Annotated in this window: 202 protein-coding genes, 9 tRNA genes, 1 other RNA gene and 1 pseudogene (2 of these 213 cut by a window edge); 96 read left to right on the forward strand and 117 right to left on the reverse strand. The window is 35.4% G+C overall.

The features are described 5' to 3' along the window. From BMW64_RS02400 to BMW64_RS02410, 3 genes are all read right to left on the reverse strand, one after another. Positions 1-2871, reverse strand: the 5' portion of a protein-coding gene (locus BMW64_RS02400; RefSeq protein ID WP_089998242.1) for a SusC/RagA family TonB-linked outer membrane protein. Its footprint begins 138 nt before the window's first position; only the first 2871 of its 3009 coding nucleotides appear in the window; it begins with the start codon at positions 2869-2871; its stop codon lies beyond the left edge, outside the window. Positions 2872-3273: 402 nt separating this feature from the next. Beyond that, entirely contained in the window at positions 3274-4938 is a 1665-nt protein-coding gene (locus BMW64_RS02405; protein WP_089998243.1) for a SusD/RagB family nutrient-binding outer membrane lipoprotein, read from the reverse strand. Between the two features lie 11 nt (positions 4939-4949). Further along, the gene (locus BMW64_RS02410; protein ID WP_089998244.1) at positions 4950-7916 is read right to left on the reverse strand and encodes a SusC/RagA family TonB-linked outer membrane protein; all 2967 of its coding nucleotides are present in this window, start codon (positions 7914-7916) and stop codon (positions 4950-4952) included. A gap of 418 nt (positions 7917-8334) precedes the next feature. Here BMW64_RS02410 and BMW64_RS02415 point away from each other — a divergent pair, with 418 nt between their 5' ends. Next, positions 8335-8934, forward strand: coding sequence for a ribonuclease HII (locus tag BMW64_RS02415; RefSeq protein WP_089998245.1), 600 nt, complete (start codon positions 8335-8337; stop codon positions 8932-8934). Between the two features lie 53 nt (positions 8935-8987). Here BMW64_RS02415 and yidC read toward each other — a convergent pair whose 3' ends face one another. Both yidC and BMW64_RS02425 read right to left on the reverse strand, forming a co-directional pair. Then, positions 8988-10784 carry a membrane protein insertase YidC gene (gene yidC / locus BMW64_RS02420; RefSeq protein WP_089998246.1) on the reverse strand — a complete coding sequence of 599 codons (1797 nt, stop codon included), beginning with the start codon at positions 10782-10784 and terminating at the stop codon, positions 8988-8990. 177 nt (positions 10785-10961) lie between these two features. Beyond that, positions 10962-12575: a CTP synthase gene (locus BMW64_RS02425; RefSeq protein WP_089998247.1), complete on the reverse strand. Its 1614-nt coding sequence runs from the start codon at positions 12573-12575 to the stop codon at positions 10962-10964. Positions 12576-12671: 96 nt separating this feature from the next. Between BMW64_RS02425 and BMW64_RS02430 the strand changes: the two genes are divergently transcribed. Continuing rightward, on the forward strand, positions 12672-13097 hold the full coding sequence (locus tag BMW64_RS02430) for a hypothetical protein (RefSeq protein WP_089998248.1): 426 nt from the start codon (positions 12672-12674) through the stop codon (positions 13095-13097). A 57-nt stretch (positions 13098-13154) separates the two neighbouring features. Here BMW64_RS02430 and BMW64_RS02435 read toward each other — a convergent pair whose 3' ends face one another. Continuing rightward, entirely contained in the window at positions 13155-13724 is a 570-nt protein-coding gene (locus tag BMW64_RS02435; protein ID WP_042720855.1) for a YceI family protein, read from the reverse strand. Positions 13725-14261: 537 nt separating this feature from the next. Here BMW64_RS02435 and radA point away from each other — a divergent pair. The 3 genes from radA (at position 14262) to BMW64_RS02455 (ending at position 16862) form a co-directional block, all read left to right on the forward strand. After that, positions 14262-15614 (forward strand): DNA repair protein RadA, encoded by a 1353-nt coding sequence (gene radA / locus BMW64_RS02445; protein ID WP_089998250.1) that lies wholly within the window; start codon positions 14262-14264, stop codon positions 15612-15614. 44 nt (positions 15615-15658) lie between these two features. Further along, positions 15659-16201: a transposase gene (locus tag BMW64_RS02450; protein ID WP_228400821.1), complete on the forward strand. Its 543-nt coding sequence runs from the start codon at positions 15659-15661 to the stop codon at positions 16199-16201. 67 nt (positions 16202-16268) lie between these two features. After that, on the forward strand, positions 16269-16862 hold the full coding sequence (locus BMW64_RS02455; RefSeq protein ID WP_089998251.1) for an acyl carrier protein phosphodiesterase: 594 nt from the start codon (positions 16269-16271) through the stop codon (positions 16860-16862). Here the strand turns inward: BMW64_RS02455 and BMW64_RS02460 are convergent. The 4 genes from BMW64_RS02460 to BMW64_RS02475 all read right to left on the reverse strand — a co-directional run bounded on the left by BMW64_RS02460 (position 16859) and on the right by BMW64_RS02475 (position 18914). Beyond that, complete coding sequence (locus BMW64_RS02460; RefSeq protein WP_177175222.1) at positions 16859-17800, reverse strand: phosphatase PAP2 family protein; 942 nt, start codon at positions 17798-17800, stop codon at positions 16859-16861. The genes BMW64_RS02455 and BMW64_RS02460 overlap by 4 nt on opposite strands. A gap of 87 nt (positions 17801-17887) precedes the next feature. After that, the gene (locus BMW64_RS02465; protein WP_089998253.1) at positions 17888-18388 is read right to left on the reverse strand and encodes a DUF6702 family protein; all 501 of its coding nucleotides are present in this window, start codon (positions 18386-18388) and stop codon (positions 17888-17890) included. Continuing rightward, positions 18385-18687 (reverse strand): hypothetical protein, encoded by a 303-nt coding sequence (locus tag BMW64_RS20570; RefSeq protein ID WP_089998254.1) that lies wholly within the window; start codon positions 18685-18687, stop codon positions 18385-18387. The genes BMW64_RS02465 and BMW64_RS20570 overlap by 4 nt, the downstream gene beginning before the upstream one ends. Beyond that, complete coding sequence (locus BMW64_RS02475) at positions 18663-18914, reverse strand: hypothetical protein (protein WP_089998255.1); 252 nt, start codon at positions 18912-18914, stop codon at positions 18663-18665. The genes BMW64_RS20570 and BMW64_RS02475 overlap by 25 nt, the downstream gene beginning before the upstream one ends. Before the next feature lie 66 nt (positions 18915-18980). Here BMW64_RS02475 and BMW64_RS02480 point away from each other — a divergent pair, with 66 nt between their 5' ends. The 13 genes and pseudogenes from BMW64_RS02480 to BMW64_RS02540 all read left to right on the forward strand — a co-directional run bounded on the left by BMW64_RS02480 (position 18981) and on the right by BMW64_RS02540 (position 31822). Beyond that, positions 18981-19559, forward strand: a complete 579-nt coding sequence (locus tag BMW64_RS02480; RefSeq protein WP_089998256.1) for a HupE/UreJ family protein — start codon at positions 18981-18983, stop codon at positions 19557-19559. Positions 19560-19626: 67 nt separating this feature from the next. Then, complete coding sequence (locus BMW64_RS02485; RefSeq protein ID WP_089998257.1) at positions 19627-22011, forward strand: M1 family metallopeptidase; 2385 nt, start codon at positions 19627-19629, stop codon at positions 22009-22011. A 54-nt stretch (positions 22012-22065) separates the two neighbouring features. Next, the gene (locus BMW64_RS02490) at positions 22066-22788 is read left to right on the forward strand and encodes a DUF3108 domain-containing protein (protein WP_089998258.1); all 723 of its coding nucleotides are present in this window, start codon (positions 22066-22068) and stop codon (positions 22786-22788) included. 80 nt (positions 22789-22868) lie between these two features. Next, positions 22869-23756, forward strand: a complete 888-nt coding sequence (locus tag BMW64_RS02495; protein WP_089998259.1) for a hypothetical protein — start codon at positions 22869-22871, stop codon at positions 23754-23756. Between the two features lie 153 nt (positions 23757-23909). Then, positions 23910-24188, forward strand: coding sequence for a co-chaperone GroES (locus tag BMW64_RS02500; RefSeq protein ID WP_040997294.1), 279 nt, complete (start codon positions 23910-23912; stop codon positions 24186-24188). A 47-nt stretch (positions 24189-24235) separates the two neighbouring features. Next, positions 24236-24592 carry a four helix bundle protein gene (locus BMW64_RS02505; protein WP_089998260.1) on the forward strand — a complete coding sequence of 119 codons (357 nt, stop codon included), beginning with the start codon at positions 24236-24238 and terminating at the stop codon, positions 24590-24592. Positions 24593-24667: 75 nt separating this feature from the next. Further along, the gene (gene groL, locus BMW64_RS02510; RefSeq protein WP_089998261.1) at positions 24668-26293 is read left to right on the forward strand and encodes a chaperonin GroEL; all 1626 of its coding nucleotides are present in this window, start codon (positions 24668-24670) and stop codon (positions 26291-26293) included. A gap of 410 nt (positions 26294-26703) precedes the next feature. Next, complete coding sequence (locus BMW64_RS02515; RefSeq protein ID WP_089998262.1) at positions 26704-27807, forward strand: acyltransferase family protein; 1104 nt, start codon at positions 26704-26706, stop codon at positions 27805-27807. 197 nt (positions 27808-28004) lie between these two features. Further along, entirely contained in the window at positions 28005-28619 is a 615-nt protein-coding gene (locus BMW64_RS02520) for a hypothetical protein (RefSeq protein WP_089998263.1), read from the forward strand. A 57-nt stretch (positions 28620-28676) separates the two neighbouring features. Continuing rightward, a pseudogene (groEL, locus tag BMW64_RS02525) lies at positions 28677-28880 on the forward strand (chaperonin GroEL); the annotation flags it as partial. A gap of 155 nt (positions 28881-29035) precedes the next feature. Next, positions 29036-29656, forward strand: a complete 621-nt coding sequence (locus BMW64_RS02530; RefSeq protein WP_143052627.1) for a hypothetical protein — start codon at positions 29036-29038, stop codon at positions 29654-29656. A gap of 343 nt (positions 29657-29999) precedes the next feature. After that, positions 30000-31226, forward strand: a complete 1227-nt coding sequence (locus tag BMW64_RS02535) for an AAA family ATPase (RefSeq protein ID WP_089998265.1) — start codon at positions 30000-30002, stop codon at positions 31224-31226. Continuing rightward, positions 31217-31822: a hypothetical protein gene (locus tag BMW64_RS02540; protein WP_089998266.1), complete on the forward strand. Its 606-nt coding sequence runs from the start codon at positions 31217-31219 to the stop codon at positions 31820-31822. Before BMW64_RS02535 ends, BMW64_RS02540 begins: the two co-directional genes overlap by 10 nt. 163 nt (positions 31823-31985) lie before the next feature. On the opposite strand, the gene BMW64_RS02545 is transcribed toward BMW64_RS02540, so the two are convergent. Then, entirely contained in the window at positions 31986-32222 is a 237-nt protein-coding gene (locus BMW64_RS02545; RefSeq protein WP_089998267.1) for a helix-turn-helix domain-containing protein, read from the reverse strand. Positions 32223-32437: 215 nt separating this feature from the next. Between BMW64_RS02545 and BMW64_RS02550 the strand changes: the two genes are divergently transcribed. Next, a complete protein-coding gene (locus BMW64_RS02550) occupies positions 32438-32617 on the forward strand; it encodes a SymE family type I addiction module toxin (protein ID WP_042719990.1) in 180 nt (59 codons plus the stop codon). Positions 32618-32723: 106 nt separating this feature from the next. Here the strand turns inward: BMW64_RS02550 and BMW64_RS20395 are convergent, their stop codons facing one another. After that, positions 32724-32933: a hypothetical protein gene (locus tag BMW64_RS20395; protein ID WP_143052628.1), complete on the reverse strand. Its 210-nt coding sequence runs from the start codon at positions 32931-32933 to the stop codon at positions 32724-32726. 135 nt (positions 32934-33068) lie between these two features. Further along, positions 33069-33434 (reverse strand): winged helix-turn-helix transcriptional regulator, encoded by a 366-nt coding sequence (locus BMW64_RS02560; protein WP_089998269.1) that lies wholly within the window; start codon positions 33432-33434, stop codon positions 33069-33071. A gap of 127 nt (positions 33435-33561) precedes the next feature. Between BMW64_RS02560 and BMW64_RS02565 the strand changes: the two genes are divergently transcribed. The 6 genes from BMW64_RS02565 (at position 33562) to BMW64_RS02590 (ending at position 39560) form a co-directional block, all read left to right on the forward strand. Then, on the forward strand, positions 33562-34356 hold the full coding sequence (locus BMW64_RS02565; RefSeq protein ID WP_089998270.1) for an SDR family oxidoreductase: 795 nt from the start codon (positions 33562-33564) through the stop codon (positions 34354-34356). 20 nt (positions 34357-34376) lie between these two features. Next, positions 34377-34691: a nuclear transport factor 2 family protein gene (locus tag BMW64_RS02570; protein ID WP_089998271.1), complete on the forward strand. Its 315-nt coding sequence runs from the start codon at positions 34377-34379 to the stop codon at positions 34689-34691. A gap of 395 nt (positions 34692-35086) precedes the next feature. Beyond that, positions 35087-35746: a DUF2461 domain-containing protein gene (locus tag BMW64_RS02575; protein ID WP_089998272.1), complete on the forward strand. Its 660-nt coding sequence runs from the start codon at positions 35087-35089 to the stop codon at positions 35744-35746. An 86-nt stretch (positions 35747-35832) separates the two neighbouring features. After that, on the forward strand, positions 35833-36552 hold the full coding sequence (locus BMW64_RS02580) for a hypothetical protein (RefSeq protein WP_089998273.1): 720 nt from the start codon (positions 35833-35835) through the stop codon (positions 36550-36552). A gap of 854 nt (positions 36553-37406) precedes the next feature. After that, the gene (locus BMW64_RS02585) at positions 37407-38162 is read left to right on the forward strand and encodes a DUF3575 domain-containing protein (RefSeq protein WP_089998274.1); all 756 of its coding nucleotides are present in this window, start codon (positions 37407-37409) and stop codon (positions 38160-38162) included. A 105-nt stretch (positions 38163-38267) separates the two neighbouring features. Beyond that, positions 38268-39560, forward strand: a complete 1293-nt coding sequence (locus BMW64_RS02590; protein ID WP_089998275.1) for an MFS transporter — start codon at positions 38268-38270, stop codon at positions 39558-39560. A 45-nt stretch (positions 39561-39605) separates the two neighbouring features. On the opposite strand, the gene BMW64_RS02595 is transcribed toward BMW64_RS02590, so the two are convergent. Continuing rightward, positions 39606-39818 carry a hypothetical protein gene (locus tag BMW64_RS02595; protein WP_072883545.1) on the reverse strand — a complete coding sequence of 71 codons (213 nt, stop codon included), beginning with the start codon at positions 39816-39818 and terminating at the stop codon, positions 39606-39608. Between the two features lie 288 nt (positions 39819-40106). Here BMW64_RS02595 and BMW64_RS02600 point away from each other — a divergent pair, with 288 nt between their 5' ends. Continuing rightward, on the forward strand, positions 40107-40778 hold the full coding sequence (locus BMW64_RS02600; protein ID WP_177175223.1) for a CPBP family intramembrane glutamic endopeptidase: 672 nt from the start codon (positions 40107-40109) through the stop codon (positions 40776-40778). A gap of 254 nt (positions 40779-41032) precedes the next feature. Here BMW64_RS02600 and BMW64_RS02605 read toward each other — a convergent pair whose 3' ends face one another. Both BMW64_RS02605 and truA read right to left on the reverse strand, forming a co-directional pair. Beyond that, positions 41033-42793: an ABC transporter ATP-binding protein gene (locus BMW64_RS02605; protein WP_089998277.1), complete on the reverse strand. Its 1761-nt coding sequence runs from the start codon at positions 42791-42793 to the stop codon at positions 41033-41035. Positions 42794-43953: 1160 nt separating this feature from the next. Further along, positions 43954-44712, reverse strand: coding sequence for a tRNA pseudouridine(38-40) synthase TruA (truA, locus tag BMW64_RS02610; protein WP_089998278.1), 759 nt, complete (start codon positions 44710-44712; stop codon positions 43954-43956). A gap of 129 nt (positions 44713-44841) precedes the next feature. Between truA and lpxK the strand changes: the two genes are divergently transcribed. The 5 genes from lpxK (at position 44842) to BMW64_RS02635 (ending at position 49986) form a co-directional block, all read left to right on the forward strand. Continuing rightward, complete coding sequence (gene lpxK / locus BMW64_RS02615) at positions 44842-45867, forward strand: tetraacyldisaccharide 4'-kinase (RefSeq protein WP_089998279.1); 1026 nt, start codon at positions 44842-44844, stop codon at positions 45865-45867. After that, positions 45851-46675, forward strand: coding sequence for a purine-nucleoside phosphorylase (locus BMW64_RS02620; protein ID WP_089998280.1), 825 nt, complete (start codon positions 45851-45853; stop codon positions 46673-46675). The genes lpxK and BMW64_RS02620 overlap by 17 nt, the downstream gene beginning before the upstream one ends. A 79-nt stretch (positions 46676-46754) precedes the next feature. Next, positions 46755-47270 carry a TlpA family protein disulfide reductase gene (locus BMW64_RS02625; protein WP_089998281.1) on the forward strand — a complete coding sequence of 172 codons (516 nt, stop codon included), beginning with the start codon at positions 46755-46757 and terminating at the stop codon, positions 47268-47270. 99 nt (positions 47271-47369) lie between these two features. Continuing rightward, positions 47370-48467: a DNA polymerase IV gene (gene dinB / locus BMW64_RS02630; RefSeq protein ID WP_089998282.1), complete on the forward strand. Its 1098-nt coding sequence runs from the start codon at positions 47370-47372 to the stop codon at positions 48465-48467. A gap of 46 nt (positions 48468-48513) precedes the next feature. Further along, positions 48514-49986, forward strand: coding sequence for an alpha-amylase (locus BMW64_RS02635; RefSeq protein ID WP_089998283.1), 1473 nt, complete (start codon positions 48514-48516; stop codon positions 49984-49986). 112 nt (positions 49987-50098) lie between these two features. Here the strand turns inward: BMW64_RS02635 and BMW64_RS02640 are convergent, their stop codons facing one another. After that, complete coding sequence (locus tag BMW64_RS02640; protein ID WP_089998284.1) at positions 50099-51427, reverse strand: carboxylesterase family protein; 1329 nt, start codon at positions 51425-51427, stop codon at positions 50099-50101. Positions 51428-51490: 63 nt separating this feature from the next. Beyond that, a complete protein-coding gene (locus BMW64_RS02645; RefSeq protein WP_089998285.1) occupies positions 51491-52390 on the reverse strand; it encodes a helix-turn-helix domain-containing protein in 900 nt (299 codons plus the stop codon). Positions 52391-52546: 156 nt separating this feature from the next. On the opposite strand from BMW64_RS02645, the gene BMW64_RS02650 reads away from it, so the two are divergent. The 4 genes from BMW64_RS02650 to BMW64_RS02665 all read left to right on the forward strand — a co-directional run bounded on the left by BMW64_RS02650 (position 52547) and on the right by BMW64_RS02665 (position 56812). Then, positions 52547-53602, forward strand: a complete 1056-nt coding sequence (locus BMW64_RS02650) for an NAD(P)-dependent alcohol dehydrogenase (RefSeq protein WP_089998286.1) — start codon at positions 52547-52549, stop codon at positions 53600-53602. Between the two features lie 671 nt (positions 53603-54273). Beyond that, complete coding sequence (locus tag BMW64_RS02655) at positions 54274-54462, forward strand: hypothetical protein (protein WP_089998287.1); 189 nt, start codon at positions 54274-54276, stop codon at positions 54460-54462. A gap of 641 nt (positions 54463-55103) precedes the next feature. Beyond that, positions 55104-56051 (forward strand): C-type lectin-like domain-containing protein, encoded by a 948-nt coding sequence (locus BMW64_RS02660; RefSeq protein WP_143052629.1) that lies wholly within the window; start codon positions 55104-55106, stop codon positions 56049-56051. Between the two features lie 26 nt (positions 56052-56077). Beyond that, the gene (locus BMW64_RS02665; protein ID WP_089998289.1) at positions 56078-56812 is read left to right on the forward strand and encodes a DNA-binding domain-containing protein; all 735 of its coding nucleotides are present in this window, start codon (positions 56078-56080) and stop codon (positions 56810-56812) included. A gap of 190 nt (positions 56813-57002) precedes the next feature. Here BMW64_RS02665 and BMW64_RS02670 read toward each other — a convergent pair whose 3' ends face one another. The 29 genes from BMW64_RS02670 to BMW64_RS02810 form a co-directional block, all read right to left on the reverse strand. Further along, the gene (locus BMW64_RS02670; protein ID WP_089998290.1) at positions 57003-57188 is read right to left on the reverse strand and encodes a hypothetical protein; all 186 of its coding nucleotides are present in this window, start codon (positions 57186-57188) and stop codon (positions 57003-57005) included. 576 nt (positions 57189-57764) lie between these two features. Continuing rightward, the gene (locus tag BMW64_RS02675; RefSeq protein ID WP_089998291.1) at positions 57765-59039 is read right to left on the reverse strand and encodes an alkaline phosphatase family protein; all 1275 of its coding nucleotides are present in this window, start codon (positions 59037-59039) and stop codon (positions 57765-57767) included. 121 nt (positions 59040-59160) lie between these two features. Next, positions 59161-59910 carry a T9SS type A sorting domain-containing protein gene (locus BMW64_RS02680; protein WP_089998292.1) on the reverse strand — a complete coding sequence of 250 codons (750 nt, stop codon included), beginning with the start codon at positions 59908-59910 and terminating at the stop codon, positions 59161-59163. Positions 59911-59913: 3 nt separating this feature from the next. Then, positions 59914-60441: an ankyrin repeat domain-containing protein gene (locus BMW64_RS02685; protein ID WP_089998293.1), complete on the reverse strand. Its 528-nt coding sequence runs from the start codon at positions 60439-60441 to the stop codon at positions 59914-59916. Next, positions 60438-60983 carry a YceI family protein gene (locus tag BMW64_RS02690; RefSeq protein WP_089998294.1) on the reverse strand — a complete coding sequence of 182 codons (546 nt, stop codon included), beginning with the start codon at positions 60981-60983 and terminating at the stop codon, positions 60438-60440. The genes BMW64_RS02685 and BMW64_RS02690 overlap by 4 nt, the downstream gene beginning before the upstream one ends. Positions 60984-60994: 11 nt before the next feature. After that, positions 60995-61333, reverse strand: a complete 339-nt coding sequence (locus BMW64_RS02695; protein ID WP_228400822.1) for a c-type cytochrome — start codon at positions 61331-61333, stop codon at positions 60995-60997. A 1-nt stretch (position 61334) separates the two neighbouring features. Then, the gene (locus tag BMW64_RS02700; RefSeq protein ID WP_089998296.1) at positions 61335-62180 is read right to left on the reverse strand and encodes a DUF5777 family beta-barrel protein; all 846 of its coding nucleotides are present in this window, start codon (positions 62178-62180) and stop codon (positions 61335-61337) included. Positions 62181-62304: 124 nt separating this feature from the next. Continuing rightward, positions 62305-62955 (reverse strand): Crp/Fnr family transcriptional regulator, encoded by a 651-nt coding sequence (locus BMW64_RS02705; RefSeq protein WP_089998297.1) that lies wholly within the window; start codon positions 62953-62955, stop codon positions 62305-62307. Positions 62956-63123: 168 nt separating this feature from the next. After that, positions 63124-65268 carry a TonB-dependent receptor gene (locus BMW64_RS02710; protein WP_089998298.1) on the reverse strand — a complete coding sequence of 715 codons (2145 nt, stop codon included), beginning with the start codon at positions 65266-65268 and terminating at the stop codon, positions 63124-63126. Between the two features lie 33 nt (positions 65269-65301). Next, positions 65302-65781 (reverse strand): hypothetical protein, encoded by a 480-nt coding sequence (locus BMW64_RS02715; protein WP_143052630.1) that lies wholly within the window; start codon positions 65779-65781, stop codon positions 65302-65304. Positions 65782-65862: 81 nt separating this feature from the next. Next, positions 65863-66342: a hypothetical protein gene (locus tag BMW64_RS02720; protein WP_089998300.1), complete on the reverse strand. Its 480-nt coding sequence runs from the start codon at positions 66340-66342 to the stop codon at positions 65863-65865. A 2-nt stretch (positions 66343-66344) separates the two neighbouring features. Continuing rightward, on the reverse strand, positions 66345-69176 hold the full coding sequence (locus BMW64_RS02725) for a T9SS type A sorting domain-containing protein (protein WP_089998301.1): 2832 nt from the start codon (positions 69174-69176) through the stop codon (positions 66345-66347). 168 nt (positions 69177-69344) lie between these two features. After that, on the reverse strand, positions 69345-69650 hold the full coding sequence (locus tag BMW64_RS02730; protein WP_029295596.1) for a DUF3467 domain-containing protein: 306 nt from the start codon (positions 69648-69650) through the stop codon (positions 69345-69347). 89 nt (positions 69651-69739) lie between these two features. Further along, positions 69740-74005 carry a DNA-directed RNA polymerase subunit beta' gene (rpoC, locus tag BMW64_RS02735; RefSeq protein WP_089998302.1) on the reverse strand — a complete coding sequence of 1422 codons (4266 nt, stop codon included), beginning with the start codon at positions 74003-74005 and terminating at the stop codon, positions 69740-69742. A gap of 127 nt (positions 74006-74132) precedes the next feature. Further along, the gene (rpoB, locus tag BMW64_RS02740) at positions 74133-77954 is read right to left on the reverse strand and encodes a DNA-directed RNA polymerase subunit beta (protein ID WP_089998303.1); all 3822 of its coding nucleotides are present in this window, start codon (positions 77952-77954) and stop codon (positions 74133-74135) included. A 691-nt stretch (positions 77955-78645) separates the two neighbouring features. Further along, complete coding sequence (rplL, locus tag BMW64_RS02745; protein WP_029295588.1) at positions 78646-79014, reverse strand: 50S ribosomal protein L7/L12; 369 nt, start codon at positions 79012-79014, stop codon at positions 78646-78648. A 46-nt stretch (positions 79015-79060) separates the two neighbouring features. Next, the gene (rplJ, locus tag BMW64_RS02750) at positions 79061-79648 is read right to left on the reverse strand and encodes a 50S ribosomal protein L10 (RefSeq protein ID WP_089998304.1); all 588 of its coding nucleotides are present in this window, start codon (positions 79646-79648) and stop codon (positions 79061-79063) included. Positions 79649-79665: 17 nt separating this feature from the next. Beyond that, entirely contained in the window at positions 79666-80358 is a 693-nt protein-coding gene (gene rplA, locus BMW64_RS02755) for a 50S ribosomal protein L1 (protein WP_029295585.1), read from the reverse strand. A gap of 11 nt (positions 80359-80369) precedes the next feature. After that, positions 80370-80816: a 50S ribosomal protein L11 gene (gene rplK / locus BMW64_RS02760; protein ID WP_089998305.1), complete on the reverse strand. Its 447-nt coding sequence runs from the start codon at positions 80814-80816 to the stop codon at positions 80370-80372. Between the two features lie 199 nt (positions 80817-81015). Continuing rightward, entirely contained in the window at positions 81016-82107 is a 1092-nt protein-coding gene (locus BMW64_RS02765; protein ID WP_089998306.1) for a hypothetical protein, read from the reverse strand. Positions 82108-82228: 121 nt separating this feature from the next. Then, positions 82229-82771: a transcription termination/antitermination protein NusG gene (gene nusG, locus BMW64_RS02770; RefSeq protein WP_002976412.1), complete on the reverse strand. Its 543-nt coding sequence runs from the start codon at positions 82769-82771 to the stop codon at positions 82229-82231. A 21-nt stretch (positions 82772-82792) separates the two neighbouring features. Then, a complete protein-coding gene (gene secE, locus BMW64_RS02775; protein ID WP_029295580.1) occupies positions 82793-82999 on the reverse strand; it encodes a preprotein translocase subunit SecE in 207 nt (68 codons plus the stop codon). Positions 83000-83011: 12 nt separating this feature from the next. Beyond that, positions 83012-83082, reverse strand: a tRNA-Trp gene (locus tag BMW64_RS02780). Positions 83083-83139: 57 nt separating this feature from the next. Further along, on the reverse strand, positions 83140-84327 hold the full coding sequence (tuf, locus tag BMW64_RS02785; RefSeq protein WP_029295578.1) for an elongation factor Tu: 1188 nt from the start codon (positions 84325-84327) through the stop codon (positions 83140-83142). A 371-nt stretch (positions 84328-84698) separates the two neighbouring features. Continuing rightward, entirely contained in the window at positions 84699-87797 is a 3099-nt protein-coding gene (locus tag BMW64_RS02790) for an efflux RND transporter permease subunit (protein ID WP_089998307.1), read from the reverse strand. A gap of 297 nt (positions 87798-88094) precedes the next feature. Beyond that, entirely contained in the window at positions 88095-89180 is a 1086-nt protein-coding gene (locus tag BMW64_RS02795; protein ID WP_089998308.1) for an efflux RND transporter periplasmic adaptor subunit, read from the reverse strand. 2 nt (positions 89181-89182) lie between these two features. Next, positions 89183-90424 (reverse strand): TolC family protein, encoded by a 1242-nt coding sequence (locus BMW64_RS02800; protein WP_089998309.1) that lies wholly within the window; start codon positions 90422-90424, stop codon positions 89183-89185. 283 nt (positions 90425-90707) lie between these two features. Further along, positions 90708-92072 (reverse strand): ATP-binding protein, encoded by a 1365-nt coding sequence (locus tag BMW64_RS02805; protein ID WP_089998310.1) that lies wholly within the window; start codon positions 92070-92072, stop codon positions 90708-90710. A 1-nt stretch (position 92073) separates the two neighbouring features. Next, a complete protein-coding gene (locus tag BMW64_RS02810; protein WP_089998311.1) occupies positions 92074-92754 on the reverse strand; it encodes a response regulator transcription factor in 681 nt (226 codons plus the stop codon). 210 nt (positions 92755-92964) lie between these two features. Here BMW64_RS02810 and BMW64_RS21015 point away from each other — a divergent pair, with 210 nt between their 5' ends. Continuing rightward, the gene (locus tag BMW64_RS21015; RefSeq protein WP_262484191.1) at positions 92965-93093 is read left to right on the forward strand and encodes a hypothetical protein; all 129 of its coding nucleotides are present in this window, start codon (positions 92965-92967) and stop codon (positions 93091-93093) included. Between the two features lie 470 nt (positions 93094-93563). Here BMW64_RS21015 and BMW64_RS02815 read toward each other — a convergent pair. The 10 genes from BMW64_RS02815 to rpsU form a co-directional block, all read right to left on the reverse strand. Further along, positions 93564-93635: transfer RNA gene (locus BMW64_RS02815), tRNA-Thr, on the reverse strand. A 38-nt stretch (positions 93636-93673) separates the two neighbouring features. Continuing rightward, positions 93674-93746 (reverse strand) — tRNA-Gly (locus BMW64_RS02820). Between the two features lie 86 nt (positions 93747-93832). Beyond that, positions 93833-93913: transfer RNA gene (locus BMW64_RS02825), tRNA-Tyr, on the reverse strand. A 16-nt stretch (positions 93914-93929) separates the two neighbouring features. Beyond that, positions 93930-94006: transfer RNA gene (locus BMW64_RS02830), tRNA-Thr, on the reverse strand. Positions 94007-94101: 95 nt separating this feature from the next. Next, positions 94102-94174, reverse strand: a tRNA-Gly gene (locus tag BMW64_RS02835). Between the two features lie 86 nt (positions 94175-94260). Further along, positions 94261-94341: transfer RNA gene (locus BMW64_RS02840), tRNA-Tyr, on the reverse strand. Positions 94342-94357: 16 nt separating this feature from the next. Beyond that, a tRNA-Thr gene (locus BMW64_RS02845) sits at positions 94358-94434 on the reverse strand. A gap of 108 nt (positions 94435-94542) precedes the next feature. Further along, positions 94543-94833 (reverse strand): HPF/RaiA family ribosome-associated protein, encoded by a 291-nt coding sequence (locus BMW64_RS02850; protein WP_089998312.1) that lies wholly within the window; start codon positions 94831-94833, stop codon positions 94543-94545. Next, the gene (locus BMW64_RS02855) at positions 94830-95717 is read right to left on the reverse strand and encodes a tyrosine-type recombinase/integrase (protein WP_089998313.1); all 888 of its coding nucleotides are present in this window, start codon (positions 95715-95717) and stop codon (positions 94830-94832) included. The genes BMW64_RS02850 and BMW64_RS02855 overlap by 4 nt, the downstream gene beginning before the upstream one ends. A gap of 81 nt (positions 95718-95798) precedes the next feature. Continuing rightward, positions 95799-95996, reverse strand: coding sequence for a 30S ribosomal protein S21 (rpsU, locus tag BMW64_RS02860; protein WP_007846872.1), 198 nt, complete (start codon positions 95994-95996; stop codon positions 95799-95801). A 278-nt stretch (positions 95997-96274) separates the two neighbouring features. Between rpsU and ssrA the strand changes: the two genes are divergently transcribed. Next, positions 96275-96676, forward strand: a transfer-messenger RNA (tmRNA) gene (gene ssrA, locus BMW64_RS02865). A 140-nt stretch (positions 96677-96816) separates the two neighbouring features. Here ssrA and BMW64_RS02870 read toward each other — a convergent pair. From BMW64_RS02870 to BMW64_RS02905, 7 genes are all read right to left on the reverse strand, one after another. Further along, a complete protein-coding gene (locus tag BMW64_RS02870; protein WP_089998314.1) occupies positions 96817-98547 on the reverse strand; it encodes a DUF262 domain-containing protein in 1731 nt (576 codons plus the stop codon). A gap of 4 nt (positions 98548-98551) precedes the next feature. Continuing rightward, positions 98552-98833: a helix-turn-helix domain-containing protein gene (locus BMW64_RS02875; protein ID WP_089998315.1), complete on the reverse strand. Its 282-nt coding sequence runs from the start codon at positions 98831-98833 to the stop codon at positions 98552-98554. Positions 98834-99116: 283 nt separating this feature from the next. Continuing rightward, on the reverse strand, positions 99117-102113 hold the full coding sequence (locus BMW64_RS02885) for a restriction endonuclease (protein ID WP_089998317.1): 2997 nt from the start codon (positions 102111-102113) through the stop codon (positions 99117-99119). A gap of 14 nt (positions 102114-102127) precedes the next feature. Beyond that, a complete protein-coding gene (locus BMW64_RS02890; RefSeq protein ID WP_089998318.1) occupies positions 102128-104020 on the reverse strand; it encodes an ATP-binding protein in 1893 nt (630 codons plus the stop codon). Position 104021: 1 nt separating this feature from the next. Then, positions 104022-105998: a site-specific DNA-methyltransferase gene (locus BMW64_RS02895; protein WP_089998319.1), complete on the reverse strand. Its 1977-nt coding sequence runs from the start codon at positions 105996-105998 to the stop codon at positions 104022-104024. Further along, entirely contained in the window at positions 105985-106749 is a 765-nt protein-coding gene (locus tag BMW64_RS02900) for a DUF4391 domain-containing protein (RefSeq protein ID WP_089998320.1), read from the reverse strand. The genes BMW64_RS02895 and BMW64_RS02900 overlap by 14 nt, the downstream gene beginning before the upstream one ends. A 29-nt stretch (positions 106750-106778) precedes the next feature. Beyond that, positions 106779-109907, reverse strand: coding sequence for a DEAD/DEAH box helicase (locus BMW64_RS02905; RefSeq protein ID WP_089998321.1), 3129 nt, complete (start codon positions 109905-109907; stop codon positions 106779-106781). A gap of 197 nt (positions 109908-110104) precedes the next feature. Here BMW64_RS02905 and BMW64_RS02910 point away from each other — a divergent pair, with 197 nt between their 5' ends. Then, complete coding sequence (locus tag BMW64_RS02910) at positions 110105-111163, forward strand: tyrosine-type recombinase/integrase (RefSeq protein ID WP_089998322.1); 1059 nt, start codon at positions 110105-110107, stop codon at positions 111161-111163. A gap of 242 nt (positions 111164-111405) precedes the next feature. On the opposite strand, the gene BMW64_RS02915 is transcribed toward BMW64_RS02910, so the two are convergent. The 3 genes from BMW64_RS02915 to BMW64_RS02925 form a co-directional block, all read right to left on the reverse strand. After that, complete coding sequence (locus BMW64_RS02915; protein ID WP_089998323.1) at positions 111406-111681, reverse strand: helix-turn-helix domain-containing protein; 276 nt, start codon at positions 111679-111681, stop codon at positions 111406-111408. A gap of 228 nt (positions 111682-111909) precedes the next feature. Beyond that, positions 111910-113634 carry a DNA methyltransferase gene (locus BMW64_RS02920; RefSeq protein ID WP_089998324.1) on the reverse strand — a complete coding sequence of 575 codons (1725 nt, stop codon included), beginning with the start codon at positions 113632-113634 and terminating at the stop codon, positions 111910-111912. A 75-nt stretch (positions 113635-113709) separates the two neighbouring features. Next, positions 113710-114795 (reverse strand): hypothetical protein, encoded by a 1086-nt coding sequence (locus tag BMW64_RS02925; protein WP_089998325.1) that lies wholly within the window; start codon positions 114793-114795, stop codon positions 113710-113712. Positions 114796-114963: 168 nt separating this feature from the next. On the opposite strand from BMW64_RS02925, the gene BMW64_RS02930 reads away from it, so the two are divergent. The 11 genes from BMW64_RS02930 to BMW64_RS02980 all read left to right on the forward strand — a co-directional run bounded on the left by BMW64_RS02930 (position 114964) and on the right by BMW64_RS02980 (position 127273). Next, the gene (locus BMW64_RS02930; protein ID WP_089998326.1) at positions 114964-117372 is read left to right on the forward strand and encodes a hypothetical protein; all 2409 of its coding nucleotides are present in this window, start codon (positions 114964-114966) and stop codon (positions 117370-117372) included. Positions 117373-117801: 429 nt separating this feature from the next. Further along, entirely contained in the window at positions 117802-118416 is a 615-nt protein-coding gene (locus BMW64_RS02935) for a recombinase family protein (RefSeq protein WP_089998327.1), read from the forward strand. Positions 118417-119040: 624 nt separating this feature from the next. Continuing rightward, a complete protein-coding gene (locus BMW64_RS02940; protein ID WP_089998328.1) occupies positions 119041-119502 on the forward strand; it encodes a hypothetical protein in 462 nt (153 codons plus the stop codon). A 10-nt stretch (positions 119503-119512) separates the two neighbouring features. Further along, positions 119513-120319, forward strand: a complete 807-nt coding sequence (locus tag BMW64_RS02945; protein ID WP_089998329.1) for a hypothetical protein — start codon at positions 119513-119515, stop codon at positions 120317-120319. 48 nt (positions 120320-120367) lie between these two features. Then, on the forward strand, positions 120368-120637 hold the full coding sequence (locus BMW64_RS02950) for a hypothetical protein (protein WP_089998330.1): 270 nt from the start codon (positions 120368-120370) through the stop codon (positions 120635-120637). Between the two features lie 481 nt (positions 120638-121118). Then, a complete protein-coding gene (locus tag BMW64_RS02955; protein ID WP_143052631.1) occupies positions 121119-121352 on the forward strand; it encodes a hypothetical protein in 234 nt (77 codons plus the stop codon). Then, positions 121346-122140, forward strand: coding sequence for a hypothetical protein (locus BMW64_RS02960; protein ID WP_143052632.1), 795 nt, complete (start codon positions 121346-121348; stop codon positions 122138-122140). Before BMW64_RS02955 ends, BMW64_RS02960 begins: the two co-directional genes overlap by 7 nt. Before the next feature lie 26 nt (positions 122141-122166). Then, positions 122167-122604 carry a DUF1573 domain-containing protein gene (locus BMW64_RS02965; protein WP_089998333.1) on the forward strand — a complete coding sequence of 146 codons (438 nt, stop codon included), beginning with the start codon at positions 122167-122169 and terminating at the stop codon, positions 122602-122604. A 407-nt stretch (positions 122605-123011) separates the two neighbouring features. Further along, a complete protein-coding gene (locus tag BMW64_RS02970) occupies positions 123012-124145 on the forward strand; it encodes a restriction endonuclease (RefSeq protein WP_089998334.1) in 1134 nt (377 codons plus the stop codon). A gap of 190 nt (positions 124146-124335) precedes the next feature. Continuing rightward, the gene (locus tag BMW64_RS02975; RefSeq protein ID WP_089998335.1) at positions 124336-126654 is read left to right on the forward strand and encodes an N-6 DNA methylase; all 2319 of its coding nucleotides are present in this window, start codon (positions 124336-124338) and stop codon (positions 126652-126654) included. A gap of 1 nt (position 126655) precedes the next feature. Next, positions 126656-127273 carry a hypothetical protein gene (locus tag BMW64_RS02980; protein ID WP_089998336.1) on the forward strand — a complete coding sequence of 206 codons (618 nt, stop codon included), beginning with the start codon at positions 126656-126658 and terminating at the stop codon, positions 127271-127273. A 249-nt stretch (positions 127274-127522) separates the two neighbouring features. Here the strand turns inward: BMW64_RS02980 and BMW64_RS02985 are convergent, their stop codons facing one another. Next, positions 127523-128485 carry a hypothetical protein gene (locus BMW64_RS02985; protein WP_089998337.1) on the reverse strand — a complete coding sequence of 321 codons (963 nt, stop codon included), beginning with the start codon at positions 128483-128485 and terminating at the stop codon, positions 127523-127525. A 704-nt stretch (positions 128486-129189) separates the two neighbouring features. Here BMW64_RS02985 and BMW64_RS02995 point away from each other — a divergent pair. The 5 genes from BMW64_RS02995 (at position 129190) to BMW64_RS03015 (ending at position 135288) form a co-directional block, all read left to right on the forward strand. Beyond that, positions 129190-130317 (forward strand): hypothetical protein, encoded by a 1128-nt coding sequence (locus tag BMW64_RS02995; RefSeq protein ID WP_089998339.1) that lies wholly within the window; start codon positions 129190-129192, stop codon positions 130315-130317. After that, positions 130317-130721 (forward strand): hypothetical protein, encoded by a 405-nt coding sequence (locus BMW64_RS03000; RefSeq protein ID WP_089998340.1) that lies wholly within the window; start codon positions 130317-130319, stop codon positions 130719-130721. The genes BMW64_RS02995 and BMW64_RS03000 overlap by 1 nt, the downstream gene beginning before the upstream one ends. Before the next feature lie 447 nt (positions 130722-131168). After that, on the forward strand, positions 131169-132065 hold the full coding sequence (locus BMW64_RS03005; RefSeq protein ID WP_089998341.1) for a ParB/RepB/Spo0J family partition protein: 897 nt from the start codon (positions 131169-131171) through the stop codon (positions 132063-132065). Next, the gene (locus BMW64_RS03010) at positions 132062-133465 is read left to right on the forward strand and encodes a recombinase family protein (RefSeq protein WP_089998342.1); all 1404 of its coding nucleotides are present in this window, start codon (positions 132062-132064) and stop codon (positions 133463-133465) included. The genes BMW64_RS03005 and BMW64_RS03010 overlap by 4 nt, the downstream gene beginning before the upstream one ends. Positions 133466-134283: 818 nt before the next feature. Further along, entirely contained in the window at positions 134284-135288 is a 1005-nt protein-coding gene (locus tag BMW64_RS03015; protein ID WP_177175224.1) for a DUF4932 domain-containing protein, read from the forward strand. Positions 135289-136132: 844 nt separating this feature from the next. Here BMW64_RS03015 and BMW64_RS03025 read toward each other — a convergent pair. Then, positions 136133-136609 carry a thermonuclease family protein gene (locus BMW64_RS03025; RefSeq protein WP_089998514.1) on the reverse strand — a complete coding sequence of 159 codons (477 nt, stop codon included), beginning with the start codon at positions 136607-136609 and terminating at the stop codon, positions 136133-136135. Between the two features lie 391 nt (positions 136610-137000). Between BMW64_RS03025 and BMW64_RS03030 the strand changes: the two genes are divergently transcribed. The 5 genes from BMW64_RS03030 to pyk are packed head-to-tail and all read left to right on the forward strand — an operon-like array spanning position 137001 to position 141179. Then, on the forward strand, positions 137001-137240 hold the full coding sequence (locus BMW64_RS03030; protein WP_002976354.1) for an acyl carrier protein: 240 nt from the start codon (positions 137001-137003) through the stop codon (positions 137238-137240). 34 nt (positions 137241-137274) lie between these two features. Beyond that, the gene (gene fabF / locus BMW64_RS03035; RefSeq protein WP_089998344.1) at positions 137275-138519 is read left to right on the forward strand and encodes a beta-ketoacyl-ACP synthase II; all 1245 of its coding nucleotides are present in this window, start codon (positions 137275-137277) and stop codon (positions 138517-138519) included. A 9-nt stretch (positions 138520-138528) separates the two neighbouring features. After that, a complete protein-coding gene (gene rnc / locus BMW64_RS03040; RefSeq protein ID WP_089998345.1) occupies positions 138529-139290 on the forward strand; it encodes a ribonuclease III in 762 nt (253 codons plus the stop codon). Further along, positions 139268-139741, forward strand: a complete 474-nt coding sequence (locus BMW64_RS03045; protein WP_089998346.1) for an IPExxxVDY family protein — start codon at positions 139268-139270, stop codon at positions 139739-139741. The genes rnc and BMW64_RS03045 overlap by 23 nt, the downstream gene beginning before the upstream one ends. After that, positions 139734-141179 carry a pyruvate kinase gene (gene pyk / locus BMW64_RS03050; RefSeq protein ID WP_089998347.1) on the forward strand — a complete coding sequence of 482 codons (1446 nt, stop codon included), beginning with the start codon at positions 139734-139736 and terminating at the stop codon, positions 141177-141179. The genes BMW64_RS03045 and pyk overlap by 8 nt, the downstream gene beginning before the upstream one ends. An 81-nt stretch (positions 141180-141260) precedes the next feature. On the opposite strand, the gene BMW64_RS03055 is transcribed toward pyk, so the two are convergent. The 5 genes from BMW64_RS03055 to BMW64_RS03075 form a co-directional block, all read right to left on the reverse strand. Continuing rightward, entirely contained in the window at positions 141261-142553 is a 1293-nt protein-coding gene (locus BMW64_RS03055) for an NAD-dependent succinate-semialdehyde dehydrogenase (RefSeq protein ID WP_089998348.1), read from the reverse strand. Positions 142554-142674: 121 nt separating this feature from the next. Then, complete coding sequence (hutG, locus tag BMW64_RS03060) at positions 142675-143589, reverse strand: formimidoylglutamase (protein WP_089998349.1); 915 nt, start codon at positions 143587-143589, stop codon at positions 142675-142677. Between the two features lie 18 nt (positions 143590-143607). Beyond that, positions 143608-144000 (reverse strand): hypothetical protein, encoded by a 393-nt coding sequence (locus BMW64_RS03065; protein WP_089998350.1) that lies wholly within the window; start codon positions 143998-144000, stop codon positions 143608-143610. 10 nt (positions 144001-144010) lie between these two features. Continuing rightward, a complete protein-coding gene (hutI, locus tag BMW64_RS03070) occupies positions 144011-145237 on the reverse strand; it encodes an imidazolonepropionase (RefSeq protein WP_089998351.1) in 1227 nt (408 codons plus the stop codon). A 33-nt stretch (positions 145238-145270) separates the two neighbouring features. Beyond that, the gene (locus BMW64_RS03075) at positions 145271-145636 is read right to left on the reverse strand and encodes a four helix bundle protein (protein WP_089998352.1); all 366 of its coding nucleotides are present in this window, start codon (positions 145634-145636) and stop codon (positions 145271-145273) included. A 195-nt stretch (positions 145637-145831) separates the two neighbouring features. On the opposite strand from BMW64_RS03075, the gene ruvB reads away from it, so the two are divergent. The 3 genes from ruvB to coaE are packed head-to-tail and all read left to right on the forward strand — an operon-like array spanning position 145832 to position 148425. Further along, on the forward strand, positions 145832-146854 hold the full coding sequence (gene ruvB, locus BMW64_RS03080) for a Holliday junction branch migration DNA helicase RuvB (RefSeq protein WP_089998353.1): 1023 nt from the start codon (positions 145832-145834) through the stop codon (positions 146852-146854). A 54-nt stretch (positions 146855-146908) separates the two neighbouring features. Further along, positions 146909-147775, forward strand: coding sequence for an MBL fold metallo-hydrolase (locus BMW64_RS03085; RefSeq protein ID WP_089998354.1), 867 nt, complete (start codon positions 146909-146911; stop codon positions 147773-147775). A gap of 11 nt (positions 147776-147786) precedes the next feature. Next, positions 147787-148425, forward strand: a complete 639-nt coding sequence (coaE, locus tag BMW64_RS03090) for a dephospho-CoA kinase (RefSeq protein WP_089998355.1) — start codon at positions 147787-147789, stop codon at positions 148423-148425. 652 nt (positions 148426-149077) lie between these two features. On the opposite strand, the gene BMW64_RS03100 is transcribed toward coaE, so the two are convergent. The 12 genes from BMW64_RS03100 to lpxB all read right to left on the reverse strand — a co-directional run bounded on the left by BMW64_RS03100 (position 149078) and on the right by lpxB (position 172179). Beyond that, positions 149078-155518, reverse strand: a complete 6441-nt coding sequence (locus BMW64_RS03100) for a GEVED domain-containing protein (RefSeq protein WP_089998357.1) — start codon at positions 155516-155518, stop codon at positions 149078-149080. A gap of 270 nt (positions 155519-155788) precedes the next feature. After that, complete coding sequence (locus tag BMW64_RS03105) at positions 155789-158731, reverse strand: reprolysin-like metallopeptidase (protein ID WP_089998515.1); 2943 nt, start codon at positions 158729-158731, stop codon at positions 155789-155791. A gap of 166 nt (positions 158732-158897) precedes the next feature. Continuing rightward, the gene (locus BMW64_RS03110) at positions 158898-160910 is read right to left on the reverse strand and encodes a M43 family zinc metalloprotease (protein ID WP_089998358.1); all 2013 of its coding nucleotides are present in this window, start codon (positions 160908-160910) and stop codon (positions 158898-158900) included. A gap of 240 nt (positions 160911-161150) precedes the next feature. Further along, entirely contained in the window at positions 161151-161810 is a 660-nt protein-coding gene (locus tag BMW64_RS03115; protein WP_089998359.1) for a DUF6048 family protein, read from the reverse strand. Further along, positions 161776-162258 (reverse strand): DUF6452 family protein, encoded by a 483-nt coding sequence (locus BMW64_RS03120; protein ID WP_089998360.1) that lies wholly within the window; start codon positions 162256-162258, stop codon positions 161776-161778. Before BMW64_RS03120 ends, BMW64_RS03115 begins: the two co-directional genes overlap by 35 nt. A gap of 33 nt (positions 162259-162291) precedes the next feature. Then, positions 162292-163704, reverse strand: a complete 1413-nt coding sequence (rlmD, locus tag BMW64_RS03125; RefSeq protein ID WP_089998361.1) for a 23S rRNA (uracil(1939)-C(5))-methyltransferase RlmD — start codon at positions 163702-163704, stop codon at positions 162292-162294. A gap of 151 nt (positions 163705-163855) precedes the next feature. Beyond that, positions 163856-165403 carry a TlpA family protein disulfide reductase gene (locus BMW64_RS03130; protein ID WP_089998362.1) on the reverse strand — a complete coding sequence of 516 codons (1548 nt, stop codon included), beginning with the start codon at positions 165401-165403 and terminating at the stop codon, positions 163856-163858. A gap of 135 nt (positions 165404-165538) precedes the next feature. After that, positions 165539-166306, reverse strand: a complete 768-nt coding sequence (locus BMW64_RS03135; RefSeq protein WP_089998363.1) for a succinate dehydrogenase/fumarate reductase iron-sulfur subunit — start codon at positions 166304-166306, stop codon at positions 165539-165541. 24 nt (positions 166307-166330) lie between these two features. Beyond that, entirely contained in the window at positions 166331-168343 is a 2013-nt protein-coding gene (locus BMW64_RS03140; protein ID WP_089998364.1) for a fumarate reductase/succinate dehydrogenase flavoprotein subunit, read from the reverse strand. Between the two features lie 15 nt (positions 168344-168358). Continuing rightward, on the reverse strand, positions 168359-169021 hold the full coding sequence (locus BMW64_RS03145) for a succinate dehydrogenase cytochrome b subunit (protein ID WP_089998365.1): 663 nt from the start codon (positions 169019-169021) through the stop codon (positions 168359-168361). A gap of 145 nt (positions 169022-169166) precedes the next feature. Next, positions 169167-170936 (reverse strand): ComEC/Rec2 family competence protein, encoded by a 1770-nt coding sequence (locus BMW64_RS03150; protein ID WP_317048310.1) that lies wholly within the window; start codon positions 170934-170936, stop codon positions 169167-169169. Between the two features lie 139 nt (positions 170937-171075). Further along, positions 171076-172179: a lipid-A-disaccharide synthase gene (lpxB, locus tag BMW64_RS03155; protein ID WP_089998366.1), complete on the reverse strand. Its 1104-nt coding sequence runs from the start codon at positions 172177-172179 to the stop codon at positions 171076-171078. A gap of 163 nt (positions 172180-172342) precedes the next feature. Between lpxB and BMW64_RS03160 the strand changes: the two genes are divergently transcribed. The 3 genes from BMW64_RS03160 to BMW64_RS03170 all read left to right on the forward strand — a co-directional run bounded on the left by BMW64_RS03160 (position 172343) and on the right by BMW64_RS03170 (position 174858). Beyond that, positions 172343-172852, forward strand: coding sequence for a DUF2480 family protein (locus BMW64_RS03160; RefSeq protein WP_089998367.1), 510 nt, complete (start codon positions 172343-172345; stop codon positions 172850-172852). A 3-nt stretch (positions 172853-172855) separates the two neighbouring features. Then, positions 172856-174118 (forward strand): protein O-mannosyl-transferase family, encoded by a 1263-nt coding sequence (locus BMW64_RS03165; protein ID WP_089998368.1) that lies wholly within the window; start codon positions 172856-172858, stop codon positions 174116-174118. Positions 174119-174201: 83 nt separating this feature from the next. Continuing rightward, positions 174202-174858 (forward strand): DUF937 domain-containing protein, encoded by a 657-nt coding sequence (locus tag BMW64_RS03170; RefSeq protein ID WP_089998369.1) that lies wholly within the window; start codon positions 174202-174204, stop codon positions 174856-174858. A 53-nt stretch (positions 174859-174911) separates the two neighbouring features. Here the strand turns inward: BMW64_RS03170 and BMW64_RS03175 are convergent, their stop codons facing one another. After that, a complete protein-coding gene (locus BMW64_RS03175; protein WP_089998370.1) occupies positions 174912-175031 on the reverse strand; it encodes a 30S ribosomal protein THX in 120 nt (39 codons plus the stop codon). Positions 175032-175113: 82 nt separating this feature from the next. Beyond that, positions 175114-176508 carry an MATE family efflux transporter gene (locus BMW64_RS03180; protein ID WP_089998371.1) on the reverse strand — a complete coding sequence of 465 codons (1395 nt, stop codon included), beginning with the start codon at positions 176506-176508 and terminating at the stop codon, positions 175114-175116. Positions 176509-176663: 155 nt separating this feature from the next. On the opposite strand from BMW64_RS03180, the gene BMW64_RS03185 reads away from it, so the two are divergent. From BMW64_RS03185 to aspS, 4 genes are all read left to right on the forward strand, one after another. Next, a complete protein-coding gene (locus tag BMW64_RS03185) occupies positions 176664-177254 on the forward strand; it encodes a DUF2975 domain-containing protein (protein WP_089998372.1) in 591 nt (196 codons plus the stop codon). A 2-nt stretch (positions 177255-177256) separates the two neighbouring features. Further along, a complete protein-coding gene (locus BMW64_RS03190) occupies positions 177257-177463 on the forward strand; it encodes a helix-turn-helix domain-containing protein (protein WP_089998373.1) in 207 nt (68 codons plus the stop codon). 8 nt (positions 177464-177471) lie between these two features. After that, a complete protein-coding gene (locus BMW64_RS03195; protein ID WP_089998374.1) occupies positions 177472-179145 on the forward strand; it encodes a S41 family peptidase in 1674 nt (557 codons plus the stop codon). Positions 179146-179395: 250 nt separating this feature from the next. Then, the gene (gene aspS / locus BMW64_RS03200) at positions 179396-181150 is read left to right on the forward strand and encodes an aspartate--tRNA ligase (RefSeq protein WP_089998375.1); all 1755 of its coding nucleotides are present in this window, start codon (positions 179396-179398) and stop codon (positions 181148-181150) included. A 94-nt stretch (positions 181151-181244) separates the two neighbouring features. Here aspS and BMW64_RS03205 read toward each other — a convergent pair whose 3' ends face one another. Further along, entirely contained in the window at positions 181245-182018 is a 774-nt protein-coding gene (locus BMW64_RS03205; RefSeq protein WP_089998376.1) for a hypothetical protein, read from the reverse strand. 157 nt (positions 182019-182175) lie between these two features. Between BMW64_RS03205 and ku the strand changes: the two genes are divergently transcribed. From ku to BMW64_RS03230, 5 genes are all read left to right on the forward strand, one after another. Then, on the forward strand, positions 182176-182961 hold the full coding sequence (gene ku, locus BMW64_RS03210; protein WP_089998377.1) for a non-homologous end joining protein Ku: 786 nt from the start codon (positions 182176-182178) through the stop codon (positions 182959-182961). After that, a complete protein-coding gene (locus BMW64_RS03215) occupies positions 182961-183560 on the forward strand; it encodes a DNA polymerase ligase N-terminal domain-containing protein (RefSeq protein ID WP_089998378.1) in 600 nt (199 codons plus the stop codon). Before ku ends, BMW64_RS03215 begins: the two co-directional genes overlap by 1 nt. Before the next feature lie 80 nt (positions 183561-183640). Next, positions 183641-185524: a DNA ligase D gene (ligD, locus tag BMW64_RS03220; RefSeq protein WP_089998379.1), complete on the forward strand. Its 1884-nt coding sequence runs from the start codon at positions 183641-183643 to the stop codon at positions 185522-185524. A 27-nt stretch (positions 185525-185551) separates the two neighbouring features. Next, positions 185552-185851 carry a hypothetical protein gene (locus tag BMW64_RS03225; RefSeq protein ID WP_089998380.1) on the forward strand — a complete coding sequence of 100 codons (300 nt, stop codon included), beginning with the start codon at positions 185552-185554 and terminating at the stop codon, positions 185849-185851. Between the two features lie 12 nt (positions 185852-185863). After that, positions 185864-186061, forward strand: coding sequence for a hypothetical protein (locus BMW64_RS03230; RefSeq protein WP_089998381.1), 198 nt, complete (start codon positions 185864-185866; stop codon positions 186059-186061). Here BMW64_RS03230 and BMW64_RS03235 read toward each other — a convergent pair whose 3' ends face one another. The 4 genes from BMW64_RS03235 to BMW64_RS03250 all read right to left on the reverse strand — a co-directional run bounded on the left by BMW64_RS03235 (position 186062) and on the right by BMW64_RS03250 (position 188768). After that, the gene (locus BMW64_RS03235; protein WP_089998382.1) at positions 186062-186793 is read right to left on the reverse strand and encodes an SDR family NAD(P)-dependent oxidoreductase; all 732 of its coding nucleotides are present in this window, start codon (positions 186791-186793) and stop codon (positions 186062-186064) included. It abuts the gene before it with no gap. Between the two features lie 167 nt (positions 186794-186960). After that, entirely contained in the window at positions 186961-187332 is a 372-nt protein-coding gene (gene yajC, locus BMW64_RS03240) for a preprotein translocase subunit YajC (protein WP_089998383.1), read from the reverse strand. Positions 187333-187336: 4 nt separating this feature from the next. Further along, complete coding sequence (locus BMW64_RS03245; RefSeq protein ID WP_089998384.1) at positions 187337-187852, reverse strand: DUF1573 domain-containing protein; 516 nt, start codon at positions 187850-187852, stop codon at positions 187337-187339. A gap of 10 nt (positions 187853-187862) precedes the next feature. After that, positions 187863-188768, reverse strand: coding sequence for a transcription antitermination protein NusB (locus tag BMW64_RS03250; protein ID WP_089998385.1), 906 nt, complete (start codon positions 188766-188768; stop codon positions 187863-187865). A gap of 90 nt (positions 188769-188858) precedes the next feature. Here BMW64_RS03250 and BMW64_RS03255 point away from each other — a divergent pair, with 90 nt between their 5' ends. From BMW64_RS03255 to BMW64_RS03270, 4 genes are all read left to right on the forward strand, one after another. Beyond that, positions 188859-190520 carry an ABC transporter ATP-binding protein gene (locus BMW64_RS03255; protein WP_089998386.1) on the forward strand — a complete coding sequence of 554 codons (1662 nt, stop codon included), beginning with the start codon at positions 188859-188861 and terminating at the stop codon, positions 190518-190520. A 99-nt stretch (positions 190521-190619) separates the two neighbouring features. After that, entirely contained in the window at positions 190620-190955 is a 336-nt protein-coding gene (locus tag BMW64_RS03260) for a DUF3276 family protein (RefSeq protein ID WP_027375472.1), read from the forward strand. A 325-nt stretch (positions 190956-191280) separates the two neighbouring features. After that, positions 191281-192657 carry a T9SS type A sorting domain-containing protein gene (locus BMW64_RS03265; protein WP_089998387.1) on the forward strand — a complete coding sequence of 459 codons (1377 nt, stop codon included), beginning with the start codon at positions 191281-191283 and terminating at the stop codon, positions 192655-192657. A gap of 254 nt (positions 192658-192911) precedes the next feature. Continuing rightward, the gene (locus tag BMW64_RS03270) at positions 192912-193829 is read left to right on the forward strand and encodes a hypothetical protein (RefSeq protein ID WP_143052633.1); all 918 of its coding nucleotides are present in this window, start codon (positions 192912-192914) and stop codon (positions 193827-193829) included. Between the two features lie 92 nt (positions 193830-193921). Here BMW64_RS03270 and BMW64_RS03275 read toward each other — a convergent pair whose 3' ends face one another. The 15 genes from BMW64_RS03275 to BMW64_RS03345 all read right to left on the reverse strand — a co-directional run bounded on the left by BMW64_RS03275 (position 193922) and on the right by BMW64_RS03345 (position 208487). After that, positions 193922-195052, reverse strand: coding sequence for a hypothetical protein (locus tag BMW64_RS03275; RefSeq protein WP_143052634.1), 1131 nt, complete (start codon positions 195050-195052; stop codon positions 193922-193924). 5 nt (positions 195053-195057) lie between these two features. Continuing rightward, on the reverse strand, positions 195058-196206 hold the full coding sequence (locus tag BMW64_RS03280; RefSeq protein ID WP_089998390.1) for a hypothetical protein: 1149 nt from the start codon (positions 196204-196206) through the stop codon (positions 195058-195060). A 9-nt stretch (positions 196207-196215) separates the two neighbouring features. Continuing rightward, the gene (locus tag BMW64_RS03285; RefSeq protein ID WP_089998391.1) at positions 196216-197052 is read right to left on the reverse strand and encodes a hypothetical protein; all 837 of its coding nucleotides are present in this window, start codon (positions 197050-197052) and stop codon (positions 196216-196218) included. Then, the gene (locus BMW64_RS03290; RefSeq protein WP_089998392.1) at positions 197019-197456 is read right to left on the reverse strand and encodes a hypothetical protein; all 438 of its coding nucleotides are present in this window, start codon (positions 197454-197456) and stop codon (positions 197019-197021) included. The genes BMW64_RS03285 and BMW64_RS03290 overlap by 34 nt, the downstream gene beginning before the upstream one ends. Positions 197457-197746: 290 nt before the next feature. After that, positions 197747-197822: transfer RNA gene (locus BMW64_RS03295), tRNA-His, on the reverse strand. Between the two features lie 35 nt (positions 197823-197857). Next, complete coding sequence (bshB1, locus tag BMW64_RS03300; protein ID WP_089998393.1) at positions 197858-198577, reverse strand: bacillithiol biosynthesis deacetylase BshB1; 720 nt, start codon at positions 198575-198577, stop codon at positions 197858-197860. Between the two features lie 78 nt (positions 198578-198655). After that, positions 198656-200308 (reverse strand): tetratricopeptide repeat protein, encoded by a 1653-nt coding sequence (locus tag BMW64_RS03305; protein WP_177175225.1) that lies wholly within the window; start codon positions 200306-200308, stop codon positions 198656-198658. 96 nt (positions 200309-200404) lie between these two features. Continuing rightward, complete coding sequence (locus tag BMW64_RS03310) at positions 200405-201277, reverse strand: PstS family phosphate ABC transporter substrate-binding protein (RefSeq protein ID WP_089998394.1); 873 nt, start codon at positions 201275-201277, stop codon at positions 200405-200407. After that, positions 201267-201464 (reverse strand): DUF308 domain-containing protein, encoded by a 198-nt coding sequence (locus tag BMW64_RS03315; protein ID WP_228400823.1) that lies wholly within the window; start codon positions 201462-201464, stop codon positions 201267-201269. The genes BMW64_RS03310 and BMW64_RS03315 overlap by 11 nt, the downstream gene beginning before the upstream one ends. A gap of 72 nt (positions 201465-201536) precedes the next feature. Further along, positions 201537-202379, reverse strand: coding sequence for an energy transducer TonB (locus BMW64_RS03320; protein WP_089998396.1), 843 nt, complete (start codon positions 202377-202379; stop codon positions 201537-201539). A 24-nt stretch (positions 202380-202403) separates the two neighbouring features. Further along, the gene (locus BMW64_RS03325; protein WP_089998397.1) at positions 202404-202979 is read right to left on the reverse strand and encodes an ExbD/TolR family protein; all 576 of its coding nucleotides are present in this window, start codon (positions 202977-202979) and stop codon (positions 202404-202406) included. A gap of 12 nt (positions 202980-202991) precedes the next feature. Further along, a complete protein-coding gene (locus tag BMW64_RS03330) occupies positions 202992-203600 on the reverse strand; it encodes an ExbD/TolR family protein (protein ID WP_089998398.1) in 609 nt (202 codons plus the stop codon). Between the two features lie 64 nt (positions 203601-203664). After that, positions 203665-204528 carry a MotA/TolQ/ExbB proton channel family protein gene (locus BMW64_RS03335; protein ID WP_089998399.1) on the reverse strand — a complete coding sequence of 288 codons (864 nt, stop codon included), beginning with the start codon at positions 204526-204528 and terminating at the stop codon, positions 203665-203667. Between the two features lie 240 nt (positions 204529-204768). Further along, a complete protein-coding gene (locus tag BMW64_RS03340; RefSeq protein ID WP_089998400.1) occupies positions 204769-207828 on the reverse strand; it encodes a leucine--tRNA ligase in 3060 nt (1019 codons plus the stop codon). Between the two features lie 185 nt (positions 207829-208013). Further along, positions 208014-208487 (reverse strand): lipocalin-like domain-containing protein, encoded by a 474-nt coding sequence (locus tag BMW64_RS03345; protein WP_089998401.1) that lies wholly within the window; start codon positions 208485-208487, stop codon positions 208014-208016. A 195-nt stretch (positions 208488-208682) separates the two neighbouring features. Between BMW64_RS03345 and BMW64_RS03350 the strand changes: the two genes are divergently transcribed. The 3 genes from BMW64_RS03350 to BMW64_RS03360 are packed head-to-tail and all read left to right on the forward strand — an operon-like array spanning position 208683 to position 211066. Next, a complete protein-coding gene (locus tag BMW64_RS03350) occupies positions 208683-209660 on the forward strand; it encodes an acyltransferase family protein (RefSeq protein WP_089998402.1) in 978 nt (325 codons plus the stop codon). Between the two features lie 11 nt (positions 209661-209671). Next, the gene (locus tag BMW64_RS03355; RefSeq protein WP_089998521.1) at positions 209672-210430 is read left to right on the forward strand and encodes a glycosyltransferase family 2 protein; all 759 of its coding nucleotides are present in this window, start codon (positions 209672-209674) and stop codon (positions 210428-210430) included. Between the two features lie 9 nt (positions 210431-210439). Further along, complete coding sequence (locus BMW64_RS03360; protein ID WP_089998403.1) at positions 210440-211066, forward strand: deoxyuridine 5'-triphosphate nucleotidohydrolase; 627 nt, start codon at positions 210440-210442, stop codon at positions 211064-211066. Here the strand turns inward: BMW64_RS03360 and BMW64_RS03365 are convergent. The 4 genes from BMW64_RS03365 to BMW64_RS03380 form a co-directional block, all read right to left on the reverse strand. After that, positions 211058-212287 carry a 3-deoxy-D-manno-octulosonic acid transferase gene (locus tag BMW64_RS03365; RefSeq protein WP_089998404.1) on the reverse strand — a complete coding sequence of 410 codons (1230 nt, stop codon included), beginning with the start codon at positions 212285-212287 and terminating at the stop codon, positions 211058-211060. The two genes, BMW64_RS03360 and BMW64_RS03365, sit on opposite strands and share 9 nt — an antisense overlap. 27 nt (positions 212288-212314) lie before the next feature. Continuing rightward, positions 212315-212782 (reverse strand): DUF1648 domain-containing protein, encoded by a 468-nt coding sequence (locus tag BMW64_RS03370; RefSeq protein WP_089998405.1) that lies wholly within the window; start codon positions 212780-212782, stop codon positions 212315-212317. A 13-nt stretch (positions 212783-212795) separates the two neighbouring features. Further along, positions 212796-213515 (reverse strand): C40 family peptidase, encoded by a 720-nt coding sequence (locus tag BMW64_RS03375; RefSeq protein ID WP_089998406.1) that lies wholly within the window; start codon positions 213513-213515, stop codon positions 212796-212798. A gap of 76 nt (positions 213516-213591) precedes the next feature. After that, complete coding sequence (locus tag BMW64_RS03380) at positions 213592-214239, reverse strand: O-methyltransferase (protein WP_089998407.1); 648 nt, start codon at positions 214237-214239, stop codon at positions 213592-213594. 167 nt (positions 214240-214406) lie between these two features. On the opposite strand from BMW64_RS03380, the gene BMW64_RS20575 reads away from it, so the two are divergent. Then, positions 214407-214559, forward strand: coding sequence for a hypothetical protein (locus BMW64_RS20575; RefSeq protein WP_177175226.1), 153 nt, complete (start codon positions 214407-214409; stop codon positions 214557-214559). Between the two features lie 59 nt (positions 214560-214618). Here BMW64_RS20575 and BMW64_RS03385 read toward each other — a convergent pair whose 3' ends face one another. After that, positions 214619-215452 carry an OmpA family protein gene (locus BMW64_RS03385; RefSeq protein WP_089998408.1) on the reverse strand — a complete coding sequence of 278 codons (834 nt, stop codon included), beginning with the start codon at positions 215450-215452 and terminating at the stop codon, positions 214619-214621. 85 nt (positions 215453-215537) lie between these two features. Here BMW64_RS03385 and tilS point away from each other — a divergent pair, with 85 nt between their 5' ends. From tilS to BMW64_RS03420, 7 genes are all read left to right on the forward strand, one after another. Next, positions 215538-216866, forward strand: a complete 1329-nt coding sequence (gene tilS, locus BMW64_RS03390) for a tRNA lysidine(34) synthetase TilS (protein ID WP_089998409.1) — start codon at positions 215538-215540, stop codon at positions 216864-216866. Positions 216867-216868: 2 nt separating this feature from the next. Beyond that, the gene (locus BMW64_RS03395; protein WP_089998410.1) at positions 216869-218932 is read left to right on the forward strand and encodes a protein-disulfide reductase DsbD family protein; all 2064 of its coding nucleotides are present in this window, start codon (positions 216869-216871) and stop codon (positions 218930-218932) included. A 215-nt stretch (positions 218933-219147) separates the two neighbouring features. Then, complete coding sequence (locus tag BMW64_RS03400; protein WP_089998411.1) at positions 219148-219675, forward strand: ExbD/TolR family protein; 528 nt, start codon at positions 219148-219150, stop codon at positions 219673-219675. A 59-nt stretch (positions 219676-219734) separates the two neighbouring features. Continuing rightward, the gene (locus tag BMW64_RS03405; protein ID WP_089998412.1) at positions 219735-220247 is read left to right on the forward strand and encodes a hypothetical protein; all 513 of its coding nucleotides are present in this window, start codon (positions 219735-219737) and stop codon (positions 220245-220247) included. A gap of 10 nt (positions 220248-220257) precedes the next feature. Next, positions 220258-221040 (forward strand): alpha/beta fold hydrolase, encoded by a 783-nt coding sequence (locus tag BMW64_RS03410; protein ID WP_089998413.1) that lies wholly within the window; start codon positions 220258-220260, stop codon positions 221038-221040. A 5-nt stretch (positions 221041-221045) separates the two neighbouring features. After that, positions 221046-221870: a hypothetical protein gene (locus BMW64_RS03415; protein ID WP_089998414.1), complete on the forward strand. Its 825-nt coding sequence runs from the start codon at positions 221046-221048 to the stop codon at positions 221868-221870. Positions 221871-221914: 44 nt separating this feature from the next. Next, positions 221915-222712: a patatin-like phospholipase family protein gene (locus BMW64_RS03420; protein ID WP_089998415.1), complete on the forward strand. Its 798-nt coding sequence runs from the start codon at positions 221915-221917 to the stop codon at positions 222710-222712. Between the two features lie 75 nt (positions 222713-222787). On the opposite strand, the gene BMW64_RS03425 is transcribed toward BMW64_RS03420, so the two are convergent. Then, on the reverse strand, positions 222788-223795 hold the full coding sequence (locus BMW64_RS03425) for a DHH family phosphoesterase (protein WP_089998416.1): 1008 nt from the start codon (positions 223793-223795) through the stop codon (positions 222788-222790). Between the two features lie 219 nt (positions 223796-224014). Between BMW64_RS03425 and rpmH the strand changes: the two genes are divergently transcribed. Next, positions 224015-224173, forward strand: a complete 159-nt coding sequence (gene rpmH / locus BMW64_RS03430; RefSeq protein WP_007843334.1) for a 50S ribosomal protein L34 — start codon at positions 224015-224017, stop codon at positions 224171-224173. A gap of 155 nt (positions 224174-224328) precedes the next feature. Next, positions 224329-225039 (forward strand): cell division ATP-binding protein FtsE, encoded by a 711-nt coding sequence (locus BMW64_RS03435; protein ID WP_089998417.1) that lies wholly within the window; start codon positions 224329-224331, stop codon positions 225037-225039. Positions 225040-225045: 6 nt separating this feature from the next. On the opposite strand, the gene BMW64_RS03440 is transcribed toward BMW64_RS03435, so the two are convergent. From BMW64_RS03440 to BMW64_RS03450, 3 genes are read right to left on the reverse strand one after another with little or no spacing between them, the layout of a single operon-like run. Continuing rightward, on the reverse strand, positions 225046-225744 hold the full coding sequence (locus tag BMW64_RS03440) for a tRNA1(Val) (adenine(37)-N6)-methyltransferase (RefSeq protein WP_089998418.1): 699 nt from the start codon (positions 225742-225744) through the stop codon (positions 225046-225048). Next, positions 225744-227198 (reverse strand): sensor histidine kinase, encoded by a 1455-nt coding sequence (locus BMW64_RS03445; protein ID WP_089998419.1) that lies wholly within the window; start codon positions 227196-227198, stop codon positions 225744-225746. Before BMW64_RS03445 ends, BMW64_RS03440 begins: the two co-directional genes overlap by 1 nt. Then, a complete protein-coding gene (locus BMW64_RS03450) occupies positions 227188-227784 on the reverse strand; it encodes a riboflavin synthase (RefSeq protein WP_089998420.1) in 597 nt (198 codons plus the stop codon). Before BMW64_RS03450 ends, BMW64_RS03445 begins: the two co-directional genes overlap by 11 nt. Before the next feature lie 49 nt (positions 227785-227833). Between BMW64_RS03450 and pdxA the strand changes: the two genes are divergently transcribed. The 5 genes from pdxA to accC form a co-directional block, all read left to right on the forward strand. Further along, positions 227834-228925, forward strand: coding sequence for a 4-hydroxythreonine-4-phosphate dehydrogenase PdxA (pdxA, locus tag BMW64_RS03455; RefSeq protein ID WP_089998421.1), 1092 nt, complete (start codon positions 227834-227836; stop codon positions 228923-228925). 84 nt (positions 228926-229009) lie between these two features. After that, positions 229010-229534 (forward strand): YceD family protein, encoded by a 525-nt coding sequence (locus BMW64_RS03460; RefSeq protein ID WP_089998422.1) that lies wholly within the window; start codon positions 229010-229012, stop codon positions 229532-229534. A 59-nt stretch (positions 229535-229593) separates the two neighbouring features. After that, positions 229594-229797, forward strand: a complete 204-nt coding sequence (gene rpmF / locus BMW64_RS03465; RefSeq protein WP_007843326.1) for a 50S ribosomal protein L32 — start codon at positions 229594-229596, stop codon at positions 229795-229797. A 127-nt stretch (positions 229798-229924) separates the two neighbouring features. Next, positions 229925-230404 carry an acetyl-CoA carboxylase biotin carboxyl carrier protein gene (accB, locus tag BMW64_RS03470; protein ID WP_089998423.1) on the forward strand — a complete coding sequence of 160 codons (480 nt, stop codon included), beginning with the start codon at positions 229925-229927 and terminating at the stop codon, positions 230402-230404. Positions 230405-230495: 91 nt separating this feature from the next. Continuing rightward, positions 230496-230686, forward strand: partial view of an acetyl-CoA carboxylase biotin carboxylase subunit gene (gene accC, locus BMW64_RS03475; protein ID WP_089998424.1) — the beginning only. Its footprint extends 1165 nt past the window's final position; only the first 191 of its 1356 coding nucleotides appear in the window; it begins with the start codon at positions 230496-230498; its stop codon lies beyond the right edge, outside the window.

Consider the following 230686-nt stretch of genomic DNA (forward strand, 5'->3'; position numbering starts at 1 on the left):
GTTTCTTCCTACTAAAGAAATTTTAACTTCCTGGAATGAAGTATTAGCTAATACAGATTTAGGAAGACTATAGCCGATGCTTGCTTCTCTTAATTTAACATATGACGCATCATAAACAAATCGCGAATTTGGCATTCTTCTGTATCCGTCAACATTTCCAAATGTATCCGGTGCTGAAGTAGGCGTTGTATTTACCTGTCCGTTTGGATTCACACCCGGATTGACTACCCCAGCTGTTCTATAATCTCCAATTGCCGTTTCCTCATAAAGTCCAGTAGCCAGACCATAGTACATATCTGTTGAAAAAACGTCTCCTCCATGTTTTACGTCGATAAGGAAACTTACCGACAAACCTTTGTAATTGAAACTGTTTCTTACACCTCCTATCCAGTCTGGCGTAATATTTCCAATTACCTGATTCGGGTTTGTTAAGTATCTACCATTCGCCGGATTAATAACTTTTTCTCCGTTTAAATATACATAATCAGATCCTACAAGGGCTCCGAAAGCTTCACCTACTCTTGCATTAAGTGAAACCCCTCCTTGATAAGAAGCTAATAAATAGTTTTGAGAATCTCCATATAGTGAAACGACTTCGTTTTCATTTTTAGACCAGTTTATATCAATATCCCATTTGAAATTATCGTTCTTTACAGGCGTTCCATTTAATTGTACTTCGATACCCTTATTATTAATTTGTCCTGCATTTACAAGGAAGGTTCTATATCCTGTTGCAGATGACACCGGAAGATTAATAATTTGATCGAAAGTACGTGTTTTATATAATGCTACGTCAAATCCTAATCTATTTTTAAAGAACTGCCCTTCCATACCAAATTCAACTTCTTTTGATCTTTGAGGTTTCAGATTTGGATTTGCAAGAAAATAAGATTGATCAACAAGTCCTACATTCCCAAAACCACCTCTTACTCTGTATGTATTTTGTAATTGATAATTTTTTGTTGAAGACCCTACTTCAGCATAATTACCTCTAATTTTCCAGAAGCTCATCCATGAAGGCTTCCAAAGTTCAGAAAGTATTAAAGATCCTGTAACTGATGGATAGAAGTAAGAATTATCTGCTTTAGGAAGATTAGAACTTTGATCGATTCTAAAAGTTCCGTCTACGTATAACAAATTTTTATATCCGAATGATGCTGTTGCATAAGCACCTGAAGTTAACCATTTTTCATAATTTTCATCTGGTGAAATAATTGGGCTGGCAGAGTTTGAAATGGCAAATAATCCCGGAGTGGCCAAACCACCTTCAGTACTTGCATAAACATTATCAATCAAATTTCTTCTGACATTTCCTCCAACAATCCCACTTACATTTAAATCGGGAGTGATATCGAATTTATAATTTAAGAATAAGTCGAAGTTTGTTTCAGTAGTACGAACATCCTGACGCGAATATCCTGAGGTAACATTATTTCCTGATGCTCCGAAAGCCTGTGGTAGAGAGCCGTTCATCAGTCTTTCTTCAATCAGCATTTGCATCTGATCATAAGAAAGCTTTCCTGTAAGACCAAAATTTTTAGAAATATCATATTTTACTTGAGCATAGCTAAAGCTTCTTGTTCTGGTATCTGACTGATAATTTTGATATCTTTGAAAATAAGGATTATTCCAGTAGGCCGGAGTTCCATCCGAACCAGAACTTCTGTTCCAGGTTAGGTTTGAGTTACTTCTTTCGTATGCGTCTCTCAATTCATAAACATCAACATTGGTTTGCCACCATTGTCTAAAACCGGTTACAATGTTATCAGAATATCCTGTTTCATTTCTCCCTTTAGTATCCTGAATTGTTAATGTTGAAAATACACTGGCATGAAGCTTATCCGTAAAATCATAATTGAATTTGGCTGATAGACTATTCTTTCTTAAATCTGAGTTTGGCAACAAACCGTTGGAAAGCATATTAGTATAGGACAGAGAAACATTGGACGACTTATTTCCTTTTTCTAATGAAATTGTGTTGACGTACGTCACAGGTGTCTCAAAAAATTTAATAGGTCCGTTTTTAGCGGCCACCCAAGGTGTTGCTTTTCCGTAGTTTGGGGAGTCAGGATTATATGAATCCCACTGTCTCACCATTAAGTTGGGATTAAATTCAGCTCCGTATGATGCATCTTCTGTAAATGGTACCTGTAATTGCTGTGTATCAGGATCATAATTAAAGTATTCATCCGGATTACCATCTCCATTTGTATCATTTCCATAAACCCTACCATATCCTGCACCATATCTTGTCTGATATTTCGGAAAGGTAGATTTATCAATAAATCCGGCTGTAATACCTGAATTTAGTGTTACTCCCCAACTTCCGTCCTGCTTCCCTCTTCCATTTTTAGTAACAATTAAAATTACACCATCACTACCTCGCTCTCCATACAGTGCCGATGCTGCTGCTCCTTTGAGAACGTTTATACTTTCGATGTCATCCTGATTGATATCGGACAAGAAATTGCCGTAATCGAAAATAGCTCCGCCTACAGTTCCATTATTGACAGGAGATCCATCTATAACGATGAGCGGGCTTCCCCCAGATAAAGATTTGTAACCTCTGATAAGTAAGTTGGCAGAACCGCCGAAATTGTTATTTGTATTAACTTGTAATCCGGAAACTTTTCCCGATAGCAAAGAAGCTACGTTTCCCGTGTTAGTTGTACCTCCTGTTAAAGCTTCCGCTTTCACTTCTTCTGAAGCATACCCCAAGGATTTTTTCTCTCTTTTAATTCCCAGTGCAGTTACCACCACACCTTCGATGTCTTGCGTTCTTACTGTATCACTCTTTTGTTGTTGCGCTTGTGCGATCGCCAAAGAGGATGACAGTACTGAAGCCAGTACACCCATTGTTATTTTCTTCATATTAATTAAATTTTGCTAGACAAAGTTTAAAAACTTTCTTAAAACAGCAAAATAAAATTGGCAAAAATTAACAAATATTCATTTCTATTCAATTATTTTAATTAATTATTTAAAATAAATTGTTAATAAATATATTTTTAACAAAAATGAATTATTACAAAAGAAATAAAATTACATTAAAAGCAATTTTTTTCGATTGTTATTATCTATATTTTTGCTGCATGAAAAAAATGTCTATATGTGGTGATAAACAACGTCTTAGAATATCAGAAGAGTTTATTGAAGATGAAAATTATGATGCATTGCATATATGTTATTTTTTGGATATTCCAAATTTTAACATTTAAAATAAAAAAAACCGCCATAAAAATGACGGTTTATATTTATTACTAATTTTTAGTATTAGTTTTGATTCCAGAAAGGAGTGTATTGGTTTTTAGTAAACACTTGAGCCTGACTTACATTTGGAACATTACTAGAGTTTCCAGTATATTCTGAAGAAGGATAAATTAACCTATAAGGTTTGTTCGGATAGATTGCGTTATCTGCTACAGGAATATTTGGATAGCCCGTCTTAAGGAAGTTGATGTAAGTTTCAACTTGTCTTAAATTTGCAAGAGAAGCAAATCTTTGGTATTGAATTGCTGCAATTTTGTTTGGAGCTCCCGTCCAACCAACAGCAGTGGTATTTAAGGCAGAAAGATAAGCACCAGCTCTTTCAGGAATCTCATAGAAAGCAAACGAGTCTTGAACCGCTGCTTCATATTGAGCCTGAGCGCTAAAAGTAAATATTGTTGGATATAATACTGCAGCTTCAGCAAGAAGAAGTTTATTTTCAGATCCTAAAGCTAAATAACCATCCATGGCAGAACCTCTTGTAGCAATCTCAGCTCCTGCAGAAGTATCACCGCTTAACATTCCGTATACTAATAGATTACTATCATCTGGATTATTGCTTTGAGGAATAACTGTACCGTCAAAATTTTGTTCACCAATAAATTTCCAGCCAATAAATGAAACCTGCCATTCACTGCCACTAAGTTTTGGAGCTCCCTGTTTAAGGCCAACCACACTAGTCGGATTCTGTTGCGCCGGACTTGTTGAAAGTCTTCTAAACATCTGACTACCACGATAATCTCTTGCAGATGTACCATAAAGGGTTCCGTTTACTGAGTTTGCATAATATTGAGCTGCTTTATACAATCTCCAACCATTAGTATTCAAAGAACTTCCTTGATAATTGACCATACCATAATTACTAAACCATGGGTTTGGAGTTGATGAATTTAAATTACTGTAACCAGGATTAATAGCTACATCGCCAATATAAAATTTCGAAGTATCTGCGCTAGCTAAGCTTTGAAGTTGTGCGTCAACAAATGATCTCACAGTAGCATCAGTAACTTTAGATTGTCTTAGAAGAATTTTAAGTTTAATATTATTGGCAAATAATTTCCACTTATCCATGTCTCCCTGAAATATAACATCTTCGGCCTGCCCTACATTATTATCCCCTGTAACTACTGTCGCATCTATATCAGCTATAGCCTTATTGATTTCTAAAACCAATTCTCTGTAGATACTTGCATCATCATCATACTTTGGAGCAAGATTCTGCTGTCCTTTAAAAGCCTCAGAATATGGTGCATCACCATAGAAATCAACAATATATTGCATAGTATAAGCTTTCAAAATTCTTGCAATTGCAGAGTGCAATGGAAGAGATGCCCCATTGTTAATTATTCCTTGTAAGTTGTTAGCTGCAACATAGCTACTCGACCAAATTCCTGTGCTAAAAGTATTTGAAATATCGAGAGAATATTCTCTTGTTAAAGGATTACCAAAATAAAAATTATTACCTGCCCAAGTATTAGTCCATACATTAGACAGTGAATTCATTGTACCCGCTTGAGTTGAAAAAACTAAGTTTTCAGAAGCTGCTAATGTTTGTCTAGGTGATATAAGTGACGGGTCAACATTATTTGGAGAAATGTTATCATCCATCTCTCTACAAGACGATACGAAAGCCATGAGAGCAATCGATGAATATAAGAATATTTTTTTCATTTTTTACTTAATTAAAAATTAACATTTACACTAAAACCATAAGATTTTATCGATGGATATTGTCCTACTGTTGCATATCCTTGCGCATTTCCTGTAGTGTAAGCAGATTCCGGATCAACAAAATTCCTATTGTTATCAGAATATTTTACAAAAGGATTTCTTGCATGAACACCAATTGTAAGACCTGTTAATCCACTATTTTTTAGCATATCTGATGAGAAAGTATAAGAAAGTGCAACTTCTCTAAGTTTAAAATAAGAAGCCGAAACAACCTGATTAGCACCTACCGTTCCAAACTGGTTCTGATAATAGTATTCTACGCCATCATATAAAGGATTTCCTGTACCTCCACTCGCATATTGATAATAAACATCATTATTAGCCACATACTGCCCATTAGATAAGTAAGAAGAATTTGGCATAATAAAACCAGCTTCTCTATCGAAGTTACCACTTTCAGGTAAACTACCACTAAACGCCATATTTTGTAGAAGTTCCGTTGTAATCTTTCCACCAATTCTCCAATCCGCTGTAGCAGTAAGCTTGAATCCTTTGTAATTTACGCTCGTATTGAAACCCCAAAGATATTTAGGATTAACAGAGCCTAAATTCTGTAGTGTAGAAGTTACAGACGGTCTACCAGTAGTTGCATCTACAATTACTCTCCCCTGATCATCTCTCACAAAATCAGTACCCATTAATTGAAGCCCTTTCATACCTTTTATCGCATAGATACCTACTAACGTTGTTCCTCCGATTGCTACTCTATCCGTATCAGGAGCTACCTCTAATACTTCTGTCTCGTATGTTGTAAAGTTTGCACCAATCTCCCATCTGAAATCTTGGCTCTTCAAAGCTGTAACGTTAATATCGGCATCAATACCTCTGTTTCTTAATTTACCAACATTTGTTAATAAGCTAGCGATACCCGATGCTACAGAAGTAGTTCTGTTTGTAATCATATCTGTTGTATCATCTTGGTAAACAGATCCATTAAGTAAAATTCTATTATTAAAGAATCCTAATGATAAACCTACTTCTTTTTTAGATACTTTTTCAGGTTTGATGTTTTTATCCGTTTGAGAAGTCGGAGAAAGGAAACTTAACCCACCTGTTGGTGTAAATGGAAAACCAGCCCCAAGACCAAAATAGTTTCGTATGCTATAAGCACCTACTGAAGAAGCATTAGCAGTACCACTAATATTACCATATACTTTTAAATAATTCAAAACATTACCTCCAAAATCAGTAAGCTTTGTTGGAATAAAACTTACACCAACTGATGGAAAGAAATAACTTCTTTCACCTTCAGGAAGTACTGAATTCCACTCATTTCTTGCCGTAGCAGTTAAGAATAAATAATCCTTATATCCTAAATCCAAGTTAGCAAATACAGCTTGCGAGTTATAAGACCCTCTTGTATTATCTAAATTATAAGGATTAGTAGGATTGGCTAAGTTCCATATTTGATATAGTCCAGGAATAATTAAACCTGATCCTCCAGCACTTGTTGTATTATAACTAAAGTTTTGAAAGTTATGCCCTACATTAAGCTTCATATTCAAATCATCCGTAAGATCATAGTTGAAGTTTACTAATAAATCACCGTAATACTTCGTCTGACTAGCATTTGACTGCGCATATGAAGATGTAATTGCGGTTGCATCAGTAACAAGGGTACTACTCCATCCATCATTCCATTGATTACTAGAACTACCTAAGTATTGAAGATTTGACCTGTATAAAACATCAATGTTCTTATTAATTTTATATCCTACTGTACCTATTAGGTTTAATCGGTCGGTTGTGTTGTTGAATCTTACATGTTTGATACTCCAATATGGGTTTTGATAAAAAATATTCCAAGCATATCCATTATCAGGATAATCTTTCCATCTTGTAATAGGAATATCTGTAGATGACATCATCAAATCTTCATACAAATTTGAATCTGTGGTATTTGTTGTTTGACGGGTATAATTTACAATAGCATCAAAGTTCCATTTACCAAATTTTGTTCCAGCTTTTAAGAAAGCTGACATTCTTTTTAACTTGTCATCAGGAACAACAAATTCTCTTTGAAGGTGGTCTAATGATAATAATAAATAACTATTTTCATCTCCAATATTTGCAGTTATACCATTTTGGTAAACAGTTCCTGTTTTGAAAAAATCTTTAACATTATTTTTACCATAAGGAGCATATGTAGACATAATCGAAGATGCATCATCCGGTCCAGGAGTATTATCATCTTGATTTACTGATATATGCCCATCTCCATTAACATCATATAATGGGATACCATAAGGCACAACCTGACCGCCTAGCGGTCCATTGAATGAAGCACCCCAAGAACCATTTTCAACATTAATTTTTCCTCCATACCATCCTTGTCCATAATTCCTTTGTCTCTCAGGAGTATTTAAAACAGATTCAAAGTCAATAGATCCATTATAAGTAACTCTCATTCTTCCTTTAGCGCCCTTTTTAGTGGTTACCAAAACAACGCCATTCACACCATCAGAACCATAAAGCGCTGCAGCTTGAGACCCTTTAAGGATATTCATTGACTCAATTAATTCAGGAGCCAATTGTTGCAATGCTGACGCTGACGAAATCACATTATCAATAACAACTAAAGCATTATTGTTACCAGTAAGAGATCGCATACCCCTGATTTGAATTTTAGGAGTACCTGTTACACTACTGTTTGTATTTGTAATACTAACACCGGAAACTTTACCCTGTAGTGAAAAGATTGCACTTGGGTTTGAAGCTGCAGTAATCTGATCGCTATTAACTACTTGCACAGCAGCAGTCTGAGCATCAGCCTTTTTTTGAATACCTAATGCTCCAGTAATAACTACTTCGCCTATGTTACCTTCTCTGATGGAATCATTTCTTTTCTTCTGTGCATTCACCATTGCAAAAGAAGAAGACAAAACTACCAGTAGAACACTTGCTGTTAATTTCTTCATATTTAAATTGATTATTTTTATTTCTGCAAATATGTAAAACTTTCTTAACGTAAACAAATATTTTTGTTAAAAATATTTAATTTTCTATGTTTACATGGTATAATAAATAACATAATTATGAATATGTTAAAAAAAAACTCATTTTTTTTTGAGTTGAAAAAGTTTAAGAGATAAATAAAGGATGGATATGAAGAATGATACGCTAAAAGGAATATACATCTCTAATAATTTAACCAAAATTTAGTTAATGATTTTTAAAATTTGAATCTTAAAACAAGAATAGATTTGATTAGTTTATCAATATAGAATGTCCTTATAGAACTTTTCAATTATTGTATTAATTGAACTGTGCAATTTCAATACAAAATTATCTCACAAAATACTTAATTTTACATGTTTTTATATCTCATCATACAATATGGATTTATTAAGAAAGGGATCGGTCTTTTATATTGAAGCAGGATGCGACGAAGTTGGCAGAGGGTGCTTATGTGGTCCTGTGGTGGCAGCAGCAGTCATTTTGGATCGTAATTTCAACCAGAGTTTAGTTAATGATTCCAAAAAACTAAATTTTAAAACAAGAATGGATCTTGATCAGTATATAAAAGATAACGTAAAAGATTATGCCATTGCCGAACTTCCTGCCGGATTTATCGATGAGCATAATATCCTTAACGCAAGTATTCATGCCATGCACTTGGCTTTGGATAAACTTACAATTCGCCCTGAACTCATTTTAGTTGACGGAAACAGATTTCATCCTTATAATTATATTCCTCATGAATGCATTATCAAAGGAGATTCTAAAGTGCTTTCTATTGCCGCAGCATCTATTTTAGCAAAAAATTACAGGGATAAATTAATGATTGAACTCCATGATGAACATCCTGAATATGGTTGGAATACTAATTTTGGCTATGCAACCAAAAAACATCAACAGGCTTTAATTGAATTTGGCCCAACAAAATATCACAGGAGATCATTTCGCTTAGATTACAGCATGGAAGATGAATGCTAATTAACTTATCTTAATACAAAAAAAGAGAAGCAAATTGCTTCTCTTTTTTTATTTTATTTCTTTTTTCTTTGTTGCTCCTGATATTTCTGTTGTTCCTGAGCTTTCTCCATCATTTCCCTCATCCGTTTCTGGAATTTCCCTTCCGTTTTAGGCTTTTCTTTATTCGCCTGAATCTGTGCATGAATTTTCTTCTCGTCAAGAATTACATATTTAATAACAAGAATAATCAAGATATTGATCGCATTCGATACAAAATAATACCATGATAAACCAGACGCAGACGTATTAAGGAAGAATAAGAATGTAACAGGGAAAATGTACATTAACACTTTCATATTTGGCATTCCTTCCTGCTGTGGCTGTTGCATGTTTCCTGAAGTCATTATGGTATAAATTAAAATCACGATCGTACAAGCCAAAGCGAAAATACTTAAATGATCTCCTAAGAACGGAACTTTAAATGGTAATTTAATCAAATCATCATAAGCCGTTAAATCTTTTGCAAACCAGAAACCTTTACCTCTCAAATCAATAAAATTCGGGAAGAAACGGAATAATGCATAAAATATAGGAATCTGAACCAAGGCCGGCAGACATCCTGCCATCTGATTTACACCAGCTTTCCGATAAACTTCCATCGTTGCCTGCTGCTTCTTCATCGGATCTGCATCTTTAAGCTTGGCATTCACCTCATCAATTTCAGGACGGATTACCCTCATCATGGCACTCAGTTTATGCTGTTTGTACATGATCGGTGATAAGATCAATTTAACAATAATGGTCATCAGGAAAATCACCCAACCTGCTGTAAGCCCCCAATCGGCAATAATATTGTACATCGGAATAAAGAAACCTCTGTTCATCCAACCTATAAAAGACCAGCCTAATGGGAGAATCTCATCAAAGTTTTTATCATAAGATTTTAATAAAGGTAAATCCAATGGCATAAAATACCATGTAAAATCCTGATTAAGCTCGCTTCCGGTCATTTGAACAAAACCTTCATAATTCAGTTTTTTAAGATATTCACCTTCTTCAACGGTTTCCTGATTTCCTTTACTTTGTGTAAATCCTGTTTTAGATTCAATCACGGAAGCAAAGAACTGCTGTTTTACACCAATCCAGTTAAGCGTTTCCTTTTCTTCTTCCATGGTAGTTCTTCCGTCATAATCATAATCTTTATAATTATTGAAAGCATAAGAGAATTCCGAGTGAGATTGCTCCTGAGCTCTACCTTTTTCAAGATTTCTTACATTATAATCCCAGATAAAATCAGCTTTGTTATCTGAAGTAATTTTAGCAAGCCCCTGCGTTCTTACTTTAAAATCAAGGGTATATTTCGGAAGCAAAGTATAAATAAACTGAATGACAGCACCATTATAATTAGCCGTCATCGTTACCGCATTTCCGTTAACTGTAGGAGAAAATACAAGATCCTTTGTATTAATAACTTTTCCTGTTTTATCTTTAAACTGAAAACCGTAATTGGAATTATTTTTAGTGATCAGGTAAAGCGGAAGATCTGCCTTATCCGTTTTATGATCGTATGCTTTGTACTCCGCAAGCTCTACTTTTGAGACTTGTCCTCCAAGACTATTAAATTCAACTTTCAGCTCTTTGTTGGAAAGATTCGCAGTCTGAATAGCATTGGGAGTTACATTAGGATTGATATTATTTGCCTGAGATGGTTTTACGGCATTTTTTACCTGCTCGGTTTTCTGTTGCTCAGCTTTTACCTGTTCTTCTTTGGATTGTTTGTTCTGGAAATAAAACATAAATCCGAAAAGTACCAAACATAAAACCGCAAAACTAATAATCTGACTTTTATCGAGTCCGTTGTTCTGTTGCATTTTATTTTTATTAAAATTTTTACCTATTTAAATATATTATGTCTGTAATATATTTTGAGTCGACAAAAATACTGTTTTTTTATCAAAACTCTATACTATAATACATTACTATATAATAAACTCAGGCTGAGAATAATCAGTCTGAGTTTATTATATATAACGATCGTAAACGATGAATTACTTTACTTCTTTGCCACAAGCTTTAATGAAAGCTCTGAATAAAGGATGTGGTGTCGCTACCGTACTTTTGTATTCCGGATGATACTGTACCCCTACATAGAAAGGATGATCCGGCATCTCAAGTGCCTCAACAAGACCTGTTTCAGGATTTGTACCTGTTGCCAGGAAACCGTTTTTCTCAAATTCACCAAGATAATCACTGTTGAATTCGTATCTGTGGCGGTGTCTTTCCGTGATATTTTTATTTCCGTAAATATCATTTAATTTAGAACCGTTTTTCAAGGTGCATTTCCAAGCTCCGAGACGCATTGTTCCTCCTTTATCAACAATATTTTTCTGCTCTTCCATTATTGAAATTACGGGATGTGCTGTAGAAGTATCGAACTCCATTGAGTTGGCTTTCGTGTATCCTAAAACATTTCTGGCAAACTCAACCGTCATGATCTGCATTCCAAGACAAATTCCCAGCATAGGAACTTTATTTTCTCTTGCATACTGAGCGGTAAGCACTTTTCCTTCTATCCCTCTGTCACCAAAACCTGGCGCCACAAGAATTCCGTCTACTCCTTTTAACGTATCTTGAATATTCTCTTCGGTAATATCACCGCTGTATACCCATCTTATTTTCACTTCTGTTTCAAGATCTGCACCCGCATGTTTGAAGGCTTCAGCAATAGAAATATATGAATCCTGAAGAGAAACATATTTTCCAACCAATGCAATTTCCACCGATTTTTTAGGATTCTGAAATTTCTTTAAGAAAGATTTCCACTCTTTAAGATCTGCATCTTTATCACTTTTAAGATCTAATTCCTTAAGAACCACATCATCAAAATTTTGTTTTTGAAGATACATAGGAACTTCATAGATCGTATCAAGATCCTTACATTCAATAACGTTGTCTAAAGGAACGTTGCAGAACTGAGCCAATTTTGCACGCTGATCTTTAGGGATTTTATGTTCTGTACGGCAAACCAAAACATCCGCCATTATTCCGCTTTCCATCAGCTGACGAACGGAATGCTGAGAAGGTTTTGTTTTTAATTCTCCACTAGAAGCCAGATATGGCAATAAGGTCAAATGAATGACCATTGAATTTTTCTCACCTAATTCCCATTTCAACTGACGAACAGTTTCGATGTAAGGCAGAGATTCAATATCACCCACAGTTCCACCAATCTCAGTAATAATGATATCGTAGTTCTGTTTTGATAAAATTTTGATTCTTCTTTTGATTTCGTTCGTAATATGAGGAATTACCTGAACTGTTTTTCCAAGGAAATCTCCTTTTCTTTCTTTTTCGATGACCGTCTGGTAGATTTTCCCGGTTGTAACGTTGTTGTTTTGGGAAGTAGGAGCATCAAGATAACGCTCGTAGTGACCTAAATCCAGATCCGTTTCCGCACCATCTTCGGTTACATAGCATTCTCCATGTTCATAAGGATTCAGCGTTCCCGGGTCGATGTTGATATAAGGATCAAGCTTTTGAATGGTTACGTTGAAGCCGCGTGATTTTAGAAGAAGGCCCAGAGAAGCAGAAACGATTCCCTTTCCCAAAGATGAAGTTACACCTCCTGTCACAAAGATGTACTTTGTATTCTTTTTACTCATTAGATTAGGTTTGTGCAAAGTTATGGGAAAAAGAAATACAAAGCAATTTTGTATTAAAATTTGATTGTGTATTTTAGGAAAGATAAAATTTTAACAATGAAAATTCTCAATAAACTAGTTTATTTGAAAAATGTAGAACTATTATCTGAAAACGGTTTATTACTAAAATTCGACAATTTACCAATCTGGAGAAGTAATCAGTTTAATATTTATTTTACAGATCGTCATCATGATTATTACGAATGTATTTTTATTTACTTTAAAAAGAATATTCTAAACTACCATATGATATTTAAAAGTCTTATTGGCGAACAATTATATATCGAAATTTCAAATCATTTATTAAATGTTTGGTATGCCAAATATTTCGACCATATTGAAGATAGAAATACGGTAGACAATCTTGAAGAAATTGAAGTTTTTAATTTTAAGTTTGAGAAAATAGAGAAAACCGCTCAGGACTGGAAAAACGAATACACCAGTTTAGAAAAAACCTATCTTGATTTGCTTGCAGGAAAATAAGCAAAAAGGTTCCCAGAAAACTGAAAACCTTTTTTAAACCAAATTTATATATGAAAATTATTGCTTAACCATTTCAAAGTATAGATTCACATCAACGTCTTTCGCTACACCCGCTCCTGTAGGATCATATTTGATATTGTAATCCAAACGGTTTACTTTAAATGCAGCCTGGAAGCCCATTACTTCTTTTCCCTGCTGGTTTTTGGTAACCCCTCCGAAAGTCACAGGAACGCTGATTTCTTTAGTAACATCTTTTATTGTCAGTTTACCTTTAACCACATAAGAATTGTTCTTTTCTTTAACAACCGAACTTGTTACAAAAGTCATGGCAGGAAATTTTTCAGCATCAAAGAAATCTGCACTTTTCAGGTGATTATCTCTCATCTCTACACCGGTATTGATGGAAGCTACATTTACATTAAAGCTAAGTTCTGCATTATCAAGAGTATTGCCTTTAGTAACAGCCTTACCGTCAAACTTATCAAATCTTCCCTGCACAAAGCTAATCCCCATGTGCTTGATATTGAAATTAACGGAAGAATGCATCGGATCTACCTGCCAAGCAGTCTGTGCAAAACTTACAACACTTAAAAGTGCAAATACAAAAGTTAAAAATACCTTTTTCATTGTATATATTTTTTAAATTAAATTCTGATACAAAAGTAAGCCTGTTCTGATAAACCGACGTTGATCTATGTTAGTTTTTTGATTTGGATAAAATTATTTTGGAATAAATTAATTGAATCAAATACATAATAAGTAAAACGACAAATGAAATTACATACATGAAAATTTTCAGGAGATTTTCATTATTAGAGTCTGAAAAATAAACAAAAGGGTTATTTCCTGAAATTAGTAAAAACAACAAATAAATAATTTCAAACAAGATTGCAATCCGCAGAATTGAATAATAATGTTTTCTAAAAATAATAACTGTTACTAAACCGATCGTTGTAATAACTGAACAGAAAATAAGAATAAATATTGAGTACATGCCATAATCTCCTCCTGGAAGACGTAGATATTTCACAGCCCAGTCCGTCAACTGCATATGTAAAAGTGACATTACCACAAAAATCATCAAACTCAAAAAAATATTTTTCATGCTCGAAAATTAACTAAAAATCGAAAGAAAAATTCAAAAAAAATTTTGAACTTCGCAGTATGGCAAAACTAAAAACAGCATATTTCTGTCAAAACTGTGGCGCACAGTATTCCCAATGGATGGGACAATGCAAAAACTGCGGACAATGGAATACTTTGGTAGAAGAAATCGTAGAAAAAACCTCATCTCATAAAACACCTCCGTTCTCAAAATCGAAACAGCATGTCATCAATATTGTAGAAGTAGAAGCTAATGAAGAACCTAGAATAAAAACACCTTCCGAAGAGCTCAATCGAGTTCTGGGTGGCGGAATTGTCTTAGGATCTGTAACTTTGATCGGTGGCGAACCAGGAATCGGAAAATCTACTTTACTGCTTCAGTTAGCTTTAAAGATGAAAAAAAAGATCTTCTACGTTTCAGGTGAGGAAAGTGCCTCGCAGATTAAAATGAGGGCCGACCGTCTTACCGAGGTCCAGAATCCGAACTGTTTTCTTTTCACAGAAACCAATCTGGAGAAAATTCTTCATGAAGCCAACAAACTGGATCCTGATTTTGTCATTATCGATTCCATCCAGACACTGCAATCTCAGTTAATTGAAAGTTCACCCGGAACGGTTTCCCAGATCAGAGAATGTTCAAACGAGATTATTAAATACGCTAAAGAAAATAATGTTCCTGTTTTCTTAGTTGGCCATATTACTAAAGACGGACAAATTGCAGGCCCAAAAGTACTGGAGCACATGGTTGATGTCGTTTTAAATTTTGATGGTGACAGAAATCATCTGTTCCGACTGTTAAGAGCAAATAAAAACCGTTTCGGATCAACCTCTGAGATTGGAATTTATGAAATGGTTTCACAAGGTTTGAAAGAAATTAAAAATCCTTCCGAAATTTTAATTACTAAAAAATTTGAAGAACTATCCGGAAATTCAGTAGCCGTAACGCTGGAAGGAAACCGCCCGATGTTGCTGGAAATTCAGGCATTAGTAAGTACCGCAGTTTACGGAACACCACAAAGAAGCTCCACCGGTTTTGATGCCAAAAGATTAAACATGCTTCTCGCCGTCCTTGAAAAAAGGGCAGGATTTCAGCTTGGTGCAAAAGACGTTTTTCTAAATATTACAGGAGGAATTAAAACCGACGATCCGGCCCTTGATTTAGCCGTTGTAGCATCCATTCTTTCTTCCAACGAAGATATTGCCATTTCCGAACATTATTGTTTCGCCGGAGAAATCGGATTAAGCGGAGAAATACGACCAATTGCCCAGGCAGAACAACGTATTACGGAAGCAGAGAAACTTGGTTATGAGAAGATTTTTATCTCTAATTTAAATAAACTACCAAAGAAAAAATTTGGGATCAAGATCGAAGAAGTAAGTAAAATTGAAGATTTCCACGAAAGATTATTCTAAAGGCAGTTAGAGCTTAGAGCTCTAACAACTTTAACAACACAACTATGAAAAAAAATATTTACCCCTTAGAGGCAGGATGCTTCTATCACATTTACAATAGAGGAATTAATAGTCAAAAGCTGTTTTTTAATGATAAGAATTATCATTATTTTCTTAACCTAATGGAGTCTAAAATATCTTCCGTTGTTACTGTTTATGCGTACTGCCTTATGCAAAATCATTTTCATATTCTCGTCCGCACAAAATCGGAAATGGAAATAAGAAAATTCTTTCCGGAAAAAGATAAAACTGAAATTTCTAAAATCATAAGTCAGCAATTTTCCAATATGTTTAACAGCTATACCCAAGCCATTAACAAACATTACGGAAGAACAGGAAAACTTTTTGAATTGCCTTTCAGAAGAAAGTTTATAAGCTCCCATACGCAATTAATCAACACCATTCATTATATTCATAATAATCCCGTGAAGCATAGAATTATTTTGAATGCTGAAAATTATCGACATTCTTCGCTGTGTAAAATTAAAAATGGAATTGATGACTCACTGCTACCGGTTGAAGCTATTAGAAAACTGTTAGGTTGGTAGCGAAGCGTTGTTAGAGCTTAGAGCTCTAGCAACGCTTCGCTAGCCAGAAATTTCTTATCTTCACTTTATGAATTACCTTGCGCATTCTTTCCTTACCTTCACCGACGGGCAGATCGTTGGCCAGTTTCTGGAAGACTTTATCCGGAACAGAGATCGGTTTTCTTTTCCGAAAGACATTCAGGATGGGATTACCTTACACCGAGCCATCGATACTTTTACAGATTCTCATCCTGCCATTCATGAAGCGAAAAAAGTGTTTGCACCATTGGTAAGACTGTATGCCGGAGCTTTTGTTGATGTAGCGATGGATTATTTCGTGGCTAATGATATGAGTTTACATTCAAAGCAGGGATGGAAAGACCATTCTTCAAAAGTCTATCGTGTCCTGAATCAGAATTATGAATTTCTTCCTGAGAATTTCAGAAGAATGCTTGTAAAAATGGAAGAAGGAGATTGGCTTTATAATTACCGTCATGAAGAGAACATTGGTTACAGCATGAGAAATGTTCTCAATAAAGCAAAATATTTACATCCGGATATTCCCGTTCACGACGCTTTTTTAAAAAATAAAGACTTTCTTCAGCAATGCTATGATGAATTCTTTCCTGATGTATTGGAACATGCAAAAGGAATCAATGCCCTTCTGCAATTGGAAAACTAAAAACGTCCGACAACTCCCAGGCCTAAAGGTCCGGCATTAATATTCCAGGCAATTTTACCAACAGCACGCTGTTCCATAATATATTTTTTATCCTCTTCATATTTCCCGTTCTTTTTCATAAACTTATCGATTCCTTCTACAATGGCAATACTCATAATTGCACTTAATGTTACATCAGAAAACCAATGGGCACCATCAAGCACCCTTGAGATAGGGACAATGGATCCTACCGCCAGAATACCTCCTTTTACCCATGGATTTTTAAACTGTTTAGACAATGCATAGCTCGTGGTGACTGAAAGAACAGTATGTCCAGAAGGGAAACTCCTGAAATTGGCATCCTGGCCGAAGGGTTTAAAAAAATGCTTTCCCAATCCCGCTCCCGGTCGGGCTCTTCCAGTAACTGTTTTTGAAACCTGCTGAATAACTCCCGTGGCACTTGCAGCGGTAATCATTAAAACACCTGTCCTGCGAAGTTTTTCATTATTAATTAAAAGTCCTGTCGCATAAATGGCACCGGTAATTCCATAATTAATCTGAGGGCTGCCAAAATACCATCCAAATTTTCTGAAAACATTAGGAACATGCTCTCTGTTTCGTATAAAAGTACGGCTTATGTCCTCATCTGCAAGATAAATAGCTCCTACTGTAGCAACCGTAGCCCCCAATCTCACATAATCTTTTTTCTCCCAGGACAAAGGACGCGTAAAAGCATTTCCGAAGCCACCAGCCATCGTCACAACATCATACTTCAAATGTCCCCAGATATCATTTTTCCTATCCTGATTTTTCGTGAAAGAATATTCAGCGGACTCATTAGAATAAGACAATAGTGAATCCTTCTGAGTTGCGACAGTATCAGAAATAGTAACATTTCCTTCCTGTCCATTTATCACTACAAACAATAATATACTAAAAATAGTAATTGCTTTTCTCATCTTCATTATAAAAATAAGCAGCAAAGTTACCTAATTTGCACTATATTATGTTAAATCACAATAAATTTATTAATTAGATAGAAGCAATTAAAACTGCTGAAACAAATAACGATTGGGATAAGTCAGTTTCTCACTCTTCCTTTCTCCGTTTACGATGATATGAACGATATTCAGCTGGTCATCAAATAAGTTGTAAAGAAAGCTTACCGCGGCCTCCACTTTTTTAGGATTGTCGATTTTTTCAGACTCGAGATAAATATTTACCGACTCGTGATCTTCTTCGTAGCCAACGAAATTTACGTTTAAGAATTTGTTGTTTGTTTTAAGTTTAAAATATTCTGCGGAATAATTTTTAAGTGATTCATTAAGATGGCTTTTAAATTTAGCATCATTGAAATGCAGCGATTTTCCGTATTTGGCATTTAATCCGTTTTCAAGATCATCCAAAAAAAAGCGACCTGTAATTTCAAAAGTCTTTGATTTCTGATTATAATTAATTTCTACAGAACCAACATGATAAGGATGTTTCGTCTTGGTAAAAGATAAAACAACAAGTAAAACAGAAAAAAAGAAAAACAGTTTTTTCATTTCAATAAGTCGAGTATTTTTTGCGGATCCTGGCGCATATCAAAGAAAAGAAGGATTTTTATCAGATGGTCATTTTCTTTTCTGAAAAACATCCGCACATGTTTTTTACCGATCAAAGCAGAATGGACATTATGAGAATATCTCTGGTAAAGATTAAAGTTCCCTTTTTTCAAATTATCCGACACTTTCCTGATATCCCCAAGAAACAATACAATCTCTCGATTACTCCATATGTTTTCAAGAAATATGATTTGGTCCCGAAGCGTTTGTTTTGCTATTTCTGAGAATTCAACCTGCATATTTCTTCATCAACATATTTAAAAAACTCTTCTTCAGAAATCATGTCTTTCGCTTCCAGACGATCTGCATAATCTGCAAGCCTATCAATAAACCATTTGGGAGTTCCATCTTCATAAAACTCTTCATTATCTTCTACAGAAACAGATTTAATTCCTTTTATATTTTCTAAAAGTTTTTTTATAAATGCAAAATCTGCCGTATTATCCAGTTCTATATTGACAATCATAACATTTAATTTTACACAAAGTTAAAATAAATTTTGTATCATCGCATTCCAATAATATTTTAGAAAATGCAGGATTTTTTATTCTACCTCAAGCTCGGCTGGGAACATATTATTTCATTAGATGCACTGGATCATCAGCTTTTCGTGTTGGCCCTGATTGCCGTTTACTCGTTTAATGATTTGAAGAAAATCTTAATTCTTGTCACCGCTTTTACCATTGGGCATTCAATTACGCTGGCGTTAAGCACTTTTGATATCGTTAGAATTAATTCTGCCTGGGTAGAGTTTCTCATTCCTCTGACGATTGTTCTGACTTCATTGGATAACATTCTCATGAAGAATAAAAAGCAGACGCTGATGAAAGCCAATTATTATTTAGCTCTCATTTTCGGACTTATCCACGGAATGGGTTTTGCCAATACCGCAAGAGTAATGATTGCCAAAAGCCAGAACATTGCCCTACCTCTTTTAGGCTTTAATATCGGATTGGAACTGGGACAAATTGCCATTGTTTTCGGAATTTTAATCATTCTGTTTATTTTACTTAAAATTTTTAAGGTGAATCAGAAAGACTGGGTACTTTTTGTCTCTTCAGGAGTTTTTGCCTTATCATTAAAAATGACTTTAGAAAGAATTCCATTTTAGGGATGAACATTTCTAAATTTTCAACTACTTATTATTATATTTGAAAATTCTTAAACAAATTTCGGTTATGAAGCTAAAAGTTGCCATACTTTCCCTTTCTGTATTTACATATGCAGGTTTCACCGCACAAAATATTCAGAATAATCCCGGAAGCAACCACGGAAATAAATTCGAACAGCTGGGAACTATTCTTCCCACACTCAATATTTACAGAACAGCTTCAGGAGCTCCTGGCCATGGCTATTGGCAAAACAGAGCCGATTATGATATCACCGCATATCTTGATGAAGATAAAAGAAACCTGAAAGGTTCTGAAACCATAACCTACTACAACAATTCTCCGGATGATCTTGATTACATATGGCTGCAATTAGATGAAAATCAACAGTCAAACGTAAAAAAAGCAGACTTCCCTTATTCTTCTACCCTTCCGAAGGCTTCAAATGATCAGCAGCTGCGTCCTACTGATTTGCCAGCAACTGATAACGGATATGGCGTAAATCTTGAAAAAGTAACGGACGCTTCCGGAAATCCTTTAAAATACACGGTAAACAAAACGATGATGCGTATTGATTTACCCAAAATTTTAAAGAAAGGCGAAAAGCTTGTTTTTAAAGTAGACTGGAATTATAACATTCCTAACAGAATAAAAATGGGCGGCCGCGGAGGTTACGAAAATTTTGCAGAAGACGGAAACGATCTTTACACCATGACCCAATGGTATCCGAGAATGTGTGTATACAGTGATTTCCACGGATGGCAGAACCATCAGTTTACCGGAAGAGGAGAATTTGCACTGGTTTTCGGAAATTTTAAAGTTTCAATGAATGTTCCTGCAGATCATATTGTAGGAGGAACGGGAGAATGTAAAAACTACGATCAGGTTTTAACATCTGAACAATTAGCAAGATATAACAAATCCAAAACAGCAACAGAACCTGTAGAAATTGTTACATTGGATGAAGCGAAAAAAGCGGAAAAGAACCACTCTAAACAAAGAAAGACCTGGAATTTTGAAGCAAATGATGTAAGGGATTTTGCATGGACATCTTCCAGAAAATTCGTTTGGGACGGAATGGGCGTTCTTATTCCTGAAAATAACAATAAAGTAATGGCGATGAGCTATTATCCAAAAGAAGCTTATGGTTTATACCGAAAATATTCGACTAAAGCTGTTGCACATACGATAAAAACGTATTCAGAATTTACGATTCCTTATCCTTATCCAGTGGCACAGTCTGTAGAGGCGGCCAACGGAATGGAATATCCGATGATCTGCTTCAACTACGGAAGAACTGAAAAAGACGGAACCTATTCAGAAGGTATTAAAAACGGAATGCTGGGCGTAGTGATCCATGAAGTAGGACACAACTTTTTCCCGATGATCATCAACTCCGATGAAAGACAATGGACATGGATGGATGAAGGTCTAAACACTTTTGTGGAATACCTTACAGAAGAAAGATGGGACAATAAATTCCCGTCAAAAAGAGGTCCGGCATGGACAATCGTTGATTACATGAAACTTCCGAAAGATCAGCTGGAACCGATCATGACCAACTCTGAAAATATCGTTCAGTTTGGCCCGAATGCCTATTCAAAACCGGCAACAGGCTTGAATATTCTTCGTGAAACCATCATGGGAAGAGAACTTTTCGATAAAGCTTTTAAAACATATGCTAAAAGATGGGCTTTCAAACATCCTGAACCTGCAGACTTCTTCAGAACAATGGAAGATGCGAGCGGTGAAGATCTTGACTGGTTCTGGAGAGGATGGTTTTACGGAACAGATCCTGTCGATATCGCCATCGATAAAGTAACGATCGCAACGCCTGATCTCAACACGCCACCAAGAGAAGCAAAAGAAATCAAATATAAAGTTGACAAACCAGCTGTAAATGAATTTGAAGACATTTCAAAAATCAGAAACAGAGAAGATAAAAATATCACGTTCTACGTAGATAAGGATAAAGAAGCCCAGGATTTTTACTACAGATACGACAGAGGACAGGAGAAAGTTGACAATAATAAAGAGTACACTTCTAAATTTGAAGGAACTGAGCCTTTAACGCAAAAAGAAAAAGATAAATTTAAAAATCTTACGGCATATCAGATTGATTTCGTGAATAAAGGTGGCCTAGTGATGCCGATTATTCTTGAATTCACTTTTGAGGACGGCACAAAACTGACAGACAAGTCTTCCGCACAGATCTGGAGAATGAACGAGCAGAAGGCTTCCAAAACCTATTATTTTGACAAGAAGCTTAAGTCAATCCAGCTGGATCCGATGAGAGAAACGGCAGATATCGACACTTCAAACAATTTCTGGAGCAACGATGGCGGAACTTCCCAGGTATCAAAATTTGAATTATTCAAACAGAAAGAAGGTACAAACACAAGAGGAGCTTCCAACGGAAAGGTAAACCCAATGCAGGCTGCCGGAAAAAAGTAACAGAAAAGTAATGTAACTTTAAGATAAAAGGCACTACTTATTATTAAAAAAATCATGAGAATATATCTGATCCTTTTAATAATGAGCAGTGCCAATTTTTTTGCTCAAAAAACACTAAATCCAGGAAACGTAAAGCTTGAATCCAAATTCATAAAAGATGAAACTTCCAATGCGGTATGGTACGCCGAGAAAGGAGATCAAAAAATAGAAATCGGGAAAGTCACCACCGAAATAAAAAAGATAGACAAAGCAAAACTTCTGATTAAAACAACGGTAGAAATGAATCAGGCGCCGGGGAAACCTTGGGTAGATTCCACATTAGTCAGGGTTTCGGACTTCCAGCCTATCTATCATTCCTCTTATAATTTGATGAGAGATATGGTGTTAAATTTTGAAAAAAATAAAGCCACCGGCTATTATCTTGATAAAAAGTCTCAGAAGAAAGATCAGATTGATGAAAAAATTTCCACTGAATATTTCGACAGCAATTCGTATCCCGGATTAATAAGGTTCTTACCTTTAAAAGAGCACTACTCTATCGAAATCCCGATCTTCGATTATAATCCCTCAGCAAAAAAAGGAGTCATAAAAGCTTATATTGAAGAGGTAAATAGCGGCGAGTTTAATGACAAACAAGTCTGGATCGTAAAAACAACGGATGACATTCAGGACAGAAAAACAGTCATCACTTATTTTATTGATAAGTCAACCAGAGAAGTTTTAAAACAGGAAATTGATGCAGGCGGAAGAAAAATGGTTATAGAATCCGTAAAATAAAACAATATATTCTTAAAAAGTATTCAGTTTCTGGATACTTTTTTTTTAGATTTGCCGCAGATTAAAAACTTTCAAAATCCATGAAAAAACTCATTACATTTTTAGTGTTCATATTTACAATGCAAAATATGATTGCGCAGTCTTTACAATTTTATACAGGGAAAAGAGATTTTATACCTATTGAAATTTTAATGGAAGACGGCAGCACCAAAAAAGGATTTGCGCAGGATTTTATGCTTCCCGATGTTGCCACTTTCAGCATTATGGGAAAAGGTCCGAAATATGCCAACCTTGATAGAAAAGATGTAAAATTCAAAACCTTGAAAAGTGATACCGAAATACAATCGATTCCCGTTTCTGATATCAAAAGCCTTATTTATACCAACGAAGAAACCCAGGAGCATTTTCAGCTCGATAAACGTCTGGTAAAAGACATCAACAACGATCTGGAAATGGAATCAGAAGGAAAAGTTTTAATGCTTCCCTTAATGGAAAAAGGCCCCATTAACCTGTATGGCTACAGAAGTATGATGTGTAAGGCAGACTTTGGTGATAATTTCGCTGTGGGATCTAATGGTGGTGAAGACAACTGCCAACTTACCTATGTTATGATTTACCTCAGCAAACCTGATGAAACGTATGCCGTGGCACCGGTAGATTACAGCTCATTAAGCCCGCTGGCATTACTTAACATGAAAACGCTTTATAAAAAGTTTTACAAAGCCTATGAAATTGTAGGCGCAGATTGTCCCGAATTTCTGAAAAAAGTAGATGAAGCCAGGCAGAATGATTACTTTTCCAATAAAACGTTCAGGGAAAATAAAAAAGCAACAGATGCCGAACGAAAAGCTTTATTGAAAGGAAAAAAAGGAGCCGAAGCATCAAGAATCAATATGAAATACCGAACAGAACTATTCACGAATATCTATAAAAAACTGATCGACGATTACAAAGAATCATGCAAGTAATCAGCGCACACAAGTCACCTCAAAAACGGGGTGACTTTTTTTCTGCCAAATTTTCCGCTCCCTAAAAATAAGTCTGCCAAAATTTTCTTTTGCCTTCGTTGGCATACAATTAGAGAATTAGAAGACAGAAATAATTAAAAAATTAAATATATTATGTCAGTAAACTTTAAACCATTAGCAGACAGAGTTTTGATCGAACCGATCGCTGCAGAAACTAAAACAGCTTCAGGTATTATTATTCCGGACACCGCTAAAGAAAAGCCGCAGGAAGGTACTGTAGTGGCAGTTGGTCCAGGTAAAAAAGATGAGCCTACAACTGTTCAGGTAGGTGACAAAGTTCTTTACGGAAAATATTCAGGTTCTGAATTGAAATTGGAAGGAAAAGATTATTTAATTGTAAAAGAAGGAGATCTTTTAGGAATTATAGGCTAATAGCTGATAGCTTTTGGCTAATGGCTTTCCAGCATTGAAAATAGTATATGAGAGATTTTAAAAGGTTTGAAGTTTGGCAATTAAGCCATCAATTAACTTTAAAAATTTATACTTCAACCAAAAACTTTCCTAAAGAAGAAATTTTTGGATTGACCTCTCAGATCAGAAGATCATTTGCTTCCATCGGATATAACATTTCGGAAGGAAGCGGAAGAAATTCTGATAAAGAATTTGCTAATTTCATCAATATTGCATTAGGATCGTCCAACGAAGCCGAAAACCAATTAATTCTTGCTAAAGATTTGGATTACATTGAGGAAAATGATTATCAAAATCTTTTATCCGAATTAATAACCTTAAAAAAGAAGCTTGTAACCCTTTGGAACAGGCTAAACGGAAATTAAAAATCAAGTTATAAAATTAAACCCGCGAATTGCTAAAGCCAAAAGCAAAAAGCTATTCGCCAAAAGCAAAAAAATATGGCAAAAGAAATAAAATTCGATATTGAATCAAGAGACGCTTTAAAAAGAGGTGTTGATGCATTGGCTAATGCAGTAAAAGTAACTTTAGGTCCAAAAGGAAGAAACGTGGTAATCGAAAAATCTTTCGGTGCACCTCACGTAACGAAGGACGGAGTTTCTGTAGCAAAAGAAATCGAACTTGAAGATAAAGTAGAAAACATGGGTGCTCAGATGGTGAAGGAAGTAGCTTCCAAAACCAATGACATCGCAGGTGACGGTACAACTACCGCTACCGTTTTGGCACAGGCTATCGTAAGAGAAGGTCTTAAAAACGTAGCTGCCGGAGCTAACCCGATGGATCTTAAAAGAGGGATCGACAAAGCGGTAACAGCTGTTGTTGAAAACTTAAAATCTCAGTCTAAAACAGTAGGTGATTCTACAGAAATGGTGAAGCAGGTTGCTTCCGTATCTGCTAACAACGACGAAACGATCGGTGCTTTGATCGCTGAAGCTTTCGGAAAAGTAGGTAAAGAAGGAGTAATCACGGTAGAAGAAGCGAAAGGTATTGATACAACCGTAGACGTTGTTGAAGGGATGCAGTTTGACAGAGGTTACCAGTCACCGTATTTCGTGACAAATCCTGAGAAAATGCTTGCTGAATTGGAGAATCCATACATCCTTTTAGTTGAGAAAAAAATCTCTTCAATGAAAGAATTGCTTCCTGTTCTTGAGCCGATTGCTCAGGGAGGTAAATCTCTATTAATCATCTCTGAAGAAGTAGAAGGTGAAGCTTTAGCTACTTTGGTAGTAAACAAATTAAGAGGTTCTCTTAAAATTGCTGCCGTTAAAGCGCCTGGATTCGGAGACAGAAGAAAAGCAATGTTGGAAGATATCGCAATCCTTACAGGTGGTCAGGTAATTTCTGAAGAGCAAGGTTTCACCATGGAAAACATCTCTTTGGATATGTTGGGAACTGCTGAAAAAGTTTCTATCGATAAGGACAACACAACCATCGTAAACGGTGGTGGTGAAGACAGCAAGATCAAAGGTAGAGTAAACCAGATCAAAGCGCAGATGGAAACCACAACTTCTGATTACGACAGAGAAAAACTTCAGGAAAGATTAGCTAAGTTAGCAGGTGGTGTTGCCGTTCTTTACGTAGGTGCTGCTTCTGAAGTGGAAATGAAAGAGAAAAAAGACAGAGTAGATGATGCCCTTCACGCGACAAGAGCTGCTGTTGAAGAAGGTATCGTAGCTGGTGGTGGTGTTGCTTTGGTAAGAGCGATTACTGCTTTAGAAAACCTTACAGGGATCAATTCTGACGAAAGCACCGGGATCAAAATCGTAAAAAGAGCGATCGAAGAACCATTGAGACAAATCGTTGCCAACGCAGGCGGTGAAGGTTCTGTAATCGTTGCGAAAGTAGCAGAAGGACAAGGTGACTTCGGGTACAACGCAAAAACTGACGAGTATGTAAACATGCTTGAAGCAGGGATCATCGACCCTACGAAAGTAACAAGAGTTGCCCTTGAAAACGCAGCTTCCGTATCCGGAATGTTATTAACCACAGAATGTGTGATCACTGAAGTGAAAAAAGACGAACCGGCTATGCCAATGGGCGGAGGAATGCCAGGAATGATGTAACGGTCAGCGACCGAGGCAAATATATATAAAAACCGTTCTGATTTTCAGAGCGGTTTTTGTTTTGTATTTTTAATTATATTTGAGACAAAACTAATAATCATATGGTAGAGAAAATTGACAAGATCACTCAATAAAGTGTTTTATTGACAGCATACTCAAAGATATTTGGATTATGACACAGCGACAACAAAACCTGCAGAAAGAATCATAAAATTATCTTTAACAAATGAGAAACACCGAACCGATAACAGGGTATTGCCAAAGCAGTGTTGAAGGAATTCTATTAAACTTTTTTACTATATTTGGGCCCTGGTATTTATATGAAGTTCGGCGCTAAAAATCCCCGCCTTCGGCAATCCCCTGTATGTTAGCAGATATTTTAAAATCAAGAAAAACTATATATTTAACACATGAAATTAACTTATTACAAGAACTTAGATGGGGTTAGAGCAATTGCCGCATTGATGGTTATGGTATTTCATTTCTTTCAAAGTATTGAGATTAATACCCCCACTTTATCACGATTATCAAAAATATCTATATTTGGACAGACAGGAGTTACACTTTTTTTTGTTTTATCAGGTTTTCTTATAACCAGAATTTTGATTTTCACGAAAAGCAATACAGACTACTTTAAGAACTTCTATTTGAGAAGAACTCTGAGAATATTCCCATTGTATTACTTGTTTCTGCTAATTTTCTATTATGCTTATCCCTTTATTTTTAAATCTGAATTTATTCCAATAGGACAACAAATCTTTTACTATACATATCTTCAGAACTTTGCCATTACTTTTAATTGGGCTACTGATGGTCCAGGACATTTTTGGTCTTTAGCTGTTGAAGAACAGTTTTATTTGTTTTGGCCATTAGTTGTTTATCTCTTTAGTAACAAGAATCTGTATAGAATTATTGTAGGAATTATTGCAGGTTCCTTTATCTTGAGAATAATAATGTTAATGCACAATTATGAAGTATTTTATTTTACATTTACTCGATTTGACTCTCTTGCCATAGGCGCTTTATTGTCATTATTAGAAATTCGTCAGATTTTTAATAAGAGAAATGCAAACAAATTCTTGTTACTTACTGTAGGAATTTTAGCACCTACACTTGTGTTGTGGACATTTGTAACGGGTGAAGCAAACAATATAATTCAGGCTATTAAATATGTATTGCTGTCATTTACATATTTTGCTTTGATTGGATACGTTCTTTCAATTAATGCAGGAAACTTTGTTAATACAATTTTAGAGTCTAAGTTTTTCGCTTATACAGGAAAAATTAGCTATGGATTATATGTGTATCATCCTTTTGCATATATGCTCTCAAAGAGATTTATGTATACAGAAAACTGGATCCTAAATATGATAATTGGATTTGCGTTAACTTATATATTAGCCGCTTTGAGTTATCATCTGTATGAATCCAATTTCCTTAAATTGAAAAAGTACTTTGAGTATTCAGGAAAAAAAGAAATGATTCAAAAAAAAACAACCACTAACATTGTGTAGCAGCGTGTCGCTGAGACAATTTAATATACTAACCGCTCTATCTTTATAGGCGGTTTTTTTATATAGAAAAACCAATGAACTTTCTACTTGAAATTTTATCTGTAATTGTACACATTATATATGAGCGCAATACGTAAATTTGAATATTATCTGCAATCCGATGAACTAATGATATACAAAATTTAATAAAGAATTGAATGACAAAAAAAATAGCAGTTTTGATAATAACCTGGTTCGTTTTTGCTTTTGCTGACTACTTTTATCTCCCCTATTTTGTTCAACCATTTTCTTGGCTTTTAGTGTGTATAATTTTGCTAATTTTAACAGTAAGACAGGTCATAAAATTAATCAAAGAAAAGAAAAACATAAAGACAAACAGAATAATAAATCTTTCAGTAACATTGAGTTTATTTGTTCTAACATTTTACAATTTCAACAAAATCCCAAACTCAATTATTGAAAAAATTGACTGGAGTATTTCTTACAATAAGCGCAATCAAATAGTAAAAGATGTTTTAACAGAAAAATTGAAACCAAATACAAAAATGAATAATAGTATTTGTAAACTTTCATTTGACTTCCCCATTACTTCAAATGGCGGAAATGATATTTGGATTTATCAAAATAAAACAGAAGGCACAAAAACTATCAAATTTTGGATTTCTCGTGGCTTTTTCGAATCTCCACAAACTTATTTTATATTCACAAATGATAATGAGACACAAAAGCAATACGAAGAACTAATAAAAGTAAAACCTGAATATAATTGGAAATTAGAAAAAAATTGGTACCGTATAATGGAACGAGATTAATTTTTTTAATAAAAATTATCGCACTCGATAGAGATGCTAAACTATACGTTATTAGATGACTTCGGGTACAACGTAAAAACTGACGAGTATGTAAATATGCCTGAAGCAGGAATCATCGACCCTACAAAAGTAACAAGAGTTGCCCTTGAAAACGCAGCTTCCGTATCCGGAATGTTATTAACCACTGAATGTGTCATCACTGAAGTGAAAAAAGACGAACCGGCAATGCCAATGGGCGGAGGAATGCCAGGAATGATGTAATGCGGTCAGCAACCGAGGCAATTTATATAATAACCGTTCTGATTTTCAGAGCGGTTTTTTATTTTGTATTATTGCTTTACATAAGGAAATAGTATCTTTACATAATATATCACTGCTTATAAGCGACAATCTTTATTCAAAATACCAATCGATAAATGAGACAAACACTTTTAATATTAACTTTTATACTGACAAGTTTTATGAGTTTCGGACAAACTCAACATCTAGAACCAGCTAAAGACTTTAAACAGTATGAGGGAGATCTGAAAGAGTATTATGACAATGTATTTCCATTGCTGTATAAAGATTATTCTGATAAACCAATTGCCCGGTACACTTCAATGCCTTCCTTTTCTAACGAATATTCATTTTCCATAGAGAAAATAGAAGGCAAAAACTTCGTTGTTAGCAACAGAATGTCTGAAAATTTTTGGTATGCAAAAAAACGAAAGAAAGTCAAAGTAATTACAAGCAAAACAGAACTGACTAATGACTTATACCTCAAAATAGTTGACTTATTTAAACTTTTAGAAGAACAGACAAAGAAACCAGAAAAAAATATAACGGGATTTGACGGAGTGACTTATTATTTTGCAACGACTGACAAAAATGGACAAATAAAAATCGGTGAGACTTGGTCACCGGACGACAATTCTCTGCTCGACAGACTTGTTAAAATTTGTGATAATGTTTATTCATTGGGAAATAGAAATAACGTATCACAAACCGACATTTTAAGAGACATTGAAAATTTATTAAACGATTTGAAAAAATAATATATACATAATCTCATCTCGCGGATTTACAAACCGTTCTGATTTTCAGAGCGGTTTTTATTTTGTATTATTTTTTTAATTATATTTGAGAAAAACTAAAACAATGAAAGCAAATCAATTAAATCTTTTTATATCTTAAGTTTCAAAACTTACATTTCATTTTAGAATATTTTGTAATAAACTGTAATTTATTAGTAATTACAGTGAAGGATTGCAAAGCTAGAATAATTTAGATATTACTTAAATAATTACAAAATAATTTACAAAGCTGTTTCTAACTTATCACTAATAATCTTGACTGCATAAATATTAATTGTAAATTTGACTAATAAATGAGTAATTGATGAGTAAAATAAAAATAAAAAATTTTGGACCAATTAAAGATGGTTATCAAGAAAACAATGGTTGGTTTGATATAAAAAAAGTTACAGTATTTATAGGAAATCAAGGTTCGGGTAAAAGTACTGTAGCGAAGTTAATTTCAACTTTCACATGGATCGAGAAAGCTTTATATAAACAGCTTGTAAATAAAGGTGAAGTTACACGAAAATCAAAGTTTGAAAATTATTACTGTGAATATCAAAATCTAAAAAATTACTTTAACCATAATACTGAAATAGAATTCGAAGGTAAAGCGTACAAATTTCATTATAAAAATGGCAGGCTAAATATTGATGAAGTTAAGGGACTTAAATACTTAGTTCCTAAAATTATGTATGTTCCTGCTGAAAGAAATTTTGTAAGTGCAGTTTCACAACCTGAAAAATTAAAATATTTACCTAAAACACTCTATACATTTCTAGAAGAATTTGAACGTTCAAAAAATGAACTAGTTGATTCTTTACACTTACCAATAAATAATTTAAGTTTTTCATATGACAGCAAAAAAAGGGTTTCTAAAATTATTGGTGAAGGATATGACTTACCTCTTTATGAAGCTTCTAGTGGGCTTCAATCTTCAATTCCACTTTTTCTAGTATCTAAAAACCTAGCTGAGGGAATTGATAGAATAAGTGATAATTCGATAAGTAAAGTTAGTTTGGAAGAAATGCAAACTTTAAGAACACGACTTCTTTCTTTACTTCGAAATGAAAAACTAACAGAAGAGCTTAGAAATCAAGCAATCGAAGTATTATCATCAGTTACAAAAAATGATTGCTTTATTAATGTCGTAGAAGAACCCGAACAAAATCTTTTCCCATCTTCACAAAGAAGTATATTAAATAGTTTGTTAAAGTTTAATTCTATAAATGTAGGCAATATGCTAATAATGACAACCCATAGTCCTTATCTAATAAATTACTTGACATTGGCTGTGGAAGCAGATAAATTAAAACTCCGAGTTAATGATAAAGAATTAAGATCGGAATTAAACAAAATTGTCCCTTTAGATTCAACTTTAAATGGAGACGATCTGGTTGTTTATCAATTAGATGAAAAGGAAGGAAAGATCATGAAACTTAAATCTTATAAGGGTCTTCCATCAGATGAAAATTATTTAAATATTGGTTTAGCTGAATCAAATGATGAATTTTCGAAACTATTAGATATTGAAGACTTATGCCAGTAGATTTTTTTATTACTCCTTGTACAAATCCGGTTTGTAATTGCACAGCATATCCACATCATTGCTTAGAAAATATTCCTCAAACATCGTTTGGTATTACGGATGAAGATGGTGGCAATAGTACACCAGCCAAGATTGATACTACCGCTCCAACAATTTGGGATTTGACAGTTACAAATAATTCAGGTACTGATGTAAAATTTAAAGCAATAGATTGGTGTGTTCCAATTTATAGGACTGGAACATATAATTTGAATGATGAATCAAGAACTTCAACTCAATTTTCATCAAATAATATTGGCACTGAATTAATAAAAAGATGTGAAGGTTTTCTTCAATTTGACTCTAAAATAATTTTTATCGAAATAAAAAAACGTCCAAAAAATGCGCGTGAATGGATTAAGGATGCAAGAGAAAAATTTGAAGAAACAATATTAAGCTTTAAGGAACATCATCCACATTTAATATCTCAAATTGAGAAACCTATTTTAGCGAACACATTACATGTTGGCGTTGCTAGTAGTGAAATGGTACAAAAAAAAATACTGAAGGATAAAATAGGTATTGAATTTATTAGAAAAAACAATTTAACTATATAAATAAGCATCTTAATTAACTTTATATTGATTTACAATACGGTCAACTTTCTACAAAAATAAAACATAATAGATCATTATTTAAATTAATAAAAATAAACCACTAATTCTATATAGTGGAGTCGTTTTACTATTTTTAATAAGTCAAGAGGATATATGCTAACTATCATTCTGATTTCTGATCCATTTCAAAATCAAACAATTCTTGCGGATGAACTTCTAAACCTTTTGCCAATTCCTGTATGGTAGAAATTCTTACATCAACTTCACCCTTTTCAATTTTACTGATATTACTATGGTCGACATCACATTTTTGAGCTAACTGCCGATAGCTCAATCCCAATTTCTTTCTACATTCTTCAACTTTTTTTCCAAAAGCTATTCGAAATTCAATTTTATCCATTGTAATGATCGTTGTAGCAGCAATTTGGAAAGTTTATAATAAAAGTTTGTAGGTTAATTAACCCACAAATCGAAAAAATTATTTTATATTTGCAATAAATTACTTATCAAAGAAAAACACAATCTATCATATTACCTTGGTTTGTACAGGCAGGAAGTTCAGGTGTTATCAGGACTTCCTCCTCTACAGCCGACAAAAACTAAAAAAAAATAACCATGATGAACGCAAGAAAAATTAAAATCCACACCAGATACCAGAAAAGCAATCACCGGATGATCACCGTCCCGGAAATCCGGCTTCAAGGAAAATGGCTTGATGCGCTGGGTTTCGGAAAAGGAAAAACCGTACACATCCAACAAAAGAAAAACAAGCTAACGATTACTGTCGCAAAATAGCATAACCATAAAACAGTGTTTGGTTTCCCGCAAATTGCGTAAGACGATCCAATATTGCAGATTTGTAATCCGTGATTTTTAAAAACCATTACGTTAGTCGGCACAATCAGTCTGATGATTTCTTCAACCGCTCAGAACCGGCATCCAGATATTCAGTTGAGGCAAACAACCACTGCTTCAGGACGATCAAGAGTTCCGTTAAAGCAATCAACCATTCCGAAGAGCCAATCAACTCCTCCGAAGAGCCGATCAACCAGTCCGAAGAGCCAATCAACCGCTTAGAAGAGCCGATCAACCACCCAGAAGAGGCAATCAAGTACAATTTGTTATATAACAGCTCTTTACAGCCCTTTTGAAAATACCGTGAAGATTTACCGTCTCCTCAGGCGTGAACCTCTCACTGGTATCAACAAATAAAAATGCCTACTTAACGGCTACCACATCAGACTAATTAATTTTCAACATTCAGGCGTTTCAAAATAACCGATCGCAAATGTTCTTCATGGGTATCACCCCAATTTCCCAACATCGCAATGACGGGAACCAACGTCTTTCCGAAATCAGTTAAGCTGTACTCTACTTTCGGTGGGACTACGGGATAGATTTTTTTGGTAATCAGCTCATGATCTTCCAGTTCCTTCAGCTGAATATTCAGTACCCGTCTCGTGGCATCCGGGATTTTTCGCTGCAATTCGCTGGGCCGTTGATGTCCCTGATGAATAAACCACAGCAAACGGATTTTCCATTTGCCGTATAGCACTTCGCCAATCAGATCCAAACCGCAGTTCAGGTTGGGTAAAATTTTCCTTTCATACATAAAGCAAATGTAAACCTATGTTCCAAATTGTGCAATAGGGGAAAAATTGTTCCCTATCCGAATCGTAACTCCGTACTTGTGAGGGGCGTACATAAGTCTCAACTTTGCCTTAAACAATGTACATACAATGGAACAACAATTTAATTTCAACAATGAACTATCAGGCAAAATCGCCTTGGTAACAGGAGGAACAAAGGGAGCTGGAAAAGCAATTGCAGAAAGGCTTTTGCAAGCGGGCGCAACGGTCATCATTACCGCAAGAAACACACCGGAAAAAGAAAATAGCAGCCTGCGTTTTATTGCTGCGGATTTAAGTAAAGCAGAAGGTGCACAAAAAGTAATCCGTGAAGTGCTGTCGACCTATGGAAGACTGGACATCCTTGTCAACAATCTCGGATCTTCAGAAACACCTGCAGGAGGTTTTGCGGCATTAACGGATGAAAACTGGGAATCGACACTTCAAGCCAATCTGCTTGCTCCCGTTCGCCTGGACAGAGGGTTTTTACCCCAAATGATCGAGCAGAAAAGCGGTGTTATTATTCATATCGCTTCTATCCAGGGCAAACTTCCGCTCTATGATTCTACCCTTCCTTATGCCGCTGCCAAAGCAGGATTAATCAATTACAGTAAAAGTTTATCTAATGAAGTGACGCCAAAAGGTGTTCGTGTGCTAACCGTTTCACCAGGATGGATCAATACAACAGCATCCGTAGCCTGGTTGGGCGAAATCGCAAGAAATGCAAACAGTACTGTAGAAGAAGCTCAGCAGAGTGTCATGGATGCATTGGGCGGAATTCCTTACGGCAGACCCGCCGAACCGGAAGAAGTAGCGGAATTCGTCGGATTTCTTGTTTCGTCGAGAGCCAATTATTTAACAGGAACAAATTTTGTAATCGACGGCGGAACCGTGCCAACCATTTAATCATCTTAAAATTAAATACAATGAATTTACCAAACGTAGTAACCGAATTAATAAAAACACAAAACAATTTCGACAGCACAGCATACGCCAATTGTTTTACCGAAACAGCTATAGTATTTGACGAAGGAAAAACACACAACGGAAGAACCGAAATAAAAAATTGGATCGATAAAGCCAATCAAGAATATCATGCGGTAATGAAACCGTTAGAATATTCAGAAGCCGAACATACCTTGAAAGCAGAAGTTTCAGGGACATTTCCCGGAAGTCCGATTGTAATGATATATTATTTTGAATTTGAAGACGGATTAATTCAGTCATTGAAAATAGTATAAATCCATTTAGCAAAAGTTAAAACCATTTGAAAAAGCAGAGAGGCTGTCCTAAAAGTTTGGGCAGCCTCTTTTTCGTCAACAAAAATCAACAGATTATTTTTGGAGCAATATCTGCGTAGACCTACATCAGCATCTTGTCATACGAGAACTCCGGAGGAGTTCTATCTCATCATAGCACACCTACGGCGTGCTTACATATTCTATTGTTTTTTCTGCTACACAGATATTGCTCCTCTGGAGCACATTAAAATGATGACTCCAAGCACTATGGTATAAAATGATGATTAAAACCTGAAAAAAGTCTTAATAAAAAAGACTATGAAAAGTTTTTGCTTTAAATATTGAAGAATATCATATACCGAATAAAATATCATAATTTTGCTAAAATCATCAGCATGAAAAAAGCCTTTCAATTCCTTAAACAGCTGAAAAAAAACAATACCCGTGAATGGTTTGCCGCACATAAAGAAGAATACGACTCGGCTGTAAAAGAAAATAAGGAGCTTTTCACTCAGATCTACGCTGAACTCCAGAAATATGACCGTGTGAACGCCATGCATATTTTCAGGATTTACCGGGATGTCCGGTTTTCAAAAGACCAGACACCATACAAAACCAATTTCGGAGTCGGTTATTCCCGCTTAAAACCCATGTTGAGAGGAGGGCATTATATTCATCTTGAACCCGGCAACAGTTTCGTAGGTGGCGGATTCTGGGGTCCGGATGCCAAAGACCTGCTCCGTATCCGTAAAGAATTTGAAATCAGCACCGCAGAAATTGAAAAGGTCACTTCGGATAAGACATTCGTAAACTATTTCAAGGAAATAAAAGGCGATGCCGTGAAAACAGCGCCAAGAGGTTTTGATAAGAATCATCCCGCCATCGACCTCATCAGAAAAAAGCAGTATGTCGTCATGAGACCATTTACTGACAAGGAAGTTTTATCCGATGATTTTCATAAAGAAGCAGTGCTTGCCTTATTAGCCATGCGTCCTTTCTTTGATTATATGAGCGAAGTGCTCACTACCGATCTGGATGGGCAACCTTTAATTTAAATATAAAAGGTGATTTAGAATTTTTCCAAATATAAACCAGTTGATATTTTACTTATTTTTAAGACACCAATCATTAAGCAAAAACAATGAAAAAAATTCTTTCAGTTATTTTAGTTTCAACCGCTTCTATTCTTTTCTCTCAAGGTAAAGATGTTACCGGAATTTATGCTATGGGACTAATTGGTAAATTCAACCCTGGAACGAATTATATTGAATTGAAACCCGACTCCACCTTCATCTACAATCTGTATGGCAAAAAATACGAGGGCAACTGGAAACTTTCTGAAAATAAAATTTTATTAAATCCTGACATCAAAAAAGAGTTTGCTACAGTAAAGATGAAAGAATCTAAAAATGATTCTGATTCTGTCACCATTAAAATCAATCATATTCCCAAAAGGGATGATTCCGGCAAGTTAAGAGGAAATGGCTTCATCATGGCAACCGTTTATTTTGATAAAAAGGGAAATTATATCAACATCCTTAAATCACCTTACGTAAGAAACTGCGGCTGGGCTCCGCGTGTGAGAAGACAACATATTCTTGATAATGAAAATTCGGTAACCGTTCCTAAAAAAGACTTTTCACAAATCGGCTTTATGACCTACAACCTCAAGGATTATATTATTTTCAATAAGGCCGACAAAGATTCCAATGTATTTGAATTTGAAATCGAGGATATTGCAAAAGACGAAGACATCATCAGGGACGATTTCTTTATTCTTGATGGAAAATCACTATACTATCCCAATAAAAAAGGAAAAATCGATGTTATGCAGTTGCCTTTAGTAAAAAAGAAAATGTAATTTATTCTTTAACGCAAAGATTTTATTTAAAAAGCTATTTAAACTTTTTATATAACCACAAAAGTCACAAAAGATGAGCTCAATTTTATCTAAAGTTGATGACGATAAATGAAAAAAGGGCACAATAGCCTTAAAAAATCTTCGATTTTTATTCTTTTGAGAGCTTTGATTGTTCTAATCATTGCGTTAAGATTATCTTTTGTGACTTTTGACTACGTCGAACCTTTGGTTTGCGGTTAATTCTGCAATTAGTTTTAAACAAGCTTTAAATTAATATTTATTTCAAGAAGAGCAAAGACAGATAAAATCTGCACAAAGCTCACCCAATAGCTTCATCAATCAGCTTGCTGATTATTCTTAGCCCACTTAAAACAGAAGCATTACCATTAAATCTTTGCGTGAAAAAAACATTCGGTATAATTTATCAATATTTTAAGACAAGCTTTCAAATCAGCCAGCTATCCATCTTAAATTATTTGAGTAGTTTTAAATGATTCAAACGCAAAGTTTTATTTAAGTAATATGTACCTTCAGGAAGAGCAAAGACAAATAAAATCTGCACAAAGCTCACCGAATAGCTTGCTTATTATTCTTAGCCCACTTAAAACAGAAGCATTACAATTAAATCTTTGCGTGAAAAAACATTCGGTATTACATATTTGTAATGAAAAACATCAATCCGGTAATTCATAAAAGGATTAACATATATAGAGCAACCACTCAATAAAACGAGTGTTTTTTTAATTATTATTCATAAATCAACCGGTACAATTATCATTATCAAATTGTCATAAACATTCTTTTTGCCCGTTTTTTGCTTTCACCAAATTACCAAATCACAAAATAGTAAAATCATGAAAAAAATCCTACTCCTCGCATCTTGCTTTGCACTCTCGGTATGCAAAGCACAGGAAGCTCCCCTTTCGGTTCCGCCTTCGGAAAAAATGAATATTATAAAAACAAACGTTACGGCTTACGCATTCAGAAATATTAACCTTACTTATGAAAGAGCCATTAACCGCTGGCTGTCCGTAAATATGGGCTTTGGAGCCATGCCTGAAGGAAAAATCCCTTTTATCAATTCTTTCTTAAGTGACAATGACGAAAGAAGATTTCAGAATCTGGAAGCAAAATCTTTCAACTTCACCATAGAGCCCCGCTTTTATCTCGGAGCAGGCTATGGAAAAGGATTCTATTTAGCACCTTATTACCGCTATTCAAAAATTACGACCAATACTTTCGATTTTTATTACGACTTTACATATAGTGGAACAACGTATCAAATCCCTTTGAAAGGCTTTGGAAATGCTAACGGAAATAGTGGAGGTGTAATGGTAGGTGCACAGTTCTTCCTCACCAATAGCCGTAATCTCGTGCTCGACTTTTGGATTGCCGGAGCTCATTATGGGGCAGGAAAAGGAGACTTTACCATGACAAGCGATATTCCGCTTACTCCTGAAATGCAGGCTCAGCTGAAAAAAGAAATTGAAGATCTGGATGTTCCATTCGTCAATTATACGGTAGAAACCAACACCAACGGCGCAAGAGTCATTATCGATGGTCCGTGGATCGGTTTCAGAACCGGGCTGTCACTGGGATACAGATTTTAAAAATATAAGCATATAATAGAAAAACCGTCCCTGCGACGGCTTTTTATATCTTAAAGTTTGATAAAGCATGTTTTGTATTTATTTAAAAAGAAATATCTTTCCGGGATGAAAACGTCTCAAATCACCACAGCCCAGCGAATCAAAGCAATTGTGGGCGGCTCGATAGGAAATCTTGTAGAATGGTACGACTGGTATGCTTACGCAGCGTTTGCCATTTATTTTTCAAACTCCTTCTTTCCAAATTCTGATATGACGGCACAGCTTCTCAACACGGCCGGAATTTTTGCGGTAGGATTTCTTATGCGCCCCGTCGGAGGATGGCTCTTCGGAAGCCTTGCAGACCGGATCGGAAGAAAAAAGGCGATGACACTTTCGGTTTTATTAATGTCTTTCGGATCATTACTGATTGCACTTACTCCAACATATAATACAATAGGTGTTCTCGCACCTCTGTTGTTATTGATTGCCCGATTGCTCCAGGGACTAAGCGTTGGCGGAGAATACGGTGTTTCAGCAACATACCTCAGCGAGATGGCGACCTCCGACCGACGGGGATTTTATTCCAGCTTTCAATATGTGACGCTGATCGGAGGACAACTGATCGCCCTAGGCATTCAGCTGATTTTACAGAAACTTTTACTCACAGAAAGTCAGCTGGAAAACTGGGGTTGGAGAATTCCTTTCGTGATCGGTGCCATACTTTCCGTAATTGCATTGTATTTAAGATCAAACCTTCATGAGACTGAAGCTTTCGAAAATAAAAAAAGCGTCAGTGAAAATAAAAAAGGTACCATTAAAGAATTATTAAAGCATCCTAAAGCCTTGCTTACCGTTGTAGGACTCACCTTGGGCGGAACACTGGCATTTTATACGTATACTACTTATATGCAGAAGTTTTTGGTTAATACCGTTCATCTTACGAAAGAAGAATCTACATTAATCTCTTTTATTTCATTATTTATCTTTGCCTGCCTTCAGCCTGTTTTCGGTGCTTTGTCAGACCGTATCGGAAGGAGACCTTTATTATTAAGCTTCAGAATTCTGGGAACCATATTTACATATCCCCTGCTGAATGCATTAAGTACAACCACTTCCATGTGGGGTGCTTTTTTCCTGATCATGTCGGCACTGATTATTGTAAGTGGCTACACCTCAATAAATGCTGTGGTAAAAGCCGAGCTTTTCCCTTCGGAAGTAAGAGCTTTGGGAGTCGGCCTTCCCTATGCTTTAACAGTGGCCATCTTCGGAGGAACTGCAGAATATATCGCATTGTGGTGTAAGCAGCAAAATGTGGAACATTACTTTTACTGGTACATTACTGCCTGCATCTTCTTTTCGTTTGTTGTTTATTCGCGTATGAAAGACACGAAGAAGACCTCTTCCCTTGATCAGGATTAAAATATAAAAAATTCCGCGGCTCAGATTCTCTGAGCCGCGGCTGTATTAATGATAGGCTTGCTTAAATTTCTGGAGAATATTATCCAGATTATGTCGCTGGACATATACGCTCTTTACATCTTCGTATCTCGGTGATTTGTAAAATACCTCGTGGAAATCCATACTGCCGTTCCCCACTTTCACCACTTTCTGAACTTCGATATTCAACTTTCTCAATTCATCTTTAAAAACCTGAAATTCGTCTTGGATATTTTTCATCTATATTTTTGGATTTTAATTAAAATTACATTTTTATATCAAACACCCTACCAAAATCCGGGGGTCTATCTTAAATTCAGCATAAAGATAATGAATTTTTCGATACAAATATCATATTTACTTAACATTTTCTCAATACTTCATTCATATAAAAATCATTTTAACAAAATTTATACCAATTAAATAATTTTCAGATCCACCCTAAAAATTAAACAATATTTTTCCGGTTATCTTACAAACACCCTGTAACAATACGTCTTTTTATAAAACTTATTAATAAAAATTTCCGTGAATTATTTTGTCAAGCTCAAAAGCGATGCTGTAGATCTTTTAGAATTTATAAAAAAACCAGATGATGTTCAGATAAAACGCACATCCCTTCAAAAGTTTTTTCTGCTTTTTAATTTGCTCCTTTTTGAAATTATCTTTTTGTTGATCTTTGTATTTCCGGCTAATTATATTGCTGAAAAATTCATCACTGTAAAAGAAACAGAGACATTTAAATATCTTACATTATTTGACGCTCTGTTCTTAACGGTTCTGCTCGCGCCTTTGATTGAAGAATTTATTTTCCGTTATTTCCTGCGATACAGAAAACTATTTTCAAAAGCGATCACCAGAGAAAAATGGCAGAGAGTCTTTCCTTTTCTTGTTTATATTTCCTCACTCCTGTTTGGATTTGTACATCTGGAAAATTATGTGAATGATTCGTGGAAATTTTATGCTTTATCTCCATTAATTATCATTTCGCAATTATCCGGCGGTCTTATCTTAAGCTATATCAGAGTAAGGTTAAATATTTTCTGCAGCATGCTCTACCATGCCACCTGGAACTTATTATTCGCTATCATTGTTCCTTCAGTTTTTCTTTTATTTACGCCTACTTTTATAAATAACACTTCAAATTACCATCTGAAGATTGAACATCAAGTCTTTATTAGCCGCAGCCAACCAATTTAATTTGACACACAGATAACCGATAAGAAAATTTACCGGATTGAAGCAAAACAATACCACTTTCAGGATTTGCTTGATTATATTTACGGTAAAGACAAGTTGAGTACAGATGAAGGCTTGATCAACATCAGCTTCAAATCAGAAAAAGGAATTTCCAGGCAGGAGTTTTTAAAGATTTTGCAGAAGCAATATGATATCAAATAAAAACAAGAGGTTAAAATCAATTGATTTTAACCTCTTGTTTTGTCTTATTTAAATTACTTTTTACTTTCCTCTTCCTCCAGTTCTACCTCATGTCTCAGCTGGGCTTTGTATAAAGTAGCATAATATCCGTTTTTGTCCAGCAGCTCAAGGTGTTTACCTTCTTCTACAATTTTACCATGTTCCATGACGATGATCTTATCTGCTTTTTCAATCGTAGAAAGCCTGTGGGCAATAATAATCGAAGTTCGGTTCTTTGTAATCTTTTCTGTAGCTCTTTGGATGAGTTTTTCACTTTCATGATCTATCGACGAGGTCGCTTCATCCAGAATCAAAATTTTAGGATCGGAAAGATAAGCTCTTAGGAATGACAAGAGCTGTCTCTGGCCGAGAGAAATGGAAGATCCTCTTTCACTCACCACATAATCGTATCCTCCCGGAAGACTTTCGATGAACTCATCCACTTCAATTTCCTTCGCACCGGCTTTGATCTGTTCAAGAGTAATGGTATCGTCACCAAATGAAAGGTTTTCAAAAATACTTCCATGAAACAGGAATACATCCTGCAATACTACCCCAATATGACTTCTCAGGCAATACAGCTCATAATCTTTCAGGTCAACATCGTCAATGAGAATATTCCCGGAATTAATATCATATAATCTAGTGATGAGACTGATAATGGTTGATTTCCCAGCACCGGTAGCTCCTACAATGGCGACAGTTTCCCCAGGATTCACTTTAAAATCGATTCCTTTTAATACTTCCTGCTTTTCGTCGTAAGCAAAATGTACATTTCTGAATTCAATCTTTCCGTCAAAATGATCTTTTTGAACAGTTCCGGTATTTGGCATTGAGTTTTCTTCATCCATCAATCCCAACACTCTTTCGGCACCTACAATACCTCTCTGAATATTATTAAATCTATCCGCGATCTGTCTCAAAGGGCGGATCAGCATGGAAATATACTGAATAAATGCAATTACAACACCTGCACTGATCGTAATATATCCACCATAGAAAAGGATAAATCCGATGAAAAGTGAAGAGATCAGTTCAACCACGGGAAAGAATAAGGAGAAAATGAAGACTGTTCTCAGCAATGCTTCTTTCAGTGTGATGTTAATTTGATCAAACTTTTTGAATTCTGATTCCTGTCTGTTGAATACCTGGATGATGGGCATCCCGGCCAGTCTTTCCTGAACAAAAGAGTTTTGGTTGGAAGTCCAGTTTCTTTCATCTCCAAATGCTTTTTTAAGTCTTTTCTGGAAAAACCTGGTAATAACCACCATTAAAGGAAGAATCGCAAGGGTAATGTAACTCAGATGTACATTGGTGCTGAACATCATGACCAATACAAAAACAATTCTCAGAACATCCCCGAAAACCATCAGGAAACCATCTGTATATACGGTGGCTATTGTTTCCACGTCTCCAACAGCTCTGGTTACCAGCTGTCCGATTGGCGTTTTATCGAAAAATGATGTTTTAAAATAAATAAGTTTATGATAAAGTCTCTGCCTGATATCTCTGATTACATTTTGTGAAATATAATTGGAAAAATAGACCAGGAAGAAATTTAATACGGTTTCGGCAAATACCAGCCCTACCAATATGTAGATATGCTTCATCATTAAAGCTTTATCCTGCAGTTTGGTGATGTCATTATCCACCACTTCCATGGTAAGATAAGGCCTGTAAGTAGAAACTATTGCCAGTATGATAGAGATGATCAGCGTAAGGATGAACCATGAACGGAACTTCATTCCGATAAAGAACAGTCTCTTGATGATCCCCCAGGTATCTTGTTTTTTCATTGTACGAATTGAAGAAAGAATGATATTAAAATTCTATGCAAAAATAAGACTTTAAAATTTGACAATCTTTATAAGTTTATTAAATACTCATGAAAAATTCAGATGGCTCTTATTTATGATATAGATGGTTTATTTATTATTGCTGTTTAAACTTTTATATAACCGCAAAAGTTGCAAAAGACGAGCTCAATTTTTATTTAAAGTTGATAATTACAAATGAAAAAGATTACAATAGCTTAAAAAAATCTTCGATTTTTATCCTTTTGAAAACTTTAAATATACAATCATTTCATTGTGATTATCTTTGCAACTTTTGCGGTTAATTCTGAAAATAGTTTGAACAAGTTTATTATATAGTTTTGTTTTACTTTTTAAATGAAATGCCTGAATTTATTTTTATTAGATAAAGAAAGCATTATCTGATCTGGCGATAATTAAACACAAAGACATACAAAATTAATGTAACCATTTGAAAATAAGATAAACAAAGGTGTATCACTTATTTTCGAAATACAAGAGTCAAAATGTATAGTGGGTGGTATATCATCTATAATAATTTGAGATCGGCTTCCCAAATTATACGTCTTAGACCTATACGTATACGTCTTATATATATTGATATACGTCTTACTTAGATCAACTGACGTATTACATATATCAGTAGATGTATAAGATAAATAAATATTCGTCTTACATATATAAAGACTAGTTTTATAATTATATTTATACGTCTTATACGGGTATGGAGACGTTATCTACGGCTCCCGAGACGTTCATCACCTATGCCGAGGGATCTCTAACCCGACCGAAGCATCACGCAACCTATCCAGATAGGTCACAAAACTTGCAGGATGAGTAAACAACACCTACGGATGATAGAATTACTTCCGGGAAGGCGTAAAGAACCCCACACAAGATCTGAATAACCGCACTCACGAATTAAAAAGCCTCAAAAGAATAGTAAAATACGCAGACGGATCATTAAACAAGGTCTCTTAAGGACTAAATGACCTCGCGATCCCAAAAGATCTTGGCACTAACATAAAACTTCGTGAGCTTATTCAAGTGAAACGGCTTTGTGAAACTTAAAAGCAGTTAGTAGTTAAAAAATCTTCGCGAACTTCGTGTTCAAATCCTCAACAATCAAAAATGCCTTTGCATTAAAAACCAGAATCTTTAAAATTCAAATCAAAATCATACCCAACATCCACAAGATAGAGTCCATGAGCAGGGGCAGACGTTCCGGCAGAATTTCTATTTTTATTCTCAATAACGGTTCGGAGATCTTCGGGTTTTAATTTTCCGGCACCTATTTCCACCATGGTTCCGACGATAGCACGCACCATGTTTCTCAGAAAACGGTTGGCCGAAACGGTAAATTTCAATTCACTTCCCCCCTGCTCCCACTCTGCTTTATAAATTTTGCAGAGATTGGTTTTATTGTCGGTATGAAGTTTGGCAAAGCTGGTAAAGTCTTCATATTCAAAAAGAATCTTGCAGGCTTCATTCATTGGATTGATATCAAGAGGCCTTCTCCAGTGCTGCCAGGCAGAATCTTCCGTGAAAGGATTTTTTTCCAGGGAAATATAATATTCATACGTTCTGTAAGTGGCATCGAAACGGGCATGAAAATCATCTTTTACCTGAAATATTCTTTTAACAGAAATATCGGGAGGTAAAAAGCTGTTTAATCTTCTGGGAAGATCCTGATCTAGCAACTTTTCCGTATCAAAATGAGCGAAAATTTTCTTAGCATGCACGCCGGTATCCGTTCTTCCTGCACCGGTGGTTTTTATTTCCTCCCTTAAAATCGTGGAAAGTGCTTTTTCCATTTCTTCCTGTACGGAAACCGCATTCGGCTGAATCTGATAGCCAAAATAATTTCTCCCGTTATATGAAAATTCAATAAAATACCTCACTGTAATAAAATAACGTTGCAAAATTACTTTAATTAAATGATAATCTTTAACACATTTTTTAAAATAAATCTCTAAAAGTAGCTACCATAGTAAGCTAAATCCATGTGAAATTCCCTATTTTTGCAAGGTATGAAAAGATGGTACCTTTATCCCTTTTCCCTAGGTTATCGCATGGTAACGGGTATCCGAAACACAATGTATGATCTGGGAATTCTTAAGTCGACAAAATTCAGAACACCGATTATATGTGTCGGTAACCTTTCTGTAGGCGGAAGCGGAAAATCGCCTATGGTGATGTATCTTGCTCAGTTTTTATCTAAGCATTACAGAACCGGCGTACTTTCCAGGGGCTATGGAAGGCTTACGAAAGGCTATGCTGTTACGAATTATGAGAGCAACTACAAAATGGTGGGTGATGAAGCCATGCAGCTGTTTGAACGCTTCAAAAACCGTTTTGTGATTGCAGTTTCGGAAGAAAGGGTGCCCGGGGCTAAAAAAGTTATCTCCGATATGGATCTTGATGTTCTTGTGTTGGATGATGCGATGCAGCACAGAGCGATTAAGCCAGGATTTACCATCATGATGACTGATTTCAACGATCCGTATTTTAAAGATTATTTGCTTCCTGCAGGGGATCTGAGGGAATCAAGATCGGGATCCGGAAGAGCAGATATCATCATGGTAAGCAAATGCCCGGATGAACTTACAGAGGAAACCAAACAATATTATATCTCACGGATACGACCTTCGGGACGGCAAAAAGTATTCTTTTCGTCCATAGGTTATGATGAAAATGTTTATGGTAAGGAAAAAATGCTTCCTGATAACAACCTGAATTATTATGATATTCTTCTCATCACCGGAATTGCCAATCCGAAGCCATTGTTGAATCATCTTGCCAAGTTTTCCCAAAGGGTAAAGCATCTGAAATTCCGTGATCATCATAATTTTACGGAAGCAGACATTAAAAATATTGTCGCCGAATATAAAAAACTGGGCGAGTACAAGCTGATCTTAACAACCGAAAAGGATTATGTACGTCTCAAGACTTTCGATTATCTTAGAGATATCGTCTATTACTGGCCGATTAATGTGATTATTGACAGGAAGGAAGAATTTAACCAAATCATTCTGGATTATGTTGGAAAAAATTAAGAAAACTGCAGATTTCATACAGAGTATCATCAAAGAAACTCCCGACTTTGCGATTGTTTTAGGCTCAGGATTAGGGAAATTACAGGATGAGGTAGAAGCGATCCATATCCTGAAATATGCTGAAATTCCTGATTTCCCACAGACAACGGTAGCCGGCCATACCGGGAAATTGATCTATGGAATACTGGAAGGAAAAAAAGTTCTGATGATGAGCGGCCGTTTTCATTATTATGAAGGGCATTCTATTGAAAATATAGTTTTTCCCATCAGGGTTTTTCATATGTTGGGAATACAACATCTTATTCTTTCCAATGCCTCTGGCGGAGTGAATTCTGAATATAAAATTGCAGATATTGCCATCATTAAAGATCATATCAACATGATGCCTGAACATCCGCTTCGAGGAAGAAATATCGATTCTTTCGGACCACGATTTGTTGACATGAGCGAAGCCTACAGCAAAAAGATGATTTCGGTGGCTGAAAAGGTTGCTTCTGAAAACGACATCAACATTCACCAGGGAATATATGTAGCCCTACAGGGGCCAACTTTCGAAACTCCCGCTGAGTATGGAATGATCAAAGCTATTGGAGGTGATATGGTGGGAATGAGTACCGTTCCTGAAGTGATTGTCGCCCGGCATATGGGAATGGATGTTTTCGGAATCTCCGTGATTACAGATCTCGGCGGTCCGGATATCGCTTTTTCCGTTTCGCATGAAGAAGTTCTGAATGCAGCCAATAAAGCAATGCCGAACGTGATAACCGTTGTAAAAGGTTTGGTCAGAAAATATCCTCAGTCATTATAGAATTTTTCAATAGTACAAATTTCCATCGATAACTTTCTAATTGCTTTTCATTGTTTAGATTTGCAGAAATGATTTTAAAATGAAGAAGCTTTTGTTATTATTCATGATCGGAATTTTCGGGTTAAGCTGCTCACAGCAGACTCCCAAGGTTCTCAAAACCAATTTTTCTAAAGAAGCACTCCTTCAGAAAGTAGAAGACGAAGAAGGTAAAACCGTCACTATACAACAAATCCTGGATCAGCATAAAGGCAAAGTTTTGGTGCTTGATTTCTGGGCCGGCTGGTGCAGAGATTGTTTAAAAGCACTTCCGAAAGCCAAAGAATTGGAAGATAACAATAAAAATATTGATTTTGTTTTCCTTTCATTAGACCGTTCTAAAGAAGGTTTCGACAAAAGCCTGGAAAGATTTGAGATGAAGGACAAAGAAAATTACTGGTTTGCTTCCGGCTGGAAAAATGATTTCAATAATTACATCGACCTCAACTGGATCCCGAGATATATGGTCATTGATCAGAAGTCTGCTATTGCCAAATATTACGCTATCTCTCCGGAAGATCCCGATATCCAGGCAACCATTGATAAGCTTTTAAAATGAGGTTGAGATTGAGGTTGAGGTTTTTAATCATCATCTCAACCTTAGTCTCAACCTTTAATTCTCAATGTACACTATAACAGGAATCCATATCTTTGCGGTATGGATTCTTCTTTTCCCCTTCGCAAAATTATTCATGTCGATATGGATGCATTCTATGCTTCTGTAGAGCAGCATGATAACCCCGCGCTGAAAGGTAAAGCGATTGCGGTCGGAGGAGAACATCGTGGCGTCGTTGCAGCGGCAAGCTACGAAGCCCGAAAATTTGGAGTACGCTCTGCCATGCCCAGTAAAACGGCAAAAGAAAAATGTCCTCACCTTATCTTTGTATCGCCAAGGTTTCAGCGGTATAAAGAAATTTCAAGAAAAATACGGGAAATCTTTTACGAATACACTGACCTGGTAGAACCGTTGTCTCTTGATGAAGCCTACCTTGACGTCACTGAAAATAAAAAAGATATAGAATCTGCCAATCAAATCGCCAAGGAAATCCGTCAGAAGATCTTTGAACAAACTGGGTTAACGGCCTCTGCAGGGATATCCATCAATAAGTTTTTAGCTAAAGTAGCATCAGATATCAATAAGCCGAACGGACAGAAGACCATTCATCCCGATAAAGTCGAAAGCTTTCTGGAAGATTTACCGGTAGAAAAATTTTACGGAGTAGGGAAAGTTACGGCTAACAAAATGTTTAGTTTAGGGATTTATAAAGGTAAAGATTTAAAGAAAAGATCGATTGAAGATCTTACCCGGCTGTTCGGAAAATCCGGCGCGTATTATTATAATGTTGTCCGGGGAATTCATCATTCAGAAGTAAAACCTCACCGTATCCAGAAAAGTGTTGCCGTAGAAAGAACCTTCTTTGAGGATCTTTTCGATGATCAGCAGGTCAATGAAAAACTACTAAGCCTCAGTGAAGAGCTGCAGAACCGTCTTCAGAAAAATAATATTCTCGGCAGAATGCTCACCCTTAAAATTAAATATAAAGATTTTTCCCTTTTTACACGCAGCATTACACGCGAAGAATACTTCTCATCAGCTGAACAGTATTTCACAACAGGAAAGCAGCTATGGGAGCTCCGGCCGTATGACAAACCTGTACGCTTGTTGGGATTATCACTGTCGCAGCTCAATACAGAGGAGAAAAAACTGGTATCCGTTCAACTAAAAATTCCGTTCAAAGAATTTGATGATCAATAATCTCGAAAATTTTCATTAAATTGTAGTAACCAAATTGTACAATTTTATGAATGAAACGATGATTCAATTTTTCCACTGGTATTCTGAAGGAGAAGGAAAACTATGGAAAGAAGCAGAAAAAAACGCAAAATATCTGGCCGACCTGGGAATTACATCAGTATGGTTCCCTCCCGCTTATAAGGGTGCTACCGGCGGCCACTCTATCGGTTACGACGCCTATGATCTTTATGATCTTGGAGAATTTGACCAGAAAGGAACCATTCCTACAAAATACGGAACAAAAGAAGATTATGTAAAAGCCATCAAAGCTTTAAAAGAACTTAATATCAAGGTAATTGTAGATATTGTTCTTGGCCACAAAGGAGGCGGAGACGAGCTTGAAACGTTCAAAGCTCTGAAAGTCGATGAAGAAAACAGAGACAAAATTATTTCCGATGAGATAGAAATACAATCTTACACCAAGTTTACTTTTCCGGGCAGAGGAAAAAAATATTCGGATTTTATATGGAACTACACCTGTTTCAGTGGTGTAGATTACGCTGAAGGCATGGATTCCCATATCTTTAAAATTAAAAATGAATACGGAACCGACTGGGAAGAAATGATCGATGATGAAAAAGGAAACTACGATTATCTGATGTATAATGATGTGGAACATCGAAATCCCTTCGTAAGAGAGGAACTGAACAATTGGGCAAAATGGTATTTTGATGAAACGGACTTCGATGGTGTAAGGCTGGATGCCTTGAAACATATTTCATTTGATTTTTATAAAGAATGGCTCACTTTACTTCGTTCCAATTCCGGCAAGAATATTTTTGCAGTTGGTGAATACTGGGCTCCGGGATATCTTAATCTACTTCAAAAATATATTGATGTTACGGAAGGATGCATGAGTCTTTTTGACAGCTCATTACAAAATAATTTTCATAATGCCTCGAATGAAGGCGGTTCGTATGATTTACGCAGAATTTTTGATGAAACCCTTACACAGGCTGATCCTCTTCATTCGGTAAGTTTGGTTGACAATCATGATACACAGCCTCTACAGGATCTGGAAGCGCCGGTAGAAAACTGGTTTAAGCCTATTGCCTATGCATTGATCCTGCTCCGGAAAGACGGATATCCTTGTGTGTTTTATCCTGATTTATATGGTGCTCATTATGTAGATAAAGACAAAGAAGGCAATGACCAGGAAATATTTCTGGATAAGGTAAGTGGTATCGAAGAACTGATTAAAGCAAGAAAAGAGCATGCATATGGCGAACAGCGGGATTATTTCGAAGATGCCAATTGCCTGGGATGGGTTCGGGAAGGAGATGACGAACATTCCGGATGTGCAGTCGTTCTGAGCAATAAGGACGCTTATGAAAAGCCTATGGAAATGGGCGAACGCTATATCGGAAAAACTTTTTATGATGCCCTCGGAAGATTTGAAGATAAAGTAACGATTGATGAAAACGGATGGGGAAATTTTCCTGTGCCGGCTGGAAATGTGAGTGTCTGGATTGAAGAATAATATTATTAAATACAAATGACATTGATTTAGGTAGCAGTGTCATTTGTGTTTAAATTAAAGAGCTTAACATTAAGTAAAAATCTAAAATATTAAGTAAAAATCTAAACAGGCTCTAAACCTTTCGCAGCTTAAGGACTTCCGGTCTTTCAGAGTTTTCAGAGATGACTCCGGTCCTGGCAAATTCTGCCCAAAGCGCGCGAAGCTTTCTTCCGTTTTCCTGAATGTATTCCCATGGAACATCTTTTAGTAATTCTGCCGATTTCCAGGCTTCTTTATTTTCAAAGATAAGGGGAAGATCGACACAATGCGAAGCTCCAATATAATTGTTCTTTAACGTTGACTGAATACTGAACTGATAAATATTTCCACCGCCAGCTGCATAATTCTCCGCAAAGATCTTAGCCGGTTTTTCATAAATCGATTCGGTGGTTTTTCTTACGATGGTATTAAGAATTTTATGAGGCAGATACGTGTAGATTCCCTCCTGTGCTGTTTTGACATAGAAAGCCGTTTCATCCTGATTAGAGCCGATCAAAACATCATATTGTTGTGCATTGCCTTTCCACTTTTCAAGGCTTTCTTCTTCTCTGCATAAAGGCGGATAACCATATTGTGTACAAAAAGGCATTGAAGTTTTCAGTCCGTATTTTCTGAAAGAAGGTAGAAATTTAACATAGCCTTCGACCATCTTCAAAGGATCGGATTCATCTTTTAAAATACCGGTCTTCCTGAAAAACTCAAGGGACATATTCTGTCTTCTGAGCCGGAAACCTAATGGTGCACTGTGAATAATTGCTCTTCGAAACAAGCCTTCTATTCCTTCCGAGATCATAAGATGAGCAATCGCATCGCCACCGGATGACTGTCCGAAAAGGGTAATATTTTTAGGATCCCCTCCAAAATCACGTATATATTTCTTAATCCATTGCAGAGCGGCCATGATATCATACAATCCCAGGTTGGCAGGTCTTTCCTCGTCACCACCCAGAAATCCGAAAAGTCCCAATCGGTAAGATACGGAAACAACAATAATATTCTGTTCTTTTACCCAGACGGAAGGATCTGAAGTAGGCAGATCACCACATCCGATCTCATATGAGCCTCCGTGAATCCAGACAATTACCGGGAGCTTTTCATCATCATTAAAATGTTCAGGGCGTGTAATTGTAAGAAACTGTATTGATTCTTCAGGCTGAAATGCTTCAACATCAGTCTTCTGAATCAGCCTGTCAAGCAACGGACTTACATTCTGCGGACATACCGGAGTCTTATCCGGGATTTCGTGTGACTCAATATAATCTATTGGTTCTGGTTTTTTAAATCGTTCGGAATGGGCATACCGAATGCTTTTGGCTCTGATAACACCATTTTCCTTTAATGCTGAAATTTTTCCGAAAGAAGTATAAAAGGTGTGAATTCCTTTCTCTTGCATTGTTGTCATTCAGGAACAGATTATATTTCACCTTAAAAGTAATGATTTATCTTTTTTAAAACAATATGCCGGCTAATTCAACGCTTTATATACAGACGGGGATACTCCTGTTTTGGTTTTAAACAATCTCGTAAAATGCTGAGGATACTTAAAACCCAGATCATACGAAATTTCACTGATGGATTTTGCCGGGTCGGAAATCTGCTTCTTTGCTGCTTCAATCAGCTTGTTGTGAATAAATTCCTGGGCAGAAATCCCAAGCTCCTTTTTCATTAAATCACCAAAATAATTTGCCGAAAGATTCAGCTGCTCAGCAAAATAATTGACCATCGGAAAACCAATCGTTTTAGGTCTCTCGGATGCCAGATATTCATCCAATAAATTTTCAAATTTACCTATAACCCCCTGATTGATATAATCTCTGGTGATAAACTGCCGGTCGTAAAAACGCATGCAGTAATTTAAAAAGAGTTCGATATTATTAACAATCAGAGATCTGCTGTGCTTGTCGATGGAATGCTCCAGCTCAAACCTGATATTCTTGAAGCAGTCCAGGATGATCTCTCTTTCCTTTTCCGAAAGATGTAATGCCTCATGCACATCGTAAGAAAAGAAATTATAATCCCCTATATTCTTTCCCAGATTCGTACCCTTGATCAGATCAGGATGAAACATCAGCGCAAATCCTGCCGGCTGTATGTATTTGCCGTCATTATTAATTCCGTATTCCTGCCCCGGTGCGATAAACACCAGTGTTCCTTCCTGGTAGTCATAGCTGTGTTTGCCGTAATACATATCACCACAAACAACATCTTTCAGAAATACGGTATAAAATCCGAATATTCTTCTGAACTGACAGATGGGATCGGATTTAGAAAAATCAATCACACTCACCAACGGATGCAGGGTTTCATGATTTGTCATTTTATTGTACTCGGAGATGCTGCTGATAAAGTCTGCCTGGTTTTTCATAATTGAATTCTTACGCAGATCAAAATTACCACATTTAAAACGCATATTTTACGATCAAGGTAAAATTGGTATATCATTCTGTAATCTATATAAGTATGATTACACAAAAAGCAGCGATTTTTGCATAAATATCAATTAATTAAACTTACATATATCATGAGTACATTTACTGTAAAAGCTTTCGGTGCAGAATCCAAGACTGCAGATTTAGCCGAGATGAATATCGAAAGAAGAGAAGTAACCCCAAAAGATGTCGAGATCGAAATCCTCTACTGTGGCGTGTGTCATTCTGATCTTCATACGGCAAGAAACGACTGGGGAGGCTCGATGTATCCGGTAGTTCCCGGCCATGAGATCGTAGGGAGGATCACCAATGTCGGCAGTGAAGTTTCTAAGTTCAAAGTGGGAGATCTGGCGGCTGTTGGGTGTATGGTCGATTCATGCGGACACTGTGAGAGCTGTAAACAAGATCTTGAGCAATACTGCCAAAGCGGATTTACGGGAACCTACAATGGGAAAGATAAACATCTGGGAGGCCATACATTTGGAGGATATTCCCAAAAAGTGGTGGTCGATGAGCATTTCGTTCTCAGTGTTCCTGAGAACCTTGATCTTGCTGCAGTAGCCCCTCTTTTGTGCGCAGGTATAACGACCTGGTCACCTTTGAGACACTGGAATGTTGGCCCAAACTCTAAAGTTGCCGTGGTAGGACTTGGCGGTTTGGGACATATGGCGATCAAACTGGCAAAAGGCCTGGGAGCCGAAGTTACTTTATTTTCAAGAACTCCCGGTAAAACAGAAGATGCTAAAAAGCTGGGCGCTGATCATGTCGTAATTTCAACCGAACAGGATCAGATGGATGCTGTAAGAGGTAAGTTCGACGTCATTATCGATACGGTTCCGTATGAGCATGATATTAATCCTTATATGCAGACTGTAGCACTGAACGGGACCCTGGTTCTGGTAGGTTTTGTAGGAGAATTCCAGGAAGAGGAACCAAGCACAAGACCGCTGATCTTCCAGCGTCGTTCTGTTGCGGGATCATTGATCGGAGGAATTGCAGAAACTCAGGAACTGCTGGACTTCTGTGGTGAACACAATATTGTTTCCGACATTGAACTCATCAAAATGAGCGAGATCAATGAAGCGTATGAAAGAATGCTGAAAAGTGATGTGAAATACCGTTTTGTAATCGATATGCAGTCTTTGTAAACTGCCAGATATATTATTATTAATTAAGCTCTCTTCGGAGAGCTTTTTATTTAAATCAGGTCATGAAAAAAGTAGTCTCACCTGGACTACTTTTTCTGTGACAAATGTAAACAAATTATCATTACTTCCAAATAATAATCTGTTGTTTTTTAATCTGTTAATTAATTTTAAACCCTAAAATCCCCTTAAAAACTGGGCATTTCAGGGGGAAAGAAACCGCACCTGTTTTTAGCCTAAAAAAAGCAGTTTATATTGATTCTTAAATCATTGCCTTTAATAGTAGTCCAGGTGAGACTACTTTTTTAAACACAATGAAAAAACAAATGATGCCCTTTCCTCAGTTCCCTATCTTCCTGCGTTATAGCGTAAGGATGCTCTGTTGTCAGGTATTTCTCATCTTTAGTTCCCTCAGTTCACATACTCCTTTTTCTCCATCGGATTCTGTTATCTTCATATCCGAAGACTCATTTTTGTATTCAGAATCTCCAATATATAGTTCCAGTCAAACCTTAAAAAAAGACTCTTTTAAGGAGTGGTCCAAAACTGTTCTTAAGATATCTGCTTCAAGAAGTTCCACTCCAAAGTCAATAAGTAGTCCAGCAGAGAATACTTGCTATAAAAGTAGTCCGACAAGCAAACATAGTGTTGGGTTCCTTTTCAATTCTTCTTCAATGGCGGTTATCGGGACTTCTTCTCCAGTGAAGCTTCAGCAGAAAGCAATACTATTTTCTTTTATTCTATTAAGCGTAAGAAGAGATAAAGAAAAACATATTTATATTACTTTCTATCCTTTTCAGCTAAAACATATTACCATCAATCATTTCGGCCGTCCTCCACCTGGAATTCAATTAGAAGTATAAATTTTTAACACAAAAGTCACATAAGGTTAAAACTTTGAAAACAAAAGAACACGGAAGTTTTGAAAATCAAAGATTTTCATTCATTATCCGCTCCGTTTGTCATCCCGTAGGGATCTCAGCAAAAAAAATCACACAACATTAGTGAGATTAGTGTTCAACAATCAGTACCATTCGTGTTTCGTCAATTCGAGTGTTTTTTCGTAACAAGGTGAAGAAAAAATGTATCGAGAATGAAATTCATCCTCAAACTCACAAACTTCTCGATATGATTTTTTCAAAATCTACTCGAAGTGACGATAAACTCCACAAGCTCTTATAAGTGCAGAGAATGTGACTTCGAGACTCAGTCACCGGCATTTACAACTCTTTGTCATTGACTACGTCGAATATGTGATTTCCCCAGGAATCTCGGCATAGCTGGTAATAGTAGCATGGAAAGATTCGGGCTGATCCCTACGGGATGACAATCGGAGTGGTAAGGTGGGGTTTTAAAAATTTATAGTGAGTCTTTACAATAGCTGGCTTTGTGCTCTCTTATAAGTGCAACGCCTTTGTGAAACTTAAAAACGTATCACAATAAAAAATCTTTGTGGGCTTCGTGTTCACAATTAAAAATATAACAACAATATAAATACAAAACAATGAAACATTTATTTATAACCGCAGCAATACTATTCAGCATGACTGCATTAGCACAAGTAGGGATCAATACCACTACACCAAAAGCCACACTCGAAATCAAAGCCAAAACCACAGATGGCAGCAAACCGGAAGGGATCATTGTTCCCAGATTGACTGCCGATCAAATTCAATTAGGAACATACGGCTCAAACCAAATCGGAACACTTATATATGCTCTGGCAGCAGCCTCCGCTCCCAATACCTTTACCGTTGAAATTACTGAACCCGGATTCTATTATTTTAATGGGACCAAATGGAAAAAGATTAACAGCTCAGGAAGTACCATAAGCTATACAACGACTGCAGATCCCAACATCTTAGGCTATGTACCCAGCACCACGGCAACAGCATCAGTCGATGCTCCGGCGACTTTAACGATAGGCTCTGCTACTGCCACCCGGCAAGGAACAGGAAGTTTTGGCGGGCATACGTACGCTTCTTATTCTACCAGTGCATCTATAACCTGGTATCAGGCTTATAATGCGGCAAAAAATATGGGAGGTTATCTGGCCGTTTTCACTTCTGATGCGGAATGGCAGTATGTAGAAACCAATTTATTAACAGCCTATAGTGCATTTAATACAAATGGAGGTTATATAGGAATGGCACGATTTTCATGGTTTGCCGGCGCGGGTCTTGTTCCCGATCCTGAAATGAAATGGATTACCGGAGAACAGCCTAATCATGATTATTCGGCAGGAGGGAATAATTCTATAAGAAAAGCGGGGTGGTTTGCTACTAATCAGCCAGATGGTGGATCGGAAGGATTTGTAACTTTTGTAAATAAAAATGCAGGAAACACTAAAGTGTACAATGGGTACACTTCTACTCATCCCTGGCATGATGTAACTGCAAATCTTGTTGGTATAGGACTTACGGGAGGTTTTATAGTAGAATTTCAGCAATAGTAATATATAGTTAAAATAAAATTATAATGTCAATCTTACACAAAATCAAAGCGTATCTCTACGATAATACCTTAACCAAAGACAACCCCAATGACTTCATTGCCCGTACGGCAAGCGAGCGTTCCCTTTCTGTAAAACAGATCTGTGAAGCTGCCGCCAGCCGTGGTGGAGCAGATGTTTCCGCGTCGGCAATGGAACATGCGACTGAGCTATTCCTTAAGGAAATGGCCTACCAGCTTTGTGACGGCTTTTCCGTAAACACCGGTTACTTCACCGCAAGCACCACCATCCGCGGGGTGTTCGACAGCCCGTCGGAGACTTTTAACAAAGATAAACACAGCATTATCTTCCAGTTCAACCAGGGAGAAAAACTACGGGCTGAGATTCCGAATATTGAGGTCAATATTTTAGGTGTAGCGGAGTCTTCTGCAGTCATCTTGCAGGTAACGGACGTGAAGAGTGGTTCGGTGAATGATCTGCTTACACCGGGAAGAAACCTGAAGATTGTGGGCAGCAAGATCAAAGTCGCAGGCGAAAATTCTTCGGTAGGGATCTATTTTGTAGACGTTGCTACACAGGAAAGAACCAAAGTAGAGCCAAGTGATATCGTGACCAACAATCCTTCGGAACTTATGGTAGTAATTCCTGCACTAGCAGCAGGTACTTATAACCTGGAAGTGGTAACGCAGTTTTCTAAGAACAGTGCTTTTCTAAAGGAACCAAGAGTCGCTCTTTTAGATAAATTATTAACCGTTGAATAGGAAATCAATGGTGTCGCCCGTACGCTACCTTGTCCCTCGTCCGAAGGAAGGTGTTTCCTTCACTCGGAGGACCGTGTTTCCCTCGCTGGAGGGATGGTGTGTCCTCAGTACGTAAGTAATATTGTACTGTAAACGGCTTACCTCAACGCAAGAACAAACCATCATTCCATCATAAAGATGGGTATTTTCATCAGTGTGTTACTCCGGTTGGGAAATCTTTCCCGGCCGGAGTTTTGGCTTCGGCTCCGCTCAGCCACCGTTGGGTTGGAGGTTTGAATTGAAGGACTGGTGGCTTCGAGAACCTCTGCCACCATTGAACAGATGTCACCACGTTCGCTTTGTCATCCTGAAAGGATCTAAGGATGAATCTTTCCATACAATATTACCAACAATGCCGAGATTCCTACGGAAATCACAGATTCGACGTAGTCAATGACAAAAGTGTGTGGTAGTGTGTGAGGGTTGGAGAGTTTTAGAGTATGAGCGTTCCCTTCGGTTAGGGTACATGGAATTCTACGGAACGACATAAAAGTTGTCGACTGGCGGCGCCTGAGCGGAGTCGAAGGCCCGCGTTACACTCGAAGGACTGGTGGCTTCGAGAACCACCTCAGCCGCCATTGAACGGATGTCATCATTTCCATCGTCATGGTAACTACAAAGTTCAGCGTTAGAAAACAGTAGGAAAAATTCCACTCCTCCGGAGGGGTGGCGAAAATTCAAGGAATTTTTGACGGGGTGGTTTAAAATAGATTCCGGGATTGGTGGCTTCGGCTCCGCTCAGCCAACTTTGAGTAGGAGGGTTTGAGAGTGGGGCGTACTGAAGGTTTAAAGGGAATAGTTTCGGCGAGCCAAAGGCTCGCCGAAACTATTCAAATTATTGTTGTTATTATTTTTGTTGACAGGATTTTATCCTGTCCTGATTTAGGTCGTCCCTTCGGGACTCTTGGGGGTTCTATTTTAATGTTCCTTTTAATACTTTTAATTTTCCGTCAATGGGCTGATCTATCTTTAAACCCAGGATATGAGCTACCAATGGATATACATTTACATTTTCAAATTCATTAATAGTCATATTACTCTTAAAGGCAGGGCCCCACGCGAAGAATGTTGATTTCATTTCCGGGACTGTTGCGGGATTATACCCATGCTTTCCAACTGATGTTGTCTTTCCTTTTTCAAGAAATATTTTGGGTGCATTGGGAATGAGAAGAATCTGACCTATCCTGCCGTACCGGTCGTCCCTTGTTGCGAAGTGAAGGTATCTGGGTAATTTTTTATCAAGATATACTTCATAGTCATCGGTTTTCCCGGCTTTCAATTCTTTATAGGCAGCCTTGACCTCAGCAGGATTTTTAACATAAACCCTTAATAAAGTCTCAGAATTATAATAATCAAATTTATCTTTATTCATAAGCATTGTAGGTATTTCAATGGGAGTTCCGCTGTCAACCTTTATCATTCCGTGGTCTGAAACGAAAACAAAGCTTACATTTTTTAACCCAAGACTGTTTACTCTCTGCACCAGTTTACCTATTGCGAGATCAACCTTTTGAACGGCTTCTATGGTTTCCTCGGCATCGGGTCCGTAGGTATGCCCACTTGCATCGACTTCCGGTAAGTACATTGAAATAAAGTGAGGCCTTCTGTTCATCGGCAGTTTAAGCAAACTAATAACTTTATCAACTTTCTCTTCAGGTGTAAATTTCTCTTGATAATGGTAATAATACGTAGGTCTTACCGCTCCTGCGTCACTTGCTGATCCTACCCACATCACAGAAGCGGAAAGCATTCCCTGTTTTTCCGCCAGTCCCCATAAGGGAAGACCTCCATACCAGGTGCCGTCCTCTGCATTTTGTCTATTGCTTTTGGCGTAGGGTTCTTTTCTTTTGTAATCATAGAAATAATTATCAATAAGACCATGATGGGATGGGTAAAGCCCGGTCATTAACGTCCAGTGATTGGGAAAAGTAATGCTGGGATAGCTTGGGATCATGGCTTTTGCCTGAACACCCTCTGCAGAATACCTGAGCAGATTTTCAGCGTTGTATTTCTTCGCGTAATCATACCGGAAACCGTCTGCCGAAATCATGATTACGTAAGGCTTTGTCTGGGCTTCGACACTGTTGTACCTGTTTGGAATAACCACCTGTGCAGTATCTGTACTTCCCTTCTGACTGAAAAGCATCATTGAAAACATCAACACTACGATTTGTAATCCTTTCTTCATGTGTTTAAAAATTTATGCAAAGGTAACTTATGGGATAATGCTAAAAAAATCTGGCAGGTTAAAAAAACATTAAAGCAACAGTATATGGCATAAAAAAAAGCCACTTTTCAGTGGCCTTTCGTTATTCTTTAATTAATTGTTCAAAAGCGGTTGATCCGTCTTTCAGACTAATTTCCAAGTAATAATTTCCGGACTTCAGATCGGAAACATTAATTTCCTTGCCATCCATTTTTACCGTTTTGATTTTTCTTCCTGTCGGTTCAAAGATGTCTACCGATTTAATTTTGTCGGCATTCTTGAAGCTTACGGTTTCTTTTGCAGGATTAGGATATAAAATAACCTTTTTGCTTTCGGCTGCGACTTCCCCCGTAGCAAGTACTGCTCCCATTGTTAATGTCGCGTATCCTCTCGACTGATGATGCTGAAGAGTCAGGTCCGGGCCCAGGGCATAAAATATATTTATATTCCCTGAAGCATTGGCAATGGCAAAATCGCCCGTACCGCCGCTTAATGTTCTGGTAGCCACTACGGTTCTGATTCCTCCCGTCGTCGTGTTAGAAGTCATGGTCCAGTTTTGAGCAGTATCTGCTGAAATATTTCCAATTCCTCCAAAAGTGTAATCTAAACCAGTATTGGTGGTGGAAGTTGAATTATACACAAATCCGTCTGCACCGGCCGCCATTCCTACATTTCCGAATCCTATTCCAAGATACTTAGTGTCTGGTCCCGTTAATGTAATGGTAACCTGAGTTGGTGACGTCGCCAACTTTACAGTCATTCCTGTTGACCCAAGGCTTACGATTCCCGAAGAGAACTGAGCTTGTGCAGCTGTTGCCAGGGCCATTGATAAAGTAAGTAAAACTTTTTTCATACGTTAATTTTTTAAGAGATTAATTATTTCTTTATTATTGGTTTGCAGGGCGTACTCAAAAGGAGTCATTCCCTGTGAATCTTTTATGGTTTTGTCGGCTTTATATTTGAGTAATAATTCCACCAGTTCTTTATTTCCTGACTTTACAGCCCAGAATAGAGGGGTTGTTCCGTTGGCATCTGCAATATTAGGATTTGCATTTTTCTTCAGGAGATACTCTACAAGCTCTTTATTGTATCTGAAGGCAAGTCCGGACAATGCGGTTCCTTCTTTACTTTTGTAGTTGATGTCTTTTACATTGTCTGCCAAAAACTTGGCTACTTCCACGTTTCCTCTGTAGCAAGCGAGAATCAGAGGAGAGAAGCCGCTTTCATTGGTTTGGTTGATGATGTTGGGATCTTTCTTCATCAGGTCTTTTACTTCCGCCACCGTTCCTGTACGGGCAATATCAAAAATCGATTTTGCCTGCTCCTGAGCCAGTGTAAGGGTGAACCCAAGAAACACACTTAGTATTACGATTAATTTTCTCATTGTTTTACCAGCACATAATTATATTCAACATTCACTGTTTCGGCAACTTTTTTCATCACCATTTTAGGGATGGTCACCTTATGGTCTGCAGCCTTTACTGCAAATCCTCCGGTCATGTATATTTTCCCGTCTTTAGCATAGATTGTCGCAGCAGATGTATATGCTTTTGCCACCCCATGAAAATTCAAGGTTCCCTGAACAGTATATTTCTGTGGTGATGATGTGAGCTTTGACTTATCAAAATTTACGATCTTACCGGTAAAGGTAGTCTTCGGATATTTGGCAGTTTCTGCATAGCTTTCATTAAAATGCTCTTCCATCAGTTTGGTTTTAAAATGAAAGTTTTTAACGACTGAAACAGAGGCAATATCACCTGTGTCTGCGTTCAGAATCGCAACGTTGTTGTCATCCTGCGCAAAGACATCCTCGAAAAGCGGCACTGAAGCCTCAAAGGTAACTTTTCCTGTCTTCGACATGTATTTCTGGGCAAAAATAAAATTGCCGGAAATCATTAAAACAATTAATACAAGAAGTTTTTTCATATAAATACTAATTAGTTTTCGGTAAGCCCGTCGGCTTTCCATTTGGTGATTATATTGATTTGTGCCGGCGATAAGCTTCCTCCCTGCGGCATTTTCAGCGGATCTCCGGTAGGTCTGCTGATTCGGTCTATGATATTGTCGATGTTGTTTTTCACCTGATTATAATTGGTCAGCGCCTGTGCTCCGGGTGAATGGCAGCTTACACAATTAGCCTCGATAATGGCTTTAACATCCTTATTATAGGTTACTTTTTCTGCAATAGGTGTATTGTCGGAAATCTCTTCATAGGTTCTGCTATCACAGGCAATGAGTACAACTGCTGATGAAATGATGTAGATAAACTTTTTCATATTAAAAAACTCTATAAAGATTAAACCCAAAGAAAATCTGTCCTTTTCCCCATCTTCCAGTCGCATTGGTAAGATATCCGATATCTGAATTGATCTGGGAATTGGTAAATAAAAGCTGGAAAACGTGTCCCCCGGTTTCTATGTCCATGCCTAATGATAAAGGATTTTTATAGAAACTGTGATTGTCAAAATTCACGAAATATTCTGCATTGATGGATATTCTTTTTGAAATTTTATATCTTCCCCCGATACCTGCAAGAAACTGATCTTTATCTTCTATGGTAGGCTCATACAGGTTTTTATGAACATACGATGGTGTAAGCTGCAAGGAAAAATCATCGTTGAATCTTCTTGAAATCAACGCCTGAGTGAGATAAGCGAGCCTGTCTCCAAACTTCAGGTGGGGATAATTGTCTGTGCTTAAATCAGTATTTACTGCCATCACGTTATATCCTACGATATCTACCGGGAAGTTTTCGTTTTGCTTTACCAATCTGTATTTTGCACCTCCTTCAAAAGTTTTCTGGTTGGTTTCCCTGGATAAATTGAATGAGAGCCAGTCTGTAGCGCCATAAATAGCTCCTAATTTGGTAGAGGCATCGTCCAGCCCAAAAAAATCTTTGAATCCTTTACTTACATCTCCGAAACGGTGGGCAACAACAATATACCACTCGTTTTTTGCAGCAAGTTTTGTAGATTGTCCGGTGACGATCTGTAGCGCTTTAAAGGCCGGTTGTGAAGTATCTGTGTTTTTTGTTTGAACGGTGTCAATATCTTTCAGCAGGTCTTCCTGTGCAAAGGTAAATCCTGAGATCAATACCAACAAAAATAGTACAGTTTTTGTCATACACTTTATTATTAAAAATTAGTATGACAAACTTATAGACTTATCGCATCAAAATCGTGTGATAAAAGTCACCTTCCGGATTGTTTTTATCAATGAGATTATTAAATTAATTAAATACAAATTGTTAGCCCTGTGTAACATTTTCATTTACAGGCATTTTTATTCCTTCTTTGGTTTGCGTAATTTCTCCTTCGTTTTCCACTTTTTTCAAAACTCTGCTGATAACCTCTCTTGAAGTACCCAGATTGCTTGCAATTTCGCGGTGGGTAAGTTTAATAGGATTATTCCCGGTAAGTGAGATTTGCTGTCTGATATAGTTCAAAACCCTTTTGTCGAGCCTGTGAAAAACAGCATCATTTACCATACTCATCACATCGGAGAATCTTTTGTCGTATTCGTGATAAAAAACCCTGTTGATTTCAGGAAACGCGATAAGCCATTCGTGAACCACGGAAACGGGTATCAGCATCACCTCTGAATCTTCTTCCGCAATTGCATATACACGGCTCACATAGTCAGTAAAGATAGATGAAAAGGTCATGAGACAACTATCGTTTGCCCTGATGTAGTAATAAATAAGTTCTCTTCCGTCATTTAACGTAAAAACCCGGATTGACCCCTTAATCAAAAAGGGGACAAACTTATTTTTTTGTCCTTCTCTTACTATTTCAGTTTTAGCTTTAATTTCAGTTATTATAGCATGTTTATTGAGTTCCTTTAAAAAAACATCGCCTAAAAAGCCAAATTTGTTAATAATAAACTGATTATTTACCATATCCTTAATCCTATCTAAAAGCAAAGGTAGAAAATATCATTATAAGAATGAAGAGATTTATTCAATAATGATAATTAATGAAAAAACTGCTTCGTTTTCGTGAAGCAGTTTCATAACAAGGAGCTTATAGATTTATAATCACAATTTTAATTTGCAATTTTTCACTATTTATAACTTGTACTTAATATTCAAACCATAAAAGAAATAAGCTTTGCCCGGGCCGGGATTGAGATCTGTTGCAACTCCTTTCGGATAACCATTTCCTGCATCCGAATCGTTGATATTATTTCCCAGGAACAGAAAAGTATAATTAACATGGTTGGTTAAGTTATTTCCCATGATGTAAGCATCAAGATCGAATCTGCCAAAAGATCTCTTATAACCCAATTTGGAGTTTAACAATCCAAAACCTTTCACGAGATTGGTATTTGCAAAATCTGAATATACATTGCCCAAATAATTATAAGTATTCACTAAATATAAGCCCGGCTTTGTGTATATATCCAATCCAAGTGCATATTTGTTTCTTGGAACACCCACCACCGTCATATGATCATAAATTTGATCTGCTCCTAACAGCCTGGTCTTAAAATCTTTGTACTTTGCATCGTAATAGGATAGATTTGCAAAAGGAACAATTCTGTTAAGAAAGGAGTTGTCGTTTTTGTACTGATATCCAATGCTTAATTCTAATCCGCTGTTCTTTTGACTTCCCGTATTTGCCCAATACGTCTGGTTATTTGAGTTTGGAATTGTAAGCTGTGTTAATTTATCAGAATAATCTATCCTGAATAAAGAAATCTGATAATCCAGCTTGGTATCCAGCAACAATCCATGTACACTGAAATCTACCATTTTGGCACGTTCCGGCCGCAGATCATTATTAGGAGTATTGGTGTAATTAATAAAGGACGAACTTGCCGTTGGAGCATTGTACCCTTCGCTATAGCTTACATTAAAAATCTGATGCTTCCATTCTTTCTGTAACGCAAAATGAGGGGTAAACGCAGTTTCATACTGTTTATCAAATGACTGATCTTTTTTCCCTGCAATTAATCCAGGAACTGCAAATAAATCCTTTCTGTTATAATTGGTTTTGTTTGCACTTATTCCCGCAAGAAAAGTTAATCCCCAGGGTTTATACGTTAAATATTCTATTGCAAAATAAGTCGCCTGATTATTGTTGTATTTAAAATAAGTCGCTCCGGAAATTCCGGTAGTTTCTAAAGGATTTGTAACAGATCCTGTAAAGCGATAACTTGACGTAGTAGACATTGAATTCTGAATCTCAGTACCGAAATCGAATCTGTTTTCGAAATTCTTACTTTCATTTTTTAAAGTAAATGTTGAGCGCAAGCCTACATTTGGAGAGCTTGTTATTCCGAATGCTCCTGCTGAAACACTTTCTGTATTTGCGTTATAATAAAATAAAGTCGTGTAATTTCTAAGGTTTGGAAGAATGTTTACAGCATTGCTCAATCCTACTCTCGTTGACTTTATTTTTGTGCCTGAATTTTTACGGATATAGGCGGGATTTCCATTATCGATTCCTGCGTAATAATCATCATAAGAAATCTGTCCTGATGTATGCTCATAAGAATAAGCCTGACTTCCTAAAAAACTTAACTGGTCATTTTTTCCAAGCTTTACCGTTCCGTTTATGTTAAAAAAGTTTTTTAGTCCACTTCCGTTAGGCCTGTAGCCATCGGTTTCAAGATGTCCGTAAGTAGCATTTACAGAGTAATTTTCATCAGCAACATTCAATTGGGTTCGAGACTGAAATGTTTTAAAAGAGCCTATTAAGGCGTTTTCGGAAACTGTGATTCCTTTTGTAAAATCAGGACGTGTATAAAAACGAACCGCTCCGCCAGTTCCTCCTCCATACATGGTTGCAGCAGGACCTTTGATTACCTCAACATTATTTACATAGGCAAAATCTACATCATCCAGAATGGTAATTCCTTCTGCATTGGTTAGGGGTATATTATTCCAATATGCTTTTATTCCCCAGTTATTAAATTTCTGGTCATTTCCGTATCCGCGGACTACCAATCTCTGCCCTCCAAAATTGGTTCGCTTATCAACCTGAATTCCCGACATTGTGGATAAAGTCTGATCAATTGCTGCAGGATTATTTCTGTTTAATTCTTCTTCCGAAAGTGTTTCTACAGATTGAGCATGTCTTTTAAATTCTGCACGTTCCTGTTTTATTTTTTTTCTTCCCTGGATAGCTACTTCCTCTATTTCTGTTGATTGTTGGGCATTTATAATTGTACAACTCAATAAAGCTGCAATGCATATATATTTTTTCATCGATTTAAAAATTAATTATTTGTCGTTAAAGGTTTATGAAAGTATTAAGCATCTTTCCGGAGGCGGAAATATAACTGACAAATAATATGTATTTTCAAATGGTTTTATATAGTCTGTTTTCAGTTTAGAATAAAAATTAGAAAAATACAGCTGCCAGAAGCCAAGGAAAGTAAAAAAGTCAGCTATTTTTATATTTTTTTTACTCTGTAAAGGCAAATCGAAATGCCTCCACGCAAACGTTTTTCTGATTACAAAAAAACCTGAAACTTTCAATATGGAATTAATAATAATATCTTTTTTATCAATGTAACACCGATAATACTTATCCCCATTTATAAAATTTATACTGACAACATCATAAGAAAAACCATTTAACACAAATTCTCTATCTTCTTTCCAATCAGCTTTTAAAAGATCTTTCTCTGAAAAATAAGTTGTTTGTGACTGATCCAGTATATGATTTAGAATATGGTTGCGTGTTTTTTTATATACTTCACTTTTAATATAGGACATAGTAGGATGAATCACATTAAAAAACATGATGAGTAAAGGAATAAATAGAAATATAAAGAATAGCTTTTTGCGCAATATAATTTATTGTCTTTGGGGAATTAATTGTCCTTCCGGTTCTGCCGAAACAAATTCCGGAATGTGTACTTTATATGATTTTTCAGAATTTCGTGTCTTATATTCTATCCAATTATCCTGCTTATTAGGAATAAGATCTTCAGCAGAATTTTCACAATGCAATCCGGAAGGTGCATTTTCAAAATTATCCACCGGATCTGTCATTTGCAAATTACCTTTAATAATAATGAGATTTGCAGAATTGGTTTGAGTAAATGTGATGATATTTCCTTCAGCTTTCAAAGAGGTAATTTTTATATTATCTTTTGTATTTATTGCCTGTAGTACAATCGTATAAACTATTCCTCTCACTCCGGGTCTTCCCCCGAACCAAACTGTTTTTTCTGCTGATATTAGCAAAACTTTATCTTTATGTAATGAAGGAACCGGCGCATTACATGAAAGCGCCAGAACCCAAAATATGACTATAGACAAGTAATTATTCATTTTTAATCATCATCCCCATTTTCACTTACTTTACCTAGAACGAGATAGTTGCCACTATAAACAATTTCTCCTTTAGACTCAGCCTTCAGTACATAATTTCCCGGTGTCAATCTCTGTCCAAATTCCTCGTCGGATTTTACATTTTTCTTGCTGTAGATCAATCTTCCCGATGCATCAAAAATACTGATATCAACAGTGTCATATTTTGCCGAATCAAATCTCAAATGCGCAATTCCTTTTGAAGGATTCGGATATATTCTCACCTTGTCTTTTTTAGATTTTATCTCATCTGTAGCTAATGGGAGTATGGTGTTTTGTGTTGTCCATGCTCCTCGTCCGTACGTAGAAACCAAAACCGTTTTGGTTGAAGGTCTGTAATCCAAATTGGTAATTCTTATATTTCCGATATTTCCGGTAATTGAGGCCCAGGTAGGTGATGAAGAAAGGAAATTTGTTGTTCCCCAAACCCCCATCTCTGTTCCGAGAATTACCTCATTCGCATCATCAGGATTTCTTAAAACTGTTCTTACCGGCATATCTGGGAGGTTGCCTTCTTTATTTTGCCATGAAGTTCCTCCATCTGTAGAGTAAAAGACACTTACAACATTGTAGTTTGATAATGTTACGATGATTTCATTTTCATTAGCGCCAAATTCTATATCTGAAATTGTTCCTGTAGCGGGCGATGTTATTGCTGTGGAAGTATAAGAGGTACTGTTGGCATTTGTGATTTTAAAGATTCTTCCCAGGTTTGTTCCTACAAATAATGTAGTAGAAGCTGTTGTATACGGTGAAACCTTCATCCAAGAAATCTGCTCATTCGTTTGCGCCGTCCCGGCACTTACTGTATTGTTTGTAAATGTAGTAGCAGTAGCAGATAATCCGCTTGTTCTGAAGAGTGTTAATCCGGAACGATAAGAGTAAAATACATTATTTACCCTGTCTAAAGCAATTTCATTTACAAAGTGTCCATAAGCATTTCTATTTGCACTTGAAATAAGATAATATATGTTGTTTGTCAATAGATAATGATTATTATATACATAACTTGCGATTTCATAATTATCCAAATCATCATATTCTGTATACATTCCATCTCCGGAAGTTGCTGCCTGGCTCGTTAAAAAATTATTTGCCTGTGGCACTCCATACAGCCACCAAGAGCCATTATCCTGTGCACCTGCCAACAGTTCTTCATCGGCAGGAGTTTTAGTGGGATTCAGCATTGCAGTGTAAAATTGTGTCACATTGTACCTGGTGTTTCTTACAGCAAAACCTCCCACCGTTGCAATTGTATTTTTATTAGGTACAAAATAAATTCCTCCATCATTACCAAACATCATTTGGTTAGTAGAATAGTTATTAAAAGGATTAAAAACAATTTCGTGTTGGTCCGCATGTACCTGAGAAACCTGCAGATTTGCCATATTATTATTATTCGACCATTTTGAAATCTGTGTCCAGCTTGCTCCACCGTCTGAAGATTTATAGAGATCAATACCTCCGATATAAACCGTTTCATCATCCAAAGGATCTGTAGCAATCACGAGATCATAAAAAGATTGTCCTCTGGTAAAGTCATTTGCAGGAATACTTGTATCTGCAGCAGTAGGAAGAGTGATATTTGATAACATATCATTAGTTGACGCCCACGTTAAACCTCCATCCGTAGATTTGGCAATACGAATAGGCTCCGAACTATTATCTTCACCCTGCATAAATGCATAAACTTTATTAGCATTCGTTCTGGAAAGAGAGAAATTAACTCTTGATCCGGAATTTCCAACATTATAAACCTCGCTGAAAGTATCACCGTCTGCAGATTTTAAGATTCTACCTCCCGAATCTATATTAGAATATCTCGAAGAACGGGTAGAAACCCAAACAGAATTATCTGCCCCGATTTCTATCTGTTGGATAGAATATCCTGTAGAACTTGTTACATTTGTAGTTGTATTGAGAGCCAATAAGCTGGTATTTTTTATAAATGTAGCTCCCTGATCCGTAGATTTATATAATCCTGCCTGGTTTAGGCCCTGCCAGGCTCCATCATTATAATTACCACTCACTCCTGCATAGACTTCTGAAACGCCTGCATTGTTTCTGACTTTGATATCATTAATATAAAAGTTACCGCTTCTTATAGTACCCGAATAAACGGGCGAAATAGTAAAAATTTGGGTCCATGTGCTTCCTCCGTTTATAGATCTCCAGATTCCTGAACCTATAGCATCAGATGTAGAAGACTCTCCTGTTCCGACGTATAAAATTTGTGTATTGTTCGGATCATAGGCAATACACGAAATAGAAGTATTTGCCCAAAATGTACTTAATGGGGTCCATTCATTTGTGCTTATTGTGGGGTCCTGATTTACCCAAAGTCCTCCTGAAACACCTCCGGCAAAAACCCGTTTACCCAGAGGATCATTAGGATCGTACATTATAGCTCTCGTTCTACCTCCTACATTATAAGGACCTCTTTCTATCCACGGTTCATTTACTATTTTTTGTGTAGAAGATTCTTGTCCGCTGATCAGGGACATTGTTCTTGTGGGAGCATATTTTCCTTGATTAATTTCCTCATTCAGTTTGGCAAGTTTATCAAAATTGTTTCCACCTGTAACGGGATCCATTGTTCTTTTGTAATCTTCTTCATTATAAGGATTTGGTGGAACTCCGGCAGATCTCAAAAGTTTATGTTGCTTCTTTAAATTTTTATCATATTTAGAATATAATTTTTTAAGATGCCTTTGATTTGCTTTACTGTTTTTCTCTTGCCCATAAACACTGATAGTCATGCATAATACAGTGGCAAGAAGAATATATTTTTTCATTTGCTTATTTTCTCACAAATATACCAAATAGCCTCAAAATTTAATAATAAATTACAAAACATTTTAAAATAGTAAATTAATACGATTTAAAATAGTAAAAAATTATTATTATGTTAAATAAAAAAAGCCCCAATAATGGGACTTTGATTTTTTATATGGTTGAGAATCTTAAGCGTTTACGTTGTTACCTCCTAATACGAAAGGCTCAACTTCTTTGATTTCTCCGAATTGCTGCTCATAGTTAGCAATGTTTTGTTGAAGAGCAGAAAGTACTCTTTTAGCGTGAAGAGGAGCAAGGATCACTCTTGATCTTACTTTTGCTTGCTGTACACCCGGCATTAACTGGATGAAATCTACTACAAACTCAGATGGAGAGTGGTTTACCAGAGCTAAATTAGCATAGATACCAGCCGCTACCATTTCGTTTAATTCGATGTTGATGTTTCCGTCTTGTGGATTTTGATTGTTGTCCATTTGTTATAAATTATATTTTAAAAAATTCGAAATTTGAGATTGTGAAAGTATAAAAATAATTTCAAACCTCAAATTTCAAATTACATATTTTAGTTAAGATCTTCGAATTCTTTCTTAGAACCAACAATTACATTCTGGTATTCTTTAAGACCTGTACCTGCAGGGATTCTGTGCCCTACAATTACATTTTCTTTAAGACCGTTCAGATCATCAATCTTACCTGCAACCGCAGCTTCGTTAAGAACTTTTGTTGTTTCCTGGAACGATGCTGCAGACATGAATGACTTCGTCTGAAGAGCCGCTCTTGTAATACCCTGCAACACTGGTGTTGCTGTAGCAGGTAAAGCTTCTCTTACTTCCACTAAAGCCTGATCTTCACGCTTCAATTTAGAGTTTTCGTCTCTTAATTCTCTTGCAGTAATCATCTGACCTGGTTTGAATACTTTAGAATCTCCTGCCTCAACTACAACCTTAAGACCGAATACTCTGTTGTTTTCTTCTAAGAAGTCATACTTGTGTTCAAGAGCACCTTCAAGGAACTGAGTATCACCTCCGTCAACGATAGATACTTTTGTCATCATCTGTCTTACGATGATTTCGAAGTGCTTGTCGTCGATTTTTACCCCTTGTAAACGGTAAACTTCCTGAATTTCGTTTACTAAGTATTCCTGAACAGCTGTTGGACCTTTGATTCTTAAGATATCGTCCGGAGTGATAGACCCGTCAGAAAGTGGCGAACCAGCTCTTACGAAGTCATTCTCCTGTACCAAAATCTGGTTGGATAATTTAACTAAATAAATTTTTCTCTCTCCAGTTTTAGCCTCAACAATTAGTTCACGGTTACCTCTTTTGATTTTTCCATAAGAAACTACCCCATCGATTTCTGTAACCACTGCAGGGTTTGAAGGGTTTCTTGCTTCAAATAATTCGGTAACTCTCGGAAGACCTCCGGTGATATCCCCTGCTTTTGCAGATTTTCTTGGGATTTTGATTAAGACTTTACCAGCCTTGATCTTTTCACCATCATTTACCATCAAGTGGGCTCCTACCGGTAAGTTGTATGCTTTTTGCTCAACTCCTTTAGAATCTACCACCTTCAAAGTAGGTACGGCTTTCTTATTTCTTGATTCAGAGATTACTTTCTCTTCGAATCCTGTCTGTTCGTCAATTTCCAATTGGAATGAAACCCCCTGGATGATATCTTCATATTCTACCTTACCAGCAGTTTCTGCAATGATAACTGCGTTGTATGGATCCCATCTACAGATAATATCTCCTTTTTTCACTTTATCACCTGGTTTTACAGATAATATGGAACCGTAAGGTACGTTGGCTACCATTAATGGCGTTCTTGATTCATTATCAGCAACCAATCTGAATTCTGTTGAACGGGAAACCACAACCTCAGCTGTATTACCGTTTTCATCTTCAGAAGTAATGGTTCTTACCTCATCCATTTCAACGATACCGTCTCTTCTTGCAACGATTGATGGGTTTTCGGAAACGTTTCCTGCAGTACCCCCTTGGTGGAAGGTTCTCAACGTAAGCTGAGTTCCCGGTTCCCCGATGGATTGTGCTGCAATTACACCTACCGCTTCACCCATGTGAATCATTTTACCTGTTGCCAAGTTTCTACCGTAACATTTCGCACAGATACCTTTCTTAGCTTCACAAGTTAATGGTGAACGAACCTCAACAGCTTCTAATCCGGCTTCCTCGATTCTCTTAGCTAATGCTTCAGAGATTACCTGGTCTGCCTCAGCGATCAATTCGTCTGATTCAGGATCGTAAATATTATGTAAAGATACTCTACCTAAAATTCTTTCTGAGATTCTTTCAACGATCTCATCATTTTTCTTAAGTGCGGTAACTTCTGTACCTCTTAAAGTTCCACAGTCTTCTTCTGTAACGATAACGTCCTGTGCAACGTCTACCAATCTTCTCGTTAAGTAACCGGCATCGGCAGTCTTAAGAGCGGTATCCGCAAGACCTTTACGGGCACCGTGGGTAGAGATAAAGTATTCCAAGATGGAAAGACCTTCCTTAAAGTTTGCAAGGATCGGGTTTTCGATGATCTCCGCTCCGGTAGAACCGGCTTTCTGCGGTTTTGCCATCAAACCTCTCATCCCTGATAACTGACGGATCTGTTCTTTAGAACCCCTCGCTCCAGAGTCAAGCATCATGTATACAGAGTTGAAACCACCTTGGTCAGTTTTCATTCTGCTCATGATCATCTCCGTTAATCCAGCGTTGGTATTTGTCCAAACGTCGATTACCTGGTTATAACGTTCCGTATCGGTAATTAGACCCATGTTATAGTTGGCTCTAATTTCATCAACAGCTTCAATTGATTGTGCAATCATTTGTTTTTTCTCAACAGGTACCACGATGTCTCCCAATGAGAAAGAAAGACCTCCTTTGAATGCGTTTGAATACCCTAAGTCTTTCATGGCATCCAGGAACTTCACGGTTGTAGGGAAATCCGTATCTGCAAGGATCTTACCGATAACGTTTCTCAATGATTTCTTCGTTAAAAGTTCATTAATATATCCTACCTGTTTAGGTACAATCTGGTTGAATAAGATTCTTCCCACAGAAGTTTCGATCAGTCTTGTTACGATCTCTCCGTTTTCTTTGATCGGTAATCTACATCTTACTTTAGCATTTAAAGATACTCTTCCTTCCGCATAAGCGATTTCCGCTTCTTCAGGAGAATAGAAGGCAAGACCTTCACCTTTTACTTTCATATCTTCTGTAGAGCTCAATTCTTTAGTCATGAAATAAAGACCAAGAACCATGTCCTGAGAAGGTACCGTGATTGGAGAACCGTTTGCAGGGTTCAGGATATTTTGAGAACCTAGCATCAATAACTGAGCTTCAAGGATCGCTTCAGGACCTAGCGGTAAGTGTACCGCCATCTGGTCACCGTCGAAATCGGCGTTGAATGCTGTTGTTACCAACGGGTGAAGCTGAATCGCTTTACCTTCAATCATTTTAGGCTGGAATGCCTGGATCCCCAGTCTGTGAAGCGTAGGTGCCCTGTTCAGAAGAACCGGGTGGCCTTTCATCACGTTTTCAAGGATATCATATACTACAGGTTCTTTCCTGTCGATGATTCTTTTTGCTGACTTTACGGTTTTTACAATTCCTCTTTCAATTAGTTTTCTAATGATAAATGGTTTGTAAAGTTCTGCAGCCATATCTTTAGGAATACCGCATTCGTGAAGCTGTAAGTTTGGACCTACAACAATTACCGAACGTGCAGAGTAATCTACCCTTTTTCCTAATAAGTTCTGACGGAAACGACCCTGCTTACCTTTCAATGAATCTGAAAGTGATTTCAATGGTCTGTTTGATTCAGATTTTACAGCAGAAGATTTTCTTGTGTTATCGAATAATGAATCTACAGATTCCTGAAGCATACGCTTCTCGTTTCTCAAGATTACTTCCGGAGCTTTGATCTCCAATAGTCTTTTCAGACGGTTGTTTCTGATGATCACCCTTCTGTAAAGGTCATTTAAGTCAGAAGTTGCGAAACGTCCACCATCCAACGGAACCAATGGTCTTAATTCCGGCGGGATAACTGGAAGCACACGCATGATCATCCACTCAGGCTTGTTGATCATTCTTGTATTGGCACCTCTTAATGCTTCTACTACGTTCAATCTTTTTAAAGCCTCAGTTCTTCTTTGTTTTGAACCTTCATTGTGAGCTTTATGTCTTAAATCGAAAGACAATGCATCAAGATCGATTCTTTTTAATAATTCCTCAACCGCTTCAGCACCCATTTTGGCGATGAATTTGTTTGGATCAGAATCATCAAGATACTGGTTCTCGATAGGAAGTGTTTCCATGATATCAAGGTACTCTTCTTCTGTCAAGAACTCCATATTTTCGAAATCAGAACCGTCTAATTTTTTAGCAATACCTTGTTGGATCACTACATATCTTTCGTAGTAGATGATCATATCCAATTTCTTGGAAGGAATTCCTAAAAGGTAACCGATTTTGTTCGGTAAAGAACGGAAATACCAGATGTGAGCGATTGGAACTACCAGATTGATATGCCCGATTCTCTCTCTACGTACTTTTTTCTCCGTAACTTCTACTCCACAACGGTCACAAACGATCCCTTTGTAACGAATTCTCTTGTATTTACCACAAGCACATTCGTAATCCTTTACAGGACCGAAGATTTTTTCACAGAACAAACCGTCTCTTTCAGGCTTATGCGTTCTGTAGTTAATGGTTTCCGGTTTAAGAACCTCCCCTCTCGATTCCTGAAGAATCGATTCCGGTGAAGCTAAACCGATGGTTATTTTATTAAATCTACTTGATTTATTTTTATTTGACATTTTTTTTAAATTTGAGATTTGACATTTGAAATTTGAGATTATAAATCCCTAAAAATTTTATTTTAATTTTTGTTTGAAACCTGCATACAGCATTTCAAATTTCAAATAAATTAATTTCAAATGGAACTTATTCCTCAAGTCTTACGTCTAATCCAAGACCTTGTAGCTCGTGAAGTAATACATTGAATGATTCCGGAATACCTGGTTCAGGCATCGATTCGCCTTTTGCAATCGCTTCATAAGTTTTCGCTCTACCAATTACGTCATCCGACTTCACGGTAAGGATCTCTCTCAGGATATTGGATGCTCCAAATGCTTCAAGAGCCCAAACCTCCATCTCCCCGAATCTCTGACCTCCGAACTGAGCCTTACCTCCTAACGGCTGCTGAGTAATCAATGAGTATGGACCGATAGAACGTGCGTGCATCTTATCATCAACCATGTGTCCTAATTTCAACATGTAGATCACACCCACTGTCGCTGCCTGAGTAAATCTTTCTCCGGTACCACCATCATAAAGATACGTGTGACCAAATTTAGGAAGACCTGCTTTCTCAGTGTATTCAGTGATCTGATCAAGGCTTGCTCCGTCGAAGATCGGTGTTGCGAACTTCAATCCTAATTTCTGACCAGCCCATCCAAGAACAGTTTCATAGATCTGACCGATGTTCATACGTGAAGGTACCCCAAGTGGATTCAATACGATATCTACCGGTGTTCCGTCTTCAAGGAACGGCATATCTTCTTCACGAACGATTCTCGAAACGATACCTTTGTTACCGTGACGACCCGCCATTTTATCCCCTACGTTCAGTTTACGTTTTTTAGCGATGTAAACTTTAGCCAACTTCATGATACCTGCCGGTAATTCATCCCCAATTGAAATTGCGAATTTCTCACGGTTTTTAACCCCTTGGATATCGTTGTATTTGATTTTGTAGTTGTGAATTAATTGTTTGATCAATTCATTTTTATCGTTATCAACAGTCCAGTCTGAACCGCTAACGTTTACATAATCCTCAACTGAAGTCAATAATTTGTGAGTGAACTTAACTCCTTTACCGATGATTTCTTCATCAAGGTCATTTTTCACACCCTGAGAAGTTTTACCGCTTACAAGAGTATTTAATTTTTCAATTAACGTGTTTCTCAAATCATCAAACTTAGCCTTGTAAGTGTTTTCAATTTCTTCAAGCTTAAGTTTTTCTTCAGTTCTTTTCTTTTTATCTTTAATGTTTCTTGAGAACAATTTCTTATCGATAACAACACCTCTTAATGAAGAATCTGCTTTCAATGAAGCATCTTTCACATCACCAGCTTTGTCACCGAAGATCGCTCTCAAAAGTTTTTCTTCCGGAGTCGGATCAGATTCACCTTTTGGAGTAATTTTACCAATCATGATATCTCCAGGCTTCACTTCAGCACCGATTCTGATCATACCATTTTCGTCAAGATCTTTAGTAGCTTCTTCAGAAACGTTCGGAATATCTGCTGTAAGCTCTTCCATACCTAATTTGGTATCACGAACTTCAAGAGAATATTCATCTACGTGAATTGAAGTAAACCAGTCTTCACGAACCACTTTTTCGTTGATTACGATCGCATCCTCGAAGTTGTATCCTTTCCAAGGCATGAACGCAACCACTAAGTTTCTACCAAGAGCCAATTCTCCTTTTTCAGTAGCGTAACCATCGCAAAGTACCTGTCCTTTTTCCACTACATCACCTACTCTTACGTTTGGTCTTAGGGTAATGGTGGTACTTTGGTTGGTTTTTCTAAACTTAGTAAGGTTATATGTTTTCGTAGCAGACTCGAATTGTACTAAATCTTCGTCTTCACTTCTTTCGTATTTGATAACAATTTTGTCAGCATCAACATATTCTACAGTTCCTGTACCTTCGGCATTGATCAAAATTCTTGAATCTCTTGCAACCTGCTGCTCAAGCCCTGTACCAACGATTGGAGCCTGTGGCTTCAATAATGGAACGGCCTGACGCATCATGTTGGATCCCATCAACGCACGGTTCGCATCATCATGCTCCAGGAATGGAATTAATGAAGCTGAAATACCAGAGATCTGGTTTGGTGCAACGTCGATAAGGTCAACCTGAGACGGCTCAACTACCGGGTAGTCACCATCCAATCTTGCAATAATTCTGTCTGTTTCGAATTCACCATTGTCACTCAATTCAACGTTTGCCTGAGCAATTACTTTAGATTCTTCGTCTTCTGCATTTAAGTAGATAGGATCAGCATTAAGATCAATCTTGCTGTCAGCTACTTTTCTATATGGAGTTTCAATGAAACCTAATCTGTTGATTTTTGCATAAATCCCTAAAGATGAAATCAAACCGATGTTTGGTCCTTCCGGAGTTTCAATCGGACAAATTCTTCCGTAGTGTGTATGGTGAACGTCTCGAACCTCGAAACCGGCTCTTTCTCTCGATAAACCTCCAGGCCCTAGTGCAGAAAGTCTACGCTTGTGCGTAATTTCTGAAAGTGGGTTGGTTTGGTCCATAAACTGAGAAAGCTGGTTGGTACCAAAGAACGAGTTGATTACAGATGTTAACGTTTTTGCATTAACAAGATCAAGCGGAGTAAAGATTTCGTTATCTCTAACGTTCATTCTTTCCTTGATTGTTCTTGCAATTCTTGAAAGACCTACACCGAACTGTCCTGCCAATTGCTCACCTACAGTTTTAATTCTTCTGTTTGATAAGTGGTCAATATCATCAACTTCAGCTTTAGAGTTTACCAATTCGATCAAGTGTCTTACGATCGCAATGATATCTTCTTTGGTAAGAACTTCAGTTGTAGTAGGAATGTTAAGACCTAACTTTTTGTTTAGTCTGTAACGTCCAACTTCACCTAATGAATATCTTTGCTCAGAGAAGAATAATTTTTCAATGATTCCTCTTGCTGTTTCCTCATCTGGCGGATCTGCATTTCTTAACTGACGGTAAATATATTCTACCGCTTCTTTTTCAGAGTTGGTAGGGTCTTTCTGTAATGTATTCTGGATGATAGAGAATTCATTGCTGTTTTCTTTGTGAATCAGGATTGATTTCACACCAGCATCAAGAATAAGATCTAAATGTTCTTTTTCAAGAATCGTTTCTCTGTCTAAGATGATCTCATTTCTTTCGATAGAAACTACTTCACCTGTATCTTCATCTACGAAATCTTCGAACCAAGTGTTCAAAACTCTCGCAGCTAATGTTCTTCCTTCTACTTTTTTAAGGGCAGCTTTAGAAACCTTCACTTCCTCAGCAAGGTCAAAGATCTGAAGGATATCCTTATCAGACTCGTAACCGATCGCTCTTAATAAAGTGGTTAATGGTAATTTTTTCTTACGGTCGATATACGCGTACATTACGCTGTTGATATCGGTTGTAAATTCCATCCAAGATCCTTTGAAAGGGATAATTCTTGAATAATATAATTTGGTTCCGTTTGCGTGGTACGTCTGTCCGAAGAATACACCAGGTGAACGGTGCAACTGCGTAACAATAACTCTCTCAGCACCATTGATGATGAAAGATCCACTAGGAGTCATGTAAGGAACCGGACCTAAGTATACATCCTGAACAACGGTTTGGAAATCTTCGTGCTCAGGGTCTGTACAATACAATTTAAGCCTTGCTTTAAGAGGAACTGAATAGGTCAATCCTCTTTCCACACACTCATCGATTGAATAACGCGGAGAATCTACCAGATAATCAAGGAATTCCAATACAAATTGGTTTCTTGAATCCGTAATCGGGAAATTTTCCTGAAAAGTCTTGTAAAGACCTTCATTCGTTCTGTCTTCAGGAAGCGTATCAAGCTGGAAAAACTCTTTAAAAGACTCGATCTGGATATCCAGGAAGTCAGGAGTGATAATTTTTCCTTTCGCTGATGAGAAATTAATTCTCGGTGTTCCCTTAGTTGTTGCTGTTGTTTTACTCATAAAACTTTTAAGAAAGGGTTAAAAAATATTTTGATTCATTAAAAAATATCAGAAAGGACAAGAAACAAGATAAAAGGAAAAGATAAAAGTGTTTTTGGCGCTCACGAAAGACCTTGATTCTTTTAACTTTGCACTTGGCTCCTTCTAACTGCAACACTGGTATATCTTTTCACAGCGTAATGCAAAATATTTTTATTACTTTTGAGGCAGAATAGCCGTATTATCCATATACAACAAAGCCCTTTCATTTTGATGAAAGAGTTGATTTATAGTATTTTATAGATTTACAAACAATTTTTCGCGCCAAAAGAGAATGCAAATTTACAAAAACTTATCCACATTTACAATTTTCAGTAAATATTTTTGTTAAAAGGTAAATCACTGATATAGCCTATCCCATAAACTCTTTAAATTTATACCCTTTTAGAAAAAGAATTCTGACCAAGAGATAATCAATGAAATTATTTTTGTACTGTCATAATTATTGAAGACAACAGCCTGCAGTCATAGCCCCGATAGAAGCATTTGTTTGAGCTCATTTTATTATTTTCCGGAGCGGCGGCTCCGCCGCCGCTCCGAAAATAATAAAAATAGCGAGTGCGGATAGCGGGATTAAGCTCCTAAAACTTCGTTTACTGAAATAAAAAAGCCCGGACAAATGTCCAGGCTTTATATTTATAGATAATTGAAATTATTTCAATTCTACTTCAGCACCAGCTTCTTCTAATTGCTTCTTAAGAGCTTCAGCTTCGTCTTTAGAGATACCAGTTTTGATTGGAGCAGGAGCACCATCTACGATATCTTTAGCTTCTTTAAGACCAGCACCAGTTAAATCTTTTACTAATTTAACGATAGCTAATTTAGAAGCACCTGCAGACTTAAGAATTACGTCGAATTCAGTTTTTTCTTCAGCAGCTTCAGCAGCACCTCCACCTGCAACTACTACAGCAGCAGCAGCTGGCTCAATTCCGTACTCATCCTTAAGGATAGCAGCTAATTCGTTTACGTCTTTTACTGTTAAGTTTACTAGCGTTTCAGCTAAATTTTTTAAATCTGACATTGTTGTAATGTTTTTGTTGATTATTTATTTAATTTTTTGAGTGTAATTATTCAGCAGCTGGAGCTTCTCCTTCTGCAGCTGGAGTTTCCGGAGTTTCAGTAGCTGGAGCTTCTTCTACTGCAGGTGCAGCTTCTTCAGCTTTAGCCTCTACTGTCTCAGGCTTGTTTTGAAGAGCAGAAACAACTCTCTGGATTGGAGACTGAAGTAATCCGATGATTTCACCGATCATTTCTTCTCTAGACTTGATGTTAGCCAACGTGTCTAGGTTGTTGTCACCAACATAGAAAGTTTCCTGAAGATAAGCAGACTTTAATGCCGGCTTCTCTTCTTTCTTTCTGAATCCTTGGATTAATTTCGCAGGAGCGTTTGCTGTTTCAGCGATTAATATTGCTGAGTTTCCTTTGAAAGTAGGGAACATTTCAGAGTAATCTACTCCTTCCATTTGTTCCATTGCTTTTTGTAAAAGTGTATTTTTTACCACTTTCACTTTAATATTTTGCTTGAAAGCCTGTCTTCTGAAGTCAGAAGATTTAGCAGCGTTCAAACCTTCCAGATCTGCTACATAAACTACTTTTGCATCCTGAAGCAAATCTTTGATCTCTTGTATTGCTACAACTTTTTGGTCTTTTGTCATTGTCTTAAGGATTAAAATTAGTTAACAGATTTAGTATCGATTGCAATACCAGGACTCATTGTAGAAGACAAATAAATAGACTTCACATAAGTTCCTTTAGCAGCAGTTGGCTTCATTTTGATCAAAGTAGAGATCAATTCCTGAGCATTTTCCTTGATTTTAGCAGCATCGAAAGACACTTTACCAATACCCGCGTGGATAATACCGTATTTATCTACTTTAAAGTCAATTTTACCAGCTTTTACTTCAGTTACTGCTTTACCAATTTCCATGGTTACAGTACCTGATTTAGGGTTTGGCATTAGACCTCTTGGTCCTAATACTCTACCTAATGGTCCTAATTTACCCATTACAGCCGGCATCGTAACGATTACGTCAACGTCTGTCCAACCTTCTTTGATTTTTTGTAAATATTCATCAAGACCTACATAGTCAGCACCAGCTTCTTTAGCTTCTGCTTCTTTATCTGGAGTTACTAAAGCTAACACTTTAACATCTTTACCAGTACCGTGAGGAAGAGACACAACACCTCTTACCATTTGGTTTGCTTTTCTCGGATCTACTCCTAATCTTACAGCGATATCTACAGAAGCATCAAACTTTGCAGTATTTACTTCTTTTACAAGAGCTGCACCTTCTTCAAGGTTATAGATTCTTCCTTTTTCTACTTTGCTTAAAGCTTCCTTTTGCTTTTTTGTTAATTTTGCCATTTCTTTAAGTTTTAAGCGTTAAAAGTTGGTTTAGTTCCTGTTACTCTTAATCCCATAGATCTTGCAGTACCTGCAACCATAGAAACAGCTGATTCCATTGTAAAGCAGTTAAGGTCACCCATTTTATCTTCAGCGATTTTCTTAACCTGATCCCAAGATACAGAACCTACTTTGTTTCTGTTTGGTTCTCCGGAACCACCTTTGATTTTAGCCGCATCCATTAACTGGATTGCTGCAGGAGGAGTTTTAATTACGAATTCAAAAGATTTGTCTTCGTATACTGTAATTACTACAGGTAAAACTTGTCCCGGCTTATCTTGAGTTCTTCCGTTAAATTGCTTACAAAACTCCATGATGTTCACACCTGCAGAACCCAAAGCTGGACCTACTGGTGGAGAAGGGTTAGCTGCGCCACCTTTCACCTGAAGCTTTACCATTTTAAAGACTTTTTTAGCCATTGTTTGTTTTTTAAATTTGAATAATTAATGAGTTTGGAAGCATTATTATTCAGCAGGTTATCCATTCTCACATTAGATAAGCCTACTTTTCGGACTGCAAAATTATAAAATATTTTTGAAATAGCAAATTAATTATTTGATTTTTAAACAGATTAAGACAATTTAATACTAATGATTAATAGCTTACACAAGAGAATCGTTATTGAAGGTGATTAAAAAATTTGGACAAATAATAATCCTGTACTTTCTGTAGGGAAAGCCCTCTCGCATCATACTGTATATGAATAAAAAAGAAGATAAAAAATATAATATTAAAAACAAAAAGATTCTTAATTGAAGGATTTTGATTAAATGTAACTCGCTCATTATTGTCATTGTCCGGTAATAGCATTACTACAATAATAAATAAAAGCATACTGTATATATGATCCCAACGATACCAGTCTATTCCTAAAACATACAATGGTGTTACCCAAATAAAACTTACAATAACAAACTTTAGCAAGTCGAAGAATTTGCTCCTGTAAAATAAATAGACATAATATAAAGACATCAAAATACCGGCAAGCAGCTCTAAAATGAATAGAGAGTAAGAAATTAATTCTTTCTTTATCAGCTCTATGCCCTCTGAAAATTTAAACTGGAAAATATTGTTTCTTCCAAAAATCACACCTCTCTCCTTAATAAATTCTAAACTTTTACCACAGTTAACATCCTTTCCGAAGAAAAATAAAATCATCATTATTACACTTGACAAAGCAAAAAACAACATCCAGAAAGAATACTTTTTCTCTCCTGTTTTAAGAGTATGTATGGCAATAAAAAATGGCAGAAAGAAATAAAACATTTCATGGATTAGTAATCCTGCACAAAATAAAACTAAAAAAATCTTTTCCTTTAGAACAGTCATTTTACCTAATGAAAAATAGGCTGCGAGCGTGAAAAGAATAATTTCCCTTTTCCCTGAATAAGATAAATTGATTGGAAAATACATAAAGCATAATGGAGAACATAACAATACCAAAATATTCCAATCTATTTTCTTTGCTAGCAGTAGCTTGCAATAAAGATAGAAAACAAGCGCATAGAAAATAACCTGAACAATAAAAACTTGAATTGGTAATGATATACCAAAGAGATCCTGCACCACAAAAAATACAGTTCCAGTGATTCCCCTTCTTTTAAAGCCACCATCTTCGTAATTCACTAACCAATCAGACATCGTCCATTCATGAACAGGTAGTGTTGCTTTTCCATATAATTTTACAATGACGTATATGAAGAGTACCACTAAAAAAAAGCAGTACAATAAAAAGCTATTATTTTTTTTCGCAGACAATATCACATTTCCTTACTTTAAATGAAAAAAGGTCACTTTTTCAAGCAACCTTTATCTATTTAGAATAAAATTTTTATACTTTTTCTACCTGCATGTAGCTCAATTCCATTGGAGTTTTTCTACCGAAGATCAAAACAGATACTTCAATTTTCTTTTTATCTTCAAGAATTTTTTCTACTGTACCGTTGAATCCGTTGAATGGTCCGTCAATTACTTTAACGTTTTCACCCACTACATAAGGGATTTCAACATCGCTTGCAAATTCTGATAACTCATCCATTCTTCCAAGCATTCTGTTAACCTCAGATTTTCTCATTGGAACAGGATCACCTCCTTTTGTTAAACTTAAGAAAGAAATAACTCCGGGAATGTTCTTAATAACGTGAGGAATCTCTCCCATCAAATCGGCTTCGATCATCAGGTATCCAGGATAGTAAGGTCTTTCTTTAGGAACTTTTTTTCCGTTTCTAATCTGAATAACCTTTTCCATAGGAATAACTACTTGAGTAACGTACTGTTCAAATCCTAAGCGTTTGATTTCCGTCTCAATGTAGTTTTTCACTTTATTTTCCTGACCGCTGATTGCTTTCAGCACATACCATTTCAATTCGCTCATTTTGGGAAAATACTTTTATTATTAATTGAACAAGTTGATAAGCATTCCAATGATGTTGCTGATTGCTTTAGAAAACAATTCATCAACTCCAAAAGTAAATAATGCCAAGATCACTGTAGCAATCGTCACTACAATTGTAGAAGATTGCAGGTCAGACCATTTTGGCCATTCAACTTTATGTCTGAATTCGTTATAAGAACCTTTTAAAAAATCGATAAATGAACTCATAATTGTTATTTGCACGGGCACAAGGATTCGAACCCTGATCAACGGTTTTGGAGACCGGTATCCTACCATTGGACGATGCCCGTAGTTAAAAAAAGCTCCGTAAAGAAGTTCCTTACGGAAGCTTTTATATTTTAAGATGATTAATCTAAGATTTCAGTAACCTGACCAGCACCTACTGTTCTACCACCTTCTCTGATCGCGAATCTAAGACCGTCGTTAAGAGCGATTGGTTGTAACAATTCTACAGTGATTGTTAAGTTATCACCAGGCATTACCATTTCTACACCTTCTGGTAAGAAGATCTCACCTGTAACGTCAGTAGTTCTTACATAGAACTGAGGACGGTATTTGTTGTGGAATGGAGTGTGACGTCCACCTTCTTCTTTAGAAAGGATATAAACCTCAGCTTTGAATTTTTTGTGTGGTTTAACAGAATCTTTCTTAGCTATTACCATACCTCTCTTGATGTCAGTTTTTTCAATACCTCTCAACAATAGACCTACGTTATCACCAGCTTCACCTCTGTCTAGGATTTTTCTGAACATCTCAACCCCTGTAATTGTAGAAGTTAATTTTTCATCACCCATACCAACGATATCAACTGGATCACCAGTGTTGATAACACCAGACTCGATTCTACCAGTTGCTACAGTACCTCTACCTGTAATAGAGAATACGTCTTCGATTGGCATCAAGAATGGCTTATCCTGATCTCTTACTGGTTGCTCGATCCAAGTATCAACTGCATCCATTAATTCTTCTACAGTCTTAACCCACTTCTCATCTCCGTTAAGAGCACCAAGAGCAGATCCCTGGATTACTGGAGAGTTATCTCCGTCATATTCGTAAGTAGATAATAAATCTCTAAGTTCTAATTCAACAAGCTCTAAAAGCTCAGCATCATCCACCATATCCACTTTGTTCATGAAAACAACGATTCTTGGTACGTTTACCTGACGGCAAAGTAGGATGTGCTCTCTAGTTTGAGGCATTGGTCCATCAGTTGCAGCACATACTAAGATCGCTCCATCCATCTGAGCAGCACCAGTAACCATGTTTTTTACATAGTCAGCGTGACCAGGACAGTCAACGTGAGCATAGTGTCTGTTTTCAGTTTCGTATTCGATGTGAGCAGTATTAATAGTGATACCTCTTTCTTTTTCTTCTGGAGCAGAGTCAATAGCAGAGAAGTCTTTTTTCTCAGCAAGACCTTTGTTTGCCAATACACTACTGATTGCAGCAGTAAGAGTAGTTTTACCATGGTCAACGTGACCAATAGTACCAATGTTCAAGTGTGGTTTGTTACGATTAAACGTTTCCTTTGCCATGATTTAAAATTATTTATTTATTGTTTTTCAAATTTTCGGTGTGCAAATATAATGAATTTTTAAATACCAAAACCTTTTTCTTGAAAAAAGTTTTAATATTCAAATCCAATGAAGTACAAACCTTATATTTCAATGTATTGAGATTGCAAATTTACATAAATTTCTGAATTGAAAAAAATCCTTCTTAAGCTTTTCATCAAATTATAAACTATCTCTTTAATCCTGAATAATATACAGCAAAATGTAAATAAGAGCAAGTTTAATAAATTATTTAAAACAAGCTTTAAAGCGATGATAGAATACCTAATAAACAGTTCAGCGCGGAAAACAGAGTTTTCCGCGCTGAACTGTTATATGAATGAAAAAATATTTTATATCTGCTGAGATTTTTTCGTTCTGTTGAATATCCAGAAAATGATCGGAAATATTAATAATGTCAGGATCGTGGCGGTAATTAATCCGCCGATAATTACAATTGCCAGTGGTTTTTGTGATTCCGAGCCGATTCCTGTAGATAAAGCAGCCGGCATTAATCCAATGGAAGCCATTAGTGCCGTCATAATTACAGGCCGTGTTCTTGATTTCACACCATTCAATATCGCATTATCCAGGCTTAGTCCATTCCTGACATTCTGATGAAATTCCGTAATCAGGATCACACCGTTCTGAATACAGATTCCCAAAAGGGCAATCATTCCTACTCCGGCAGATATTCCAAAATTAATTCCTGTTACATGGAGCGCAATGATCCCACCGATCAATGCGAAAGGCACATTCGCCAGTACTAACAGAGAATCTTTCATATTTCCGAAAAGAACAAATAAAAGGAAGAATATTCCCAGAATACTGATTGGCACTACCTGTGTCAGCCTTTTGGAAGCCCGTTGTTGATTTTCAAACTGCCCGGTCCACCCTACTGTATAGCCATCCGGAAGTTCTATTTTAGAAACCGCTTTTTGAGCATCGGCAATCGTACTTCCCAAATCACGGTCACGAATGGAGAATTTTATACCAATATACCTTTTAATATCATCTCTGTAAATAAATGCCGCCCCGTTATCTTTTTCAATCGTACTGATCTCTTTTAAAGGAATCTTTGTACCATCCTGAGTAGGAACCATCAATGCAGCAATATCATTTTCATCTTTTCTGTACTCCTGTGAATAGCGGAGACGGATCGGGAATTTTCTTTCCCCGTCAAACATCTCCGAAGCGGTTTTACCCCCGAAAGCCATTTCAAGAACAGACTGCGCATCATCGGGCATTACACCGTAGGCCGCCATTTTATCCCTGTCGAGTACCACGCTTACTTCTGGCTGTCCGATATTTTTTATGATTCCGGCATCTTTAACGCCTTTAATATCTTTAATTTGCTTTAGCACTTTTTCTGCCAGATTATCCAGGGTCTGAAGATTATCTCCATAAATTTTTATCCCATTTTCTGCCTTGAAACCCGCTACTGCTTCAGCTACGTTATCAGATATCGGTTGGGAATAATTAAATGTAATTCCCTGATAATTTCTCAGTTTTTTATCAATTTCTTCAATGAGTTCTTCGTAGGTAATTTTGCGTTTCCAATCTTCCTTGGGCTTCAGATTGACGGCAAACTGCACAAATCCAAAGCCGTTCGGGTCGGTTCCGTCGTTACTTCTTCCCGTCTGAGCCAAAACATCCGTCACTTCGGGAAAACTCATGATATCTTTTTTAAGAAGATCTGCTGTTTTTAAAGATTCTTTCAATGATGAACTCATCGGCATTTCTGCTGTGATCCATAATGAGCCTTCATTTAACTGAGGTAAAAATTCCGTTCCTAAGAATTTTCCTGAGAAGAGGGTTACCGCCAAAAAGGAAATCGCTACAATTAAACTCATTTTTTTATGTTTAAAAGTATAATTAAAACCCTTCAATACGGTTCTGTCCCAGAAATTGACAAACGGATTATTCTTTTCTTTTACATTTTTGTTTAGCAAAATATGCGAAAGTACCGGTACCAGAGTCAAAGTAAAGATCAAAGCTCCCGTTAGGGCAAAACCCAATGTAAATGCCAGCGGTGAAAACATTTTTCCTTCTACTTTCTGGAATGAGAAAATTGGAATTAAAGAAGTGATGATAATTAATTTTGAAAAGAAAATTGCTTTTCCGAGACCTGTTCCGGTTTGTTTGATCCAGCCGGCTTTGGCCATTTTATTGAATTTTTCATCTCCGTATTTATGGGCTTTATGATCGAGCATCACAAAGAGTCCTTCCACCATGACGACTGCTCCGTCGATGATAATCCCGAAATCTACCGCTCCCAGTGATAATAAATTGGCACTCATTCCTGCCATCTTCAGACATAAGAACGCAAATAATAAAGATAATGGAATGATGATTGAGACAATTAAAGTCGTACGCCAGTCGGCCATAAATATCAAAACGATTACCGTTACGAGAACAATTCCTTCGATAAGGTTATGCATTACGGTGTGTGTGGTGAAGTCCATTAAGTTGTCACGGTCGTAGAACGTCACCATCTTAACATCTTTCGGTAAGATTTTTTCGTTAAGCTCTTTAATTTTAGCTTTTACACCGACTAAAACTTCACGGAGATTTTCGCCCTTTCTCATGACAACAATTCCCTCTACGGTATCTTCCTGGTTATTCAGTCCGGCCTGCCCCACCCTTGGCATTGAGCTTTCATGAACATCTGCTACATTTTTAACCAAAACCGGATTTCCACTGTCATTCTGTATTGTGATATTTCCGATGTCGGCAACTGATTTTACCAAACCAATTCCACGGACAACATACGCCTGACCATTCTTTTCGATAACGTCTCCACCGACATTCAGATTGCTTTTGGTAACGGCATCATAGACCTGCAGCGGTGTTAAATTATATTTATCCAAAGCTCTCGGATCAATGCTTAATTCAAACACTTTATCCTGACCTCCGAATACATTGATATCAGCAACTCCCGGAACGCCTCGCAAAGCACGGTCAATCACCCAATTTTGTAATGTCAATAATTCACGGGAATCTTTTGTTTTACTCTGTAAAGTATATCTGAAAATCTCTCCGGTCGGACCGTAAGGTGGCTGCACCTCGGGATCCACTTCATCGGGAAGGCTTACGGTTCTTAATTGGTTATTCACTTGATTTCTGGCGAAAGTATCGTCTACCCCATCATCAAAAAGAATTTTAACAATAGAAAGTCCGAACATGGTAGTACTTCTTACGCTGGTTTTCTTTTGCACCGGGCTCATTGCCAATTCAATAGGTGTAGTTACAAAACGTTCAACCTCTTCTGCACTCCGCCCATTCCATTGGGTAATGATGACAATCTGGGTATTGGTAACATCCGGAAAAGCTTCAATCGGCATATTCTTGAAACTGATGAACCCCGCAACTGCCAGTACGGCAACCCAGATAAAAGTAAATGCTTTATTTTTTAATGAAAAAGCAATTATATTTTTAATGAATTTATTCATGATGGATTTTTTTTGACCTAAAAAAAGTCGTTGAATTTGTTTTTAACGCAAGCCGCAAAGATTTTCATGACTATCTTCGGCATATTTTCTTTCGCAAAGGCGTTTGACTTCGTCGAGTCTTCGATTTCACTCAGTAAAGGCACTTAAAATTATTTTAATCATTAAGAAATATAAGCTGTTAAGAATTATCAAGTAATTTATTAAGAAGTAACTCTTAAACAAGATCTTAGATGCTATTCTTAATTAACCTCAACTTCTTAACTCTACGATTTTATAATCCTCAATGGTTCAAAAAAATCAATTGTTCAGGGAGCGATAAATCAGCAACTGATTATTGGTAACCACCTGCTCTCCTTCTGACAGACCTTCGGAAATATAGGTAATATCGCCAACCTGTTTCAGTACTTTTATTTCACGAATCTTTACATCTGTTCTCGATTTATAAACAATCACAAAACTTCTGTTGTCATCAAAAATCACACCTTTGGATGGCACCGTAAGAGCTGTGGTATTTTCTGAGCTGGTAACTTTGATCGTTGCTTTACTTTCAGGAATCAATAATCCGCTTTGATTGTCGAGTACTACCCTGGCCTGCATAGCATTGGTTTCGGGATCGATGATCTTGAAGATTTTATCAATTTTTCCATCAAAAACTTTATCAGGATAAGATAAGGTAGAAACCTGGGCTTTCATTCCGAGACTGATTTTATCGATATCAGATTCATTGACATTCATAATTGCCCAGACGTTAGTCGTATTGGCTACATCAAAAATATTATCGCTTCTATCGCTTCTCAGCTGCATATCTTTATTGATATTTTTCTGAACAATGTATCCGCTGATCGGCGCTACAACACTGTAGATATTTCCTTTCTTCACACTATAAACTGTGCTTACCGCATTCGCCCTCTGCATCTGGTCCTGGGCTTTCTGCAGCTCGCTTTTTGCTTCCAGCACATCTCTTTCGGTATTCAGTTTTCCTTCATACATTTCTTTTGCTACACGAAGATTATTTTGTGCCACGACCAGATCTGTTTTGGCATCGCTCACATCTTTCTGTACTTCTGCCAGCTCTGTACTTCTGATTGTCGCCAGTACCTGCCCTTTTCTTACGTAATCTCCCAATTCAACATTTACACTTAAAACATTTCCTCCTACCAGCGGATATACATCGATATAACTGTTTTTGTCTGCAGAAATCTTTCCGTAAAAATTATAATCATCTTCTATATACTTTTTTTCAACCTTTGCAAGAGAGATGGAATGCAGCATGGTATTACTCAGCTCAAAACCTTTTTTTGCCTGTGGCTGCTCTGCCTCTTGCTTCTTTGAGCAAGACAGAACCGACAATGCAATGACTATGGGAATAATATATGTTTTCATGTTTAATAGAAGATTTTTGTTTGTACGAGTTGATTTAATTGTTCTGCAGATTGTATGATCCCATTTTTCATATCATAGATCTGAAGCGCTGTTTCTCTGTAGCTGTCCATGAAATCTACGAATTCAATAAGACTCACATTTCCTTTTCTGAAATTGCTCAGCATCCCATTATATACCAGATCCATATTATTGAGATCGTCGGATTTAATTTGGGAAAGCTGATCATATTGAGTTTTCCATGTTTTGTATGCCGACTGCACTTTAGTTTCAAGATTGAGCTTCTGGAAATCTGCATTTTTCTGATTTTGCTGAATGGCAAAATTTGCTTTTTCAACATTTCCTTTATTTGACTTCCATAGCGGTAGCGGAATTCCAACCATTAAGTTAACTTCATTTTTAAAAGTTCCTCCATTCTGGTCCCATCCGGCACCAAGATTAAGATCGGGAACATTTAAAGATTTTTGCCACTGTGCATAGAGCTTACTATTATCAATTAATTTCAGATTGTACTGATAATCGGCATTGTTTTCGAGAGCCTTTTTCTGCAGCTCTGTTTCATCCCCGAAAGGTTGGGCTGCCAGTATACTTTTCGCCTCCGAGTCCGAAAGCTTAGGTTCAATATCTTCAGTAACTCCTGTTAAAACCTTAAGATTCTGTTCAAATTCAAGGATATTTTTATTGATTCCTATTTTATCATTATTTAGCTGGATAACAACACTCTGAAGCCTTACCTCATCTTTCAGGGATACATTTCCTTTGGCAGACTGCACCTTATAAGCCGCCAGAAGATCACTCATATATCCTAACTGTCTGTTGGTATTTTCAAGCTTGAGCTGTTCGTAATAAAGATTGTAATAGGTTGTACGAAGCTGGGCACGAAGATCTACGAGTAACTGAGAGAACTGAAGCTGGGCAAGTTCTTTATTGGACTTTGCGAAGGCAATTTCATTTTTCTTTTTCCCACCCATATAGATAAGCTGGGTAACCTGTGCACCTTTTGCATGACCTGCATCGAAAATTTTATGGTCTTCGGGATTATAGGCATTGATTTGTCCGCTAAGCTGGGGCAGCTCCCAGATTTTCGCCTGTAAAATATCGGCATCAGCCATATTGATATTATACTGTTCGGCGAGCAGTTGTAAATTGTTCTTCTGGAAAGCCTCTTCGCAGTCCGAAAGCGACATTTGTTGTTGCGCCGCCATCATTGAGGAAACGACAATCAGCAGTCCTGCGATTTTGTTCATAATTAATATTTATGTTACAAAATTGTCATTCTGCTATTAAAATGGTCTTAAAGAATACTTAAAAAAAAATTAAATTTGATTATTGGTCGTCTACATATAATCACGAAATGAAAAATTTAGATATTGAATTCAAGAAATTTCTCTTGAAGTATGGGCTCTTGTTGTCTCGTTATGAGAAAGTATCATCTTAAATGGGTTTTGTTCGTCTTAATCTGAGAAAGTTCAAACACAAAGTGATTGATTACATCTCAATCTGAAAAACTTCTGCTTTACCCAGAATCTGTCATTTATTAAAAATCACACTGAATTTATTCAATAAATCACCCGGGGAAGTGTACGTAATATCTGCACCGTGATATTCCAAGATTCTTTTCACAATGCGAAGTCCAAGTCCGGAGCCCGAAGTATTCTGGGAATTATTGCCCCGCATAAAAGCTTCAAATAGTTTCGGCTGCTCTTCCTTTGGAATTGTATTTCCGTGAGAGATGACATCGACAATAAGTTCGTTTTCCGTCTCTGTAATCAGGACATCAACTTCTGTATCATCGGAGTAAACGGCGGCATTTTTAAACAGATTAATAAAAACAATATCGAGTAAAGACTGTACGCCGTTGATAGTCAGCAGAGCATTTTCTGAAGTTTTCTCAGAAATCAGGAAATCCATTTTAAGCTTAGGATAGCTTTTTTCCACAGCTTCAAAAGATTCAAAAATAACCTCATCGATTCGCACTTCCTCGTAGATGCTCTGAATATTTTCTTTATCGAATTTGGTTAAAAGTAAAAGGGAATTGGTAAGATCCGATAGCTGATATACATCTCTCTGGATTTGTTGTAAAGAGATTAAGGTTTCGGGAGAATGTTGCCCGAGCTTGATCAGGTTTTCGAGCTGAAATGCCATTCTGGTAATCGGGGTACGTATTTCGTGGGAAGCACTCGCCGTAAAATCTTTTTGTGACTGAAATACATCATCCAGTCGCTTGATCATGGTATTGAAGGATCTCGCCAGAACACTGATTTCATCGTTGGATTGCCCTACCGGCACTTCCGTCGTAAGCTTATGGGCTGTAACTTCCGAGATTTCCTGATTAAGATCTTCCAGCGGCTTCAAGAACTGCCCCATAAAATAGTAGCTGAAAAAGCCGATCAGCAAGGTACTCATCACATACGCTGTAATCAAAAGATATTTCAGATAAGCCAGTTTCGAATTTCCATTGGTATCGTAAGCGCTGGTAAGAATATAGTAGTTTTCACCATTAATCTTTTTAAGGGCTGCATAGATTTCGGGAACCGTTTTCTCAGAATAAATCACTTTCTTTTCGTCCAGTTCCTTCAGTAATGCATTATCCCAGGTGACATTTCTGTCCTTGATCGTGCTGTAAATTAATTCTTTATTGGCATTGAAAATTAGAATCGTCTCATTTAATAGAATATTATCGGAATTCTCATTAAAAAATACCGGCGCCTCTTCTTCAAAATCTTTTGATTTAGCAATAAAATGTGAGGTAAATTCCAAGCGTTGACGGAATCTTTCTTTAAATTCATCTTTTCTGAAATCATTAAAGGACATGTAAATCACCGCCATCACAATACCAAAAAGCAATGAAAAAGCAATACTGAGATTGAGGGCAATTTTTCTCTTTAAAGACATATTACAGCGGGCTTAAGTAATATCCGAAACCGGAGCGGGTATGAATAAGTTTAACTTTAAAATCCTTATCTATTTTCTTTCTTAAAAAGTTGATATAAACTTCCACCGTATTGGTATTGGTATTAAAATTATGCTCCCAGACGTGTTCGGTGATCTGTTGCTTGGAAACCGTTCTTCCCTGTGCTTCTGCCAGATAAACCAACAGCTGAAATTCCTTTAAAGTAAGAGCTATTTCATTTCCCGCGCGAAAAACTTTTTGTTCACTTTTATTGATAATAAGATCATCGATCCTGATAATATCCTGATCACTGTTTTCGGAAGGAGACTTTCTTCTCAAAAGAGAGTTCATTCTCAACAGCAATTCTTCAAACTGAAAAGGTTTTACCAGATAATCATCAGCAAGCCTTGTAAAAGCATCTTTTTTATCAGACAGGTCTCCATATGCTGAAATGATCATGATCGGAGTATTTTTATCGAAAGAACGGATGGTCTGGCAGACATCAAGACCGTTGATCTTCGGAACATTGATATCAAGAAGATATAAATCGTACGAACTGTTTTTTATCTGGCGTAGAAAGGTTTCACCGTCATAGATTTTATCACAGGTAAAGTTGTTTGATTCTAGGAACTTACAAAGCTCTGCCGAAAGAATGAGATCGTCTTCCAATAAAAGGATATTCATCGAAAATTATTTTATACGAATGTAACGAAAATTTTCAGGATGATAAAGCGGGATCAGATCGGGATCCAAGTTTTAATTTAATTTTAAGAATAAAAATTACAAACGATATTTTGATTAACGCTATGATCGCTAAGTTCTGGGTAATCATACTGCTTATTTTTCGTTCGCAAAGGCGTTTCACTCAGCAAATTACAGCATTATTATATGAGCATGAATCAAGATTATAGGCTGGAAAAAGGAAGCGGGAGGCTGGAAGTTTTTGCCAACAGTACAGCAATCATTGACAAGTTCAGATCAACATTTTATTCAATCTCAAAGAATCATCAATTTTATCAGTAAAACTTAAATTTAAAACCTAAAATATTCACTGCTGTCATTTGCTGAACATAAATTGAAAGTTTACGAATATTGTTCAGTTCCTGCGCTCGGAAACTATACTGTCCTCCAAATAAACTTACCTTTGCGTCGATAGCATTAAAAAAGAATTCTTCCCAACAACGAAACAACCTTCTCTTACAAATAATTTAGCTCAAGGATCGATACTATTTAAAGATCATTGACTGATTTAAAATTAAATTGTAACCATTCAAATATCCACAGCTATCATTTGCTGAGTGAAACGCCTTTGCGCCCGGAAAATATGCGGTATCCTAAATAAAATTGCCTTTGCGCCGGTAGCGTTAAAGAAGATTTTTCTGTACGGATTGATTGGAGTTTTAATTGCCCCAGGTTTTGGATTGATCCGAATTTTCCCAAAACAATAAACGCTGGAAATAAAAAAATCCCGAAAGAATCGGGATTAGAATCTGAGCCAACTACGGGACTTGAACCCGTGACCTCTTCCTTACCAAGGAAGCACTCTACCGCTGAGCTAAGTCGGCCTAAACCAAAAAATCACACTAAAAGCGTGATTTTTTTGAGCGGAAGACGGGGGTCGAACCCGCGACATTCAGCTTGGAAGGCTGACGCTCTACCAACTGAGCTACTTCCGCAATTTTGTTTCCAAAACTATTGGTAACGCTGTGCAAACTTAAGGAAATTCCTTTATTCATGCAACTTTTTTTTCTAATATAAAATGTGGGGAGAGCAGGATTCGAACCTACGAAGCCGAAGCAACTGAGTTACAGTCAGTCCCATTTAGCCACTCTGGAATCTCCCCAGATATTTTATATTAATGGAGCCTCCAGAGGGATTCGAACCCACGACCCCGAGATTACAAATCACGTGCTCTGGCCAACTGAGCTATGGAGGCATTTTAACAAATGGACTGAAGGCTGTGAGAAACTCTACTCTACATCATTTCAGTAGTTAAAAAAAAATCACCCTACGATAAGTGTGATATTTCTGAGCGGAAGACGGGGGTCGAACCCGCGACATTCAGCTTGGAAGGCTGACGCTCTACCAACTGAGCTACTTCCGCAATTTTGTTTCCAAAACTATTGGTAACGCTGTGCAAACTTAAGGAAATTCCTTTATTCATGCAACTTTTTTTTCTAATATAAAATGTGGGGAGAGCAGGATTCGAACCTACGAAGCCGAAGCAACTGAGTTACAGTCAGTCCCATTTAGCCACTCTGGAATCTCCCCAGATATTTTATATTAATGGAGCCTCCAGAGGGATTCGAACCCACGACCCCGAGATTACAAATCACGTGCTCTGGCCAACTGAGCTATGGAGGCATTAATAAAAAAGAATTCAAAAGATCACTGTTCCTTTTTGCGAGTGCAAATATAGAACGGATTTTTTGAATTCTCAAATTTTTTAATATCTTTTTTTAACTTTTTTTATTATGCCAATTCTTTTTTCTTGATTAGTAGCTTTTTAGCCGTATCAACGCATAAGTCTAAGCTTTCTTCAAAAGTTGTAGTTGTCTTTTTTACCACGATATCGTCTCCTGGAACCGCTAAAATAATCTCGGCCGTTTTGTTTGCCTTGTCCGAGTTATTTTCCACTTTTAAAAATACTTTACAGTCCTGGATTTTATCATAAAAAGTATCCAGTTTGCTTACTTTTTTCTCGATGTGTGATTCTAGTGGTTCGTGTGGAGTTAAACCAATTGATTGTACTGTGATCTTCATAATTCGTCATTTTTTGAAGCTCTTGGGTGAGCCTGATTAAAAACTTTTTTCAATTGTTCGATATTGGCATTCGTGTAGACCTGAGTACTTGCAAGGCTGGAATGTCCCAATATTTTTTTTACTTTAGATATCTCTGCCCCATTATCCAAAACGTGTGTTGCAAAGCTGTGACGAAGGATGTGAGGACTTCTTTTTTCCTTTGTTGTTATAAGACTAAGGTACTTATTAACCACCACATAAACAAATTTTTCGGTGAGTTTTTTACCTTTCTTATTGACAAAGAAGTATGATTTATATTCTGTTTGTGGAGTCCGTATTTTTACGTAACTTCTTAACAGCGCAGACAAATCTTCGGATATAGGAATCATTCTTTCTTTATTTCCTTTTCCGGTTATTTTTATTTCCTGTCCGGTAAGGTTTACATTTTCAAAAGTCATACCACAAAGCTCGGCTTTACGTATTCCCGTTTGATAAAGAACTTCCAGAATGCATTTTTCAAGAATATCATGGACTTTGGTAAACACCTGATCATTGAGGTTTTGCATTTCCTGTTCGGACATTGGAATCTGTTTTTCAGCGTAGAATTTTAATGAAGAAATATTTTCGGCGGGAGAGACTTCAATTTCGCCAATTTTTAAAAGAAAGAGGTAAAAGCTACGCAATGACGAAAGTTTCCGGTTAATACTTCTCTTAGAAATATTATTTTCACTCAGTTCAACAATGAAATTCCGGATGATCTTCTTGTCGGCTTTGGTAAGATCTTCAGAAGATTCTGTCTTAAGATAAAAAAGGCGGAAATCTTCAAGGTCTTTCTTGTAGCTTGTGATTGTATGAGGCGAATACCTCTTTTCGAGTTCTAAATATTCTAAGAATTTATCCAACATCATTAAAAGTATAAAAACAAAAATTCACTCTTCAAATATAACTATTTAAAGAGTGAATTCGTATGCGAGTTAAGAAAATTCTTAAGCCTGCTCTTCTTTGCTAAGTGCTCTTTGTTTGTGAGCAGCTTTCAATCTAGCTTGTCTTAACGTTACAGAAGGCTTGATAAACTGTTGTCTAGCTCTTAATTGACGAACTGTTCCTGTTTTATCAAATTTTCTTTTATATTTTTTTAATGCTCTGTCGATGGATTCACCATCTTTAACTGGAATTATTAACATATTTTACATCTCATTTTGGATTGCAAAAGTATGATTTTTTTATTTACCTGCAAAATAATCATGATAAAATAGTTAAAAATTCTAATTATTAATCTAACATCTAAATTAATGATTACCACCCTAGCCCTGATTGAAACGACATCCTTTTGGGTTGCGGGCGAAGCGAAGCGGAGCCTGTAACCCAAAAGATACAGTACTTCGGCAGGCTCAGCATAAATTCCAAGCGGGATAAAGCTTCTAATAAAAATAAAAGTGTTATCTTTGCATACTACATTCATGGGGTTGACTGGTTTCGACAGCAAGATCAATGGGTAAGTAAGCATGCAGAGAACCGTAGCGCGATCTCTATAATCCCTTGCTACAGAATTTTAACTGGCAACGAAGAGTTCGCTCTTGCAGCTTAATATCGAAGTATAGTAGATCAAGCGTTTTCCCGAAGATGTTAGTAGGGAAGCAAGATATTCCACAAATGCTCTGTTCTGCGGCGTTTGATCCTTGGATATAGGAATGCAGAAATAAGGCTTTAGACGCTTCGGCTAAAGCTCGAAAATTTTAGAAGATAAGCTGAATGTTGGGTGTCTGCTCTCTGCGTTCAGTCGAAAATCAATAGCAGAATAAGCATGTAGAAAGCTTATGTATTGCTTGTTTGGACGAGGGTTCGAATCCCTCCAACTCCACTGGAATGAAAGGTTATGAAACCTTTTGACTACTAAAAACCCTTTATATCAAAGATATAGAGGGTTTATTATTGATATATTTTGTTTTATTAGATCTCTTCAAATATCAGTTTGGTGGTAACAATGGTGGTAACAAATCTTTTTTATTGTAGAAACCATATTTTCTTACCATGTTCAAACAGATCATCACATCTTTCTTGAATTCGTTCTTCATTCCACACATCATATTCTAAATATGGTGCTAAGGTTTCGATACCACCCGAATAATGTAATAATCCTTTATTTTTTGAATTTCCTTTCCTCTTAACAGACCATTGGGCTTCGCGAATAGAAGCATTTAAACTCTGAGTGATGATTGCTAAATTTCCAATTGTTTTAAGTTTAAAATTTCTGAAATCACGATCATCCTTATTTTTTAATTTATCCCATTTATTATCCCATTTTTTTGGCATTAAATGCTCTAAACTATATTTATTCATTCCTAATAACTTTGTTGAATGTTTAGATTTATTCCTAATTTTAGATTCAATCATGTAGATAATACCGGCAGCCTGATAATTTATTAAAATCGATTCATTAAAACCTTTGGACAAATCTTCATCAGATGGAATATAATTAATCTTATTGTCGTTTTCACTAAGTATACTCTTTAAGTTATCCTTGCTTAATATTTCATTATTTATCAATCGATCTGTAAACAATTGATTGTAATTTTTTGTGGTAGCCTTGACAATCATTCTTCTCATAATATAACTTTCCAAAAACTGAAATAATTCATTTTTTTGAATTTCGTTATCTACATTCTTAAGAACATAGAGAACATAAGGAATAAGTGTTGACTGTTCTAGCCCAAATATAATAGCATTGATTCTTTCAATACCATACGTATCGGACAACTCTGAATTTATGATTTCCGGTTCAAAATTATCCTTAAAAATTAAAGCATATTCTTTAATCTCTTTAACAACTTCATCTTTGTTTAGATGGTATTCTTTTATAAATCTTTTATAGGATTCAAATAAATTTTCAACCTTTGAAAACTCTATTTTATCGTGAGTATTAACTTTGTATTTTTTTTCTTGAATCTTAATTTGTAGAAAAGAGTAAAAAAATAAATCAATTACTGTTCTTCTAATCCTACCAGCTGTTATTTCTCTATCCCAATAAGTGTAGGTATCATCATCTTGTTCGAACACATCTCTCCAAAATAGATTGTATTTATCAATTTCAGTACGATCAAAAAAGTAATTTTTAAGTAATTCAGCAGTAGTTAGCTTTACTCCTAAAGAGTTTATTGTATCAAATATTTGCTGTTCATCTTCACCGAGATTAAGGTCAATCCCAACAAATAATATATTATCAATAATGTCAAAGAAATTTAGTTTTTCCAAAACATTATCCGTTTGAATATTTTCCACAAAATATTTATACGCTTTTAAGATCTGATCATTATCGGAAACACCTGTAAATTCCTTTAATTCTTTTAAATCAACAACTGAGTTAAAAGAACTGACATCATTATGATTGTGAAGTAATATTATTTGCTTGTCTCTTTGTTTTTTAAAGGTTTCCGTAAAATCACTATCAGAGTCTGTTAGCAAGCACAGAACTTTCATGAAAATGTTAAGTGTTGTAAGTCTTTGCTGTCCATCAATTACTGTCAATCTGGAATCTCGGTCTGATGTAGTTTCTTGCTGTTTTAAAATTACGGAACCTAAGAAATAAATTTTCTTTGTTTCGGAGACCATCACCATATCTTCTAAAAACCGTTTCCATTGTTGTTCTTGCCAAACATACGATCGTTGGAAGAAAGGTATTTCCAAATTACGACCTCTATTAAAAATCTCACGTACTGAGCGTTTTCCTGCTTCCATGGTATTATTTTATATTTAAATTTAAACTCATTTTTAATCCCTTACCTATATATTGATTCACTTCCGAGATTTTCGATAAAAATCCAAAATCTTCAACTTGGGTGATTTTCTGTTTATTTAGACCGGATATTTTAGAAAATTCTGATTTTGAAATATTTTTCTTCTGTCTTAATTGTTTTAATTTTAAACCAAATTTGAAAGTTTCATATTCATGATCAAACATTGACTGATCAAGATTTAATTCCGTTAAAAATTGATCCTTTAAAACATTCCATTTTTCTCTCATACTATCATCTGGAACACTTAAAAGATTTCCATCAGCGAGATAAGCATACAGTAAATTATAATTTTTGTAATATGAAGTACGTATAACTTTTTCAAATGCATATGTTGATAGTTAGGATATACCCCAAAGTTTGTATTATAATCGAAATCATCAAAAATTGTAAGTTCTGCTTCAATCATAAATAACATTCTCTTTTGTTTATTATGATCCAAATTTTTGAGATAATCTATAAATTCATTTATTGAGAATTCTAAATTTAAATTCATATCAATTAACTGCTTTATTATACTTGATTATAAACATCATCCATCGTATGTGCAACAATCATCCTGCTACCAATTGCCTTAAAATGTTCCTTACCGCATTTAATTTTTCCGTTCTCGATTGGCTTTAATCCTTGGTCAAAAATTGTCCCTTTAGATTCTGTTACAAAATACAGTTTCTCTCCATCGCCATTGTTGTATAAAATTGCCCAATCGGGATTGTAATTGCCTAATGGTGTCGCAATCTTGAACCAACCCGGTAACTTGGTGTATAAACTTACATTTTCGCTACCTTCAAATTCTCTAGCGAGATTTAATTCAACATCGGAGTCGCATAAAGTATAATCAAATACTGATTTAGAGGCTTCAACCATATATTTACTCAAATAACCAATTGCATCGGTTTCTTCTAATTCTTTTTGCTCGTAATAATCGTGATCACCAATTTTTTGGTATTTAATACCGTCAACAATAAATAATCTTTTTTGAATATTAATAACATCGATACACTTTTCGATAAAAGCTTGTGGATTGGTCTTAAAATACTTTAAAACCCTTGCTTCCAATCCTTTTAAGATAAGCACAATTGTTTTTCTTGTAAGATCAGTTTCATTTTGAAGATAAGTTATAATGTCCGGTAAATTTCTTACTTTAACCTCCAAATTTTCAACATAAGTTTTCAATTCACCATCCGTCTCAATTCCACCTTTTCCAACAGCAAGTCTACCTTTTACAAACTCTATTTTTGCCTGCTGGTTTAAAACGTTGTTATTTATCGTCTTAATACAGTTCTCAATTAACTTTTCAGAATCAAATTCCACCTGATAAACTGTTTTGTACTTAATCGTATCCCAAAGTTTTTTGAAGTCTTCCGATAAAAAAACTTCTTTGTTTATTTTAATTTCTCTTTTATTGTTATTATCTTTTATTTCTAGAGAGCCTGCAACCTGTTTTAAGATGTTATAAATTTGTTTTGAGACGGTTTCGCTAAATTCCTGACCCAAGTCAATGGTTCCCTCTTTTAAGTGGATTTTTAGGGAGTCCTGAATCTTACCTTTTTTGTCAATATACCCTAATTCAATAAATGTTTGATAAATTTGAGAAGATGCTTCCTGTCCCAAATAAACTAGTTCATCATTCTCATCAACGGAAGCCACTACTGTATTAAATGATTCTATAGCAAGATGACCAAATGTTATTCCCGTATCTTCAGTTAGTTCTTTTTGATATCCTTCCACAAAATCTTTAAAACTTTCGTTTACCACCGTTGTTAAGATGTTAACATTTTCATCGTAAACACGATTTCCGGTTTGGTCAACAGAAATTCTCAGTCCACGACCTATTTCCTGCCTTCTTTTGATTTCTGAGGCACCCATTTCTTTTAATAAACAAATCTGAAAAACGTTTGGATTATCCCAACCTTCTCGTAATGCAGTGTGTGAGAAAATAAAACGTACAGGTGAGTCAAAACTGAGTAGTTTTTCTTTTTCTGTCATAATCAAATGATAAGTGTCTTCATCTGCTTTTACAGAACCGGAAGTATCTTTAAAGGCCTCAAATTTATCTTTTGAGTTAGATTTTTTTGATCTCTTATCGGTAGAGAAATAGCCTTTGTGGACATCAGAAACATTGACTTCTAAATCTTGTACTTCTTTAAAAAGAGACAATTTATACTTAGGTGACTGAATGATTCTATTATACTCTTCTTCAAAAATTTGAGCATATTCCCCATTTAAGATATTACCCTCTTCATCATATCCTCTGTATCTTGCGACCTTATCAATGAAAAATAAACTCAGAACTTTTATTCCTTTCGGATTAAGTTTTACTTCTTTGTCGAGATGTTCCTGTATAGTTTTAGCAATCAACTTTCTCTTGATATCAGTATCATTTACACCACCTAATGTTTGACCGGATTGTAAAAACTGTCCATTAGAAAATTCAATAAACTCAGGATCTGTACTGATTTCACTCACATTAAATCCGTAATATTGATCTAACTTGGTAATTTGATACAAGTCATCACCTAACTTCACTTCTTTAGGTGATCTTGTTACTTTTCCGTTTTTTCCTTTGATATCAAGATTCAGTTTAACTTTAAACCCATTTTTATTGGATATGCTTAAGACCTGTATGAAAGCCCCGTCGCTCACTTCATCTTTTGTAGTAACTGATGCTACTTCGATTTTTTTGACTTTTCCATCATTATAAGCATCAATAGCATCAAATTTATAGAGGAGATTTACTTTGTCTTTATGAGTAGCTGAAAATCTGTAAATAGCTATTGGATTCAGATTCTTAATAGATTGAATCTGTAACTTTGAACTCATCGTGCTTTGAGGTTCATCTACAATAACTATTGGATTGGTATCTTGAAGTAGACTGATTGGTTTTGCTCCTAACTTGTCATTATATTCCAACATAATACGTTTAGAACCTTTTGCGGTATCTACATCTTGAGAAAACGCCTGAACGTTGATCACCATTATTCTGATCTGGTCTGATGTTGCGAAGTCTCTTACTTGACTTAGATTGGAACTGTCATAAATAAAATATTTATACGGTGTATTTTCAAATACTTTCTTAAAATGATCATCTGTCAATTCCAATGATTTATTAATCCCCTCACGAATAGAAACTGATGGTACGACAATAATGAACTTCTTAAAACCGTATTTACGGTTCATTTCCATTATTGAACGAGTAAAAACGTAGGTTTTTCCTGTACCGGTTTCCATCTCAATGGAGAACTGAAGATCATTTCTGTCAATTTTATTGGGATCAGAAATTCGCAAACCATTTTTCATTTGGATGGCTTGAACGTTTTCAACGATTTGTTTTGGTAAAAGATTTATCTTATTAGCGTAACCCAAATCGGCTTCGTAATCAATGGTTTGATCTTTTGGAGCTAAAACAGTAAAATTAGATTGTAATTTCTCTTGACCTTTAAATACATCAACAACAGCTTCTATGGCATCTTGCTGATAACTAAGGTTACCTTCAAATTGTATTTTCATTTTGTTGTTGAATATTATTTATTTAAAGTTAAATATGCTTGATCAGGATGTGTGATCATATCCGGAAATTTATAGCCAAGTTCTTTTTGTTCAAGTAGTGGTTTTACAAAATCCCGAAATATGTATTTTTCACTTTTGTTAAGAAGAACCGTTAATTCATGCATTTTGAATTCTTTTATTGAACATAGTTCTAAAATGATATTCTTAATTACCGCTTTATCATTTATTCTAGCAGGAAGAGTATCTATTTTATTCTTAATTAGAGATAGTTTATCTATATCATCTTTAGCTAGTGTACTAAGATTAATAGCTAGTGCACTAAGATTACTAGGTAGTGCACTAAGATCTTTAGCTGGTGCACTAAGACCTTCAACTGGTGTAATAGCCTGATCAACATTAATATCTGAATAAGTAGATTTAAGAACAGAAGTTGGAATATAATAAGTATATCTATTTCTACCTTTTGTATCCAATAAATCTAGTTCTCTAAGCTTTCGAAGATCACTGTTAGTAGTCTTAGAGTCGGAACCATTGATTTGTCTTGCAGAAGAGTTATCAACAGCACCTAATTCTCTTATAAAAATTAATATCCGTTTCTGATTGTCTGTCAAATTATAAGAATCAAAATTCTTTAACCATTCTAAATCTTTTTCATTCAACAAATGATGTAATAATAACCTTACTGTAAATCTATTATTTTCGCGATCACTTTCAAAAGTTGGGGGCATCATGGAGACACCTTCCATCAAACGTCTCATCGTTCTTATTCCCGAACCTTTGGTCTCAGCCAAGTTGGTCTCATGAAAAATAGCTGAGATATAAGGATTTCTGTTTACAGAACCCGGTTCACCCAATTGTTCTTCAGTTTTTAATGAAAATCCCGGATTGATAATTTCAATTCTGTTGGGATAACGAATAATTTGAATAGGACTATTTTCCTTGTAAGATCTATGAATCAAGGCATTAACAACTGCTTCACGTAAAACTCTTAACGGGAGTCCTATATTTTTGGCTTGAATATTTTCATCCGTCAATTCAAAACCTTTTGGTAAATCATCACCAATGGTATGGATAATTCTTTGAACCAATTCTAATAATGAACCTCGCATATCCAAAGTAGAAGTAAACCTATTATTGGCATCTTCAACCCATTCGTTAGTTGAAACTCTTATATAATCAACTCTTACCATTGGTAAAAGCCTTCTTAATGCAGGACGGCTACCAAAAGTCAATAATCCAGTGTAAGTAATAAAAAAGTCTTTACCTTTCTTTTTAATGGCATGTATTGATCGTAGCAATTCTATATCATCATATTGTAATTCTTCTGCACTAGAGTTAACTTCTGATCTGAATTTCCGGTAAAGTAGAATACTATCTTCCAAAATATCATCTAATTCAGCATCTTTTACAACTGTACTGTCGAATGATTCTGTAGTACTAAAATAAATACCCATATCATCTTCCGTACCTTTTACATCAGCAGAGCCTACTCTTCTGTATGCACCTTGGGGCAACCCTTTGCTTTTTATGTAGAGGGGCTTACTTTCTGGGGACAATTCTTCTACAAAAACAATCACAACGTTCTTACCGTCTACCTGTTCAACTTTAATAGTTGGGCGAATGGGTTTATTAAAAAAATCAGAACATTGTGAAGCAAGATTGGTTTGAATCTCATCTAATTTGTCGAAAGGAATTCCGGTAACTACGTATTCAGGAAATAGACTTTTTTGATTATCTTCTTTTTCTACACCCAATAAAATATATCCACCTCCTAAACTAGGTTCATTACTAAAAGAACAAACAGTTTCCATGATAGATTTACCGATATCTGAGGCTCTTTTAGCTTCAATATTAGTACATTCGTCGGTAGAGTTGAGTTGAGAGATTAATTCTTTTAAACTTTCCATTCTAAATAGATTTCACATTTTCAATACCCACCTGTCTCAAAGTTTGCACCGTATTGGTTTTATCGGCATCATTGGCAAAACCGGAATCTTTAAAGATAACAGATGGATTGGTATCCGAAGATTCTTTGTGCCATTCACCAATGGCTTTAGCAACATCTGTTTTGATCTGATCACTTAAACAAATGTACATTGATCCAAAACCGATATTGTAGATTTTACAGTCTCCAACCACTTTTCCTTCGATTGGTAATGTTAGCTCTAAACCGTATTTTAAAAGAATCTCAAACAACACATCTTCTTCTGTTCTATTGGATTTAATATGGTCTCCATTATTTTCTGCGAACATATCTAATTGCCCTTCAAATTCATCAACCGATGTATCCCAAGCCAGAATATTAGAAGAATCTAATTTAAACACACGGAAACCTGTATCTAAATTTTCAATTCCGTCATTATTTTTATTTTCCTGTTTCACTAATTCACCTGCTCTGCGAATACGTTCCTTAGTTATTTCTGCGATAGTTTTATATCCTTCTTTATAGGCTTCTGACTTCTCATCAGTTGGTTCGGGCAATTGTACAGAAATATATTTTCTACTGCTATTCTCTTCTGCATTTAAAGCTAAAACAGAATGAGCTGTTGTTCCAGAACCTGCAAAAAAATCTAGGATGTAATCTTCAGTCTTAGTAAAAGCCTGAATATGCTCTTTTATAACATTTATAACTTTGGGTGTATCAAATGGGATTTGTAATTTTTGCAAAAGTTCAGTATCACTACCTCCATAATACAATATTGAAGATAAATTTTCATATAAATTATCTTTTAACAAATACTTTCGCTCAGGTTGTTTATTTTCATTCTCTCCAAAAAGTATTAAATTATCTTTTAAAAGAATCTGCATGGTAACACTTGGATATCTCCAACCTCTATCAGGAACAGGACATGCTTTTTTTGTTATTGGATGAATTAAAGGCAAAAAGTAGTCATCAGGAGCTTTCTTTTTATTTGGCCAAGCCATAGAAACACCTCTATATACATCTCCATTCTCGTCAATTTTCCTATATGCCTTTTCGCCTCCACTAAAATCATTCTGAGAATTAATCCACTTTGAGAAATCCCTATTGATTTCTTCTAAAGAATAATCACTTGTAATTTTACTGTGATATTCTTTAGCCTTCGATAATATTATTCCTGCATTTTTTTTTGGTCTTACTAATTCATTCTTTGATAAATATTCTTCTTTATTTTTAGCATAACACATAATTTCTTCATGTTGATAAGCAATTCCTCTTGAATCACCCTTTGGGTTACGTTTATCCCAAATGATAGTTCCTAAATTATTTTCAGAACCGTATATCTCTTCAAGTAATTTTGATAAATTGACTGATTCATTCTCATCCATATTAATTAAAATCACACCATCATCCTTCAATAAATTTCTTGCTAACTTTAATCTAGGATACATCATGTTTAACCAATTACTGTGATAACGACCATCACTCTCTGTATTGGTGCTTAGTTTTTTGCCTTCTTCATCTTTTTGTCCTGTTAATTCAAGATAATTATTTAAATTATCTTTATAATTGTCTTTATAAACGAAATCCTTCCCTGTATTATATGGAGGATCAATATAGATCATCTTGATTTTGTTGCTGTATGATTTCTGTAACAATTTCAGAACTTCCAAGTTATCACCCTCAATAAAAATATTTTCGGTAGAGTCCCAATCTTTACTTTCTTCTTTACAGGGTCTCAATGTTCCGGTAGAGACTTTATTGGCTTCTTTTTGGGCTTCGGTCTTACCTGCCCATGTCATTTGGTAAAACTCTTTATCTTTTTGGACGTATTCTCCAACCAATGCCTGTAATTCTTCAATCACCAATTTTCCTTCACTAAAAGCTGTAGGAAAGATTTCTTTTAATCTTTCAATATTCTGCTGAACAATATTTTCTGAGGTCAATTCATTAATCTTTTCCATGTTTTATCTGAGCTTGTAGTTCGTTTATTTTTTGTTTGAGGTCGTGAATTTCGGAATTTATCCTGACTTTTTCACTCATTTGAGTGACCGATTTTAGTTGTTTTTGTTGGAGGTTAATTTCCGATTGATAGTTTTCAACAGATTCATTGATGATTAGTAATTCTTCTGTCATTTCATACGTTCTTATTTTGAACTCCTTAGTCAAATCAATAAGGTTGTAACTTTTGATGACGTGTAGATAGTATTCGTAAAATGATTTAAGATTGATGGTATTGGCATTTGCGAAAGATAAGGCTTCAAGAAAATCTGTTTGTGTTTCTTTAATCAAAACGGAAAACAGTTCATCTGAAATTACCCTTAATCTTTGGTCATTTTTGTTTATGGTTTTGGTAGATAAACTGATGTGAGAAAGTAATTCATCTTCAGATTGTAAAATTACAAGACAATGATGAGGAATAAGTTTATGGATCAATCGAGCAACCGGTTTATAATTTTTTCCGTAAACATCAGTTCGTAAACTGACAACAATAAAATAGACTTCAACGAAAGATTGAGAGTCATCAAAAGACTCAGGAATATTGGCGTTCCCTTTACTCACAATTCCAAAAATCCGGATACTTTGAACGTCTGATCCATCCAAAAGTTTTGCTTCACTGATGGTTATTCCATCCTGTTCTTTTAGGGAAACTTTTGTAATGGGAATATTGAGGGTACAATTGTCGGGTAACTTAAAAATTTCTTTCCAATTCATTAATGTGATATGTGTTATTAATTTTTTATTTAGTTTACAATAAGATAACTTATGACTTCGTATTCTGATTTTTTGCCTGATTTTCCGATTAACGAACCGTTTGGATTGAAGATTGAGTTAAGTTCCATTGTTTTTTCTTCCCCAGATAAATGATTTTTTACAATGTCTAAAAGTTCCACGTATTGGTTCATGTGTTTACCTGATTTTGATTTAATATTAAGCTGCTTCAACAATTCTTCTTTTACAGATAATTTTCCAAATGATAGTTTTTTAAATATATCTAAGGCTCGTTTTCCCATTCTCATCGGTACTTTAACTTCACCGTCATAAGTAATGTAGACCAACGAATACGGATGTAATAAATTAGATTTTAGTTTATCCTCAAAATTATTTTCATCTAAATCTTTAAGACAAAATAAAACTCCGGCAGGATGATCAACCAGATTATTTTCCACCAAAGAGAAAATCCCACTGGCAAATAATTCGTACTGTTTTAATTCCTCTTCTTTTATACGGTCAGCATCTATTTTAAAGTCATTAAAAGTAAGATCGGAAATGGAGATTCCACCTTCAAGGTCTTCCAAATCAACCACCGAATCTTTCATTTTTTCTAACTGTTTTCTTCGGTACTCCAATTCTTTATTTTGCCCGTCACGGTCATCTATCACATTATCATCTCCGGTAGCTGAAATGTCGAGAATCTGCATTCGACCTTTTACACGTTGAATCAAATCTATGTATTGATCTAATTCAATGTCGGGATAAAAATTGACTAACTGTATTTGATCGTTTTTAGAACCAATCCTGTCAATACGACCAAATCTCTGAATAATACGTACCGGATTCCAATGAATATCGTAATTGATCAGGTAATCACAATCCTGTAAGTTTTGTCCTTCTGAAATACAATCGGTGCAAAATAACAAATCAATTTCACCTTTCTGATCGGGAAAAATACTATCACGAGTTTTGGAAACTGGTGAGAAGTTGATCAGGATGTTCTGTAGATTTGTTTTGCACCCTTCTAAATTAGTTTTGTTGGCATCACTACCGGAAACCAACGCTGATTTTAATCCATATTCAGTCTCAAATTCTTCAGCACAGTTTTCATATAGATACTTCACCGTGTCGGCAAATGCAGAAAAGATTATTACCTTCTTATTGTTGGGATTGATTGGGTTTTGGATTTTCTGAGAAATGATATCTTTTAGATCTCTAAGTTTTTGATCTCTTCTTACTGTTATAACTCTACACTTGAAGTACAGGTCTTGTAATATTTCAAAGTCCGATTCAAGAAACTCTCTGAACTTTACCAAATCCATATCCTGTAACAGAACTTTTACTTTACCACCGATAAAAAGATCATTGAGTTGTTCATCATCAAAATCGAAATCCCGCACGTCCATTTCCTCAACAAATTCTCTGTGATTTGCTATCTTGTCAAGAAGAATTTCAATATGTTTCAAAAGTTTTTCCACAGTCAAGCAAAAAGAATATATCGAAGATTCCAATCTTTTTAAAAGATTAACCCTCATTAATGTAATAATACTTTCTTCTCGGTCTAATTGGCTGAAAACAGCACCTGTCTTGGTTTTTGTATCATATTTTTCGGCATAAGCCTCTTGCAAATGTTCAAAAACGAAATACATCGGTGAGTAAAACTTTAAATTTAATGATTGTAGATAATCATTAATATCTGTTATAGAAAACTCTTTGTTATCTGTATCGAAGTCGCTGAATTGAGAAATCGGTTTTAGTCTTGTTGGAAACTTACCAATATCCGCAACATCATAATATTTCTCAATATGTTTTCTTGATCTTGATATGGTGAAAATATCTAAAAGTTTGAAATAGTCACCATCCAATCTGTTGATAAGATCTTCTCTTGTGGGATTAGATTGTTTCATCCAAGTATTAAATTTTCTTTGTGCTTGTGTCAAAGTAAGATCAATACTTGAAATTCCTTCATTTATTAATGCTTGATCATTCGTCTCCGTGATGAAAGCTAGTTGGTTTCTCAAGTCGTTTAATTTTGTATTAACCGGCGTTGCAGATAGTAAAAGCACCTTGGTTCTAACACCGGATTTTATTACATCTCTCATCAATTTTTCGTAACGAGAGACTGTTCCTTTTGATGGATTATTATTTCTAAAGTTATGTGACTCATCGATCACAATAAGATCGTAATTTTCCCAATGAACCGTTTCAAGATTTACATCTCCGGACATTCCCTTTTCACGACTTAAATCGGTGTGGTTGAGGACATCAAAGTTGAGTCGGTCTTGTACTAAAATATTTCTTCGGTCATTAAGGCGGTAAGTAACCCAATTATCTCTCAATTTTTTGGGTGCAAGAACAAGAACTCGATCGTTTCTAAGTTCATAATACTTAATGATTGCTAAAGCTTCAAAGGTTTTACCTAAGCCAACAGAATCAGCAATAATACAACCGTTAAATTTTTCAATTTTATCTATCGCACCTAAGACTGCATCTTTTTGAAAATTAAAAAGTTTATTCCAAACAACAGAATTTTTAAATCCGGTTTTCATCAATCGTTCCTCATTAATATCTTCCGTAGTTTTTCCTGCAAAGATTTTTGAAATGGAATATTTATAATTTACTTCCGCAGATTTCAAGACATCCGCTTGTTGATATAAGTTAATCAGTTCTTTTTTACAATCTGTACCGCCATTCCATAAATTTTCAAATGCTTTACCGAAAGAATTTGAAGAATCGTCAAGACCGAAAATCATATAAGGTTTCCCATCTTTAATGAGCCCAAGTGTAGTTTCGTTGAAATTATTTGGTGCAAATTGGAATGATCTATCATCAACAGTCATAAAACTGTTACCTCCGGTAATCCCCTTTTTAACAGAAACAGACTTTTCGATAAAATCTAAAACTTGACGAAGGCGGTAGTAAGTTTGAAGTTTTGCATTGGTTTCATTTTCAGATAAATCTTTAACAAAGGATGCTTTTTGGAGATCAAAATCTGTTTTCTGAATGAGTAGTTCAATAGACTTACAGTTTTGGAAAGGTTCTAATAAATCGAAAATTGCGTTAAAACTAAAATTGTTTACACAAATTTTGACAGTAGAATTAGGTTTAATAATTTGAATTAATTCGTTGTAGAATAGTATATCTTGGTTATTGATCACGTCTGATTACAGTTTTAAAGTTTAAACCTATTTTCTAATTCTAAAAATGTTGAATTTATCATTAGTACAGGACATAATTTCAAATATACGAACAGTTATTATTTTGTAATTGTTTTTTTTTAAAAAACTCCACTTTTAAATCCAGCTTGCTAGGCAATGTAGATTTTCCGCTGTATCTTAGCCTAAATCAGCATATTATGAGTATAACATTATTATTAAGAAAGACGGTTGGACAGGCAACAATCTATTTAAGATATAAACCAAGTAGAGAGTTTGATTTCTTTTGGGCAAGTCCTTTTTCAATCGACGCAGAAAGTTGGGACGCCAAAAGTGGAATGTATAAACTATCGTTCAAAAAGAAAAGTCCTAAAGATGAATCCCAAAAAATATTGAATAAAAATATTGACGAGTTTAATATTAAACTGAATGAGTTAAAAAATAATCTGAACAGTTTTCTTCTGATGAACAATTACAATGTCACAAAATCACAGATTAAGAGTTTTTTAGATTTGAAATATGGCAAAAATAAAAAGAAATCTGAGAAAAAAGCGGTGAGTCAATCAGTTTTTATATCTCAATTGATAGAAGATTACATCAAAGAAAAAAGTGTTTTCGCTTTAGGAAAACACAAAGAGTTAACATCTGCTTCCATTAAAAAATTCAGAGTAATCAAGAATAAATTATTTAAGATTAACTCAAAACTTACAGTTTCAGATATTGATGATAATTTTAGAAATACTTTTACAGACTGGTGTACAAAGAACCGGTATGCACCGATGACGATAGTAAAAGAACTGAAGATCATTAAAACGTTTATCAAGTTTGCTAAATCGAAAAAACATAAAACAAGTGATGAAGTTCCCAATTGGACATTCTATATAGAACCCAAAAATTATAAAGATCCTATATTAAGTTTAGAGGAAATTCATAAAATCAAAGTTCTTGATTTGGAATTAGATTACCTTGATAATGCTAGAGACTGGTTGGTTATAGGTTGTTATATGGGATTGAGGGTTTCAGATTTACTAAGATTGAAAAAAACTGATATAATTGATCATCATTATATCACCTTGGTACAAAAGAAGACAAATGATCCTGTTACTGCAATACTTTTAGATCCGGTAAAAACGATTTTAGACAAAAGATGCGGTGAGTTCCCTAGACAGATATCTGATCAAAGATTTAATGAATACATAAAACTTGTCTGTCAATTAGCAGGAATTAAAGATTTAATTTTTGGTGGAAAAATGATTTAATAAAAGAAAAATATTTGACCATTACGAAAAGTGGGAACTAATAATTTCTCATATTTGTAGAAGGTCTTATATTACCAATTTTAGATCAGTGCTAGGAGACGAAGGTATTATGGTAAATACCGGTCATAAAACAACTTCCATGGTAGAACATTATGACCAAAATACTATGTTGGAAAAAGCGAAAAAAATCAGATCAAAAATGTCTGAAAATCTAGAGCTAATTTATATCTAAAAAAAGAACCTCAAATGAGGTTCTTTTTATTTGTTGGTAATTCAGATTTTTTAAAATAAACTCTATTACCAATATAATGAGGTTTTAAAATATCTAATTTGACCCATCTCCCAACACTTGATATATGAATTCTAAGATATTCTGAGACTTCTTTTCGTGTTAATAATGTGTCATCCGGTCTGTTTGAGGTATTTCCCATCATATTTTTAATCTCAGATAAAATCACATTTTTCATATCTTCAATTAGTTCTTCTTTGGTAAAATTCTGTAAATATATTTGGTTCATAATTTTAAATTTTCTTTATTGATTCACAGTCTAAATGATTTTGAAAGGTATTATAAGGAGGGTTAAGCAACCTTATCATATTAATAATTGTTTTTTGCGATCCAATAAATTTTTCCATAGGAAATCCTGTTGGTTATATTTTGACAAATATTTGTTGTAGGACAATAATCTTTTTGAAGTTATATTACCGGATCGCTAATTAAAATTTATTCTAAAAGAATGATTAATCTATGCAACATTTTGAAGATCATGTTCGTTGGACAAAAAATCATTTTTTAAAGTAAGATATTCATTTTCATTATATTCAGAAATACCTCTTTCAAGGACTTCTGAAATTTTAGGAATATTTTTATCGTAAAGTTCACTGATGATTACTTTACGGTTTAGCATTAATGCTGCTCTTCCTGTCGTTCCGGTACCACCAAACGGATCCCAAACAGTACCATTCTCAGGAAAGAAAGATAAAATAAATGGAATTGGAAGAAGTGTTGGAAAAGATCCAAAAAAACCATTTTGTAAACCGTCCTGTTGAGATCTTTCTCTCGAAATATTTAACTTCAAAATTTGTTCAATATCATTATCACATAGAAAATTTCTAATGGTACGGTATTGATTTGAAATATGATAAGAGTGTTTAAGATTGGCACCTTTGTTTCCCTGTTCCGAACAACCTTTTTTTACGGTAGCTGATCTTGTAGGATCATAGATTTTTAATTGGTCATAATAATAATCCTTTGATTTAGAAAAAATTAGAATAGACTCGTATCCATTCACAAATCTTTTAGTCTTATTTCCTTGTGGTTTATTATTGGATTTTTGCCATATAACTTGATCAATAAAAAGGAAACCTGCCTTTTGCATTTCAATAATCAAAAGTGCGACAACTCCAACGCAAATCCCATCTTGATATGAGTCGTGCAAATTAATAATTATAGCACCATCATTAGTCATATTGTCAGAACCAATTTTCATAATCGCAACTATATTGCGCACGAAGGATTCAGGTTTCTTCTCCCTTCCAATTTCAAACTCAGTATTTTTTGAGTTTTTATCTGAATATTCAATCTGGTTAAAGTAAGGTATTGATGTTAAAATTCCGTTAATAACAGTTCCTTGTGGGAATTTTGTGTCCAAGGAGTTACCTGGCAAGATCATAAATCTTTCGTCAGAAGTATTTATAATTGGTCTGATTTCAGTAACGCCGATTTCTTTTTTATTATTATATTGACGGATTAAAGACTCAGCCTTTCTGAGGTCATATTTATTTTGCAAAAGACCATCAAGAATTTTCGCTTCACTCTCTTTTCCAAGATCATAATTATATTTGGGATTTGAAAATATCTTCAAAACCTGATTTACTTTTTCAAAAGATACTTCATTGTTTAAAAGTTTTGTTGAAAGATCGAGTGTATTGTTTGGATTTTCTTTTTCAAAAATTAAAGCCTTTTTAAATGTGATGACATTATTACGTCCCCAACCTCTGCCATATTGTTCTGAAATAAACTTGTATTTTTCATTATAGGTACTCTCATCTAACTCTGACTCAGTAGCTATAATTCTAAAATAATGTGATAGAAGTCTCTTCCTTTCTTCAATGGTGGGTACCGAATTGATATTAAACTCTATAATCCAATCCTTAAAAATATCAGAAGAGTCCGGGGATTTTTCTAGAATAATGCAATCGACCTCGTTTAAATTTAAATCTTTAAGTGCTAAAAATCTTAAAACACCGTCTACTATGATATATTTGTCATCAGATTTTACAACAACAATTGGAGAGCAGTAACGGGTTTTTTTAATTTTTTTTGCTAAATTTTTAATAAACTGTTTTTTCTCTTTTCTTTCAAAAAGTTCATCCCACTCCTTAGATACTTCTAGTTGAGATAGCTTTAGTCTTGTTACAACTTTTAATAGTGGTAAAATAACTCCGGATTTTAAAACATTCTTATTCATAAGTATTAATTTATTTGTTAATTTTTAATACTTCAAAGATCCAACTATCCGAATTTTTTTTGAAAAAGTGTCGCGCTACACTTTTACTCTATATTGTTGTAGTGACGGATCGAGTTCAACTTGTGAAGATTCGAACTCCAGCCAATAATGGTGACCATACTCCTTACTTTTTTTACTTTTGTAATGAAATTTTTTGTACAAACTTTCGATTGTTAATGAATTCTGAATATACTTTTTAATTCTAGTATGATATGTACTCATACTATCCACATAGCCTATCATGTGAAATTTATTTTTATACTCTCCGGTAACTTTATGAAGTGAAGTGAATTTATCTTGAATCTCTTTTTTTTCCAAAAAATCATTATGCCCGATCTTTAAATTGTGATTAATTAGATAAAACAAGTAGATGTGAGCCAATGTTTTAGCATTACCAAAATTAATCTTGTGTCTTCCTACGCTAATTTGACCATATTTATCAACCGAAATGGTTTCATTCACATTTAAATTTAAATCGTAATTATCTGTGATTCGATTTCTAATTATTGTTAAAGTACTTTTGATTTGATTAAGAGTTGGTTCGTCATTTCCTCTATCAATAAATTTTTCCTGACAATTTTTACAGATGTAACCGGACATTATTTTAGCGTAAATTTCTACTCTATTTCTACCATAATCGTTTATACATCCTTTTGAATTCAGATGTATTTCTTGCATTAATTCAGTTGATCCTAAATTTATTTGTGACAAAGATTGGAATATGTTTTCAATAATTTGGTGAGCAATGGCAAGGTAGGATCGATCCTCTGTAATCTCTTCCCAGTCATTAGAGTTGATAGCAATATTTTTGAATACAAATGCACTATACCATGACTCCTTACCGTCTAATGTAATAGCTTTAGGTTTTTCAATTTTTTTAGACGTTATTAAAATACCATAATTTTCAAAAACATTATTTTCACCTTTTAACTCATTACAAATTTCTGAGATAGATTCAAGAGTTAGGGATTTGCTCTGATAATATAATTTATAATAACCGGTTGATGACCGGTAAGGTAAAATTTTGAATTTTAATGAACCTTTACTTTTATTTAGCATATCAACAATTACGGAAATATCTTCTGTAAGATGATCGTCTAATGTAAACAGATAAATTGTCATTTACTTTTTTTGTGAAAAATAGCTAGAATATTAAACTTATGCAAGTACAATTAAGTGCTAAATAATGCTAAATTTTACACACAGTTTTGGTTTTTCCATTTGTTGCGGTTATATTTTTATTGAGGACGGTTACCCGAAATCATAAACTTCCTTAAACAATAAAAAATAATGGAAGAAAAAAAATTTAAATATTCTGTAACTAACAGAATTTTCAACGAAAAGTTGGGAGATGGTTTGTTTAAAAATGTATATAATTCAATGGCCCCAACAGAAACAAACATAAATGATTTCTCAAGATTAATCTTAAAACCAAATGCACACAGTTGGTGTGGTGGTGTATTTTCGGGATTGATAAAAGATGACAACTGGATAGAATCTTCGATAATTGGGATGGACTTCGATAAAGGAGAAATAACATTAGAAGAGGTTTATTCTAAATTCAAAGAATTTGATATTATTCCAAATCTGCATTATGATACTTTCAGTAGTTCCGAACAACTACATAAATTCAGAGTTGTTCTATTTTTCGATAGCCCAATTACATGTATAAAGATGTACACGAAAATAATGAGAACTTTGGAAAAGTTATTCTCCACGGATCCCAACTGTAAAAATCCTTCCAGAATTTTCTATGGTGGAACAAACATCAATGTAACCAATGAAAATCCCCTTTCTCTCGAATATTTTATTCAATTCATTGATATAAATACAATTGCCAGAGATAATAATCTTACAAGAAGTATTATTGATATTACTTCAATTGATGCTAATTTCTGTAAACCCTTATATTCTAATGATAAGAATGTACATTTTTTAGCATCACATAATAAATTAAATTGTACTTCTATAGCAGGGGAAAAAGTAATCAATTGGGATCAGGCGTGCGAAAAAATAAAAATACTAAATGATTTCAATAGTGGAAAATGGCTATATCATCAGGAATTATTAGGATTGGCAACCAATCTCATGTATGTGAGAGGCGGATTAAAGAAGATGAAATCAATCATGAATAAATTTAACAAATCTGGTGAAACGGATTATTCCAAAAATAACTTTGCCATTTTACCTTATGTTAAATATAAAGGATATAATCCGATTCCAGTCCATAGGTTTTCATCCTATCAGGAAGATCAGGAGATTCATGACATTATAACAGAAGTTCTAAATATTCGTGGACATATTGAGATCTTAAAACCGGTTAAGAATATAAGTCTCAAAGAGGCGGAAGATAAAATGATTTCAAAATTCACTGAGGTTATTTCAAATGAAGAAACCGGTAAGACCTATATTTTCTCACTGCCAACCGCCATTGGTAAAACTCGGTTGCTTGAAAATTTGGAAAAGTGTATTATTGCCTTACCCACCAATCATCTGAAGAATGAAATAAAAGAAAGAATGAATGTTGCGTATAGTTATTCACCAGATATGATTCAGTTTAAAGATCCATTTCTCAACAAAAAAATAGAATATTTTTATCAGATCGGATTACCGAAAAAATCCATGAAAACCATACGGAATGTTGCGGAAGGAAAAGATCCATCCAACAAGGAAGATGTACAGTTGGCAATAGATTACTGTCATCAACTCGACCTGTGTGATAATCCAGAAATAACCGTTTTATCAACACATAAAAGAATAATTAATTCTGATTCTCTTTTGCACAAAACCGTAATTTTTGATGAAGATCCTCTTAATACATTAATTGAAATAAAAACAACTTCAGTCAAAGATATAGTTGGAGTGCAGTATCTCTATAAACCTTTAAAATCGGTAACAGACTACCTTTTAGGTCTTAAAGAGGGAATTTATGAAACCCCATTATTTGATATAGATGAGGATGATTTATTTAAATTTATTGATGATAAAAGAATTTTGGAAACCAACGTGTTTGATTTCCTCAACAGTAAATTCTTTATCAAACATGAAGATTTTATTCATTATATTATGAAAAAGGAACTACCGAAAAATACAAAAAATATTATCCTTTCAGCGACCATTCCAATTGATTTTTATAAGAAATTGTATCCAAATATTGAATTTGAATCCATTGACATAAGAAATGTGGAACAGGTTGGAAAGGTCATCCAGTATACCAGGCGTTCATGCTCAAGAAGTGGTCTGGAAAGATATGGTCACAGTGTTAGTGTGGAAGTTGGGGATCAAACAGTCATTACCTTCCAAAAACTTAAAGGGTTATTTAAAAATCCAACACAAGATATCCATTTTGGGAACTGTTCCGGATACGATTATTTGAGTGGTAAAGACCTGACCGTTGTTGGAACACCACACCGAAACAATATTGAATATTTCCTTCTTGCTAAATTAATGGGAGTAAAATTCGATTATTTTAACTCGCCGTTCCGGTACCAAAAAATTGAATATAATGGTTTTAAGTTTATGTTCAATACTTTTGATAATGAAGATCTCAGGAAAATTCAACTACCATTAATAGAATCAGACTTGATACAGGCAGTTGGAAGAGCCAGAACTTTAAGAAATGAATGTATAGCAGAAGTTTATTCCGGTCTTCCATTATCAATAGCTGACGAATTTATCATCAAAAAGAAATCTGCGTAATTATCAAAAGTCCAATTTCCAGACAAAAAAATGGAAAAATTTTTATTTTTATTTTGGGGTCTGTGTTTATATCAAAGTTTTTTTTGATTAAATATAGGAAAGTTCCAAACTCGGGAGAAAAAATTGGCAAAAATATTTTTTCACGATATCATCCCCTATATTTTAATGAAGTTAAAGGGAGGCGGGACGGAGGGAGGATTTAAGGTAAGGGGGCGGGGGTATAATAATTAGATGATAAATATTGAAAGGTGCTAGTAAGCACCTTTCTTTTTTATTAGTAATTGATATACTGTTTTGTTTTGCACCTATCCTGCGGTCGAATAAATTAATATAAAAAGTAAAGCTATTTGAAACGCTAAATAATGCTAAATGCGTAGGCAGAACAGCACTTTAGCTGTAAATTTAATTTGAAATTTAAATTACATCAATATGAGAGTGAAATACAATAGAGTTTCAACCATGCTTCAAACCGGAAACAGATTTGAAGTGGATAAGGATAAATACGACTTAGTACTACTAGACAAAATTTCGGGAGCAGTAAGTTTTAAAGATCGTCCGAAATCCAAAGAGTTAATTCAACTAGTTGAAGAAGGTAAGGTGAGAGAAATTGTTGTAGAAGAACTGTCCCGGCTTGGAAGAAATACCGGTGATGTTATTAGAACTCTTGAGTGGCTCGATGAAAAAGAGATTAATGTGGTGGTAAGAAATATGGGTCTTCAATCCTTACCACATGGAAAGAAAAATCCTGTATGGAAAATAATCTCCACAATTATGTCTTCATTATATGAACAAGAGTTATCAAATCTTAGGGAAAGGATTTCTGCCGGTAGAATAATCTCGAAACAACGCGGACTGGTAACCTTCGGAAGACCCATCGGATCCAATGAAAGTGATGCAATCTTTATCAATAAACCAAAAAATAAGAAGGCGTTGGAATATCTGAAAAAAGGAAGAACTTTGAGAGAGATTGGAAAACTCCTTGAAATGTCAACCAAAACAGTACAAAAAGTAAAAAATGTTGCTACGAAACTTGAAATGATTTGATAAGAATTGTTTCATTTATAACAAATTACTTTTATATATTAAAAAAATTAACGTTAATTTCAATTAGATGACGGTATTTTTTGTGCAAAATAATTTCATTTTTGAATGGTGAAAATTAGAACAAACTTAATGGTCATAGTATTTAACAGTGAATTAAATTATTTTTCAATTTAAAGTTAAGCCTGCAAATACTTACGACAAAAAATACTATAAATACACATTAAAAGTACCGTAAAATCATAATAATTATGTAAAAAAGAACATAGTTTTAAAGCATTTTTAAAGTTTTTATATATCAGAAAAGACTGTATAAGAATTAATAAATTTTCAATTTATAAAAAGACTGACTATATTTGCTGTAATTAGGATTATAAAAATCCAATTTTAAAGACATTTCGAACACATAGAATGCTTGTCTAACGACGTCCTCAAGAAAATCTGGTAAATTTTATTTGGAGGGATTATGTTAGCAACTTCCATGTCATATCTATATGGCATGGGGATGCTACATTTTCGACTCCAACGGTTTACCAGAACCTTCTTGATAGAATTTGTTAGTAGTCCTCATGCTTTCTTTATTAATAACAATTCTTTTTGGGACTGAAGAAATAAAAACTTTTAACAATGAAAAAAGTTTGTCTATCAATCTTAACTATCCTATTACTAACATCATGTTCAAATGGTGATTCTGAAACAACAGAAGAAAACAAAAATCAATCACAGCAATTCATCGGCAAATGGCACCGATATAAAACTATTATTCTAAATGGAAAGACTGATGTACCTTTAAATTCTTATAATCACGCAAAATGTGAGATAGAGGCTATACATGAGTTAACCTCCAATAGTAAATATCTGTTGACGAACTATGTTTTAAATTATTCGACTAACCAATGTCAGCAAATTGGAGGTGTTGAAACATACCCATATTCTTACAGTTCTTCAACTAACATCTTAAATATTGATGGTGAGAAATATTATATAAAGCATAGCGACTCAAATGAACTCATTCTTCAAGATTATGACTATTATGACCAAAATGGTGACGGAACAAAAGATAAAAAGTTAGACTATTATAAAAAATAGAAAACATATCATGAAGTTAACTGATTATCTTGAGAATTTTGACTTTGAGTCACTCATTTCTACAACCTTTTTGTTACCGTTTTTTGCTATTATTATAATAATCAAAATACTATCTGTAATACTTTATTCATTTGTAGCGGAACATGATGAAAAAGAAATTCCTAGAGTTACGGTATTTTCTATTTGGCTTGCCTATTTCATATTTTCATTCTCAATGTTGATTATATATGATTATTTCGACAGGAAAGAAAAGTTGGATTTCCGGTTTACCCATACAATAGTGACTGATAATCAGAACCGGAAATCTTCTGTAACTGATAACAGTGGAAATAATGAAACATTGGAAGAAATCAATGGTGATAATAAAAATTCATCAACATTTTCACGGAACGATATTGTAATGTCAGACAACATAGAAGAGGGTGAAGAATATCAATATATTCCTTCTGAAAATGAACTTTTAAGTTTAGAAAAAGATCAACATTACCTTTCAATATTTAAACAATTATGTTCGGAGGCAAAAAATCCTAAAAATTTGGAAGAAATTCCATCACAGATTTGCGGTAGTGAAGAAGGCAATTGCAAGTGGTGCGGAAATTCTTTTGTTCAAAACAAATATTTGAAACCCTCATATCAAGCGGTTGCTGATGAAATTGGTATTAGATTTATGTTTACTGGGGATGGTTGGAACTCTCCAAATATATATAAGTACGTAAAAGACTATGAAAAAGGTATAAAAGTTCAATGTGTAACTGATAAGAAGGAATTTTGTTCTTTAAAATGCGAGAAGGAATTTAAAAACGATAGAGGTTACTAAATTTTGAACTTCAGTCCATTAAAACTTATAATAATTAATACTAAATCAATGAAGAAATTATCTTTAATTGGAATTTTGATCAGTATTTTAGGAATCATTCTTTCATTTGCTGTAATTGACAATCATACAAATTTTTACAATGCATTACATTACGCATTAGGAATATCGTATGAAGATTTTGAAATTGATACACCGAAAATGAGAATATATAAAACTGCATCTATTTTAGACAATGGAACAAATATTTGTTTTTTCTTAATGTTTCTCTTTGCATATCAACTTTTCATATGTGTAAAAGTTTACCGCTCGAAAGATTAGAAAATTATTTCAATGATTTGCCATTAATTCGAATTTACTACTATTAAGTAATATTAATACGACTTATATTGGTATTAATTAATGTTTTGGATATATTACGTGCTTCGGGATTGTTGATAATTATATAAATAGATTTCTTGACCATTTAAATTGAACCGGTATTTAAAAAAAATATTTTTGATTGAAACAATAATTTTCAATATCTCATCGTTAAATGAAAAAAACTAATAATTTTGAACCTCTATCCATCAGCAAAATTGCTATTCTTAGATTTCAAAAAGTTATTCCAAATTAGTCAATTTATGGAAGTTTTTTAATAAAAACTCCTTGAAGAATATGTTGCGCAACAGAAAGGTAGGAAGTAGCCCGAAAACCTACCGCCGAAAGGAAAGTTTGAATTTCTCTGTTGAAATTTGACAAAATAAGTAGGGACATGAAAATATTAAATTCAATAACTATGAAAAAGAAATTTTTAGTGGGTATGTTAGGCTTAGCATCCATATTTGCACTAAGTTCATTTGATGATACTCAATCAGACGAATCGACATCCCGTAAATTTTGGGGAAGTGAAATAACAGGATATGGCCCATGCTCGCCAACCGGAGAAATACAGGCAGATGGTACGCCGGTATGTGGATGTGAAGTCCAAGTAACATATCATGTATTTTGGGTTGGTGTAAGCACACATACAGAAACAATGTACACTTCATGTTAGTAAACGAACATAGTAAAAAACAAGGGAAAAGAGCTACGCTCTTTTCCTTTTTATTCTTCTCTTTGCTTTTTAAAAGTCAGACTTTTATTAGGAATTCGGATGAAAAGATTTTCGAAAATATCACCGTTTTACACGAACAAAAAAGCGTTGAGATTGATAAATCTAATTTTAAAAACTTTCCATTTGATACTAAAGATAAAATAGTTTATAATGGAAAATTATTGGATTTCTCAATAAGTCATGACACACTATACTTTTTTGATAAAGTAAAAGAAATTGAAGAAGTTCATATTTCAGGTGATAACTTGAATAATAAAAAAGAAAAAACAATAAATGGTAATGAATTAAAACGTTATTCAGCAGCAATATTTCCGAACAATTTAGTTGCAACGTTTATTCAAGTAGATGTAAAAAAGAAGACTTTTGTTAAATCAATTACTTTTTTTCCAGAGCCTGCGTCATTTCCTAATGATATAAATGGCAGTATTGAAATTCAGATATTACCCAATGTAAATGGTTTTCCTGATAATGATAATCCTATCTTGTCATTTCAAAAAGATATTTCTGAAACTGTGCAGAAGAAATGGGATATCGTTTTACCTAAGATTATTAAATATCCGGAAAACGGTTTTTTTGTAACCTTTTTTTATAAATCTGTTGATAAAAGAAGAACAGCCATTTTAAAACTTAACAAGGATACCTATTCATATTTTTATTATCCTCAGTCCAAAGAATGGAAAATGGCAACCTTTAACGGTTACTTATATAAATTGAAAATATTGCAATAATAAACTATAACTATGAAACTTATAATATGAAAACATACATCTGTATATTTTTTCTATGCCTGCTATCTTGTAAGGAAGAAAAAATCACTAATAAAAGCAGATTTAATCTAAAAAACAGTGATGAAATTTATAAAAAAATATCAAAAATACCGGACAATCAATTAACAAAAATAGAAATTCCAGAGTTTATCGATTTAGATACTATAAATGGAGACAATAAAACTGTTAATATTACAATAAGAAATAAAGGCAACCGAAATTTAACTTCACTTACAATTAAACCACCATGTTCATGTAATGAGGTCTCAAAGTACGATAGTGTTATGTTACCAAATACTTCACAAACTTTTAGCGTTAACATGAAATTTGACAAGATAGGTAACTTTTATCAAGGTATTACGGTTTACGGAAGTTTTTACCCTTACATAAAGAAAATATATGTTGAAGGTTACAGAAAAAAGTAAAAAATCTCAGTTACTATTTAAGGTAGGACCATGCTGTCTTTTTTTACAGCTGTGAATAATTCACTGTTAATTTTAACGGATTATAGAGAATGGAAAGATTGATATTTTATCATTAAAGTTTATGTCTTGGCAGTCCAATTTCAACTAACATCCTCTTTAATTTGACGGTGAATATCATATTGTCTTACTTTATCATAAGAATACCGGGGATCGGGGATCACCGGCATCTTTGCCATTTTATGAATAGTAACGGAGATATTAAAAAATTAAATCGTCATTTTAATCTTGACTAAGATTAAAAGAAAGTGACTATAAAATAGTTTAAATTTAAACCAATTCATAATCAACGATATATTTGGAATTAAAAAAAGAAAATTATATCTTATCCATTATCTTACAATTATAATATGAAAGCATCACAACAATTAAGAAATCCTGAAAACTGGCAAGATTTTGAAAACCTATGTAAAAAATTGTGGGGTGAGATTTGGAAATGTCCTGAAATCAAAAAAAACGGTCGTCAAGGACAATCTCAAAATGGAGTAGATATTTATGGGATTCCAAAATATGAATCTGAATATTATGGAATTCAATGTAAAGGAAAGGATTTATATACTAACAAAGCATTAACTAAAAATGAAATAGATAAAGAAATCAACTATGCTTTAAAATTTAAACCTAAACTAAAAAAGTTTTACTTCGCCACAACTGCAAATAAAGATGCAAATATAGAAGAATATATAAGGATCAAAAATATAGAACATATAGAAAAAAAAATATTTGAGGTGCATTTATATTGTTGGGAAGACATTGTAGATCTTATAAATGAAAATCCGGACACTTATAATTTCTATGTTAACAGTATAAATTTTAAATCTAACAATTCGGTAAAAGTCACATTTGAAAATGGAAAATCCGAATTAGAGATCAATCCCAAATTTAGAGAATCGGTTATTATCTATAAACCCAAAATTGTTCCCATAAACGAAATGACTACAACAGCATTTTTTGGTATGTTTGCGAATCAACAAAAAATTTTTGCTCCAATAACAACCTTTCATAATTACAAAATTAAAATCAATCAAAGCTTTGCAAAGTTCAATATTAAAATACAGAATACCGGAAATGCACCTATCGAAGAGTTTAAAATTATTCTTGAAATTAATGGTGATATAGATGATCTCGATAAAACAAATAAGATCATACCTAAGTATAGTTTAATAGAGTATAATACTATCACTCCAGACATTTATATAGATAAAGAGATACAATTGATTAGCATCATTCCTAAAAAGAATATTTTAGTTGGTGATGACATATATATATCAGATGAAATCTTTATCAAACCATTAAAAGAAGAAAATGTCATAGTTGTTAATTGGAAACTTATTTCGAAATCTTTTAAACAAAATGGAGAATTAAAAATAACTGTAATTCCAGATATTAAAAGAGTTTATAATGAAATTCTTGTTGAAGATCCTTTTAAGGTTGGAATAACAAAAAGTGAAATTGATGATTTTATTATTGATATCGAAGACTAAAGTATAATCTTTCCAATAAAATTTGGTAGTAAAATATCTAACATATCATCATAAATACCTTAACTGAATTATTATCTGTTCAAAAATCAATAATTTTTTTTTAAGTATCTTATGTTGACAAAGTGATTAAACAATTTATATAATATTGCTTAGGAATTATTTAATTTTGTAGCAAATAATTTACTTTACTGTGGATTTAAAAGATAAAAGTATTTGGGAAAAAGAATTAGGAGTTTTACCTATCAAGATTAACCCTCAAGAAGGAGAAAATCGTTATCTTATGTTAAATGGAGGTTATTCTGACTTCTGTATGCAGACATTCGATGATGAAGATGCAAAATTAGATGAAATTGCATGGTCTTCCAGTACAAAAAATTTCATCAAAATTTTTGATGATAAAATTTTGATTAGGAATTGGTACGAGAATAAATCTGAAGAAATTAAAAAAGATAATATTGTTTCGAATTTCAATCAATTCTACAATTATATATTTTCTAAATCATATAAAACAGAAAATGACCTTGCTCCCTTTATTATTGATATATTTCGACAACTAAGAAATATTACACTAGAGAGGTCTGAACCGGTTGAGGCATTAAATATTTTATTTAAATTACTGATATCTATTGATGAGGACTATAATAATATTGATGCTCAAAAATGGTACATTGAAGACGTTAATTTACCAGACTCTTTTGATTACTTTGTTGAAGTGTTGCGTAATGGTGTAAGGAATGCAAAACCGAATTTAGATATAATTTTACGACATTCTTCTGGGAAAATTTTTCAGGAGGCGAATAGAAACGTTTTATTTTTCAATCCACAAAGAGATTTGTTTGGAGGTGCATCAAGCACTTTGGTAACTCAATCTATTGCTTACACAAGTATTCATTATACACCACAATATCTTGCAAGAACGATTGTTGAGAACTGTATAAATAATATACAGTTGAATGATTTTACTGAATTAACAATTTTAGATCCATCATGCGGATCTTCTGAATTTTTAATAGAAATACTAAAGCAACTAAAAAATAAAAACTTTACTGGTATAATTAACATAAAAGGTTTTGACTCATCAATAAATGCAATTGAAACATCAAAATTTTTACTGCATTATGAAAACCGAACTCAGTGGGATAATAGAATTAATATCAATTTAAGAGTTGTAGAAGACTCTTTAACACAGGATTGGGGTATTAATGACATTGTTTTAATGAATCCTCCGTTTACATCTTTTGAATTAATTAAAGATAAAGAAGTAAAAAATGTTGTTAGAGAAACTTTGCAAGAATTTATACCAAAAGGAAAACCTAATCAAGCAAGTGCATTTTTTCTCAAATCAGTAAATTCATTAAATCAAAACGGTGTAATTGGTTGCGTCTTACCAAGTTCTATTTATACATTAGATATCTACGTTAAATTAAGACAGTACATTACATCTGAGATAGATTTAAAGTTGGTTGGGAAAATGGGTAACTTTGTTTTTGATGATGCACTTACTGATGTTAGTATTTTTACCGGAATAAAAAAAGAAACGACTATTAATCCAACTTTAATATGGACAAAGAATGAAAAAGGTGTTGCGCAAGAAGCTCTAAGAGAACTTAGAAAATTGCAGAAAAATAATGAGGTTGCAAAATCATCGATCTTATATAGTATTTATAAACCTGCCCATTTTCCAATCTTAGATCAAAGTTGGAGAATAATTTCATTAAAGGAAAATAAATTTATATCAGAATTAGATTTATACCTTCGAGCAAGAAAATTAATAAAACTACAAGATCTATTTAAAGTTAACCAAGGTGCATTACTTGGAGTTAAAAATATTTTTGAAATTTCAGATGAACAATATCATGCACTCGTTGAACAGGATCAAAAAATTTTCAGGCCTCTTATAGATAATTCAACGGTAAATAATGGGCATTTTTCCGAGAAAAAATTTGTTTGGTATCCTTACAATAAAACTGGATTAATGATTGAAAACGAAGAGGATCTTCATCACTATGCTTTTGCGCAAGAATCTTTGGTTCCTCACAAGAATAAATTACAAAATAGGTCTGGATTAAAAGATAAATGGTGGGCATTAACAAGACCTCGTAATTGGCAATTTGAAAGTGATATAAAACTTTACTCTTCAAGATTTGGAAATTCATCATCTTTTGGTTTCTATCCTAAAGGTAACGGTGTAGTTGTAGAAGGTAACGCCTTTGTTCCAAAAAAAGGAATGTCAGATGACGATTTATATTTTTATCTTGCAATTTTTTCAAGTGACTATTTCGATTTATTATTATCCATCTTTTCCAAAGAACTTGCTGGAGGAAAATGGTATGACTTAGGTAATAATTTTATTAAAAACATACCATTACCTAATGTTCATAATGATATAATTCGTAATTCATCTCCATATCAAAGGTTAGTTAATATTGGTAAAGAGTTATCATCTGGGAACAGTTCTGTAAGACACCTATCTAAAAACTCATTGTCTTTCTTTTATCCAGAAATTTAATATGGTTGATATTGATTTATTAATTGAAGATTTAAATAGAAAAAGCAGTTTATTCTTCGAAGATCATTTTAACATCCGAGAAATATCACGGACTCCGAGACTTTCGGTATTTCGCGCTGACGGTACATCGTATGCTATCAATCGATTTGAAATTCCGTTGGAAAAGGTTAAGGTTTTCAGGTGGTTTAATGATTACTGGATGTTTTTTGAGATAAAAAAAATAATTGCACCCAATACAACTAATTTCCACTTAAACTTATCAATTTGTGTATTTCAAGGTGATATCTTAGATGAGGATAAATATCAATTATTTCGAGCGGAATGGGATGACTACGATACCGATTACCAAAATCACTCCCAGCCTCATTGGCATATAACCTCTAGTCAAGCATTAGAAAAAACTTTCACATCCTACGCCAGTGATTTTGAAAAAAAAGATTTCATTGACCTTTTAGAGGAAGAAAAGAGTAAAGTTTTTGATGTTAAACAGATACATTTTGCAATGAATGGTAATTGGCAAAATGATGAGACAAATATTCATAGAATAGTAAATAATGACTCCATATTAAAATGGTGGTTCGGATTGCTAAAACATCTAAGAATAGAAATTGACACTTAACCATTTGAAGAAATATGCATTTTTTTGAGTGTACATTTCTGTTTATTTAAAAGATTCATACTAGGTCATATAAAAAGAGGCAATTTATCTAACTCTTTTAAAAAAGTTTTTATACACTTCATGTAACTTTATTTTAATCTTTTTCAGGTATATCATTTCTCAAGACACAAGAATGTTAATTTATTTCCACACAAAAAAAGGTTCCCCTTTGTGAAACCTTTACTTATTTATATTTAGCAGATAGATAGACTATAAAGTATATTTTTGAACAATCAGTCTACCCGATTCGCCAGGTTTCCCGTCAATCCCTTTTAAACCATCAGTCCCATCAGCTCCTTTTCGTCCTCGTCCTCTTTCCGCACTTAAATGTGTACAATTTCCAGCATTTGAACCACTTTCCCCACCATCACCACCTCTTCCCCCAATACCAATAACACCTGATTCACCTGCTAAGCCTTTTTCAGAAGTTAGGTTAAAAAGATTTTCAGTCGAAGGGCTTTTATTAATATAATTTACAAAAAACAATCCTCCATTTCCTCCATTTCCACTATTACCGGCATTTCCTCCAGAAGTTCCGTTAGTTCCATCACTACCTCTTCCCGGCCCCCTTCTACAAGAACCAAAATCACCATTCCTTGCATTTCTTCCATTGCTACCTTTAACGCCATTTTTACCAGGCATACCATTTCCTGCATTTCCTCCATTCTGAGCATTTAAATTAATTGTAATTAAACTTTCAATTTTGTCCAGTATAAAGAATTTCACTAAACTACCATTATCTCCATTATCTCCATTTGTACCATTTATATTTTGTTCATTTCCATTCAAACCGTTTTTTGCAAAATATTGATCGAATGATTGGATACTTGACCTATCATCAAATTCAATTTTATTTGCGTACACTTCGAGTGAATTTCCATTAGTAATTATTTTAGAATTTTCCAATTTTAATTTATCAATTGCCAATACAAATAATGAATCATTTTGTGAAATATTGCCTAGATTTAGTTCTACATTCCTAAGAATCAGAGTTCCACTTTGATTTAATCTTTGAATTAAGTCATCTTGTGTACTTAAAATTACAGCATTAGTAATTTTTGAAGGTATGTCACCAAATTTAATCTTACCTGATAAGATCAAAACTTCATTATTTTGGCAATAGAAATTCGCCACAGCTAGGGCTGTACATAAAAGGGTTATTAAAATTTTCATGGCTTATTTTTTTATTAATAAATGATTTTAAGTAATAGCTTTATGAGTGTAAATTTCTTATTTTATAAAGATTAAAACAATTACCCAAAAGGGTAATTGTTTTAATTACGATCCCTTATACATTCCTAAATAAAAAGACAAATGATTACAATAATATCAATAAAAAATAAGTATTGATACTAATCATTCAAGGTCACACTGATCCATCAAATATTTAAATTAGGATTAATTATTTGTATATTAGAACTAAATTAATAATTATGACGATAAACTCATTTTCAGCAAAATTACCTTTTGGTTCCGATTTACGAGGAAAATCAGGGGCTATATATCAATTCTATTCATACGGATTCGATTATGATTTGGATATCCTATATGTACAGTTTTAGTTCTGAGTGTGGAGTTTTAATATTTCCTCACCGAGACACCTCTTTTATTAAAATTAATAAGATTAAAGACACCAATGGGCTCATAAAAAAGGTTGGTTTAGGAATTCCACAAAACGTTGATAATTTTACTACTTTCAAGAAAATTATGAGTAAAAATGAAAAGGTGATGAAAAATAATATCATATTAACCTTATAATAGTTGGATTCAGTTTATTGTCAAATAACTGACTCTTAATATCCTGTAAGCAAATCTTATATAATTCTAAAGTTTCTTGATGTTATAAAATTTAGTATATTGCGATAAAATATTGGAAAATGTCTGAAAATATTTTCATAGCTCCACGTTTAACCGGAAAAAGATTTGAGGACAGTTCATTGCCGGTGGACATCCTTGATGATTTTCGTGCGCTTGAGGAATTAATTATTGAAATAGCCAAGGGCTTATATTTGGAAGAAAATACTATCAGACAAAGAGTGCCAAAAGGTTTTTCTGACGGAGTTTATTTAAAACTTGTAAGTATTGAAGACGGATCCTCTATTCCAATGTTTGCTTTGTCAACCATGATGTCTTTTTCATCCGGATTGCCTTTTGAGGAGGTTAATTTCAGTTATTTTCACAGAGCTAAAGATAAGGTTATACAGATAATAGCCAATGCTAATTCTGATAGTGAGATTTCACATGACAATCATAAATATATCTCCTATTTTAATAAAATAGGTAGAAATTTATTAGATGATGAATCCATAGATTTTGGATATAATTTCGAAAAATCAGAAAGTTCTTCTGCGATTCTCAATAAAAAAACCAGAAAAAGAATAATATTATCCAGTCAACAAAGAGAATATTCTGCAGAATTTAGATTATTCGCATTAGTTCCAGCAATTGATTTAGATAAAAAAACTTTTTCTATTGAAACGGAATATGGTAAAAAAGAATGTCAATTAACAGAAAATATTACAGATAAAGTCTTAACTGCTGTACAGGAATATAACAATAAATCGTATGTTTCAATTCAAGGCAACGCTCTATTTAATTCATCTGACAGATTAATTAAAATACAGGAAATAACTTCTTTCGATATATTAGATCCTTTAGATGTTTCATTCAGAATACATCAATTACAACAATTAAAGAACGGTTGGTATAATGGTTTAGGGACCGAACTAAACAAAGAAACATTAGATGTTTTTGCAAATCATTTTAATTCATTTTATGGTAGTAAACTTCCTTTGCCTGCAATATTTCCTACTGTAGAAGGAAATATTCAGCTAGAGTGGAAAAATAATACAAGGAATTTAATTGCTACTGTTAATATGGAAACTCTACATGCTAATTTTTTCTATTTTGATTCCGATTCTGATGAAGAAAAAGAAGATAACTTCGATCTATCGCAAAGAGAAGACTGGTCATTTGTTAATCTGTTTATCATTAATTATTTATAATGGAAGAAGAAAACTTATTACATAGACAAATCCACCCTTCACAAGTGGTAAAAGATATAGTGTCGATACAAGCATTCGAGTTACGAGTTGGATCACCATCTTTCGCACCATCGTCAGCTGATGATGGACAATTGTCTATGTATAACGGTAAAATTTTCACTGCTGAGGAATCATATAATCACTATACAAAAACACTGAATTCTGCAGGTGTCTTATCCCTTACAAGAGATGAAATTGATTCTATTCCTCCATTATTTTCAGTAGATGATAATATTCCATTCGAAGGTCATTCGCATATAAATTTTAAGGAAGTTACAAGTAAAAACCAGATTTCAAAAAGAGCTGCATTACTTAGAGATAAGGCTGTAAACAGATATTGGACTTATAAACCAAAGCAGGATTAACATTCTTTTATAAGACAAAGCAATTATTAGCACAATTAGTAGAAACAACTATCCATTTTTATATTTTGGGGTATTTTCTTCATAGAAACTATCCTACTTGCGATTTTTAGAAATTCTCTAAACATTTAAGAGTTTGTTTACAAAGCTTAGTATTCATAACAATTAATTTCAAATAATTATCTGAGTAATATAATTTGGCTTCAGTTTGAGACAGTTTCATAGATCAAATTACAAATTTATGTTAATCTACAATAATTTCTATATCCGTATTTCAACTAATCTGGAAGTTTATTAATAAACCAAAAACATAAATGTTAATAAAACTTAATTTCAATTTTTATAATAAAAAATAAATAAATTTTAAATTCACGATATGAATTAGTTACAATTAAACGCTGATTACATCCATCATTTATATTGTACTTTTCTTTAATCAAATTCATATATATGAACGAAAAGAGTCTTCTGGATTCCTTCCAGCCGTATCCAAGTAAATACGCAAATCTCCCTCTTGAATATGTTCAAGCCGACCACACTCAACCCAGAAAGAATTTCGGTATAACATCTGCCGATCATAGTAGACTACTAAAATCGATTTCTACATATGGAATTGAAGATCCACTTAAAGTTTGTGAGATTGAAACAAATAGGTATCTTATAATTGATGGGCACAGACGTTTTTCATGTGCTAAGGAACTTAAACTTGAAATGGTTCCGTGCCGAATTTATCCTAAAATGACACCAGGTGAATTGGAAGCAAGAAGATACGAAATGCAAAATAATAGACGGAATTGGAGACCAATTGAGAAAGCAAATGCTATCCACAAAATTAATCAAGAATATAAAAATATAAGTAAGAAGGAGATTGCCACACTAATTGGAATAACACAGAAAAATTTATTTCACTACACTGAATTACGAGATATGAGAATGGAATATCTTGAGCTGATGGCTGCGCACGATATGAAAGAATATCAAATGGTGGTGTTTATGCAACTACTTCCAAAACTCAGAAAGATAAGAAATTTTGAAATTGATGATATCGTTAAAATCATTTTTAAAAAAGTAAGTGATGGACTAATTTATCGAAGAACAGATTTTATATCATTGGCTAAAATATTTTCGACAGCATCACTACATGAAGAAGAATTACTTTTATTCCTTGAAGATGCAAATATTTCTGTTGAAGAATTAGTTGAAAGAACGCAACTTTCCGGAATCTCAGTACAGATTAAAAATCTAATTAAGGAGTTGAGTATAAAAAAGAATTTAAATATAAACTTAACAGAGAAAGAGAAATGTCTTTTCGAAGATCTATATAAACTAATGGAAACACATGTATGATATTCGAAGAATCTTTTCAGAAAAAAAAGACTGCAATTGCATATTACAGACACTCTGCTGAGGACAAACAAGAAAATTCTATAAAAATTCAGCAAGGTCATATAGAAGATTTTGCTTATAAACATAAAATTGAGATAATACACCAAGAACTAGACGAAGGTAAAAGTGGATTACTAGCGAAACGACCTGGTTTTGAAAGAATGTTCAAGGATTGGATTGAAAATCCAACAGCTCCGTATTTCAATTATATTTTGGTTTATGATGTGTCAAGGTGGGGACGGTTCCAAAATCCAGATCAATCCGGATATTACGAATACTTATGCACAAAACATGGAAAAGAAGTAATCTATGTATCTCGAGGTTTTACTGAACCAACTAATCAGCTCATTTCAAGTTTAGAAACATCTATTCAACGTTATATGGCTGCAGAGTACAGTAGACAATTGAGTGAAAAAGTATTCCATGGTTGTGTCAAAATTTCACAACAAGGATTTTCCTCCGGGGGTAGCGCTCCTTACGGAATGACAAGACAATTGTTAGATGTAAATAAAAATCCGGTTAGAATCCTAAAAAAAGGTGAATACAAACAAATTGCAAATGAAAGAGTTATTTTCACCCCGTTGAATGATAGTTCAACAGATACTGTTAAAATAATATTTCAATTATATGTTCATGAAAAAAGATCAATTGTACAAATAGTTGAAAGAATTAACCGCACTGATTTTTGTATAGCTAATGGGGAAAAATGGAGCCGTTCAAAAGTTATCAAAATACTAAGAAACGAGGTATATGCGGGAACAAGAATTTATAATAAAACTTGGGGAAGACTGAAACAAAAATCTTATAGAAATCCAAAATCATTGTGGGTTATAAAACCAAACGCTTTTGATTTTATTATAAATAGTAAAGACTTTGAAGCTGCACAAGAGCGATTATATTGGAACATTTCGCGTAATTGGCGAAAGGGAATCAATAGTATTAGAAAGATAAAAAATATCACAAAAAATGATATAACAAATTGGTTGTTGAACAAAGGGTTAGACGAAATACTTTGTAATAAAATTTTTAATGAATTACCTATAATTTATGGTGTTAAAAATAATACAAATGATTATGGTAATTTATGCTTCCTAATTAAGGAGAAACATAGGCGATTTAAAAATGTCTTAGCAATTGGAATAGATGACGATTTCAATCTAAGACAGGATTATTTTTTATTTGATGCTGAAGAATTCAAAAATTCAAATTATATCAATCTCCAAGATAACACTTCTGCCTTTTTTGATAAAAAAATAGATCAAGAAAATATTGAAGAAGTTATAAGGAATTTCATACAACAATATATCTCTTTAGACCGGTATGTGAAAACTAAGTATGCATTTATATTAAAGTTGCTTTAAGCATAATGTGGTAGCAAGAGTGGTAGCAACTAATAGAGACTTATCAAAACACTGATGGATAGAAAGGAGTTCCATATCCTCCAACTCCACTGATATCAAAAAGAGAAAACGTTGCGTTTCTCTTTCTTGGTTTCTGGAATGCTTTTATCTGCTATATTCAGCTTATTTATAGGCACGGGCATTCTGCTTGTAACCGATTAAGACACGCTTGCTTTATTAGTTTCTTTTTATTTGTCTTGACGAGCATAAATGGGATGCTTGCGCCAGTAAGGGTATATCTTGCTAAAACATTTTATTCTCTATTTCGGCTTATCATTATATTGTTATTTGAGAATAATAAAAATTCTTACTTTAACCCGAGCCACAATAGTTAAAAGATGAAAAGTTTACTTTCAGAAAAGCCCGAAAAATCTATAAAAAAATAACCACCATAAAGGTGGTTGCGTTTTATAAAACCTACGAGTCTACATTTAATTCTTAATTATAATGTGAGTAGAACAAGGGCCAATCGTAGCGCTTACAGAAGCTCCTACTGCTCCTACAGTTGCACCCAAAAAATTTAAAATACTACCATCATAGCAAAAGGTAATTGTATCTTTTTGAAAGTAATCCTAATAACCTTTTTTTGAGATTATGATATATACAATGAATATTGTAAAACTGAAGTAAATTTATCCTATGTAATAAAAGTGTTGCCGAAAATGTCTTTTAATAGGAGTTACTTATAAATTTTATGATTAAAAAAACATAGAATGAAATAAACTAAAAGTATAACCTAATAGGAAATAGCAATGAAAAAAATCTTAATCCTCTTTTTAATGATCCATATATATTCGTTTGGTCAAAAAAATATTATTGTAAAAATTGATCATCGAATTGAAGCAGTCAGTATTTTCTACACTTTGGCAACAATGGATACGTTAGATACCAAACCTACTCCATCAATTTATTACAAACAGTTTAATCAGTATTTTACAGATTGTAAAAATCATAAATCACTGGATTGGTATAGAAATCTTAAAGTATGGGACGGCTATGATCTTTCGAGCATAGGTTTGTATTTATCTGACAAATATCCGTTCAAATTAAAAATCCCATATTCAGATAATCAATTGCGCAGCTCGGAGATTAATGTTTTTTTAGAAAAATTTAATGCTTTTTATAAAGATTGTAAAGTAGATGCTTTCTTGAAAGCCCACAAGACAGATTACGCCGAAATTGTAGAATTTACTAGAAATAAAATTGTTGCAAGCAACCTATTAAATGATGCTGAGAAATATTATAACAAACCCACCCAAGGAGAAATAATCATTTTTATAGATATTTTAAATAACCTGGGCAGTAATGCAATTTCAATCGATGACAAAATATTCAAAAGAAAAAAAATATTTAAGCTGGCATACCTGAAAGATAAAAATATTGTCCAGACTAATGACTCGAAAGTGACGTTCATACCATTATCAAATGTAGTCATTCACGAAGTATCCCATTTATATCTCCGTGATTTTATTCCATTGTATAGAGAAAGATTGAGTAAGAAAAAGAACATTTTTCTAGTTACGGCAAAAGGTGAACAGCTTAAAGAAAAAGAATGGGAAAATGAGCTCGATGAATTAATCGTCAGGGTCTGTGTATCCAAAATAATGGGTGAAAAATACGGTCCAGCTACCGAATTAAAGGAAGTTGAAAATCAGTCAAAACATTTCAAATACTTTAAAGAATTAAATTTGTTTTTCAATAATTATAGTCAGCATAAGAGCAAATACAAAAGTATATCAGATTTTTATCCAGAACTAATTGATTATTTGGAAACATTAAATTAATTGGGTTATCAACTAAATATCCTTTAATCAAAATAAAAGCTGGCTCAAAAGACAGTCATCAATTATAAAAATTCAATTTTAATCTTTAATAAATTCCCACCAGCTCCTCAGTCACCCTACTCTTCTACATTTCCAGCAACCGCTCATACAGCTTCTTATTTTCTTCATAGACTTCGATCAACTTATCAATCGGATGTATTACCGTACAAATACGCAATCTTACAATTGGTAATTTCCACGCTATCCCGATTGTTTTTTTGCATTACTTTACATACAAAACAACCTATAAAAACCAATATCACGGAAGCAAACACAAGCTACAACGTAAACTCTACAGGGGAATTAAAATTATGAGGCGGCGCACAGTTCTGGGTGTATATCTCGCCTCAAAACGATACGGTTAAGATGATTACTAAGTAGAGAGCAACTTTTTCTCAAGGAAACCGGCAAGACACAATTTCAAGCGAAAACCTTACTAAACAATTTGAGACACCTGGTCTTTCAGGAATTTTTGACATTTAATTAGAAGCTTTAAATGGCTCTACAGGAACATGGCACGAAATTCCACCTCAGGAAGGAAGCAGAAACCAAATCGGATGCAATTCCAATTGTGCACCTATGGTGGGAATTGTTGCAGACAGCACAAGTCCGGCTCTTGGAGCAATCAATGCTCATTTCTGGACAACATGGGACGCATTCTGCAGATCATAAGTCCCCCACAACTAACATATCTATTTCCAAGTAATAATATCATATAATACGTCGGAATAGTTATGAAATATGCGAGATTATTTATTTTCGTATTACTTGACACACTCCAAAGTCATAGACTTTGGAGTGTGTCTCATTCTACCCTAGCCTTTTTATTCTTTCTAAATTCCCACGGTGAAATGGCTTTTTTATCACTCCATAAACCCAGTTTCTTTTCTTTAGCCTTATCCTGAAGCTTCTGAAGCTCAGTATTCTTTGAAGCTTTAAAATACCACCAACCAAATCCCGCTTTTACAATCTCCCGTGACAGGTATTTATCGCCATCATAGAAGACTCCGGCAATATTTCTTCCGTACCTGTCCTTCCCTACTTTATAAATAATAACCATCTTACCAAAAACCTGATTGGAGGTAAATTGTTTAGCATTATTTCCGAAGGCCTGACCGTTTTCAGGACAATCTACTTCTGCAAGCCTCAAGGTTTGTTGGGTTTTGTCTGCTAGTAAAACAACAATTGTATCACCATCCTTTATTTTAATAACTTTTCCTCTGATTTGTGATAACAGGGTCATAGAAACCGAAAGGAGTATGCCGCAAATAATCTTTTTCATTAAATTATAATAATTATGGTGTATTAAATTCTGAACAAAAATAATCATCATGCTATTTGAATTAGCAAATATAGATAAGAGGATCTTGTAAATTTCTGAACTAATATAGGTTAAATCAAATTTTAAATATTGACGTATCAATCTCAATATTTCCTTTTTTAAATAAATATATAAATTATTAACAGTCACTCTGGAAAGGCTTATAAACTTCGAAAAAAACGAATAAGTTTGAACCTGAAAAATCAATAAAATATAAACCTCTGAAAACTAAAATACTAAACAGCAACACGACAAAATACATACCCATGAGCCACAAAAAACATTAAAAAAATGTTTTATCGTAAAGAATTTTATATATTTGCACCATCTAACAATTAAAAAAAAATTTACTATGTCAGACATTGCATCAAGAGTAAAAGCTATCATCGCTGATAAGCTTGACGTTGAAGAAACAGAAGTAACTCCGGAAGCTAGCTTCACTAACGATTTAGGAGCAGATTCTTTGGATACAGTTGAACTTATCATGGAGTTTGAAAAAGAATTCAACATTCAAATCCCTGATGATCAGGCTGAAAAAATTACTACTGTAGGACACGCTATCGCTTATATCGAAGAAGTAGTAAATAAATAATATTCTTCAACAAAAAAGAAATTAAACAAAGTTTATGGAATTAAAAAGAGTAGTTGTAACCGGTTTTGGAGCAATAACACCGATTGGAAATAATGCAAAAGAATACTGGGAAAATCTTGTGAAAGGTGAGAGCGGTGCCGCTCCGATTACTCTTTTTGATGCCACAAATTTCAAAACAAGGTTTGCTTGTGAAGTAAAAAATTTCGATCCGCTGCAGTATTTCGACAAGAAAGAAGCAAAAAAGATGGATAGAAATACTCAGCTTGGGCTGGTCGCTGCAAGAGAAGCAGTAGAACACTCAAGAATCATTGAAGACAGCGTAGATAAAAACAGAGTCGGAGTAATCTGGGGATCCGGAATCGGAGGTCTGGAAACTTTTGAAACTGAAGTTTTAGGTTGGGCCAATACGGACATCCCGAGATTCAACCCTTTCTTTATTCCTAAAATGATCGCTGATATCACACCGGGACACATTTCTATTGAATATGGTTTTCATGGACCAAACTACACAACCGTCTCAGCGTGTGCATCTTCAGCAAATGCTATAATTGATTCCAAAATGCTGATCCAGCTTGGAAAAGCAGATGTAATTGTTTGCGGTGGCTCTGAAGCGGCCGTTACAGCAAGTGGTGTCGGTGGATTCAATGCAATGATGGCTCTTTCTACAAGAAACGACGATCCTAAAACCGCTTCAAGACCTTTTGACAAAGACAGAGATGGGTTTGTATTGGGTGAAGGCGCAGGATGTATCATTCTTGAAGAATATGAGCATGCCGTAAAGCGTGGAGCAACAATTTATGCAGAATTAAAAGGCGGAGGTCTGAGTGCAGATGCACATCATATGACCGCACCGCATCCTGAAGGCTTAGGAGCTTACCTGGTAATGAAGAACTGCCTGGAAGATGCAGGACTCACTGCTGATGAAGTAGATCATATCAATATGCATGGTACATCTACTCCATTAGGAGATATTGCAGAATCCAATGCCATTTCAAAATTATTGGGAGAGCATGCGTTCGACATTCAGATTAATTCTACAAAATCAATGACAGGCCATCTTTTGGGTGCTGCGGGTGTTATTGAGGCTATTGCTGCATTGGGAACGATTATTCATGGTATTGTTCCTCCAACCATTAACCATTTTACTGATGATGAAAATATCGACAGCAGACTGAATTTTACATTCAACGAAGCTGCGAAAAAAGATGTAAAAGTAGCCATGAGTAATACTTTTGGGTTTGGTGGGCACAACGCTTGCGTTCTATTTAAGAAAATCTAAACTTACTGAATGGAGTTACAGAAATACTTTTCTAAATTCCTTCTCAAAAAAAGAAAAAGAAAATTAACGGAGAGAGATTACTTTCTCAGTACTGAACTTAATAAAATTCTCGGTACTGAGGTACAAAATGTTGCTCTTTACCGTGAAGCTTTTTCTCTGAAAAATTCTTCTAAAAATAAAGACAGCAATTACGAAAGGCTTGAGTTTTTAGGAGATTCTGTTTTGGGTACAATCATTTCATGTCACTTGTTTCAAACTTATCCTCAAGCGAATGAAGGATATCTGACACAAATGAAATCCAAGATTGTAAATAGGAAAAATCTTAATAAACTAGGAGAAGATCTTAAATTGACCGACCTTTTGCAAAAACAGACTTCTGTGGCATTAGGTGAAAATATCTCCGGAAATTTATTTGAAGCCTTAATCGGCGCTGTTTATCTGGATTTTCAGTATGAAATCTGCAGAAAGATTATTTTAGACAGGCTGCTCACGCCAAGTGAAATGAATAAGCTTGAAAATAAAATCGTAAGCTACAAAGGTCTTCTGCTCGAATGGAGCCAAAAGAAAAAATTAAATATAAAGTACGAAACCTGTGAAGAAATACAGGTGAACCGGTCGATTGTCTTTCGATGTCATGTCTGGCTCGGAGATGAAAAAATCGCCAACGCCACGGAAACCTCAAAGAAAAAGGCGGAAGAAAAAGCAGCACAGAGAGCATTTTATATTTTAAATAAAAAAGAAAACATACTTGGAAATTCAAAAGCTTTATGATCTTGATGATATAGAATTTGAAGATGTTACCATAGGATTGGTAAGATTGGCCAAAAATGTACCCGATCATGAGTTTTTCTATCATGTAAATCAAAGAAACGATCTTAATTTTAAAAGGATTGATGATCTCATCTATCACGGGTCATATTATGATTACTTTTTTCCTCGGTTTGAGGCCTATCACAAGTTTACAAGGACATGTTTTACGTTTATTTCAAACCGATCTTCGGAAAGTAAACAAAAAAAAATACAAACTGAGCTTTTCTCAGGAGAAGAAAACATTAAATTTTTATTAAATAATCAGGTAGAAGTACAATATATTTTGCATAGTTCGGAACAGTTTCCTGATTTTTCCGTAATTTTGCTCCCTGAAAATCTTGTATTTCCGATTCAAGATTATATATTAGGTTCTGAAGAGGAACTTTATCAAATTATCCAGTATTATGAATAAGTATTTAAAGAAGACAAAAATTATCGCAACACTTGGGCCGGCGTCATCGTCGAAGGAAGTAATGTTAGGGTTAATGAGAGCAGGTGTTGATGTTTTTAGAATAAATTTCTCACACGCAGATTACGACTTAGTTCGTTCAAATATTGAAATCATCAGAGAGCTCAATAAAGAGCACGGTTTCTCTGTTGGAATTTTAGGGGATTTACAGGGACCTAAGTTAAGAGTTGGTGTTGTAAAAGAAGGTTCTTACCTTAATCCAGGTGATATCCTTACCTTCACCAATGAAAAAATTGAAGGGGATTCTACAAAAGTATATATGACTTACCAACAATTTCCTCAGGATGTAAAAGTTGGTGAAAGAATCCTTATTGATGATGGTAAGTTGGTTTTAGAAGTTACAGAAACCAATCTTATTGATACTGTAAAGGCAAAAACAATTCAGGGGGGACCTTTAAGTTCTAAAAAAGGGGTAAATCTTCCGAACACGAATGTTTCTCTTCCCGCTTTAACGGAAAAAGATATTCAGGATGCCAACTTTATGCTTGATCAGGAAGTAGACTGGATTGCGCTTTCTTTCGTTCGTCATGCACAGGATATTATTGATTTGAAAGAATTGATCTCTAAGCATCCGAACGGGAAATTCAAAACGCCAATCATCGCAAAAATTGAAAAGCCGGAAGGCGTAAAAAACATCGACGAAATTTTATTGGAATGCGATGGAGTAATGGTTGCCAGAGGAGATTTAGGGGTGGAAGTTCCTATGGAAGAAGTTCCTGCTATCCAGAAAACATTGGTAGAAAAAGCAAGATTTTATTCCAAGCCGGTGATCATTGCAACGCAGATGATGGAAACGATGATCAACAGCCTAACGCCAACAAGAGCTGAAGTAAATGACGTAGCCAACTCTGTATTGGATGGTGCTGATGCCGTAATGCTTTCCGGAGAAACTTCAGTAGGTAGATATCCGGTGCAGGTAGTTGAAAATATGGCAAAAATCGTAAAGAATATTGAAACGACTCATTTCTACCAACATAAAAATGAACCGATAGAAAAGGATTTCAACTGTATCGATGAAAGATTCATTACGAACAGAGTATGTCTTGCAGCCGTAAGAATTGCAAAAACGACTAATGTGTCTGCGATCGTAACATTAACAAGTTCAGGATATACGGCGTTCCAACTTTCTGCGCACAGACCAAATTCCCATATTATCGTATATAGTGGTAATAGAAGAGTAATCACCATGCTCAATCTTCTTTGGGGAGTTCACGCTTATTATTACGACATGAAGAAGTCTACTGATGAAACGATTATCCAGGTAAATATGCTTACCCACAACTATGGATACATCGAGGCAGGAGATTTTGTAATTAACATCAATGCAACTCCATCATACGAAGGCGGTAAAACAAATACATTACGATTAACTACAGTTTAATTTAAACTAAGCTGTTATTATAAAGCAAAAACTCCCGGATCATCGGGAGTTTTTATTTTTAAACTAATTAATTACGGTTTATTAATTTCCAACAACAGTCTTTGCGGTTACAAACTCTCTTAAAGCCAGCAATGAAAGTTCTGTTCCGTATCCTGAGGTCTTTGTGCCTCCGAAAGGAAAACGAGGGTCAGAACTCGTCATTCTGTTGATATTAACAGTTCCGGATTCTAAATTTTCAATGAAAAATAGCTGACGGTCCTTATCTTGTGTCCAAACAGAATTTGAAAGACCAAAAGGAATATCATTGGCCAGCTGTAATGCTTCTTTATCATTCTTAGCAATCATGACCATCCCTAAAGGCCCGAAAAGCTCCTCTTGCAAAATCGGATTTCCTTCTTCTACACGAATCAGGCCAGGATTGAATTCATTATCAGAAATTCTTTCCAAAGGAAGAATAATTTCAGCGCCATTTTCCAATGCTTTCTGAAACTGTTTTTCCAGATCATCTGCAAGATCCGGTCTTGCCATTCCGGCGATTTTTGTTTCCCTGTCCATAGGATCCGCCGGGACAAACTTTTTATATTCTTCAATAAATTTCGGAAGAAAAGTATCTTCTATTTTTTCATCAATGATAAATCTTTTTGCCGCTACACAAGTCTGTCCGCAATTCTGAAGTCTTGCTAATGCACCCACTTTAGCTGCTTCATCCAGATCTGCATCATCCAATACAATGAATGCATCACTTCCGCCGAGTTCCAATAAAGACTTCTTGATATTTTGACCGGCAATGGAAGCAACTTCTGCACCTGCTTTTTCGCTTCCTGTAAGGCTCACTCCTGAAATTGCTTTATGCTCAAGAACTTCCTTCACATCTTGGTGTCCGATTTCCAGATTCTGAAAAACACCTTCAGGAAAGCCAGCTTCAAGAAATATTTTTTCAATTGCATTTCCGCTGCCGAAGCAGATAGAAGCATGTTTAAGTACAACCGTATTTCCCGCCAAAATAGCAGGAACAGCAAATCTCAAAACCTGCCAGAAAGGGAAATTCCAGGGCATAACTCCTAAGATAACACCCTTTGGAACATAATGTATTTCGGAATAAGAATATTCGGATTCAATTTTTTCGGGCTGCAGAATATTTTCCGCATCAGCATAATAGTTCATCATTAAGGCACATTTTTCCACCTCAGCAATGGCTTGCGAAATCGGCTTATGCATTTCTGAAGTAATGATTGCTCCAAACTCTTCAGAACGTGTCTTTAAAATTTCAGCTGCTTTGGCAATGAGTTTTTGCCTGTGTTCGAATGGTATTTTCTTCCATTCTGAAAATGCCTTATCTGCACTGATAAGTTTATTTTCAATTGATTGTTCCATAATATAGTCTCTGTTTTAAATTCAAAACTGAATTTAATTATTGCTTAAAAAGTATCATGAAAGGAACAAAATGTGTTCCTTAGGATTATATAAAATAATGATTTTCTCTATCAAATTGATGCTAAATCATAAACCATTCGTTAACCAGTGTCGCAGCAAGCCTTGCCGTTCTGTCCTGAATATCATAGGAAGGGTTGACTTCTGCTACATCAAGTGCCAAAAGCTTTTCATTCTTTAAAATATGTCTGTAAAAATGCATAAATGGTACATCGGCAAAAATACCATTGTACGCAGAAGCGGAAACTCCAGGCGCAATAGAGGCGTTAAAAACATCCATGCATATCGTAAGATAAAGGTAATCTACAGTTTCAGCTAAATTATTAATTCTCTTGTAAATCGATGGGAGATTTTCAAAGAAGATTTCATCTGCCAATATATACTTCATTCCGTATTGGTGGGCAGTGTCAAATAATTTCAAGGTATTTGAATTTCTCTGAATACCAATATGAAGAGAATTGATCGGTCCATCCTGAGCGATTTGCCAGAAACCAGTTCCTGAACTGGGTCCTACTCCAATTTCGGGTTGCCTGTTATCGAAATGAGCGTCAATATTGATAATCCCGATTTTTTGTTCAGGAAAAGCAGTTTTCAGACCAAGATAATGTGCATAAGTAACTTCATGCCCTCCCCCAAAAACAACAGATCTCCCATTTTTGAGCAATACCTTCGATACATTTTTAGCCAGATTATTCTGTGCTTCTTCCAGGTTACCATCTTCACAGGTAATGTTTCCAAAATCGAGCAGTGTAAAATCGGGGCGGATCACCGGAAAGTTGGACATATTTTTTCTGATCACATCAGGAGCATCCTTTGCACCTTCCCTGCCTTTATTCCTTTTAACCCCTTCATCTACGGCAAATCCATGTAAAACGAAATCCTTAGTTGAAATAAGATCATAGTTGTTTTCTTCTTTTACTCTCTGAAATATCCTGTGGAAAAGCAGCTCTTCTCCGTCTAATCTTCCCTGCCAAATCATTGTTGTATTATTTACAGATTATTCTCTGAATTTTCCTTTTAGTGTTGGTATAAATGTTCTCAAAAACAGGACCAAAAAAGCTACAGCAGCAAAACTAAGCTTGATAACCAAACTGGTGTCATTAGAAAATGTAATAATGAGTAGTAAAGTAATTATGACAATCAAATAGAATATGGAGTATAAATAACCTCCTCTGTTTTCATATTTGAATTCTCCCCCATTAGCTGAAAACATTTCATCAAGCATATTATTGGCTGATTCGTAATTTACTTTTCTAACATCTGATGTTAAATTTTTAATAATAATTTCTCTTTTACTTCCTGATTTTACTGCGTTGAAAGCATAATCAATATGTTTTTCAGGAATTTGTAATGATATATATTTCTCTTTGATGCTATTAAAGTTTTTCATGTATAGTTTATTAATTAATTCTCATTCCTTCAATATAAACATTTTCCGCTTTCAAACTTCCCTGATGATAAAGCACATTCTGGAAATTATCAGTTTTGAATGTTACGAAATCAGCTTTCAAACCTGCTTCCAGTTTTCCTCTATCTTCCAGTCCAAGTGCAAATGCAGAGCGGAAAGTAATTCCTGCCAAAACTTCTGCGGTTGTCAGTTTTTCAAAGGTTGCCAAAATCGAAGCTTGTGTAACTAGGTTACCCATCGGTGCCGAACCAGGATTCCAGTCACTCGCAATTGCCAGGATGGCTCCTGCGTCCAATAATTTCCTTGCCGGACTATACTTCTCACCTAATCCTAAACTCGCTCCGGGTAATGCTGTAGCAACCGTTTCAGATTGCGCGATAAATTCAATATCTTCATCAACAGTAGCTTCTAAATGATCTGCAGATTTTGCCCCAACTTCTACCGCAATCCTGGAACTTCCCGGAGTGAACTGGTCCGCATGTACCGTTATATCAAAACCTAGTTTTTTAGTTTCAAGCAGAAAAGCTTTACTTTCTTCAGGCTGAAATGCTGATTTTTCAATGAAAATATCAACTCTCTTCGCCAGGTTTTCTTCTTTTACTTTTGGTAAGATCTCATTTAAAATATATTGTAAATATTCTTCATTGCTTCCTTCAAAATCCCTTGGTTTCAGATGTGCAGAAAGACAGGTAGGAACCAACGTCGCAGCAGTCTGCTGCTGTGCCTTTTGAATCGTCCGCAACATCTTTAGTTCATTTTCAACATCAAGCCCATAGCCGCTTTTTACTTCTATGGTTGTAATTCCGAGAGATGTTAAAAAACCGATTCTTTCTAATAATGTTTTTAATAAATCTTCTTCAGACGCATTTCTTGTATGCTGCACAGAGCTCCATATTCCGCCACCGCTTTCAGCAATTTCGAGATAGGTCTTTCCGGCATTACGCATGGCAAAATCATTCGCCCGGTTACCGCCGAAACAGATATGGGTATGTGAATCTGTAAAAGCCGGAAGCACAATTTGTACGCCTTCAATTTCTTCGATTTCTATATTTTGATGGTCAGATTTTAAGGTTTCAAAATTTCCGACCTGCTGTATTTTTCCATTATTTACTAAGATTCCGCCATCAGTAATGACTTCGAGCTGCTCATCAGATATTTTTCCTCTTAAAGGAAGGTTGGCAAGGGTTACAATTTGCCTGAAAGGACCTATTAGTTTCATGTATTAAGGTTAAGGTTGAGGTTGAGGCTAAGATTAAAAGTGGCTATTATTTAGTCTGCTTGTGATTTTATTTAAATCGTATATAACCTCACTAATCAAATTTTGTATTTCCAAACTCTCATTTTCTGAAAAATATTTTACTCTGTACCCATAAATTAAATGGCTTTTCGTTTCAAATGCCGACCCTCTCGAAATATCATAGAATCTGCTTTTATCTTTTGATGTTCGCCTCCCAAAACCTTCAGCAATATTAGCCGAAATACTCTCTGCGGCTCTTCTTAATTGTGAAGCGAGTGCATAATCTTCTTTTTTGGGTAAACTTTCAGATATTTTGAAACACTTTTCAGCAATATCCATTGCTTTTTGCCAAACGGGCATTTCGGTAAAATCTTTTATCATTTGTTCTTATTAAAATTTCTCTTCCAAAAATACTAAAATAAATCAATCTTATAAATCATAACCTTTCCCGCCCACAAATTCCCTCAACCTCAACCTCAACCTCAACCTTAACCTTAACCTTAACCTTAAATCTCAACATCACTCTTTAATCGTAACTTCAATTTCCTTATCTTTACGGTAAATGAAATTGAATTAATGCCAGACTTTTTACATCCAGATAAAGATAATTATTCCCGTGAAGAGCTAGCACAGGAAGAACAGATCCGTCCCCAGAGCTTCAGGGATTTCGCAGGACAGAGAAAGACGCTTGAAAATCTTGAGGTCTTCGTAACGGCTGCCAAAAAGCGTGGCGGTGCACTTGATCATGTTTTACTGCATGGTCCGCCAGGACTTGGTAAAACGACCCTGGCTAATATCATTGCCAATGAACTTGGCGTAAACTGCAAAATTACGTCTGGTCCGGTGCTGGACAAACCCGGAAGCCTTGCCGGATTGCTCACGAACCTTGAGGAAAACGACGTACTGTTTATTGATGAAATTCACCGCCTGTCTCCCGTTGTGGAGGAGTATCTGTATTCCGCGATGGAAGATTACAAGATTGACATTATGCTCGAAACAGGTCCTAATGCTAGGAGTGTGCAGATCGGTTTAAATCCTTTTACTCTTGTAGGGGCAACCACCCGCAGCGGAATGCTTACCAAGCCAATGCTGGCGCGATTCGGGATCCAAAGCAGACTGGAATATTATACGATTGAACTTTTATCAATGATCATTCAAAGAAGCTCAAGAGTTCTGGGGGTAAGGATTTATGAAGATGCAGCGATTGAAATTGCCCGCAGAAGTCGGGGAACCCCAAGAATTGCGAACGCTTTGCTCAGAAGGGTTCGTGATTTTGCTGAAATAAAAGGAAACGGTGAAATTGAAATTAACATTACCAAATATGCGCTTGATTCTTTAAATGTGGATGAATTCGGACTGGATGAGATGGACAACAAGATCATGCGTGTAATGATTGAAAATTTCAAAGGTAAACCCGTTGGAATTTCGGCACTGGCCACATCTATCGGGGAAAATCCGGAAACACTGGAAGAGGTTTATGAGCCTTTTTTAATTCAGGAAGGATTTATTATAAGAACGCCGAGAGGACGTGAAGTGACAGACAAAGCGTATAAGCATTTAAATATTTCAAGACCGAAAAATCCGGGAGAACTATTCTGAGATCAATGATAAAAACTATTGAAAAATAAACAACATTATAAATCTTAATATTATATGAAATTATATCCAATACAGTGCGGAAAATTTAAACTGGATGGCGGCGCCATGTTTGGAGTCGTCCCGAAGAGTCTGTGGGAAAAGACCAATCCTGCAGACGAAAGAAACCTGATTGAGCTGGGAACGAGATCCCTGCTTGTAGAAGATGGAAAAAAGCTCATTCTGATCGATTGCGGACTGGGAGATAAGCAGGACGAAAAGTTCTTCAGCCACTATTCGCTTTGGGGAGATGATACTTTAGATAAAAATTTAAAAAAATACGGTTTTGTGAAAGAAGACATCACTGATGTTTTCCTTACACATCTTCACTTTGACCATTGCGGAGGAGCCATTGAATGGAATGATGAGCGTACCGGTTACCGCCCGGCTTTTAAGAACGCACAGTTCTGGACTAATGAAAATCACTGGCAATGGGCAACAGAACCCAACGCCCGGGAAAAAGCTAGCTTTTTAAAAGAAAACATCATCCCGATCCAGGAAAGTGGTCAGCTCAACTTCCTACCTCTTCCTACTACAGGAAATTACGGTTTTGCTCCGGATCTTAAAATGGATGTCATCTTTGTCGACGGGCATACAGAAAAACAGATGCTCCCTGTCATTCAATATCAGGAAAAAACAGTTGTTTTTGCAGCAGATCTTATTCCTACCGCAGGGCACATTAATCAGGTGTATGTCATGGGATACGATACCAGACCGCTGCTTACGCTAGAAGAAAAAGGAAAATTCTTAAAGCAATGTGTAGACAATGAATACCTGCTGTTCTTTGAACATGATGCTCATCATGAACTGGCGAGTCTTAAAATGACAGAAAAAGGAGTAAGACTTGATGAGACATTTAGTTTTAATGATGTTTTCGGATATTGATTTGAACTATTATGGAAGAATTACATTCAGAATCTCAGCAACCAGCTGAGCCAGAACCATTATCATCACCAAAAATTATCGGTCTTACAGGCGGAATAGGCTCCGGGAAAACAACCGTTGCAAAATTTATCGAGGAATTTGGATTTCCTGTTTATTATTCTGATGAAAGAGCTAAGGAGATCGTTAATGACAACGAAGATCTGAAGGCAAAGATCAAACAACTTCTAGGCGAAGAAGCATACGATGAAAATGGGTTGTATGACAGAAAATTTGTCGCGGATAAAGTTTTTAATAACAAAGACCTTCTTGAGCAATTGAACCTGATTATTCATCCTGCTGTACGCAATGATTTTGAAGACTGGGTAAAAAAACAGACGAAATATCTGATCTTTAAAGAGACCGCATTACTGTTTGAGCTTAAACTAAATAAAGAATGTTATAAATCTATCTTGGTAACTGCTGAGGATAACATCAGAATTAAAAGGGTCATGGACAGAGATAGCAAAACGTACCGGGAAGTACAGTCCATTATGGAAAAACAAATGCCCGAGAAGGATAAGATAAAACTTGCAGACTGCATTATCTATAATAATACAAATCTTGAAGATCTGAAAGAGCATACCGAAAAGGTCGTCTTTGATATCGAATAAATTAAACTCGCTGACGTTTCAGCGAGTTTTTTATTTCTGAGAATGTTGGAATTTTTTTTACTTCCTCTGAGTAATAATAAGCATTAAGTTTTTAAACTATTGAAATCTAATTAGGCTGATTGTTTCAAATGAGAACATATGTGCTTTAGAACAAATTATAATAGGTTTTGGCTAAAGCCAAGCTTCTTATCCTTATGTGAATGGGCTAAAGCCCATTTCTATTGATATTATATGTTGGTTTATTAAAATCCGGGTATTACTCTACTTATCTTTGGGTAACAGTCTACTTCTCTTTGGTGACACTCTACTTCACTACGGTAACAGTCTACTTCACTATGGTAATGCTCTACTTACCTTTGGTAACACTCTACTTCTCTTTGGTAACGCTCTACTTCCCTACGGTAACAGTCTACTTCACTATGGTAACAGTCTACTTCACTATGGTAACGCTCTACTTACCTTTGGTAACACTCTACTTCACTACGGTAACGCTCTACTTCACTATGGTAACAGTCTACTTCCCTTGAGTAACGTTCTACTAACCTATGGTATTATCTTACTGATGTTCGATATTGCCTTAGCTAAGAACTGGTGTAAAACAAAACAGGCTCTCAAAACTGAGAGCCTGTAAGATGATTAATAGTTAAATGATTTATTCTTTAATAAATTTCTTTTGAACGGAGATATCATTTCCATCCTGAATATCGATGATGTAAACACCATTTATCAGTGTATGAACATCAATCTTATTGTTCAGGATAATTCCGTTTGATACTAACTGTCCTGCTGCATTGTAGATCTTATAATTCGCTTTTTTGCTTATATTTTTCACGTACAATACTGTGCTTACCGGGTTAGGATAGATTAAAATATCCGTCTGGTTGACAGGGTTAGGAACAATCGGTTTAGATATTCTCACGGTATAGTCTTCTACCTCACCAGCAGGGAAGTTGTTACAGTTTACCGGGATTGCATCTTTCGCCAATGCAACTCTCATGACTACATATTTGTAATCTGTCAAGCTGATGAAAGCATCCGCCGGCACGGTAAACGTTCCGCTTGCAGTATCATCTGCATTTGGAGCAACCGCCATGATTCTTTCGTTGATATCGAAATAACCGTTTCTGTTGAAGTCGATCCAGACAGCTACCCCAGCCTCTGTATTACCAGAAAGCTTTTTGTCAATAATGATCTGGTTGTTTGAAGAACCTTGGATCAATTCTATAAACTTCAACTGATTACCTGTATAATCTGTGTAGTTGGATGCTGCGGATGTATTTTCCATAACAGGCTTATCAGTCGGCTTCACCGTAACTTTTGAAATATATGCAGAAGCTGATGATGCAGACGACATCTGACAATAGATTACAGTAGGCGTTGTGAAGAAGTACGGAAGGGTATAAGTACCCGGTGTACCGCTACATACATTGGCAACCTGTAATTCGTATTGTGTCAACTCCAATAATCCTGTCAGCGTAAGGGTGTTCGTATTTGAAGTAACTGTTGTCCAGCTCGGAATACCAACTTTTCTATATCTTAGGATATATGTTGCTCCAGGGAATGCATCCCAAACCACAACAGCTGTCGTAGGTGTAAGGTTAGTGATCGTTAATCCTGGAGGAGGTAATTCACACGTTCTTTCAGTTGTAAATACTTTAGGATTAGACCATGCATTAACTGTTGTTTCACCATTACAGATATTGGCTACCTGTACTTCATATGTTGTATATGGACTTAATCCCTGAATCGTATATGTATTCAATGGAGGTGTTGTAATATTTACAGTTGTCCACGTTGTACTTCCCACGACTCTGTATCTTACTACATACGTAGCACTAGGTACTACCGGAGCCCAGGTTACGACTGCAGAGTTTGTGGTTACAGTACCGATCGTTACATTCGGAGGTGTAGGATCACATCTTGTCGTAAATGTCTGAACCGGTGTGAATGTTCCAGGTGTAGTTCCACAGCTTGAAGCAATCTGTACTTCATAGGTTGTCGCAGGCGTTAAACCGGTTAATGCCAACGGTGGATTTCCTGTTAGTGTTGAAGCTACAACTTCTGTCCAGGTACTGGTACCTGCCACTCTGTATCTCACAATAAAAGTAAGACTTCCTGTAGGTACAGTCCATGTGATATTAGCAGACGTATGAGTAATTGTATTGAATGCTAAATTTGTTGGTGTATTAGTCGAACATGGTCTTAATTTCACCGCATAATCTTCAACCTCTCCGTTTACTGCATTCTGACACATTACCGGAGCACTAGAACGCTTCAGTACCACTCTCATGGTTGTTGTTAAAGCTCCACTATATGCAGTTGAAGGCACATCGAACAAGGCTGTTACAGGGCTGGTTGTGCTTGCTGCAGAAGCCATAATCTGTTCTGATGTTTCGAAAACTCCGTTTCTGTTGAAATCGATCCAAGCAGATACAGCATCATTTTGAGTTGCCCCTTTTGCTACTGAGATCTTATTTCCAACAGATCCTATTTCCAGATTAATTAGTGTAGCCGGTGTTGTGTAACTTATATAATTCGTCTGAAGAGATGTATTACTCATCGGAGGAATACCCGGGTTTACTGAAGTTACGGTAACATTAGAAATGAAATCGGTTGTTCCCGTACCCGTCATATTACAGTAGGTAATCGGTGTCGTCGTAAACGGTACAGACGAAGACCAAGGCCCCTGAGTTCCGCCACAGATTGTTGCTACCTGTACTTCATAGGCTGTTTGTTCTGTAAGACCCGCAATATTATACGTATTTCCTGTAATTGGTGCAGGAGATACATTCCATGCTCCTACAGGGTTGGTTGTTCTCCATCTTACGAGGTAAGTAGCCCCTGTAGAAGATATCCATGATACTGTAGCCGTAGTCGCTGCAATATTTGTTATGGTAATACCGGTAGGAGCTGCTGTAGTACATGGCTGGATATCTATGAATTTCACCTGATAATCCTCAACTTCTCCGTTACTTGTAAGTGGTGAACACGCATCGTCAGGTGTAAGATAGTACACAATAACACGCATTTTCACTTTATTTGCTCCAGCATATGCTCCAGCCGGAACTGAGAATGTCGCTGTAACCGGCGTTGTTGATGAGTAACCAAGATTCATGATTCTCTCACCTCCCGGAGTCGTTGACGGGGTATTGTTAAATACTCCATCTCCGTTAAAATCGATCCATGCATTAGTAGAATAAGTACTTGACAATATTGTTCTTCCTACAGAAAGTACGTTATTGGTTGAGTTTCGGGCTAATGTGATAATTTTAGTAGCATCGTTTGAATAATCAGTATACGTACTAGGACCTGAGTTATTAGACATCATCGGCGTAGCCGTACCTGTCACTTTAACATTATTGATGTAACCATCACTAACAGTAGCCGTACCCGAATTACAATAAGATATTGCCGGAGTTGTAAAGTTCACTGAACTTGACCACGCTCCTGTAGTACCACTACAAATTGTTGCTATCTGTACTTCATACGTTGTACCTCCATTAAGGTTTGTGATCGGATATGGGCTTGTTGCAGCTGCAATAGTTGTCCAGGCACCTGTACCTGTTCTATATCTTAATGTATAAGTAGCTCCAGTAGCACCTATCCAGGAAACTAATGCTGAAGAAGCTGTAACATTTGTAACGAAAATAGGAGAAGGCGGCGCAGTTGTACAAGGTGCGAGATCAATGATCTTCACCGCATAATCTTCAATTTCTCCGTTTGAAATTGTTGCACAAGGGTTCGTAACGGTGCTTGTAGAGAAGATCACTCTCATTCTCATTGTAAGCGGGCCATTATAAGATATCGAAGGAACCGTGAAAGTAGCACTGATAGGTGTAGTCGTACTGGTTCCCGAGCTTATTACTCTTTCGTTTGTTTCAAAAATACCGTTTCTATTAAAGTCAATCCATGCACCTACTGCTAATGATGAGCTGAATGAAAGCCATGATTTAGATACAGAAATAGTGTTGTTGGTTGTGTTACGAACTAATGTAATTAGTTTAGCAGGATCTGAAGAATAGTTTGTATATGTATTCGCTCCTGAATTATTACTCATAACATATGAACTGGTAGGAGTAACTGTTACATTAGAGATATAACCGTTGGTATTATTATTTGAAGTAATCGTACAATACGTAACTTCCGGTGTTGTGAATTGATAAGGAGCCGTAAATGTTCCTGTTGTTCCTGAACACACATAAGCTACCTGAACTTCATAAGAACTTAGTTCTGACAATCCATTAATCGTATAAGAATTTGATGTCAACGGAACAGTTGTCCATGTTGTAGAACCTAAAGGTCTGTATTGTAATACATATGTAGCTCCTACAGCAGGATCCCACATTACATAAGCAGATGTTGCTGTAAGGTTGGTCACTGTAAGGTTCAACGGAGCATTACTTGTACAAGGTATTGGCTGAATTAATTTTACCGCATAATCTTCAACCTCTCCATAGGTAAAACTTGTACACATTGTAGGAGAAGTATTATACTGCATTACTACTCTCATTCTTGTTGTAGCCGGACCATTGTAAGCCCCCGCAGGAACAGTGAATGTGGCAGTAACAGGAGATGTCGTATTAGCAGGAGAGTTCATTACCTGTTCTGAAGCTTCAAAAGTGCCGTTTCTGTTGAAGTCAATCCAAACACCTACTGCTTCACTGAAGGTACTTCCGGTCCAGAATTTTGTTACAGATAATGTATTCGATGCAGATCCGATAACAAGATTCACTAATGCACTTGGTGTAGTTGTATAATCTGTATAAGTAGATCCGGTTGAGTTATTACTCATTACTGCTGCACCATTTGGCGTTACCGTAACATTAGAAATATATTCATCGCCGAAGTTACTTGACGTCATGTTACAATAGTTAAGGCCTAATGTTGTAAAGGTGGTAGAAGCAGAGAAAGGTCCCTGAACCCCGTTACAAACTGTAGATACCTGTACTTCATATTGAATACCGTCACTTAAACCTGTAAGATTTACAGAGTTTGCCGTAGTTGGAACTGTGATCCATGTTGTACTTCCTAACGGACGATATTGAACTACATATGTTGAATTCGCTGTAGCTGTCCATGCAACTGTAGCTGTCGTTTGTGTAATTGCAGATACTGTGATACCCGTTGGAGCAGCTCCTGTACAACTCATTAAATTGGCTACTGTAGCACTTCCTATTGCATAAAAGACATTGCCGATTGAGCTTACTCTTATTTTAACGTTACCCCCTAAGGTAAGACCATTAAGAGTTAAAGATTCATTCCCGTCATTTGCAGTAGAAGCGGATGCTACCGTCCATGTTACTCCGTTATCGGTTGTATAATCAATTTTTACATTCGCTACATTATATGGAGCTGCAGTTGTATTAACAACATCCCATGTAACGGAAGTTGGACCGTTATTATACGCAGTCGTTGTGGTTACTTTAAAAGGTCCGTCATTTCCTACAACAATCTGCTGGTTCGCATACTGGGACTGCTGCTGTGTAGGAACAGGATTATTATCTCTAACTGTTACTCTGAAATTGGTAGTTCTGGCAACAGTAGAAACAGACTCCCATCCATTATTGGAATTATTTAAAACACCCGCTAAAACTGAAGATAGTTTAGGAAAATATCTTGTAGGGCTCGTTGTCGGATTGAATGATCTGAACGTAGCACCACTAGCAGTTGTTCCCAGGTTATTTTTATTGATGGTAACGTTGGCATTATCTACTTCTTCCCAGCAATAGGTCATCGGGTCATTCTCAGCATCTGTTGCAGAAGCTGTTAAAACAAACGCTGTACCTTTAGGGATATTATAAGTAGTTAATGGACTAATTACTGGTGGGTTATTCGTAACAGCTGTTTCAACATCACATGTCTTATTGGTAAGGTTATTCTGAACCTGTGTAATACTTACCGCATGGAAGTAAGGATCAGAGTGAGCTTGAACATCAGTATTTGCTCCAGTGATACCAGCATATCCCATAATAGTAGACCCTGAACCAGGTTCTACATTTACGCCTGCAGTTTCCAGACCATGTGAGAATGTATGATTTGCACCAAGCTGATGCCCCATTTCGTGGGCTACATAATCTATATCAAAATTGTCTCCCTGTGGAATACCATCAGCAGGAGAAGTATATCCTGAACCTTTCTGAGTTGCATTATTATTAGCCGGATCAACGCATACACAACCTATACATCCTGCATTTCCTCCACCTCCTGAAGCACCGAATAAATGTCCGATGTCATAGTTGGCACTTCCTACATTGGCTGTAAGCGTTTGTTGCAACTGAAGATTCCAGTTGTTCATCTGTGCAGCCGGAGAATAAGGATCTGATGCTGGATCAGTATATATCACCCCCGGAAAATTCTGTAAATTCAGATGCAATGCAAAGTCTTTTTCAAATACTCCGTTTACCCTGGTTAAAGTAGCGTTGATAGCCGTTAATGCATTAGCTACAGTACCTCCAAAGTATTGAGTATATTCACCTGTTACCGACATTGCCAATCTCATCGTTCTGTATTTTTTATCAGAAGACTTCGCAAAATCGGTTGTTTGATTGTTGAAAGATTTTCCAGCTTTGTAAAGCTTATCGATTTCCTGTTTTGTCAACAGGTCTTCGTTCATCGAGCAAAGGAAACCTTCGTTACTTTTATCAGTTTTTGGGTGCACACCGTAAACTGTTTTGCCTTTATCGGCGGGCTCTATAAATTCAGATACTCCGTTTTTGATAATCATTGACTGAAAATCATCCGGAGCCAAGCTAAATCTAAGATACTTGCTAGGATCATCAATCCCGACACCTACATATGATCCCAGCTGGTATTGATCTGCCAATTCTTTTACAACCACTGGGAAGCTGTAAACGGCAAATTTTTCAATTTTCCCCTCTAAAGTTGGCAAAGAAATTGTAACGGGTTTTGCATTTTTCCCCGTTTCCTGAGCTTTCGCCAATTGAGACTTTAGTAAAGAAATGTCCAGAGTGTAATAGCTCTTAATATCCGAGCCTGCTCTTGTTTTTTCTCCTCTGAATGTTGTGGGACTCCATTGTGCACTGGTGATCGCAAACAAAAAGAGGAAAAAGAAAGAAGTAAAATTTTTCTTCATAACTTTCTCAATATTATATTAATTATACAAATCTAAACATTTTTTATTATTAATTTAAAGATATAAATAATTATTTCATACAAATATCACAACAAATTAATCAAACCTTTTAAAAAAAGACGAACATAAGCAATTATATACTGCATAATTTAAATTTGTTTTTAATTTTTTGCCAATATTATAGTTTAGGTTAAATTATTTTGCACATTTATAACACAAAAAATCCTCAGGTTTCCCCGAGGATTTATAATTATTCAAAGTTATTTTCTATTATTTCTTGATGAATTTGGATGTGAATAAATCTTTTCCTTTTTCTTCAATAGTAATTACATAGCCTCCTTTAATCAATTCAGAAACATTGATCTGACCGTTATTGATATTTCCTTGTCTTACCAATTGTCCGGCAGCACTATAAATCTTATAAGATGCCTTATCGGAAACTTTAGTTATGTTTAAAATATCTGATACCGGGTTTGGATATAGTTGGATGTCATTTTTAGGGCCAGTTACCTCATTAGTTGCAAGTGGAGCATTTATAATAACGGCATAGTCCTCAACTTCTCCATTAGGGAATCCACCACATGCAAAATCTTCAGGAATGGTCGCACCCACGTATTGTGGGTTAATCAAAACAGTAACAACTCTCATTCTCAATGGGGTATTTGTTAATGCCGTTGAAGGAACCGTAAATGATCCTGATACAGGTGTAGCTCCTATTGCCAAGCCAGTTACCGGCATATTTAAAACTCTTTCATTAGCTTCAAAAGTCCCATTCTTGTTGAAATCAATCCATGCCGCCATTCCGTTATATGATGCACCTACAACAGTTGTTGTAAGAGAAACACTTATTGAGTTTGTGCTATTCGGCAATAAATTTGGCTGCAATGATGTATTAGCAGTAAAGTTTGAATATGTCGAACCTGTTGTGGTATTATTTACTGTGCCCAGTGTAACGTTTGAAATATAGTTAAACTGTCCGCTACTACTAGCAGAAGTACAATAAACTACTGGCGCAGTAGAGAAATTAACTGATGCAGAATAAGCACCTGGAGTTCCTGAACAAACAGCAGCTACCTGTACTTCATATGCTGAAGCATCTGAAAGTCCCGTAATATTAACAGTTGGTTCAGTAGATGTTGTCTGCTGCCATGTAGTTGAGCCAACTATTCTATATCTGATAATATAAGTTGCATTTAAAACAGGAGTCCAGTTTACAGTAGCGCCATTAAATGTAATGTTGCTTGTTGCCACACCTGTCACAGCAGATCCATTACAAGGAGCATAAGCTGCTAAAGTAATTCTTCCGACAGCATAGAATACATTATTAATAGCCGACACTCTTAGTTTAATGATTTGTCCATTCATTGATGAAGGAAAAGTAAAGCTTTCAGTTCCATCATTTGGAGTGGAAGCCGCCAAAGTAGTCCAGCTTGTTCCGTTGTTTGTTGTATAATCGATCTTAACGTTAGCAACATTATAAGGTGCCGCCGTAGTATTTACAACATCCCAATTGATTGGCGTAGGATTATTTACGTTAGCATATAAAGTACTTACTTTAAATGGTCCGTCATTTCCAACCGTGATTGTCTGCACATTATAATCAGCCTGTTGCTGAGAAGCATTGGCATTATTATCTCTTGCTGTAACAGCGAAATTCATCTCTCTAGCAACCATAGGAACAGACTCCCATGTATTATTACTATTATCCAAATATCCATTCAAAACTGACTCCAGTTTAGGAAAATATCTTGTAGGACTTGCACTTGGTGAAACAGATCTGAATGATGCCCCAGTCTCAGTGGTTCCAATATTATATTTATCAATAACTTCATCGGCATTATCTACTTGTTCCCATGTAAAAGTCATAGGATCATTTTCAGGATCAGTAACATTATTAGCTGTTAATACGAAAGCAGTTCCTTTAGGAATAGTATAATCAGGCAAATCAGGTATTATTGGAGGATTATTGGATATAGAAGTTTCTACATCACATGTCTTAGCGATAAGGTTACTGTTTACCTGCTCCAAGCTTATTACATGAAAGTATGCATCAGAGTGCGGCTGAACATCTGTATCAGCCCCTGTAATACCTGCATATCCCATAATCGTAGTCCCAGAGCCGGGCTCCATATTGGTTCCAGATCCTTCTAAAGCGTGGGCGAATGTATGGTTAGCACCTAGTTGATGTCCCATTTCGTGGGCAACAAAATCAATATCAAAAGCATCACCTGAAGGAGAAGTGCTTTGGGTAAAACCAGATCCTTTTCCTAACGAGTTATTATTTGCTGGAGCAATACATACACATCCTATACAGCCTGCATTTCCATTATTTCCTGCAGCATTGAATACGTGACCGATATCATAATTTGCATTACCAACATTTGCAGTAAGAATCTGCTGCAATTTTAAATTTAGGTTATTTGTCCCAATATACGGGTCAGAAGCAGAGGTCGTATAGATAATTCCTGGATAACTTGCAATATTTAGGTGTAATGCAAAATCTTTTTCAAAAACACCATTTACTCTCGTCATGGTTGCATTAATCTGAGCCAAAGCAGTTGCTAAAGTTCCTCCTGTAAAAGTTACGTATGAACTTGTGGCAGATATAGCCAATCTCATAGTCCTGTACTTCTTATCATAACTTTTAGAGAAATCTGTAGTCTGATTTGTAAAAGACTTACCTTTTTTGGCCAACAATTCAATTTGCTTTAAAGCAGCGGGAGTTTCTTCAGTAGAACATTCGAATCCATGTTTGCTTCCCTGAGTTTTCGGATGTACTCCATAAACCGTTTTAGCAGAATTCGCAGGCTCTACAAATTCATAACCTCCGTTTGAGAAGATCATAGATTGAAAATCATTAGGAGCAAGAGAAAATCTAACATATTTGGAAGGATCATCCACTCCTACCCCTACATATGACCCCAATTGATACTGGTCAGCAAGATCCTTTGCAAATACAGGAAAACTGTACACTGCAAACTTCTCTATTTTACCACTCATCGTCGGCAAAGAGATTTCAACAGCTTTAGCACCTCTTCCTGCTTCCTGAGCATTTGCAAGTTGTGATCTTAAAACTGAAATGTCTAATGAATAATAGGCTTTTATATCAGCCTCTTTTCTTAGCTTATCTCCTTTAAATGTGGTGGGTGACCATTGTGCAGTTGCCGCACCTATCATAAAAAGAGAAAAGAAAGAAGTAAAAAATTTCTTCATAGCTTTTTCATTAAATTTATCGCCAAATATAACCATAATTGATTATATACTGCTATATGCATATTAATTTTAACATAAAAAACAAAATATGTCAATTAATTATAGAATAAAATAAAAAGAAAAACCTCAGGCTGACCTGAGGTTTCTAATGTTTAAATTCTTTAAATTATTTTTTGATAAACTTAATACTTTCTGAAATATTATGGTCTTTAATTGTGATAATATAATTACCTTTTACAAAATCTGAGACGTTTACTTGGCTATTAATAATTGTTCCTTTTCTTACTAACTGTCCTACAGCATTATGAATTTCAAAAGTTGCTTTATCAGACACGCTTTTGATGTTCAATATATCGTGAACAGGATTTGGATAAATCCCAAATACATCTTTTTTAGGAACTTCATTTGCAGCCAAAACCTGTGCTTTAATAAGCCTGCTCTGAGTTGAAGGGAAATTCGAACCTGAAACCAGCGTTGTTCCGGATGTTGTCGTGATATTATAATATCCGCCATATGAGTAAAAACCGTCTCCATAAGAATCTGTTATGTTAAATGTATAACACTCATTGGGGTTTAGAGTCCAGTTTTGGGTAATTAAAGCCGGCATATTCGGATTAGCATCTGTATACCCACCTGCCGGGCTGCTATATACGGCGGCTCCTGCACTGTTTTTCAAAGTCCATGATATTTCAGAACCGAAATAATCCAGCTGAAGATTAAACACCACATTTATATCAACGGGAGTAGGTGCTCCTACATAACTTCCGGTAACTGTATCATTTGATGACCTTTGGTCTGTCACTCCATTTGCAGTAATTATACTAACCGTTACAGGTCCAGCATTGGTATTAGCCGCAACTGGAAGATTCACAATCTGATACTTATCCTGTGCCAAATTTCCTGTCCAATTATATGTTTGAGAATTACCATTGATCGTATAATTGATGGTAGCAGATGTTAACGGATTCGTTCCTCTATTAATAACAGAAATCTGTAAAGCCTGAGGCGTACTACAACTTGGAGTTCCGCAAGCTCGTTCCAATTTCACTTCAGCGTCGTTAGCGAATAATGGAATAGGCAGATTTTTTATAGATGTTTTTAAAGAAGCTCTTCTTGGAGAATTGTTCATTACAGCCGTAATTCTCGCCTTTTGATCATTGGTAAAGATATTCATACAGCTGTCATTGGTATAATCCATATAATTTTCAAACATTTCATCTGTCGTACCACAAGTATTTGATTTCGGATGCGTAGGACATCCTCCATTTGAGGTTTGATGTACAGGAGTATCTGAACAGTAGTCTGTACCACAGGTAGTATCTCCCCAAATGTGCCTTAACCCTAAAAAGTGCCCTACCTCATGGGTCATTGTTCGTCCTTTATCATAAGGTGCACCCATAATAAATGTGCCATTTGTATCAAAATCACTGCTTCCAAAGGTAGCAAAATTAGCGACTACCCCATCAGTAGAAGCAATACCTCCGACAGGGTTCAAACCTTGAAGATTGGATCCGTCCGGAAATTGGGCATATCCTAAAAGATTTGTATTAGGTGATGCAAATGCAACACTCCACATATTCATATATTGGGTAGGATCCCATATAGTTTCAGGTTTTACAAAAGCTTCAATAGCGTCTCTTTTAAATGTAGATTGGCACATTTTCACCCTGTCGATTCCATTGGTAGGATTTCCCTGTGGATCTACTTTTGCCAACGCAAACTCAATCTCTACATCAGCACCCACCGCGCTAGAGTTAAACCCTGGTGTTCCTGTTAGTTTACGATAATCCTGATTCATTACGGTAATCTGAGAAATAACCTGTTCATCAACAATATTAGGTGCAGAACCATAAGCCTGACCGCCATGAATAACATGTACAACCACAGGAATTGTTACAATGTTACCATTCATAGATTTTTCAGTTTTAGCTTTTTCAATAAAAGGTTTTATCCATGCTTCGAATTGATCGGTAGTCATTCTTCCTGGGAAATTTTTTCTTAAAAATTCCTCATATTCAGTTGTTCCGCATCTGTCATAACCATTATACACAGCAAGAACATCAGCAGATTTTACAGAAAAGTCGCCTTTTGACTTTACATTAATAGTCTGTGCATTATAAATTCCTGCCAATAGCAATGGAAGCAACAAAAAAGTTTTAGAAATAATTGAGTTTTTCATCTTTAAAAATTAACATTTACAAATATATAATTTTTTAACGTTTTTCAATTATATTATTGAAGTAATTTGAATTTTTAACAAATAATCACTCACCAAAATATGATAAATTATAAATTATTCACATTGAAAAATTGGATATAATTTATATATAAGCTTAAAAATCATCTATATATTGTAAATAGTTTTCCTCTGAAAAACCAGCTCTGCAAATAAGTGGTTATTAAACCTAAGCCTGTATTATCAAAACTTATACGCCAGATTCCAGGCAAAACCCATATTGAATTTTGAAGAGCTTTTTCCAAATCCGGGAACGATCATAGGCTGTATATCATCTTGTTTGGTTGTGAAAAGAAGATATCTGGGCTGCAGATTTACATCAATAAAAAAATTTGATTCAAAGAGTTGTACCCGACCACCGATAGTTCCTTCCAGCCAGTAAGAAGATTGTGTAGATGATGGAAAACTTACAGATGAACTGCTTCCTCCATAACCTCTTACCGGAACTGCCATATACTCTTGGGTGTAGAATGAACCTGCCGCTTTTCCTCCTGCATAAAAGCCATTAAATTCATTTTCAGGATCTTTTGCCAGCATGTAAAAAACTCCCAGCTTCAGGAAAGGTCCGTTGGCTTTTACATCATAATTATTTTTTTGATAAATATTAGATTCAAAACCAGCTTCAATAATACCATGAATGTTATCTTTTATTTTTGAAGAAATAAAACCTTGATACAGCTTTCTGTCAGAAAAAAAAGAAACTCCTGTATTAAGAACATCTACACCAACCATAAAGTTAGGTTTATATTTCCATTTTTCCTTTTCTGTTTGCTTGGTTTCCTGAGCGTAATTCAGAACGCCAATTATACTAAAAAAGAAGGTAAAGATTAGTCTTGTCTTCATTCTCTATAAAATTTTGCCCCGCCTCAATGCCTTTTATGGCTGCTGTTGGTGATGGAGTTAATACCGGATTTAAATTCTCGTATGTCTTTTTAATTCCGCATCCTGGCGAAACGTAAACTGATTTTGTGGAATAATTCACCCTTACTTTAGATTCGGCGCCTGCCTTTTCGGTTCTGAAATAAATATCGGTGTAGGGAGAATCATCTACTCTCAAAGGAATTATTGTCGAAGTAATTTTTGCCTGCCCTCCCAATTGTACTTTCCCTGAGCCATAATCTACCGCAATATAAAGTGAGTCCACCGTTTTTACTTTCTTATCATCGAAGGTGAGGAATGAAACTTTCATTCGGGGAGTTCCTTCGCCACTTTCACAGATGTCATCATCAGATCCGCAGGAAAGCAGCAAACCGATAAAACATAAAGGTAACAGGAATTTAAAATATTTCATACTAATATTTGATCGTTTTCAAATTTAAATAAATTATTTCTTAATCAGCAATGCTATATTTTCGACGTGATGAGTTTGCGGAAACATATCTACCGGTAAAATTTTCACCACATCATAATGTTCTTTCATCAATGCAAGATCTCGAGCCTGAGTTGCGGAATTACAGCTTACATAAACTACTTTTTCAGGTGATAGCTTTAATATCTGCTCTACCACCTTCTGATGCATTCCATCTCTTGGAGGGTCAGTGATTAAAACATCGGCTTTCGGATGATTAGCAAGGAATTCGTCGTTAAAAATATCCTTCATATCACCACAATAAAACGTTGTATTGGTAAGCCCATTCAATTCTGCGTGTTCTATAGCCGCGTCGATAGCCTCCTGTACAGATTCTATACCGATCACCTGCTTAGCCTTTCGTGCTACGTACTGAGCAATTGTACCTGTTCCGGTATAAAGATCATAGACCACTTCATCACCTTTTAAATCTGCAAATTCAAGTGTTTTTCTATACAATTCAAGAGCCTGCTTATAGTTGGTTTGAAAGAATGATTTTGGACCAATCTTAAATTTCAGACCATCCATTTCTTCCATTAAAAATCCTTCTCCGGAATATACATTGATGTCCAGATCATAGATTGAATCATTCGGTTTTGGATTGATTGCGTAAACCAATGTTTTAATCTGCGGAAAAGTTTCGAGTAAGAATTGAAAAAGCCTTTCTCTGTTTTCTTTTTCTTCTCTGAAAAGCTGGAAAAGGACCATCCATTCGCCCGCTGAGTTCTGTCTCATCATTAATGTCCTTAAAAATCCTTCGTGGCTTTTAACATCAAAAAAATCCAGTCCGTTTTTTACAGCATATTCTTTTACGGCAAGCCTTATGGTATTTGAAGGTTCTTCCTGAAGAAAACACTCTTTAAGATCAAGAATCTTGCTCCACATTCCCGGAATGTGAAATCCTAACGCATCTCTGTTTCCAAAATTTTCTTCCGAACTTATTTCGTATTGAGTCAGCCAACGAGCATTGGAGAAAGAAAACTCCATTTTATTTCTGTAAAAATACTGTTCTTCTGAGCCCAAAATCGGCATGGTCTCGAAATTCTCAATCCCCCCGATTCTTTTAATATTATTATAAACTTCTTCCTGCTTAAAGTCCAACTGCTTCTCATAACTCATATTCTGCCATTTGCAACCACCGCAAACCCCAAAATGAATACATTTCGGATCTACTCTGTAAGGTGACTTTTCAAGCAGATCTACAGCTTCGCCTTCATAATATTTGGATTTCGCCTTTTTAACTTTTACATTCACAACATCGCCGGGAATTGCCCCGGTCACCATTACTGTTTTTCCTTCTTCTGTTCTACCTATGGCAACACCTTTAGCACCCGCATTTAAGAGTTTAATATTTTCAAGAATAATATTTTTCTTATTTCTCTTTTTCATTAAGAATTTTTTCTGTTTTAACTTTTAAAACTTTGTCAAAGATTTAAACTTTGACAAAGTGTAACCAGAAACACAGAGGTTTCCAGTTTGCAAAAATACAATAAAAAAAACCTTATCCGAAGACAAGGTTTTTATCTATATTCAATTTAAATTATTTTGTCTGAGACGGCTGAGGATTTGCCTGTTGCTGAGGAGCCTGTTGACCCGCCGCTGCAGGATCCATACCTGATCCCGGCTGTAATTGAACATTAGGATTTACTTTCGGAGCTGAAAGTCCTGTTTGTTTATCCAAAACAGTTACCAATTCAGGATCACCAAGATTGAAGAATGGCTTGCTGGCAATTTTCCCGTCTTTATCAACGACAATAAAGCAAGGTAATTTAAAACCGTATACGCCGTATTTCTTAGCAATATCAGAATTTAATCCTCCTTCACCATAAACGTTGGTTCCTGTAATTCCTTTCATCAGCGAATTGCTCGTTTTCACAAACTGATCTTTTGTATCATCAACATTTATAAAAACAAAATTCATTTTTGACTTGTAAAAGTTTATAACTTCTTTTAAAACAGGAATTGATGCTTCACCGATATAAGGATTCCATGATGCGTAAAACATCATCATGTACGGTTTCCCTTTGTTTGAAGAAAGACTGTACGATTTTCCATCAGCTTTGATTAAAGACGCATCCGGAGCCTGCTCGCCGATTTTGAAACCATTAATTGCAAACTGGATTTTCTTTAAATCTTCTTTAATGGTAGCATCTTTTATATCCGTATCGATAATTTTTTTAATTTTTTCGATCGTTTTTTCAGGTGATCCCGGATGGATATCAGATTGAGCCATTACAAAAGCCAATAAATAATCTTTAGTCGTTTGTGAAAGATCTTTCTGATTTTTCTTTAAATATTCAGTAAATAATTCTGAAGTGGTAATATCTGTTTTTCCGGCACTGTTGGCCTGAGCATACTTCTGGAAATCAGGACTCATCTTACCTAAAAGATATTGTCTGTAGTAAGGGTTTTCTTTTACCATTACCTCTTTATTTTCCTGAAGCTTATTTTCAAAATCCGTAAAAGCTTTTGTCACTTTGAAAGATGGATTTCCCATTTGCTTGTGACTCATTTCATATTGATTAAGAATGGTAAGCAAAGTACTTGATAAATCGTTCTTTTTCCACTGTACAATTTCATTATCCGGATTGAATTTCTGAACGTTCTCTTCGATATTTTTATTAATATCAGCCTGAACCTTTTCAATTCCCTTTAAGAAAGTTTTCTCATCTTTTGCCATAAGCTCATTCATATTAACCTTCTGAGCATAGGTTGAAAGATATTTTTGTGTGGCTGTAAAGAAATCATTATTGTTTTTGGCATCACCTGTAATCGTGTACTCTGACGGGAATGTCATTCCGTTACCTGCGATTTCAAGTTTCTGTCCTCCTTTCAGATAGATCAGATTTTGTTTTCCACCATACGACATTACATACATTCCGCTTTTTGGAGCTTCAAAGCTTCCTGCAAACGTTCCGTCCTTATTAATACCAATATTAATCAATGGTAAAGTAGCAACTCCTGATGCTTCAATGAATTCGATTCTTTCTAATGGAGAACCGCCGCTAATTTTTCCTTTTACTTCTACTTTTTTAGAGCAGGACATCGCAAAAACAGCGATGATAAACAATAAAAGATATTTTCTCATTTTAAATTTTATAATTACGCAAAAATAGGTTTTTCGATAAATTAAAAGCAAGCAAATGCTACTTTTATGAAAGATTTAACTAAAAAAATCGCCATCCTTAAAGGAGACGATTTTTTATGATGTGATAAGTAATTTTTATCCTCTGTCAACGAATGCCGACATGTACTCTCTGTTCATTCTGGCGATGTTCTCAAGAGAAATTCCTTTAGGACATTCCACTTCACAAGCACCGGTATTTGAACAGTTTCCGAATCCTTCTTCATCCATAGCTTTCACCATATTCAGAACTCTTCTCTTCGCCTCTATTCTACCTTGTGGTAATAGTGCATATTGAGAAACCTTTGCTCCAACGAAAAGCATCGCGGATCCGTTTTTACAAGTAGCTACACAAGCTCCACAACCGATACATGCAGCTGCATCCATCGCTTTGTCTGCATCTTCTTTAGGAACCGGGATAGCATTTGCATCCAACGTGTTTCCTGAAGTATTCACCGAAATGAAACCACCTGCAGCCATTACTCTGTCGAACGCGCTTCTGTCTACCATTAAGTCTTTAATAACCGGGAAAGCAGCGCTTCTCCATGGCTCAATAACGATCGTCTCTCCGTCCTTGAACATTCTCATGTGAAGCTGACACGTTGTAATCCCGGTATCAGGACCGTGAGCTCTACCATTGATATATAGAGAACACATTCCGCAGATTCCTTCACGACAGTCGTGGTCGAAAGCGATTGGTTCTTTACCTTCGTTAATTAGATTTTCATTAAGGATGTCCAACATTTCAAGGAATGAAGAATCTGTAGAAACATCCGATATTTTATAAGTCTCAAACTGACCTTTAGATTTATTATTTTTTTGTCTCCAAATTTTCAGCGTAAGATGTAAGCCTTTTTTTGCACTCATAATTTTGTATTTAAAGATTGGAGATTATTTGTAACTTCTTGTTTTCACTTCAATATTATCATAGATCAGCTCTTCTTTATGCAACACTTCTGCATTGATATCGCCTCCCTGATATTCCCAAGCTCCAACATATTTGTAATTAATGTCATCTCTTTCCGCCTCTCCGTCTTTCGTTGCGTGGTCTTCACGGAAATGTCCTCCACAAGATTCGTTTCTATGTAATGCGTCGATCGCCATTAATTGCCCAAGTTCTAAGAAGTCAGCTACTCTGAATGCTTTTTCAAGCTCGGTATTCATACCGTCGTTATCTCCAGGAACTTTTACATTTTTCCAGAAGTCATTTCTTACTTCTTCGATTTCTTTTATCGCTTCTCTTAATCCTTCAGGCGTTCTTCCCATCCCTACTTTATTCCACATGATATTTCCTAATCTTTTGTGGAAATAGTCAACAGAATGAGTTCCATTATTATTAAGGAAGAAATCTATTTTTTCTTTAATTCCTTTTTCAGCTTCGTCAAATGATGAAGAGTTAGTAGGAATAGCTCCTGTTCTGATATCTGCAGATAAATAATCTGCAATGGTATAAGGAAGTACAAAATAACCGTCAGCAAGTCCCTGCATTAACGCAGAGGCTCCTAATCTGTTAGCACCGTGATCAGAGAAATTGGCTTCACCGATGACGAAACATCCAGGAATAGTAGACTGAAGATTGTAGTCAACCCAAACACCACCCATAGTGTAGTGAACGGCCGGATAAATTTTCATTGGTGTCTTGTAAGGATCATCAGCAGTAATTTTTTCGTACATTACGAATAAGTTACCGTATTTCTCTTCAACCCAATTTTTACCAAGATCATAGATCTGCTGATCAGTCGGATTATGAATATGTTTCTCAATAGCAGCTTCTCTACCTTTTTTCATGATCTCTGTAGAGAAATCAAGGTAAACACCTTCCTGAGTATCGTTATTTTCGATTCCGTATCCGGCGTCGCATCTTTCTTTAGCAGCTCTTGAAGCAACGTCTCTAGGTACGAGGTTACCGAATGCAGGATATCTTCTTTCAAGATAATAATCTCTGTCTTCTTCTTTAATATTTTCAGGTCTGAGTTTTCCTGCTCTGATGGCTTCTGCATCTTCTTTCTTTTTAGGAACCCAGATTCTTCCTGAGTTTCTTAAGGATTCGGACATCAACGTCAGTTTAGACTGCTGTGTTCCGTGAACCGGAATACATGTCGGGTGAATCTGCACATAACAAGGATTTGCGAAATAGGCTCCTTTTTTATGAATTTTCCAGGCTGCAGAAACGTTTGAACCCATTGCATTCGTAGAAAGGAAATATACGTTTCCGTAACCTCCCGATGCAATAACAACGGCGTGAGCAGAATGTCTTTCGATCTCACCTGTTACAAGGTTTCTTGCGATAATCCCTCTTGCTTTTCCGTCAACGATTACAAGATCCATCATTTCGTGACGGTTGTACATTTTGATTCTTCCTTTACCGATCTGACGGCTCATTGCAGAATATGCACCTAATAATAACTGCTGACCTGTTTGCCCTTTTGCATAGAATGTTCTTTTTACCTGAACCCCACCAAATGAACGGTTATCTAACTGACCTCCGTACTCACGTCCGAAAGGAACACCCTGAGCAACACACTGGTCGATAATATTTGCGGAAACTTCAGCTAATCTGTAAACGTTTGCTTCCCTTGCTCTATAGTCACCACCTTTGATGGTATCATAGAACAATCTGTAGGTAGAGTCACCGTCTCCCTGGTAATTTTTGGCAGCATTGATACCTCCCTGAGCAGCAATAGAGTGCGCTCTTCTCGGAGAATCCTGGTAGCAGAATGCTTTTACATTATATCCCTGCTCTGCTAAAGTAGCCGCAGCAGAACCACCTGCCAAACCTGTTCCAACAACAATAATATCAATCTTGTCTCTGTTGTTTGGTGCAACAAGGTTCATATGGTCTTTATGATTTTTCCACTTATCCTTTAAAGGACCCGCCGGAATTTTTGAATCTAATTTACTCATATTAGTATATTGATATTATTGAGTTACAAAGTGATAAATTGCGATAAAAATAAAACCTGCAGGAATCAGGATGGAATACCATTTTCCCAATGCCATAATTACAGGAGTATATTTAGGATGTCTTGCACCTATTGACTGGAATGAAGACTGAAAACCGTGTCCCAAATGCAATCCCAGCAAGATAAAAGAAATGATGTATATGATTACTCTCCAGGCATCTGCAAATTTAGCATGAAGATCTCCCCAGAAACGTGATTCTTCGATCGGCAACCCATCTACATACTTGTAATTCATTTCATGAAACCAGAAATCATACATGTGAAGAAAAATAAAAGCCAAAACCACAGCACCCGAAATAATCATATTTCTAGACATCCAGGTAGAATTGTGAGAAGGATTATTTGACTCGTATTTAACAGGACGTGCTTTTTGGTTTTTAATTTCCAAAACAAATCCCATTACAAAATGGAAAACCACAGCGAATATCAGAACCGGCTGCATTACAAATTGAATAAGAGGATTATACCCCATAAACTGCGAAGCATTGTTGTACGCATCCTCACCAAAAACCGATAAAAGATTTACAGTAAGGTGCATCACCAGAAATATCAGCAAAAAGATAGCCGACAATGCCATAGCATATTTTCTACCTATCGTAGAACTCGTTAAACCTGCCATATAAGTTTAAATTTGATTTTCCACAAAATTAAGAAATGTTAACTAGATCAAAAAGTGAGAAATCTCACATATAGCCAGTTTGTAACGTTTCTAAATAAGCGCTTAAAACATTATAAATAAAGGAAAAACAACAAAAACAGCAGAATCACTTTATCTCATAAATTTTGTCTTTGTAAACAACTTTTTGTACTGAAGATGGAAAGCTTTTTACTTTAATATTCTTTATCCGTCGTGATGCACAGTATGGTTTGATAATAAAATCGTTAAGCTTGGATTTGTCAGAATTTTCATTAATCCAAAAACAGACAGATTCATTTTTCTTTATTGATAATACTTTATTCTTTGAAAAGTCGTGAATAAGAACTTCGTCTTTCTGATTTTCATAAAAATCTAAACCCAATCTCAGAATGAAAAATACAGACAACACCATCATAAATCGGGTTAAATTTTTAAGATTACACTGCAAAATAACAAATCTCAATACAAAAATAATAACAAAAAGAGAAAAAACCTCTGACAAATCCATAGGGATATTTTCAAAGAACAGTGTTTTAAAATCAGCAAACCAATGTATTATTTTAAGCAAAACATCAATGGTATAACCGTAAATCAAATTCATGAATTCAAAATCGAGATTGAAAGCTATAAGAGCTGTCATTAAGAATGAAAACACAATAATAATTTCTGAAAACGGAACAATGAAAAAGTTGGCCAAAATGGAAATAAATGAAAACTGATGAAAATAATACAAAACAAGAGGAAGTGTTGCAACCTGTGCAGAAATGGAAATTGAAACGGTATTGAAAATAATTTTCTTTAACCAATTATCCTGTTTGGGAAGAAGATTCAGAATCGGCTGATTTAACCAGAATATACCAAGAACAGCAAGAAAGCTCAACTGAAATCCGATATCAAAAAGCTGTTGTGTGTCAGAAATTAAGATCATAAAAGCAGATAAAGCCAAAGCATGCAAAAGATCCGGTTTTCGTTGCAGCAAAATATATATAAAGTAAATGCTCAGCATGAGGCTGGAACGGACGACTGAACTTCCAAAATCAATAAAAATAGTGAAGAGCCAGATTAAAACCAAACTTGTAATGATCGCATATTTTCTGCATTTCAATGGTAAAATTTTTATCAGCAGAAAATAAAAAATCCCGAAAATCACAACGATGTGCGTTCCCGAAATCGCCAGAAAGTGTACCAGCCCCGACTTGTTGAAATCCTGAACGGTCTGCGCATCAATCTCGGTGCGATCTGCGAGGATAATTCCCTTCAGAAATTCTTTTGATTTTGAGTACATTTTTGTTCCGTCAATATTTTGGAGAACTTCAAGCCTTTTCTGGGAAAATTTTTCGGTAAGACTTAAATCATTTCTTTCTGCAGAGAAAATCCCACCATTAGTATAGCATTGGTATTCAATATTTTTTCGCTTAAGATATTTGGAATAATCAAACTGAAAATCATATTGCGGAACTTTCGGCTTAGAGATATAAGCCTGAGTTTTATAGTAGTGATTAAAATCCAGTTCTTTTTCGCTTTTAGGAATATACAAAAGCGCATTGAAATTCTCTTTTTCTATCTGCACTACAGCTTCATACTTCCTGTTCTTTTCATTAGAATTCAGCTTTTTTGAAATTTTAAAAACAATAGTATTATTTCCGGAAGCAGAAATTTGTTCATTGAATGAGTTATAAAAATGCAGAGCCATGCCAATTCCAAAAAACATAACACATAAAAGATAAGGTTTTGCTTTATGGAAAAAATAGTTTTTAAAAAAAGTTAAAATCAAAATAATCAAACAGATACCCGTTAGTGTACGAATATAAGTCACATCGAAAGAAAACTTATCCTGGAAGAAAATTCCGAGGATAAAATAGATGACGAGTATGAGAATAGGTTGCCGGCTCAACAATTGTGTTTTCCCAAAAATATTTATTTGAAAGGAAAATTCCTCATAAATTTTGGAAAATTTAAACCTGCACTGGTTATTCATTATTTAAAAGAAAAATCGCAGAAAAATTTTCTACGATTGTTATATTTCATTTTAAATTTTAAAGCTTTACGATAATCTCAGCCGCATTTTCACTTGCTCCTTTTCCCCCAAGTTTTTCCCGCAGAAGCTCATAATCTCTGAAAACTTTAAACCTTTTTTCTGTTTGCAATATTTTTTTCAGTTCTTCTACCAGATTATTTGTATTTAAATCATTCTGAATCAGTTCTTTTACAACCTCCCGATCCATGATAAGATTCACCAGGGAAATGTATTTGATGTTTTTAACGAGTCGTTTTGCAATGGCATAAGAAATTTTACTTCCACGATAGCAAACAACTTCAGGCACATTCAATAAAGCGGTTTCTAAAGTTGCCGTTCCTGAAGTCACCAATGCGGCTTTTGAACACCTCAACAAGTCGTAGGTTTTATTGGACACAAAATGTACATTATCGTCCACATAAGTCTCATAAAATTCTTTAGGAAGACTCGGCGCACCAGCAATAACGAACTGATAATCTTCAAAATAAGGTCTTACGGAAAGCATCATTTCAAGCATTTTTTCCACTTCCTGTTTTCTTGATCCAGGCAACAGTGCAATAATTTCCTTTTCGTTTAATCCGTTTTCTGCCTTAAATTTCTCAATATTAATGTTTTCCAGTGTTGAAATAGCATCCAGCAGAGGGTGCCCCACAAAATGAGAATTTACTCCGCGCTTTTTATAAAAATCTTTTTCAAACGGAAGAATCACCATCATTTCATCCACATATTTTTTAATGATCTCCACTCGTCCTTCTTTCCAGGCCCAAAGCTGAGGAGAAATATAATACACGACTTTAATGCCCAGCTCTTTCGCAAATTTTGCAATCCTTAAATTGAATCCGGGATAATCGACCAGAATAAGAACATCCGGTCTGTTATTTTTAATATCTTCTTTACAAAATTTAATATTATTGAGAATCGTGCGTAGATTCATTGCTACTTCCAGAAAACCCATAAATGCAAGATCGCGATAATGCTTTACAAGTACACCGCCTTGTTTTGCCATAAGATCACCTCCCCAAAATCTAAAATCAGTATTTGGATCTTTTTTCCTTAAGGCTTTCATTAAATTGCTTCCGTGTAAGTCTCCGGAAGCTTCTCCGGCAATAATATAATATTTCATTTCTGCTGAAATCTTTTATTTTTTAATTGTCACAAGCAACCTCTTTTCAAATTTATCTTTATTGACAACTGAAGTTATGGGAGGTTTCTATGACAGGAATAGAGAACAAATAAGAATTTATAAAATCTTAATTTGTAAATTTGTTCAAATATAATGATAAAAAATGTCAGAAGAATTTGAAATCCGGAATAAAGTTGCGGAAAGCGGACTTATCAATTTTGACCTAACAGATCTTGTTCCAAAAGGAATGAGAAAAGGAATCGACCTGAAAGATTTTCTTTTTATGGAAATGATCCTGAAGGAGAAAGATTTCCGTGAAAAAGTGGCAGCTATTGATGTTGAAGAATATCGCGATGCTTACGTTTACATCTACAATTCCGCAGATGCAATTGTTCCTCTTTGGGCATATTTTCTTATTACAGCAAAACTAACCGACGTTACTAAAAAAATAGTTTTCGGCAATCTTGAGGATCTTGAAGTAATCCTTATGCATAATGCAGTTAAAAATTATGATTTCGAGGATATGCGCGGCAAAAGAGTCCTGGTAAAAGGCTGCTCCGATAAAGAAATCCCCGAAAATGCTTATATAGAGTTGGTTGAACAATTAAAACCTATAGTAAAATCATTAATGTTTGGCGAAGCATGTTCAAATGTCCCTATTCTGAAGAATTAAGCAATGAATAAATTTTTGACCGCCGGTTTACTGTTTATTGCCTTCTTATTGATTTATTATGCCGGGAGCTTTTCTAAAATTCCCTTCGCAGATTGTGTTGGGTTTGCCTTAACGACCGAACTGGATACTTTTGAAACAGTAGCGAGTTCTACATCACATATTCTGTATAGCAACACCGCTATTCTGATTAACAAACTGGCAGGATTAGGATCTATTGAATCTAACAGGTGTCTGGTGATATTTTCAGCAGCTTTTGCAGTGGCATTCGTATATATGACCGTAAGAAATTTAACAAAAATAAACTGGGCCGCTATTGTAGCAGCCATTGTTTTTGGATTTAGCTTTACTTTCTGGAAAAATGCTGAGATCATTGAAGTTTACACTTATAATGCGTTCTGGCTAACACTATTTTATTTATGCGTCATCAACAGTTTTGTCCTTGAAAAAAAGAAAGCTTATATTATTCTAGCGGGAATTTTTCTGGGAATAAGCATTTGGCTGCATATTCAGAATTTCCTGCTTATACCGGCTTACCTTTTATTACTATTTTATTTCAGGGCTGAAAAAGCAGGTATTATATATTCATTTATTGCTTTCTCAGTTATTTTTTCACTTTTATTTATTGTTAATTATTCGCAGGGGTATCCCTTATCGTCTCCTTTTAGCAGCAATCAAGGGCATTGGGTTGAGGAGTCTTTCAAAAAGACATTTTCACAATATTTAATGGATATTGTAAAATCGGTTGTATACCTGTTGTATAATTTTACAGTTTTTGTAATTGTTGGGATTATAGGAATAATAATGTTGTACAAAGACAACAGAAAGATGTTTAATGTCTTTTTGCTTGCTTCTGTTTTAATCTATGGTTTTGCTACATTTTACGCGGTAACAGATAATTATATTTTCTTCTTACCTTTTAACATCATTTTTGCTTTGGCAATCGGCTATGGGCTTACTTCAGGTAAATATTTGTTCTTTAAAAAACTTTCCTGGATCTGTCTTTTTATTCCTGCTTTCTATTATCTGTTTTTTAGTATTGCATTGTATACACCTCAGGGAAAAGCTTTTGATAATTTTAAAAGTTATAAAGGAGGTTTAAGTTATTACATGCTACCGTGGATGTGTAATAATAAAGGAATCCTGGAATTTGTAATTGACAAAAAAACGGCTCCTGAACCTATCAACTGGATGACTTATAGCGCTAATATCTACATTAAAAAACTCAAGGAAAAAGGCTACACGGAAGAAGAAATACGTAAGTTTTAATAAATTAATCATAGTCTACATTAATTTTTACGGTACCCTTTTTGCTGATTTTCGTTTACTTTAATAATAAATGAACACAAGCTATGAGTTTAATTGATTTACTAACAGGAAATACCGGTAACCAGGTCGCAGAAAGAGCCGAAAATAAATTCGGAATTGGCAGAAATCAGATCATCGCATTATTAGCCGTAGCTGCTCCGCTGATCATTTCTTACCTCAGAAAAAAATCACAGGACACCCATGAAGCGGAGTCACTCAATGCAGCATTGGATAAAGATCATGACGGAAGTATTCTTAACGATGTCAGCCAGGCTGAAGCAAGACAATCCGAAGGAAATTCTATTCTTACTCACATATTTGGCGGAGAAAAGGGCAATGTAGAAAATCAGTTATCTCAGAAAACCGGGATTTCTATTGATAAGATAGGTCCTGTTTTATCCATGCTGGCGCCTGTAATTATGGGATATATTGGTAGAGAAAAGCAACAGAATAACGTTGGTGCAGGAGGTTTAGGGAGTTTGTTGGACGGGATTTTAGGCAACGCATCAAGCCAGGCGCAGAACCAACAGTCCAATCCATTGAATGATATCATCGGAAACGTCTTAGGTAGCGGAAATACCGGAACTTCATCCAATCCACTGAGTGATATTTTAGGGAATGTTTTAGGAAATAATGATCCCAAGAAAAAAGATAACGATGGCCTTGGAGGCTTATTGGGAAACATTTTTGGAGGAAAATAAATTTAATCTTGTTATAAAAATAAAAGACCGGAAATTTGTTCCGGTCTTTTATTTTAGCCTTTAGATTTCTCTTCTGAAGCGGCAACTGTTTTTGAAGATTTTCTGGGTCTTCTTTTACCATAGCTTCCATTGTTAATCTTTCCTCTTTTAGATTTTTTGTCTCCTTTTCCCATAGTAATATAATTTAGTTGTTGTACGAAATTAAAGAATACACTTCTAAAATCAAAAGTTCAGCTGTTAAAATTTTTATAATCTTTAAATCTTTACCTTTTTCCATTGTCCCCTTTTAAACAAAATAAAAGCTACGATTGTGATTAAAGCTTCCGCTACGGGAATTGAGATAAATACGCCTTTCGGACCCATTTCGAAATACTTTGAAAGTACATATGCGAGAGGAATCTGAAACAGCCAGAAGCCGCAAAGATTTACCCATGTCGGCGTCCAGGTATCTCCGGCTCCGTTAAATGCATTGATCATAACCATTCCGATTCCATAAAAAATAAAACCGATGCTCATGATGTGTAAGGCATTTGTTGCAAAATCCTTAATCTCTTTTTCCTGAGTAAAAAATCCCACCAGAAAATCTCCCATCAAAACAAATATCAGGCTTACCGTGATCATGAAAATGACATTGTATTTTACCGTTTTCATAACAGACTGCTCCGCTCTCATTATTTCACCAGCTCCCATATTCTGCCCGACCAAAGTGGATGCCGCATTACTTAATCCCCATGCCGGAAGCATAAAGAACATCATTAACCGCAAGGCAGTCTGATAACCCGCCGAAGCATTTTCGCCACCCGTAGTTGCTACCAATTGTGCCAGGAAAATCCAGCTGCATGATGCAATAACAAACTGAAAAATTCCGGGAGTTGCGATCTTAATAATTGTTTTGATCAGATCAAGTTTTGGTTTAAAATAATTCAGCCTGATCCTGATCTGTGTGTCTGCAATCAATAAATGATACAATTGATAAATAACCCCAATGCTTCTTCCGATAGTTGTCGCCAAAGCGGCTCCTGTAAGTCCCATCGCCGGAACCGGCCCAATACCTTTGATTAGTACAGGGCACAAAATAATATTGGCAATATTGGCAATCCAAAGTGACTTCATTGCAATAGCCGCATTCCCTGCACCTCTGAAAATTCCATTGATTAAAAATAAAAGCATAATAATCACACTGCTTCCCATCATAATCCTGGTGAACTCTTCCCCGTACTCAGCAGCTTCGGGTCTGGAACCCATCAACAGTAAAATTTCTTTCGCATAGATTACCCCTAATAAGCTCAATATAAACGTTACAATGAAAGAAACCAGCAAAACCTGGGCTGCACTCCTGGAAGCCTGTTCAGGATTCTTCTCTCCTACTCTCCGCGCAACCATCGCCGTTGCCGCCATGCTCATTCCTATGGCAATTGAATACATTACAGAAAGGACTGATTCAGTAAGGCCAACAGTTTGTATTGCATAGCCGCTCTCCTTAAGATGCCCTACAAAATAAAGATCAACCAGCGCAAAGACAGACTCCATGGCCATTTCCAGCATCATCGGAATAGCCAGCAGCAGAACTGCACTTCTTATCGTAATTGTAGTGTAGTCGATCTCCTCGCCGCTCAACGCTTTCTTCAGAAAATTAATATATCGTGACATGATTTGTTCTTTATCTGCAGCAAAAATATCAATTCAAAAATGATTGTCACTTTTCCTATGCAAAGTTTTTTAAAAAAATAAAAATTAAGTTTTTAATAAATTATTATCGTAAAACAATAAATTATTATACATTTGCAATAAATAAAATTAAATCTATGAAATTATTAGGTAACAATTCAATTTCAACAGCAATAAGCTGGATTCTGTTTTTTCTCTTTGTATTTTTTGCATTTCATGTTATATACGAAATGTTCGGCTACGGAATTTCTTATTATAATTTAAAAACAGGCAACAAAATTCTTTATAACACATTTTATGTTGGGAATACCATAGATTGGGGGAATACCACTGCCACCGGGAACACTTATTTCAGATTTAAATATCCGTTTTCGGATCAGCAGATGGTAACAGGAGTTTTTTCATTGGAAATGTTTTTAAATCAATTATTGCAATTCTCTTTTTACACTTTATTTTTCTTTTCAGCCTTTAAAATTTTTAACGGAATGAGTCAGGAAATACTCTTTAACCAGAATGTGATCCAGTGGTTGAAAAGATTCTCTTTGCTAAATATTATTTTTGTTCCACTTTCTGTGTTGAACTGGCTGTATAATTTCAAATCTCATTTCAATTTAGATATTTTGCTCATCATATTTATACATTTTTTGCTTGGAATCATGGTCTATTTCATCGTAGAATTTTTCAAAAAAGGAATGGATCTTCAACATCAAGCAGACTTTACAATTTAATTATGCCAATAGTAATCAACGTAGATGTAATGCTTGCCAAACGCAAGATGCAGTCGCAGGAACTCGCAGAGAAAATTGGGATTACCCAGGCCAATCTTTCTATTTTAAAGACAGGAAAAGCAAAAGCAGTAAAACTTTCTACACTGGAGGCCATCTGCAAAGCACTGGACTGCCAACCCGGAGACATTCTTGAATATGTAAAAAACTAATCAATACCATGAAAAAATACATCATTATTTTCTTAATTTTTTGCAAGATACTCTCTTTCGCCCAGACAACATCTAAAACAGAATTTGATAATGGTTCTAAAATTTCAGTTGAATTATTAAATAAAATCGGTAATAAAAAACTTCAGCAACTCGGAATGATCTGGGGATTCCTGAAATACTATCACCCTACTGTTGCTGCGGGGAAATATAACTGGGATGATGAACTTTTCAAAATAATTCCTGAATTATCCAATACTTCTGCAGTACAACATGACAAATTAATAACGAACTGGATTAAAAGTCTCGGATACTTTAAGACTCAAAATTATACCACCCCTGAAAATCTTAAAATGAAAGCTGATCTTGACTGGATCATGTCTTCCGGATTTTCAAAAGAACTTACGGATATCTTATTGAAAGTTAAGAACGCTGAAAGAAAAGATAAAAATCATTACGTCTCATTATTAGAAGATGGCAATCCTGCGTTTGCAAACGAAAATCCATACTCCACAATGATTTCCCCGGATGCAGGATATCGGCTGTTGAGCCTGTATCGCTATTGGAACATCATTCAGTATTATTTTCCTTACAGATACGCAATAGGGCAAGACTGGAAAGAGATTTTAGGAGAATTTATTCCAAAATTTTTATCCGCTACAGATGGTACGGATTACAATCTTGCCTGTCTTGAACTTACAGAACGAATTAACGACTCTCATGCAGGCATTCACAATGCGGTAACCTATCACTTTTTCGGAGAAAGAATCGTTCTTTTAGAAATCGTTTTTGCTGAAAATGAAGCCGTTGTAAAAAACTATTATGATGAAAACCTTGGAAAAGAAACCGGATTAAAAATCGGAGATATTATTCTGGAAATTAATGGCAAAACTATCGAAAAGATCATTGCAGACTATTCCAGATATCTTCCGGCATCTAATAATCCGACCAAATTGAGGAATTTGTCTTATCAGCTTTTGAATTCTAATGATATGTCCATTGATCTGAAATATCTCAGTGACGGAGCAGAAAAAACAACAACCCTCCAAACCTATCTTCCCAACAGAATAAATTATAGGCAAAAGCCTGCAATACCTTTTAAAATGATTGATGCACAAACCGCTTATATTAATTTAGGAACCGTAAAATCAAAAGATTTTCAGGACATTTTTGAAAAGATAAAAAATACAAAAGGCCTGATCATCGACATGAGAGCATACCCGGCCGAGTTTTATATTTTCAAGCTTGGAAAATACCTGATGCCCCATCCTGAAAAATTTGCAAGATTCACAGTACCGTCAATAATGCAGCCAGGAGATTTCACTATGCAGGAAGCCATTACGGTAGGGACCGACAATAAAGATTTTTACAAAGGAAAAATTGCTATCCTCATCAACGAAATGACACAGAGCAGTGCGGAATATCACACCATGGCCTTCAGAAAATCACCCAATGCAAAAGTTTTCGGATCCCAGACCGCAGGTGCAGATGGTGACGTTTCTTATTTTACACTGCCGGGAAAAGTTTCTACACAAATAACAGGCATCGGCATATATACCCCGGAAGGATCAGAAACCCAGAGAATAGGAATCATTCCTGATGTTGAACTAAAGCCTACTATGGAAGGTATTAAAAAAAACAAAGATGAAGTTCTCGAAAAAGCGCTGGAGTGGATTGAAAGCTAACATTCAAAGCCTTTCCCAATAACAAATCATGAATTGTTTTTTTTAAATTCAACATAAAAACAAACCAATACCATCAAAGCTCAGATCAAAAACTTCCGAAAGGGAGTTTTTTTGTTTTAAAAACCTTCAAAAATCATATCTTTGCACACGGAAAATTCAGTGTTCTGCATTTCATGTTTTAGATTTGATATTCAAAACCTTAAACTCAGAACTTTGAACTTTAAATTTTAGAACTTTAAACAAATAATTTATGTTTCGATCGCACACCAATGGAGAATTATCTCTTCAACATCTTAATGAAGAAGTTACACTTTCAGGATGGGTACAAACCATCCGTGATAAAGGATTTATGATTTGGATAGATCTTCGGGATCGTTACGGAATTACACAATTGGTTTTCGATCAGGAGCGTTCTACCGCAGAACTGATGGAAAATGCAAAAAAACTGGGCCGTGAATTTGTAATTCAGGTGACCGGAAAAGTGATTGAAAGAGTAAGCAAAAATCCTAATATTCCAACTGGTGAAATTGAAATTCTTGTTGAAAAACTGACGGTTCTTAATGAATCCCAGCTTCCTCCATTTACCATTGAAGACGAAACAGACGGTGGTGAAGAGTTGAGAATGAAATACCGTTATCTTGATATCAGAAGAAATCCTGTAAAAGATAAATTGATCTTCCGTCACAAAATGGCGCAAAAGGTTAGAAATTACCTTTCAGACAATGGATTTATCGAAGTTGAAACTCCGGTTTTAATTAAATCTACTCCGGAAGGCGCAAGGGATTTCGTAGTGCCGAGCAGAATGAACCCGGGACAGTTTTACGCATTGCCACAATCGCCTCAGACTTTCAAACAGCTATTGATGGTGGGTGGAATGGATAAATATTTCCAGATCGTAAAATGTTTCCGTGATGAAGATTTAAGAGCCGACAGACAGCCGGAATTCACACAGATCGATTGTGAAATGGCGTTCGTAGAGCAGGAAGATGTAATGAATGTTTTTGAAGGAATGACCAAAACTTTGCTGAAAGACATCACTGGTCAGGAATTCGGAGATTTTCCTAGAATGACGTTTGCTGATGCCATGCAGAAATACGGAAACGACAAACCGGATATCCGTTTCGGAATGGAATTCGCGGAACTGAACGATTTGGTAAAAGGAAAAGATTTCAAAATATTTGACGAAGCAGAATTGGTTGTCGGAATCAATGTGGAAGGATGTGCAGATTACACTAGAAAACAGATTGACGAGCTTGTAGACTGGGTAAAAAGACCTCAGATTGGTGCTTCAGGAATGGTGTGGGTGAAATTCCAGAATGATGGAGTGAAGACTTCTTCGGTTAATAAATTTTATAACGAGGAAGATTTATCTAAAATCATCGAAAAATTCGGTGCTAAAGAAGGAGACTTAATGTTGATTCTTTCCGGAGGTGAAAATAAAGTAAGAACTCAGCTTTCCGCGTTGAGAATGGAGCTTGGAAACCGTTTGGGATTAAGAAAAGGAAACGAATTCGCTCCACTTTGGGTGGTAGATTTTCCACTATTGGAATTTGATGAAGAAAGCGGACGTTACCACGCGATGCACCACCCTTTCACGTCTCCTAAACCTGAAGATATTCATTTGCTGGAAACAGATCCGGGGAAAGCAAGAGCCAATGCCTACGATATGGTACTGAACGGAAACGAAATCGGTGGAGGTTCCATCAGAATTTTTGATAAAGACCTTCAGTCTAAAATGTTTGACCTGTTAGGCTTCACCAAAGAAGAAGCTGAGGCACAATTTGGTTTCTTAATGAATGCCTTTAAATATGGTGCTCCGCCACACGGAGGTTTAGCATTCGGATTTGACCGTCTTGTGGCAATCCTTGACGGAAACGAAGTGATCAGGGATTATATTGCCTTCCCGAAAAACAACTCCGGACGTGATGTAATGATTGATGCACCGGCTGCCATTGCAGATGAACAGCTGGATGAGCTTGAACTTAAATTGAATTTAAAAGCATAAATTAGAAGCGGGGAATTTCTCCGCTTTTTTATTTACTAAACAGAAAAAGCGAAGAAAATTCTTCGCTTTATATAAATTTCAATATTAAACTAATTTACAAATATCCATTCTGCACCAACCAAGCCGTGATTCTTTTCAACGTAAGTGAGTTCGGATCTACAACAGAGGACGAAAATTTTACATTATCTTTTTGCGGAATCGCAACCACCCTTCGAACGTTATCTTTTGCCGAAAAAAACTCAAAATTCTGAGCATTATTTCCTCCTGCAAAACTTACTTTAGCGACCAACACTCCACTTGGAATAAAAAATTCATAAGAATCTTGTCCGCCAACATTTCCTGTAGAAGTAAAGAAACCTATTTTTTCTACGCCTTGTTCAATAGATTTATCCTGCTTCAATTCTATTGGCCAGCTTTTGTTGCGGGACACCAACGTATAATTTACAGCCGTTCTTGGTGAAACACCTTTTGAAGCGATCAGTTCCGTCACTTTACCTTCATTAAGGCCGTTTCCATCCACAATTCCACCTTTACCAATTAAGTTCACAAACCCTTTTTCCATTCCTAATGTGGATAATTTGAAAATTCCCACCTGATTGGTCGGCAAAAAGGTAAAACGATAATACATACTCGTGTTATCATTTTTATCGCCTTCGAATTCCGTACTCAGAACAGCAATGACTAATTTTTCTCCATTCATCGAATAAAGATTAAAATTTTTCGTTAAGCCAAAATTTTGTTTCTGTACCTCAACCTTACCTATTTTGTTGCCATCTACTGCGATGATATTATTTTTATAATCCACCTTTTGAGCAGATAATAAAATATTAAGTCCCAGAATAAATAAAAATGTAAAAACTGTCTTCATGATATATTTTATTTTCAGACCAAAATACAAATAATTAAGTTAGTTCTTATATCAATCCAATTATTTAAATACCAAAATTTTAATAATAAATACCATATATAAACAGTCATTCCCCGCTCGGCACAATCATTGTAGATTTTAGCTAAATCAAATTACAATGAAAGCAATCTGGAACGGCGCCATTGGCTTTGGCTTAGTAAATATTCCTGTAAAGATTTATTCGGCAACAGAAACCACCAAACTGGATCTGGATATGCTTGATAAATCTGATTTTTCGAATATCCGCTTTAAAAGGGTAAATGAAAACACCGGGAAAGAAGTGAAATGGGAGAATATTGTGAAGGGTTATCTCATGGACGATAAGTACATCATTCTTGATGAAGAAGATTACGAGGCAGCAAGCCCGGAAAAATCTAAAATACTTTCTATTGACCAGTTTGTAAAGGAATCTGAAGTAGATTCCGTTTACTTTGAAAATCCTTATTACCTGGAACCTCAAAAAAATGGCGAGAATGCTTATAGACTTCTCCTGAAAGCTTTAGCAAAAACAGAAATGGTAGGTGTAGGTACATTTGTCCTTCGTGAAAGCGAGGCAATCGGAATGATCCGACCTTATAATGATGATGTTCTTGTGCTGAACCGACTGAGATTTGCCCAGGAAATAAGAGATTATAGCGACCTGAAGATTCCTGCTAAAAAACCACCCAAGCCTGCCGAGCTTAAAATGGCCATCAGCCTAATTGAACAGCTTTCCCAGGAATTTGATCCTGAAATGTATAAAGACACCTATTCTGAATCTTTAATGAAAATCATTAAACAGAAAGCTAAAGGAAAAAATATTAAGGCTAAAAAAGCTGAACCGGCTAAGGAAGGTAAAGTAATCGACCTTATGGCACAGCTAAAGGCCAGCTTACAAAGTCCAAAATCTAAAAACGCATCATAATGGCTTTAAAAGATTACAACGAAAAGAGAAAGTTCAACGAAACTACCGAGCCCAAAGGGAAAACCAAAAAGAGCAAAGACAAGCTGATTTTTGTAATTCAGCGGCATGCTGCTTCAAGGCTGCATTATGATTTCAGGCTTGAGATGGATGGGGTGCTGAAGAGCTGGGCCGTTCCGAAAGGTCCGTCACTGGATCCGAAAGATAAACGTCTCGCCATGATGGTGGAAGATCATCCTTATGATTATAAAGATTTTGAAGGGAATATTCCTGAAGGTAATTACGGCGCCGGACAAGTAGAAATCTGGGACAGCGGAACGTATGAACCTTTAGATCAGAATTCAAAACTTTCTGATGAGAAAGAACTGCTGAAAGAACTTCATGCAGGCTCGTTGAAATTTATTCTTCACGGAAAAAAATTAAAGGGTGAATTTGCTTTGGTGAAAATGAAAAACACAGAAGAGAATTCATGGCTTTTGATCAAACATAAAGATGATTTTGCAGAGAGCGATTATGATGCAGAAGAAAATACGGCAAAGAATTCTTTGGTAACGAAATTTTTAGAGGAAAAAAAAAGCCCAAAAGCCAGCGCAAAAAAGTAGCCACTGAAGACACAAAACCGCGTTTTCAGCGTTTTAATGATCTGGTTGATGAAAAAAAATTAGAACATTTCATCAAACCTATGCTGGCAAAACCCCATGCTGAAGCATTTGATGATGAAGACTGGATTTTTGAAATAAAATGGGATGGCTATCGTGCTGTGGCCGATCTCAGAGAAGAAGCTTTGTTTTATTCCCGCAATGGGATATCATTTCTTTCCAAGTTTAAAAAAGTGGCGAAAGATTTTAGCCGTCAGAAACACAAAATGATTCTCGATGGCGAAATCGTAGCGTATGACGAAAACGGCAGACCCAATTTTCAGTTGCTTCAACAGATCGGTGATAATCCGGATCTTGCTCTTGTCTATCAGGTCTTTGATATCCTTTGGCTGAACGGGCATTCTACAGAAGAACTACCACTGATTCAACGTAAGGAACTTTTGAAGGAAGCTTTAATTGAAACGGACGTTATTAAATATTGTGATCATATTCAGGAGAAAGGTATTGACTTTTTTAAGCAAATGAAAAAGATGAAACTGGAAGGTATGATCACTAAAAAAGCGGACAGTCAGTACACCGAAAATCACAGAACTTCCGACTGGCTTAAAATAAAGTTCACGAATACAGAAGAAGCAATCATCTGCGGATTTACGGAGCCCCGCGGATCAAGAGAAGGTTTCGGCGCATTGATTCTGGGGAAATATATTGACGGAAAACTTACCTATTCCGGACATACGGGAACGGGGTTTAACCGTGAATCTATTAAAGAACTTCATGAAAGATTAAAGAAAATAATTGTAAAGAGTTCTCCTTTTGAGACCAAGCCTAAAACCAATATGCCGGTAACATGGACAAAACCTGAACTGGTATGCGAAATAAAATATTCTGAAATCACAAAGGATGGTATCTTCAGGCATCCGGTTTTTGTAGCCATCCGTGAAGACAAAGAGCCGGAAGAAGTAAAGAATTCTGAAGGTGAAATACATGAAGTAAAAGAAAATACAAAAGATATGAAAGCATCCACAACTCCTAAAAAAGCAAAACTTTCTGAAAATGACAAAGAAGTAACATTGAACAGGCACAAGGTGAAACTGACCAATCAGGATAAAGTGTATTTTCCCCAGGATGATGTTACGAAAGGTGATGTGATTGACTATTATCAGTCGGTGGCTGACTATATTCTGCCACATTTAAAAAATCGTCCGCTCTCATTAAACCGTTTTCCGAATGGTATTGAAGAACAGAACTTTTATCAGAAAGATGCCAGTGATAATATTCCAGATTGGATAAAGACAACACAGGTATATTCGGAATCGAACGATAAATACATTGATTATATTTATTGTAATGACAAAGCCACGCTTGCTTATCTTAATAATTTAGGCTGCATCGACATGAATCCCTGGAATTCTTCCCTACCCGATCTCGATCACCCTGATTTTCTGGTGCTGGACCTGGATCCATCCAAAAAAAATACTTTTGATGACGTGATCGAAACCGCTCTTCAGGTTCATGAAGTTTTAGAATCTATTAAAGTAGAAGGGTATTGTAAAACTTCCGGAAGTACGGGAATTCACATTTATATTCCTATGGGTGGCAAGTATGATTTTGACCAGGTAAAAGATTTTGCACACATCCTGATGAAGCAGGTTCACGATAAACTTCCGGAAATTACCACGCTGGAAAGAAGTCTACAGAAAAGAGATAACAATAAAATTTACCTTGATTACCTTCAGAACAGAACGGGACAGACATTGGCGAGTGCTTACAGCTTACGCCCAAAACAAGGCGCTTCCGTTTCTATGCCTTTAGAGTGGAATGAATTGAAAAAGGGTCTTAAACCTACTGATTTTAATATTCATAATGCTTTGGACAGGATAAAAGATAAAGGTGATTTGTTTAAACCTGTTCTGGGTAAAGGAATTGATATGATGAAGGCGCTGGAGAGGTTGCAGGGCTTGGAGTAATTGGTTATTTTTAAATAAACTTTTACTATGAAAAACGGCTTTGCTATTTTATTACTAATTCTTCTCATAAGTTGTTCTAAAAGCTCAAATATAAATTACTCTTTTGATAATATTTTAAGTTATAAGGACACTATATTTATAAAATCCAGATTTGCTGATTGTGGAGAATGGGGAGGTCATAATGAAATAATTAAAGTTTATTCTGAAAAAGAACAAACTAAATTGGTTTACACCAGATACAGAGTCGATTGTGGAGTTAGAGATAGTACAGGATCAATTGTACAAAATGAAGAGGCAAAAAAAAATATTGTTTTATCAACTTCTTAAAAAGCTGGCTTGATGGATTACATTAATAATGTGATGCAGTACAAATTCATGGAAAATGAATTTGGTAATAGCGGAAATTCTTTTTCTGTTGAAGACAGTGAAAATCAATTAAAAATTTCTCATTACGGTAGCAGTAGCATTCTGATGGAAAACTATAATGATTTAATGAATAAATTAGGCTTTCCAAGTGTCATTGTTAAAAGTGAATAATTAAGGCAACTTTGCCACCAGACTTTCCGGCAGTACTTTTAAAATCCAATAAATCATTTTCCATTTAAAGTTCGGAACAATGGTAAAGGAATTCCCTGCGTTGACAATGAATTTTGCGACGTAATCCGGTTCCATCATTAAAGATTCGTTTAACTGTAAACCTTCATTAATTTTTGTTCTTATATAACCGATTACTAAAGCATTAACTTTAATATTTCTCGGAGCCAGTTCTTGTCTTAAACCCGCTAAATAGGTGGTAAAAGCGGCCTTTGTGCTTCCATATACAAAATTACTTTTCCTTCCGCGAACGCCTGAAAGTGATGATAATCCGATGATTCTTTCTAAATTCTTATTGGTTTCATCTGTTGCAATAATATTGAGAATAGAAACAGCTCCCATATAATTGACCATTATCATCTGTTGCACTCCTTTGAAATCTGTTAATGCTTTTTTATTTTCAACTAAAAATCCTGCGGCATACACAACAATATGAGGTTTTACGGGAAGTTCGTCATAGAATTTCTGATGTGAATTAAAATCTACAGCATCAAAATGCAATACTGAAACTTTTGAATACAGGTTATTTTCCTGAACGAAATTTTCTAAGGAAAGCGTATTCCTGGAAGCTGCAATAACAGAGAAATCTTTCTGAACATATTGCAGCATACATTGTTTGGCAACGTCTGAATTGGCACCGAGAATGAGAACGGTCTTACTTGTGTTTTTATTCATGTGGCAAAGATATTTGTTTAAACACTAATTTCGCGAATCTTTCACACAAATAAGCACAACTTGGTTATTATAGGAGATGAAATCTTTGTATATATCTATCTTATAAAAAGTTTCGGCGGGGTGAGCTTTGCTCACCCCGCCGAAACGGAATATTATAAATCTGAAAATTATTTTTTCTCAGTTTCGATTTCTTTTTTCTCAGCTGTTTTTTCTGCAGCTTTCGCTTTTTCGCCGAAACGAGCTTCTGTAAATTCTCTTGAAACAGCTGCTTTTTCAAATTTCAGTTTTCCTGATAAAGTTTCGATGATGAAACCATCATCCTGAACCTGTGCAATTCTTCCATGAAGACCTGAAGTAAGCACTACTCTTGTTCCCACTTTAAGGGTTTCCTGAAAGTTTTTCTCCTGCTTCTGCTTTTTCATTTGTGGTCTTATCATTAAAAAATAAAACCCTACAAACATCGCTCCCATCATGATCAGCATCATGGAAGAGTTTCCTCCCTGAGCGGGTGCCTGTAAAAAAATTGATAATAAATTCATGATGTTATGGTTGAATATTCGCAGTGAATGTTAATTTGATAGGCGCTTTTTCCACATTCGCAAAAACATCTGCATATTTATTTACGTTTCCGTCAAAATTTGTAGAGTCGAAATGTAGAGTGATTTTTCCTTTTTTACCCGGCATAATCGGTTCTTTTGTAAAGTCAGGAGCTGTACATCCACAACCCGGTTTTACTTCTGAAATTACTAAAGGATTGCTTCCTGTGTTTGTAATTTCGTATACGTGCTCTACTTTATCTCCTTTTTTGATTTTTCCGAAGTCAAAGTTGCTTTCCGAAAGAGCAACGGTAGTCATTGGCTGGTTGGATGCCGGTGCAGCAGCTTCGGATGATACTGGAGCGACAGCAGAGTCTCCCGCTGCAGGAGTTACAGTTCCAGTTGAAGCAGAATCTGAACTTACAGCAGTTTCTGTATTTGCTGTTTCTTTGTTTTCTTTTTTACAAGAAACCAAGCCAAAGCCTATTACTGATAAAGCGATAATTGATAACGTCTTTTTCATATTGAAATATTTATATTCTATTTAAATCTTTGCAGTATTTATCTAAGATCCCGTTGATGAAAATATTGGAACGGTCTGTAGCGAATACTTTTGCGATCTCGATGTATTCATTGATGATCACTCTGGAAGGCGTAAAAGGAAAATTATCAAGCTCCGCAATAGCAGTTGATAAGATCACTTTATCCATTAATGAAACTCTTTCCAGATCCCAGTTTTCAAGTCTTTCTCCAAGTTTCTTTTCATTGTTTTCCCAACTGTCTAATGTATTTCTTAAAAGCTTAATGGCAAAAGTTTTATCTTCATCATCTTTAATCATTTTAATTAAAGTTCTGCTTTCTTCATCTTCTTTCAGAAATCCGATCGTTTTCTGTACCATTGAGTTAGCAATGTGAATATCATCATACCATGAAAGTTCTTTGTCTTCAAGATAATCATGAAAATCATCATTTTCAGCAATGTATCGTAAGAAAAGTTTCCCGATAAATTTCTGATCTGCCTCGAAAGAATATCCTTCTTCTTTCATAAAATCCTGATAACGTTTTCCCGCCGTCATTCTTTGAAAAGTTTTTACCAGAAGATCGTCATGCATATCCCATTTTAATTGTTTATGCTGACCGGTGAAGAAAAGCCTTTCAGGATTTTCTTCCAGTTTTATAAGAACCTGATTGTTGATGAATTTTTGGTTAGGATTAGTATTAGCATCGGTCTTAATATATTTATTCTTACCGATTTCTATCTGATGTTCTGCCAGTTCTTTAAGAGCAACCAGAAAGTTTAACTCATAAATATAGAGATAATAGATTTTCTCTATTCCGGCAAACATATTTTTCTCTAACACATCAAACTTTACAGGATTCTGGTAATATGAATACACAGTCTGTACTACTTTTTCACGGATTTGTCGTCTTCCTAACATTCAAAGAGCTTTTTATGGGTGCAAAGATACAAAATTTAAACTTTATGAAATTCGCAGTGTGATGACATTTTTGTAAATTTGTAAAAGTTTATGAAAGCGCTAAAAACTCTAAACCCTTATTTCTGGAAGCACAAGATATTATTATTTTGGGGGGTATTATTTATCATTGCCAGTAATTTCTTTAATATATATAAAGTACAGTTTGTAGGAAAATCAGTGGATGAGCTTACAAGAAACGGGAACCTCGGCTTTAACAAACAGGTTTTAGTTTATGTTGCAATTATTGTAGGATGCTCACTACTCACCGGATTTTTCACGTTCATGATGCGGCAGACCATTATTGTTGCTTCAAGAAGAATTGAATATGAGCTGAAAAACAAAATCTACAGACATTACCAGGATTTATCCTTAACAGATTACAAACAAACAACGATCGGTGATCTCATGAACAGGTTAAGCGAAGATGTTGTTGCGGTGAGAATGTATCTGGGTCCGGGGGTGATGTATGTGGCCAATTTGTTGGTTCTTGTTGTTATCACAGCCATTTACATGCTCAAAACGGATGTTTCGATGACTTTATGGACATTACTTCCTCTTCCTATTTTGTCGTATGCTATTTATAAGGTAAGTTCTATTATTAACAAAAAGTCGAAAATCATGCAGAAAAGCCAATCTGCAATTTCCACTTTTGTACAGGACAGTTTTTCGGGAATCCGGGTGGTAAAATTCTTTGCCCGCGAAAAATATATTGAAAAAAATTACGGTGTAAAAGTTACCGATTATCAGGATAAAGCGCTTGATCTTGCCAAAACGGAAGCTTATTTTTTCACCATCATCCTTTTTGTCATCGGACTTCTTAATGTAGCCATCATCTGGATTGGCGGTCAAAAGTATATTGCAGGGGAGCTAAGCATCGGGAAAATTGCAGATTTTTTTTTGTACATCAATACGCTGATATTTCCTTTCTCAATGGTAGGATGGGTAACTTCAGTGAATCAGCGTGCAGAAGCCTCCATGCAAAGGATCAATGAATTTATGGATAAGAAATCTGAAATCATTAACAAAAATTTCGAAAATTATCCTATTAAAGGAAATATTGAATTTAGAAATGTATCTTACGTTTATCCAAATACGGGAATTAAAGCGCTGGAAAATCTCAGTTTTACAGTAAAAGCCGGAGAATCTCTTGCGATCATGGGTAAAACAGGAAGTGGTAAATCAACGATTGCATTATTGCTTTGCAGACTTATTGATCCCACAGAAGGAGAAATTTTAGTTGACGGAAAAAATTTAAAGGAACATAATTTAGACAATTACAGAAACTATATAGGATATATTCCTCAGGAAAGTTATCTTTTCTCCGATTCTATTGAAAATAATATTGGCTTTGCCATTGATCATCCTACACACCAAAAAGTTGTTGAATATGCAAAAATTGCTGATGTAGATAAGAATATCGTGGAATTTAAAGATCAGTACAAAACGATGGTAGGCGAACGTGGTGTAATGCTTTCGGGAGGCCAGAAGCAAAGAATCTGTATCGCAAGGGCATTGATTAAAGATCCGAATATTATCATTTTTGATGATTCACTTTCTGCATTAGACACAGAAACCGAACAGAATATACTGGAAAATATAGATAGAAAAATTCATAATGCCACATCTATAATCATCACACACAGAGAGTCTAGCGCTCAAAGAGCAGATAAGATTCTCAACCTCACAGAAATTAGCAATTCCGTAACTGCATAGCTCATTCATTCACAAATGTTAAATAAATCATAAAAAAAATTTTGTGATTAAAAGAAAACTTTTATATTTGTTCCTAACAAGATTAAAAAATATCTAACAATGAGTGAATACAAGGAACGCCATGAAAATGAAATTTTCACTAAGGTGTTAAAAGCAGGGAGAAGAACTTATTTCTTTGATGTGCGCGAGACGAAAGCAGGAGATTATTATCTTACGATTACCGAAAGTAAAAAGAACTTCGGGGAGAATGGAGAAGCTACATTCGAGAAGCACAAAATCTATCTTTACAAAGAAGATTTTAAAAGTTTTCAGGAGATGTTTAATGAATCCACAGATTTCATCATTAACGAAAAAGGCGAAGATGTAATATCAGAAAAGCACGACAAAGACTTCAAAAGCAGATCTTTCACAATCGATTCTGACGACGAAGTTTAAAATATTTTAACAATATTAAAAAACACAAGCATCTGGAAAAAGATGCTTTTTTGTTTCTTGTAACTTATTATCTTACTTCTTAGAAAAATTTAGATACACAAATGCAATGCTACGCATATAATTTCACAGCATTTCATTTAGATTAATTTAAAATATTTACTATAATCGTTACTTAAAATTTAAATTAAATAATAATTAATTAAATATTTTACAACAAAACAAACTTTTCTTAGCAATATATTAATTAATCTGTCAAATATAAATAACACAATAAACCAAAAAAGATTTTTTATGAAATAATATTAACTCTTTAAATAATACAAGCATGAAAAAAAATCTACTCGTTCTTCTTCTGGCATCTGCGTTCTGCTTTGCCCAAAACTCTTTAATGGTATCTCCTCAGACAGGAACCATGATTACTTCCGGAACAATTACAAATTTTAAACTTATTAGTGACGGAAGCAGTGTTGCGTTAGTTGCAACAAATAATGCCAGCGGTAAGGTATTTATTGTTGATATAAATGACAGTAATCCAGCGGATAAAGCGGCAAATACTATTTTAACTACGTCTACCAATGTAAAAACAAGAATCGGAGCTGCAATTGGACAGACCATTACTTCAATAAAAAATGTTGAGGTAAACCCGATTACCAATGCCGTCTATGTAATGGCTATGGTAAGTACGACACCCTATTTTGTGAAGCTTACCAATGCAGGAAATACAATTACCGCACTGAATTTTAATACAATGCCTTATTGTACCTTAAACTTCACCAGTGCAAATTGTGCTTTCCAGGATATAACCTGGGGTGGTAATAAACTTTTTGTATCAAGTAATCATAATACTTTAAATGGCGAATTAGGTTATATATCAGCGCCTTTTACCCATAATGCCACGATTACGAAAAGGTCAACCACAATATTTAAATCCAATTGGGGAAATACATATATCACCAATGCTCCGCTAGAGACACTTAATTATATAAAAATTAATAATATTGAATATTTATGCGGTACAACAACCTGTGCACCTGGTTTTTCTGAAACGGTGTCTTCATTAACAAACAATTCAGGTCTGTTTACAGTACGAGAATCATTTAATGTTGTCTCTGATTACTCGGTAAAAACAATCGCCATCAACAATGGAACCGATGCATATCTATTAGATCTGCACAATAACGGGTCTAATAACACAATCTATAGAATCGGAAAGAAATTTCTTGACGGAACCCCATTTACCAATAATACTTATAACAGTAACGCTGTTGAACTGAGAGATTTTTGGGGGACTATCAACCCCAGCCTGACTACAGAAGAAATGACGAGTTTCCCAGGTAATTTCTCTTCGATGGCTTACTACTCGCCTTGTGAACTCCTCACTTTAACTGCAGATTTTCAAACATTAGCAAAACTTAGTGTTTGTACAGCAGCTTTAAATGTTGATGAACAAAATAATAAAAATAGCAAATTTGAGATTTCCCCAAATCCAGCATCCGATGTTTTAAATATTTCCTACAATGATAAGGTTTATAAAAATATAGAAGCTACAGTTTTCAGCTATGATGGAAAGTTAATCAAAAAACACTCAATTGATTCAAACAATAAGAAAATCTCAATTTCAGATCTACAGGCAGGAAATTATTTGCTAAAGATCAGTAATAAAGGGATAGATCTGGATTCTAAATCTTTCATTAAAAAGTAATTTAATAAATAAATCTGAATTTATGTGCGGATCAAAAGTTCGCACATGATTCTTTTAATATTAACTTTTAGTCTATGAAAGAAATAACAATAGGTAATCTAAAGCATTTGTTTATACTTTTTTTCATCTTTTTGTATAATTTAAGTTGTTCACAACAAATCTACATTGATACAAAAAAGCCGAATAAGCCTTTGTTTAAAGCTTTTCCTGTTCATGAAAATGACAAACAGTCCTCAGACTTATTAAAAGTTTTTATGATTCAAGAGGGAAAAGAATCTCAAACGCCACTTCTGGGAACTCATTACAAAGTACAAGACACCCTATTTTTTGGGCCTCAATTTGAATTGGGAGATGGACTTTCATTTAATGCTCACTTTTATTATAAAAATGATACTGTAAAAAGTTTATATAAAACTCCACCTGTTAATTTTAACATCAGCAACGAGATCTCAATAAAAGAAGCTTTTCCAAGAAGTAATAAAATTCCCAAAAATATACTGACTTTTTACATCGAGTTTTCTGATCCAATGATGGAAGATGAATCTGCTTTCAGGTATGTGAATTTATATGACGAAAATAAACAAATGATACCTCACGTCTGGCTTAATAAAGGCAGATGGATCAATGATAAGATTTTAATGTTGATGATTCACCCCGGAAGAGTAAAAAGCGGGATTTCGTATTATGATAATTTAGGCGACGTTTTCTACGTAGGAAAAAAATATTATTTGGAGGTGACTGACAAAGTAAAAACATTATATATAAACTCGAAAGTAAAACCTTTTACAAAAGAATTTGAAATTATTGAGCCGACAGCGAGCTGTCCAGAAATTCTGCGAGATAGTATTAATCCACCCAAGAAAAATACCCGGGAAAAACTAAAAATTGTTTTTGATAAACCTATGGACCTTTATTCCATCCTTGGTGGAATTTCTATAAACATATACAAGACCGATATAATTGTTGAAGGAAAACTTTTACCCGGATCAGAAGACACGGAATGGTATTTTGTTCCCGATAAACCATGGACTGAGAATAAATATTCGTTAATTTTCAATAAATATGTTTCCGATGCTTGCGGAAATGGCCTTATAAAGTCATTTGAAACTACCAAAATAAAGAAATCATACACTAAAGATATTGTTAAAAAAATAAATTTCAGAACAGACTAATTGCTTATTTTAAAATAAAATTTATTGCCGGTTTCTCCATTTTGAGACTGGCAATAAATTTATTTAAACATTTGAAAATACCAAACAGCTGATTATTTTATTTGTTCCCAGACGTTGTTTATACTTTTAATCCATATGACTGAATTAGCCGCAATTTTATTAATATCTGCTCCCATAATATCTTTATAGTTTGATATTGAGGGAGTACTTGATGTAGGATTTTTGATAATATACATTCTTCCTGTACATTCACTCGCATTAGGTAAAGTAATGTTGTGATTACCTCCTAAAATCACAGTAAAGTCTTTTTCAGTCAATACAAATGCTGAAGAAGTGATCACAATCGGGAGGGAAATCGACCCTGAAACCTGTAATGTAGAATTAGGAACAGTCCCGTTCATATTAATTCCAATCCTAACACTATTATTTAGCCCTGTACCCTGTACTCTCATCATTTCTACATAAGACAATGAAGTATAATTAAATTTAGAAAAAACAAAAGGCTCATTTCCATCATCACCAACCAAAAAATTAAAACTTCCATTATTCAATGAACCACCACTTCCCAATTCAAAGAAATCACTAGATGCCGCAGAGCCTCTCATGATGAAATTTCCATTACCATCAGTATAAAACACCGGCTTGTAATAGCTTGCTCCATTTGCTTCAAATTGTAAAGCCGAATTTCCGTTTGTGCCGCGAATATACATTAAGGATGCTTCACTCTGGTTGTAGGGATATAATGCCGTATTGGAGGAATTATACAATCCTAATGTTTGTCTTGTACCCACTTCCAGCATAGGTGTATTGTTAGAACGCAACTGCAATCGGATATTATTTTTAGTTCCTAAGAAACTGTTTGCATTAGAATCAAGCGTATTTCCTGCCAAAAACCAATTGCTTGTAGCCGCATCTGTAGAGGGCGACCATATATTTGTCGTATTATTCCAAGATAATACTTTGCCGTTGGTGGCGCCCATTTGTGCCAAACGGTAGGGATCAGCCAACGTTCCGCTTCCAGAAAATATACTCGCAGAAAAAAAAGGATTTATTTGGCAAAGCAAACCATTTCTTAATCCGAAATAGATTTGTCCGTCGTCGGTAGCTTTATATAAATTACCTTCTGCCGCAGAAGTCATAGCTGTTGCAGAAGTAATCGTTTCCTGTCCGAAAGCAAAAAAATTCATAACAACAAGAATAAAAATAGAATAAATTCTTTTCATTGCATTTAATTTATTCGTTGCCAATTACTTCCATCATTCTGTAACCATAAGATTGAATTTGCTGAAATTATATTGACAGAACTCCCCGACAGATTTTTATATGAAGAAATCGAAGGGGTATTATTTGTAGGATTTTTAATGACATAGATTCTTCCAGTACAATTACAATTACTTGTATCGGGAAGAGTAATTGAATGATTCCCACCAAGTATTATGGTAAAATGGGTCTCATTAAGAGTTAAAGCGCCAGTCGTTTTAAAAGTAGATGTAGCCAATGATCCATTATTCTGTAATGTAGAGTTAGCAAGAGCTCCTGTATTTATACCCACTCTTACATTGTTATCTAATCCTGTACCGGATAAACGCATGAGTTCTACCTTACTAGATGTATCACGATTGTATTTACTGAACACAAAAGGTTCATCCCCATCATCTCCTATCACAAAATCGAATCTCCCATTGTTAGATGTTCCACTACTTCCCATTTCAAAAAAATCAGTACCGGCACAAGAACCTCTTAATCCGAAATTTCCATTTGCGTCCGTGAAAAACACAGGTTTGTAAAAACTTGCGCCATCGGCTTCAAATTCCAAAGCAGAATTTCCGTTTGTACCACGAATATACATTACTGACGCATCAGGCTGATTATAAGGATATAGACCTGTAGTGGTGGAGTCATACAGCCCCAATGTCTGTCTTTTTCCTACTTCTAGCATAGGTGTATTATTTGACACCAACTGAAGCTTCCTATCATTAATCGTTCCCAGAAAATTGGTATTATCAGTGTTGGCATTTCCGGTAACCAGCCAGTTAGCAGCAGCAGCAGGAGTTTTTGGTTTCCACATATTGCTTGCTGAATCCCACGTAAGCACTTGTTGATCACTCGCGTTATTTTGTGCTATTTTTAAAGGATTTGCTGTAGTTCCGTTTCCTGTTAAAGAAACATTATCTGTAACAATATTTGCACCTATCAATTGCAAAGAACCATCACGCAACCCTATATACAATTGTCCGTTGTCGGTTGCTTTATATAAATTACCTTCCGCAGCGGCAGAATATCCTGTTGCTGTATTTATCGTTTCCTGTGAAAATAGCTTAATTGTTGTTAAAACAGCTATAAGAAATATTATTTTTGGAGTAATTAGAATTTTCATTTTTAAAAACTATAATTTTTCTATTATTAATGATGATCCATTAGCCATCAATTGTAATGTTCTGTTGCTTGAATTAACTACTTTTCCCTGAACTCTTATGACATCATTGGCATTTAAGTTTAATATTTTTGTCACCGTCACTGTTCCCCTTGAATCAGCGTTATTTCTATGGTATGTAAAGCCTGTTGTTCCCGCAATATCATTTCCGTTCACCTGTAATTTATATTCACCGGTTGCATGAGAATTTGTAGTAACAGCAGCAGAAATCCGATATGTGATTTTATATTTTCCTGCATTAGCAACTGTGATGGTTCCGCTACCAGCTGTGTACCCAGTATCTACAATTCCTGCAGTATTAATCAACATTGTTGTAAATCCTGTGGCAGTCGAAAACGATTGTGTACCAGCCGTATCATAAATTTCCGCTACACTCGAAGTAAAGGGTGTTTTCCAGCTTATTGCATTTCCTGATCCGTTTGACATTAAGACCTGTCCTGAAGTTCCTGGTGATAAAATTTGATACTTACTTCCATCGCCTTGCAATATCGTACCTAAAGAAGGTATAGAGGAATTACCTGTTCCTCCGTTGGATGGATTTAAAGTTCCTGCTAAAGTTACAGCTCCAGTGGTTGATGTTGAAGGAGTAAATCCTGTTGTTCCGCCACTAAAACTGCTAACATTTGGTGAGATACTTATTGTTCCGTCACTCCCCACATTAATACCACTTCCCGCTTTCACTCCACCAAGAGATGTTGCTGTTGCAGGGTTTAAAGAGACTGTATTGGAAGCAAGAGTGATCCCCGTAGAAAAACTTAAAGCATTTTGCTTACCATTAAAATATTCCAATCAGCAGAAGACAAATATCCGTTAGAGGAACTATTTGACTGATTAATAGAAAAACTACCTGTCGTACTATTGTAAATTAATGGTGATGAAGCAGAGAAATTTGACAATGTCAGAGAAGCTCCTCCTAATTGCTTCCAATTTGTACCATCCCAAAATACATATCCGGGAACCAAACTTACATCATTGGCTGTAAGATATACCATTTGACCTTTAGCATTTCCAGAAACGTTAGTAATTTTGCTGACCCGAGGTATGACGATACCATCCTTGGCATCTGCTACACCTCCTTGATTTTTACCAACAATATCAAGCGTAGCCGTTGGCGAAGTTGTATTAATCCCTACCTGTGCTTTAAATAAATTTAAAACACAAAAAATTATAAGTGTTGATAATCTTTTTTTCATCTGAAGTATTGCAAAATATAAGTTGGTTAATCCTTAAATTAAGTTCACAAAAATACGGAATAATTAAATATATTATTAATAATACTAATAATTTTATTTAATTCATGAAAAATAAGCAATTAAATTATATTTTTCGCATTTTAATTGTTTTAGATTAATTTTTTATACAATATCAAGCAACACAAACAATATTTTACATGATGATTTAATAAGCAAACTGATAAAGTGATAAAGAATTTCTCAATAAAGATATAAAATAAAAAATCCTGCTTAAAAAAGCAGGATAACCAGGGTGAATGATGGGTCTCGAACCCACGACCTTCGGAACCACAATCCGACGCTCTAACCAACTGAGCTACAATCACCGTTTTGTGAGTGCAAATATAGGAAAGATTTTTTAACTACCAAACAATTCCATCAAAATTTTTCAGCGCAATTAACTTCTCAGACGTAAATCCCTCAGCATAAGTCACTCCGGATAATCGGCCTAAATCCTGCGCGCGATAAGTCAGGCTTTCGAAAAAGTCTTTTGAGGTAATTGGTGTTTCCGGTTCCTTTGAATCCGGATCATAAAACTGAGTTTTAAAAGCCATGCATGCTTCAATCTTTTTATCAAGATGTTCACTTATGTCAATAACAAATTCCGGTTCAATATTTTTCCACTGTATATAATGGAAAACATGTTTTGGTCTCCAGGCTTCCTGATTTTCACCTTCAAGAACAGTCTCAATTTTCCTTAATCCTGCTAAAAAACACGCATCCGATACTAATTTGGCTCCTTTTGCATGATCCGGATGTCTATCATCAATTGCATTGGCTAAGACGATTTCCGGTCGGTATTTGCGAATCATTTTTACTATTCGAAGCTGATATTCTTCAGAATTTTCCAGAAAACCATCTTTCATTCCAAGATTTTCCCTTGCAACAACGCCAAGAATTTTGGCTGAATCTGCAGCTTCGGCTTTTCGTGTTTCTTCAGTTCCTCTTGTACCTAGCTCTCCTCTTGTAAGGTCAACTATAGCACAAATTTTACCTCCCGAAACCATTTTTGCTATTGTCCCGCTGCAGCCGAGCTCTACATCATCAGGATGTGCGCCAAAAGCTAATATATCTGTTTTCATATCAACAAAGATAAGACTTAAAAGAAAAACTTCCCAAACATAAAGAATGGGAAGTTATATCTGATTATTTAATTGTAATTATTTATTAATCTCTGCATTTAACTTAACAGCATCCTGATAAGTAGGATCAAGCTGAACAGATTTTGCAACATAATCTTTTGCTTTTGCAAGATCAGTATCTTTACTCATATAAGCCACCGCAAAATATGCGTAAGCAAGAGTTTGTTTATTAGCCTCCTGATCGGCCGGTTTCACTGTACTGATGAACTTTTCGTAAGCAATTTTCGCCGCATCATTATTACCTGCCTGCTGATAAGAGTATCCTAAGCTATAGAAACCAGGTGCCCAATCAGGAAGCAGCGCATTCATTTTTTGCCATGTCTGAATGGCACCATTCCAGTTCTTTGCTTCTTGATAAGCAGTTGCCAGCTTAAATAAAGAATCAGTGTCCTGAGCATTAGCCGCTACTTTTTGCTTTAAACCTTCAATTACAGGATTGGTAGGACCAGCATCTACATCGGCCTGAGAAGCAGCTCCTCCACCTGAAATTTTTGCTAGCTCCATATCCCATTTCAAAGTTTCATCTTTAGCCGCTTTAGCAATCGCAATCTTTTGCTGTGCTTCAGTGGTTAATGCAGTTTTCTTAGCAGCATCAGTTTCTGTTTTAGCTAAGCCTGCAGCAATAAGCCCTTGTAAACCCTGATCGGCAGGTTGCACTCTTGATTTATCCGCCTGCGAAACAAAATTATCCATATTTTGCTTAGCTTCAGCATACTTACCGTCAGCATATAATTGATATGCTCTTAGCTTAAATTTGATCGGATCATTAATTTTATCAAAAATCTTATCTAACACTTGCTTAGAGTTAGCATAATCTTCATTGGTAAAATAAAGTTTAGCAATTTCCAGCTGCGTATATGGATCTTCATCTGCATACTTCGTGTAATTAATAAGATCTTGAGTTGCTTTAGCATTTTGCTGATAACGAATATCATAAGCAGCCAAAGCTTTATAAGCAGGAGCATAGGTAGGATCGGTAGCAATAGCTTTATCAATGCTGGTTTTAGCTTGCTGCCATTGTTGTGCTGCCATCCATAATGTTCCGATTCTTGTATAAACTGATGCTTTATTTTTAGCTAAAGGAAGAGCCTTATCATAAGCAGACATCGCGTCTCCCGGCATTCTTTTTAATCGGTATGCATCTCCTAACGTATAGTAGTAATGTGCCGGAACTTCTTTTTTAGATGCTCTTTCAATAGCCTTATTTAGATATTGAATTGCTAAATCCGGAGAGTTATTCTTTTCAAATAAAGTTAAAGCTTCTGCCGCTCTAAATAAAACTTCTGCATCTTTCTCTCTTGAATCAGATACAATGCTTTGAATTTCTGCAACAGCATTTTTATCACCTTTACCAAGCTTAACAGTAGCCAGCCCGATTCTGTTTAAATAACTTTTCTTATCCGCAGCAAGACCTTTATTAAAGTTATCTGTAGCTGCTGCATAATCAGGTTCCCCTTGTTTTAAATATGTATTTCCTAAATAGAAATAATTTTCAGCTGTCGGAGCTGAAGCAATCATATTTGTAAAATTAGTTTTTGCCTGAGCAAACTTATCACTGTCCATGCTGTTAATACCATCCTGTACAGTTTGCGCAAACGCAAAATTGGTAAAAAATACCACCGCTGCTCCAAAAGCAATCTTCTTTACATTCAAATTCATTATATCTCTCATTTTATATTTTCTAATCTAAATTTCGATTTATATTGTACACAATTTTCAGACCAAAATAATAATTTATTTTGGGTTAACATGTTAATTTAATATATTTTAACGCATCTGTACTTCCCTTCTATAGAGATTGTACGGCTGCAAACCTTCTTTCTGAACAATCATTTGTCCCAGCTGTGTGCAGGAGTATCTTATAAAGCCATTAGCAATATTAAAATTACCCTCATTTGTTAAAAAATACAAAATTCTGGTAAATGGATAATTCATTTTTCGAAGATTTTCAAAATCAGTTGTATATAATCTTCCATTACTTTCCACAGGAAGAATTTTAACCATATTTCTTAATTCTTCAGATTCTTTATCGTAAGGTCGGCTAAATGTATTAAGGCCAATAACGCCAATTTTGTCAGGATATTTATTTAATTCCTCAATAATATTTTTATTACCGGAAATAATGGAGAATTTTAAATCTTTGGGTTGTTTTTTAAGTTTTTGAGCAACAAAATTCAGATTGCTCGAGTTGACACCGTCAAAAATGAATTCTTTTTTATCAGACTGCATTCCCTGCTCTATTTCTTTCATTGAAATACTTTCCTTCGGAGAATCCTTTGGAACAACAAAAACGACAGCATCCGCAGCAAATCTTGCAGGTAAAAACTTTAGATCAACCTGTTCTTCGTAAGTCTTGATTTCTTCAGGAGACAGATCGCGAGACATCACCACAATTCTGGCTTTATCATTCAGCAGATCCAGGAAACCTAGATCCTCTTTTTTAGTAACAACTTTGATTTTAGTCTCAGGATAATTAATCATGTATCCCTCTGCCAATGCTTCAGTAACACTTTTAAATGATTCATCTGTAAGAATGGTCATTTCTCCCTTATGATAGGAAGGAGACTTTTCTTCTTTTTTACAAGAAACTACTATAATACTAATCAAAAATAGCATTACAATTTTAATACTATTTTTCATCACCTGAATTTTTAATTTTTGAAATCGCCCTGTAAATTCTAAAAACACCGTACAGGATAAGCAATGCACCTAGTGCATAAGCAACCCCGGGTTCCAGAATGGTAAAAAAGAATTTGTAAAGAATTACAACAATTCCCAAAACGATATAGAATAATCCCGTAATAAGGGATAACCAATTGAACATCATATAACAAAAATACCAAAAAAAATAAAAAGAGAAGCATGTGCTTCTCTTTTTTAATTATTATTTAAAGATAAATTATCCTTCAAAATTCATAGTCAGAGGTAATCTGAATCTATAACGTACAGATTGTCCGTTAATTTTAGCAGGAGTCCATTTATTTTTAATAGACTTGATCGTTCTGATCGCTTCAGAGTTAAAATCTGAATTTGATCCACTCGCCTTAACATCTGTGATACTTCCATCTCTTTCAACAACGAAGGTTACTTCAGCCTTCACAGTACCTTCATCTCCATTCATCGCAGAACCGTCAAAGTTACTTGCTACTTTATTTCTAAAGGCATTAATCCCTCCAGGGAATTCTGCAGTCTGCTCAACTTCTGTATAAACCTGGTTTTCATTAACCTGAGGTTTAACTTCAGCTGTAGAAGTTCTTGTACCAGTTGATGGCGGCGGTGGAGGTGGTGTATATGCCGGAGCTTTTACACCTTCCTGATTTACCAGACCCGTTGTAGTTTCTAATTGTTTAGAAATTGGTGGCGGAGGAGTTTCAATTTTCGGAGCTTTTACAGGCTCAGGAACCACGTTTTGAATAATTTCAATTTTCTCTTCCTCTTTTGGTGGAGGTGGTGGAGGTGGTTCTTCTTCTTTCGGCTGCTCAATAATTTTATCTTCCTGAAGAATTTCCACTAAATCTGCCTTTACTTCTTGCTTAGGAGGTTCAGTTAATCTTTTAATAGTAAGATAAATAAAAGGAGACAATGCCGCAACAAGGAATACAGCTGTTCCAACGATAAAAGATTTTGTCAATAGCCTAGGATACTGATGTCTTAAATCGTATGCACCATATTCTTTGTTTCTATTTTCAAATACGATTTCATCTAAAGTAAGATTCGGATCGTATACATTTTCATTTGCCATAGATTTACAATTTTATGGTTTAAATTACTTAGTAGCCGGTGTTGCCGCAGCAGTTCCGGAATTCCCAACCTTTTTATCGTAAATAGCTTTCTCCCAAGGCTTCAGGTCGGTAACCCCGTACTGTTCGCTTTTGGTAATAGCCATTTCATCAAGAATATCTACAAAGTTTTTATATACAGCATCGTCAGTCGGTTTGATAATCACAGTAAATTTAGATTTATCTGCCGCGTTTGCTTTTGCCTGCTCAATTACTTTTCTGATTCCTTCTCTGTCGTAAGTTGTTTCATTAAGATTCTGATCCGTTAAGGATGTGTTATCCTGCTGGTGCCAGAAAATCTTATTGTCTTTTCCTAATAACAAAGAAATAGAGTTCGAAAGTTTAATTTCTGTTGGAGGTGGTTTTTTTGTTTCATCTTTCGGTTTTGCCGGAAGACCCAAATCCATTACATTCGGTTTAGAGAATGTGGTTGTGAACATAAAGAAGGTAATCAATAGAAAACCCAAGTCCACCATCGGAGTCATATCGACTCTGGTACTCTGTTTCTTGGAACGTACCTTGCCGCCTTTGGCGCCCTTTTCCTGTACTTGTACTTCTGCCATTTCTAATCGATATTATTCGTTAGGTTTACCTTCTTGTGATGTAATCAACCAAAATTTAAGAAAATCGATATCTCTTAAACCTTCAAATAAGCTTTTTACTTTTGGATATTCTGTTGTAACGTCTCCTTTGATTGCTAGTTTGTAATCAGGATTCACTGCTAAACTTTCTTTTACCCAGTCTACCAATTGCTTATTTGTACTATCCATAGGAATCCCTGTAGGACTCTTGAAATTCTTTTGCTCGTCATCTGGCAAATCGAGATAGCTTTTCAGCTGGTTCATAGGAACGCCGATAGCCTGTACTTTCTGGAATGCAGCTTTTTCTTTATTGTCAAAAGTAACACCGTACTTTTTGCCCATATTGTCCAAAAGCTGTAGTCTTTCTGATGCGTTTTCTACAGGTTGGAAATAAAATTTTCCGTCCGGAGTAGCGTTGATAGTCATCAAACTTGCATCAGGAAGTAACTTCTCTGATATTGAAGATGGCGGTTTGATCTGCTCCACGTCAGGTTTTTTAAACTGAGTGGTCAAGATAAAGAATGTAAGTAGTAGGAACGCGACGTCACACATTGCCGTCATATCCGTCACTACTCCATGTCTTTTTGGTTTGACTCTCGCCATTATTATTAATGATTTTTAATTAGACTTCTTTTTACTTAATGCAAATTCTTTGCTAAAAATTTTCTTAGTTGAATTCAGCGAAAGACTGTTGGATACTCATTGCGATCTCGTCGATCTTGTAAGTTAATCCGTCGATTTTAGAAGTAAAGAAGTTATAAAGGATGATAGCGATTGCTGAAGTACCGATACCTAAAGCTGTATTAATCAAGGCTTCAGAGATACCTGTAGAAAGTGCAGCAGCATCTGGAGTACCACCTCCTGAACCTAATGCGAAGAACGCCTTGATCATCCCGATTACCGTACCTAGAAGTGCTACTAACGTTGCAACAGTACCTAAAGTAGAAAGGATCATCATATTTTTCTCAAGCATTGGCATTTCAAGAGTTGTAGCTTCTTCAATAGCTTTGTTAAGCGCTACCATTTTCTGCTCTTTGTTTAATGTAGTATCATGAGATAAAGCTTTGTAAGTCGTAAGACCTTCTTTTACTACGTTACCAACAGAACCTTGCTGTCTGTCGCACTCTTCTAAAGCTTCATCAATTTTGTTTTGGTTTAGTAAACTTCTCACCTGAATTACGAAGTTATCCAAGTTTCCTTTTCCTGCAGCTCTACCCAACACCATTGCTCTTTCAATTGAGAACACGATTACGGTTAACATGAAAGTAATCAAGATTGGTACAATTACCCCTCCTTTGTAGATAATTCCTAAGAAAGAATCTGGGTGAATGTCTTTTCCTTCAACATCTGAAAACGCTACAGATCCTGCACCTAATTTGTCAGCATCTTTAAAATTTCCAGGGCTACCCAAAACGAATAAATAAATACAAATTCCTATAGCTAAGATAATAGGAATAATAACAGCTGGGTTTAAACCTCCCGCTTTTCTAGCAACTACTTGCTCATCATTTTTTGAAACATTCATTTCCATATTTAACTAAATTATATTGTTTTAAAATTTTACAGGGTGTAAATTAAAGGCAAAATTAATTAAAATGCAATAGTCTCAAATAAACATTTCTGTTTTTTTTGACAATAAAATTTTAATACGATTTCGATATTATAATTATTTTCTCTTTTTTTGGCAATAATTCCTAAATTTAACATTTACGTTAAAAATTTAAAAAATATAAGCCTTCATTTTTTTTAATTTGCCAATGTTAATTTTTATTTAAATTACTATGTTCACTATTCTGCCCGGTACCACAATGATTTTTTTCGGGGTTTTACCCTCCAAAAACTGTTGTACTTTTCCATCCTGAAGTACTATATCTTCTACTTCTTTCGCAGAAAGCTGCGCAGATAATGGTAACTTATGTTTCGTTTTTCCATTAATACTGATCGGATATTCAATCTCATCTTCTACCAGATAATCCTCGTTCAGAACCGGGAATTTTTCAAATTCAATAGAAGTCGTATGACCAAGCAAACTCCAAAGCTCTTCACAGATGTGTGGCGCATAAGGAGAAATGATAACGGCCAAAGGTTCCAAAATATTGCGTTTGTTACATTTTATTTTTTGCAGTTCGTTTACAGCGATCATAAATGAAGATACAGAAGTATTGAAAGAGAAATTTTCAATATCATAAATGACCTTCTTTATTAAAGTATGTAAAACTTTATATTCTGCTTTTGTTGGCTCTTCATCTGACACTTCAAAAACTTCGCCATTAAAATATAAATTCCAGAATTTTTTAAGGAAACCATAAACTCCGCTCAGTCCTTGGGTGTTCCAAGGCTTTGATTGCTCCAGTGGCCCTAAGAACATTTCATACAATCTCAATCCATCTGCTCCGTATTCTTCACAGATGTCATCAGGGTTTACGACATTGTATTTTGATTTGGACATTTTTTCAACTTCTCTTTTAGTAGTAAAAAATTCTGTATCGTCTTCTGCAATTTTTCCTTCATCATCAATGAATATTCCATCTTTAAACTCACTATGGTAATTCCTTAATCTTGCTAAATCTACTTTATCAAAAGAATTATCTTTTAAATATTCTATTGGTAAATAAAGAGTTGTATAACTTTTATTAATCTTAATTCCAACATTATTTGGAACTTTATTAAAATATTTTTTAAATAAATCTATCCATTTTTGTCGTAAATCAAGAACATAATTCAAAGTCAACAATGTTTCCGCAATAACCTTAGGTGAACTTTTTTCTAAGTATTGATATGAAAAAAATATTGACTTATTTTGTAGTAAAAGTCTCTCTTCTCTTGTAAAGTTTTCTGCTAAAGTTTTATCTTTATAAATGTCATTATCGTCTTCACAAATAAATACTAAATTAATTCGTTGTAGAAAAGCACTCATTCCCAAAATCATCCCCTGATTAATCAGTTTCTGAAAAGGCTCGTTATGGCTAATATATCCCCTATCTTTTAAGAACATATTCCAGAAACGTGAATATAACAAGTGACCAGTAGCATGCTCACTTCCGCCGATATAAAGATCTACCTGTCCCCAATAATCGGCAAGGTCTTTTTTAACGAAAACATTTTCGTCATGCGGATCCATGTATCGTAGGAAATACCATGAACTTCCCGCCCAACCCGGCATCGTAGACAGTTCTAAAGGAAAAATTGTTTTTTCATCAATAAGATTGGTATCAACCACTTTTTGGTTTACTTCATCCCAAGCGAAAGTTTTAGCATTTCCTAATGGTGGATCTCCATCTTCTGTCGGTAAATATTTTTCAACTTCAGGAAGTTCCAGCGGCAATGCAGAAACCGGCAATGTGTAAGGCATTCCATCCTTATAATATATAGGAACCGGTTCGCCCCAATATCTTTGTCTGGAAAAAATCGCATCACGCTGTCTGTAGTTGGTTGTTCCGTGGCCGATTCCTTTTTTTTCGATCGCGGAAATAATCAGCGCTTTTGCTTCGTCATATTTTAAGCCATTTAAAAAATCCGAGTTCACACATATGGAATCTTTAGAATCAAAAGATTTCTCCTGAACGTCTTCATCGGTTTCTACAACCTTTTTAATTTCTAAATTAAATTTCTTTGCAAATCTGTGATCACGCTCATCATGAGCCGGAACCGCCATTACAGCGCCTGTCCCGTAGCCCATCAATACATAATCTGAAATATAGACCGGCATTTTTTCGTTACTGAACGGATTGATCGCATAACTTCCTGTGAAAGCTCCCGAAACATTTTTAACATCAGCCATACGGTCTCTTTCCGTTTTTTTGGAAGTTTCTTCAATATAGCTGTCTACTTCAGCTTTCTGTTCAGGTGTTGTGATCGTTTCTACTAAAGGATTCTCCGGTGCCAAAACCATAAATGTTGCTCCGAAAATCGTATCGGGTCTTGTGGTGAAAACCTCAATAATTTCTTCATGACCATCCACATTAAATTTCACCTGGGCACCCTGTGATTTTCCGATCCAGTATTCCTGGGAGTCTTTTAATGGTTGAGGCCAGTCAAGAGTTTTTAAGCCCTGAAGCAATCTTTCAGAATAGGCAGAAATTCTCATACTCCACTGCATCATTTTCTTCTGGAAAACAGGAAAACCTCCTCTTTCGGATTTTCCATCTTTCACCTCATCGTTTGCCAGTACGGTTCCTAATGCAGGACACCAGTTTACCGTTGTTTCCGCTCTGTAAGCCAAACGGTAATTTAAAAGGATATCTTCTTTATCAATTTCAGAAGCTTCTTTCCATTCTTCTGCGGTGAAATGTAATTCTTCATTTTGATTGGCATTTACACCTTCAGTGCCTTTCGTCTCAAAATGCTTAATCAACGTAGAAATTGATTCTGCCTTGTCGGTATCTTTATTATACCACGAGTGAAACAACTCAATAAAAATCCATTGTGTCCATTTATAATAAGAAGGATCGGAAGTTCTTACTTCACGGCTCCAGTCAAAAGAGAAGCCTATTTTTCTAAGCTGCTCTTCATATCTTGTAATATTCTGTTCTGTGGTAACGGCAGGATGCTGACCGGTCTGGATCGCATACTGCTCAGCAGGGAGCCCGAAGCTGTCATAGCCTACCGGATGCAGCACATTGAATCCCTGATGTCTCTTATATCTTGCGTAAATATCTGACGCAATATATCCCAGCGGATGCCCCACATGGAGCCCTGCGCCTGATGGATACGGAAACATATCGAGAACATAAAATTTAGGTTTGTCTGTGCTGTCGGAAGTTTTATACGTTTGATTTTCTTCCCAGTATTTCTGCCACTTTTTTTCTATCTGCTGATGATCGTAAAACACTTTATAATTAGATATTAGATGTTAGATTTGATATATTAGATTAAATTTCTTTTAACTCCAAAAATCAAGATTCACAAAAATAATGATTTTAGTAGAAATAGAATTTAATTTTGAATTAAATATAAGAAAACAAAAATCTCATCCGGAGATGAGATCTTAAGTTTTAATGAGTAAAAGCTCTTTTATTATTGAGGAATTCTCTTTAAGGTATAAGTCATAGACTGATATTCAGTAGGATCTGAAGTATCTTCAAATTTAATGTTCAGTGTTGTGTCATTAAGGGTGATCACACTTCCTTTATCTGCCTCAACGATTCCCTGATATTTTAACTGAATAGCCTTACTGTCTTTGTCATAGCTATAACTGAATGTTCTGTCGAAAGTAGGATGACATGTTCCCGGTGTCGATCCTTCGCCGATATCCGTTCTTTTCCCTGAGCCTGCAGCTGCAAAAACCCATCTTGATGTTTTCTGACAATCGGTATCAAAAGTAATGGCATCTGAAACAGGATCATCTCCTATAGGGACACTGGTAACAACCACTTTCATAGGCTGCCACGTTCCTACAATCGGATATTCAATAGTATTATCGTCGTCGTTATTACATCCAGTCGCTGCGAATAATGATAGACCTGCAAAAAGTAATGCTAATTTCTTCATGTATCAAATTTTTCAAGCGCTAAAATTATAATTTTTTTGATTTAATTAATAATTTTTTGCAAGAAATTATTATAAAGTTGCATATTTTCAAAAAAATAAGGATGATTATACCGTATTATAGCGGTTTCAATAAAATATTTAAAGTATATCACATTCTGTATTTGATAAAAAACTATTTTTGCAAAAACAACACAAATGGTAACCATTACGAAAAATAATTTTGATTTTATTCGTGTTCTGCTCGCTTTTATTGTTTTCCTCGGTCATCTGGGAACATTAAGCGCTTCTGAGAAACTGGCATTCCTACAATACAGTCCTATAGAAATAGCCGTTTTTGGCTTTTTTGTAGTAAGCGGTTTTCTTATTGCAAGGAGCTATGAAAGATCTTCAGGTTTAAAAAGTTATCTAAAAAAAAGAATAAGAAGAATTCTTCCTGCTTACCTGTTGGTGATATTTCTTTCTGCAACTTTGCTAAGTTTGGTAAGCACTTATTCTTTTACTGAATATTTCAGTGATCCCCAAGTTTATAAATATCTTTTCTGGAATTCTCTTTTTCTGAACTTTAAAGCACCCTGGCTACCGGGCGTTTTTGGAAATCAGGCCGTCAACGGGGCACTCTGGACATTAAAAATAGAAATGTGTTATTACTTCTGTGTTCCATTGCTCTTTCTATTATTCGGAAAAAATAATAAATACAGAAATATAAGTCTGATGATCATTTATTTTCTGTCACTGGTTTATCTTAATTATTTTGAATCAATACATAAAATCTCAACCGCAAAACAGCTACCGGGGTCACTTTCTTATTTTATTCCGGGTATGCTGATCTATTTTAATTTTGATTTTTTCATTAAGAATAAAAATATACTTTTTATCATCGCCCTTGTGACAGTATGGATTGATTTGATCTTTAATCTCGTACTGTTATCCCCTGTAATGATAGGCATTATTGTTTTGTATATTGCTTACTCTTTTAAATTCTTAAATAATTTCGGAAAATATGGAGATTTCACTTATGGAATCTACATCTTTCATTTTCCGATTATCCGTGTTTTTACAACCCTGGGGCTTTTCCAGGATTACAATCCTTACATCATGGCTGTAATTTGCATGTTCGTTGTCGTTGCAGTAGGGATTTGTTCATGGCATTTTTACGAGAAAAAATTTTTATAAAATCAACACAAATGACAGATCTTGTTTCCATTATCACCCCTTCTTTCAATTCTGCGGAATTTATTGAAGACACAATACAATGCGTACTTGACCAGACGTACAAAAACTGGGAATGGCTGATTACTGATGATCTTTCCCAGGATAAAACCGTTGAAATTCTGAATAATTATAAAGATCCGAGAATAAAACTTCAGGTTCTTGAAAAAAATGGTGGCGCCGGAAATGCACGGAATAAAAGCCTTGAAAGAGCACAAGGCAGATATATTGCCTTTCTCGATTCCGATGATTTGTGGTATCCTGAATATCTTGAAATGATGATTGATTATATGAAAGAAAAAAATGCGGAATTGGTATACTGCAATTATTCGCGATGTGATGAACATACCATGCTGCCCATCCTGAAAGATTTTGAAGCAGATACAATCGTTACGTTCTCCAATTTGCTTAAGACGTGCAGGCTGGCCCCGGTTTCGACAATGTATGATACCAAAAGAGTAGGTAAGTTTTTTTTTCCGGTAAAAAGCAAGCGTGAAGATCATGTTATGTGGCTGAATCTGCTCAGGGAAATTCCAGAGGGTCACCCTTTAAAGCAAACACTGGCCAAATACAGAATGCGCGAAAACAGTGTTTCACGAAAGAAAAAGAATATTATCAAAGATCAGTATCTGGTGTATAAAGATTTTATGGGATTTTCTACGGTTAAATCTTTGTATTATACCGCAAACTGGGCTTTAAACGGATTTTTAAAATATTCGAAATTTTTTAATTAATTTTAAAAAATGGAATATTCAAAAGAATTTAAGGCAGCTATCAGTAATTTTTCATCCATAGAGAAAGACCGGCTGATTTTCAGACTACTAAAGAAAGACCGTCTTTTATCTGAAAAATTATACTTTGAACTAATTGATCCTGAGACTACTGATAACAAAAGGGATGCGATGGAAGAAATTGTTGCAGAAAGAGTGGTAATGGCTTCAAAATACATCAGCAATCAAAAATATTTCCTGAGCATTATCAGGAAGATCAGCGCAGAAATCACAGAACATGTGAAAATCACAACGGATAAATTCGGAGAAGTTTCGCTTAATCTTCTATTGATCAATAGAATCCTGGATTACAATGAAGATTTGAGCCGCCATCGGTTTGATAATGTATACAAGCTCTATATTTATATCATCAATAAAACAGTGAAAGCGCTGCTTCTGACTAAAAAACTGGACGCAGATTACTGGATGGAAATAGATGAACATCTCGACGAGCTGAAAGGAAAAATTCTTGAGAATAATTATCTGTCAAAGCTTTTTATCAATAACGGGATCGATTTTAACTGGCTTACGAGTGATAAAATTCCCGAAAACTTTGATCTTATCATTAAAGAAATAAAAAACCAGGGATTCCTAAGATAATATTTTACTGATAATCAGATTTGTAGAATCAGGTTTTTCATTGACAAATTTACGGGCATTCGCTGACATTACGGTAAGAGTTTCCTCATTATTGATGAGAAACATCACAAAATCTGCAGCAAGGCCGGTTGTTTCAAAAGATTTTCCTCCATCCGCAGAGATCAGCTCATCAGCTTCCGGATTTTTGCGGTAATGATTTCCAAAAACCACAGGAACACCAAAAGTCGCCGCCTCTAAAATATTGTGTAGTCCGGCATCGTGAAAACCTCCGCCAACAACAGCAATATCGGCATAAGAATATAATCTTGAGAGCAGACCTATACTGTCTATGATCAAAACTCTTGACTGAAAATTCTCAACTTTTTCTTTGATCTCACTATATAAAATCGCATTAGGAAAAATCTGTTTTAAATTCTGAACCCTTTTAAGGTCATGCGGAGCCAGAATCAGCTTTGCATAAGGGCTTCCCTGAAGAACTTCCTCCGCGATCTTCTCTTCCGCCTGCCATGAACTCCCGAAGACAACAGCTTTATCCCTTCCAATAAAATCTTTGATAAATTCTACGTGATTATCCTGTGTCTGCAATTGTTTTACTCTGTCAAACCTTGTATCACCCGTTACGGAAGATCTTGTAAGACCTGCATTTTTAGCCAGCGCATAAGACATATCTGTCTGGTGGAAAAACCAGTCGATATTTTTTTGCAACTGTTTGACAAACCATTTACCGTACGAGGTAAAGAATGACTGTCGGTCATAGAAAAGTGCTGAAATAACGTATGTTTTCGCACCATTTTGTTTTAGCTCTTCCAGGAGATTGTACCAGTAATCATATTTTACCGTATAGAAAATATCAACATTCATCTCAGATACAAATTCCTTAACATAAGATTTTTTATCAAAAGGAAGATAACAGATAACATCTGCAATGGTTTTCCGCTTTACAACATTTTCATATCCGGAAGGTGAAAAAAACGTGATGAGAATTTTATGATCAGATAATTTTTCTTTCAACTTTTCCAGTACGGGAAGACCCTGCTCATATTCTCCAAGGCTTGCAGCGTGCATCCAGATTATTTTATCAGATTTGGGAAATGCAGATTTTATTTTTTGTAAAGATTCCTTTCTTCCCTGAATTCCTTTTTTTGCCTTATCATTAAATAAAGAAAAAACCTTCATCCCGAAGATCAGCAGATTTATAAATATATTGTAGAAAAAAGCCATTTAACTGAATATGTAAAATTAATTATATCATTTAAAAATACCCACAAAAATGAATAAAACAATCAAACTTCCGATGATTGAAAACAGCATGGCTGAAAAAGGCACTCTCGGTTTTGCCATATCATTGAATGAGTACCGGAACATATAATCTTGGATGTTAAGAAAAATCAAGATGACCAAAAGAAAAAGCCATCGAATGAAAGTCTCCATGATCAGAAACTGAGCATCTTCGTTTTCCTTGGTGATTGGCACGGGATAATTGGCTGATTCCGGAATTCTGACAATAAATGCAAATAAAAAATATAAAACCGTTAATATAGCCGGCATAAGATAAAAAAACTTTTTTTTTCCGAAACGGTCAGCCTTTCCCTCAAAATTAAAATGAACGGGAATCGTCTCCGGTAAATTCCGGTAATGCTTTACAGTAAACCACCATAAAAAAGCCAGCAATCCAAAATTAAAAACATCAAATATCAGCAGAAAGACATTTTCCATTTCCGATCAGTATTTAATTAACTATACTTTTTATAACTCTCAGTTTATGAGTATGCTTGTTCATTTCTTTGTTAAAGATTCCGGTAGAATCCAGCGTATCAATGCGTACTTTTCCGGAAGCATGAATGATTTTCTGATTATCCAGCATAATCCCGACATGAACTATTTTTCCTTCAGGATTTTCAAAAAAAGCGAGATCACCCGGCCGGCTTTCTTCGACAAACGTTAATGATTCACCGACCTCAACCTGCTGCGAGGTGTCACGAGGCAATTTTATATTATGGATTTTGTACACCAACTGGGTAAACCCCGAACAGTCTACCGCAAAAAAGCTTTTGCCTCCCCACAAATACGGAACATTCAGAAATTCTTTTGCCGTTAAAGCGATGCTTTCACGCACGTCATGGCTTCTTCTTGATGCGACTACAGGAAATTCAACTTCTGATCCCATAGAAAGCAAGGTCTTCCCGTCATTCATCAACACAGAAGCAAAGTCTTCAGTAACAACAGTAACCTTACGACTTGAAAGCTCTTCATCACTTACGGGTTTCAGCTGCTTGGTATCCATCCATCCTTCGTAGCCGTCGTAGTGCATCTTTATTCTGGTCCAGTTTTTATTTACTTCAAGAATATCTGCACTTTCGCCAAATAGTATTTCCGTGACAATTTCTGCCTTGTCAGAATTTTCTGCACGTACAGGTGCTACCGTAACAATACAAATTCCTTTATTCATTAATTTATCTTAAAGGTTTAGATTGAGGATAAGGTTTAAAAATTCTTGATTAATCATCCTTATACTCAGCAATATTCTATTTTCTGCGTAAAAAATTTACGCCGTCGCGTAAAGGTAAAATAAGATTTTCAAAATCATCATCCGCAGCAATTAAATCGTTGAGCTCCTTAATAGCCTGTGTAGATTTTTGCTTCGGGTTTTCCTCCAGTACTTTACCATACCAGAGCACATTGTCGAACATAACAACAGACCCGGATTTTGTATGTGGTTTAATGAGCCTGAAATATTCTGCATAATTCTCTTTGTCGGCATCAATAAAAACAAGGTCAAAGAATTCGTCTGTTTCTTTTAAAAATTCTTTAGCATCCTGAAGCTTAAAATCGATTTGAGAAGAATATCCGCTTTCCGCAAAATATTTCTTAGGAAGGTAAGCCAGATCTTCATTAACATCGAGAGTGGTAATTTTACCGTTTTCAGAAAGTCCGGTTGCAAGGCAAAGTGTCGCATATCCTGTAAATGTTCCTATTTCAAGGATATTTTCAGGTTTTATCATGCTGGAAACGATCGTTAATAATCTTCCTTGCTGATAACCGGAAATCATGTGTGGCTGAGTGGTTTTCTGGTAAGTTTCTCTTCTTAACTTTTTCAGAATTTCCGGCTCCCGGGAAGCATGTGTTTCCAGATATCTGTCCATCTCCGGATTCTTTTCTTCAAAAAAGCTCATTCTACAAATTTTGTTGATTCAAATTTACTTAAATATAAACAAAAAGCATAAAGAATCCTAAAGATTCTGGCCCTGTGAAAATCCACATAAAAATTACCGTGAAAATACGGATGTTCTGTTCTACGAAATAGCTATACATTTGGATCAGGGTAAAAACACTAATAAAAATGGATGCAGGAGAAAAACAAATTAATCATGAGAAAAAGAGAAATGCATTATCCAACGATAAAGCACATGCTCTTAAGAAAACTAAGCCGGAAACATCCAATTCATTTTTGCAGCGAATTATTTCGTTATTGAAAAAAGAAGAAATAATTTGATTAAAAAATAAATCCCGAATTGCTTCGGGATTTATTGTATTGATTGAATGTTGTTCTTATTATTTTTTCGGCGCTATGTCCATCAATTTCATGAATTCATCAAGTTTAGGCATGATGATGATTTCCGTTCTTCTGTTTTCAGCTCTTCCGGAAACGCTCATGTTTGTTGCTTTAGGATTGTATTCAGATCGTCCTCCGGCAGTAATTCTCGCAGGATCAACTCCGAATTGAGTCTGTAAAACTTTAGCAACCGCCGTACCTCTAAGAGCAGAAAGATCCCAGTTGTCTCTAGGTAAGTTTGGAGAGTTCAAAGGAGCATTATCAGTGTTACCTTCGATTAATACAGAATATTTGTCATAATCATTGATTACTTTAGCTACTTTTCCTAGCACTTCCTGTGCTGCAGGCAATACATTGTAATCTCCTGTTCTGTATAACATTTTATCTGAAAGTGAGATCATTACCACACCTTTAAGAACTTTCACCTGAACATCATCGTCCGCTACGTTATCCAAAGATCTTTTAAGTTTGTTTGATAAAGCAAGGTTTAAGCTGTCGTTTTTAGCATTGCTGGAAATCAACTGCTTGATGTATGAGTTTGAAGCATTGATCTCGCCTACCAGCTTATCAATATTAGCAGAGCTTTTACCAGTATTGGAAAGACATGCATCCAATGACGATTTTAAAGCATCATGCTGACTTTTCAGTAAGTTATTTTCGCTCGTCAAAGCAGAGTTCTGAGATTTTAGATCCTGAATTTCTCTCTGTCTTTCACCCACGTTTTCAATACATTGCTTGTAATTTGAGCTCAATGCATCATACTGTTTTTTGCTGATACAAGATGTCATTCCCAACACCATTGCAGATACTGCTAAGATTTTAAAAATTTTCATAAATAATCATTTTTAGACGACCAAAGGTAGCAAAATTCATTTTAATTATATCGATTATCTTTGCACAAAGAAATTCTCAGCATATATGTTGGAAACGTCAGGCTTTAAAAATCAATTACAAAACCTTGTGCCGTCTTCCGCCACGGAAACCTATCTTCTGGCAGTAAGCGGCGGTGCAGATTCTATGGTTTTAGCGCATTGTTTTAACGATTTGGGATTACAGTTTCAGGTTGCCCACATTAATTATAAGCTCCGTGGCAAAGATTCTGATCTGGATCAAAAAGCAGTACAGGACTTTTGTAATAAAAATAATATTAAATTTCATTTACATGAGGTTTCTGACGAGGATAAAAAACCTGACCATTCGATTCAGCTTTGGGCACGAGAACTGAGGTACAAATTTTTCAACCGGGTCCGGGAAAAGGAAAACCTGAAATTTCTAGTCACCGCTCATCATCTGAATGATCAGCTGGAAACATTCATCATCAATCTTTCAAAAGCATCCGGAATTAATGGTTTAAGCGGAATTCCCGCCAATGACAACAATATTCTACGCCCGCTTTTATCTTTTAGCAAAGAAGAGATTTATGCATTCACCAAAAAAAATGAGATTGAATACCGCGAAGATCTTTCCAATCAAAAAAACGATTATTTAAGAAATAAAATACGCCATGAGATCGTTCCAAAATTATTAGAGACAAATGATCATTTTCTTGAAAACTTCAAAAAAAGTTTGGTGTATTTAAACCAGACAAAAGAGTTTGTAAAAAAACAGATTCAGGAAATTGAAAACCGTGTTACCATATTTAACTCCTACCACAAAATTTTATCAAAAGAGCAGCTTGATCGGGAAAGTGATTTCGTGAAATTTGAGATATTGAAAAAATACGGCTTTAATCAGGAAGAAGAAATTCCGAAAATTTTTAAGGCTGAAAACGGCAGTTCTTTTTTTTCTAAAGATTATCATTTACTTGTAAATTATGACGAATTGGTTTTAATGGAAAGAAAGGTGGAAGATGAAAAATGGAAGAAAAATAATCCTGAAGAGATTCTTTTAATTGAAAAATTTGATTTTTCTGAAAACCAAATGACCATTCATCTCGAAAATATAATAGAGATTGAATCAATCAATAAAAGCTTTGAGTGGGATTTTGATGCTGAAAAAATCCGCTTCCCATTACGACTGAGAAGACAAAAGGACAGCGATGAATTTTATCCTTCGGGATTTTCGGGGAAAAAGAAAGTTTCTAAGTTTTTTAGGGACGAAAAAATATCTATTTTAGCAAGGCAAAAAATATGGCTCCTGGCCGACAGTGAAAATTCCGTACTCGGCGTGATCCCATACAGGCAGGACAGGAGAAATGCAGGAGATGAGAACTCCAGATATATTCTCAAAATTTTTAATAAGAAGTAAAAATGAAACTTAGAAACTGGTTTTTATTAATGCTGATGTTTTTGGCAACAGCAATTAATGCACAAATCAAAAATCCTGTAAAATTTAAATTTACAATCAACGAATTAGGAGACAATCAATATGAAGCCGTGCTGAACGCAACTATGGAAAGCGGTTGGCATATTTATTCAAAAGATATTCCGGAAGACACGGGAATTCCTACAGAATATAAAGTTTCGGGGAAGAATATTGAACTGATCGGCAAATTCACGGAAGTAGGTAAAAAGCATGAAGAATTTTCTGAAGCCTTTGGTGGAACAATTATTTTTTATTCTAATTCTGCAGGATTTAAGCAAAAGTTCAAATTAAAAGATGCTACAAAACCGGGAGATGTCGTTGCTGAAATTACTTATCAGACTTGCGACGACAGAGTTTGTCTTGCACCAAATACGTTGGAATTCAACAAACAGGTAACGCCAAAAGGTGCTCCTGAAGAAGCAACAACTGAAACTACTGTACCGGCAAAAGATTCTGCAAAAGTGGAAACGGTAGTAGAAAATCCGGCAAAAGCTACGGTAACGGTTACAGAAACATCAAAACTGGATCCTAAACAATTAAAAATAGAATCTATTGATTTTCAAAAACCACTCACAGACTGCGGAACTGCTGCTGCAAAAGTAGATGAAAATTACTGGACGTATTTATTTCTGGGCTTTATCGGAGGACTTATCGCTTTGCTTACGCCTTGTGTTTTCCCGATGATTCCTTTAACAGTTTCATTCTTTACGAAAGGCAGCATGAATAAGGCAAAAGGAAAAAGAGATGCCTTTATTTATGGATTTTTTATTCTCCTGATCTTTGTTCTCCTAAGTGTTCCTTTTCACATCATTGACGGGATTGCAGGAAATATTTTCAACGAAATATCGACGAGCGTATGGCTGAATATTGCATTCTTCATCATATTCATTTTCTTTGCGGGAAGTTTCTTCGGATACTATGATATTACTTTGCCAAGCTCCATTGCAAACAAATCATCAAAAGCAGAAGAGGCAGGCGGAATTATCGGAATTTTCTTCATGGCTCTGACATTGGTAATTGTTTCGTTCTCTTGTACAGGTCCTATTTTAGGTAGTTTATTAGGAAGTGCCGTGACAGGCTCTGCAAACGTTCCTATGCTGCTGACCTTCGCTTTGGCAGGTTTCGGTTTGGCCTGGGCGATCATTTTCGGATTGTTGGCTTTATTCCCGCAGGCATTGCAAAGTCTTCCTAAATCAGGAGGCTGGATGAATACGGTAAAAGTTGTATTAGGTTTTGTGGAACTGGCTTTAGCATTGAAATTCTTATCTAAAGCAGACCTGGTTTCCAAAACATTCTTATTAAAAAGAGAATTGTTTATTGTTATCTGGATCCTTGTGGCTTTAGGGTTAGCATTATATTTATTCGGAATTATCAAATTTCCGCATGATGATAAAAAGCCAAAAATTTCTGTTACCCGAAAAATTCTCGGTGTTTTGGGATTAGGATTTGTCATTTATCTTGTTCAGGGTTTGATCCCTTCTGATCGTCCTAAACTTCAGTTATTAAGCGGAATTTTACCTCCTTTAAATGTAAGTTATTTCCACGACGAAAAAGACGGAATTCTAGGAATGCATCCTGAACATGACTTCTTTAAAGCAGTGGAACTTGCTAAAAAGGAAGACAAACCAATCTTAATTGACTTTACAGGTTACGGTTGCGAAAACTGTCGAAAAATGGAAGAATTCGTATGGAGCGAGAGTGATATTTTACCGATTCTTCAGAATGATGTTGTGTTGGCCTCTCTTTATGTCGACGATAAGGAAGAATTACCTGAAGATCAGAAAACAAAGATAGACCTTGGCGACGGACAGGTGAAGAAAGTGAAAACAATTGGTGACAGATGGAGCCTGTTCCAGCAGGTGAATTTCAATAATAATTCTCAACCGCATTATGTTCTGGTAACTCCGGACGGAAAAGTGATCAACACGCCTGTATCAGGATATATGCCTAAGGAAGATTTCAAAAAATTCCTTGAATGTGGAGTGAATTATTATAAAAAGAATAAATAGTTTTTTCACTTTAAAATATACAAAGCCTTATCAGTTTCCTGGTAAGGCTTTTTTAATAGATTGATTTTAAAATATTTAAATAAAAAACACAACAATTAAATATTAATTTAATACTATTTTAATATTCAGGTACAAAATTTGTATAAATTTTGAACAATAAGTATATAATTGATACCCTTATTTTAAAATTGTTCAACATTTAAAAACTATTAATCATGGCTGAAGTAATTGCACAAGAGAAGCAAGGAGGAAGCAAACAAAGAAAAAAAATGATCAGAGTTGACATGACTCCAATGGTAGACTTAGGATTTCTATTGATCACTTTCTTTATGTTTACTACAAATTTCACAAAACCTAATGTGATGGATCTGGGATTGCCGGCGAAAGATCCGAATCCTATTCCAAAACCAACACCTCCAATTGATGTAAATAATCAGATAACATTTATTTTAGGTAAAGACAATCGGGTATTTTATCATCAGAAAACTAAAGAAGATTTAAATAAAAGTAATTTAAAAAAAACTGATTTCAGTGGAATTAATATTACCAAAATCATTTCCGAAGCTTATAATAAAGCTCCCAAAAAAGAAAATTTCACCATCATTATTGAACCTACAGATGATGCCAACTATAAGAATTTTGTGGATATTTTAGACAATATCGCGATTTCCAAGAAAGAACGCTACGGAGTTACCGATATCAAGCCGTGGGAAAAGAAAGTTTATGAAGAATTAACCAAATAAAGATTAAGGGCATTTTCAGAATACTCTTTTTTATTTATTTTTGGGTATAATTTTATTCAATGAAAAACTTTTTAACCGCAATAGCTATTACAGCATTATTTATTTCATGTTCTAAAAAAGAAGCCGCTTCCTCCAATTCAAATCAGGCAGACAGCACAAAAATCATTGACTCGATCAATGCAGCGAGAACCAAGATTAATGACAGCATAAAATCTAAAAACCGGTTCAGAGATTTTAGCGGAAAACATACATTTACCCATAATTTAATTAACAAAAAAGGATCTGTAAATTTCACAAAAGTTGAAGGAGAAAGAGACCGTTATAAAGTCTCGGGAGAAATAAGATCCGGAAAAGATTACGTTACGATTGACGGCACTGCAAACGCTGTTTCGGATAAACACGTCAATTTTTCAGGAACATTAACACAAAGTATTTCTGAGTACGACAACGGAAAACCTTATGTACGGAACAAACCAAAAACGTTCATGTCCAAAGACGGCGGAAAAACATACCGACTTCAGGATATGGTAAATGGTTCGGGATTTGTTGATTATATTGATATCCATTTTTAATTATTGAATTATGCTGAACTTTGAAAGAAAAGGAAACGGAAAAGAAATATTGGTACTACTCCACGGTTTTATGGAAAATCTTTCCATCTGGAGCGATATGGAACCACATCTTTCTGAAAATTTTTCATTATTAAAAATCGATCTTCCGGGACACGGACAATCAGATATCATTGCTGAAGTTCAGACCATGGAACTCATGGCGGAAGAGGTAAAAAAAGTACTGAACGATCAGAATCTGCAAAAGGTTCATCTGCTGGGACATTCGATGGGCGGATATATTTCGTTGGGATTCGCTGAGAAATATCCTGAATACTTAAAAAGTTTAACATTATTTTTCTCTACCTATTTACCCGATGATGCAGAGAAAAAACAGCAGCGCATCAAAAGTTACCGGATCATTGAAGACGCTTTTGCCCATTACGCACGAGCCGGAGTTCCCAATCTTTTTAACCCCAACGAAAGAGATGTTCTTGAGGGTAAAATAGAAACCGCCCTTGAAGTAGCATTATCGACCAACAATATGGGCGCCCTTGCGTCGGTAAAGGGCATGGTAGAAAGAACGGATAAAAAACACGTCCTTGAAAGTCTTGATGCAAAAATTTTAGTTCTCGCAGGCAAGCATGATAACGCCGTAAAAACGGAAACCATGATTAAAAATCTTCCGGACAGAACCAATATTAAATCGTACGTTCTAGACTGCGGACACAACGGACATTGGGAAAAACCCACCATCTGTGCAGAAATCATCAATACGGAACTTCTTCATAATTTACCGAAACATTTAGTTTTTTAGTTTTTATGAAAACAGGATTCTTATCAATTTTATTGCTCGCATTTTTAAGCTGTAAAAAAGAAAATATTGTTTCAAACGGTAATCAAAATAATTTTAAGAAAACGATCTCTGAAAACAGTAAAGATCAGTCGCAGATTCCACAAAAAGTCAAAGAAAGAGTGTTTAATTTCCAGACTGAATTATGTGATAATAAAGGCTATTTTGACTCCAACAAATATTCGAAAGAACAGCTTGAAGACACTTATATACTTTGGTTCAAGATGGGTGGCAGCTTATTAAGCACACCCTCAGTATTCAATCTTAACAACTTACAGAAAGTGCGAGTAGAAAAAGATGCAATTTTGGCTCAGCTTGATCGAGATTTTTTTAACCAGAAAAAGATACTTGAAAATTTAAAACCAGTAAATGATTCTTTTTGGGAAAATGTAAGAGTCCAAAAATTACAAGAACTCATTTACGAATACGAGTTTAAAAAAACTGAAATCAAGGCCTTTTCAAATCCGTCGGTTCTTATGAATTATAAAATCTCTAAAGAATGCGAAAATTTTGCAAAAGCTTTGAATTCAAATGATGCTCAAATGGTTGAAGAATGGAAAAAGCTGCGTGAAGAAATGAGCAAAAGAAACAGTAATCCACAAAGAATAATGGATGAATTTGAAGAACGTTTAAACTCAACCGAAAAGAATGATTTTGCAACAATTGACTTAATAACTTTTGGCTGGGGAAACTGTGCTAATGACCATATAAAAAGAGTGGAGTATGATGAAAAAATGTATAAAAAATTTAATTCTCTTTTCACAAAAATCGATTCTGAGTGTGATGAACCTTAAAATTGATTTATAATTCTGTATCTTAGTAAGGATTAAAATTCTCAATGGGTCTATTCTCTTTCAAAAAAAAGAAGCCGGTCATCGGACTGACACTTTCAGGCGGAGGCATGCGTGGAATTGCACACATAGCAGTTCTGAAAGCTCTGGAAGAATACAATCTGAAGCCGGACATCATTTCAGGAACCAGCGCCGGATCCATTGTCGGAGCCTTTTATTCTCTAGGAAAGACACCGGACGAAATGATGGAGATCGTGAAGCAGACTACTTTTTTCTCAAGATCTTATTTAAAACTTTCGAAGAACGGAATTTTCAGTTCAAAATTTATTTTAAAACTGTTAATGGATCATTTCCCAGAGGATGACTTCAACGTTTTAAAAATTCCGGTCTATGTTGCTGCAACCGAAATGACTCATGGAATCGTGGATTTCTTTTCAGAAGGAGAACTTTTCGGGCCACTGCTCGCTTCATCAAGTGTACCTTTTATTTTGCCTCCGGTGAAAATCGGTGAGAAAATTTATGTAGACGGCGGCGTTTTAGACAATCTTCCCATTGAGCCTATTATCGATAAATGTGATTTTCTGATTGCCTCACACGTCAATTCCATCAGCTATGACAGCCTTGAGAAAATGAGCCTGATGAAAGAATTCGACAGAATCCTTCACCTTGCCATCGCAAAATCAGTTTATTCGAAAGCAAAATCCTGTGATATCTTCCTGGATCCGCCCAAAATGACAAAGTTCAGTTTATTCAATAAAAAATTTCTTGACATCATGTTCGAGGAAGTTTATGAATACACCTGTAAAGAACTTGAGAAAAAAGGACATTCGCGAATTACGAATTGAGTTTTAGTGCTTTTAGAGCCTTAGAGCTAAAAGGGGCGTCATTTTCTCCATATCTAAACTTAACCTAAATCTCAATTACAAACTTTCTTCTCCTTCTATTTTCAATTTAAATGTTTCAATCGTACCCTGAAGAGATTCGTATGATTTTCCTCCGGCTGCATTGATGTGTCCTCCTCCGTTGAAATATTTTCTCGAAAACTGATTGACATCCATATCATCTTTACTACGGAAAGAAATTTTAATGAAATTTTCATAAAGATCTTCCATAAAGAAAGCTGCCATTTTCACTCCCATAATACTTAATCCATAATTAACAAAGCCCTCTGTATCACCTTTCTGGAAACCATACTCTTTCAGTTCTTCCCTTGTGAGATAGAGAATTGCCACTTTACCTTCTTTTACCACTTCTATTCTGCCTAAAATCAAAGCCAGCAAATGAAGACGTGAAACGGTATTCGTATCCCACGTATTCGAAGTAATCATTGCCGGATCCGCTCCGTGCTCGATAAGATTAGCAATAATTCTATGCGTAGTCGCGCTGGTAGAACGGAAGCGGAAGCCTCCTGTATCTGTCATGATTCCTGTATAAAGACATTCAGCGATATCTTTGTCAACAAATTTTTCATCCCCTAACGCTTCAATAAAATGATACACCATCTGGCACGTTGCAGGAATAATCGTGTTTGAATATACGAAATCAAACTGCTCAGGCTGTTGATGATGATCGATGAGAATTTTTTTTGCTTTTGCATTAGCTAGCCAGTCTCCCAACAAACCGATTCTTGAATGCGCATTGAAATCCAGACAAAAAATAACATCCGCTTCATTGATAAGATCAGAGGCAACTTTCCTTTTATACTCGCCAATCAAAACCTTTTTTGCATCCGGCATCCATTTCAGAAACTTGGGAAAATCATTAGGAACAATTACTTCTGCGAAAATTCCTTTTGCTTTAAGATAATGCTTTAAACCTAAGCTGGAACCGATAGCATCACCATCAGGATTGTAATGGGTAAGAATTACGATTTTGTTTTCCGGAGTCAGTAATGTATTGATTTCTAAAAGTTCCGCGGGTGTAAACATGGGATGTCTCTTTTCTTTAAAATTAAGTTTCCAAAGATAGAGCTTTTAAATAAATCATAAAGTATTATTTTTGCATGTAGTAAAAATCCAACAGTTGGGCTGCAGCTAAAATGTTATCAAAAATTTCAAAAAAATATTAGTAAAGTTTGTAACTTTTAAAAAATTGCATATCTTTGCAACCTGAAAATTAATAGATAATTACGATTTAAACATATAGTAATGAGTAAAAGAACATTCCAGCCATCAGAAAGAAAAAGAAGAAACAAACACGGTTTCAGAGAAAGAATGTCTACGCCAAATGGAAGAAGAGTTTTGGCTGCGAGAAGAGCTAAAGGCAGAAAGAGTTTAACTGTAAGTGCATCACGCGCTAAGAGATAATCTTTTTATTATCATATACAAATCATGCTTGAAAAGAAGTTTTTCAGGCATTTTTTGTTGTTAAAATTTCCTAAAATTTAGGTTCTTTATTCTTCTTTTTCCTATTTTTAAAATCTGAAAATATTTTTTTTTAGAAAGTACTTTAAAACTGAATTATGCCACATACACATATTGCCGGAGACAACATTATCAGCCTGCAGCACGCCAAGATTGCACAGAAAAACTTTACGGTGCTTTCCGATGTGAATCTGAATATCAAGAAAGGAAGATTCTGCTATCTTATCGGAAAAACGGGCTCTGGAAAAAGTTCATTGCTGAAGACATTGTACGGGCATATTCCTCTCGCCTCAGGACATGGAGCCGTTGTTGGCTTTGATCTTGCCAAGCTGAGAGCTTCCGACGTTCCGAATCTGAGAAGAAAGCTAGGAATTGTTTTCCAGGATTTCCAACTTCTTTCTGACAGAACAGTTGAAAAAAATCTGAAATTTGTACTGGAAGCAACCGGATGGAGTGACAAAGTAAAAATGGAAGACCGCATCAATGAGGTTTTAGGAAGCGTAAATATGAAAAGTAAAAAGCACAAAATGCCTCATGAGCTTTCCGGTGGAGAACAGCAGCGTGTGGCTATTGCAAGAGCTTTGCTTAACCATCCGGACTTAATTTTAGCTGATGAACCTACAGGAAATCTCGATCCTGAAACATCCAATGAAATCATGACCTTACTAAAGCAGGTTGCTCTGGAGAACGGAGCCGCTGTAGTAATGGCCACCCATGATTATCATATGATTCAGAATTTCCCGGGAGAAGCCATCAGATGTGAAGACGGAAAAGTTTCTGTGCTGGATACTGCGGAATTATTTGAATAAAATCTTCTAATTCTTTTTAAAAACATGAAACTCTTTGGTGAGTTCAAGATATTGGCCCGAGTATTGTCTCGGACTTTTTTCTATAATCAACTCTGATTCTTCCAATGGTTTTTCCGTTAGAGAAAATTCGAGAATGAGTCTCTTAACATTTGAATTTTTAATTCCAAAAATGTTAATTTTCCGAATTAAAAATAGTTGATTTTCTTTAGCAATTTCCACAAAAACATTTCCTGCTTCAGCAGGGATTATAACTGAAAAAAAACCTTTTTTTGAAAGAAGTTCCGAAGATTTCGAAATTAACTGACGAAAATTCAGCTCTATAGTCTGTCTTGCAATTTTATCTTTTTCAGAATCTGATGCTTCAAAATAAGGCGGATTAGAAACAATTAAATCAAATCTTTCAAGCGTTTCAAATTCTTTGAAATCCTGATGTGCATTTCTTAATCTTGCCGAAAATGGTGAGTTTTCAAAATTAATTTTAGTAAGATCCGCCGCCTCTTTATTAATATCAATTCCAAAAAAATTGGCTCCAGGATTCCTCTGGGCGAGCATTAAAGTGATCAAACCCGTTCCGGTCCCAATTTCGAGAACATTGAGAGCTTGCCCCACACCCGATAAAGCACCAAGCAAAACACCGTCTGTTCCTACCCGGAAGACCTCTTTCGACTGTTGAATAACAAATTGCTTAAAAGTAAATGATTTCACTATAAATTCGTAGGCAAAGTAATGGTGAATGTAGAACCTTTTCCGACTTCAGACTTTACGGTGATTTCTCCTTTATAATCTTCCACCATTTTTCTGACCATTGACAAACCTAAGCCCATTCCGCTATTTTTAGAGGTAAAATTGGGTTCAAAAATTCTTTCATAAATATTTTCAGGAATTCCGATTCCATTATCCTGAACAGAGATCATTACCCGACGCTGATGTTGTTCTACGTCAACATTGATGATTAATTTTCTATCATCGCTTTCTGCCTGCCTTGCGTTGGTAACAAGATTGGTGATAATTCTGGACAGATAAATCTTGTCCATATTAATCATAATATTACTCTTATTTGAATGCATAAAAATACTGTCGTCATTGAAAACGCGCAGGATATCTTCGATTTCATTATTAAGATTAATGATTTCATTATTCTTCTCAGGAAGTTTGGCAAATTCGGAAAAAGCGGAAGCGACAGTGGCGATAAGATCAATCTGATCAACCATTGTTTTGCTCATTTGTTTTACTTTTTCTTTTATATTAGGGTCTTCAGGATTAAATTTTCTTTCAAAATTCTGAATCGTGAGCTTCATCGGAGTGAGTGGATTTTTCACTTCATGAGCCACCTGTTTGGCCATTTCCCTCCAGGCTTCTTCAGACGCTTTAAAACGCAATCTCTCCTTTTGGTCCTGAATTTGAAGAATCATCCTGTTATAGGCTCTTGCCAAAGCATTTAATTCATCATTTTTATAATATCGAATCGGCCGCATTTCATTTTCAAACAATGTAATACGCGTGATCATATCAGAAAACTTAGTGATATTTTTAGCAAGATTATTCGACATTACCCAACTAAACCAAACGCTGAATAAAATGAGAATGATATCAACAAGAATAATATATTTCACATACGTATTAAGAACATCAAAATAGGCAGATTCATTATGGTATAAAGGAATATATACGATCGCAATTGGCTCAAGATCATTGTTTTTCAGCAACAGATAGGAAGAAGTAAGTACGGCATCCCGTGATGCATCATAGCCTTTGATATCAACCCTTGCTTTGGTCGACAGAATCCTGTTAACGATATTAATCGGTATCTTTTTCTGTTCTACCAGGCTTTCTTCTTTGTTTGAAAGTAAATAATTTCCTTTTAAGTCGTATAAAATAATGTCATGCTGGTTAATGTCTGCAATTTCAAAAATCTTGTTGTCAAGAAGACTAGGAAGATCTTTGGTTTCGGTGTGTTTCATGCTTACTGCATAATCCAGATACCGAATCACGGCACCGGTTTTTTCCTGCATATCAATCCTGCTTTTCTGCACAGAATTTTCCCTGAGAACAAAATACGGAACCAGCGAAGAAGCCACTACACTTAAAAGACATACCAACAAGAATCCGAAAAAGACACGGTTTCTTAAGCTATATCCTTTATACATACTAATTGACATTCTGTTTTTTAATTAACCTAGCAATATACTTACCAATTATGTCAAATTCTAAATTAACTTTATCACCTTTTTTTAAATTTTTCATGTTGGTGAATTCCCAAGTATAAGGGATAATTGCCACAGAAAATTGACTATCCTCACTCTTTGCCACTGTAAGACTTATTCCATTTACAGTAATAGATCCCTGAGGAACTGTTACAAAACTTCCGTCACTTTCGTATGACATGGTAATGAAATAACTTCCGTCTTTATTTTCAATGCTCACAACTTCACCCGTTTTATCAACATGTCCCTGTACGATATGACCATCCAGTCTTCCATCCATTTTCATGCATCGTTCAAGATTTACCACAGTTCCCAACTCCCATTTTCCAAGGTTTGTTTTTTCTAATGTTTCGTTGATTGCTGTTACAACGTATTGGTTTCCGTCGATCTTTACTACCGTAAGACAACACCCATTATGGGCTAAACTCTGATCAATTTTCAATTCATGTGTAAAAGGACAGGTTAACGTAAAATCAATATTGCTTCCCTTTTCTTCAATCTTCTCAATTACCCCAACTGCTTCAATTATTCCTGTGAACATATTATTTTTTGCTAAATTTGTAGTTTATTAATCTTCAAAGATAATCAAAATGAGCCCAAAAAACCATAAAGTACGAGTAGGAATTTCAATAGGAGATTTCAACGGCATCGGTCCAGAAATCATCATGAAATCCCTGGCAGACAAAACCATTACGGATTTTTTCACCCCCGTAATTTTTGGTTCGGGAAAATTATTTACTTTTCAGAAAAACATTTTTAAGTTGAATCTGAATTTCAACTATATCAATGAAGCATCCCAGGTACAGGTCGGAAAGCTGAATATGGTAAATCTTGTAAAAGAAAATTCTATGGTAGAGCTCGGTACACCAACGGAAGAATCTACCAAAATGGCGATTGATTCTCTTGAAGCAGCTACAGAAGCTTTACTGAAAGGAGAAATTGATGTTCTGGTAACTGCACCGATCAACAAGGATGAAATGGTGAAAATGGGCTTTAAACATGCCGGACACACCGGATATTTTGAAGAGAAATTTAATAAAAAGGGATTGATGTTCCTTGTCACAGAAGATCTGAAAGTGGCTGTATTGACACATCATATCCCGATTGCACAGGTTGCTGAAAATATTTCCAAGGAAAAAATTAAAAAGCAGATCAGGGTTTTAAATCAGACTTTAATTGAGGATTTTAATATTTCAAAGCCAAAGATTGCTGTTTTAGGATTAAATCCACATGCAGGTGATGGCGGCGTGATCGGAAAAGAAGAAATTGAAATTATTGCTCCGGCCATAAAAGAACTTTCAGATAACGGAATCCTGGCGTTTGGCCCCTTCCCTGCCGACAGCTTTTTCCAGCCGGGAAAATATAAAAGTTTTGATGCGGTTTTAGCAATGTATCATGACCAGGGCTTAGCTCCCTTCAAGACGTTAGCTTATGAAGAAGGCGTGAATTATACTGCGGGACTTCCTTTCATCAGAACATCACCCGATCACGGAACAGCCTACGATATTGCAGGTAAAAATATAGCTGATGAACAAAGCTTTACGGAGGCGATCTTCACGGCCATTAAAATTTTCAAAAACAGAAGTGAATACAACGATTTGATGAACAACCGACTGCAGCCAAGAAAAATGGCTGTAGACAACGGGATAGATGAAGATTTGCCGGACGAATCTGAAGGCTAAATCTTTAATACAGATTTTAAATTAATTTGTTTTAGAATTTATTTGTTATTATAAAAAAATTGCATATTTTTGCACACTCATTTTATGGACAAGTTAAGAAACTATGACGTAAGCTTTTCCGGATTAAAAACCGGCAAGCACGAGTTCAGGTTTGAGATAGATAAGGAGTTCTTTCAATTATTTGATACTGAACAGGAATTTACAAATCCAAGAATTTCAGTAAATGTTTTATTAGATAAGCATTCTACTTTTCTGGAATTTGAAATTAAAGTACATGGTACGGTAGAACTTGTTTGTGACATCACAAACGAAAATTTCGACCACCCCATCGAAAATGAAATCAAGGTTCTGGTGAAATTCGGAGAAGAATATGACGACAGCGAGGAAGATGTAATTACAATTCCTTCAAGTGATCATGCATTCAACATAGCACAGCTGATCTACGAAAATGTTGCACTTTCTATTCCGATGAAAAAGATATCACCGAATGTAAGTGATGAAGATCTTGCCATCCTTGAGAAGTTCAGTCCAAAAGAAACTCACGAAGAGGAAGAACATGAAAGCGACCCAAGATGGGACGCATTAAAAAATTTAAAGAATAAAAATTAAATAGTTTAATGATGAGATGATGAATCTCATCGCTCATCAATTAAAAAAGTTATTAGAAAATGGCACATCCAAAGAGAAGACAGTCGTCTACAAGAAGAGATAAGAGAAGAACTCACTACAAAGCTGTAGTTCCTCAATTAGCTAAAGATGCAACAACAGGAGAGCTTCACCTATATCACAGAGCTCACTGGCATGAAGGAAAACTTTACTACAGAGGTAAAGTAGTATTGGAAAAAGAAGTAGCAACTACTGAAGAAAACTAAGAGTCGCTTTTCACTGAAAAACACTCGTTTTTATACAAAAACCGCCCGATTTTTATAAAATTCGGCGGTTTTTTGTTGTTTTTTACGATTTTTTGGTATCTTTGACCCAAAATCAAATATCAATTTTATGGACATTAAAGACATCCAAAATCTTATTAAGTTTGTGTCTAAAGCAGAAGTTTCTGAAGTAAAATACAAAACTAAAGATTTCGAAATCACTATTAAAACTCCATTAGCTGGAAGCGAAGTGGCTTATGCTCAGCCTGCAGTTTACCACACTGCTCCTCAACAGGTAGCTGCTGCTCCGGCACCTGCTGCAACTCCTGCTCCGGCACAAACCACTGAAGCTGCATCTGATGATAGTAAATATGTAACCATCAAGTCTCCTATGATCGGTACTTTCTACAGAAAACCATCTCCGGATAAAGACGTGTTCGTAAATGTTGGTGACGAAGTTTCTAACGGAAAAGTAGTTTGCGTTATTGAAGCGATGAAATTATTCAACCAGATTGAATCTGAAGTAAGCGGAAAAATCGTTAAGATTTTAGTTGATGATGCTACACCGGTAGAATATGACCAACCTTTATTCTTAGTAGATCCATCTTAAGGAATTTTAGATTACAGATTATAAATTTTAGATGAAACTTCTTCATTTAAAATAATTTAAAATTCAAAATTTATAATTTAAAATTTCGAAGATGTTCAAAAAAATATTAATAGCCAATCGTGGCGAAATTGCAATGCGTATTTTACGTACTTGTAAAGAAATGGGGATCAAGACCGTTGCGGTTTATTCAACTGCAGATATAGACAGTCTTCATGTAAGATTTGCAGACGAAGCGGTTTGTATCGGTCCTGCAATGAGTAAAGACTCATATCTGAAAATCCC

This window comes from Chryseobacterium taichungense, assembly GCF_900109935.1.
Lineage (GTDB): Bacteria > Bacteroidota > Bacteroidia > Flavobacteriales > Weeksellaceae > Chryseobacterium > Chryseobacterium taichungense.

Excerpts from the sequence above, each read along its gene's own strand:
- BMW64_RS02405 (WP_089998243.1), bottom strand. The coding sequence starts at position 4,938 with ATGAAAAAAATATTCTTATATTCATCGATTGCTCTCATGGCTTTCGTA.
- BMW64_RS02410 (WP_089998244.1), bottom strand. The coding sequence starts at position 7,916 with ATGAAGAAATTAACAGCAAGTGTTCTACTGGTAGTTTTGTCTTCTTCT.
- BMW64_RS02415 (WP_089998245.1), top strand. The coding sequence starts at position 8,335 with ATGGATTTATTAAGAAAGGGATCGGTCTTTTATATTGAAGCAGGATGC.
- yidC (WP_089998246.1), bottom strand. The coding sequence starts at position 10,784 with ATGCAACAGAACAACGGACTCGATAAAAGTCAGATTATTAGTTTTGCG.
- BMW64_RS02425 (WP_089998247.1), bottom strand. The coding sequence starts at position 12,575 with ATGAGTAAAAAGAATACAAAGTACATCTTTGTGACAGGAGGTGTAACT.
- BMW64_RS02430 (WP_089998248.1), top strand. The coding sequence starts at position 12,672 with ATGAAAATTCTCAATAAACTAGTTTATTTGAAAAATGTAGAACTATTA.
- BMW64_RS02435 (WP_042720855.1), bottom strand. The coding sequence starts at position 13,724 with ATGAAAAAGGTATTTTTAACTTTTGTATTTGCACTTTTAAGTGTTGTA.
- radA (WP_089998250.1), top strand. The coding sequence starts at position 14,262 with ATGGCAAAACTAAAAACAGCATATTTCTGTCAAAACTGTGGCGCACAG.
- BMW64_RS02450 (WP_228400821.1), top strand. The coding sequence starts at position 15,659 with ATGAAAAAAAATATTTACCCCTTAGAGGCAGGATGCTTCTATCACATT.
- BMW64_RS02455 (WP_089998251.1), top strand. The coding sequence starts at position 16,269 with ATGAATTACCTTGCGCATTCTTTCCTTACCTTCACCGACGGGCAGATC.
- BMW64_RS02460 (WP_177175222.1), bottom strand. The coding sequence starts at position 17,800 with ATGAGAAAAGCAATTACTATTTTTAGTATATTATTGTTTGTAGTGATA.
- BMW64_RS02465 (WP_089998253.1), bottom strand. The coding sequence starts at position 18,388 with ATGAAAAAACTGTTTTTCTTTTTTTCTGTTTTACTTGTTGTTTTATCT.
- BMW64_RS20570 (WP_089998254.1), bottom strand. The coding sequence starts at position 18,687 with ATGCAGGTTGAATTCTCAGAAATAGCAAAACAAACGCTTCGGGACCAA.
- BMW64_RS02475 (WP_089998255.1), bottom strand. The coding sequence starts at position 18,914 with ATGATTGTCAATATAGAACTGGATAATACGGCAGATTTTGCATTTATA.
- BMW64_RS02480 (WP_089998256.1), top strand. The coding sequence starts at position 18,981 with ATGCAGGATTTTTTATTCTACCTCAAGCTCGGCTGGGAACATATTATT.
- BMW64_RS02485 (WP_089998257.1), top strand. The coding sequence starts at position 19,627 with ATGAAGCTAAAAGTTGCCATACTTTCCCTTTCTGTATTTACATATGCA.
- BMW64_RS02490 (WP_089998258.1), top strand. The coding sequence starts at position 22,066 with ATGAGAATATATCTGATCCTTTTAATAATGAGCAGTGCCAATTTTTTT.
- BMW64_RS02495 (WP_089998259.1), top strand. The coding sequence starts at position 22,869 with ATGAAAAAACTCATTACATTTTTAGTGTTCATATTTACAATGCAAAAT.
- BMW64_RS02500 (WP_040997294.1), top strand. The coding sequence starts at position 23,910 with ATGTCAGTAAACTTTAAACCATTAGCAGACAGAGTTTTGATCGAACCG.
- BMW64_RS02505 (WP_089998260.1), top strand. The coding sequence starts at position 24,236 with ATGAGAGATTTTAAAAGGTTTGAAGTTTGGCAATTAAGCCATCAATTA.
- groL (WP_089998261.1), top strand. The coding sequence starts at position 24,668 with ATGGCAAAAGAAATAAAATTCGATATTGAATCAAGAGACGCTTTAAAA.
- BMW64_RS02515 (WP_089998262.1), top strand. The coding sequence starts at position 26,704 with ATGAAATTAACTTATTACAAGAACTTAGATGGGGTTAGAGCAATTGCC.
- BMW64_RS02520 (WP_089998263.1), top strand. The coding sequence starts at position 28,005 with ATGACAAAAAAAATAGCAGTTTTGATAATAACCTGGTTCGTTTTTGCT.
- BMW64_RS02530 (WP_143052627.1), top strand. The coding sequence starts at position 29,036 with ATGAGACAAACACTTTTAATATTAACTTTTATACTGACAAGTTTTATG.
- BMW64_RS02535 (WP_089998265.1), top strand. The coding sequence starts at position 30,000 with ATGAGTAAAATAAAAATAAAAAATTTTGGACCAATTAAAGATGGTTAT.
- BMW64_RS02540 (WP_089998266.1), top strand. The coding sequence starts at position 31,217 with ATGCCAGTAGATTTTTTTATTACTCCTTGTACAAATCCGGTTTGTAAT.
- BMW64_RS02545 (WP_089998267.1), bottom strand. The coding sequence starts at position 32,222 with ATGGATAAAATTGAATTTCGAATAGCTTTTGGAAAAAAAGTTGAAGAA.
- BMW64_RS02550 (WP_042719990.1), top strand. The coding sequence starts at position 32,438 with ATGATGAACGCAAGAAAAATTAAAATCCACACCAGATACCAGAAAAGC.
- BMW64_RS02560 (WP_089998269.1), bottom strand. The coding sequence starts at position 33,434 with ATGTATGAAAGGAAAATTTTACCCAACCTGAACTGCGGTTTGGATCTG.
- BMW64_RS02565 (WP_089998270.1), top strand. The coding sequence starts at position 33,562 with ATGGAACAACAATTTAATTTCAACAATGAACTATCAGGCAAAATCGCC.
- BMW64_RS02570 (WP_089998271.1), top strand. The coding sequence starts at position 34,377 with ATGAATTTACCAAACGTAGTAACCGAATTAATAAAAACACAAAACAAT.
- BMW64_RS02575 (WP_089998272.1), top strand. The coding sequence starts at position 35,087 with ATGAAAAAAGCCTTTCAATTCCTTAAACAGCTGAAAAAAAACAATACC.
- BMW64_RS02580 (WP_089998273.1), top strand. The coding sequence starts at position 35,833 with ATGAAAAAAATTCTTTCAGTTATTTTAGTTTCAACCGCTTCTATTCTT.
- BMW64_RS02585 (WP_089998274.1), top strand. The coding sequence starts at position 37,407 with ATGAAAAAAATCCTACTCCTCGCATCTTGCTTTGCACTCTCGGTATGC.
- BMW64_RS02590 (WP_089998275.1), top strand. The coding sequence starts at position 38,268 with ATGAAAACGTCTCAAATCACCACAGCCCAGCGAATCAAAGCAATTGTG.
- BMW64_RS02595 (WP_072883545.1), bottom strand. The coding sequence starts at position 39,818 with ATGAAAAATATCCAAGACGAATTTCAGGTTTTTAAAGATGAATTGAGA.
- BMW64_RS02605 (WP_089998277.1), bottom strand. The coding sequence starts at position 42,793 with ATGAAAAAACAAGATACCTGGGGGATCATCAAGAGACTGTTCTTTATC.
- lpxK (WP_089998279.1), top strand. The coding sequence starts at position 44,842 with ATGAAAAGATGGTACCTTTATCCCTTTTCCCTAGGTTATCGCATGGTA.
- BMW64_RS02620 (WP_089998280.1), top strand. The coding sequence starts at position 45,851 with ATGTTGGAAAAAATTAAGAAAACTGCAGATTTCATACAGAGTATCATC.
- BMW64_RS02625 (WP_089998281.1), top strand. The coding sequence starts at position 46,755 with ATGAAGAAGCTTTTGTTATTATTCATGATCGGAATTTTCGGGTTAAGC.
- dinB (WP_089998282.1), top strand. The coding sequence starts at position 47,370 with ATGGATTCTTCTTTTCCCCTTCGCAAAATTATTCATGTCGATATGGAT.
- BMW64_RS02635 (WP_089998283.1), top strand. The coding sequence starts at position 48,514 with ATGAATGAAACGATGATTCAATTTTTCCACTGGTATTCTGAAGGAGAA.
- BMW64_RS02640 (WP_089998284.1), bottom strand. The coding sequence starts at position 51,427 with ATGACAACAATGCAAGAGAAAGGAATTCACACCTTTTATACTTCTTTC.
- BMW64_RS02645 (WP_089998285.1), bottom strand. The coding sequence starts at position 52,390 with ATGAAAAACCAGGCAGACTTTATCAGCAGCATCTCCGAGTACAATAAA.
- BMW64_RS02650 (WP_089998286.1), top strand. The coding sequence starts at position 52,547 with ATGAGTACATTTACTGTAAAAGCTTTCGGTGCAGAATCCAAGACTGCA.
- BMW64_RS02655 (WP_089998287.1), top strand. The coding sequence starts at position 54,274 with ATGGCGGTTATCGGGACTTCTTCTCCAGTGAAGCTTCAGCAGAAAGCA.
- BMW64_RS02660 (WP_143052629.1), top strand. The coding sequence starts at position 55,104 with ATGAAACATTTATTTATAACCGCAGCAATACTATTCAGCATGACTGCA.
- BMW64_RS02665 (WP_089998289.1), top strand. The coding sequence starts at position 56,078 with ATGTCAATCTTACACAAAATCAAAGCGTATCTCTACGATAATACCTTA.
- BMW64_RS02670 (WP_089998290.1), bottom strand. The coding sequence starts at position 57,188 with ATGGAAAGATTCATCCTTAGATCCTTTCAGGATGACAAAGCGAACGTG.
- BMW64_RS02675 (WP_089998291.1), bottom strand. The coding sequence starts at position 59,039 with ATGAAGAAAGGATTACAAATCGTAGTGTTGATGTTTTCAATGATGCTT.
- BMW64_RS02680 (WP_089998292.1), bottom strand. The coding sequence starts at position 59,910 with ATGAAAAAAGTTTTACTTACTTTATCAATGGCCCTGGCAACAGCTGCA.
- BMW64_RS02685 (WP_089998293.1), bottom strand. The coding sequence starts at position 60,441 with ATGAGAAAATTAATCGTAATACTAAGTGTGTTTCTTGGGTTCACCCTT.
- BMW64_RS02690 (WP_089998294.1), bottom strand. The coding sequence starts at position 60,983 with ATGAAAAAACTTCTTGTATTAATTGTTTTAATGATTTCCGGCAATTTT.
- BMW64_RS02695 (WP_228400822.1), bottom strand. The coding sequence starts at position 61,333 with ATGAAAAAGTTTATCTACATCATTTCATCAGCAGTTGTACTCATTGCC.
- BMW64_RS02700 (WP_089998296.1), bottom strand. The coding sequence starts at position 62,180 with ATGACAAAAACTGTACTATTTTTGTTGGTATTGATCTCAGGATTTACC.
- BMW64_RS02705 (WP_089998297.1), bottom strand. The coding sequence starts at position 62,955 with ATGGTAAATAATCAGTTTATTATTAACAAATTTGGCTTTTTAGGCGAT.
- BMW64_RS02710 (WP_089998298.1), bottom strand. The coding sequence starts at position 65,268 with ATGAAAAAATATATATGCATTGCAGCTTTATTGAGTTGTACAATTATA.
- BMW64_RS02715 (WP_143052630.1), bottom strand. The coding sequence starts at position 65,781 with ATGTCCTATATTAAAAGTGAAGTATATAAAAAAACACGCAACCATATT.
- BMW64_RS02720 (WP_089998300.1), bottom strand. The coding sequence starts at position 66,342 with ATGAATAATTACTTGTCTATAGTCATATTTTGGGTTCTGGCGCTTTCA.
- BMW64_RS02725 (WP_089998301.1), bottom strand. The coding sequence starts at position 69,176 with ATGAAAAAATATATTCTTCTTGCCACTGTATTATGCATGACTATCAGT.
- BMW64_RS02730 (WP_029295596.1), bottom strand. The coding sequence starts at position 69,650 with ATGGACAACAATCAAAATCCACAAGACGGAAACATCAACATCGAATTA.
- rpoC (WP_089998302.1), bottom strand. The coding sequence starts at position 74,005 with ATGTCAAATAAAAATAAATCAAGTAGATTTAATAAAATAACCATCGGT.
- rpoB (WP_089998303.1), bottom strand. The coding sequence starts at position 77,954 with ATGAGTAAAACAACAGCAACAACTAAGGGAACACCGAGAATTAATTTC.
- rplL (WP_029295588.1), bottom strand. The coding sequence starts at position 79,014 with ATGTCAGATTTAAAAAATTTAGCTGAAACGCTAGTAAACTTAACAGTA.
- rplJ (WP_089998304.1), bottom strand. The coding sequence starts at position 79,648 with ATGACAAAAGACCAAAAAGTTGTAGCAATACAAGAGATCAAAGATTTG.
- rplA (WP_029295585.1), bottom strand. The coding sequence starts at position 80,358 with ATGGCAAAATTAACAAAAAAGCAAAAGGAAGCTTTAAGCAAAGTAGAA.
- rplK (WP_089998305.1), bottom strand. The coding sequence starts at position 80,816 with ATGGCTAAAAAAGTCTTTAAAATGGTAAAGCTTCAGGTGAAAGGTGGC.
- nusG (WP_002976412.1), bottom strand. The coding sequence starts at position 82,771 with ATGAGCGAATTGAAATGGTATGTGCTGAAAGCAATCAGCGGTCAGGAA.
- secE (WP_029295580.1), bottom strand. The coding sequence starts at position 82,999 with ATGAGTTCATTTATCGATTTTTTAAAAGGTTCTTATAACGAATTCAGA.
- tuf (WP_029295578.1), bottom strand. The coding sequence starts at position 84,327 with ATGGCAAAGGAAACGTTTAATCGTAACAAACCACACTTGAACATTGGT.
- BMW64_RS02790 (WP_089998307.1), bottom strand. The coding sequence starts at position 87,797 with ATGAATAAATTCATTAAAAATATAATTGCTTTTTCATTAAAAAATAAA.
- BMW64_RS02795 (WP_089998308.1), bottom strand. The coding sequence starts at position 89,180 with ATGAAAACATATATTATTCCCATAGTCATTGCATTGTCGGTTCTGTCT.
- BMW64_RS02800 (WP_089998309.1), bottom strand. The coding sequence starts at position 90,424 with ATGAACAAAATCGCAGGACTGCTGATTGTCGTTTCCTCAATGATGGCG.
- BMW64_RS02805 (WP_089998310.1), bottom strand. The coding sequence starts at position 92,072 with ATGTCTTTAAAGAGAAAAATTGCCCTCAATCTCAGTATTGCTTTTTCA.
- BMW64_RS02810 (WP_089998311.1), bottom strand. The coding sequence starts at position 92,754 with ATGAATATCCTTTTATTGGAAGACGATCTCATTCTTTCGGCAGAGCTT.
- BMW64_RS21015 (WP_262484191.1), top strand. The coding sequence starts at position 92,965 with ATGAATCAAGATTATAGGCTGGAAAAAGGAAGCGGGAGGCTGGAAGTT.
- BMW64_RS02850 (WP_089998312.1), bottom strand. The coding sequence starts at position 94,833 with ATGAAGATCACAGTACAATCAATTGGTTTAACTCCACACGAACCACTA.
- BMW64_RS02855 (WP_089998313.1), bottom strand. The coding sequence starts at position 95,717 with ATGTTGGATAAATTCTTAGAATATTTAGAACTCGAAAAGAGGTATTCG.
- rpsU (WP_007846872.1), bottom strand. The coding sequence starts at position 95,996 with ATGTTAATAATTCCAGTTAAAGATGGTGAATCCATCGACAGAGCATTA.
- BMW64_RS02870 (WP_089998314.1), bottom strand. The coding sequence starts at position 98,547 with ATGGAAGCAGGAAAACGCTCAGTACGTGAGATTTTTAATAGAGGTCGT.
- BMW64_RS02875 (WP_089998315.1), bottom strand. The coding sequence starts at position 98,833 with ATGAGAGAAAAATGGAATGTTTTAAAGGATCAATTTTTAACGGAATTA.
- BMW64_RS02885 (WP_089998317.1), bottom strand. The coding sequence starts at position 102,113 with ATGAAAATACAATTTGAAGGTAACCTTAGTTATCAGCAAGATGCCATA.
- BMW64_RS02890 (WP_089998318.1), bottom strand. The coding sequence starts at position 104,020 with ATGGAAAGTTTAAAAGAATTAATCTCTCAACTCAACTCTACCGACGAA.
- BMW64_RS02895 (WP_089998319.1), bottom strand. The coding sequence starts at position 105,998 with ATGGAAAAGATTAATGAATTGACCTCAGAAAATATTGTTCAGCAGAAT.
- BMW64_RS02900 (WP_089998320.1), bottom strand. The coding sequence starts at position 106,749 with ATGAATTGGAAAGAAATTTTTAAGTTACCCGACAATTGTACCCTCAAT.
- BMW64_RS02910 (WP_089998322.1), top strand. The coding sequence starts at position 110,105 with ATGAGTATAACATTATTATTAAGAAAGACGGTTGGACAGGCAACAATC.
- BMW64_RS02915 (WP_089998323.1), bottom strand. The coding sequence starts at position 111,681 with ATGAACCAAATATATTTACAGAATTTTACCAAAGAAGAACTAATTGAA.
- BMW64_RS02920 (WP_089998324.1), bottom strand. The coding sequence starts at position 113,634 with ATGAATAAGAATGTTTTAAAATCCGGAGTTATTTTACCACTATTAAAA.
- BMW64_RS02925 (WP_089998325.1), bottom strand. The coding sequence starts at position 114,795 with ATGACAATTTATCTGTTTACATTAGACGATCATCTTACAGAAGATATT.
- BMW64_RS02930 (WP_089998326.1), top strand. The coding sequence starts at position 114,964 with ATGGAAGAAAAAAAATTTAAATATTCTGTAACTAACAGAATTTTCAAC.
- BMW64_RS02935 (WP_089998327.1), top strand. The coding sequence starts at position 117,802 with ATGAGAGTGAAATACAATAGAGTTTCAACCATGCTTCAAACCGGAAAC.
- BMW64_RS02940 (WP_089998328.1), top strand. The coding sequence starts at position 119,041 with ATGAAAAAAGTTTGTCTATCAATCTTAACTATCCTATTACTAACATCA.
- BMW64_RS02945 (WP_089998329.1), top strand. The coding sequence starts at position 119,513 with ATGAAGTTAACTGATTATCTTGAGAATTTTGACTTTGAGTCACTCATT.
- BMW64_RS02950 (WP_089998330.1), top strand. The coding sequence starts at position 120,368 with ATGAAGAAATTATCTTTAATTGGAATTTTGATCAGTATTTTAGGAATC.
- BMW64_RS02955 (WP_143052631.1), top strand. The coding sequence starts at position 121,119 with ATGTTAGGCTTAGCATCCATATTTGCACTAAGTTCATTTGATGATACT.
- BMW64_RS02960 (WP_143052632.1), top strand. The coding sequence starts at position 121,346 with ATGTTAGTAAACGAACATAGTAAAAAACAAGGGAAAAGAGCTACGCTC.
- BMW64_RS02965 (WP_089998333.1), top strand. The coding sequence starts at position 122,167 with ATGAAAACATACATCTGTATATTTTTTCTATGCCTGCTATCTTGTAAG.
- BMW64_RS02970 (WP_089998334.1), top strand. The coding sequence starts at position 123,012 with ATGAAAGCATCACAACAATTAAGAAATCCTGAAAACTGGCAAGATTTT.
- BMW64_RS02980 (WP_089998336.1), top strand. The coding sequence starts at position 126,656 with ATGGTTGATATTGATTTATTAATTGAAGATTTAAATAGAAAAAGCAGT.
- BMW64_RS02985 (WP_089998337.1), bottom strand. The coding sequence starts at position 128,485 with ATGAAAATTTTAATAACCCTTTTATGTACAGCCCTAGCTGTGGCGAAT.
- BMW64_RS02995 (WP_089998339.1), top strand. The coding sequence starts at position 129,190 with ATGTCTGAAAATATTTTCATAGCTCCACGTTTAACCGGAAAAAGATTT.
- BMW64_RS03000 (WP_089998340.1), top strand. The coding sequence starts at position 130,317 with ATGGAAGAAGAAAACTTATTACATAGACAAATCCACCCTTCACAAGTG.
- BMW64_RS03005 (WP_089998341.1), top strand. The coding sequence starts at position 131,169 with ATGAACGAAAAGAGTCTTCTGGATTCCTTCCAGCCGTATCCAAGTAAA.
- BMW64_RS03010 (WP_089998342.1), top strand. The coding sequence starts at position 132,062 with ATGATATTCGAAGAATCTTTTCAGAAAAAAAAGACTGCAATTGCATAT.
- BMW64_RS03015 (WP_177175224.1), top strand. The coding sequence starts at position 134,284 with ATGATCCATATATATTCGTTTGGTCAAAAAAATATTATTGTAAAAATT.
- BMW64_RS03025 (WP_089998514.1), bottom strand. The coding sequence starts at position 136,609 with ATGAAAAAGATTATTTGCGGCATACTCCTTTCGGTTTCTATGACCCTG.
- BMW64_RS03030 (WP_002976354.1), top strand. The coding sequence starts at position 137,001 with ATGTCAGACATTGCATCAAGAGTAAAAGCTATCATCGCTGATAAGCTT.
- fabF (WP_089998344.1), top strand. The coding sequence starts at position 137,275 with ATGGAATTAAAAAGAGTAGTTGTAACCGGTTTTGGAGCAATAACACCG.
- rnc (WP_089998345.1), top strand. The coding sequence starts at position 138,529 with ATGGAGTTACAGAAATACTTTTCTAAATTCCTTCTCAAAAAAAGAAAA.
- pyk (WP_089998347.1), top strand. The coding sequence starts at position 139,734 with ATGAATAAGTATTTAAAGAAGACAAAAATTATCGCAACACTTGGGCCG.
- BMW64_RS03055 (WP_089998348.1), bottom strand. The coding sequence starts at position 142,553 with ATGGAACAATCAATTGAAAATAAACTTATCAGTGCAGATAAGGCATTT.
- hutG (WP_089998349.1), bottom strand. The coding sequence starts at position 143,589 with ATGATTTGGCAGGGAAGATTAGACGGAGAAGAGCTGCTTTTCCACAGG.
- BMW64_RS03065 (WP_089998350.1), bottom strand. The coding sequence starts at position 144,000 with ATGAAAAACTTTAATAGCATCAAAGAGAAATATATATCATTACAAATT.
- hutI (WP_089998351.1), bottom strand. The coding sequence starts at position 145,237 with ATGAAACTAATAGGTCCTTTCAGGCAAATTGTAACCCTTGCCAACCTT.
- BMW64_RS03075 (WP_089998352.1), bottom strand. The coding sequence starts at position 145,636 with ATGATAAAAGATTTTACCGAAATGCCCGTTTGGCAAAAAGCAATGGAT.
- ruvB (WP_089998353.1), top strand. The coding sequence starts at position 145,832 with ATGCCAGACTTTTTACATCCAGATAAAGATAATTATTCCCGTGAAGAG.
- BMW64_RS03085 (WP_089998354.1), top strand. The coding sequence starts at position 146,909 with ATGAAATTATATCCAATACAGTGCGGAAAATTTAAACTGGATGGCGGC.
- coaE (WP_089998355.1), top strand. The coding sequence starts at position 147,787 with ATGGAAGAATTACATTCAGAATCTCAGCAACCAGCTGAGCCAGAACCA.
- BMW64_RS03100 (WP_089998357.1), bottom strand. The coding sequence starts at position 155,518 with ATGAAGAAAAATTTTACTTCTTTCTTTTTCCTCTTTTTGTTTGCGATC.
- BMW64_RS03105 (WP_089998515.1), bottom strand. The coding sequence starts at position 158,731 with ATGAAGAAATTTTTTACTTCTTTCTTTTCTCTTTTTATGATAGGTGCG.
- BMW64_RS03110 (WP_089998358.1), bottom strand. The coding sequence starts at position 160,910 with ATGAAAAACTCAATTATTTCTAAAACTTTTTTGTTGCTTCCATTGCTA.
- BMW64_RS03115 (WP_089998359.1), bottom strand. The coding sequence starts at position 161,810 with ATGAAGACAAGACTAATCTTTACCTTCTTTTTTAGTATAATTGGCGTT.
- BMW64_RS03120 (WP_089998360.1), bottom strand. The coding sequence starts at position 162,258 with ATGAAATATTTTAAATTCCTGTTACCTTTATGTTTTATCGGTTTGCTG.
- rlmD (WP_089998361.1), bottom strand. The coding sequence starts at position 163,704 with ATGAAAAAGAGAAATAAGAAAAATATTATTCTTGAAAATATTAAACTC.
- BMW64_RS03130 (WP_089998362.1), bottom strand. The coding sequence starts at position 165,403 with ATGAGAAAATATCTTTTATTGTTTATCATCGCTGTTTTTGCGATGTCC.
- BMW64_RS03135 (WP_089998363.1), bottom strand. The coding sequence starts at position 166,306 with ATGAGTGCAAAAAAAGGCTTACATCTTACGCTGAAAATTTGGAGACAA.
- BMW64_RS03140 (WP_089998364.1), bottom strand. The coding sequence starts at position 168,343 with ATGAGTAAATTAGATTCAAAAATTCCGGCGGGTCCTTTAAAGGATAAG.
- BMW64_RS03145 (WP_089998365.1), bottom strand. The coding sequence starts at position 169,021 with ATGGCAGGTTTAACGAGTTCTACGATAGGTAGAAAATATGCTATGGCA.
- lpxB (WP_089998366.1), bottom strand. The coding sequence starts at position 172,179 with ATGAAATATTATATTATTGCCGGAGAAGCTTCCGGAGACTTACACGGA.
- BMW64_RS03160 (WP_089998367.1), top strand. The coding sequence starts at position 172,343 with ATGTCAGAAGAATTTGAAATCCGGAATAAAGTTGCGGAAAGCGGACTT.
- BMW64_RS03165 (WP_089998368.1), top strand. The coding sequence starts at position 172,856 with ATGAATAAATTTTTGACCGCCGGTTTACTGTTTATTGCCTTCTTATTG.
- BMW64_RS03170 (WP_089998369.1), top strand. The coding sequence starts at position 174,202 with ATGAGTTTAATTGATTTACTAACAGGAAATACCGGTAACCAGGTCGCA.
- BMW64_RS03175 (WP_089998370.1), bottom strand. The coding sequence starts at position 175,031 with ATGGGAAAAGGAGACAAAAAATCTAAAAGAGGAAAGATTAACAATGGA.
- BMW64_RS03180 (WP_089998371.1), bottom strand. The coding sequence starts at position 176,508 with ATGTCACGATATATTAATTTTCTGAAGAAAGCGTTGAGCGGCGAGGAG.
- BMW64_RS03185 (WP_089998372.1), top strand. The coding sequence starts at position 176,664 with ATGAAATTATTAGGTAACAATTCAATTTCAACAGCAATAAGCTGGATT.
- BMW64_RS03190 (WP_089998373.1), top strand. The coding sequence starts at position 177,257 with ATGCCAATAGTAATCAACGTAGATGTAATGCTTGCCAAACGCAAGATG.
- BMW64_RS03195 (WP_089998374.1), top strand. The coding sequence starts at position 177,472 with ATGAAAAAATACATCATTATTTTCTTAATTTTTTGCAAGATACTCTCT.
- aspS (WP_089998375.1), top strand. The coding sequence starts at position 179,396 with ATGTTTCGATCGCACACCAATGGAGAATTATCTCTTCAACATCTTAAT.
- BMW64_RS03205 (WP_089998376.1), bottom strand. The coding sequence starts at position 182,018 with ATGAAGACAGTTTTTACATTTTTATTTATTCTGGGACTTAATATTTTA.
- ku (WP_089998377.1), top strand. The coding sequence starts at position 182,176 with ATGAAAGCAATCTGGAACGGCGCCATTGGCTTTGGCTTAGTAAATATT.
- BMW64_RS03215 (WP_089998378.1), top strand. The coding sequence starts at position 182,961 with ATGGCTTTAAAAGATTACAACGAAAAGAGAAAGTTCAACGAAACTACC.
- ligD (WP_089998379.1), top strand. The coding sequence starts at position 183,641 with ATGCTGGCAAAACCCCATGCTGAAGCATTTGATGATGAAGACTGGATT.
- BMW64_RS03225 (WP_089998380.1), top strand. The coding sequence starts at position 185,552 with ATGAAAAACGGCTTTGCTATTTTATTACTAATTCTTCTCATAAGTTGT.
- BMW64_RS03230 (WP_089998381.1), top strand. The coding sequence starts at position 185,864 with ATGGATTACATTAATAATGTGATGCAGTACAAATTCATGGAAAATGAA.
- BMW64_RS03235 (WP_089998382.1), bottom strand. The coding sequence starts at position 186,793 with ATGAATAAAAACACAAGTAAGACCGTTCTCATTCTCGGTGCCAATTCA.
- yajC (WP_089998383.1), bottom strand. The coding sequence starts at position 187,332 with ATGAATTTATTATCAATTTTTTTACAGGCACCCGCTCAGGGAGGAAAC.
- BMW64_RS03245 (WP_089998384.1), bottom strand. The coding sequence starts at position 187,852 with ATGAAAAAGACGTTATCAATTATCGCTTTATCAGTAATAGGCTTTGGC.
- BMW64_RS03250 (WP_089998385.1), bottom strand. The coding sequence starts at position 188,768 with ATGTTAGGAAGACGACAAATCCGTGAAAAAGTAGTACAGACTGTGTAT.
- BMW64_RS03255 (WP_089998386.1), top strand. The coding sequence starts at position 188,859 with ATGAAAGCGCTAAAAACTCTAAACCCTTATTTCTGGAAGCACAAGATA.
- BMW64_RS03260 (WP_027375472.1), top strand. The coding sequence starts at position 190,620 with ATGAGTGAATACAAGGAACGCCATGAAAATGAAATTTTCACTAAGGTG.
- BMW64_RS03265 (WP_089998387.1), top strand. The coding sequence starts at position 191,281 with ATGAAAAAAAATCTACTCGTTCTTCTTCTGGCATCTGCGTTCTGCTTT.
- BMW64_RS03270 (WP_143052633.1), top strand. The coding sequence starts at position 192,912 with ATGATTCAAGAGGGAAAAGAATCTCAAACGCCACTTCTGGGAACTCAT.
- BMW64_RS03275 (WP_143052634.1), bottom strand. The coding sequence starts at position 195,052 with ATGAAAAGAATTTATTCTATTTTTATTCTTGTTGTTATGAATTTTTTT.
- BMW64_RS03280 (WP_089998390.1), bottom strand. The coding sequence starts at position 196,206 with ATGAAAATTCTAATTACTCCAAAAATAATATTTCTTATAGCTGTTTTA.
- BMW64_RS03290 (WP_089998392.1), bottom strand. The coding sequence starts at position 197,456 with ATGAAAAAAAGATTATCAACACTTATAATTTTTTGTGTTTTAAATTTA.
- bshB1 (WP_089998393.1), bottom strand. The coding sequence starts at position 198,577 with ATGAAAACAGATATATTAGCTTTTGGCGCACATCCTGATGATGTAGAG.
- BMW64_RS03305 (WP_177175225.1), bottom strand. The coding sequence starts at position 200,308 with ATGAGAGATATAATGAATTTGAATGTAAAGAAGATTGCTTTTGGAGCA.
- BMW64_RS03310 (WP_089998394.1), bottom strand. The coding sequence starts at position 201,277 with ATGAAAAATAGTATTAAAATTGTAATGCTATTTTTGATTAGTATTATA.
- BMW64_RS03315 (WP_228400823.1), bottom strand. The coding sequence starts at position 201,464 with ATGATGTTCAATTGGTTATCCCTTATTACGGGATTATTCTATATCGTT.
- BMW64_RS03320 (WP_089998396.1), bottom strand. The coding sequence starts at position 202,379 with ATGGCAAATGAAAATGTATACGATCCGAATCTTACTTTAGATGAAATC.
- BMW64_RS03325 (WP_089998397.1), bottom strand. The coding sequence starts at position 202,979 with ATGGCAGAAGTACAAGTACAGGAAAAGGGCGCCAAAGGCGGCAAGGTA.
- BMW64_RS03330 (WP_089998398.1), bottom strand. The coding sequence starts at position 203,600 with ATGGCGAGAGTCAAACCAAAAAGACATGGAGTAGTGACGGATATGACG.
- BMW64_RS03335 (WP_089998399.1), bottom strand. The coding sequence starts at position 204,528 with ATGGAAATGAATGTTTCAAAAAATGATGAGCAAGTAGTTGCTAGAAAA.
- BMW64_RS03345 (WP_089998401.1), bottom strand. The coding sequence starts at position 208,487 with ATGAAGAAATTAGCATTACTTTTTGCAGGTCTATCATTATTCGCAGCG.
- BMW64_RS03350 (WP_089998402.1), top strand. The coding sequence starts at position 208,683 with ATGGTAACCATTACGAAAAATAATTTTGATTTTATTCGTGTTCTGCTC.
- BMW64_RS03355 (WP_089998521.1), top strand. The coding sequence starts at position 209,672 with ATGACAGATCTTGTTTCCATTATCACCCCTTCTTTCAATTCTGCGGAA.
- BMW64_RS03360 (WP_089998403.1), top strand. The coding sequence starts at position 210,440 with ATGGAATATTCAAAAGAATTTAAGGCAGCTATCAGTAATTTTTCATCC.
- BMW64_RS03365 (WP_089998404.1), bottom strand. The coding sequence starts at position 212,287 with ATGGCTTTTTTCTACAATATATTTATAAATCTGCTGATCTTCGGGATG.
- BMW64_RS03370 (WP_089998405.1), bottom strand. The coding sequence starts at position 212,782 with ATGGAAAATGTCTTTCTGCTGATATTTGATGTTTTTAATTTTGGATTG.
- BMW64_RS03375 (WP_089998406.1), bottom strand. The coding sequence starts at position 213,515 with ATGAATAAAGGAATTTGTATTGTTACGGTAGCACCTGTACGTGCAGAA.
- BMW64_RS03380 (WP_089998407.1), bottom strand. The coding sequence starts at position 214,239 with ATGAGCTTTTTTGAAGAAAAGAATCCGGAGATGGACAGATATCTGGAA.
- BMW64_RS20575 (WP_177175226.1), top strand. The coding sequence starts at position 214,407 with ATGGATGCAGGAGAAAAACAAATTAATCATGAGAAAAAGAGAAATGCA.
- BMW64_RS03385 (WP_089998408.1), bottom strand. The coding sequence starts at position 215,452 with ATGAAAATTTTTAAAATCTTAGCAGTATCTGCAATGGTGTTGGGAATG.
- tilS (WP_089998409.1), top strand. The coding sequence starts at position 215,538 with ATGTTGGAAACGTCAGGCTTTAAAAATCAATTACAAAACCTTGTGCCG.
- BMW64_RS03395 (WP_089998410.1), top strand. The coding sequence starts at position 216,869 with ATGAAACTTAGAAACTGGTTTTTATTAATGCTGATGTTTTTGGCAACA.
- BMW64_RS03400 (WP_089998411.1), top strand. The coding sequence starts at position 219,148 with ATGGCTGAAGTAATTGCACAAGAGAAGCAAGGAGGAAGCAAACAAAGA.
- BMW64_RS03405 (WP_089998412.1), top strand. The coding sequence starts at position 219,735 with ATGAAAAACTTTTTAACCGCAATAGCTATTACAGCATTATTTATTTCA.
- BMW64_RS03410 (WP_089998413.1), top strand. The coding sequence starts at position 220,258 with ATGCTGAACTTTGAAAGAAAAGGAAACGGAAAAGAAATATTGGTACTA.
- BMW64_RS03415 (WP_089998414.1), top strand. The coding sequence starts at position 221,046 with ATGAAAACAGGATTCTTATCAATTTTATTGCTCGCATTTTTAAGCTGT.
- BMW64_RS03420 (WP_089998415.1), top strand. The coding sequence starts at position 221,915 with ATGGGTCTATTCTCTTTCAAAAAAAAGAAGCCGGTCATCGGACTGACA.
- BMW64_RS03425 (WP_089998416.1), bottom strand. The coding sequence starts at position 223,795 with ATGTTTACACCCGCGGAACTTTTAGAAATCAATACATTACTGACTCCG.
- rpmH (WP_007843334.1), top strand. The coding sequence starts at position 224,015 with ATGAGTAAAAGAACATTCCAGCCATCAGAAAGAAAAAGAAGAAACAAA.
- BMW64_RS03435 (WP_089998417.1), top strand. The coding sequence starts at position 224,329 with ATGCCACATACACATATTGCCGGAGACAACATTATCAGCCTGCAGCAC.
- BMW64_RS03445 (WP_089998419.1), bottom strand. The coding sequence starts at position 227,198 with ATGTCAATTAGTATGTATAAAGGATATAGCTTAAGAAACCGTGTCTTT.
- BMW64_RS03450 (WP_089998420.1), bottom strand. The coding sequence starts at position 227,784 with ATGTTCACAGGAATAATTGAAGCAGTTGGGGTAATTGAGAAGATTGAA.
- pdxA (WP_089998421.1), top strand. The coding sequence starts at position 227,834 with ATGAGCCCAAAAAACCATAAAGTACGAGTAGGAATTTCAATAGGAGAT.
- BMW64_RS03460 (WP_089998422.1), top strand. The coding sequence starts at position 229,010 with ATGGACAAGTTAAGAAACTATGACGTAAGCTTTTCCGGATTAAAAACC.
- rpmF (WP_007843326.1), top strand. The coding sequence starts at position 229,594 with ATGGCACATCCAAAGAGAAGACAGTCGTCTACAAGAAGAGATAAGAGA.
- accB (WP_089998423.1), top strand. The coding sequence starts at position 229,925 with ATGGACATTAAAGACATCCAAAATCTTATTAAGTTTGTGTCTAAAGCA.